Origin of the sequence: Pantoea sp. Z09 (assembly GCF_022394795.1) — a bacterium.
GTDB classification, from domain to species: Bacteria; Pseudomonadota; Gammaproteobacteria; order Enterobacterales; family Enterobacteriaceae; genus Pantoea; species Pantoea latae.
The window spans coordinates 3,686,135-3,916,820 of record NZ_CP092373.1 but is presented as its reverse complement, the minus strand read 5'-3'; the positions used below and the strand labels follow the sequence as shown (position 1 = coordinate 3,916,820).

At 59.4% G+C, this 230,686-nt stretch carries 196 protein-coding genes, 6 tRNA genes, 3 rRNA genes, 2 other RNA genes and 2 pseudogenes (2 of these 209 cut by a window edge); 115 read left to right on the top strand and 94 right to left on the bottom strand.

Annotated features, from left to right (window positions below; genetic code table 11):
• The 15 genes from atpD to ravA all read right to left on the bottom strand — a co-directional run.
• Nucleotides 1–1,222 carry the 5' portion of a F0F1 ATP synthase subunit beta gene (gene atpD / locus MC269_RS18655; protein WP_081140533.1) on the bottom strand. Its footprint begins 176 nt before the window's first position, so the window shows 1,222 of its 1,398 coding nt (coding positions 1–1,222); it begins with the start codon at nt 1,220–1,222; its stop codon lies beyond the left edge, outside the window.
• A 29-nt stretch (nt 1,223–1,251) separates the two neighbouring features.
• On the bottom strand, nt 1,252–2,118 hold the full coding sequence (gene atpG, locus MC269_RS18650; RefSeq protein ID WP_081140532.1) for a F0F1 ATP synthase subunit gamma: 867 nt from the start codon (nt 2,116–2,118) through the stop codon (nt 1,252–1,254).
• Nucleotides 2,119–2,170: 52 nt separating this feature from the next.
• Nucleotides 2,171–3,712, bottom strand: coding sequence for a F0F1 ATP synthase subunit alpha (gene atpA / locus MC269_RS18645; protein WP_048781249.1), 1,542 nt, complete (start codon nt 3,710–3,712; stop codon nt 2,171–2,173).
• 14 nt (nt 3,713–3,726) lie between these two features.
• Nucleotides 3,727–4,260, bottom strand: a complete 534-nt coding sequence (gene atpH, locus MC269_RS18640; protein WP_081140531.1) for a F0F1 ATP synthase subunit delta — start codon at nt 4,258–4,260, stop codon at nt 3,727–3,729.
• A gap of 14 nt (nt 4,261–4,274) precedes the next feature.
• Nucleotides 4,275–4,745: a F0F1 ATP synthase subunit B gene (gene atpF, locus MC269_RS18635; RefSeq protein WP_081140530.1), complete on the bottom strand. Its 471-nt coding sequence runs from the start codon at nt 4,743–4,745 to the stop codon at nt 4,275–4,277.
• Nucleotides 4,746–4,858: 113 nt separating this feature from the next.
• A complete protein-coding gene (atpE, locus tag MC269_RS18630) occupies nt 4,859–5,098 on the bottom strand; it encodes a F0F1 ATP synthase subunit C (protein WP_003849523.1) in 240 nt (79 codons plus the stop codon).
• Nucleotides 5,099–5,146: 48 nt separating this feature from the next.
• Nucleotides 5,147–5,965, bottom strand: coding sequence for a F0F1 ATP synthase subunit A (gene atpB, locus MC269_RS18625; protein WP_081140529.1), 819 nt, complete (start codon nt 5,963–5,965; stop codon nt 5,147–5,149).
• Nucleotides 5,966–5,973: 8 nt separating this feature from the next.
• Nucleotides 5,974–6,354, bottom strand: a complete 381-nt coding sequence (gene atpI / locus MC269_RS18620; protein WP_081140618.1) for a F0F1 ATP synthase subunit I — start codon at nt 6,352–6,354, stop codon at nt 5,974–5,976.
• 713 nt (nt 6,355–7,067) lie between these two features.
• Nucleotides 7,068–7,685 carry a 16S rRNA (guanine(527)-N(7))-methyltransferase RsmG gene (gene rsmG / locus MC269_RS18615; RefSeq protein ID WP_239953285.1) on the bottom strand — a complete coding sequence of 206 codons (618 nt, stop codon included), beginning with the start codon at nt 7,683–7,685 and terminating at the stop codon, nt 7,068–7,070.
• Between the two features lie 48 nt (nt 7,686–7,733).
• Nucleotides 7,734–9,623 carry a tRNA uridine-5-carboxymethylaminomethyl(34) synthesis enzyme MnmG gene (gene mnmG, locus MC269_RS18610; protein ID WP_239953284.1) on the bottom strand — a complete coding sequence of 630 codons (1,890 nt, stop codon included), beginning with the start codon at nt 9,621–9,623 and terminating at the stop codon, nt 7,734–7,736.
• 441 nt (nt 9,624–10,064) lie between these two features.
• Nucleotides 10,065–10,505, bottom strand: a complete 441-nt coding sequence (gene mioC / locus MC269_RS18605; protein ID WP_081140526.1) for an FMN-binding protein MioC — start codon at nt 10,503–10,505, stop codon at nt 10,065–10,067.
• A gap of 154 nt (nt 10,506–10,659) precedes the next feature.
• Entirely contained in the window at nt 10,660–11,121 is a 462-nt protein-coding gene (gene asnC, locus MC269_RS18600) for a transcriptional regulator AsnC (RefSeq protein WP_081140525.1), read from the bottom strand.
• A gap of 102 nt (nt 11,122–11,223) precedes the next feature.
• The gene (gene ovoA / locus MC269_RS18595; RefSeq protein WP_239953283.1) at nt 11,224–13,362 is read right to left on the bottom strand and encodes a 5-histidylcysteine sulfoxide synthase; all 2,139 of its coding nucleotides are present in this window, start codon (nt 13,360–13,362) and stop codon (nt 11,224–11,226) included.
• Between the two features lie 70 nt (nt 13,363–13,432).
• Nucleotides 13,433–14,893 carry an ATPase RavA stimulator ViaA gene (viaA, locus tag MC269_RS18590; protein WP_239953282.1) on the bottom strand — a complete coding sequence of 487 codons (1,461 nt, stop codon included), beginning with the start codon at nt 14,891–14,893 and terminating at the stop codon, nt 13,433–13,435.
• Nucleotides 14,890–16,386 (bottom strand): ATPase RavA, encoded by a 1,497-nt coding sequence (gene ravA / locus MC269_RS18585; RefSeq protein ID WP_239953281.1) that lies wholly within the window; start codon nt 16,384–16,386, stop codon nt 14,890–14,892. The genes viaA and ravA overlap by 4 nt, the downstream gene beginning before the upstream one ends.
• Nucleotides 16,387–16,676: 290 nt before the next feature.
• On the opposite strand from ravA, the gene kup reads away from it, so the two are divergent.
• Nucleotides 16,677–18,545, top strand: coding sequence for a low affinity potassium transporter Kup (gene kup / locus MC269_RS18580; protein ID WP_239953280.1), 1,869 nt, complete (start codon nt 16,677–16,679; stop codon nt 18,543–18,545).
• Nucleotides 18,546–18,548: 3 nt separating this feature from the next.
• On the opposite strand, the gene qseC is transcribed toward kup, so the two are convergent.
• Entirely contained in the window at nt 18,549–19,880 is a 1,332-nt protein-coding gene (gene qseC / locus MC269_RS18575; RefSeq protein WP_239953279.1) for a quorum sensing histidine kinase QseC, read from the bottom strand.
• A complete protein-coding gene (qseB, locus tag MC269_RS18570; RefSeq protein WP_239953278.1) occupies nt 19,877–20,539 on the bottom strand; it encodes a quorum sensing response regulator transcription factor QseB in 663 nt (220 codons plus the stop codon). Before qseB ends, qseC begins: the two co-directional genes overlap by 4 nt.
• Before the next feature lie 162 nt (nt 20,540–20,701).
• Between qseB and MC269_RS18565 the strand changes: the two genes are divergently transcribed.
• From MC269_RS18565 to rbsR, 7 genes are all read left to right on the top strand, one after another.
• Entirely contained in the window at nt 20,702–21,097 is a 396-nt protein-coding gene (locus tag MC269_RS18565) for a YgiW/YdeI family stress tolerance OB fold protein (RefSeq protein WP_239953277.1), read from the top strand.
• Between the two features lie 170 nt (nt 21,098–21,267).
• A complete protein-coding gene (gene rbsD / locus MC269_RS18560) occupies nt 21,268–21,687 on the top strand; it encodes a D-ribose pyranase (RefSeq protein ID WP_081140519.1) in 420 nt (139 codons plus the stop codon).
• 7 nt (nt 21,688–21,694) lie between these two features.
• Nucleotides 21,695–23,200 carry a ribose ABC transporter ATP-binding protein RbsA gene (rbsA, locus tag MC269_RS18555; RefSeq protein ID WP_239953276.1) on the top strand — a complete coding sequence of 502 codons (1,506 nt, stop codon included), beginning with the start codon at nt 21,695–21,697 and terminating at the stop codon, nt 23,198–23,200.
• Nucleotides 23,197–24,168, top strand: a complete 972-nt coding sequence (gene rbsC / locus MC269_RS18550; RefSeq protein WP_033755349.1) for a ribose ABC transporter permease — start codon at nt 23,197–23,199, stop codon at nt 24,166–24,168. The genes rbsA and rbsC overlap by 4 nt, the downstream gene beginning before the upstream one ends.
• Nucleotides 24,169–24,194: 26 nt before the next feature.
• Nucleotides 24,195–25,070, top strand: a complete 876-nt coding sequence (gene rbsB, locus MC269_RS18545) for a ribose ABC transporter substrate-binding protein RbsB (RefSeq protein WP_081140517.1) — start codon at nt 24,195–24,197, stop codon at nt 25,068–25,070.
• Nucleotides 25,071–25,136: 66 nt separating this feature from the next.
• Nucleotides 25,137–26,066, top strand: a complete 930-nt coding sequence (gene rbsK / locus MC269_RS18540) for a ribokinase (RefSeq protein WP_239953275.1) — start codon at nt 25,137–25,139, stop codon at nt 26,064–26,066.
• 3 nt (nt 26,067–26,069) lie between these two features.
• Nucleotides 26,070–27,062, top strand: a complete 993-nt coding sequence (gene rbsR, locus MC269_RS18535; protein ID WP_371824350.1) for a ribose operon transcriptional repressor RbsR — start codon at nt 26,070–26,072, stop codon at nt 27,060–27,062.
• On the opposite strand, the gene mdtD is transcribed toward rbsR, so the two are convergent.
• Nucleotides 27,059–28,462, bottom strand: coding sequence for a multidrug transporter subunit MdtD (gene mdtD, locus MC269_RS18530; RefSeq protein WP_239953274.1), 1,404 nt, complete (start codon nt 28,460–28,462; stop codon nt 27,059–27,061). The genes rbsR and mdtD overlap by 4 nt on opposite strands.
• A gap of 543 nt (nt 28,463–29,005) precedes the next feature.
• Between mdtD and MC269_RS18525 the strand changes: the two genes are divergently transcribed.
• The 4 genes from MC269_RS18525 (at nt 29,006) to rrf (ending at nt 34,033) form a co-directional block, all read left to right on the top strand.
• Nucleotides 29,006–30,545: ribosomal RNA gene (locus MC269_RS18525) — 16S ribosomal RNA — on the top strand.
• Between the two features lie 92 nt (nt 30,546–30,637).
• Nucleotides 30,638–30,712 (top strand) — tRNA-Glu (locus tag MC269_RS18520).
• A 210-nt stretch (nt 30,713–30,922) separates the two neighbouring features.
• Nucleotides 30,923–33,825: ribosomal RNA gene (locus MC269_RS18515) — 23S ribosomal RNA — on the top strand.
• A gap of 92 nt (nt 33,826–33,917) precedes the next feature.
• Nucleotides 33,918–34,033 (top strand): 5S ribosomal RNA (rrf, locus tag MC269_RS18510).
• The 16S, 23S and 5S rRNA genes sit together here with 1 tRNA gene alongside, the layout of an rRNA operon.
• A 91-nt stretch (nt 34,034–34,124) precedes the next feature.
• On the opposite strand, the gene mobB is transcribed toward rrf, so the two are convergent.
• Nucleotides 34,125–34,631 carry a molybdopterin-guanine dinucleotide biosynthesis protein MobB gene (gene mobB / locus MC269_RS18505; protein WP_239953273.1) on the bottom strand — a complete coding sequence of 169 codons (507 nt, stop codon included), beginning with the start codon at nt 34,629–34,631 and terminating at the stop codon, nt 34,125–34,127.
• Entirely contained in the window at nt 34,628–35,197 is a 570-nt protein-coding gene (mobA, locus tag MC269_RS18500; RefSeq protein ID WP_239953272.1) for a molybdenum cofactor guanylyltransferase MobA, read from the bottom strand. The genes mobB and mobA overlap by 4 nt, the downstream gene beginning before the upstream one ends.
• Before the next feature lie 39 nt (nt 35,198–35,236).
• Between mobA and MC269_RS18495 the strand changes: the two genes are divergently transcribed.
• From MC269_RS18495 to polA, 4 genes are all read left to right on the top strand, one after another.
• Nucleotides 35,237–35,512, top strand: coding sequence for a YihD family protein (locus MC269_RS18495; protein WP_081137735.1), 276 nt, complete (start codon nt 35,237–35,239; stop codon nt 35,510–35,512).
• A 45-nt stretch (nt 35,513–35,557) separates the two neighbouring features.
• On the top strand, nt 35,558–36,541 hold the full coding sequence (locus MC269_RS18490; RefSeq protein WP_239953271.1) for a serine/threonine protein kinase: 984 nt from the start codon (nt 35,558–35,560) through the stop codon (nt 36,539–36,541).
• Nucleotides 36,542–36,568: 27 nt separating this feature from the next.
• A complete protein-coding gene (dsbA, locus tag MC269_RS18485; protein WP_239953270.1) occupies nt 36,569–37,198 on the top strand; it encodes a thiol:disulfide interchange protein DsbA in 630 nt (209 codons plus the stop codon).
• A 376-nt stretch (nt 37,199–37,574) separates the two neighbouring features.
• On the top strand, nt 37,575–40,361 hold the full coding sequence (polA, locus tag MC269_RS18480; protein WP_239953269.1) for a DNA polymerase I: 2,787 nt from the start codon (nt 37,575–37,577) through the stop codon (nt 40,359–40,361).
• A 397-nt stretch (nt 40,362–40,758) separates the two neighbouring features.
• Here polA and yihA read toward each other — a convergent pair whose 3' ends face one another.
• The gene (gene yihA, locus MC269_RS18475) at nt 40,759–41,391 is read right to left on the bottom strand and encodes a ribosome biogenesis GTP-binding protein YihA/YsxC (RefSeq protein WP_081137743.1); all 633 of its coding nucleotides are present in this window, start codon (nt 41,389–41,391) and stop codon (nt 40,759–40,761) included.
• A 649-nt stretch (nt 41,392–42,040) separates the two neighbouring features.
• Here yihA and yihI point away from each other — a divergent pair.
• Both yihI and hemN read left to right on the top strand, forming a co-directional pair.
• On the top strand, nt 42,041–42,565 hold the full coding sequence (yihI, locus tag MC269_RS18470) for a Der GTPase-activating protein YihI (protein ID WP_081137745.1): 525 nt from the start codon (nt 42,041–42,043) through the stop codon (nt 42,563–42,565).
• A 228-nt stretch (nt 42,566–42,793) separates the two neighbouring features.
• On the top strand, nt 42,794–44,167 hold the full coding sequence (hemN, locus tag MC269_RS18465; RefSeq protein WP_239953268.1) for an oxygen-independent coproporphyrinogen III oxidase: 1,374 nt from the start codon (nt 42,794–42,796) through the stop codon (nt 44,165–44,167).
• A 46-nt stretch (nt 44,168–44,213) separates the two neighbouring features.
• On the opposite strand, the gene MC269_RS18460 is transcribed toward hemN, so the two are convergent.
• From MC269_RS18460 to glnA, 4 genes are all read right to left on the bottom strand, one after another.
• Nucleotides 44,214–44,339: a YshB family small membrane protein gene (locus tag MC269_RS18460; RefSeq protein ID WP_143806252.1), complete on the bottom strand. Its 126-nt coding sequence runs from the start codon at nt 44,337–44,339 to the stop codon at nt 44,214–44,216.
• 106 nt (nt 44,340–44,445) lie between these two features.
• Nucleotides 44,446–45,855, bottom strand: a complete 1,410-nt coding sequence (glnG, locus tag MC269_RS18455) for a nitrogen regulation protein NR(I) (RefSeq protein WP_081137749.1) — start codon at nt 45,853–45,855, stop codon at nt 44,446–44,448.
• Between the two features lie 7 nt (nt 45,856–45,862).
• Nucleotides 45,863–46,912 carry a nitrogen regulation protein NR(II) gene (gene glnL, locus MC269_RS18450; protein WP_239953267.1) on the bottom strand — a complete coding sequence of 350 codons (1,050 nt, stop codon included), beginning with the start codon at nt 46,910–46,912 and terminating at the stop codon, nt 45,863–45,865.
• A 186-nt stretch (nt 46,913–47,098) separates the two neighbouring features.
• On the bottom strand, nt 47,099–48,508 hold the full coding sequence (gene glnA, locus MC269_RS18445; protein ID WP_081137753.1) for a glutamate--ammonia ligase: 1,410 nt from the start codon (nt 48,506–48,508) through the stop codon (nt 47,099–47,101).
• Nucleotides 48,509–48,943: 435 nt separating this feature from the next.
• Between glnA and typA the strand changes: the two genes are divergently transcribed.
• The 5 genes from typA (at nt 48,944) to fabY (ending at nt 53,873) form a co-directional block, all read left to right on the top strand.
• The gene (gene typA, locus MC269_RS18440) at nt 48,944–50,764 is read left to right on the top strand and encodes a ribosome-dependent GTPase TypA (RefSeq protein ID WP_033754244.1); all 1,821 of its coding nucleotides are present in this window, start codon (nt 48,944–48,946) and stop codon (nt 50,762–50,764) included.
• Between the two features lie 198 nt (nt 50,765–50,962).
• Nucleotides 50,963–51,559 carry a glucose-1-phosphatase gene (gene yihX, locus MC269_RS18435; protein WP_239953266.1) on the top strand — a complete coding sequence of 199 codons (597 nt, stop codon included), beginning with the start codon at nt 50,963–50,965 and terminating at the stop codon, nt 51,557–51,559.
• Nucleotides 51,560–52,432: a virulence factor BrkB family protein gene (locus tag MC269_RS18430; RefSeq protein ID WP_239953265.1), complete on the top strand. Its 873-nt coding sequence runs from the start codon at nt 51,560–51,562 to the stop codon at nt 52,430–52,432.
• Nucleotides 52,429–52,866: a D-aminoacyl-tRNA deacylase gene (gene dtd / locus MC269_RS18425; RefSeq protein WP_081137759.1), complete on the top strand. Its 438-nt coding sequence runs from the start codon at nt 52,429–52,431 to the stop codon at nt 52,864–52,866. Before MC269_RS18430 ends, dtd begins: the two co-directional genes overlap by 4 nt.
• Nucleotides 52,867–52,925: 59 nt before the next feature.
• The gene (gene fabY, locus MC269_RS18420; RefSeq protein WP_081137761.1) at nt 52,926–53,873 is read left to right on the top strand and encodes a fatty acid biosynthesis protein FabY; all 948 of its coding nucleotides are present in this window, start codon (nt 52,926–52,928) and stop codon (nt 53,871–53,873) included.
• Between the two features lie 36 nt (nt 53,874–53,909).
• On the opposite strand, the gene MC269_RS18415 is transcribed toward fabY, so the two are convergent.
• The 7 genes from MC269_RS18415 to gmk form a co-directional block, all read right to left on the bottom strand.
• Nucleotides 53,910–55,589 (bottom strand): AsmA family protein, encoded by a 1,680-nt coding sequence (locus MC269_RS18415; RefSeq protein ID WP_239953264.1) that lies wholly within the window; start codon nt 55,587–55,589, stop codon nt 53,910–53,912.
• A 121-nt stretch (nt 55,590–55,710) separates the two neighbouring features.
• Nucleotides 55,711–57,093, bottom strand: coding sequence for an NCS2 family protein (locus MC269_RS18410; protein WP_239953263.1), 1,383 nt, complete (start codon nt 57,091–57,093; stop codon nt 55,711–55,713).
• 112 nt (nt 57,094–57,205) lie between these two features.
• Nucleotides 57,206–59,284, bottom strand: a complete 2,079-nt coding sequence (gene recG, locus MC269_RS18405) for an ATP-dependent DNA helicase RecG (protein ID WP_239953262.1) — start codon at nt 59,282–59,284, stop codon at nt 57,206–57,208.
• A complete protein-coding gene (trmH, locus tag MC269_RS18400; RefSeq protein ID WP_239953261.1) occupies nt 59,281–59,979 on the bottom strand; it encodes a tRNA (guanosine(18)-2'-O)-methyltransferase TrmH in 699 nt (232 codons plus the stop codon). The genes recG and trmH overlap by 4 nt, the downstream gene beginning before the upstream one ends.
• A gap of 3 nt (nt 59,980–59,982) precedes the next feature.
• Nucleotides 59,983–62,091 carry a bifunctional GTP diphosphokinase/guanosine-3',5'-bis pyrophosphate 3'-pyrophosphohydrolase gene (gene spoT / locus MC269_RS18395; RefSeq protein WP_081137769.1) on the bottom strand — a complete coding sequence of 703 codons (2,109 nt, stop codon included), beginning with the start codon at nt 62,089–62,091 and terminating at the stop codon, nt 59,983–59,985.
• 20 nt (nt 62,092–62,111) lie between these two features.
• Entirely contained in the window at nt 62,112–62,387 is a 276-nt protein-coding gene (gene rpoZ / locus MC269_RS18390) for a DNA-directed RNA polymerase subunit omega (protein ID WP_013511051.1), read from the bottom strand.
• 54 nt (nt 62,388–62,441) lie between these two features.
• Nucleotides 62,442–63,065 (bottom strand): guanylate kinase, encoded by a 624-nt coding sequence (gene gmk / locus MC269_RS18385; protein WP_081137771.1) that lies wholly within the window; start codon nt 63,063–63,065, stop codon nt 62,442–62,444.
• 242 nt (nt 63,066–63,307) lie between these two features.
• Here gmk and ligB point away from each other — a divergent pair.
• Nucleotides 63,308–65,051 (top strand): annotated as a pseudogene (gene ligB / locus MC269_RS18380) (NAD-dependent DNA ligase LigB); the annotation flags it as partial.
• On the opposite strand, the gene MC269_RS18375 reads toward ligB, so the two are convergent.
• The 10 genes from MC269_RS18375 to MC269_RS18330 all read right to left on the bottom strand — a co-directional run bounded on the left by MC269_RS18375 (nt 64,992) and on the right by MC269_RS18330 (nt 76,254).
• A complete protein-coding gene (locus MC269_RS18375) occupies nt 64,992–65,609 on the bottom strand; it encodes a trimeric intracellular cation channel family protein (RefSeq protein ID WP_033754272.1) in 618 nt (205 codons plus the stop codon). The pseudogene ligB and the gene MC269_RS18375 overlap by 60 nt on opposite strands.
• A 369-nt stretch (nt 65,610–65,978) precedes the next feature.
• Nucleotides 65,979–66,623: an oligosaccharide flippase family protein gene (locus MC269_RS18370; RefSeq protein ID WP_081137773.1), complete on the bottom strand. Its 645-nt coding sequence runs from the start codon at nt 66,621–66,623 to the stop codon at nt 65,979–65,981.
• Between the two features lie 71 nt (nt 66,624–66,694).
• Nucleotides 66,695–66,961: a hypothetical protein gene (locus MC269_RS18365; RefSeq protein ID WP_081137775.1), complete on the bottom strand. Its 267-nt coding sequence runs from the start codon at nt 66,959–66,961 to the stop codon at nt 66,695–66,697.
• A gap of 435 nt (nt 66,962–67,396) precedes the next feature.
• Nucleotides 67,397–67,792, bottom strand: a complete 396-nt coding sequence (locus tag MC269_RS18360; RefSeq protein ID WP_081137777.1) for a polyketide cyclase — start codon at nt 67,790–67,792, stop codon at nt 67,397–67,399.
• A gap of 131 nt (nt 67,793–67,923) precedes the next feature.
• On the bottom strand, nt 67,924–69,060 hold the full coding sequence (locus MC269_RS18355) for an alanine racemase (protein ID WP_239953260.1): 1,137 nt from the start codon (nt 69,058–69,060) through the stop codon (nt 67,924–67,926).
• Between the two features lie 102 nt (nt 69,061–69,162).
• Entirely contained in the window at nt 69,163–70,086 is a 924-nt protein-coding gene (gene lpxP / locus MC269_RS18350; protein WP_239953259.1) for a kdo(2)-lipid IV(A) palmitoleoyltransferase, read from the bottom strand.
• 859 nt (nt 70,087–70,945) lie between these two features.
• A complete protein-coding gene (locus MC269_RS18345) occupies nt 70,946–72,670 on the bottom strand; it encodes a hypothetical protein (protein WP_239953258.1) in 1,725 nt (574 codons plus the stop codon).
• Nucleotides 72,667–74,355 carry a hypothetical protein gene (locus MC269_RS18340; protein ID WP_239953257.1) on the bottom strand — a complete coding sequence of 563 codons (1,689 nt, stop codon included), beginning with the start codon at nt 74,353–74,355 and terminating at the stop codon, nt 72,667–72,669. Before MC269_RS18340 ends, MC269_RS18345 begins: the two co-directional genes overlap by 4 nt.
• Nucleotides 74,356–74,955: 600 nt before the next feature.
• The gene (locus MC269_RS18335; RefSeq protein ID WP_239953256.1) at nt 74,956–75,372 is read right to left on the bottom strand and encodes a hypothetical protein; all 417 of its coding nucleotides are present in this window, start codon (nt 75,370–75,372) and stop codon (nt 74,956–74,958) included.
• A gap of 18 nt (nt 75,373–75,390) precedes the next feature.
• Nucleotides 75,391–76,254, bottom strand: a complete 864-nt coding sequence (locus tag MC269_RS18330) for a YicC/YloC family endoribonuclease (RefSeq protein ID WP_081137783.1) — start codon at nt 76,252–76,254, stop codon at nt 75,391–75,393.
• A 159-nt stretch (nt 76,255–76,413) separates the two neighbouring features.
• On the opposite strand from MC269_RS18330, the gene MC269_RS18325 reads away from it, so the two are divergent.
• Nucleotides 76,414–76,845, top strand: a complete 432-nt coding sequence (locus MC269_RS18325; RefSeq protein WP_239953255.1) for a DUF3574 domain-containing protein — start codon at nt 76,414–76,416, stop codon at nt 76,843–76,845.
• A gap of 35 nt (nt 76,846–76,880) precedes the next feature.
• Here MC269_RS18325 and MC269_RS18320 read toward each other — a convergent pair whose 3' ends face one another.
• Nucleotides 76,881–78,065 carry a NupC/NupG family nucleoside CNT transporter gene (locus tag MC269_RS18320; protein ID WP_239953254.1) on the bottom strand — a complete coding sequence of 395 codons (1,185 nt, stop codon included), beginning with the start codon at nt 78,063–78,065 and terminating at the stop codon, nt 76,881–76,883.
• A gap of 145 nt (nt 78,066–78,210) precedes the next feature.
• Between MC269_RS18320 and rph the strand changes: the two genes are divergently transcribed.
• Together rph and pyrE are read left to right on the top strand one after the other, a co-directional pair.
• Nucleotides 78,211–78,927 (top strand): ribonuclease PH, encoded by a 717-nt coding sequence (gene rph / locus MC269_RS18315; RefSeq protein WP_081137787.1) that lies wholly within the window; start codon nt 78,211–78,213, stop codon nt 78,925–78,927.
• Between the two features lie 49 nt (nt 78,928–78,976).
• Nucleotides 78,977–79,618, top strand: a complete 642-nt coding sequence (gene pyrE / locus MC269_RS18310) for an orotate phosphoribosyltransferase (protein WP_239953253.1) — start codon at nt 78,977–78,979, stop codon at nt 79,616–79,618.
• Between the two features lie 44 nt (nt 79,619–79,662).
• On the opposite strand, the gene slmA is transcribed toward pyrE, so the two are convergent.
• The 3 genes from slmA to coaBC all read right to left on the bottom strand — a co-directional run bounded on the left by slmA (nt 79,663) and on the right by coaBC (nt 82,026).
• Complete coding sequence (slmA, locus tag MC269_RS18305; RefSeq protein WP_081137791.1) at nt 79,663–80,259, bottom strand: nucleoid occlusion factor SlmA; 597 nt, start codon at nt 80,257–80,259, stop codon at nt 79,663–79,665.
• A 110-nt stretch (nt 80,260–80,369) separates the two neighbouring features.
• A complete protein-coding gene (dut, locus tag MC269_RS18300; RefSeq protein WP_081137793.1) occupies nt 80,370–80,828 on the bottom strand; it encodes a dUTP diphosphatase in 459 nt (152 codons plus the stop codon).
• Nucleotides 80,797–82,026 (bottom strand): bifunctional phosphopantothenoylcysteine decarboxylase/phosphopantothenate--cysteine ligase CoaBC, encoded by a 1,230-nt coding sequence (coaBC, locus tag MC269_RS18295; protein WP_239955157.1) that lies wholly within the window; start codon nt 82,024–82,026, stop codon nt 80,797–80,799. Before coaBC ends, dut begins: the two co-directional genes overlap by 32 nt.
• A 184-nt stretch (nt 82,027–82,210) precedes the next feature.
• Here coaBC and radC point away from each other — a divergent pair, with 184 nt between their 5' ends.
• From radC to mutM, 4 genes are all read left to right on the top strand, one after another.
• Complete coding sequence (radC, locus tag MC269_RS18290; protein WP_081137797.1) at nt 82,211–82,867, top strand: DNA repair protein RadC; 657 nt, start codon at nt 82,211–82,213, stop codon at nt 82,865–82,867.
• Nucleotides 82,868–83,110: 243 nt separating this feature from the next.
• Nucleotides 83,111–83,347, top strand: a complete 237-nt coding sequence (gene rpmB, locus MC269_RS18285; protein WP_010616494.1) for a 50S ribosomal protein L28 — start codon at nt 83,111–83,113, stop codon at nt 83,345–83,347.
• A gap of 11 nt (nt 83,348–83,358) precedes the next feature.
• Nucleotides 83,359–83,526 carry a 50S ribosomal protein L33 gene (gene rpmG, locus MC269_RS18280; protein WP_001051798.1) on the top strand — a complete coding sequence of 56 codons (168 nt, stop codon included), beginning with the start codon at nt 83,359–83,361 and terminating at the stop codon, nt 83,524–83,526.
• Between the two features lie 69 nt (nt 83,527–83,595).
• The gene (mutM, locus tag MC269_RS18275; RefSeq protein ID WP_239953252.1) at nt 83,596–84,405 is read left to right on the top strand and encodes a bifunctional DNA-formamidopyrimidine glycosylase/DNA-(apurinic or apyrimidinic site) lyase; all 810 of its coding nucleotides are present in this window, start codon (nt 83,596–83,598) and stop codon (nt 84,403–84,405) included.
• Here the strand turns inward: mutM and coaD are convergent, their stop codons facing one another.
• The 7 genes from coaD to MC269_RS18240 all read right to left on the bottom strand — a co-directional run bounded on the left by coaD (nt 84,406) and on the right by MC269_RS18240 (nt 91,458).
• A complete protein-coding gene (gene coaD / locus MC269_RS18270) occupies nt 84,406–84,885 on the bottom strand; it encodes a pantetheine-phosphate adenylyltransferase (RefSeq protein WP_239953251.1) in 480 nt (159 codons plus the stop codon).
• On the bottom strand, nt 84,882–85,658 hold the full coding sequence (locus tag MC269_RS18265; protein WP_239953250.1) for a glycosyltransferase family 2 protein: 777 nt from the start codon (nt 85,656–85,658) through the stop codon (nt 84,882–84,884). The genes coaD and MC269_RS18265 overlap by 4 nt, the downstream gene beginning before the upstream one ends.
• Complete coding sequence (gene waaA / locus MC269_RS18260) at nt 85,658–86,932, bottom strand: lipid IV(A) 3-deoxy-D-manno-octulosonic acid transferase (RefSeq protein ID WP_081137805.1); 1,275 nt, start codon at nt 86,930–86,932, stop codon at nt 85,658–85,660. Before waaA ends, MC269_RS18265 begins: the two co-directional genes overlap by 1 nt.
• 85 nt (nt 86,933–87,017) lie before the next feature.
• The gene (locus tag MC269_RS18255; RefSeq protein ID WP_081137807.1) at nt 87,018–88,151 is read right to left on the bottom strand and encodes a glycosyltransferase family 4 protein; all 1,134 of its coding nucleotides are present in this window, start codon (nt 88,149–88,151) and stop codon (nt 87,018–87,020) included.
• Nucleotides 88,144–89,220: a putative lipopolysaccharide heptosyltransferase III gene (rfaQ, locus tag MC269_RS18250; RefSeq protein WP_239953249.1), complete on the bottom strand. Its 1,077-nt coding sequence runs from the start codon at nt 89,218–89,220 to the stop codon at nt 88,144–88,146. The genes MC269_RS18255 and rfaQ overlap by 8 nt, the downstream gene beginning before the upstream one ends.
• Nucleotides 89,221–89,292: 72 nt before the next feature.
• On the bottom strand, nt 89,293–90,243 hold the full coding sequence (locus MC269_RS18245; protein WP_236722695.1) for a glycosyltransferase: 951 nt from the start codon (nt 90,241–90,243) through the stop codon (nt 89,293–89,295).
• A 246-nt stretch (nt 90,244–90,489) separates the two neighbouring features.
• Complete coding sequence (locus MC269_RS18240; RefSeq protein ID WP_239953248.1) at nt 90,490–91,458, bottom strand: deacetylase; 969 nt, start codon at nt 91,456–91,458, stop codon at nt 90,490–90,492.
• A gap of 187 nt (nt 91,459–91,645) precedes the next feature.
• On the opposite strand from MC269_RS18240, the gene MC269_RS18235 reads away from it, so the two are divergent.
• The gene (locus MC269_RS18235) at nt 91,646–92,740 is read left to right on the top strand and encodes a glycosyltransferase (RefSeq protein WP_239955155.1); all 1,095 of its coding nucleotides are present in this window, start codon (nt 91,646–91,648) and stop codon (nt 92,738–92,740) included.
• Nucleotides 92,741–92,789: 49 nt separating this feature from the next.
• On the opposite strand, the gene tdh is transcribed toward MC269_RS18235, so the two are convergent.
• Entirely contained in the window at nt 92,790–93,818 is a 1,029-nt protein-coding gene (tdh, locus tag MC269_RS18230; protein ID WP_239953247.1) for an L-threonine 3-dehydrogenase, read from the bottom strand.
• Between the two features lie 10 nt (nt 93,819–93,828).
• Nucleotides 93,829–95,022, bottom strand: coding sequence for a glycine C-acetyltransferase (locus MC269_RS18225; protein WP_239955153.1), 1,194 nt, complete (start codon nt 95,020–95,022; stop codon nt 93,829–93,831).
• A 231-nt stretch (nt 95,023–95,253) separates the two neighbouring features.
• On the opposite strand from MC269_RS18225, the gene rfaD reads away from it, so the two are divergent.
• From rfaD to MC269_RS18200, 5 genes are all read left to right on the top strand, one after another.
• Nucleotides 95,254–96,186, top strand: coding sequence for an ADP-glyceromanno-heptose 6-epimerase (gene rfaD / locus MC269_RS18220; protein WP_081137816.1), 933 nt, complete (start codon nt 95,254–95,256; stop codon nt 96,184–96,186).
• 16 nt (nt 96,187–96,202) lie between these two features.
• Complete coding sequence (gene rfaF / locus MC269_RS18215) at nt 96,203–97,261, top strand: ADP-heptose--LPS heptosyltransferase RfaF (RefSeq protein WP_239953246.1); 1,059 nt, start codon at nt 96,203–96,205, stop codon at nt 97,259–97,261.
• Nucleotides 97,249–98,211, top strand: coding sequence for a lipopolysaccharide heptosyltransferase RfaC (gene rfaC / locus MC269_RS18210; protein WP_239953245.1), 963 nt, complete (start codon nt 97,249–97,251; stop codon nt 98,209–98,211). Before rfaF ends, rfaC begins: the two co-directional genes overlap by 13 nt.
• Nucleotides 98,212–99,108 (top strand): sugar glycosyltransferase, encoded by an 897-nt coding sequence (locus MC269_RS18205; RefSeq protein WP_239953244.1) that lies wholly within the window; start codon nt 98,212–98,214, stop codon nt 99,106–99,108.
• A gap of 121 nt (nt 99,109–99,229) precedes the next feature.
• Entirely contained in the window at nt 99,230–100,294 is a 1,065-nt protein-coding gene (locus MC269_RS18200) for an O-antigen ligase (RefSeq protein ID WP_239953243.1), read from the top strand.
• On the opposite strand, the gene MC269_RS18195 is transcribed toward MC269_RS18200, so the two are convergent.
• The 3 genes from MC269_RS18195 to envC form a co-directional block, all read right to left on the bottom strand.
• A complete protein-coding gene (locus MC269_RS18195) occupies nt 100,284–101,360 on the bottom strand; it encodes a glycosyltransferase family 9 protein (RefSeq protein WP_239953242.1) in 1,077 nt (358 codons plus the stop codon). The genes MC269_RS18200 and MC269_RS18195 overlap by 11 nt on opposite strands.
• A gap of 138 nt (nt 101,361–101,498) precedes the next feature.
• A complete protein-coding gene (locus tag MC269_RS18190; RefSeq protein WP_239955150.1) occupies nt 101,499–102,398 on the bottom strand; it encodes a divergent polysaccharide deacetylase family protein in 900 nt (299 codons plus the stop codon).
• 3 nt (nt 102,399–102,401) lie between these two features.
• The gene (gene envC, locus MC269_RS18185) at nt 102,402–103,703 is read right to left on the bottom strand and encodes a murein hydrolase activator EnvC (RefSeq protein ID WP_239953241.1); all 1,302 of its coding nucleotides are present in this window, start codon (nt 103,701–103,703) and stop codon (nt 102,402–102,404) included.
• A gap of 254 nt (nt 103,704–103,957) precedes the next feature.
• Between envC and MC269_RS18180 the strand changes: the two genes are divergently transcribed.
• The 5 genes from MC269_RS18180 (at nt 103,958) to cysE (ending at nt 107,071) form a co-directional block, all read left to right on the top strand.
• Complete coding sequence (locus MC269_RS18180) at nt 103,958–104,389, top strand: rhodanese-like domain-containing protein (RefSeq protein ID WP_081137831.1); 432 nt, start codon at nt 103,958–103,960, stop codon at nt 104,387–104,389.
• A 20-nt stretch (nt 104,390–104,409) separates the two neighbouring features.
• Nucleotides 104,410–104,664 (top strand): glutaredoxin 3, encoded by a 255-nt coding sequence (grxC, locus tag MC269_RS18175; RefSeq protein ID WP_081137833.1) that lies wholly within the window; start codon nt 104,410–104,412, stop codon nt 104,662–104,664.
• Nucleotides 104,665–104,701: 37 nt separating this feature from the next.
• Entirely contained in the window at nt 104,702–105,166 is a 465-nt protein-coding gene (gene secB / locus MC269_RS18170; protein ID WP_081137835.1) for a protein-export chaperone SecB, read from the top strand.
• The gene (gpsA, locus tag MC269_RS18165) at nt 105,166–106,182 is read left to right on the top strand and encodes an NAD(P)H-dependent glycerol-3-phosphate dehydrogenase (RefSeq protein WP_371824349.1); all 1,017 of its coding nucleotides are present in this window, start codon (nt 105,166–105,168) and stop codon (nt 106,180–106,182) included. The genes secB and gpsA overlap by 1 nt, the downstream gene beginning before the upstream one ends.
• Nucleotides 106,183–106,249: 67 nt before the next feature.
• On the top strand, nt 106,250–107,071 hold the full coding sequence (gene cysE, locus MC269_RS18160; protein ID WP_033754376.1) for a serine O-acetyltransferase: 822 nt from the start codon (nt 106,250–106,252) through the stop codon (nt 107,069–107,071).
• Here cysE and trmL read toward each other — a convergent pair.
• The 3 genes from trmL to cpxR are packed head-to-tail and all read right to left on the bottom strand — an operon-like array spanning nt 107,068 to nt 109,648.
• On the bottom strand, nt 107,068–107,538 hold the full coding sequence (gene trmL / locus MC269_RS18155; protein WP_239953240.1) for a tRNA (uridine(34)/cytosine(34)/5-carboxymethylaminomethyluridine(34)-2'-O)-methyltransferase TrmL: 471 nt from the start codon (nt 107,536–107,538) through the stop codon (nt 107,068–107,070). The genes cysE and trmL overlap by 4 nt on opposite strands.
• 35 nt (nt 107,539–107,573) lie before the next feature.
• A complete protein-coding gene (cpxA, locus tag MC269_RS18150) occupies nt 107,574–108,953 on the bottom strand; it encodes an envelope stress sensor histidine kinase CpxA (protein ID WP_081137841.1) in 1,380 nt (459 codons plus the stop codon).
• Nucleotides 108,950–109,648: an envelope stress response regulator transcription factor CpxR gene (cpxR, locus tag MC269_RS18145; RefSeq protein ID WP_081137843.1), complete on the bottom strand. Its 699-nt coding sequence runs from the start codon at nt 109,646–109,648 to the stop codon at nt 108,950–108,952. The genes cpxA and cpxR overlap by 4 nt, the downstream gene beginning before the upstream one ends.
• A gap of 149 nt (nt 109,649–109,797) precedes the next feature.
• Here cpxR and cpxP point away from each other — a divergent pair, with 149 nt between their 5' ends.
• The 6 genes from cpxP (at nt 109,798) to MC269_RS18115 (ending at nt 115,282) form a co-directional block, all read left to right on the top strand.
• Nucleotides 109,798–110,307: a cell-envelope stress modulator CpxP gene (gene cpxP / locus MC269_RS18140; RefSeq protein WP_081137845.1), complete on the top strand. Its 510-nt coding sequence runs from the start codon at nt 109,798–109,800 to the stop codon at nt 110,305–110,307.
• 508 nt (nt 110,308–110,815) lie between these two features.
• Nucleotides 110,816–110,995, top strand: coding sequence for a general stress protein (locus tag MC269_RS18135; protein WP_081137847.1), 180 nt, complete (start codon nt 110,816–110,818; stop codon nt 110,993–110,995).
• Between the two features lie 207 nt (nt 110,996–111,202).
• Nucleotides 111,203–112,105, top strand: coding sequence for a CDF family cation-efflux transporter FieF (gene fieF / locus MC269_RS18130; RefSeq protein WP_239953239.1), 903 nt, complete (start codon nt 111,203–111,205; stop codon nt 112,103–112,105).
• Nucleotides 112,106–112,310: 205 nt separating this feature from the next.
• Entirely contained in the window at nt 112,311–113,273 is a 963-nt protein-coding gene (pfkA, locus tag MC269_RS18125) for a 6-phosphofructokinase (RefSeq protein ID WP_033754393.1), read from the top strand.
• A gap of 148 nt (nt 113,274–113,421) precedes the next feature.
• Nucleotides 113,422–114,411 (top strand): sulfate ABC transporter substrate-binding protein, encoded by a 990-nt coding sequence (locus tag MC269_RS18120; RefSeq protein ID WP_239953238.1) that lies wholly within the window; start codon nt 113,422–113,424, stop codon nt 114,409–114,411.
• Between the two features lie 112 nt (nt 114,412–114,523).
• Nucleotides 114,524–115,282 carry a CDP-diacylglycerol diphosphatase gene (locus tag MC269_RS18115; RefSeq protein WP_239953237.1) on the top strand — a complete coding sequence of 253 codons (759 nt, stop codon included), beginning with the start codon at nt 114,524–114,526 and terminating at the stop codon, nt 115,280–115,282.
• Between the two features lie 466 nt (nt 115,283–115,748).
• Here MC269_RS18115 and tpiA read toward each other — a convergent pair whose 3' ends face one another.
• From tpiA to fpr, 3 genes are all read right to left on the bottom strand, one after another.
• Complete coding sequence (tpiA, locus tag MC269_RS18110; RefSeq protein ID WP_081137855.1) at nt 115,749–116,516, bottom strand: triose-phosphate isomerase; 768 nt, start codon at nt 116,514–116,516, stop codon at nt 115,749–115,751.
• An 83-nt stretch (nt 116,517–116,599) separates the two neighbouring features.
• Nucleotides 116,600–117,226 (bottom strand): DUF1454 family protein, encoded by a 627-nt coding sequence (locus tag MC269_RS18105; RefSeq protein ID WP_239953236.1) that lies wholly within the window; start codon nt 117,224–117,226, stop codon nt 116,600–116,602.
• A gap of 118 nt (nt 117,227–117,344) precedes the next feature.
• The gene (fpr, locus tag MC269_RS18100; RefSeq protein WP_239953235.1) at nt 117,345–118,091 is read right to left on the bottom strand and encodes a ferredoxin--NADP(+) reductase; all 747 of its coding nucleotides are present in this window, start codon (nt 118,089–118,091) and stop codon (nt 117,345–117,347) included.
• A gap of 288 nt (nt 118,092–118,379) precedes the next feature.
• Here fpr and emrD point away from each other — a divergent pair, with 288 nt between their 5' ends.
• Nucleotides 118,380–119,570: a multidrug efflux MFS transporter EmrD gene (gene emrD / locus MC269_RS18095; protein ID WP_239953234.1), complete on the top strand. Its 1,191-nt coding sequence runs from the start codon at nt 118,380–118,382 to the stop codon at nt 119,568–119,570.
• On the opposite strand, the gene glpX is transcribed toward emrD, so the two are convergent.
• The 3 genes from glpX to MC269_RS18080 all read right to left on the bottom strand — a co-directional run bounded on the left by glpX (nt 119,560) and on the right by MC269_RS18080 (nt 123,089).
• Entirely contained in the window at nt 119,560–120,570 is a 1,011-nt protein-coding gene (gene glpX, locus MC269_RS18090; protein ID WP_239953233.1) for a class II fructose-bisphosphatase, read from the bottom strand. The genes emrD and glpX overlap by 11 nt on opposite strands.
• A gap of 125 nt (nt 120,571–120,695) precedes the next feature.
• Complete coding sequence (glpK, locus tag MC269_RS18085; RefSeq protein ID WP_081137864.1) at nt 120,696–122,213, bottom strand: glycerol kinase GlpK; 1,518 nt, start codon at nt 122,211–122,213, stop codon at nt 120,696–120,698.
• A gap of 27 nt (nt 122,214–122,240) precedes the next feature.
• Nucleotides 122,241–123,089, bottom strand: a complete 849-nt coding sequence (locus MC269_RS18080) for an MIP/aquaporin family protein (RefSeq protein WP_081137866.1) — start codon at nt 123,087–123,089, stop codon at nt 122,241–122,243.
• A 419-nt stretch (nt 123,090–123,508) separates the two neighbouring features.
• Here MC269_RS18080 and zapB point away from each other — a divergent pair, with 419 nt between their 5' ends.
• The gene (zapB, locus tag MC269_RS18075) at nt 123,509–123,748 is read left to right on the top strand and encodes a cell division protein ZapB (protein ID WP_081137868.1); all 240 of its coding nucleotides are present in this window, start codon (nt 123,509–123,511) and stop codon (nt 123,746–123,748) included.
• A 55-nt stretch (nt 123,749–123,803) separates the two neighbouring features.
• On the opposite strand, the gene rraA is transcribed toward zapB, so the two are convergent.
• The 6 genes from rraA to priA all read right to left on the bottom strand — a co-directional run bounded on the left by rraA (nt 123,804) and on the right by priA (nt 130,888).
• Nucleotides 123,804–124,289 (bottom strand): ribonuclease E activity regulator RraA, encoded by a 486-nt coding sequence (gene rraA / locus MC269_RS18070; RefSeq protein ID WP_081137870.1) that lies wholly within the window; start codon nt 124,287–124,289, stop codon nt 123,804–123,806.
• Between the two features lie 160 nt (nt 124,290–124,449).
• Nucleotides 124,450–125,781 (bottom strand): HslU--HslV peptidase ATPase subunit, encoded by a 1,332-nt coding sequence (gene hslU / locus MC269_RS18065; protein WP_081137872.1) that lies wholly within the window; start codon nt 125,779–125,781, stop codon nt 124,450–124,452.
• 9 nt (nt 125,782–125,790) lie between these two features.
• Complete coding sequence (gene hslV, locus MC269_RS18060; protein ID WP_081137874.1) at nt 125,791–126,321, bottom strand: ATP-dependent protease subunit HslV; 531 nt, start codon at nt 126,319–126,321, stop codon at nt 125,791–125,793.
• 90 nt (nt 126,322–126,411) lie between these two features.
• Nucleotides 126,412–127,356, bottom strand: a complete 945-nt coding sequence (gene ftsN, locus MC269_RS18055; RefSeq protein ID WP_239953232.1) for a cell division protein FtsN — start codon at nt 127,354–127,356, stop codon at nt 126,412–126,414.
• A 127-nt stretch (nt 127,357–127,483) separates the two neighbouring features.
• Nucleotides 127,484–128,548, bottom strand: a complete 1,065-nt coding sequence (gene cytR, locus MC269_RS18050) for a DNA-binding transcriptional regulator CytR (protein ID WP_371824348.1) — start codon at nt 128,546–128,548, stop codon at nt 127,484–127,486.
• Between the two features lie 144 nt (nt 128,549–128,692).
• Nucleotides 128,693–130,888: a primosomal protein N' gene (gene priA, locus MC269_RS18045; RefSeq protein ID WP_239953231.1), complete on the bottom strand. Its 2,196-nt coding sequence runs from the start codon at nt 130,886–130,888 to the stop codon at nt 128,693–128,695.
• A 232-nt stretch (nt 130,889–131,120) separates the two neighbouring features.
• Here priA and rpmE point away from each other — a divergent pair, with 232 nt between their 5' ends.
• Complete coding sequence (gene rpmE / locus MC269_RS18040; protein ID WP_081137882.1) at nt 131,121–131,336, top strand: 50S ribosomal protein L31; 216 nt, start codon at nt 131,121–131,123, stop codon at nt 131,334–131,336.
• An 81-nt stretch (nt 131,337–131,417) separates the two neighbouring features.
• Here rpmE and metJ read toward each other — a convergent pair whose 3' ends face one another.
• Nucleotides 131,418–131,735 carry a met regulon transcriptional regulator MetJ gene (gene metJ, locus MC269_RS18035; RefSeq protein ID WP_081137884.1) on the bottom strand — a complete coding sequence of 106 codons (318 nt, stop codon included), beginning with the start codon at nt 131,733–131,735 and terminating at the stop codon, nt 131,418–131,420.
• 269 nt (nt 131,736–132,004) lie between these two features.
• Between metJ and metB the strand changes: the two genes are divergently transcribed.
• The 3 genes from metB to metF all read left to right on the top strand — a co-directional run bounded on the left by metB (nt 132,005) and on the right by metF (nt 136,702).
• The gene (metB, locus tag MC269_RS18030) at nt 132,005–133,165 is read left to right on the top strand and encodes a cystathionine gamma-synthase (protein ID WP_239953230.1); all 1,161 of its coding nucleotides are present in this window, start codon (nt 132,005–132,007) and stop codon (nt 133,163–133,165) included.
• Between the two features lie 2 nt (nt 133,166–133,167).
• Nucleotides 133,168–135,603: a bifunctional aspartate kinase/homoserine dehydrogenase II gene (locus MC269_RS18025; protein WP_239953229.1), complete on the top strand. Its 2,436-nt coding sequence runs from the start codon at nt 133,168–133,170 to the stop codon at nt 135,601–135,603.
• Between the two features lie 202 nt (nt 135,604–135,805).
• The gene (gene metF / locus MC269_RS18020; protein WP_081137890.1) at nt 135,806–136,702 is read left to right on the top strand and encodes a methylenetetrahydrofolate reductase; all 897 of its coding nucleotides are present in this window, start codon (nt 135,806–135,808) and stop codon (nt 136,700–136,702) included.
• Between the two features lie 28 nt (nt 136,703–136,730).
• On the opposite strand, the gene MC269_RS18015 is transcribed toward metF, so the two are convergent.
• A complete protein-coding gene (locus MC269_RS18015; RefSeq protein WP_239953228.1) occupies nt 136,731–138,332 on the bottom strand; it encodes a gamma-glutamyltransferase family protein in 1,602 nt (533 codons plus the stop codon).
• 523 nt (nt 138,333–138,855) lie between these two features.
• On the opposite strand from MC269_RS18015, the gene MC269_RS18010 reads away from it, so the two are divergent.
• The gene (locus MC269_RS18010; protein ID WP_033754453.1) at nt 138,856–139,149 is read left to right on the top strand and encodes an HTH-type transcriptional regulator; all 294 of its coding nucleotides are present in this window, start codon (nt 138,856–138,858) and stop codon (nt 139,147–139,149) included.
• A 42-nt stretch (nt 139,150–139,191) separates the two neighbouring features.
• On the opposite strand, the gene MC269_RS18005 is transcribed toward MC269_RS18010, so the two are convergent.
• On the bottom strand, nt 139,192–139,785 hold the full coding sequence (locus MC269_RS18005; protein ID WP_081137894.1) for an HD domain-containing protein: 594 nt from the start codon (nt 139,783–139,785) through the stop codon (nt 139,192–139,194).
• 63 nt (nt 139,786–139,848) lie between these two features.
• On the opposite strand from MC269_RS18005, the gene MC269_RS18000 reads away from it, so the two are divergent.
• The 16 genes and pseudogenes from MC269_RS18000 to MC269_RS17925 all read left to right on the top strand — a co-directional run bounded on the left by MC269_RS18000 (nt 139,849) and on the right by MC269_RS17925 (nt 161,535).
• On the top strand, nt 139,849–140,313 hold the full coding sequence (locus MC269_RS18000) for a MarR family winged helix-turn-helix transcriptional regulator (protein WP_239953227.1): 465 nt from the start codon (nt 139,849–139,851) through the stop codon (nt 140,311–140,313).
• Between the two features lie 89 nt (nt 140,314–140,402).
• Complete coding sequence (locus MC269_RS17995) at nt 140,403–140,831, top strand: organic hydroperoxide resistance protein (RefSeq protein WP_081137898.1); 429 nt, start codon at nt 140,403–140,405, stop codon at nt 140,829–140,831.
• A 243-nt stretch (nt 140,832–141,074) separates the two neighbouring features.
• A pseudogene (gene eptB / locus MC269_RS17990) lies at nt 141,075–142,748 on the top strand (kdo(2)-lipid A phosphoethanolamine 7''-transferase); the annotation flags it as partial.
• Between the two features lie 131 nt (nt 142,749–142,879).
• Nucleotides 142,880–142,956 (top strand) — tRNA-Pro (locus MC269_RS17985).
• Between the two features lie 1,050 nt (nt 142,957–144,006).
• On the top strand, nt 144,007–145,617 hold the full coding sequence (gene dppA / locus MC269_RS17980; RefSeq protein ID WP_081137902.1) for a dipeptide ABC transporter periplasmic-binding protein DppA: 1,611 nt from the start codon (nt 144,007–144,009) through the stop codon (nt 145,615–145,617).
• Between the two features lie 299 nt (nt 145,618–145,916).
• Nucleotides 145,917–146,936 (top strand): dipeptide ABC transporter permease DppB, encoded by a 1,020-nt coding sequence (dppB, locus tag MC269_RS17975; protein ID WP_081137903.1) that lies wholly within the window; start codon nt 145,917–145,919, stop codon nt 146,934–146,936.
• 9 nt (nt 146,937–146,945) lie between these two features.
• Nucleotides 146,946–147,848, top strand: a complete 903-nt coding sequence (gene dppC, locus MC269_RS17970; protein ID WP_081137904.1) for a dipeptide ABC transporter permease DppC — start codon at nt 146,946–146,948, stop codon at nt 147,846–147,848.
• Nucleotides 147,849–147,859: 11 nt separating this feature from the next.
• Complete coding sequence (gene dppD, locus MC269_RS17965; protein WP_081137905.1) at nt 147,860–148,846, top strand: dipeptide ABC transporter ATP-binding protein; 987 nt, start codon at nt 147,860–147,862, stop codon at nt 148,844–148,846.
• Entirely contained in the window at nt 148,836–149,858 is a 1,023-nt protein-coding gene (dppF, locus tag MC269_RS17960; RefSeq protein WP_081137906.1) for a dipeptide ABC transporter ATP-binding subunit DppF, read from the top strand. Before dppD ends, dppF begins: the two co-directional genes overlap by 11 nt.
• Nucleotides 149,859–150,311: 453 nt before the next feature.
• Nucleotides 150,312–150,878 carry a cellulose biosynthesis protein BcsO gene (gene bcsO / locus MC269_RS17955; protein ID WP_239953226.1) on the top strand — a complete coding sequence of 189 codons (567 nt, stop codon included), beginning with the start codon at nt 150,312–150,314 and terminating at the stop codon, nt 150,876–150,878.
• Nucleotides 150,869–151,672, top strand: a complete 804-nt coding sequence (gene bcsQ / locus MC269_RS17950) for a cellulose biosynthesis protein BcsQ (protein ID WP_081137908.1) — start codon at nt 150,869–150,871, stop codon at nt 151,670–151,672. The genes bcsO and bcsQ (MC269_RS17950) overlap by 10 nt, the downstream gene beginning before the upstream one ends.
• Before the next feature lie 50 nt (nt 151,673–151,722).
• Entirely contained in the window at nt 151,723–153,828 is a 2,106-nt protein-coding gene (gene bcsA / locus MC269_RS17945; protein WP_239953225.1) for a UDP-forming cellulose synthase catalytic subunit, read from the top strand.
• Nucleotides 153,825–156,272: a cellulose biosynthesis cyclic di-GMP-binding regulatory protein BcsB gene (gene bcsB / locus MC269_RS17940; protein WP_239953224.1), complete on the top strand. Its 2,448-nt coding sequence runs from the start codon at nt 153,825–153,827 to the stop codon at nt 156,270–156,272. The genes bcsA (MC269_RS17945) and bcsB (MC269_RS17940) overlap by 4 nt, the downstream gene beginning before the upstream one ends.
• Complete coding sequence (locus MC269_RS17935; RefSeq protein WP_371824347.1) at nt 156,272–160,075, top strand: cellulose synthase subunit BcsC-related outer membrane protein; 3,804 nt, start codon at nt 156,272–156,274, stop codon at nt 160,073–160,075. The genes bcsB (MC269_RS17940) and MC269_RS17935 overlap by 1 nt, the downstream gene beginning before the upstream one ends.
• A complete protein-coding gene (bcsD, locus tag MC269_RS17930; RefSeq protein WP_239953223.1) occupies nt 160,075–160,518 on the top strand; it encodes a cellulose biosynthesis protein BcsD in 444 nt (147 codons plus the stop codon). The genes MC269_RS17935 and bcsD overlap by 1 nt, the downstream gene beginning before the upstream one ends.
• A 12-nt stretch (nt 160,519–160,530) precedes the next feature.
• Nucleotides 160,531–161,535 (top strand): glycosyl hydrolase family 8, encoded by a 1,005-nt coding sequence (locus MC269_RS17925; protein WP_239953222.1) that lies wholly within the window; start codon nt 160,531–160,533, stop codon nt 161,533–161,535.
• A gap of 874 nt (nt 161,536–162,409) precedes the next feature.
• Here MC269_RS17925 and bcsG read toward each other — a convergent pair.
• From bcsG to bcsE, 3 genes are read right to left on the bottom strand one after another with little or no spacing between them, the layout of a single operon-like run.
• On the bottom strand, nt 162,410–164,074 hold the full coding sequence (bcsG, locus tag MC269_RS17920) for a cellulose biosynthesis protein BcsG (protein ID WP_239953221.1): 1,665 nt from the start codon (nt 164,072–164,074) through the stop codon (nt 162,410–162,412).
• On the bottom strand, nt 164,074–164,262 hold the full coding sequence (gene bcsF / locus MC269_RS17915) for a cellulose biosynthesis protein BcsF (RefSeq protein ID WP_239953220.1): 189 nt from the start codon (nt 164,260–164,262) through the stop codon (nt 164,074–164,076). Before bcsF ends, bcsG begins: the two co-directional genes overlap by 1 nt.
• A complete protein-coding gene (gene bcsE / locus MC269_RS17910) occupies nt 164,259–165,800 on the bottom strand; it encodes a cellulose biosynthesis protein BcsE (RefSeq protein ID WP_239953219.1) in 1,542 nt (513 codons plus the stop codon). The genes bcsF and bcsE overlap by 4 nt, the downstream gene beginning before the upstream one ends.
• Before the next feature lie 197 nt (nt 165,801–165,997).
• On the opposite strand from bcsE, the gene bcsR reads away from it, so the two are divergent.
• From bcsR to MC269_RS17870, 8 genes are all read left to right on the top strand, one after another.
• Entirely contained in the window at nt 165,998–166,195 is a 198-nt protein-coding gene (gene bcsR / locus MC269_RS17905; RefSeq protein WP_239953218.1) for a cellulose biosynthesis protein BcsR, read from the top strand.
• Nucleotides 166,195–166,926, top strand: coding sequence for a cellulose biosynthesis protein BcsQ (gene bcsQ / locus MC269_RS17900; RefSeq protein ID WP_239953217.1), 732 nt, complete (start codon nt 166,195–166,197; stop codon nt 166,924–166,926). Before bcsR ends, bcsQ (MC269_RS17900) begins: the two co-directional genes overlap by 1 nt.
• Complete coding sequence (bcsA, locus tag MC269_RS17895) at nt 166,923–169,535, top strand: UDP-forming cellulose synthase catalytic subunit (protein WP_239953216.1); 2,613 nt, start codon at nt 166,923–166,925, stop codon at nt 169,533–169,535. The genes bcsQ (MC269_RS17900) and bcsA (MC269_RS17895) overlap by 4 nt, the downstream gene beginning before the upstream one ends.
• 4 nt (nt 169,536–169,539) lie before the next feature.
• Nucleotides 169,540–171,831: a cellulose biosynthesis cyclic di-GMP-binding regulatory protein BcsB gene (gene bcsB / locus MC269_RS17890; protein ID WP_239953215.1), complete on the top strand. Its 2,292-nt coding sequence runs from the start codon at nt 169,540–169,542 to the stop codon at nt 171,829–171,831.
• A complete protein-coding gene (bcsC, locus tag MC269_RS17885; protein WP_239953214.1) occupies nt 171,824–175,294 on the top strand; it encodes a cellulose synthase complex outer membrane protein BcsC in 3,471 nt (1,156 codons plus the stop codon). The genes bcsB (MC269_RS17890) and bcsC overlap by 8 nt, the downstream gene beginning before the upstream one ends.
• 115 nt (nt 175,295–175,409) lie before the next feature.
• Nucleotides 175,410–177,416: a biofilm formation regulator HmsP gene (hmsP, locus tag MC269_RS17880; RefSeq protein ID WP_239953213.1), complete on the top strand. Its 2,007-nt coding sequence runs from the start codon at nt 175,410–175,412 to the stop codon at nt 177,414–177,416.
• A 221-nt stretch (nt 177,417–177,637) separates the two neighbouring features.
• Nucleotides 177,638–178,924 carry a dicarboxylate/amino acid:cation symporter gene (locus MC269_RS17875; protein ID WP_239953212.1) on the top strand — a complete coding sequence of 429 codons (1,287 nt, stop codon included), beginning with the start codon at nt 177,638–177,640 and terminating at the stop codon, nt 178,922–178,924.
• Nucleotides 178,925–179,165: 241 nt separating this feature from the next.
• Nucleotides 179,166–180,650, top strand: coding sequence for a pitrilysin family protein (locus MC269_RS17870; protein WP_239953211.1), 1,485 nt, complete (start codon nt 179,166–179,168; stop codon nt 180,648–180,650).
• Nucleotides 180,651–180,654: 4 nt separating this feature from the next.
• Here the strand turns inward: MC269_RS17870 and MC269_RS17865 are convergent, their stop codons facing one another.
• Together MC269_RS17865 and MC269_RS17860 are read right to left on the bottom strand one after the other, a co-directional pair.
• Complete coding sequence (locus tag MC269_RS17865) at nt 180,655–181,527, bottom strand: alpha/beta hydrolase (RefSeq protein WP_239953210.1); 873 nt, start codon at nt 181,525–181,527, stop codon at nt 180,655–180,657.
• Nucleotides 181,528–181,856: 329 nt separating this feature from the next.
• The gene (locus MC269_RS17860) at nt 181,857–182,789 is read right to left on the bottom strand and encodes a sugar kinase (RefSeq protein WP_239953209.1); all 933 of its coding nucleotides are present in this window, start codon (nt 182,787–182,789) and stop codon (nt 181,857–181,859) included.
• Nucleotides 182,790–183,068: 279 nt separating this feature from the next.
• On the opposite strand from MC269_RS17860, the gene pdeH reads away from it, so the two are divergent.
• Both pdeH and MC269_RS17850 read left to right on the top strand, forming a co-directional pair.
• On the top strand, nt 183,069–183,842 hold the full coding sequence (pdeH, locus tag MC269_RS17855; RefSeq protein ID WP_081142792.1) for a cyclic-guanylate-specific phosphodiesterase: 774 nt from the start codon (nt 183,069–183,071) through the stop codon (nt 183,840–183,842).
• 63 nt (nt 183,843–183,905) lie between these two features.
• A complete protein-coding gene (locus tag MC269_RS17850; protein ID WP_239953208.1) occupies nt 183,906–185,966 on the top strand; it encodes an AsmA family protein in 2,061 nt (686 codons plus the stop codon).
• Here the strand turns inward: MC269_RS17850 and ppiC are convergent, their stop codons facing one another.
• Nucleotides 185,967–186,248 carry a peptidylprolyl isomerase PpiC gene (ppiC, locus tag MC269_RS17845; protein WP_081142763.1) on the bottom strand — a complete coding sequence of 94 codons (282 nt, stop codon included), beginning with the start codon at nt 186,246–186,248 and terminating at the stop codon, nt 185,967–185,969. It abuts the gene before it with no gap.
• Between the two features lie 74 nt (nt 186,249–186,322).
• Here ppiC and rep point away from each other — a divergent pair, with 74 nt between their 5' ends.
• Entirely contained in the window at nt 186,323–188,344 is a 2,022-nt protein-coding gene (gene rep / locus MC269_RS17840) for a DNA helicase Rep (protein ID WP_239953207.1), read from the top strand.
• A 15-nt stretch (nt 188,345–188,359) separates the two neighbouring features.
• Here rep and MC269_RS17835 read toward each other — a convergent pair whose 3' ends face one another.
• From MC269_RS17835 to rhlB, 4 genes are all read right to left on the bottom strand, one after another.
• Nucleotides 188,360–188,650, bottom strand: coding sequence for a helix-turn-helix domain-containing protein (locus MC269_RS17835; protein ID WP_239953206.1), 291 nt, complete (start codon nt 188,648–188,650; stop codon nt 188,360–188,362).
• Entirely contained in the window at nt 188,647–188,979 is a 333-nt protein-coding gene (locus MC269_RS17830) for a type II toxin-antitoxin system RelE/ParE family toxin (RefSeq protein ID WP_239953205.1), read from the bottom strand. Before MC269_RS17830 ends, MC269_RS17835 begins: the two co-directional genes overlap by 4 nt.
• A gap of 154 nt (nt 188,980–189,133) precedes the next feature.
• Nucleotides 189,134–190,618 (bottom strand): guanosine-5'-triphosphate,3'-diphosphate diphosphatase, encoded by a 1,485-nt coding sequence (gppA, locus tag MC269_RS17825; protein ID WP_239953204.1) that lies wholly within the window; start codon nt 190,616–190,618, stop codon nt 189,134–189,136.
• A 6-nt stretch (nt 190,619–190,624) separates the two neighbouring features.
• Nucleotides 190,625–191,917: an ATP-dependent RNA helicase RhlB gene (gene rhlB / locus MC269_RS17820; protein ID WP_239953203.1), complete on the bottom strand. Its 1,293-nt coding sequence runs from the start codon at nt 191,915–191,917 to the stop codon at nt 190,625–190,627.
• Nucleotides 191,918–192,034: 117 nt separating this feature from the next.
• On the opposite strand from rhlB, the gene trxA reads away from it, so the two are divergent.
• From trxA to MC269_RS17720, 20 genes are all read left to right on the top strand, one after another.
• Nucleotides 192,035–192,367 (top strand): thioredoxin TrxA, encoded by a 333-nt coding sequence (trxA, locus tag MC269_RS17815; RefSeq protein WP_081142752.1) that lies wholly within the window; start codon nt 192,035–192,037, stop codon nt 192,365–192,367.
• Nucleotides 192,368–192,713: 346 nt separating this feature from the next.
• Entirely contained in the window at nt 192,714–193,973 is a 1,260-nt protein-coding gene (gene rho, locus MC269_RS17810; protein WP_081142750.1) for a transcription termination factor Rho, read from the top strand.
• Nucleotides 193,974–194,253: 280 nt separating this feature from the next.
• Entirely contained in the window at nt 194,254–195,339 is a 1,086-nt protein-coding gene (wecA, locus tag MC269_RS17805; RefSeq protein WP_081142748.1) for a UDP-N-acetylglucosamine--undecaprenyl-phosphate N-acetylglucosaminephosphotransferase, read from the top strand.
• Nucleotides 195,340–195,355: 16 nt separating this feature from the next.
• Nucleotides 195,356–196,408, top strand: a complete 1,053-nt coding sequence (gene wzzE, locus MC269_RS17800; RefSeq protein ID WP_081142746.1) for an ECA polysaccharide chain length modulation protein — start codon at nt 195,356–195,358, stop codon at nt 196,406–196,408.
• Nucleotides 196,405–197,535: a non-hydrolyzing UDP-N-acetylglucosamine 2-epimerase gene (wecB, locus tag MC269_RS17795; protein ID WP_081142744.1), complete on the top strand. Its 1,131-nt coding sequence runs from the start codon at nt 196,405–196,407 to the stop codon at nt 197,533–197,535. Before wzzE ends, wecB begins: the two co-directional genes overlap by 4 nt.
• Entirely contained in the window at nt 197,532–198,791 is a 1,260-nt protein-coding gene (gene wecC, locus MC269_RS17790; RefSeq protein WP_239953202.1) for a UDP-N-acetyl-D-mannosamine dehydrogenase, read from the top strand. Before wecB ends, wecC begins: the two co-directional genes overlap by 4 nt.
• Nucleotides 198,788–199,867 carry a dTDP-glucose 4,6-dehydratase gene (gene rfbB, locus MC269_RS17785; RefSeq protein ID WP_239953201.1) on the top strand — a complete coding sequence of 360 codons (1,080 nt, stop codon included), beginning with the start codon at nt 198,788–198,790 and terminating at the stop codon, nt 199,865–199,867. The genes wecC and rfbB overlap by 4 nt, the downstream gene beginning before the upstream one ends.
• A gap of 22 nt (nt 199,868–199,889) precedes the next feature.
• Nucleotides 199,890–200,771, top strand: a complete 882-nt coding sequence (gene rfbA / locus MC269_RS17780; RefSeq protein ID WP_239953200.1) for a glucose-1-phosphate thymidylyltransferase RfbA — start codon at nt 199,890–199,892, stop codon at nt 200,769–200,771.
• On the top strand, nt 200,749–201,456 hold the full coding sequence (rffC, locus tag MC269_RS17775) for a dTDP-4-amino-4,6-dideoxy-D-galactose acyltransferase (RefSeq protein ID WP_239953199.1): 708 nt from the start codon (nt 200,749–200,751) through the stop codon (nt 201,454–201,456). The genes rfbA and rffC overlap by 23 nt, the downstream gene beginning before the upstream one ends.
• Nucleotides 201,443–202,573: a dTDP-4-amino-4,6-dideoxygalactose transaminase gene (gene rffA / locus MC269_RS17770; RefSeq protein ID WP_239953198.1), complete on the top strand. Its 1,131-nt coding sequence runs from the start codon at nt 201,443–201,445 to the stop codon at nt 202,571–202,573. Before rffC ends, rffA begins: the two co-directional genes overlap by 14 nt.
• A complete protein-coding gene (wzxE, locus tag MC269_RS17765; protein WP_239953197.1) occupies nt 202,573–203,823 on the top strand; it encodes a lipid III flippase WzxE in 1,251 nt (416 codons plus the stop codon). Before rffA ends, wzxE begins: the two co-directional genes overlap by 1 nt.
• Complete coding sequence (locus tag MC269_RS17760) at nt 203,820–204,887, top strand: TDP-N-acetylfucosamine:lipid II N-acetylfucosaminyltransferase (protein WP_239953196.1); 1,068 nt, start codon at nt 203,820–203,822, stop codon at nt 204,885–204,887. Before wzxE ends, MC269_RS17760 begins: the two co-directional genes overlap by 4 nt.
• Nucleotides 204,884–206,227: an ECA oligosaccharide polymerase gene (gene wzyE, locus MC269_RS17755; protein ID WP_239953195.1), complete on the top strand. Its 1,344-nt coding sequence runs from the start codon at nt 204,884–204,886 to the stop codon at nt 206,225–206,227. Before MC269_RS17760 ends, wzyE begins: the two co-directional genes overlap by 4 nt.
• 35 nt (nt 206,228–206,262) lie before the next feature.
• Nucleotides 206,263–207,003, top strand: a complete 741-nt coding sequence (gene wecG, locus MC269_RS17750; protein WP_239953194.1) for a lipopolysaccharide N-acetylmannosaminouronosyltransferase — start codon at nt 206,263–206,265, stop codon at nt 207,001–207,003.
• Between the two features lie 159 nt (nt 207,004–207,162).
• Nucleotides 207,163–207,239: transfer RNA gene (locus MC269_RS17745), tRNA-Arg, on the top strand.
• A 94-nt stretch (nt 207,240–207,333) separates the two neighbouring features.
• Nucleotides 207,334–207,409, top strand: a tRNA-His gene (locus MC269_RS17740).
• Nucleotides 207,410–207,425: 16 nt separating this feature from the next.
• A tRNA-Leu gene (locus tag MC269_RS17735) sits at nt 207,426–207,512 on the top strand.
• 25 nt (nt 207,513–207,537) lie between these two features.
• Nucleotides 207,538–207,614, top strand: a tRNA-Pro gene (locus tag MC269_RS17730).
• A 32-nt stretch (nt 207,615–207,646) separates the two neighbouring features.
• A non-coding RNA gene (locus MC269_RS17725) (RtT sRNA) lies at nt 207,647–207,775 on the top strand.
• 32 nt (nt 207,776–207,807) lie between these two features.
• Nucleotides 207,808–207,935: non-coding RNA, RtT sRNA (locus MC269_RS17720), on the top strand.
• A 773-nt stretch (nt 207,936–208,708) separates the two neighbouring features.
• On the opposite strand, the gene hemY is transcribed toward MC269_RS17720, so the two are convergent.
• Genes hemY through hemC form a run of 4 tightly spaced genes read right to left on the bottom strand, consistent with a single transcriptional unit; the run spans nt 208,709 to nt 212,749 of the window.
• A complete protein-coding gene (gene hemY, locus MC269_RS17715) occupies nt 208,709–209,905 on the bottom strand; it encodes a protoheme IX biogenesis protein HemY (protein ID WP_239953193.1) in 1,197 nt (398 codons plus the stop codon).
• A gap of 4 nt (nt 209,906–209,909) precedes the next feature.
• On the bottom strand, nt 209,910–211,046 hold the full coding sequence (gene hemX / locus MC269_RS17710; protein WP_081137924.1) for a uroporphyrinogen-III C-methyltransferase: 1,137 nt from the start codon (nt 211,044–211,046) through the stop codon (nt 209,910–209,912).
• A gap of 24 nt (nt 211,047–211,070) precedes the next feature.
• Nucleotides 211,071–211,811, bottom strand: a complete 741-nt coding sequence (gene hemD / locus MC269_RS17705; protein WP_239953192.1) for a uroporphyrinogen-III synthase — start codon at nt 211,809–211,811, stop codon at nt 211,071–211,073.
• A complete protein-coding gene (hemC, locus tag MC269_RS17700; RefSeq protein ID WP_239953191.1) occupies nt 211,808–212,749 on the bottom strand; it encodes a hydroxymethylbilane synthase in 942 nt (313 codons plus the stop codon). Before hemC ends, hemD begins: the two co-directional genes overlap by 4 nt.
• Nucleotides 212,750–213,066: 317 nt before the next feature.
• Here hemC and MC269_RS17695 point away from each other — a divergent pair, with 317 nt between their 5' ends.
• The 8 genes from MC269_RS17695 (at nt 213,067) to corA (ending at nt 222,657) form a co-directional block, all read left to right on the top strand.
• Nucleotides 213,067–215,625 (top strand): class I adenylate cyclase, encoded by a 2,559-nt coding sequence (locus MC269_RS17695; protein ID WP_239953190.1) that lies wholly within the window; start codon nt 213,067–213,069, stop codon nt 215,623–215,625.
• Nucleotides 215,626–215,759: 134 nt separating this feature from the next.
• Entirely contained in the window at nt 215,760–215,978 is a 219-nt protein-coding gene (locus tag MC269_RS17690; RefSeq protein WP_081137931.1) for a lipoprotein, read from the top strand.
• Nucleotides 215,979–216,007: 29 nt separating this feature from the next.
• Nucleotides 216,008–216,832 (top strand): diaminopimelate epimerase, encoded by an 825-nt coding sequence (gene dapF, locus MC269_RS17685; protein WP_239953189.1) that lies wholly within the window; start codon nt 216,008–216,010, stop codon nt 216,830–216,832.
• Nucleotides 216,829–217,533, top strand: coding sequence for a DUF484 domain-containing protein (locus MC269_RS17680; protein ID WP_081137933.1), 705 nt, complete (start codon nt 216,829–216,831; stop codon nt 217,531–217,533). The genes dapF and MC269_RS17680 overlap by 4 nt, the downstream gene beginning before the upstream one ends.
• On the top strand, nt 217,530–218,432 hold the full coding sequence (xerC, locus tag MC269_RS17675; RefSeq protein ID WP_239953188.1) for a tyrosine recombinase XerC: 903 nt from the start codon (nt 217,530–217,532) through the stop codon (nt 218,430–218,432). Before MC269_RS17680 ends, xerC begins: the two co-directional genes overlap by 4 nt.
• Nucleotides 218,429–219,145 carry a 5-amino-6-(5-phospho-D-ribitylamino)uracil phosphatase YigB gene (gene yigB / locus MC269_RS17670; RefSeq protein ID WP_239953187.1) on the top strand — a complete coding sequence of 239 codons (717 nt, stop codon included), beginning with the start codon at nt 218,429–218,431 and terminating at the stop codon, nt 219,143–219,145. Before xerC ends, yigB begins: the two co-directional genes overlap by 4 nt.
• A gap of 98 nt (nt 219,146–219,243) precedes the next feature.
• Nucleotides 219,244–221,406: a DNA helicase II gene (gene uvrD / locus MC269_RS17665; protein ID WP_239953186.1), complete on the top strand. Its 2,163-nt coding sequence runs from the start codon at nt 219,244–219,246 to the stop codon at nt 221,404–221,406.
• A 297-nt stretch (nt 221,407–221,703) separates the two neighbouring features.
• Nucleotides 221,704–222,657 carry a magnesium/cobalt transporter CorA gene (gene corA / locus MC269_RS17660; RefSeq protein ID WP_081137941.1) on the top strand — a complete coding sequence of 318 codons (954 nt, stop codon included), beginning with the start codon at nt 221,704–221,706 and terminating at the stop codon, nt 222,655–222,657.
• 252 nt (nt 222,658–222,909) lie between these two features.
• On the opposite strand, the gene rarD is transcribed toward corA, so the two are convergent.
• Both rarD and MC269_RS17650 read right to left on the bottom strand, forming a co-directional pair.
• A complete protein-coding gene (gene rarD / locus MC269_RS17655; RefSeq protein ID WP_081137943.1) occupies nt 222,910–223,818 on the bottom strand; it encodes an EamA family transporter RarD in 909 nt (302 codons plus the stop codon).
• 45 nt (nt 223,819–223,863) lie between these two features.
• Nucleotides 223,864–224,334 carry a thioesterase family protein gene (locus MC269_RS17650; protein WP_081137945.1) on the bottom strand — a complete coding sequence of 157 codons (471 nt, stop codon included), beginning with the start codon at nt 224,332–224,334 and terminating at the stop codon, nt 223,864–223,866.
• 186 nt (nt 224,335–224,520) lie between these two features.
• Here MC269_RS17650 and pldA point away from each other — a divergent pair, with 186 nt between their 5' ends.
• Genes pldA through rhtC form a run of 3 tightly spaced genes read left to right on the top strand, consistent with a single transcriptional unit; the run spans nt 224,521 to nt 227,884 of the window.
• Complete coding sequence (pldA, locus tag MC269_RS17645) at nt 224,521–225,393, top strand: phospholipase A (protein WP_239953185.1); 873 nt, start codon at nt 224,521–224,523, stop codon at nt 225,391–225,393.
• Between the two features lie 25 nt (nt 225,394–225,418).
• A complete protein-coding gene (gene recQ / locus MC269_RS17640) occupies nt 225,419–227,248 on the top strand; it encodes an ATP-dependent DNA helicase RecQ (RefSeq protein WP_239953184.1) in 1,830 nt (609 codons plus the stop codon).
• A gap of 12 nt (nt 227,249–227,260) precedes the next feature.
• Nucleotides 227,261–227,884: a threonine export protein RhtC gene (rhtC, locus tag MC269_RS17635; RefSeq protein ID WP_081137950.1), complete on the top strand. Its 624-nt coding sequence runs from the start codon at nt 227,261–227,263 to the stop codon at nt 227,882–227,884.
• A gap of 142 nt (nt 227,885–228,026) precedes the next feature.
• Here rhtC and rhtB read toward each other — a convergent pair whose 3' ends face one another.
• Nucleotides 228,027–228,650, bottom strand: coding sequence for a homoserine/homoserine lactone efflux protein (gene rhtB / locus MC269_RS17630; protein ID WP_239953183.1), 624 nt, complete (start codon nt 228,648–228,650; stop codon nt 228,027–228,029).
• Between the two features lie 115 nt (nt 228,651–228,765).
• Here rhtB and pldB point away from each other — a divergent pair, with 115 nt between their 5' ends.
• A complete protein-coding gene (gene pldB / locus MC269_RS17625; protein WP_239953182.1) occupies nt 228,766–229,749 on the top strand; it encodes a lysophospholipase L2 in 984 nt (327 codons plus the stop codon).
• Nucleotides 229,750–229,800: 51 nt separating this feature from the next.
• Nucleotides 229,801–230,601 carry a sugar/pyridoxal phosphate phosphatase YigL gene (yigL, locus tag MC269_RS17620; RefSeq protein ID WP_239953181.1) on the top strand — a complete coding sequence of 267 codons (801 nt, stop codon included), beginning with the start codon at nt 229,801–229,803 and terminating at the stop codon, nt 230,599–230,601.
• A 34-nt stretch (nt 230,602–230,635) separates the two neighbouring features.
• Here the strand turns inward: yigL and glpT are convergent, their stop codons facing one another.
• A protein-coding gene (gene glpT, locus MC269_RS17615; protein WP_239953180.1) for a glycerol-3-phosphate transporter crosses the window boundary here: on the bottom strand, nt 230,636–230,686 show its 3' end. 1,293 nt of this gene lie beyond the right edge of the window; 51 of the gene's 1,344 nt are visible here — the last part of the coding sequence; the start codon falls outside the window, past its right edge — the gene reads right to left on this strand; its stop codon occupies nt 230,636–230,638.

Sequence of the window (230,686 nt, the reverse complement as noted above, 5' to 3'; positions counted from 1 at the left end):
GAGACAGGAAGCGCTGGATCTTACGCGCGCGTGCCACCAGCAGTTTGTCGTCTTCAGACAGCTCGTCCATACCGAGGATGGCGATGATGTCTTTCAGTTCCTGGTAGCGCTGCAGCAGAGACTGCACGCCGCGCGCAACGTCGTAGTGCTCCTGGCCAACCACCAGCGGATCCAGCTGACGGCTGGTGGAGTCCAGCGGGTCAACGGCCGGGTAGATACCCAGAGAGGCGATCTGACGGCTCAGGGTAACGGTTGAGTCCAGGTGGGCGAAGGTGGTCGCCGGCGACGGGTCAGTCAAGTCATCCGCAGGAACGTAAACGGCCTGTACGGAGGTGATTGAACCGGTGCGGGTGGAGGTAATACGCTCCTGCAGCACGCCCATCTCTTCGGCCAGCGTCGGCTGGTAGCCTACTGCTGACGGCATACGACCCAGCAGTGCGGAAACTTCCGTACCGGCCAGGGTATAACGATAGATGTTGTCGATGAACAGCAGAACGTCGCGGCCTTCATCACGGAATTTTTCCGCCATGGTCAGACCGGTCAGTGCGACGCGCAGACGGTTACCCGGCGGCTCGTTCATCTGGCCATACACCAGCGCAACTTTGTCGATTACGTTGGAATCGGTCATCTCGTGATAGAAGTCGTTACCCTCACGAGTACGCTCGCCCACGCCGGCAAATACCGAGTAACCTGAGTGCTCAGCCGCGATGTTACGGATCAGCTCCATCATGTTTACGGTTTTACCTACGCCCGCGCCGCCGAACAGGCCGACTTTACCGCCTTTGGCGAACGGACACATCAGGTCGATAACCTTGATGCCGGTTTCCAGCAGTTCCTGCGAGTTAGACTGATCTTCATAAGAAGGCGCCGCGCGGTGAATAGAGGAGATCTCTACTGCGCTGCCGTCTTCTTCTTTGATGTCGCCTTTCATGTCGATCGGCTCGCCCAGCACGTTCATGATACGGCCGAGGGTGGCTTTACCCACCGGAACCTGGATCGGTTTTTTCAGGTCAACAACTTCCAGACCGCGCTTCAGGCCATCAGAAGAGCCCATGGCGATGGTACGCACCACGCCGCCGCCCAGCTGCTGCTGAACTTCCAGCACCAGACGAGCATCACCATTCTTAACCTCAAGGGCGTTGTACACTTGCGGTACCGCGTCCTGAGGGAATTCGACGTCAACTACGGCGCCGATAATCTGGACAATCTTTCCAGCTGCCATCTTGAATCCTCTACCTAATTCTTACCTGGTTAAACCGCGGAGGCTCCCGAGACGATCTCGGTGAGTTCCTGGGTGATGCTGGCCTGACGAGCTTTGTTGTACACCAACTGCAGCTCTTTGATCAGATTTCCGCCGTTGTCGGTTGCGGCTTTCATCGCCACCATACGTGCGGCCTGCTCACTGGCCAGGTTTTCCACCACACCCTGATAAACCTGCGATTCGACATAACGACGCAGCAGGGTATCCAGCAGCGCTTTCGGATCGGGTTCGTACAGGTAATCCCAGGTCTTCGCCTTCATCTCTTCTTCACCTTCCGCTGGCGGTAACGGCAGCAGTTGGGTAATGGTCGGAGTCTGAGACATGGTGTTATTGAACTTGTTGCTGACGACATAGAGCTTGTCGATACGCCCTTCGTCGTAAGCCTGCAACATCACTTTTACCGGGCCAATCAGATCGGACAGGGCAGGTTTGTCGCCCATGCCGGTGACCTGAGCCACGATGTTGCCGCCTACGGAGCCGAAGAACGCCAGACCTTTGGAGCCGATGATCGACAGATCGCTCTGTACGCCTTTATCGGACCAGGCCTTCATATCTGCCAGCAATTTTTTGAACAGGTTAATGTTCAAACCACCACAAAGCCCGCGGTCAGTGGAAACGACCAGGTAGCCGACGCGCTTAACGTCGCGCTCTTGCAGGTAAGGGTGCTTGTATTCCAGATTACCTAACGCAAGGTGACCGATCACTTTGCGCATGGTATCTGCATACGGACGGCTGGCCGCCATGCGTTCCTGCGTTTTACGCATTTTGGAGGCGGCGACCATTTCCATCGCTTTGGTGATTTTCTGCGTGTTTTTCACGCTTCCAATCTTGTTACGTATCTCTTTTGCGCCGGCCATAAGCTTCTCCTCAAAGCCTTGCGGCCTGCCTTTTCAGACAGGCCGCCAGACATTACCAGGACTGGGTTGCTTTAAACGTATCGAGCAGGCCTTTCAGCTTGGCTTCGATGTCGTTGTTGTAGTTACCAGTTTGGTTGATTTCCTGCATCAGCTCGGCGTGGTCGCGGTCTGCGAACGCCAGCAGCGCAGCTTCGAAGCTCAGGATCTTCGCCAGTTCAACGTCGTTCAGGTAGCCGCGCTCAGCAGCAAACAGCACCAGACCCTGCTGCGCGACAGACATCGGCGCATACTGTTTCTGTTTCAGCAGCTCGGTCACTTTCTGACCGTGGCTCAGCTGTTTGCGGGTCGCGTCATCCAGATCGGAAGCGAACTGCGAGAACGCCGCCAGCTCACGATACTGCGCCAGCGCGGTACGGATGCCGCCAGACAGTTTCTTGATGATCTTGGTCTGAGCAGCACCACCAACGCGCGATACGGAGATACCTGGGTTAACCGCCGGACGAATACCGGAGTTGAACAGGTTCGATTCCAGGAAGATCTGACCGTCGGTAATCGAGATTACGTTGGTCGGAACGAACGCGGAAACGTCGCCCGCCTGGGTTTCGATGATCGGCAGCGCGGTCAGTGAACCGGTTTTACCTTTCACTTCGCCGTTGGTGAAACGCTCAACGTAGTCAGCGCTTACGCGTGACGCACGCTCCAGCAGACGAGAGTGGAGATAGAACACGTCGCCCGGGAACGCTTCACGGCCCGGCGGACGGCGCAGCAGCAGAGAGATCTGACGGTAAGCGACAGCCTGCTTAGAGAGGTCATCGTATACGATCAGCGCATCTTCGCCGCGGTCGCGGAAGTATTCGCCCATGGCGCAGCCGGAGTAGGGCGCCAGGTACTGCAGTGCAGCGGATTCAGACGCGGACGCGACCACCACGATGGTGTTCGACAGCGCGTTGTGTTCTTCCAGCTTACGCACCACGTTGGCGATGGTAGAGGCTTTCTGGCCAATTGCGACGTAGACGCACTTGATGCCGGAATCGCGCTGGTTGATGATGGCGTCGATCGCCAGCGCGGTTTTACCGGTCTGACGGTCGCCGATGATCAGCTCACGCTGGCCACGACCGATTGGAATCATCGCATCGACAGATTTGTAACCGGTCTGAACCGGCTCGTCGACTGACTGACGGTCGATAACGCCCGGTGCGATCACTTCAACCGGCGAGAAGCCGTCGTTGTCGATCGCGCCTTTGCCGTCGATGGGTGCACCCAGGGTGTTCACCACGCGGCCCAGCAGGCCACGACCGACCGGCACTTCCAGAATACGGCCAGTACACTTGACCTTCATGCCTTCGGCGAGGTCAGCGTACGGACCCATTACCACGGCGCCGACAGAGTCGCGCTCGAGGTTCAGGGCGATAGCGTAACGGTTGCCCGGCAGGGCGATCATCTCACCCTGCATCACATCGGCCAGGCCGTGTACGCGGATGATACCGTCGCTTACAGAGACGATAGTACCTTCGTTGTGAGCTTCGCTCACGACATTGAACTGAGCAATGCGCTGCTTGATCAGTTCGCTGATTTCGGTGGAATTCAGTTGCATATGCTCCAGTCCCCTTAAGACTGCAAGGCGTCTGCCAGACGCTCAAGACGGCCGCGCACGCTGCCATCAATCACCAGATCACCCGCACGGATGATCACGCCTGCCATGACAGACTTATCAATTTTGCAATTCAGCTTAACTTTGCGTGACAGACGTTTTTCCATCGCGGCGCTGATTTTGGTCAGCTGGCTGTCACTCAGCGTACTGGCGGAAATCACGTCAACTTCCGCCGTCGCCTCATAGGCGTCGCGCAGTTGAATGAACTGCTCCAGTACAGCCGGAAGCGCGGTCAAACGTCCGTTCTCAGCCATCACCTTAATCAGGTTCTGGCCCTGCTCATCTAATTGATCGCCGCAGACGGCAATGAAAGAAGCCGACAACGCTTCCGGCGCCAGCGCGCCAGAGAGAAGATCGGCCATTTGCTCATTGCGTGCTACGGTCGCGGCAAACGCCAGCATAGATTGCCAGCGTTCGATACTTTGATGCTCAACAGCAAAGTCAAAAGCTGCTTTGGCGTAGGGGCGAGCTACAGTAATCAGTTCAGACATCAGCCCCTCCCTCCTTACAGTTCAGCGACCAGTTTATCAACGATGTCGCTGTTAGCAGCTTCATCCACGGAACGTTCGATGATCTTCTCGGCGCCAGCCATTGCCAGCAACGCGACTTGCTTACGCAGCTCTTCGCGGGCACGTTTACGCTCGGCGTCGATCTCTGCCTGCGCTTGCGCCACGATGCGGTTACGTTCGTTCTCAGCTTCAGTTTTCGCTTCGTCCAGAATCTGAGTGCGGCGTTTGTTCGCCTGCTCGATAATGACCTGAGCTTCTTCCTTCGCTTTTTTCAGCTGGTCGGTCGCATTAGCCTGCGCGAGATCCAAATCTTTCTTCGCGCGTTCAGCAGAAGCAAGGCCTTCAGCAATTTCTTTCTGGCGCTTTTCGATGGCTGCCATGATCGGCGGCCATACGTACTTCATGCAGAACGCGACAAACAGGATGAACGCGATGGCCTGGCCGAGGATTGTTGCGTTAATGTTCACTGCACAATGCCTCTAATTAAGTGAGTAACTTATCTGCCGTTATCTCAGCGATAAGCGGCAGAACCGTTCATTCGTAGCACGTCGTGCGCCGAATGAACTAACAGCGACAGGCTTTAGGCGACAGCAAACATCACATAGAGACCCAGACCAACAGCGATCATCGGGATTGCATCCACCAGACCCATTACAACAAAGAACTGCGTACGCAGCAGAGGGATCAGATCCGGCTGGCGCGCGGCGCCTTCCAGGAATTTACCTCCGAGGATGCCGATACCGATCGCAGCACCGATTGCCGCCAGGCCCATCATCACAGCGGCAGCCATGTACAGCAGATCCATATTCAGGTTTTCCATGACAGTCTCCAGTTTGTTTCAGTTAAACGCTTAGTGTTGAGAAAAAAATCAATGTTCTTCAGATGCCATCGACAGATAGACAATCGTGAGGACCATGAAAATGAAAGCCTGCAACGAGATGATCAGGATGTGGAAAATGGCCCACGGCACATTCAGCACCCACTGCGACCACCACGGCAACAGACCGGCAATAAGGATAAAGATCAGCTCACCCGCATACATGTTGCCGAACAGTCGCAGACCGAGTGAAACCGGTTTGGACAGCAGGCTAACGCCTTCAAGGATCAGGTTGATGGGGATGAAGATCGGGTGATTAAAAGGCTGCAGCGTCAGCTCTTTCGCGAAGCCGCCTACACCTTTCATTTTGATGCTGTAGAACAGAATCAAAATAAATACGCCCAACGCCATAGACAGCGTGATGTTCACGTCCGCGGACGGCACGACGCGCAGCGCCGGCAGGCCCAGCCAATGCTCGCCGATATACGGCAGCAGGTCGATAGGCAGCAGATCCATGAAGTTCATCAGGAAGACCCAGACGAAAATCGTCAGAGCCAGCGGGGCGATAAGTTTGCTTTTACCGTGGTACATGTCGCGCACGTTGCCATCAACGAAGCCGACGACCAGTTCGATAGCAGCCTGCATTTTCCCTGGCACGCCGCTGGTGACGCTTTTCGCCACTTTGCGGAACAACACCAGGAAGATGAATCCCAGCACCAGAGAGAAAAACATTGAATCGATATTTAATGCCCAGAACGTCGCGGGAGCGTCGTGAGCATTCACTAACTCGAAGGTACGCAGGTCCAACTGAAGGTGCGTCAGATGGTGACCGATGTACTCTTGCGGAGTTTGAGTTTCTCCTGCAGCCATGATGCCTTTTACCCTTTGTTGTTAATTACCGCCGGTGCCAACATCTGAACCACCAGCACCGATAACCAGGTTATCCCGAGCGGCCAGAAAACCGCTCTGAAAACACCCAACGCCACAATGAGCAACACGATGGTTGCGATGACTTTGCCGATTTCGCCGAGAGCGAAACTCCACGCAACCCGTCCGGAAGCCGGGGATTGCCCTTGCAGGCGCCAGGCTAAAAACATGAACAACACGTTCGGCAGCCAGGCTGCCGCTCCGCCAGCCAGCGCAGAGACGCCCCATGTGACATCTTTCAGGGCAAAGAGAGCGCCGATGATGACCAGAGTCACCAGCTGGATAGCCAGCACGGTTCGGGCGAATTTCACACTGTAAAGAGACACTGACATGGCGCTGTTACTCTCCTGCCCCATAAGAGGTATGTCGCGTGTCGTATAAGACTGCCTTTACTCACTCGAGTCAAGCAGCAAAAGCCGTGCAAATTATACGGGCCGCACCTGCGATTTCAATCCGTAAGTAGCCAAAAGGTGAACAATTATTTAAATTTCTTTCCGAACGGCTATTTTTCCAAACATCGTCAGGTGGAATCAGCGACCGATTCAGGTGAAATTCCGCATTAGACTTGCGTTTAAAGCGTGCTTTAGATCACATTCTAAACACCCTGCCCCACTTCAAAATTGCTAACAAGCAATATTGAAGGCTATTACATCGCATCTGAAAGCAATAAAATCAGTGAGTTGCAATTATCAGCGGGCTAAATCCGCGCTATTTTCGATAAAAACGGCGCATTGACAACCCAGAGTGCGTCAAGAACGTTAAATTGATATTACGCACGCGGAGTTATTACCCTGATATATTTTCCCACGTGATTATCTGCTCCCGCTTCGTTCACTGCAAAAGTGATCTTGCTGATAAATAAATGTGAATTAAACGTTAAATGTAACAGAGCTTTTCGGATAATTTCCGCCTCTGTTGTTAACCTTATTCCGCGGCCGCCACGATTAAAACGGGACGGCGCGATCGCATCGAATGCCTGGTTTTTAAACAGCGTCTGCAGTAAGCCAAACGCCGTCGCCAGGCTTAATCCCTGCGGCCTTTAGGGCTATTCGCGGGCGATCACCACCAGATGGCGCTCGCCGTCCAGTTCCGGCACGTTCAGCGCGTTCACCGAGACCAGGCGAAAACCGGCCGGCAGGCTGGCAATCTCCTCATCCGGACGCACCCCTTTCAGCGCATAAAAGCAGCCCTGAGCAGAAGGCAAATGGTGGCACCAGCTCACCATATCCTGCAGCGAGGCGAAGGCGCGGCTGATCACGCCGTCAAACGGCGGCTCGGAGGGAAACTCTTCTACCCTGCTCTGCACCGGCGTAACGTTGGTTAATCCCAGCTCATGCTGCACCTGGCGCAAAAAGCGCACGCGCTTGCCCAGGCTGTCGAGCAGCGTGAAGTGCGCCTGCGGCAGAACGATGGCGAGCGGAATGCCGGGCAGCCCCGGTCCGGTGCCAACATCGATAAAGCGTTCGCCCTTGAGATGCGGCGCCACCACGATGCTGTCGAGTATATGGCGCACCAGCATCTGCTGCGGATCGCGCACCGAGGTCAGGTTGTAGGCCTTGTTCCACTTGTCCAGCAGGCCGACGTAGGCCACCAGCTGCGCTTTTTGTTGATCGGAGAGGGAAATACCGGCTGCCTTAAGCAGCGAAGTGAGTTTTGTGATCACAGCATGAGTCCAGTCAGCGGGGGCGAGCGGGACTCGCCCCGTTTCAGGTCAGGCGCTTTTGCGCAGCAGCCCTTGTTTTTTCAGGTAAATCAACAGAATCGAGATGGCCGCCGGCGTGATACCGGAGATGCGCGACGCCTGGCCGATAGAAGAGGGCTTATGATCGTTAAGCTTGGCGATCACCTCGTTCGACAGGCCGTTGACCTGACGGTAATCCAGCTCCGCCGGCAGCAGGGTGTTTTCATTGCGCAGCTGGCGATCGATCTCTTCCTGCTGGCGCGCAATGTAGCCTTCATACTTTACCTGAATCTCAACCTGCTCGGCCGCCTGCGCGTCAGCCAGCGACGGGCCGAAGCTCGGCAGCGCGGTAAGCTGAGCGTACGTCATTTCCGGACGGCGCAGCAGATCTTCGCCGTTCGCCTCTTTGGTCAGCGCGCTGTTGAGCAGGGTGTTAACTTCCTCGACGTTTTCCGATTTCGGATGCACCCAGAAATCGCGCAGACGCTGACGCTCTTGCTCAATCGCTTCCAGCTTCTGGTTGAAGCGCGCCCAGCGCGCGTCGTCCACCAGGCCCAGCTCGCGACCGGCTTCGGTCAGGCGCAGATCGGCGTTGTCTTCGCGCAGCATCAGACGATACTCGGCGCGCGAGGTAAACATACGGTACGGCTCTTTGGTGCCCAGCGTGCAGAGGTCGTCCACCAGCACGCCCAGGTAGGCCTGATCGCGACGCGGCGCCCAGCCCTCTTTGTCGGCGGAGTGACGTCCGGCGTTAAGGCCGGCCAGCAGACCCTGCGCGGCTGCCTCTTCGTAGCCGGTGGTGCCGTTGATCTGGCCGGCAAAGAACAGCCCGTGAATATATTTGCTCTCCAGCGTCGGCTTGAGATCGCGCGGATCGAAAAAGTCATACTCGATCGCGTAGCCCGGTCGAACGATTTTCGCGTTCTCCAGGCCCTTCATCGAGCGGACGATCTGCATCTGCACGTCGAACGGCAGGCTGGTGGAGATGCCGTTCGGGTAAATTTCGTTGCTGGTCAGCCCTTCCGGCTCGAGGAAGATCTGGTGCGCGTTGCGATCGGCGAAGCGCATCACCTTGTCTTCGATCGACGGGCAGTAGCGCGGGCCGATCCCTTCGATGATCCCGGCATACATCGGGCTGCGATCGAGGTTATTGCGGATCACCTCATGGGTCTGCTCGTTGGTATAGGTGATCCAGCAGGGAACCTGCTGCGGATGCTGCGACGCATCGCCCATGAACGAGAAGACCGGCATCGGGTTATCGCCATGCTGCGGGCTGAGCACGGAGAAATCGATGGTGCGCGCGTCGATGCGCGGCGGCGTACCGGTTTTCAGACGGCTGACGCGTAGCGGCAGCGCACGCAGACGTTTCGCCAGCGGAATCGACGGCGGATCCCCGGCGCGACCGCCGCTGTAGTTATCCAGTCCGATATGAATTTTGCCGTCGAGGAAGGTGCCGACGGTGAGTACTACCGCCTTCGCGCGGAATTTCAGGCCCATCTGGGTGACGGCGCCGACCACACGATCGTTTTCCACGATAAGATCGTCTACCGCCTGCTGGAAGATCATCAGGTTGGGCTGGTTCTCCAGCGCGGTGCGTACCGCCTGGCGATACAGCACGCGATCCGCCTGCGCACGGGTAGCGCGCACCGCCGGACCTTTGCTGCTGTTTAGTATCCTAAACTGGATGCCCGCTTTGTCGATCGCGGTGGCCATCAGACCGCCTAAGGCATCCACTTCCTTAACCAGATGTCCCTTTCCAATGCCACCGATCGCCGGGTTGCAGGACATTTGTCCAAGCGTATCAATGTTATGGGTGAGTAACAGAGTTTGCTGACCCATTCGGGCAGCAGCCATCGCGGCTTCTGTGCCCGCATGACCACCACCAATTACGATGACGTCAAAGGGATCTGGATAAAACATGAAGTGGTACCTCGTTGATGAACAGGCAGGGATCGTTGCCCTGGGCGGTGGATTCTACTGAAATTCCGCCGAGGGTGAAAGCGGCGGGATCCGCGGGTTTAAAAGAAAGGATCTTTATTCTGTATATGATCTTTCTGTTAGATCTCTTTATTAGGATCGCACCTTTCTGTGGATAAGCGTGAAAAGCGGAAGTTTATCAGACAGATAGTGAGGATCCTTTGCTGTGAATGATCGGTGATCCCGATCCGTATAAGCTGGGATCAAAACAGGGAGTTATGCACAGCTCACAAAAGCATCAGCGGTTGTTATCTGGATAACTACCGGTTTTGCGCAGTATTCAAGCCCAGTTATCCACAAACGATCGTAACGAGATCGGAAAAAAACAGAGTTTTTAACTGGGGATCCGATGCAATACCCGATCCCCTGCGGTAAAGGATCCGATCAAATATGCGTGGTCCAGCCGCTTAGCCAGGCTTCCGCCGGATCTTCGGGGATTTCATGCTCCAGCACGTCGATTTCGAGACGATCGCCGATGCGCTGTGCGCCGCGCGCGATCAACAGGTCGTCCAGCGAGCGGATCGCGCCGCAAAAGAGATCGTATTCGTGGTTGCCCAGGCCGACCGCGCCAAAGCGCACCGCCGACAGATCGGGCTGGCTCTCTGCAATCGCCTCATATAAAGGCTGCAGATTATCCGGCAGTTCGCCGGCGCCGTGGGTCGAGCTGACCACCAGCCAGATGCCCTGCAGCGGCAGCTCGTCCAGTGCGGGACCGTGCAGCAGCTCGGTAGAGAAACCCGCCTCCTGCAGCTTCTCTTCCAGATGTTCGGCCACATATTCGGCGCTGCCCAGCGTGCTGCCACTGATTAAAGTAATGTCGGCCATGATGCTCTCCCCGGAATAAAGGCGAGCATTGTACGCTGTGATCAAGCCGTGATCCACCTGTGGAAAACAGGGTTAATAGAAATGGCGAGGCGAACGCAGCCGTTGGTGCAGGCGGCGTTCGTCGGGGATAAGTTTGTGCACAGAAAAAAAAGGATCAGGGTTTGATGGTGCGCATGATCGGGTTTTGCAGCGAGATCAGCGTTTCGGTGGACTGAATTTCATCAATGGTCTGGATCTTATTGATCAGCACCTGCTGCAGCGCGTCGATGGATCGGCACATCACCTTAATAAAGATGCTGTAGTGACCGGTGGTGTACCAGGCTTCGACCACTTCATCCAGCGCCTCCAGCTTGCTCAGCGCGGCAGGATAGTCGCGTGCGCTCTTCAGGATGATGCCGATAAAGCAGCAGACGTCGAACCCCAGCCGGCGCGGATCGATCTCCACGCGCGTGCCGAGAATAATGCCGGCCTGCTTCATCTTCTCAACGCGGACATGGATGGTGCCCGGGCTGACGTTGAACTGTTTCGCCAGCTCGGCGTAAGCGGTGCGGGCGTTGTCCAGCAGCGCGTTCAGGATCCCGCGATCCAGGTTGTCCAGTTGCAGTGAGTCGGCCATGTCATCCTCGTGTTAGCTCTTCTTCTATGAACAGAGGAGAATGTGCAGCAAAAAGAGGCGACAGGCAATCTCCGGCAGCGGCAAACGCCGCTGCCGTTGCGTTTAACGCTTACGCCACAGCGTGACCTGCGCCAGCGTATGCTGATATTTGCGCGCGGTTTCGCGGATAACGAAGGGCAGATCCTGCGGGTCGCCGACGGGTTCGAACTCCGCCGCCAGCAGACGCTGCAGCGCCTGCAGCGTGGTAAGCGCTTCGCCGTTCTCGCGGATGCCGCCCAGCCAGTTCTCTTTCGGCGTAAAGGCCTCCAGCCAGGTGTAGGGCGAGGAGAGCAGCAGCAGGCCGCCAGAGCGGATCATCGGCGCGATATCCTGCAAAAAGCGCTGCGGCTGACGCAGGCGATCGATCAGGTTGGCGGCCAGCACCAGATCGTATTCGGCAGGCTGCGGTTTCAGGTTGCAGGCGTCGCCCTGAACGAACTGAATGCGCTGCGCCTGTTCCACTTCCAGGCCAACATCTTTCAGACGCGCCTGACGATACGCCACCAGCTCACCCTCTTCCGGCACCACGTAGCGGAAATCTTCGCCGGAGGCGAGCTGCTGCGCCACGTCGATAAAGCGCGCCGAATAATCCATCCCGATCACCCGTTCGAAATGGCGCGCCAGTTCGAAGCTGGCGCGGCCGGTGGCGCAGCCGATATCGAGTGCGCTGCCGCGCGCCTGGCAGTGAGGCAGCGCCAGCGCCACCAGCGCTTCGGCGTAGTTGGCGACACCGAAATAGCGCGGGCCGTACTGGAAGTCGAGATACTGCGACACCATCTCGTCGGTTTCGTAGGGGTTAAGCGTCATCGATTCCTGATGGGAAGAGACGACGTAGCGGAAGCCCGCGTGCTGGAAAAAGTGGCGACGAAACGCGTAGCGCGACGACTTCAGCGCTTCGTTACCGGTGGAGATCCAGCTGCCACCCTTGATAATCGAATGCTTGCCGTCGAAGGTCGGGGTAGAGAAGTCATCGTAGAGCGGATGCACGCGAAACCCTTCAAAACCGTTGATCGGCGTGGTGGTCCACTGCCAGACATTGCCCACCACGTCGAAAAAGTCACCCTGCGCGAAGCGGTCGACAGCGCAGGATGAGGCCCAGTACGCCAGGTTCAGGTTGCCCGGCGCCTGCTGCCAGGTGGGCTGATCGCCCTCGACCTGCTCGCGCAGCTGCATCCACTCCGCCTCGCACGGCAGCTGCACCGATGTGCCGGTCTGCTCTGCTTTCCAGTGGCAGAACGCGGCGGCCTCCAGCTGGTTCACCTCAGCTGGCCAGTCCCAGGGCATCGCCACTTCTTCGCTCATCAGACGCAGTTTCAACGCGTCCGGCTGCTGCACATCGCCCACCCAGAAGGTCGGCATCTGCGCCTCGGCAAAGCTGCGCCAGCCCCAGCCTTCGTCGTCCCAGTACTGACGCTGCTGGTAGCCGCCCGCCGCCACGAATTCAAAAAATTCGGCGTTGCTGACCAGCATTTTGCTCGCCTGGAACGGCTGCAGCTCGGTGGTCAGGCTGCCATATTCATTGTCCCAGCCGTAGGTGTCGTCGCTTTTTCCCTGCGTGACGACGCCGCCGGGCATGGCGACCAGGCTGTTAACGGGCACCGCTTCCCGCGCATGGCGCGCTTCCTGACAGACTGGCCACTGCGGCTGGGTTTTTACCCACTCGACGGGCAGCTGGCGCATCAGCACGCTGGAGGTTTCCAGATGGATGCGCTCGTGTTCGATGCCCATCAGGATCACCCAGGCCGGGCTTTCCCAGTCAATCGGCAGCGCCAGCGGCATAGTCTCAATAAAGCGCGTCACCAGGTTTTTCACCTTGCCACGGTAGTCGCGCACCTCCTGCACGCTGGGCCAGGCGTAGTGGCTGTCGTCGAGATCATCCCAGCTCATCTCATCCACGCCGATCGCCATCATCGCCTCGATGCGATCGTCAATGCGTCCGTCAATGTAGCGGCCCGCCATCAGCTTATTGATATAGAAAGAGGCGGTATGACCGAAATAGAAGATCAGCGGGTGGCGCAGGGTAATGGCTTTGGTGAACCAGGCACGATCGTCGGCGAGACAATCGAACATGCTTTCATAGAGTTCCCAGGTTTGCGTGTAGTAAGCCAGCAGCTCAGCGCGTTTTTCTGCGACGCTGCTGCCGGAAAGGCGGACCGTACGGGTCGGCGCCGGTAAAGAATCATGTTGTTGTGCGGTTGTCACAGTGAACTCCGTTAGCTGAATAAACACAGCGGGTCATTCACTATAGCAAATAAGGATTTCTGCCCTGTGACTAACGCCGCCAGCGGCGCAGCAGGCGGCTTTTCATGCCGGTATCGAAACGCCAGATATGATCGAAGATGCGCAAAATGCCGGGCTTGCCGTGGGCCGACATCGCCACGGCGTGAAAGCGCTGCTGCTGCTGCTGCTGACGTCGCTTAACCGCCGTGACGATCTCGTCCGGCAGGCGCTGGGCGATAAAGTCGGAGACGATCACGGCATCGGCATCCTGCCACAGCGATCCCTCCATGCGCTTCACCACCGCCGACAAACAGGCGGCGAGATCGGTGCCGCCGCGAAAGCGCTGACTCAGAAAGCGGATCGCCTGCTCCAGCCCGTCGTCGCCGGTGAGTTCGTAGCCGATGACGTCATGGGCGAACAGCATTATGTAGCAGCGGCGGCGGTCGGCCAGCGCCACCTTGAGCAGCGCGAGGCAAAAGGCTTTGGCGCAGCGCTCGTTAAAGCCGCCCATCGAGCCTGAGGTGTCGACGCAGACGATAAAGGGGCCGCGCGGCTGCTCTTCGTGCTGCTGGTGGCTGACCGGGCGCAGCGTGACCTTTTCATGCCAGGCGTCGCCCTGCAGTTTGTAGGTCAGCAGCCGCTTCTCCACCAGACGACGGTAAAACTCCAGCTCCAGCTCGCTGATGCTGATGGTGGCCAGCTCCGGCGGCAGCAGGCGCAGCACGTCGTCGCTCTGATGAATGCCGCTGACCTCTTCCGGCACCGCGTCCGGCTCGCGCACCAGCTGGTGGAACGCCTCCAGCGGCGCCTCCTGCGCGGGCACCGACTTCGCCTCGCGGCTGCGGCCCAGCTGCTGCGCCAGCGCCAGCAGCTCCGGCTGCTGCGCGAGAAAATCGCCATACTCCAGCATCAGCTGATAGCTGCCGTGCTGCAGCGGCGCCTTGCTCATATCCCATAAGCGACCAGCGGCCGCTTCGTCGTCGTCGCTCAGCAGCGGCGCCAGCTGGCCGCTCAGCGCCATGCGCTGCTGTAGCTCGGCCATCAGCCGTTCGCGCTGCTGCTCCAGCAGCTGCTCGTTAAGCGTCAGGGTTTGCAGCGTCAGGCTCAGGCGCCAGCGCTGCAGAAACAGCGTATGCTGCGCGCCGCTCAGCTGATGCGGATCAAGGTGCTGCAGCAGCCGCTGCGCCTCCTCAAGAAAGGGCGACGAGAGCGGTGTCAGCGCGCTGACTATCTCCGGCAGCTGCTGGCTGAAGTCGTGATGGCTGAGCAGCTGCGCGCGCTGGAACAGCTGAAACTCGCTGGCCAGCGCCTCCGGCACCGGCGTCGTTTTCAGCTCGGCATTGATCTCCGCTTTCCAGCGCGGCACGTCGCGCAGCATCGCCTGCTTCAGGCCGGGGAATTTTTCAAAAAAGATCGCCAGCTGCGGCGAGGCGAGCAGCGCGAGGATCAGCTCTTCGATCAGTTCGGCTTCGCCGACAGAGAGCAGGGCGCTGAGCGTCTCCAGTGAGATCATTTACGCGCCTGTTTCAGCTGATCGGCGACATCCTGCAGGCTGGTTTCGATGCGTGCCAGCCAGTCGTCGCTGATAAACAAACAGCGCTGATGCTGGCTGAACTGATGGCGCTGCGCGCGCAGCTGCGTCTCCAGCTCGTCGAGCGCCTCGCTGATTTCCGGCGGCAGTTCGCTGTGCGCGCTGACGCCGGGCAGCGTCAGGCGCACCGTTTGCAGGCTGACGTCGCGCAGCGCCAGGCAGTGCTGCGCGTCCACCAGCAGATCCAGCGTCTGGGCGAAACCGATGCCGTTCAGCTTGCCGCGCACCTCGCCGCCCTTCAGCAGCCACTGCTCCAGCGCGTCGCGGGCGATCACCACATGGGAAACCTGCATATCGTGCAGCGTCAGCGGCTGTTGCAGCATCAGGGTAAGCTGTTCGTCGGTGAGGCTGGCGGGAAGGTCGTAGTGCGGCTTGCGGCTGAACATGCCGCTGTGTTTTTCCAGGGCGATCGCCTGCGCCACGCTTTGCTGCTGCTGCAGCGCCAGACGACGCGCCTTGATCTGCTGCAGCCTGAGCAGCAGCGTCTGCTGTTGCCACGCCTGCTGCGTCATTAGCTGATCGATGGCGCGCTCCAGCACCTGCATCGAGGCGACGTCGTGCCACAGGCAATCTTTGAGCAGCACCAGATCGATCGGCGCGATGGCGCTGCGGCCGCTGTAGAACGCGCTCGCCTGCAGCAGGTGAATCGCTTTTTTCCAGCGGCGATCGGAGATATAGGGCGCGTCGGGCAGCGTTTCCAGCTGCTGACGCAGCTGATAAATCAGTTCGAAGACATTGTCCGGCAGGCTCACCTGGCTGATGCCCTGCTGCCACTGATGGTACTCTTCATCGCTAATGCGCAGCGCTTCCGCAACCGGGTTGGCGTTCTCGTCCTGCTGGTGGGTCAGCATGCTGCGGAAGTTCTGCTTCTCATGCACGTTGTCGAGCCACAGGCGGATCAGCATGCGGTCGTAGAGCGCCTCCAGCCCGCTGTCCGCTTCCGGCAGCTCGTTCGACGCGGTGACCAGCAGGCGCATCGGGATTTTTTCCTCGCTGTCGCCGTTGCGAAAGCGCCGCTCGTTGATGGCGGTCAGCAGGGTATTGAGGATAGCGGGGCCCGCTTTCCAGATCTCATCGAGAAAAACAATTTCCGCGTCAGGCAGATAGCCTTTGGTCAGGCGCTGGTAGCGCCCTTCATCTTTTAACGCCTGAATCGACAGCGGGCCGAAGACCTCTTCCGGCGTTGAAAAGCGCGTCATCAGATACTCAAAGGCGCGGGCATGCTGAAAAGCGTATTTTAAGCGGCGGGCGATCAGGCTTTTCGCGATGCCGGGCGGCCCAAGCAGGAACACGCTTTCGCCGCTCAGCGCCGCCAGCAAACAGAGGCGGATGGCGTCGTGGCGCTCGTACAGGCCTTTCTCCAGGGCATTGCTGAGGCGAGAAATTCTTTCCGCCAAAAGATGGGGTTGAGCCATAATCACTTCATTGTCCTTCTGTTTCAGCTGCCGTCGCATTATGACAGGCGCACTACTCTACTGATTATGATGCGTGAAAGCGTTGATTGCCGTCCGCTTTTTTGTGTCACAAAATCCAACTATCGCATAATGCCGCTGCGGCTTGTCAGGCCGCGAGAAAAATGGGCGGCGGACAGGCTGTGCGGCGACGGCAGAAGTCTGGCTTTTTGGGAAACAGGCGCATACTGTGCGCTTTTTGCTGGCAAGAGTGATAAGGTTTTGCGCCTCTCGCTCCAACAAAAGATAACTTTATGAGCTCGGATAATAAGCAATCACTTAGCGCGTTGACGCTGGCGGCGATTGGCGTGGTGTATGGCGATATCGGCACCAGCCCGCTTTATACTCTGCGAGAGTGTCTCTCCGGTCAGTTTGGCTTCGGCGTGGAACGCGATGCGGTTTACGGCTTTTTGTCGCTGATTTTCTGGCTGCTGCTGCTGGTGGTGTCGCTGAAATATATCAGCTATGTCATGCGCGCGGATAACGCCGGCGAAGGCGGCATATTGACGCTGATGTCGCTGGCGGGGCGCAATACCGGCGCGCGCGCCACGGCGACGCTGGTGATCATGGGGCTAATCGGCGGCAGCTTCTTCTATGGCGAAGTGGTGATTACGCCTGCCATTTCGGTAATGTCGGCGATAGAGGGGCTGGAAATTGCCGCGCCGTCGCTCGATCCCTTTATCGTTCCGCTCTCTATCGCGGTGCTGACGCTGTTGTTTATTATCCAGAAACACGGCACCGGCATGGTCGGCAAGCTCTTTGCGCCGGTGATGCTGGTCTGGTTTGCCACGCTGGCGATTCTGGGCGTGAGCGGCATTATGAAAAACCCGGATGTGCTGCAGGCGCTTAATCCAGCCTGGGCGGTCAGCTTCTTCGTGCACTATAAAACCATTTCGTTCTTTGCGTTGGGGTCGGTGGTGCTGGCGATCACCGGCGTGGAGGCGCTCTACGCGGATATGGGCCACTTCGGCAAAACGCCGATCCGCATCGCCTGGTTTATCGTGGTGCTGCCGTCGCTGGTGCTGAACTACTTCGGCCAGGGCGCGCTGCTGCTCAGCGATCCCAAAGCGATTAAAAACCCCTTCTTTCTGCTGGCACCAGACTGGGCGCTGATCCCGCTGCTGATCCTGGCGACGCTGGCGACGGTGATCGCCTCGCAGGCGGTGATCTCTGGCGTTTTCTCGCTGACGCGCCAGGCGGTGCGTCTGGGCTATCTGCCGGGTATGCGTATCATCCACACCTCGGAGATGGAGTCCGGCCAGATCTATGTGCCGATGATTAACTGGGTGCTCTATTTCGCCGTGCTGATCGTGATTATCAGCTTCGAGCACTCCAGTAACCTGGCGGCGGCCTACGGCATCGCGGTTACCGGCACCATGGTGCTGACGTCGATCCTCTCCTGCACCGTCGCCGTGAAAAACTGGCACTGGAACAAGCTGGCGGTCGGTTTGATCCTGACGCTGTTCCTCTGCATCGACGTGCCGCTCTTCTCCGCCAACCTGATTAAGCTCTTCTCCGGCGGCTGGCTGCCGATCTGTCTGGGGCTGATTATGTTCCTGATTATGACCACCTGGAAAAGCGAGCGCTTCCGCCTGCTGCGCCGGATGCATGAGCACGGCAACTCGCTGGAGGCGATGATCGCCTCGCTGGAGAAATCGCCGCCGGTGCGCGTGCCGGGCACCGCCGTTTATATGTCGCGCGCGCTGAATGTCATTCCCTTTGCGCTGCTGCACAACCTCAAGCACAACAAGGTGCTGCACGAGCGGGTGGTCTTTTTGACGCTGCGCACCGAGGACGCGCCTTACGTACACAACGTGCGACGTGTCGCCATTGAGCAACTGTCGCCCACCTTCTGGCGCGTGGTCGCCAGCTACGGCTGGCGTGAAACGCCCAACGTAGAGGAAATTTTCCACCGCTGCGGTCTGGAGGGGCTGAACTGTCGCATGATGGAGACGTCGTTCTTTATGTCGCACGAGTCGCTGATTATGGGGAAACGTCCGTGGTATCTGCGCCTGCGCGGCAAGCTCTTCCTGGCGCTGCAGCGCAATGCCCTGCGCGCCCCTGACCAGTTCGAGATCCCGCCGAACCGGGTGATCGAGTTGGGCACCCAGGTCGAGATCTAACGGTTACCAGCGCAGGGCGACGAGCAATCCGCCGCCCTGCCGCTGGCTAAAGCTGAGCCGCATGCCGTGCAGCTGCGCGACGTTGCGCACAATCGACAGGCCCAGCCCGCTGCCGCTCTTCTCCTGCCCCGGCGGCCGCCAGAAGCGTTCACCCAGACGCTGCATCTCCGCCTCGCTTAATCCCTTGCCGTTATCTTCGACGCACAGGCTGCGGCTCTCCAGCACTATCCTGACTTCGCTGCCTTCAGGCGTGTAGCGGATGGCGTTGTCCAGCAGGTTGCGCACCAGCAGCGACAGCAGCAGCGGATGGCCCTGTATCACCGGTTCGGCGCGGCTTTCCAGACGCAGCGCGACGCTCGCGCGATCGGCGTGCGGCAGCTGTTCGGCCAGCGCCGTCTGCAGCAGGCGCTGCAGGTCGACAGGCTGAAACGCGCCGCGTGCATCATCGGCCTCGGCGCGCGACAGCGCCAGCAGCTGATCCACCAGCCGCGTGGCGCGCTGAATGCCGGCGTCCAGCTGCTGCAAGGCGTGCTGCCGCATTGCCGCATCGTCTGCCGCCAGCTGCACCACCTCACTCTGCACGCGCAGCGCCGCCAGCGGGCTGCGCAGCTCATGGGCGGCGTCGGCGGTAAAACGGCGCTCGCGCTGCACCATCGCGCCGATGCGGCTGAACAGCCCGTTCAGCGCCTCGGTTAGCGGCTTAACTTCCTGCGGCACCCGGCCGGCGTTCAGCGGTGCGTCGTCGTCCGGCGCGCGCTGCGCCAGCAGTTGGGTGATGCGCTTGAGCGGGCGCAGCTCGTGCCACACCAGCCCAAGCAACAGCAGCAGCATCAGCGGCAGCGCAATCAGCCAGGGCAGAATGCTGCTCTGTACCAGCGCTTGCGCCATATCGTCGCGGTATTCCCACTCCTGGCCGACCACGATGCGATGCTGACCATCCGGCGTCGTTAGCCAGACAAAGCGCCAGGCGTCATCGTCGTCGGTGAGTTGACCGTCGTGAAATCCCTGCGCCTCGGCGTCGAACGGCAGCCTGCGGCCGTTTTCGCCGTCGTTGAGCACTGGCCGGCCGTCGCGGGTGAAAATGGCGAAGGCGAGGGCGTCGTCATCCTGATCGCCGCGATGATGGCGCAGCAGCGACTTGTTTTTCGGCAGCGCGGCGCGTTCGGGCGCGGTGAGATCGAGCGTGATCAGGCGCCTGGCGAACAGCAGCAGCTGCGTGTCGAACAGCTCGTTGATGGTGTCGCGCGTCTGGAACCAGGCGCTCAGGCTGGCGCTGCCCCAGCAGAGGCCGAGCAGCAGCACGAAGCCGACGCCGAGCCGAAGAAACAGGCTCATTCCGCCTCTCCCAGGGTATAGCCGACGCCGTGCACGGTGCGGATAAAGGCGCCGCCGAGTTTTTTGCGCAGGTGATGAATATGCACTTCAACCGCGTTGCTGGAGACGTCGGCGTCCCAGCTGTAGAGCTTCTCCTCCAGCTGCGCGCGCGTCAGTACCCGGCCGGGATGGCGTAGAAAGAGCTCCAGCAGCGCCAGCTCCCGGCTTTTCAAGGTTACAGCTTCGCCATCCCGCGTTACGCTGTGGCTGGCGGGCTGCATAATGACGTTACCGTGACGCAGTTCCGGCTGCAGCTGGCCGTGGCGGCGGCGGATGAGCGCCTGTAGCCGCGCGGCGACTTCTGTCAGGGCGAAAGGTTTGCAGAGATAGTCGTCCGCGCCCAGCTGCAAGCCTTCGACACGCTGATCGAGCGCGTCGCGCGCGGTCAGGATCAGCACCGGCACATCCGCGCCCTGCTGCCGCCAGGCGCGCAGAATATCGAGGCCGTCGCGCTGCGGCAGCGACAGGTCGAGGATTACCGCATCCCAGGGCGCGGCCTCCAGCGCGGCGAAGCCCTCGTCGCCGGAAACAAACCAGTCAACGCTAAAGCCCAGCTTGCCCAGTCCAGCCTTGATGCCGTCGCCAATCAGCCGATCGTCCTCGATCAGTAAGATGCGCATACTCTCTCCTTTGTCTGAAAAAGCTTTATACGAAGCAGAAGCCGGCTTGTACAGGTTATATCGCGACTTTTCGCCTATTTTTGTCCCTTAAGATCCTGTTAAGAACTCGCTGTTTTAATAGGAGCCGTACCGAATACACATTCATGGAAACGAGGTGACTATATGAAAAAGCATGCCGCACTTTTAGCTATCCTGGCGCTGACCACTGCGCCGGTCTTTGCCGCGACTCAGGGCGGATTTGTCGACACGAATGCGCCAGCTGTTCAGGCGAAACAGGGCGGTTTTCAAAACGATCAGAGCAGCGTCGTGACCGTTAAGCAGGCGGAAGAGATGAAAGATGACAGCTGGATCACCGTGCGCGGCCAGCTGGAGAAGCAGATCGGCGATGAGGACTATCTGTTCCGCGACGCCACGGGCACCATGAAAGTCGAGATCGACCACAAGCGCTGGGAAGGTCTGACGGTGACGCCGAAAGATCGCGTTGAGCTGACGGGCGAACTGGACAAAGATTTCAACAGCATCGAGCTTGACGTGAAACAGGTGCGCAAAGCGCCGTAATGCCCTTCCTGCCGGGCTGCGTCAGCGGCCCGCTCTCTCTCCTAAACCAAATTCCTGCGCGCGCGAGCGAAACGTTTCGATAACGATCACACTTCTCGATCTCTCCCGTTGAGTTACCGCCGCTATTTCATACACTGCCGCGAGCGAAACGTTTCGCTCTGGAGCAGAAAATGAAAAAAGGTCGCCTGTTAAACGCTGAACTCTCTTACGTGATTGCCCGCCTGGGCCATACGGATACGCTGACCATTGCCGATGCCGGCTTGCCGATCCCGGCAGGGCCGCAGCGCATCGATCTGGCGCTGACGCCGGGCACGCCCGATTTTATGCAGGTGGTGCAGGCCGTCACGCTGGAGATGCAGGTGGAAAGCGCCCTGATAGCGGAGGAGATCAAGCAGCATAATCCGCAGCTCCACAGCGAACTTCTCGCCGTGCTCGAAGCCTTGCAACAGCACCAGGGAAATAACATCGCCGTACGCTACATCAGCCACGAACAGTTCAAACAACAGACGCAACGCAGTCAGGCGGTCATTCGCAGCGGAGAGTGCTCTCCGTTTGCGAATGTCATCCTGAGCGCTGGCGTCACCTTCTGAGGCCGTTATGCAACCCTTATTACAGCTCCAGGGGATTGAAAAATCCTTTCCCGGCGTAAAGGCGTTAAAGAACGCGTCGCTGGCGGTCTATCCGGGACGCGTGATGGCGCTGGTCGGCGAGAACGGCGCCGGCAAGTCCACCATGATGAAGGTGCTGACCGGCATCTACAGCCGCGACGCGGGTTCGCTGCGCTGGCTCGGTGAAGAGACCACTTTCAGCGGCCCCAAGGCGTCGCAGGAGGCGGGCATCGGTATTATTCATCAGGAGCTGAACCTGATCCCCCAACTGACCGTGGCGGAGAACATCTTCCTGGGTCGCGAATTCGTTAACCGCTTCGGCCGCATCGACTGGAAGCGGATGTACGCCGAGGCGGACGCGCTGCTGAAGCGTCTCAACCTGCGCTTCAACAGCCACAAGCTGGTGGGCGATCTCTCGATTGGCGATCAGCAGATGGTGGAGATCGCCAAGGTCCTGAGCTTTAAGTCGCAGGTGATCATCATGGATGAGCCGACCGACGCGCTGACCGATACCGAAACCCTGTCGCTGTTTCGCGTCATCAATGAGCTAAAGGCGCAGGGCTGCGGCATTGTTTATATCTCTCACCGCATGAAAGAGATCTTCGAGATTTGCGACGACGTCACGGTGTTCCGCGACGGGCAGTTTATCGCCGAGCGCCCGGTGAAGGATCTCAGCGAAGAGAGCCTGATCGAGATGATGGTCGGCCGCAAGCTGGAAGATCAGTATCCGCGCCTCGATCAAACGCCAGGCGACGTTCGCCTTAAGGTTGAGAACCTGAGCGGGCCGGGCGTGCACGACGTCAGTTTTACGCTGCGCAAAGGCGAAATCCTCGGCGTTTCCGGGCTGATGGGCGCCGGACGCACTGAACTGATGAAGCTACTCTACGGCGCCTTGCCGCGCAGCAAAGGCCGCGTCTGGCTCGACGGTCGTGAAGTGACGACACGCGCGCCGCAGGACGGGCTGGCCAGCGGTATCGTTTACATCTCCGAAGACCGCAAACGCGACGGGCTGGTGCTGGGGATGTCGGTAAAAGAGAACATGTCGCTGATCGCGCTGCGCTACTTCAGCCACGGCGGCGCGCTAAAACACGCCGCGGAACAGCTGGCGGTGGGCGATTTTATCCGGCTGTTCAATATCAAAACGCCGTCGATGGATCAGGCGATCGGCCTGCTTTCCGGCGGCAATCAGCAGAAAGTGGCCATCGCGCGCGGGCTGATGACGCGTCCCAACGTGCTGATCCTGGACGAACCGACGCGCGGCGTTGACGTCGGGGCGAAAAAAGAGATTTACCAGCTGATCAACCAGTTTAAGGCCGAAGGGCTGAGCATCATCCTGGTGTCGTCGGAGATGCCGGAAGTGCTCGGCATGAGCGACCGCATCCTGGTGATGCATGAAGGCCGCTCAGGCGGCGAGTTTACCCGTGAGCAGGCGACGCAGGAATCGTTAATGGCGGCAGCCGTCGGCAAGCAACACAGCGAGGATTTAGTTGTATGAGTACCCAAACCTTACCGTCCAGCCGTCGCTGGTTTAGCAAAGCCTGGCTGATGGAGCAGAAATCCCTGATTGCGCTCATCGTGTTGATCGCGGTGGTGGCAAGCCAGAGTCCTAACTTCTTCACCGTAGCGAACCTGTTCAATATTCTGCAGCAGACCTCGGTCAACGCCATTATGGCGGTCGGCATGACGCTGGTGATCCTGACCTCCGGCATCGATCTCTCGGTGGGATCGCTGCTGGCGCTGACGGGTGCGGTCGCCGCCTCGCTGGTGGGCATGGAGGTGAACGCGCTGGTGGCGGTGGCGGGCGCGCTGGCGCTGGGAGCGGCTATCGGCGCCGTGACCGGCACCATCGTCGCACGCGGCAAGGTGCAGGCCTTTATCGCCACGCTGGTGATGATGCTGCTGCTGCGCGGCGTCACCATGGTTTACACCGACGGCAGCCCGATCAACACCGGCTTCAACGACAACGCCGATCTCTTCGGCTGGTTCGGCATTGGTCGTCCGCTGGGCATTCCGACGCCGGTGTGGCTGATGGCCGTCGTCTTCCTGCTCGCCTGGTACATGCTGCACCACACGCGCCTCGGCCGCTATATCTACGCGCTGGGCGGCAATGAAGCGGCGACGCGCCTCTCCGGCATCAACGTGAACCGCGTAAAAGTGATCGTCTATGCCCTGAGCGGCATGCTGGCGGCGCTGGCGGGCACGATTGAAGTGGCGCGCCTCTCTTCCGCGCAGCCGACGGCGGGCACCGGCTACGAGCTGGATGCTATCGCGGCGGTGGTGCTGGGCGGCACCAGCCTGGCGGGCGGCAAAGGGCGCATTATGGGCACCCTGATCGGCGCGCTGATCCTCGGCTTTCTCAATAACGGCCTGAACCTGATGGGCGTCTCTTCCTACTACCAGATGATCGTGAAAGCGGTGGTCATCCTGCTGGCGGTGCTGGTAGATAACAAAAGCAGCAAATAACTCTGACCTTTACACAGGATGAAATGATGAAAAAGTTGACCGCACTGGCTGTGATCCTCGGCGCGACATTGAGCGCCAGCGCAGTGGCGAAAGATACCATCGCGCTGGTGGTGTCTACGCTGAATAACCCCTTCTTCGTCTCGCTGAAGGAGGGCGCGCAGAAAGAGGCTGACAAACTGGGCTACAACCTGGTGGTGCTCGATTCGCAGAACAACCCGGCAAAAGAGCTGGCTAACGTGCAGGATCTCACCGTGCGCGGCGCAAAACTGCTGCTGATCAACCCTACCGACTCCGATGCGGTCGGCAACGCGGTGAAAATGGCCAACCAGGCTAATATCCCGGTGATCACGCTGGACCGCGTGGCGGCGCAGGGCAAGGTGGTGAGCCATGTCGCCTCTGACAACCGCTTCGGCGGAAAAATGGCGGGCGACTATATCGCTAAGCGTCTGGGCGACAGCGCGAAAATTATCGAACTGCAGGGCATTGCCGGCACCTCGGCGGCGCGCGAGCGCGGCGAAGGCTTTAAGCAGGCGTCAGACGCGCATAAATTCCAGGTGCTGGCGAGCCAGCCAGCGGACTTCGATCGCACCAAGGGCCTGAACGTGATGCAGAACCTGCTGCAGGCGCATCCGGACGTACAGGCGGTGTTTGCGCAAAATGATGAAATGGCGCTTGGCGCGTTACGCGCATTGCAAACCGCCGGGAAATCTGATGTCGTGGTAGTCGGCTTTGACGGCACCGCTGACGGCGTGAAAGCGGTCGAAGGCGGCAAGCTGGCGGCGACAGTCGCTCAGATGCCGGATAAGATCGGCATGATTGGCGTGGATACCGCCGATAAAGTGCTGAAAGGTGAAAAAGTGCAGGGCATCAATCCCGTTGACCTGAAACTGGTCACCAAATAACTCAAAGAAAAGCAGGGCAATGCGCCACCCTTAAACCGGTGGCGCACTCTTTCTGGATCACACCCTATGAGCAAAAGCGCAAAACTGGCCGTTCTCGGCAGCATTAATGCTGACCACATTCTTAACCTGGCGCACTTTCCCCGTCCCGGCGAAACGGTGATCGGGGAGCAGTATAACGTGGCGTTTGGCGGCAAAGGGGCCAATCAGGCGGTGGCGGCAGGACGCGCTGGTGCGGACATCGCCTTTATCGCCTGCCTTGGCGACGACGCCATCGGCGAACGCATCCGCGCGCAGCTGGCGCAGGACCGTATCGATACTGCGTCGGTGGAAACCGTCAGCGGTGAACCGACCGGCGTGGCGCTGATTTTCGTCAACGGCGAAGGGGAGAACAGCATCGGCATCTGCGCCGGCGCCAATGCGGCTCTGACGCCCGACTGCGTCGCGCGCCATCAGCAGGTTATTGCGGACGCGTCGGCGCTGCTGATGCAGCTGGAGTCGCCGCTGGAGAGCGTGCTGGCTGCGGCGAAGATCGCGCGCGCGCATCAGACGCAGGTGATCCTTAATCCCGCGCCGGCGACGTCGCTCGATGACGAACTGCTGGCGCTGGTGGATATCATTACGCCGAATGAAACCGAAGCGGAAAGCCTGACCGGCATCGCCGTTGCCAGCGATGACGACGCCGCGCGCGCCGCCGAGGCGCTGCACGCTAAAGGCATTGCTACCGTGCTGATTACCCTGGGACGCCGCGGCGTCTGGCTGAGCGAGCAGGGCAAAGGGCAGCGCATCGCTGGCTTTACGGTGAAGGCGGTAGACACTATTGCGGCTGGAGACACCTTTAACGGCGCGTTTATTACGGCGCGGCTGGAAGGCAAAAGCCTGCATGACGCGGTGCGCTTCGCCCATGCGGCGGCGGCGATTGCCGTCACTCGTCCAGGCGCGCAGCCCTCCGTGCCGTGGCGCGCGGAAATCGACGACTTTTTACTTCAGCAGGGTTAAGCCTTGGCGACCATGAAAGATGTCGCCCGCATGGCGGGCGTCTCCACCTCTACCGTCTCGCACGTGATCAACAATAACCGCTTCGTCAGCGAGGCGGTGCGCGAGAAGGTCGACCGGGCGATCAGCGCGCTCAACTATGCGCCCTCGGCGCTGGCGCGCAGCCTCAAGCTTAACCAGACGCACACCATCGGCATGCTGCTGACCGCCAGCAGCAACCCGTTCTACGCTGAAGTGGTGCGCGGCGTTGAAGAGAGCTGCTACGAGCGCGGTTACAGCCTGATCCTTTGCAACACGGCGGGCGACGAAGAGCGCATGAACCGCAGCCTGGAAACGCTGCTGCAAAAGCGCGTCGACGGACTGCTGATCATGTGCACCGAAAGCCATCTGCCGTCGGCGGCAATTCTCAACCGCTATCCTGCTATCCCCACCGTAATGATGGACTGGGCGCCGTTTGAAGGGCGCGGCGACATTATTCAGGATAATGCGCTGCTCGGCGGTGAGATGGCGACGCAGCATCTGATCGATCGCGGCTATACCCGCATCGCCTGCATTTCCGGCCCGCTGGATAAAACCCCGGGGCGCATGCGCCTTCAGGGTTACTACCATGCGATGGAAAAAAATGGCCTGGCAATCCCGGCCGGCTATGTGATCAACAGTGATTTCGAATTTCAGGGCGGCTACAGCGCCATGACAGCGCTGCTGGCGCTGGAGACGCCGCCGCAGGCGGTGTTCGCCAGCAACGATGCGATGGCAGTCGGCGTCTATCACGCGCTGTTTGAAGCGGGATTACGCATTCCGCAGGATATCGCGGTGATGGGCTATGACGATATCGAGCTGGCGCGCTACCTGACGCCGCCGCTGACGACTATTCACCAGCCGAAAGATGAGCTGGGCCAGCTGGCGATCGATACCTTACTTCATCGCCTGGCGGACCCCGACGCCAGCCAGCAAACTCTGGTGCTGACGCCGGAGCTGGTGGTGCGCGCCTCGAGCTAGGCGGCTTTCTTCTTTTTATCGCGGTTGGTGATCAGGTGACGGCCGTCGCCGGGGCGCAGCAGCGCAAAGGTAAAGGCGGAGATCACCGTAACGATGCCCATTGTCAGGAAAGTGGCGTGGAACTGCTCGACGGTGCCGGTTTCAAATTCCTGATAAAAGCGCAGCACCGCCGCGCTCACTGCGACGCCGAAACTGATCGACAGCTGCTGCGTCACTGCCAGCACGCTGTTGCCGCCGCTGGCGTTCTCATCATTCAGGTCGGCCAGCGTAATGGTGTTCATCGCCGTAAACTGCGTTGACATCGACATGCCGAGAATAAACAGCGGCAGCAGCAGCAGCACAACGCTTTCAGACGGCGACTGCAGCGAGAAGCTGGCAATCAGAATGCCGATGATCACGGTGATGCCGACCAGCGTACGGCGATAGCCGAACAGGCGCAGCACCTGCGTCACCGTGGATTTTGCCAGAATCGAGCCGACCGCCGTTGGCGCCATCATGCAGCCCGCCACCACCGCCGAGAAGCCAAATCCCACCTGCAGCATCAGCGGCATCAGAAAAGGCACGCAGCCGGTGCCGAGGCGCGAGGCGATATTGCCGATAATGCCGACCGAGAAGGTGCGCGTTTTAAACATCGGCAGGCTGATCAAAGGGGCAGGGTGACGGCGCGCATGGACTATATAAAGGAGCAGCAGTAGCACGCCGGCGATCAGCACGCCGGAAGCGAGCCAGGCGGAGACGATACGCTCGCCGAACAGCTCGATGCCGATCGACAGCAGCACCAGCCCGGCGCCAAACAGCAGGAAGCCGAGAAAATCGAAGCGGCGTTTGGGCAAGGTAAAATCAGGCATATATTTGCGCGCATACAAAATGCCAAGAATGCCGACGGGAATGTTGATTAAGAATATCCAGTGCCAGGTCGCATAGGTGACCAGCAGGCCGCCCAGCAGCGGCCCAAGGATCGGACCGACCAGGCCAGGCATGGTGACGAAGTTCAGTACCGGCAGGAGTTCGCTACGCGGATAGGCACGCAGCAGCGCCAGACGCGCCACCGGCATCATCATCGCCCCGCCGACACCCTGCACGATGCGTGAAATGACCAGCACCGTCAGCGACTGCGACAGGGCGCAGGCCAGCGAACCGAGCGTAAAGAGCGAAACGGCGATGATAAACACTTTGCGCGTGCCGAAGCGGTCGGCGAGCCAGCCGCTCACGGGAATAAGCATAGCTACGGTAAGCGTGTAGCTGATTACGGCGGACTGCATAGCCAGAGGAGAGCGGTCGAGACTGGTAGCGATGGCGGGTAGTGCGGTGTTGAGGATCGTGGCGTCCAGTGCCTGCATAAAGAACGCCATTGCGGCTATCCATGGCAAACCGGCCATACTGCGCGCGGATCGTATCATCGAAAATCCTTCTATATATGTCAGTAGCGGGCGAGAGGCCGAAGAGAGATCATAGCATCGGCACGACGCGTTATTGTGGCAATTTTCCAGCGGCAATGCCCGCTTCTGTGCGGTTTTTCAGCGGAAAACGCCTGCTTTTGCGCCTTTCGCTTAAAAAAGAGGCATGCAGTAATTATTTTTAAAGAAATGCTTGTCAGCCAGAAAGAACTCCCTATAATGCGCCTCCACTGACACGGCACAACGGCTTACGGAATGCGGTGTTCAGGAGACTCAGGCAGCTGAGTCGCCGGATGAAGTCCCTGAAAAAAGGGGTTGACTCCGAAGGAGAGTAGCGTAATATACGCCACCTCGCAGCAGCAGGCTCAACCGCTGACTGCACCGCTCTTTAACAATTTATCAGACAATCTGTGTGGGCACTCGAGAGCAGATATCAAAAGCCTTCGGGCTTAAAAAATATCAAGCCTCACGAGTGGACACATAATGACATTCATTATGACGTTTTACAGATGAGCACCGCTTAACTTGTTTAAGCAAATCAAACTTAAATTGAAGAGTTTGATCATGGCTCAGATTGAACGCTGGCGGCAGGCCTAACACATGCAAGTCGAACGGTAGCACAGAGAGCTTGCTCTTGGGTGACGAGTGGCGGACGGGTGAGTAATGTCTGGGAAACTGCCCGATGGAGGGGGATAACTACTGGAAACGGTAGCTAATACCGCATAACGTCGCAAGACCAAAGTGGGGGACCTTCGGGCCTCACACCATCGGATGTGCCCAGATGGGATTAGCTAGTAGGTGGGGTAACGGCTCACCTAGGCGACGATCCCTAGCTGGTCTGAGAGGATGACCAGCCACACTGGAACTGAGACACGGTCCAGACTCCTACGGGAGGCAGCAGTGGGGAATATTGCACAATGGGCGCAAGCCTGATGCAGCCATGCCGCGTGTATGAAGAAGGCCTTCGGGTTGTAAAGTACTTTCAGCGGGGAGGAAGGCGATGCGGTTAATAACCGCGTCGATTGACGTTACCCGCAGAAGAAGCACCGGCTAACTCCGTGCCAGCAGCCGCGGTAATACGGAGGGTGCAAGCGTTAATCGGAATTACTGGGCGTAAAGCGCACGCAGGCGGTCTGTCAAGTCGGATGTGAAATCCCCGGGCTTAACCTGGGAACTGCATTCGAAACTGGCAGGCTAGAGTCTTGTAGAGGGGGGTAGAATTCCAGGTGTAGCGGTGAAATGCGTAGAGATCTGGAGGAATACCGGTGGCGAAGGCGGCCCCCTGGACAAAGACTGACGCTCAGGTGCGAAAGCGTGGGGAGCAAACAGGATTAGATACCCTGGTAGTCCACGCCGTAAACGATGTCGACTTGGAGGCTGTTCCCTTGAGGAGTGGCTTCCGGAGCTAACGCGTTAAGTCGACCGCCTGGGGAGTACGGCCGCAAGGTTAAAACTCAAATGAATTGACGGGGGCCCGCACAAGCGGTGGAGCATGTGGTTTAATTCGATGCAACGCGAAGAACCTTACCTACTCTTGACATCCACGGAATTTGGCAGAGATGCCTTAGTGCCTTCGGGAACCGTGAGACAGGTGCTGCATGGCTGTCGTCAGCTCGTGTTGTGAAATGTTGGGTTAAGTCCCGCAACGAGCGCAACCCTTATCCTTTGTTGCCAGCGATTCGGTCGGGAACTCAAAGGAGACTGCCGGTGATAAACCGGAGGAAGGTGGGGATGACGTCAAGTCATCATGGCCCTTACGAGTAGGGCTACACACGTGCTACAATGGCGCATACAAAGAGAAGCGACCTCGCGAGAGCAAGCGGACCTCATAAAGTGCGTCGTAGTCCGGATCGGAGTCTGCAACTCGACTCCGTGAAGTCGGAATCGCTAGTAATCGTGGATCAGAATGCCACGGTGAATACGTTCCCGGGCCTTGTACACACCGCCCGTCACACCATGGGAGTGGGTTGCAAAAGAAGTAGGTAGCTTAACCTTCGGGAGGGCGCTTACCACTTTGTGATTCATGACTGGGGTGAAGTCGTAACAAGGTAACCGTAGGGGAACCTGCGGTTGGATCACCTCCTTACCTGAAGATACTGCCTTTCGAAGTGCTCACACAGATTGTCTGATAGAAACGTAAAGAAGCAAGACGGCTGCGAAGTCGTGACGCGTTTTCGTGTCCCCTTCGTCTAGCGGTTAGGACTCCGCCCTTTCACGGCGGCAACAGGGGTTCGAATCCCCTAGGGGACGCCACTTGCTGGTTCGTGAGTGAAAGTCACCGACCCCCGTATCTTAAAGATGACTTGCGAGTCATGTTTAAGATATTGCTCTTTAACAATCCGGAACAAGCTGAAAATTGAAACGACGCTTTGCGTTATTCCTCCGTAATAAGGAATAAAGGCAACGCGTTCGAGTCTCTCAATAATCACAACCGCGACGTCGCAAGACGCCTGTGGGTTGTGAGGTTAAGCGACTAAGCGTACACGGTGGATGCCCTGGCAGTCAGAGGCGATGAAGGACGTGCTAATCTGCGAAAAGCGCCGGCAAGGTGATATGAACCGCTACAGCCGGCGATGTCCGAATGGGGAAACCCAGTGTGTTTCGACACACTATCGCAACATGAATACATAGTGTTGCGAGGCGAACCGGGGGAACTGAAACATCTAAGTACCCCGAGGAAAAGAAATCAACCGAGATTCCCCCAGTAGCGGCGAGCGAACGGGGAGCAGCCCAGAGCCTGAATCAGCTTGTGTGTTAGTGGAAGCGTCTGGAAAGTCGCAGGGTACAGGGTGATACTCCCGTACACGAAAACACACAGGCTGTGAGCTCGATGAGTAGGGCGGGACACGTGGTATCCTGTCTGAATATGGGGGGACCATCCTCCAAGGCTAAATACTCCTGACTGACCGATAGTGAACCAGTACCGTGAGGGAAAGGCGAAAAGAACCCCGGCGAGGGGAGTGAAAAGAACCTGAAACCGTGTACGTACAAGCAGTGGGAGCCTCTTTTATGGGGTGACTGCGTACCTTTTGTATAATGGGTCAGCGACTTATATTCTGTAGCAAGGTTAACCGTATAGGGGAGCCGCAGGGAAACCGAGTCTTAACTGGGCGTTAAGTTGCAGGGTATAGACCCGAAACCCGGTGATCTAGCCATGGGCAGGTTGAAGGTTGGGTAACACTAACTGGAGGACCGAACCGACTAATGTTGAAAAATTAGCGGATGACCTGTGGCTGGGGGTGAAAGGCCAATCAAACCGGGAGATAGCTGGTTCTCCCCGAAAGCTATTTAGGTAGCGCCTCGTGAACTCATTCTCGGGGGTAGAGCACTGTTTCGGCTAGGGGGCCATCCCGGCTTACCAACCCGATGCAAACTGCGAATACCGAGAAATGTTATCACGGGAGACACACGGCGGGTGCTAACGTCCGTCGTGAAGAGGGAAACAACCCAGACCGCCAGCTAAGGTCCCAAAGTCATGGTTAAGTGGGAAACGATGTGGGAAGGCCCAGACAGCCAGGATGTTGGCTTAGAAGCAGCCATCATTTAAAGAAAGCGTAATAGCTCACTGGTCGAGTCGGCCTGCGCGGAAGATGTAACGGGGCTAAACCATGCACCGAAGCTGCGGCAGCAGTAGCGATACTGTTGGGTAGGGGAGCGTTCTGTAAGCCGTCGAAGGTGGCCTGTGAGGGCCGCTGGAGGTATCAGAAGTGCGAATGCTGACATAAGTAACGATAAAGCGGGTGAAAAGCCCGCTCGCCGGAAGACCAAGGGTTCCTGTCCAACGTTAATCGGGGCAGGGTGAGTCGACCCCTAAGGCGAGGCCGAAAGGCGTAGTCGATGGGAAACAGGTTAATATTCCTGTACTTGGTGTTGCTGCGAAGGGGGGACGGAGAAGGCTATGTTGGCCGGGCGACGGTTGTCCCGGTTTAAGCGTGTAGGCTGACTTTCCAGGCAAATCCGGAAAGTCAAGGCTGAGGCGTGACGACGAGGCACTACGGTGCTGAAGCAACAAATGCCCTGCTTCCAGGAAAAGCCTCTAAGCATCAGGCAACACGAAATCGTACCCCAAACCGACACAGGTGGTCAGGTAGAGAATACCAAGGCGCTTGAGAGAACTCGGGTGAAGGAACTAGGCAAAATGGTGCCGTAACTTCGGGAGAAGGCACGCTGGCGCGTAGGTGAGGGGACTTGCTCCCGGAGCCGAGGCCAGTCGAAGATACCAGCTGGCTGCAACTGTTTATTAAAAACACAGCACTGTGCAAACACGAAAGTGGACGTATACGGTGTGACGCCTGCCCGGTGCCGGAAGGTTAATTGATGGGGTTATCCGCAAGGAGAAGCTCTTGATCGAAGCCCCGGTAAACGGCGGCCGTAACTATAACGGTCCTAAGGTAGCGAAATTCCTTGTCGGGTAAGTTCCGACCTGCACGAATGGCGTAATGATGGCCAGGCTGTCTCCACCCGAGACTCAGTGAAATTGAAATCGCTGTGAAGATGCAGTGTACCCGCGGCAAGACGGAAAGACCCCGTGAACCTTTACTACAGCTTGACACTGAACACTGGTCCTTGATGTGTAGGATAGGTGGGAGGCTTCGAAGCGTGGACGCCAGTCTGCGTGGAGCCGTCCTTGAAATACCACCCTTTAATGGCTGGTGTTCTAACGTAGGCCCGTTATCCGGGCTGCGGACAGTGTCTGGTGGGTAGTTTGACTGGGGCGGTCTCCTCCCAAAGCGTAACGGAGGAGCACGAAGGTTGGCTAATCCTGGTCGGACATCAGGAGGTTAGTGCAATGGCATAAGCCAGCTTGACTGCGAGAGTGACGGCTCGAGCAGGTGCGAAAGCAGGTCATAGTGATCCGGTGGTTCTGAATGGAAGGGCCATCGCTCAACGGATAAAAGGTACTCCGGGGATAACAGGCTGATACCGCCCAAGAGTTCATATCGACGGCGGTGTTTGGCACCTCGATGTCGGCTCATCACATCCTGGGGCTGAAGTAGGTCCCAAGGGTACGGCTGTTCGCCGTTTAAAGTGGTACGCGAGCTGGGTTTAGAACGTCGTGAGACAGTTCGGTCCCTATCTGCCGTGGGCGCTGGAAAACTGAGGGGGGTTGCTCCTAGTACGAGAGGACCGGAGTGAACGCACCGCTGGTGTTCGGGTTGTCATGCCAATGGCACTGCCCGGTAGCTAAGTGCGGAAGAGATAAGTGCTGAAAGCATCTAAGCACGAAACTTGCCCCGAGATGAGTTTTCCCTGACCCCTTGAGGGTCCTGAAGGGACGTTGAAGACGACGACGTTGATAGGCCGGGTGTGTAAGCGCAGCGATGCGTTGAGCTAACCGGTACTAATGACCCGTGAGGCTTAACCTTACAACGCCAGAGGCGTTTTGTGAGACGCGAGATTTTCAGCTTGTTGACGGATACACCGTGCGGCCTTATGGCGGCGCGGAAAACAGAATTTGCCTGGCGGCACTAGCGCGGCGGTCCCACCTGACCCCATGCCGAACTCAGAAGTGAAACGCCGTAGCGCCGATGGTAGTGTGGGGTCTCCCCATGCGAGAGTAGGGAACTGCCAGGCATCCAATTGCAATAACCCTGACCTCACGGTCAGGGTTTTTTGCATTTTAGCGCCGATAATGCGCTGGAAAGCTCAGCGCATTGGTCGCTCTTTACGCCTTCTTCAGCCACGCCGCAATAAAGGCGCTAATCTCTTCATGACGATTCAGATCCAGCAAGGGCACCCCCACGTCCAGATAACTATCGCTGGCGACCGCAATAACGTGTTCATCGAGCAATAACGAAACCTCTTCTTTTACGCCTGCACGCCACAGGATGATTTTCGGCACCGGCTCATCTTTAAATCCTTCCACCAGCACCAGGTCAAGCTGGGTCGCATCCATTCGGCTGACCAGATAGCGTAAATCAAGCGCGTCGCTCTGCGGCGTCTCGCACATCAGCGCCCAGCGCTGCGAGCTGGCGACGATCACCTGATCCGCGCCCGCCTTTCGCAGCAGATAGCTGTCTTTACCCGGCGTATCGATCTCCATCTGATGGTGCGTATGCTTTATTAGCCCAGGCCGAATGCCGCTCGCTTTCAGCAAGGGGATCACCTGCTGCAACAGCGTCGTTTTCCCGGTTCCGCTCCAGGCGGCGATAGCCAGTAATGGCAACGTCATAGTGGACTATCCTCAAGATCGTCAGGCGTATTCACATTGCGGAAGGCGGCTTCGCTCTGGCTAAGCGTTACCGCATGACCATTCTGTTCCCGCAGAAACTGCATCAGGCGCCGCTCTCCACGCTGCAGATAATCAGCCAGCGGCTTAGCCAGGCTGCGGTGCAATAAGGCCAGCGCAGGATGGTCGCGCTCGGTCGAGCGCGCCCAGACGGTGGGCGCCGTCTCTTTTTGCCGCCATAGCTGCGCGACAAAATCAACCGGCACGGAGGGCGTATCGCAGGAGCAGAAGACGACCCAATCCGTTTTCGCGGCAAGCAGGCCGCTCAGCATGCCCGCCAGCGGCCCCGGATAGTCAGGCAAGGTATCGGCTATCACCGTACAGCCGCTTGCCTGATAACGATCAAGGTTACGGTTAGCGCTTATCATGACAATGTCGACTTGCGGCCTGAGCCGCTGAAGCACATGCTGATAAAGCGGGATGCCGTTAAGCAGCACCAGCCCTTTATCCTGTCCGCCCATACGACTCCCCTGTCCGCCGGCCAGAATAACGCCGGTTAATGCTGTCATGCCGATACCCCTGCAACAAACCCGTTATGAGGAAAAAAGATGAAATATCATCGACTGAATGAACTGCTCGACCTGCTGCGGCCCGCCTGGCAACAGGAGCCGGATCTCAACCTGCTGCAATTTTTACAAAAACTGGCGCAGGAATCGGGTTTCAGTGGCCCATTAAGTGAATTAACCGATGACATCTTGATTTACCATCTGAAAATGCGCGATGCCGACAAGTATGCGGAAATTCCCGGCCGACAAAAAGATTATGAAGCAGATTTTAAAACAGCGCTGTTGCGCGCGCGCGGTGTGATTAAGGACGATAACTAATGCTATGCTTGCGGGCTCCTTGTAAAGACAGTAACGGGTAATTCAATGGATGCCGCTTTTAATTTCCAGACGCTGGATCCTGACGCCATCCTCGATGCGCTATGGGAAACGGGTCTTCGGGTCGAGTCTGGATTAACCGCGCTCAACAGCTATGAGAACCGCGTCTATCAGTTCAGCGATGAAGAGCGTCAGCGCTACGTGGTGAAATTCTATCGGCCTCAGCGCTGGAGCGAAGCGCAAATTGAGGAAGAGCATCAGTTCACGCACGATCTGCTGGCCGATGAAGTGCCGGTTGCCGCGCCTCTCATCCTGCAGGGAAAAACGCTGCATCACCACGCAGGCTTCCTGTTCACGGTGTTTCCCAGCCTTGGCGGCCGTCAGTATGAAACGGACAACGACGAGCATCTGGAGTGGGTAGGCCGCTTTTTGGGACGCATCCACCAGACCGGCCGCAAGCAGCGCTTTACGCATCGTCCTACCATGGACTTAGAAGAGTACCTGCATCAGCCGCGCGCCGAGCTGGCGAGCAACCCGCTGGTGCCGGCCGCGCTGAAGCCCACGCTACTGCAGGCAATAGACAAGCTTGGCGTTGCCCTCCAGCAGCGCTGGCATCACAGCTGGCAGCCGTTGCGGCTGCATGGCGACTGCCATCCCGGCAATATCCTGTGGCGTGACGGGCCGCTGTTCGTCGATCTCGACGATGCGCGTAACGGGCCGGCGGTGCAGGATCTCTGGATGTTGATCAACGGCGATCTTCAGGAACAGCGCATTCAGTGGGATATTTTGCTGGAGGCGTATACGGAGTTCAGCGATTTTGATATTAACGAATTGTCACTGATTGAACCTTTACGCGCTATGCGCATGGTTTATTATCTGGCCTGGGTGGCGCGCCGCTGGCAGGATCCGGCCTTTCCTCGCGCATTTCCGTGGATGACGGACGAGGATTTCTGGCGCCGACAGATTTCGCAATTTACCGAGCAGGAGAAGCTGTTGCAGCAACCACCGCTACAGCTCACCCCGCAATTTTAAATAGAGAAGTCAGGAGAATTTTTCACAATGAAGAAAATTTGGTTTGCACTGGTTGGTTTAGTGCTGGCGTTCAGCGCCTCTGCTGCCCAGTTTACCGATGGTCAGCAATACGTCAGCCTGCCGAAGCCTGTTGCCGGCGAACCGCAGGTGCTGGAGTTCTTCTCCTTCTTTTGCCCGCACTGCTATCAGTTCGAGCGTCTTTATCACATCAGCGACGCCGTGAAAAAGAATCTGCCTGCCGACACCAAAGTGACTAAATACCACGTCGATTTTCTCGGCGGCGATTTTGGCCCGGTTGTGACGCATGCATGGGCGGTTGCGCTGGCGCTGGGCGTTGAAGATAAAGTCACCGCGCCGATTTTTGACGGTATCCAGAAAACGCAGACCATCACCGATGCCGCGAGCCTGAAGGCGGCCTTTATTAGCGCGGCGGGCATCACGTCCGAGCAGTATGACGCGGCATGGAACAGCTTTGCTGTGAAAGCGTTAGTGGCGCAGCAGGAAAAAGCGGCGTCAGACGTGGATCTGCGCGGCGTGCCGGCTATGTTCGTCAACGGCAAATATATGGTTAACAACGGCGGTCTCGACACCAGCTCTATGGATAACTTTGTCGCGGAATATGCCAACGTGGTGAAGTTCCTGGTCAGCCAGAAGTAATAAATGATCTGTTCAGCTGAAAACGCCGACATTGTCGGCGTTTTTTTATGATTGAAATTATTTAGCAAAATAGTCCATTCGCAGCCTTTCCTGTTTAATATCCACATATGCCACTGCCTGTGCAGAAAGCGTTGTCCTGTCACAGCAATAAACTAATTAACTGATTTAAATGGACTTTATAAAACTCATTACCCTTTTATAGCGCAAGCGTTAACGCGTTATGATTTTTGCGCACAAAGTTATCCACAGAAAGATCCTTGCGATCCGCGCCGTAAAACCATGAAAAAATCCGGCTGCAGGCGGCCTGCGTTCAACATTCTGCTCAAGCTGTGGCATCCTTATAGTCCACCCATGGCAACGAAGATTACACAGACTTATGGCGCAAATTGCAGAAAATCCCCTGATTCTGGTTGATGGCTCATCCTACCTTTACCGCGCTTATCATGCGTTTCCGCCGCTCACCAACAGCGCAGGCGAGCCGACCGGCGCGATGTATGGCGTGCTCAACATGTTGAAAAGTCTGTTGGCGCAGTACAATCCAAGCCATGTTGCCGTGGTATTCGACGCCAAAGGCAAAACGTTCAGGGATGAGCTGTTCGAACACTACAAGTCACATCGCCCGCCAATGCCGGACGATCTGCGCGCGCAGACCGCGCCCTTGCACGAGATGGTGAAAGCAATGGGTCTGCCGCTGCTGGCGGTGAGCGGCGTTGAGGCGGACGATGTTATCGGCACGCTGGCGCTGCAGGCAGAGAAAGAGGGCCGCCCGGTGCTGATCAGCACCGGCGACAAAGATATGGCGCAGCTGGTCACGCCGAATATTACTCTGATCAACACCATGACCAATACCATTCTTGGCCCAGAAGAGGTTGAGCATAAATATGGCGTGCCGCCTGGGTTGATCATCGACTTTCTGGCGATGATGGGTGACAGCTCGGATAACATTCCAGGCGTGCCGGGCGTTGGCGAGAAAACCGCGCAGGCGCTGCTGCAGGGATTAGGCGGCATGCGGTCGATTTATGAGAATCTTGATAAGGTCGCCGAACTCTCTTTCCGCGGCGCCAAAACAATGGCGGCGAAGCTGGAGCAGAATCGCGACGTGGCCTTTCTCTCCTACCAGCTGGCCACCATTAAAACCGACGTTGAGCTGGAGCTGAGCTGCAGCGAGCTGACGGTCGCCGAGCCGGACGTCGAGGCACTGCAGGCGCTGTTCAGCCGTTACGAATTCAAACGCTGGCTGGCGGATCTGCAGGACGGCAAGTGGCTGCAGGGTAAAAAGAGCAACCTGAAGGCGCAGCAGGCGCTGCCTGAAGAGCCTGCTGCGAAGCCGGAAGCCACCAGCGTGCTCGCCTCGGACGGCTACGTCACCATCCTCGACCAGGAGACGTTCGACCTCTGGCTGGAGAAGCTGAAGAAAAGCGATCTCTTTGCGTTCGATCTCGAAACCGACTCGCTGGATACCTTGAGCGCCAGTATCGTTGGCATCGCGCTGGCCGTCGCGCCGGGCGAAGCCGCCTATCTGCCGGTGGGCCACGATTATCTTGATGCGCCGGATCAGCTGGATCGCCGCGAGGTGCTGGCGCAGCTGAAGCCGATTCTGGAGGACAGCAACGCCCTGAAGGTGGGGCAGAATCTGAAGTACGATCGCGGCGTTCTGAAAAACTACGACATCGAACTGGCCGGCATTAAGTTCGATACCATGCTGGAGTCCTACATGCTCAACAGCGTGGCAGGCAAACACGATATGGATAGCCTGTCGGCGCGCTGGCTGAACCATAAAACCGTGACCTTCGAAGAGATCGCCGGCAAGGGCAAAAATCAGCTGACCTTTAACCAGATCGCGCTGGAGCAGGCGGCGCACTACGCGGCGGAAGACGCCGACGTCACGCTTCAGCTGCACCTGAAAATGTGGGCAGAGCTGGAGCCAGAAGCGGGCCCGAGAAAGGTTTTCGAAGAGATTGAGATGCCGCTGCTGACGGTGATCTCTCGCGTGGAGCGCAACGGCGTGCTGATTGATCAGTCTATTCTGGCGCAGCACTCGAAAGAGCTGACCCTGAGGCTGGCGGAGCTGGAGCAGAAAGCGCATGAGCTGGCGGGCGAGCCTTTCAACCTCTCTTCCACCAAACAGCTGCAGACCATCCTGTTTGAAAAGCAGGGCATTAAACCGACCAAGAAAACCCCTGGCGGCGCGCCGTCTACCAGCGAAGAGGTGCTGGCGGAGCTGGCGCTCGACTATCCGCTGCCGAAGGTGATTCTGGAACACCGCGGCCTGTCGAAGCTGAAATCGACCTACACCGACAAGCTGCCGCAGATGATCAATCCGCTGACTGGCCGCGTGCATACCTCCTATCATCAGGCGGTCACGGCGACCGGGCGACTCTCCTCGACCGATCCCAACCTGCAGAACATTCCGGTGCGCAACGATGAAGGCCGCCGTATACGTCAGGCCTTTATCGCTGGCAAAGGCAACTGCATCGTTGCGGCGGACTACTCGCAGATTGAGCTGCGCATTATGGCGCACCTGTCGCAGGACAAAGGCCTGCTGGACGCCTTCGCACACGGCGAGGATATTCACCGCGCGACCGCCGCAGAGGTGTTTGGCGTGGCGCTGGACAAGGTCAGCGGCGAACAGCGCCGCAGCGCGAAGGCGATTAACTTCGGCCTGATTTATGGCATGAGTGCGTTCGGTCTGTCGCGCCAGCTCAATATCGGCGCGGGCGAAGCGAAGAAATATATGGATCTCTATTTCGAACGCTATCCCGGCGTGCTGCGCTATATGGAAAACACCCGCCAGCTGGCGGCCAGCAAAGGCTACGTCGAAACCCTGGACGGTCGACGCCTGTGGCTGCCGGACATCAAATCCAGCAACGCCATGCGGCGTAAAGCGGCCGAGCGCGCGGCGATCAACGCCCCGATGCAGGGCACCGCGGCCGATATCATCAAGCGCGCAATGATTGCGGTAGACGGCTGGCTGCAGCAGCAGAATGACGACGCGGTGCGCATGATTATGCAGGTGCACGATGAACTGGTGTTTGAGGTGCAGGCCGACGCCGTAGAGTCCGCCAGCCAGCAGATCCGCGAATTAATGGAGGACAGCATGAAGCTGGATGTGCCGCTTCAGGTTGAGGTCGGCGTGGGTGATAACTGGGATCAGGCGCACTAACGGATGTCGCTCAGGCCGGTGAAGGATTATCCTCATCGGCCTGCTCAGCCTATAAGAAAAAAGTCTGTTTAACCGATTCAGCGAATGAACAAAATTACGTCATTTCTAACTACCTATCGGTTAAGCATTTTTTTGGTAATTAAACTACATCCAGAGGCGATTTTTGTGATGAACGCATGAAAAATCATGCTGTTTAGTGAAAGCAAACTACAAAAAAGCCTTTGTGCGACAGAAAAAATCAGGTAAAGTTCGAGGCGTAGGGTACAGAGGTAAGATGTTCTATCTTTCAGACCTTTTACTTCACGTAATCGGATTTGGCTGAATATTAGCCGCCCCAGTCATTTTATGACTGGGGCGTTTTTTATTGTGCTTTTGCCAGCAAAAGCCTGTTTCGCTGTTACGCTTCAGCCGCGTTATCCTGCGCTGGCGCTAATTCGTTGAACCAGACATCCAGTTTCTGACGCAGCTTGTCGACGCCGATCTTTTTCAGAGAAGAGAACATCTCTACCTGCACATCGCCCATAAAGGCCAGCGCGGCTTCGCGCACCATGTTGAGCTGCGCTTTACGCGCGCCAGAGGCGAGCTTGTCCGCTTTGGTCAGCAGCACCAGCACCGGGATCTGGCTCTCTACCGCCCACTGAATCATCTGCTGATCGAGATCCTTCAGCGGATGGCGAATATCCATCAGCACCACCAGGCCTTTCAGCGCGTCGCGTTTTTGCAGATATTCGCCCAGCGCGCGCTGCCATTTGCGCTTCATCTCTTCCGGCACTTCGGCGTAGCCATAGCCGGGCAGATCCACCAGGCGTTTACCGTCTGTGACCTCGAACAGGTTGATAAGCTGCGTGCGGCCCGGCGTTTTACTGGTGCGCGCCAGGCTTTTCTGGTTGGTGAGGGTGTTCAGCGCGCTCGATTTACCCGCGTTCGAGCGGCCGGCGAAGGCAACTTCAATGCCGGTATCGGCAGGCAGATGGCGGATATCGGGCGCGCTAAGAATGAAGTGGGTAACGTGATAGTTCAGTGCAGACAAAATTTAACTCCAGAGACGAATGCGGTCATTGGCGCTGATTATACGCGTTATGGCGCAAAAGTGCCCGACGGCGTCATCCAGCAGGTTTTTGTAAGATATTCGCCATAAATACTGCCAGTTATGACCGCTTTTTATGAAAAATTTAAAAAATAAAATATATATAAATCAATTGTATGTAATGAAATCGCTAAATAAAAAGGTAAAAAGAGCCGTTATTGGGTTGTGGGTTTTACCGGTTGGTCTACATTATTGGGCAGTGCAGGGCAGCACCCATCAGGATGATGTGCTCAGGAGCGTCTGGATGACCGCGAGCAGAGGGAGGGAAACGGCCAGGGATTGCAGGCCGGAAAAGGAAAAGGATTCGCTCAGGAGTTGAGCAGGCGCGGGATTGACCGGGACGTTGCGAGCCAAAACGGATTAAAAATATGATTCCTTCTGCGGAAGGTGCGAAATAAGGCGACAGCATAGAGCTGTCGCCTTTTTTCTTTGTCTGCTTTCTGCTAGATTTCGCCGCAATTCTGTACCCTCCGTGAACAGACGAGCTTAAAGAGAGGACGCGTATTTTCTGCTGCGCATCGCCGACAAACAAGCCGCGTCAAGAGTGAGGGGTATATACTGATACTGATTAAAAACAGTGAGACCGAACATCATGAAGCAACCTGTACGCGGCGCGAGCGGCAAACCTGCCACCAGTAAAACAAAGCGTAAATCGCGCGAAGAACTCAATGAGGCCGCACGCGATCGCAAGCGTGATAAAAAGCATCGCGGCAACGCCTCTGGCAGTCGCGCCAATCCTGCCGTTAGCGCGGGAAAATCTGGCCAGGGCAATAAAGCCAAAGACCCGCGTATCGGCAGCAAAAAACCGATTCCGCTGATCGCTGACGGCGCCACGTCCAGCGCGCCGGTGAAAAAGGCGGTGAAACCGCCGGTAGAGAAGAAAGTGCGTCTTAGTCCGGAAGAGGAGCTGGCGCAGCTGGAAAACAGCGAGCGTCTCGACGCGCTGCTGGATCGCATGGAAAACGGCGAAACGCTGTCGGCGGAAGAGCAGGCCTGGCTGGATGAAACCCTGGACCGCATCGATGAACTGATGGAGCAGCTCGGCATCGACATGGATGACGAGGCGGAAGATGAGCAGGCCGAAGAAGATATGTATCGCCTGCTGAAAGGCAACTGAGTTTTGATCGGCATGCGCATCCGCGCATGCCGCGCCAGACAGGTAAATCGTTATGTTTTGGCCTGGATCAATTTTAGCGCTGCTGCTGACATGTTATCTCATCCTGTTATTGGCTAAACTACGACGCCTGTCGCGTCTGAAGTCACGTTTACGTCGGGTTCAGTCCCGCTCACCTTTCCTCTCTTCTGCATCGCGACCTTCTCTGAGACGTCACCGGAAGGAGTAAGCATGTTTCTGCAACCCGTCTCCTGGGATCAGCGGTTAATTGAGAAATACAATTACGCCGGCCCGCGCTATACCTCGTATCCCACTGCGCTGGAGTTTAGCGAGCGCTACGACGCTGCGGCGTTTCAGCGCGCCGTCGCACGCTATCCCGATCGTCCGCTGTCGCTCTACGTGCATATCCCGTTTTGCCATAAGCTCTGCTACTTCTGCGGCTGTAATAAGGTGGTGACGCGCCAGCTGCATAAAGCGGACCGCTATCTGGATGCGCTGGCGCAGGAGATACGTCAGCGCGCGCCGCTGTTTCGCCAGCGCCGCGTGACGCAGCTGCACTGGGGCGGCGGCACGCCGACCTTTCTTAATCACGAGCAGCTCTCCCGGCTGGTGGCGCTGCTGCGAGAAAACTTCAGCCTGGCGGACGATCTGGAGATGTCGATCGAAGTCGATCCGCGTGAAATCGAGCCGGATACCATCACGCACCTGCGTCAGCTCGGCTTTAACCGGCTGAGCATGGGCGTGCAGGACTTTAATAAGGCGGTGCAGGCGCGCGTCAACCGCGTTCAGGATGAAGAGGCGATCTTCGCGCTGATGGCCCGGGCGCGCGAGCAGGGCTTTCACTCCACCAGCATCGATCTTATCTACGGTCTGCCGCTGCAAACGCCAGAGAGCTTCGCTTATACGCTGCAGCGCGTTATCGCGCTCAACCCGGACCGCATGAGCGTGTTCAACTACGCGCATCTGCCGGCGCTGTTTGCGGCGCAGCGCAAAATCAAAGAGCAGGAGCTGCCGTCGGCGCAGAGCAAGCTGGAGATCTTACAGCAGACCATCGCCACGCTGACGCAGCAGGGCTATGACTTCATCGGCATGGACCACTTCGCGAAACCGCAGGATGAACTGGCCCAGGCGCAGCGCGCCGGGGTGCTGCACCGTAATTTCCAGGGCTACACCACACAGGGCGACAGCGATCTGCTCGGCCTCGGCGTCTCCGCCATCAGCATGATCGGCGACAGCTATGCGCAGAATGAAAAAGATCTGAATCGCTGGTATGAGGCGGTGGCGACGCGCGGCGAGGCGCTGTGGCGCGGCGTGGCGCTGACGGATGACGACTGTCTGCGCCGCGACGTAATAAAAACGCTGATCTGCAACTTCTCGCTCGACTTCCGCGCCATCGAAGCGCAACACGCGATACGCTTCAGCGACTACTTCGCCGAGGACCTGGCGCTATTGCAGCCGCTGATTGCGGACGGGCTGGTGGAGCGGCGTGACCACGGGCTGCAGGTGACCGGCGCGGGCCGATTACTGATCCGCAACATCTGCATGTGCTTTGACCTTTATCTGCGGCAAAAGGCGCGTCAGCAGCAGTTCTCACGCGTGATTTAGCACAGCAGCGCGCCTGCGCGCATAAGAGTACGCGCAGGCGCGGCGATTACTGAAACAGATTGACCATGATAGCGCACAGCACGGCAGCGACGGCGGCCTGCGGCGAATGGCCGGCGGCGCTGCCGATAACGGCCAGGTTGTGCGATACCATGTGAAGGAAGGATTCAAACATTGCTTCTTCTCCCGATAGCCGCCCGTATGATACTGAACGGCATCGGTGTGTAAAGCGGGTCAAGGCGATAAGTTGTGTAAAAAATCGCCTTGTTTTACCCGCATTGTTACTCCATGCCCAGCTCTTTCAGTTTGCGCGTCAGGGTATTGCGTCCCCAGCCCAGCAGCCTGGCCGCTTCCTGCTTGTGGCCCTGCGTATGACGCAGCGCCGTGGTCAGCAGGGTGCGCTCCATTTCCGGCTGCGCTTCAGAGAGCAGGTTTTGATGACCGGAGCGCAGCGCGCGGTCGGCCCACTGCGCCAGCAGCGTCGCCCAGCTGTCGGGCAGCGACTGCACCGGACTCTCCGGCGTGCTGGACTCAAAGAGTTCCGGCGGCAGATCCTGAATCAACACTTCCTGGCCCGCCGCCATCACCGTCAGCCAGCGACAGGTGTTCTCCAGCTGGCGCACGTTACCCGACCAGTGCAGACGCGTCAGCGCCGCCTCGGTTTCCGGATGGAGAATTTTCGCCTCGACGCCCAGCTCGCGCGCCGCCACCTGCAGGAAATAGCGCGCCAGGCGCGGAATGTCTTCGCGACGTTCGCGCAGCGGCGGCAGATGCACGCGGATAACGTTCAGGCGATGGAAAAGATCCTCACGGAACTTGCCTTCCTGCACCCGGCGCTCAAGGTTCTGATGGGTGGCCGCGATAATGCGCACATCCACCTTCACCGGCGCATAGCCGCCGACGCGGTAAAACTGCCCGTCGGCCAGCACGCGCAGCAGGCGCGTCTGGACGTCGAGCGGCATATCGCCGATCTCATCGAGAAACAGCGTGCCGCCGTCCGCCTGCTCGAAGCGGCCCTGACGGATCTGATTCGCGCCGGTAAACGCCCCTTTCTCATGGCCGAACAGCTCGGACTCAATCAAATCTTTCGGGATCGCCGCCATATTGAGCGCGATAAACGGCGCTTTGGCGCGCGGACTGTGGCGATGCAGCGCGTGCGCCACCAGCTCTTTCCCGGTGCCCGACTCGCCGTTGATCAGCACGCTGATCGACGAGCGCGACAGGCGGCCGATAATGCGGAACACATCCTGCATCGCTGGCGCTTCGCCGATGATGTCGGTGGTAGGACCGCTGACCGGCTGATTGCGCGGCTGCTGCTGCTCCTGATAGTGGCTGATGGCGCGCTCGACCAGCGCCACGGCCTCGTCGATATCAAAGGGCTTCGGCAGGTAGTCGAACGCCCCTTGCTGATAGGCGCTGACCGCCGCGTCCAGGTCGGAGTGCGCCGTCATAATGATGACCGGCAGCATCGGATGACGCTGCTTGATCTGTTTCAGCAGCGCCAGCCCGTCCATGCCCGGCATGCGAATATCTGACAGTAAAACGTCTGGGGTTTTGGTCGAGAGCGCGTCCAGCACCTCATTGCCGCTATCGAAAGTGGCACAGCTTAAACCGGCTCCAGTGAGCGCGCGTTCAAGCACCCAGCGGATGGAGCTATCGTCATCGACGATCCAGACTATCCCTCGTTGCATAGAAACCTCACTGGCGAATAGGCAGATAAACCGAGAATTCGGTGTGTCCAGGCCAACTGTTAAACTCAATTTTTCCTGAATGTTGATCGATCAGGCTACGGGCGATAGAGAGACCCAGACCGGTACCGCCTTCGCGGCCGCTCACCATCGGGTAAAACAGGGTATCCTGCAGCTGCGCCGGTATGCCCGGGCCGTCGTCTTCCACGTCGATACGCGCCACCAGACGGTAGCGCGTGCCGTGCAGCGTCAGCTGGAAGGCGGTGCGGGTGCGCAGGATAATGGTGCCGCCTTCTTCGCCCAGCGCCTGCAGCGCGTTGCGAACCACGTTGAGCAGCACCTGTTCAATCTGGTCGGGATCGTGCGGCAGCTCCGGCAGGCTGGGATCGTAATCGCGCACCAGCCTGACGTTCTCCGGCAGCTCCATCGACACCAGATTCACCACGCGTTCCGCTACCTGATGAATGCTCTGCGTGATGTGCATGCCGGGCTGTTGCGGGCCGAGCAGGCGGTCGACCAGGTTACGCAGACGGTCCGCCTGCTCGATAATCACTTTGGTATATTCGTTCAGCGACGGATCGGGCAGCGCGCGCGACAGCAGCTGCGCTGCGCCGCGCAGGCCGCCCAGCGGATTTTTAATCTCGTGAGCGAGGCCGCGCACCAGATCGCGCGCTGCCACCTGCTGCGCATGCTGAAGCTGCTCCTGGCTCAGGCGACGCTGGTTATCCATCGGCGCCATCTCCAGCAGAATAAAGCCGTCCGGCAGCCGCTGCGCCGTGAGCGCCATAACGTGCGCGCGGCCGTCGACCACCAGCGTCACTTCGCTGTCGGTAAACCCCTGGCCAGCCGCAAGACTCTCGCGCATCACCTCGATATTCAGCGAAAAGTAGCCGGTTAAATCGGGCAGCGGCGTGCCGAACAGTTTGCGTGAGCTTTGCGCCAGTAGCTGCTGCGCCGCCGGATTGGCATAGTGGATAACCAGCTCGTCATCCACTAGCAGAATACTGTTGATCAGGGAGTTGAGAATTTGTCCCGCGTCGGGCAGGGTGCCAGTTGCCATACAGCGTTCCTCTGCACTATTTTAGTGCATTATACTCTTCCGCGTCCGGTTTCAGACGGCTGAACGATGATTTCGCGGCGAAAAAAGCCCATCCGGAGATGGGCTAAAGTTTCCACGGCAACAAAAATCTTCTGTATGTGGCGCGTTGCCGCCTGAAGCCGCGACGCGCCCTGTGCAGAATAAAGATTAAACGCTGTAGTAGAGTTCGAACTCAACCGGGTGCGGCGTCATGCGAATACGGTCGTTCTCAACTTTACGCAGTTCGATATAGGCGTCGATCGCGTCGTCGGTGAAGACGCCGCCGCGCGTCAGGAACTCGCGGTCTTCGTTCAGCGCGATCAGCGCTTCTTCCAGCGAACCTGCAACTTTTGGAATCTCCGCTTCTTCTTCCGGCGGCAGATCGTACAGGTTTTTGTCCATCGCATCGCCCGGGTGGATCTTGTTGATCACGCCGTCCAGGCCAGCCATCAGCAGCGCGGTGAACGCCAGGTACGGGTTAGCAGCCGGATCCGGGAAGCGCGCTTCGATACGACGCGCTTTCGGGCTGGCAACAACCGGAATACGGATAGAGGCGGAGCGGTTACGCGCGGAGTAAGCCAGCATAACCGGCGCTTCGTAGCCCGGCACCAGACGCTTGTAAGAGTTGGTGGTCGGGTTCGCCAGGGCGTTGATCGCTTTCGCGTGCTTGATGATGCCGCCGATGTAGAACAGTGCGGTTTCAGACAGGCCGCCGTATTTGTCGCCAGCGAACAGGTTCACGCCGCCTTTAGAGAGCGACATGTGGCAGTGCATGCCAGAACCGTTGTCGCCGAACATCGGCTTCGGCATAAAGGTCGCGGTTTTGCCGTAGGCGTGCGCGACGTTATGCACCACATATTTGTAGATCTGAATTTCGTCCGCTTTCTTGGTCATGGTGTTGAAGCGGGTCGCCACTTCGTTCTGACCGGCAGTCGCCACTTCGTGGTGATGCGCTTCTACTACCAGGCCCATCTGCTCCATGGTCAGACACATGGCCGAACGGATGTCCTGTGCGGAGTCAACCGGCGGAACCGGGAAGTAGCCGCCTTTCAGGCCAGGACGGTGACCTTTGTTGCCGCCTTCGTACTCTTTACCGGTGTTCCAGGCCGCTTCGATGTCGTCGATAGCGACGTGCGAGCCAGAAGTCGACGAGCCGAAACGGATGTCGTCAAACAGGAAGAATTCCGGCTCCGGTCCGAACAGCACGGTGTCGGCGATGCCGGATGAGCGCAGATACTCTTCAGCGCGCTTGGCGATGGAACGCGGATCGCGATCGTAGCCCTGCATGGTGCCTGGCTCGAGGATGTCACAACGGATGATCAGCGTCGGGTCTTCGAAGAACGGATCCAGTACCGCGGTGGTCGCGTCCGGCATCAGCACCATGTCTGATTCGTTAATGCCTTTCCAGCCGCCGATAGAGGAGCCATCAAACATTTTGCCTTCTTCGAAGAAGTCAGCGTTAACCTGGTGAGCAGGGATAGTAACGTGCTGTTCTTTACCTTTGGTGTCGGTAAAACGCAGGTCAACAAACTTAACTTCGTGCTCGTTCATCATCGAGAGAACGTGTTCAGCGGACATACTCAACTCTCCTGGAAAAGGTCATTATCATCGTGGTGAGTGGCTGCGTCGTCTGGAATGAAATGTGTCTGAGCGCCATCCCCAACCAACCGATCTCGTCAAGCTCTGCAACCGTCGTGCAACTGCTGTTTTCGCTTGAAAGAGATAAAGCGAATATTGTGCCAACTTTTTTCAGCACGGCTAAATCGCCTCTGTACGCACTCTTTTGTCGCCTGTGGGCTGCACCAGGCTGGCAAATTTGCACCAAAAGCGTGCTTTTTCGCCAATCCTAAGCACCAAAAAGGTGCATTCCCCCAACTTAGTGCATTAAGTGCACCGCATCCAGCGCAAATTAACGCCACTACAATAAACTTATGGGGAAAAGTGTGATCGTATTCAGTATCCCGCTTAATCCGTGTACAATAGCGCGCTATTTCTAATGCCTGAGGCAAAGTTGTGATCGAAAATTTGCGTAACATCGCCATCATCGCGCACGTCGACCATGGTAAGACCACCCTGGTTGATAAGCTGCTGCAACAGTCCGGTACCTTTGACGCGCGTACCGAAGCGACTGAGCGTGTGATGGACTCCAACGATTTGGAGAAAGAGCGTGGGATTACCATCCTCGCGAAAAACACCGCCATCAAATGGAATGACTACCGTATCAACATCGTTGATACCCCAGGACACGCCGACTTTGGCGGTGAGGTAGAGCGCGTCATGTCCATGGTGGATTCGGTGCTGTTGGTTGTCGATGCGATGGATGGCCCTATGCCGCAAACCCGCTTCGTGACCAAAAAAGCCTTTGCCCATGGTTTGAAGCCGATCGTTGTAATCAACAAGATTGACCGTCCGGGCGCGCGTCCTGACTGGGTTGTGGATCAGGTGTTCGACCTGTTCGTCAACCTGGACGCCACCGACGAGCAGCTTGATTTCCCGATCATTTACGCGTCTGCGCTGCAGGGCATCGCCGGTCTGGATCACACCGACATGGCTGAAGATATGACCCCGCTGTACCAGGCGATCGTTGAGCACGTTTCTCCGCCGCAGGTGGAAGTTGACGCGCCGCTGCAGATGCAGATCTCGCAGCTGGACTACAACAACTACCTGGGCGTGATCGGCATCGGCCGCATCAAGCGCGGTAAAGTCAAGCCGAACCAGCAGGTGACCGTTGTCGACAGCGAAGGCAAAACGCGCAACGGCAAAGTCGGTAAAGTGCTGGGCCACCTGGGCCTGGAGCGTATCGACACCGACCTGGCGGAAGCGGGCGACATCATCGCGATCACCGGCCTGGGCGAGCTGAACATCTCCGACACCATCTGCGATCCGCAGAATGTCGAAGCGCTGCCGGCGCTGAGCGTCGACGAGCCGACCGTCACCATGTTCTTCAACGTCAACACCTCGCCGTTCTGCGGTCAGGAAGGCAAGTATGTGACCTCGCGTCAGATCCTTGAGCGCCTGAACAAAGAGCTGGTGCACAACGTTGCGCTGCGCGTGGAAGAGACCGAAGACGCAGACGCGTTCCGCGTATCGGGCCGTGGCGAACTGCACCTGTCGGTGCTGATCGAAAACATGCGTCGTGAAGGTTTCGAGCTGGCGGTATCCCGTCCGAAAGTTATCTTCCGCGAAATCGACGGCCGCAAACAAGAGCCGTTCGAGAACGTGACGCTGGATATCGAAGAGAACAACCAGGGCGCAGTGATGCAAGCCATGGGCGAGCGTAAAGGCGATCTGAAAAACATGGATCCGGATGGCAAAGGCCGCGTGCGTCTTGACTACGTTATCCCAAGCCGTGGTCTGATCGGCTTCCGTAACGAATTCATGACCATGACGTCCGGTACCGGTCTGCTCTATTCGACCTTCAGCCACTACGACGACATCCGTCCGGGCGAAGTCGGCCAGCGCCAGAACGGCGTGCTGATCTCTAACGGCCAGGGTAAAGCGGTTGCCTTCGCCCTGTTCGGTCTGCAGGATCGCGGCAAGCTGTTCCTAGGCCACGGCGCGGAAGTCTATGAAGGCCAGATTATCGGTATTCACAGCCGTTCCAACGACCTGACCGTAAACTGCCTGACCGGTAAGAAGCTGACCAACATGCGTGCTTCCGGTACGGATGAAGCGACCACCCTGGTGCCGCCGGTGAAGATGACCCTCGAGCAGGCCATCGAATTCATCGATGACGACGAGCTGGTGGAAGTCACGCCGCAGTCGGTCCGTATCCGTAAACGTCATCTGACCGAGAACGATCGCAAACGCGCGTCACGCGGTCCGAAAGAGTAAGACGTTTCGCCTGTGAAAAAGCCCCGTTTATCGGGGCTTTTTTTATGCCTGCCGTTATTTGTCCTGCCGCCACGGCGCTCTCTGCGCAACGCTGCCATGTCACAGCGTCCATAACCGACTTTTCTCCAGCCTGTTACCTGTTCAGCCCCTGTTTTTGCCGCTAGAGTGAATGATCCAGGGAATCAGAGGAGTAACGACATGTTGTACATATTTGACTTAGGCAATGTGATTGTTGATATCGACTTTAACCGCGTGCTGGGCGTCTGGAGTGACCTTGGCCGCGTGCCGCTGGCGCTGTTGCAAAGCCGCTTCCAGATAGACGAGGCGTTTGAACAGCATGAACGCGGCGAAATCAGCGACGAGCACTTCGCGGCGGAGCTGTGCGAGCGGCTCGATATCGCGCTGAGCTATGAACAGTTCGTTGCGGGATGGCAGGCGGTGTTTATGGGCGCGCGCGCCGATACGCTGGCGCTGATGAACCAGCTGCGCGCCGACGGGCATCGCGTGGTGATCCTCTCCAACACTAACAAGCTGCACACCGAGTTCTGGCCGACGCAGTACCCGGAAGTGCGCGCGGCGGCGGACGTCATCTACCTGTCGCAGGAGCTGGGCATGCGCAAGCCTGAAGCGCGTATTTTCGAGCATGTGCTGCAGCAAGAGGGCTATCGCGCCGATCAGGCGATCTTCTTCGATGACAACGCGGATAATATTGCTGCAGCGAAGGCGCTGGGCATTAAAAGCGTGCTGGTGACCGACAATAAAACCGTGCCGGCCTGGCTGGCAAGCCATCGCTGAATGATCAGGTTACGTCCGTTTGTTTCGAGCTGCCACGCGCTCTGGCTGTGGCTCAAGCTGCTGTGGAAACGCGTCGACGAGGACAGCATGACGACGCAGGCCGGCAACCTGGCCTTTGTCTCACTGCTGGCGCTGGTGCCGCTGATCGCCGTGGTGTTCGCGCTGTTCTCGGCGTTTCCGGTCTTTTCCGACGTTAGCGTTCAGCTGAAAAACTTTATCTTCACCAACTTCGTTCCGGCGACCGGCAACGTGGTGCAGCGCTATCTCGATCAGTTCGTGGCCAACGTGCACCGCATGACGGCGCTCGGCGCGGTAGGGCTGATCGTCACCGCGCTGCTGTTGATGCACTCGGTCGACACCGCGCTCAACACCATCTGGCGCAGCCATAAAAAGCGCCCGCTGGTTTACTCATTCGCCGTCTACTGGATGATCCTGACGCTGGGGCCGCTGCTGGCGGGCGCCAGCCTGGCGATCAGCTCCTATCTGCTGTCGCTGCGCTGGATCAGCGACAGCGGCGTTTACGGCGTGATCGACCAGGTGCTGCGGGTTTTCCCGCTGCTGCTCTCCTGGCTGGCGTTCTGGCTGCTCTACAGCATCGTGCCGACGCGCAGCGTGCCGCCGCGTGACGCCCTGGTCGGCGCGCTGGTGGCGGGGGCGCTGTTTGAGCTGGGTAAAAAAGGCTTTGCCCTCTATGTTACGATGTTTCCTTCATATCAGCTGATTTACGGCGTGCTGGCGGTGATCCCGATTCTGTTTCTCTGGGTCTACTGGACCTGGTGTATTGTGTTGCTGGGTGCAGAAATCACCGCCACGCTGGATGATTATCGCCAGCTAAAACAGCGGGAAGCCGAACAACAACGAGAGGTTGCATGATTGCGTTGATCCAACGAGTACTCAGCGCCAGCGTCAGCGTGGATCGCGAGGTAGTGGGCGAAATTGGCCCAGGCCTGCTGGTATTGCTGGGCGTAGAAAAAGGGGATGACGAGAAGCGCGCCGAGCGGCTGGCGGAGAAGGTGCTGGGCTACCGCATTTTCAGCGACGAGCAGGGCAAGATGAACCTTAGCGTGCAGCAGGCCGGCGGCAGCGTGCTGGTGGTGTCGCAGTTTACGCTGGCGGCGGACACGCAAAAGGGGATGCGTCCCTCTTTCTCCGGCGGCGCGGCGCCCGATGAGGCGAATCGTCTCTATGGCTACTTCAGCGACTGCTGCCGTGACCGGGGCGTGACCACCGCCAATGGACGCTTTGCCGCTGACATGCAGGTTGCACTGGTCAATGATGGCCCTGTCACCTTCTGGTTGCAGGTTTGAGGCTGACCGCCGAGCGGCACGGCATCGGCCACGCAGGCTCTGAACGAGAGAACCACTTTATGTATCATCTTCGGGTACCGCAAACCGCGGAAGAGCTGGATATGTACTACCAGTTCCGCTGGGAAATGTTACGCAAGCCGCTGCGCCAGCCGCAGGGATCGGAGCGAGACGGCTGGGACGCGCTGGCGCATCACCAGATGGTGGTGGACGAGCAGGGGCAACCGGTGGCCGCCGGACGGCTCTATATCAACGCCGACAACGAAGCCTCGATCCGCTTTCTCGCCGTGCACCCGTCGGTGCAGGGCAAAGGACTGGGCACGCTGGTGGCGATGACGCTGGAGTCGGTGGCGCGTCAGGAGGGCGTTAAGCGCGTCACCTGCGCCGCGCGCGAAGACGCGGTCGAGTTCTTCGCCAAGCTGGGCTACCTCAATCAGGGCGAGATCACCGCGCCGCAGACCACGCCGGTGCGTCATTTCCTGATGATCAAACCGGTGGTGACGCTGGATGATATTCTGCACCGCGCCGACTGGTGCGGGCAGCTGCAGCAGGCCTGGTATGACAACATTCCGCTCAGCGAGAAGATGGGCGTGCGCATCCTGCAGTTTACCGGCCAGAAATTTATCACCACCATGCCGGAAACCGGCAACCAGAATCCACATCATACGCTGTTCGCCGGCAGCCTCTTCTCGCTGGCGACCTTAACCGGCTGGGGGCTGATCTGGCTGCTGCTGCGCGAGCGCCATCTTGGCGGCACCATTATTCTGGCGGACGCCCATATTCGCTACAGCAAGCCGATCACCGGCCGCCCTGGGGCGATTGCCGATATCGGCTCGATGAGCGGCGATCTCGACCGCCTGGCGCGCGGCCGTAAGGCGCGCGTGCACCTTGAGGTCGAACTCTACGGCAACGAGGAGCTGGGCGCGGTGTTTGAAGGGGTCTATATCGTGCTGCCCGCCGATCCCGACGAGCCGCTGGAAGAGGGCGGCTCCGGCGCGCGCATTAACTGAATAACAAGGGCCGACGTATCGGCCCTTTTTGTTGCGTTATCTGACTTCGCCCGCCTGCATCCGCTGCTCGATCTGCTGCGCGTCGGTGCGCAGCGAGAGCGAGCCGTTCGCCGAGGATTTCAGCGGCGCGTTCGCCTTCAGCGAGGCGTCCAGCTGAAGCTGGAAGTTGCTGGCGCCGCTCGCCGGCAGCGCGGGCCAGCCCCAGCTCTGCAATACGCTGGCGGGCACCGCCTGGCCTTTCAGGTTCAGCGTCAGCGGACGATCCGGCTGCTGGCCGACGCTGGCGGAACCTTCCAGCATGCCGCCGCCGCTAAAGGCGCTCAGCTCCGTTACCTGAATCTGCCGCTCGTCGGCGTTGAGCGACAGCGAAGGATGGCGCAGATCGACGCGGTTAAACGTCGCCTCCGCGGCGTTAAGGCTGAGTTTACCCGACCAGATCCCCCACTGATGCTGACGCGCCAGCAGCAGGTTTTCGCCGCTGCCGTCCAGCGAGGTCATCTGGAAGGGAAAGGCGGGATTGATATCGATAATCAGGTTGCGGTTAGAGGTGAAGCGGTTGACCGCCACGCTGTCGAGCCACGTCGGCAGCGGTGCCAGCCAGCTGTCGCGCCAGCTCTCCGGCAGGGTGTACTCCAGCCCGGCGATCGCCAGATTGTTCAGCGTCAGCCGTTGGTCGCTGCGGCTCCAGGCGCCGTCGGCGCGGATCACGCCGTTGGCCCAGCGCGAGCTGAACTGCGTCAGGGCGATGCCCTGCGGCGACAGATCGAGATTGACGATCGGATCGTTCAGCTCGAAGCGGCCGTTAATAAAGTTGCTGGCGTTAAGCGACAGCGAGCCGTCGTCGCTGCGCCAGCTGTCGCCCTGCCAGGTAAGATTTTTCAACGTCAGGTCGAGGTCGGTGACCGCCCAGTCAGGGCCCTGCAGCCGCGCGTCGGTCATATCGAGCCGGTTAATGGTCACCGAGGGCAGATCCTGAATCGGGCGCAAAAAGTCTGCCAGGCTGTGGACGGTTTGCAGGCGAATATCGTTGAGGCGAAGCTGGCGGATCAGCCAGTTGCCCTGCGCGTCGCGCTCGGCGCTGCCGGTCATCGAACCGCGCGCCAGATCCGCGCCGACATTGCTGAACACCATGCGGCCCTTTGCCACGCTGCCCTGAATTAGCACGTGGGCACCAGAGACCTGGTTTAGCGTCATTTCACCGGCGCTCATCTGGAACTGTGCATCGCTGCCCAGCATGTTTTTCGCCGTGGGTTTCCACGGCATGATGCCGCCATTGACCTGACGCGCCGACAGCGGCAGCGCCGCGTTCGGGCTGTCGATGCGCATGTTGTTCAGCTGCAGGCGACCCGCCTGAAAGGGCAGCGCGTCGTCAGGCGTCAGGTTGGCCAGATTAACCGTGCCGTCGCGCAGTTCGATGCTGCTAAAATTGAGCGGATCGCTGAACTGCAGCAGCGCGAGGCCGAGATCGACGCGTTTCGCCACCAGCGCGGCGGGCTGACCGTCATGACCAAAGCTGAAATCGTCGAGAATGATGTGCGAAGGAGAGGAGAAGTTGTGCTCGATTTTGCTCAGCGAGAGATGCCAGGCGGTTTTATCGCTGACATAGCGGCTGAACCCGCCCGCGCCCCACTGCGTCTGCAGCAGAACGTAGATCACCACCAGGCTCAGCACCAGCAGCAGCAGTACCGTAAGAAAAAATTTTCCAAGAAATTTCATCGCTTCCATCCCGCCATCTTTCCGGTCAGTGCTTGTTATGCCTGAATTACCGTTGTAGCTCAACAGCCTGGATGTAAATACGAATAAATAGAGGAGGCGGGCCGCAGCCCGCCAGAGAAGGTTACTTTTCCTGCGGGAAGATCAGGTTCAGCACGATAGCGGTGATCCCGCCTGCGGCGATACCGGAAGAGAGCAGCGTCTTCAGCCAGTCCGGCGCGAACTGCAGGATAAGCGGCTGCTGCGATACGCCCAGCCCGACCGCCAGCGACAGCGCGATAATCATAATGGCGCGGCGGTTCAGCGGCTCGCGCGACACGATGCGCACGCCAGAGGCGGCGATGGTGCCGAACATCACAATAGTGGCGCCGCCCAGCACCGGCTCAGGAATATGCTGCACGAAGCCGCTCACCGCCGGAAACAGGCCCAGCAGGATCAGCATCAGCGCCACCACAAAGCCCACATAGCGGCTGGCGACGCCGGTCAGCTGGATCACGCCGTTGTTCTGGCCGAAGCAGGAGTTAGGGAAGGTGTTAAACAGCGCGGAGACGCAGGAGTTCAGCCCGTTCGCCAGCACGCCGCCTTTCAGCCGCTTCATATAGAGCGGGCCGCTGACCGGCTGCTCCGACACGTCCGACGTGGCGGTGATATCGCCGATGGTCTCCAGCGAGGTCACCATAAACACCAGCATCAGCGGGATCAGCAGATTCCAGTCAAAGCCGAGACCGTAGTAGAGCGGCGTCGGCACGGCGATCAGCGGCTGGCTGACCGGCGCAGCGGTCTGCGGCAGCATATCCATCAGCCAGGCGGCGAAATAGCCAATCGCCATGGCGATCACCAGCGAGGCGACGCGCAGGTAGGGATTGCGCTGGCGGTTAAGCACGATAATCACCGCCAGCACTACGCCCGCCAGCAGCAGGTTTTTCGGCGCGCCAAAGCTGTGATCGCTCATCGCGGCGAAGCCACCGCCAATCGACGTCAGCCCTACCTGAATCAGCGACAGGCCGATAATCATCACCACCACGCCGGAGACCAGCGGCGTGATAATACGGCGCGCCAGGTGCAGCACGCGCGACAGCACCATTTCAGTACAGGAGGCGACCATCAGCGTGCCAAACAGCGCTGCCATCATGGTCGGCACGTCGGCGCCGCCGTTTTTCAGCGCCATGCCGCCCATGATCAGCGGGGTGACGAAGTTAAAGCTGGTGCCCTGAATCGACAGCAGGCCCGAACCCACCGGCCCCCAGGTTTTAATCTGCAGCACTGACGCCACGCCGGAGGCGAACAGCGACATGCTGATAATGTGCTGCGTATCCTGCGCGGGCAGTCCCAGCGCCTGACAGATCAGCAGCGCGGGCGTGATCACCGCGACAAACATCGCCAGCAGATGCTGGCCGGCGGCAAACAGCGTTTGCGGCAGCGGCGGGCGATCTTCAAGGCGGTAAATCAGTTCGCTCTGGCTCGGCGTCGCGGCAGATAGCGAGGCGTCTGGTTGATTAACGGACATAACGTGCTTCCCGGTTTTGTGAAGAGGGGGATTTTAAACCGCTGCGGGCTGAAAGCAATCGTTTGCCAGGCTTTATCTTAAACGCGCTGCCGCGACGGGGGATAAAAAGGGATCAGACGTTGGTGTAGCGCGCGTTTTCCGGCAGCCAGCGCTCGATCAGCGCCTTTGCCTGTTCAGGATAGTGCTGGTGGATATGGCGCGCGACGCGCTGCACTTCCGGCACCATCGCCTGATCGCGCAGCAGATCCGCCACCTTGAATTCGGCGTTACCGGTCTGGCGCGTGCCCAGCAGTTCGCCAGGGCCGCGGATCTCCAAATCGTGCTGGGCGATAACAAAGCCGTCGTTGCTGTCGCGCAGCACCTGCAGGCGCCGCTGTGCGGTTTTGCTCAGCGGCGCTTTGTAGAGCAGCACGCAGTGCGAGGCCACCGCGCCGCGCCCGACGCGTCCGCGCAGCTGGTGCAGCTGCGCCAGGCCCAGCCGTTCCGGGTTCTCAATAATCATCAGGCTGGCGTTGGGCACGTCGACACCGACTTCAATCACCGTGGTCGCCACCAGCAGCTGCATCTCGTTGGCCTTAAACGCCGCCATCACCGCCTGTTTCTCCGCCGGCTTCATGCGGCCGTGCACCAGATCGATATTCAGGTCGGGCAGCGCAATTTTCAGGGCTTCCCAGCTCGCTTCGGCCGCCTGCGCTTCCAGCAGCTCGGACTCTTCGATCAGGGTGCAGACCCAGTAAGCCTGGCGGCCCTCCTGGCAGGCGTGACGCACGCGCGCAATGATATCGTCGCGGCGGCTGTCCGGGATCGCCACGGTGGTGACCGGCGTACGGCCCGGCGGCAGCTCGTCGATGGTCGAGGTGTCGAGATCGGCGTAGGCGGTCATCGCCAGGGTGCGCGGGATCGGCGTGGCGGTCATGATCAGCTGATGCGGATGGAAGCCCTGCTCTTCGCCTTTCTCCCACAGCGCCAGCCGCTGATGCACGCCGAAGCGATGCTGCTCGTCGATAATCACCAGCGCCAGGCCGTTGAACTGCACCTGCTCCTGGAACAGCGCGTGCGTGCCGACCACCATCGCCACCTGGCCGCTGGCGATCGCCTCCTGCTGCGCCTGGCGCGCTTTGCCTTTCTGCTTGCCCGCCAGCCAGCCGACTTCGATGCCAAGCGGCGCGAACCAGCTGCGGAAGTTGCTGGCGTGCTGCTCCGCCAGCAGCTCGGTGGGCGCCATCAGCGCCACCTGCTTGCCGTGGGCAATCACGTCCAGCGCCGCCAGCGCCGCGACCAGGGTTTTACCGGATCCGACGTCGCCCTGCACCAGGCGCATCATCGGGAAATCATTGGCCAGATCGCGCTCAATCTCCTGCACCACGCGTTTTTGCGCGTTAGTGGGAGAGAAGGGGAGCGCCGCCAGCAGCTTGTCGCTCAGGGTATGGCGCGCGGGCATCGGCAGCGCGTAATAGCGCTGCGCCCCGGCGCGCACCGCCAGCATGCTGAGGTTGTGCGCCAGCAGCTCTTCGAGGATCAGACGCCGCTGCGCCGGATGACGGCCGTGCTCCAGCTCGCTCAGGCGCAGATCGGGCGGCGGGCGATGCAGCGTGCGCAGCGCCTCCGGCAGGCTAATCAATCCCTGCGCCAGCTCCTGCGGCAGCAGCTCAGCGATCGGCACGCTCTCCAGCAGCGTCAGCGCCTGATCGGTCAGACTGCGCAGCGTGGCCTGGCGAATGCCTTCGGTGGTGGGATAGACCGGCGTCAGGGTCTCTTCCAGCGTCACCGGGCTCTGTTCGCCCTGCACGCGATATTCGGGGTGAATAATTTCCGCGCCGCGCTGGCCGCGTTTGATCTCGCCGTAGGCGGTCACGCGACGGCCCGGCGCCAGGCTGTTCTTCATGCCGGCGTTGAAGTTGAAGAAGCGCATGGTCAGGATGCCGCTGCCGTCGCTGATCTGACACACCAGCATGCGGCGTCGGCCAAAAGAGACATCGGACTGCAACACTTCGCCCTCTACCGTGGCCCAGATGCCGGGCAGCAGATCGTTGATGGCGTAGAGTTGAGTGCGGTCTTCGTAGCGTAGCGGGAGATGAAGCAGCAGATCCTGAATGGTGTGCAGGCCGAGCTTAGCCAGTTTCGCCGCCTGGCTGGCGCCGACGCCGGTCAGGGTACTGAGCGGAATGGCATCCAGCAGGCGGCCTTTCATTTCTTTTTCCCCGTCGCCTGCATCAACGCCCACCAGTCAGCGTCGGCGTCGACTTCACCCTGCGCGTTAATGCGCGGATAGGGCAGGCCTTTCTGTTTCGCCACGCGCGCCAGCACCGGATAGCCGCCTTCGAACAGCAGTCGCTGCTGCTCCTCTTCATCCAGCAGGCTGTGCTGACGCTGATAGAGCCCGGCGTTCTGCCGCTGGCGCTGCGCTTCATACAGGATGAGCGCGGAGGCCACGGAGACGTTAAGCGACTGCACCATGCCGACCATGGGAATAATGATCTCTTGATCGGCCAGCGCCAGCGCTTCGGCGGTAATGCCGGTTTTTTCCTGGCCCATCAGAATGCAGGTCGGGCGGGTGTAATCGATGTCGCGAAAGTCGACCGCTTTGGCCGACAGATTGGTCGCCAGCACCTGCATGCCGCGATCTTTCAGATGCGTCACCGCCTCGGCGATATGGCGGTGGGTTTTGACTTTCACCCAGCTGTTGCTGCCGGCGGAAGCGGAAACCATGGTGCGCATGCGTTCGCTCGGCCAGACGGCGTGCACTTCGTGAATGCCTACCGCGTCCGCGGTGCGGATCACCGCCGAGACGTTGTGCGGCTTGTGCACCTGTTCCATACAGACGGTAAGATCGTGCTGGCGGAGCGCCAGCATCTCCTGAATACGAGCAAAACGTTGGGCGTTCATGCGCTAATTACGGTTTCGATGGACTTTGATCACGTCCGGCATCACGCGGATTTTACGCATAATGTTCGCCAGATGGACGCGATCGCGCGCGGTCAGGCGGATAAAGGCGCTGTAAACGCGGCCGTCACGCTCTTCGGTGTTGAGGCTCTGGATATTGGAGCCTGCGGTATTGATCGCCGCCGTCAGGTTCGCCAGCGCGCCCTGATGGTTAAACATATCGACCTTGATCTCCGCCACGAACTCCTGGTCAGTGACCTTATCCCACTCCACCGGCATGAACTTCTCCGGCTCTTTCTGGTAGCCGCGAATATTGCGGCAGGATTCGTGGTGCACCACCAGACCTTTGCCAGGGCTGACGTGGGCGACAATGGGATCGCCAGGGATAGGGCGACAGCACTTGGCGAAGGTGATCAGCACGCCGTCCGCGCCTTTAATCGGCAGCTTGCCGCGCTTGCTGCTGCTCGGCGGCGTCCCGTTGGTCGACTGCAGCAGGTTCTTCGCCACCACCACGCTCATGGCGTTGCCGAGGCCGATTTCCGCCAGCAGATCGTCCAGCGACGTCAGCTTCATGCGGTCCAGCTCCTGCTTGATATTCTCTTTCGGGATCTCCGCCAGCTTGCGGCTACCGCCGAGCGCGTGGCTCAGCAAACGGCGGCCGAGATTGACGGAGTCTTCGCGCTTGAGGTTTTTCAGCAGCTGACGGATTTTGGCGCGCGCTTTAGAGCTGACGACAAAGTTGAGCCAGGCGGCGTTGGGGCGCGCGCCCGGCGCGGTGATAATTTCCACCGTCTGGCCGCTGGTGAGCGGCTGCGACAGCGGATAGGGCTGGCGATCGACGCGCGCGCCGACGCAGGCGTGACCGATATCGGTATGCACCGCATAGGCGAAGTCGACCGGTGTCGCCCCGGCCGGCAGTTCGACGATGCGCCCTTCCGGCGTAAAGACGTAGATCTCGTCAGGGAAGAGATCGGATTTGACGCTTTCGATAAATTCAAACGAGCTGCCCGCGCTCTGCTGCAGCTCCAGCAGGCTTTGCAGCCAGCGCTGGGCGCGGATCTGCGCGGTGGTGCCGCTTTCGCCCGCCTGTTTGTAAGCCCAGTGCGCGGCGACCCCCATTTCCGCCATCTGATCCATATCTTCGGTACGGATCTGCACCTCGACCGGCACGCCGTGCGGTCCGATCATCGAGGTGTGCAGCGACTGATAGCCGTTGGCCTTGGGGATAGCGATATAATCTTTCATGCGGCCTGGACGCGGTTTGTACAGGCTGTGCATCTGACCGAGCACGCGATAGCAGGTGTCCACATCCTTCACGATCACGCGGAACGCGTAGATATCCATGATGGAGTGAAAGCGCTGCTCTTTCAGCGTCATTTTGCGGTAGATGGAGTAGAGATGTTTTTCACGGCCGCTGACGCGACAGGGAATACCCGCTTCCTGCAGACGCCCGTCGATTTCCGACAGGATCTTCTGAATCATCTCTTTGCGGTTGCCGCGCGCCGCTTTCACTACCTCTTTAATCACGCGGTAGCGATTCGGGTAGAGCGCCTCGAAACCCAGCTCTTCCAGCTCGGTTTTCAGGTGATGGATACCCAGGCGATGCGCCAGCGGACTGTAGATCTCCAGGGTTTCCAGCGCGATGCGGCGACGCTTGTCCGGACGCAGCGCGCCCAGCGTGCGCATATTGTGCGTACGGTCGGCCAGCTTGATGAGAATGACGCGGATATCCTGCACCATCGCCATGATCATCTTGCGGAAGTTCTCTGCCTGCGCCTCTTTCTTGTCGCGGAAGGTAAGCTTATCTAGCTTGGATACGCCCTCTACCAGCTCCGCCACGCTTTTGCCGAACAGCTGCTCCATATCCTGATAGGTCGCCGGCGTGTCTTCGATCACGTCGTGCAGCAGCGCGGCCATGAGGGTTTCATGGTCGAGCTTCATCTCTGCCAGGATACAGGCGACGGCGACTGGATGGGTAATGTAGGGCTCGCCGCTGGAGCGTGTCTGTCCCTCGTGAGCATCACGTGCGACAAGGTACGCTTGCTGGAGGCGCTTGATTTGCTCCTCCGGCAGGTATTTTTCAATCAGCTGATTGAGGCTTTCAAACAGATACAAGGTTGGCCTGCAGGTTGCTGTTAACGACGACCTTCAGCGATAGCGGTAACGGCTTGTAATTCAGCGGCTTCCTGCTCTTGCTGCTCCTGACGATCGCGCACGTCAAGGATCTGGTTGGTGATCAGGCCTTCTTCGATTTCGCGCAGGGCGATAACGGTGGCTTTATCGTTCTCTTCCGGAACCAGCGGATCTTTGCCGCCTACCTGCATCTGACGTGCACGACGTGCAGCGACCAACACCAGGTCAAAACGGTTACCAATTTTTTCTACTGCGTCCTGAACGGTTACGCGTGCCATAGGTGTGCTACTCCACAGATGAAGAAATGACTGGGCATAATACTGAAACTGACTTCAGACTGCCAATAGTTTGCTGATTAAAGCATCATGGCGCGCCTTCTGGCGCCCCATGCGCAGGCGTTCAGCGCGGATAATGGTCTTCAGATCTGACAGCGCCAGATCGAAATCATCATTGATAATTAAATAGTCGTATTCAGCGTAGTGGCTCATCTCAGAGACCGCCTGCGCCATACGGCGGGCAATCACCTCTTCGCTGTCCTGACCGCGACCGCGCAGACGGCGGTCCAGCTCGTCCTGCGACGGCGGCAGCACGAAGATGCTGCGCGCGGCGGGCATTTTGGCGCGGATCTGCTGCGCGCCCTGCCAGTCGATATCGAGAAACACATCGACGCCGGTGGCAAGCACCTGCTCAATCGCTTTACGCGACGTGCCGTAATAGTTGTCGAAGACTTTGGCATGCTCGAGGAAGGCGTCTTCCGCGATCATCGCTTCAAATTCCTCTTTCGAGACGAAGTAGTAGTGTTCGCCATGGGCTTCGCCGGGACGCATGCCGCGGGTGGTATGGGAAACAGACACCTGCGTATCGTACAGCGGTTGTGTCTTCAGTAGCGCCTGAATCAGGCTGGATTTACCCGCGCCGCTGGGGGCGGAAACAATAAAAAGCGTGCCTTGAGCCATGGTCTTCTTGAATTGAGTAAAGAGCGGAGTCGATTTCCTGCACAGTATACACGGCTTAGGGCCGTCACGCAGCGTTTGCGCGCGGCGCTGCGCTAAATCTTTTGCGGCGCGGCGCGTAAATCGGGGTTCGCCCGCCTGCAAATCATCGCTTTTGTTGCGTGGCCGGTTCCGTTGCGCCGGTTTGCCTGTCGCCTTCGCCTTTTCGCGCCGCTCTAATAGACGAAAGGTTAAGGAGGCCCGCCATGAAAGAGAGCTTACGTCTGCTGCTGTGCCTGCTGCTGCTGGCTGCCGCGCCGGTCAGCGCGCTTTGTCCGGTCTGGACGCCCGCCCGCGCCGCCGATGAAATCGCCCGTCTGCAGCAGCAGCTGCGACGCTGGGATGACGCCTACTACCGCGACGGAAAAACGCTGGTCAGCGATGCGGACTACGACACGCTGCTGCAGCGCCTGAAAAGCTGGCAGGGCTGCTTTACTCCGGGCCGCACGGCCTATGCGCCTCATCTGCCCGCGGGCGGCGCCGTCGCGCATCCCGTTGCCCATACCGGGGTAAAAAAAGTGCGCGACAAGCTGGCGCTGGCGTACTGGATGCAGGGGCGTCGGGATTTATGGGTGCAGCCGAAAATCGACGGCGTCGCGGTGACGCTGCTCTATGAAGCGGGAAAGCTCACCGCGCTGGTGAGCCGCGGTGACGGCCTGCATGGCGAATCATGGCTGGCGAAGGCGCCCTACATCTCCGCTATTCCGTTGACGATTGAGAGCGATGCGCCGCGCGTGGTGCTGCAAGGGGAACTCTTCCTGAAGATGACCGATCATCAGCAGGCGCGCGACGGCGGTCAAAACGCGCGCGCGCAGGTAGCCGGCGCGCTGATGCGCCACGCGCCCAGTCCGCTGTTAGGCCGTATTGGCCTGTTTATCTGGGGCTGGCCAGATGGCCCCACCGCGATGGAGGCGCGTCTGCAACAGCTTGCTGCCTGGGGATTCGGGCTGGCGCAGGCCTGGAGCCAGCCCGTCAGCGATGAAGAGGCGGTGGCCGTCTGGCGCGATCGCTGGTTTCACGCGCCGCTGCCCTTTGCGACAGATGGCGTGGTGGTGCATCAGGCGACGCGGCCCGCCGGAAAAAGCTGGATGCCCGGCGAAGGCGACTGGGCGGTGGCGTGGAAGTTCAGGCCGCCGGACGTCACCAGCGAGGTGCGCTCGGTCGACTTCAACGTCGGGCGCACCGGCAATATTGCCGTGGTGCTCAATCTCCAGCCGGTGCAGCTTGACGACAAGACCGTACGGCGGGTGAGTCTCGGCTCGCTGCGGCGCTGGCGCGCATGGGATGTTATCGCGGGCGATCAGGTGGCGATCAGCCTGGCGGGACAGGGCATCCCGCGCCTGGAAAGGGTGCTCTGGCGCGTGGGTGAACGCCACTACCCGATTCCGCCCGATCCAGGCAGCTTTACGCCGCTGAGCTGCCTCTCTTTCACACCGGCCTGCCGTCAGCAGATGCTGGCGCGGCTAAGCTGGCTGAGTCAGAAAGCGGTACTGGATATTGCCGGCGCGCAGCGCAGCACCTGGCTGCGCCTGCTGGATACCGGCGCGATGGAGCATCTGTTCTCCTGGCTGACGCTGACGCCAGCGCAACTCACGCAGGCCTCCGGCATCAGTCCGGCGCGTGCGCAGCAGCTCTGGCATCGCTTCAACCTGACGCGACAGCAGCCGCTGCGCCGCTGGATCAGCGCGCTCGGCATACCCTTGCCGCGCAGCGCATTGAATGCTTTATCAGACAGAACCTGGGAAGAGGTGCAGCAGCGCGATGTGCAACACTGGCAGACGCTGCCAGGCGTCGGTACGACCCTGGCGCAGCGTATTTACGCCATGCTGCGGGATACGCGCATTCAGAGGCTGATCCTCTTTTTGCAGCAGCAGGGCATCCCGCCAGGCCTTAATGTTCAGGATGGGGATAGTTGAAAACAGGCAGGCCCAGTCGAAAGCGCAGCGCCAGCAGACGCGCCAGAAAGCCGAACAGCAGCGTAATGATCACCACGGCCTCATGCGCCAGCGAGGTTTTTAACAGCAGGATATAGATCCAGCCAGAGGCAAACGCGATGCCGGCGTACAGCTCTTTCTGAAACACCAGCGGAATGCGGTTGCAGAACATATCGCGCAGCACGCCGCCGAATACGCCGGTGATCACCGCGGCGATGGCGGCGATAATCATCGCATGACCGCTATCCAGCGCCACCTGCGCGCCAATAATCGAGAAAACCACCAGGCCCAGCGCGTCCAGCACCAGGAACACTTTGCGCAGATGGGTCATAAGCGGCGCCAGCCAGGTGGTCAGCACCGCTGCGGCGGCGACGATCATGATGTATTCCGGGTGTTTTACCCATCCCAGCGGATAGTGGCCGAGAAGAATATCGCGCACCGAGCCGCCGCCGATTGCCGTCACTGAAGCGATAATGATGACGCCAAAGAGATCCATTTTGCGCCTTCCGGCCGCCAGCGCGCCTGTCATGGCTTCCGCCGTAATGCCGATGATATAGAGGACGGTTAATAACATAGCAGGCTCCAGTGGGTGGGCGGCAAGGCTACGAGGTTGATAAAATATCCGCTACTGAGAAATTCTCAGGCGATCGCTTCGCATCAGTTTATCTTATGCCGACGCGCGGAAAAACGGGGATGGTGTGAGAAACGCCTGCATGCTGCGGCGTCTTTGAGATAAGAAAAACGAATCGATGAATGAACAGAGGTGCAAAAGGGGCTAAGAACAGAGGCGACATCGCGTCGCATCAGGAAAAGAGACGATCGGAAAGCGCTACTCGCTGCGAAAATAAAAGCCGTAAAAGCGGAAAAGAAAAAAGCGTGCCGTCGCCAGCACGCGAATGCATCTTTTCAGATGCCCAGAGCCCACCATACAGACTTGTTTTTATTATTGAGTTCTTGCACGAATACGGCTGTAATCTTTCAGGTTAAAACGATATTCGGGCTGGAAGCTTGAGCGGCCATAAAAGCAATAGATCAGCATACGCACAGAGGCCATTGCCAGATAACCCCAGATGGCGCACAGCACCGACGGCGTCAGCCAGACGGTAAATAACGTGACGCCGAGACCGAAAAGTACCGATACCGTTTCGGTAAAAGCAATGCGCGTGTACTGTTTTTCACGCTGTAAAATAGCGCGGTAATGCTGCCCCTGCGGAATAATAATAAAAATAACCGAGACCATTTCCAGCATAATAGCCAGCTCAGGCTGCTGCAAAAACGTGCCGATAAGATCGCTGCCGGTAAACAGCACGGCAAAAATCACCAGGCTCAGCAGCATATTTCCCCAGTAAAGCATCGACTGATCGCGTACCGACAGATTGCCGTTGCGGATCAGGGCGTTTGAATAGCCGCGATCGGCGAGGGTGTCGATAATCAGCAGGCCGATAATGGCAATAGCCAGTAAATTCAACTCGTTGGCCTGTAGTATTTGCGCCAGTAAAGAGAGCTGAAGCACGCCAATGCCGATAATTTTAATTGACGAAAGAATGGACCACTTTGCGCTCGCAAGACTACTTTCACGTATCGCCATGATATGCTCGTTAGGTACATGTACCGAATAAAGTGTTACGCGTGAAATAGCGGACTATTTCATCCAGATAATTAATGCCATACGCCTGAGCGGAGTCCAGACGCTGTGCGCCAGGCTTCGCCTGTTATTATTGATTCAATGCGATGAATTTCCGAGACGAAAATAATATCCCCGGTATTTTTATTATCCCGGGACAAGGCGCGCTTTTCTGTGCTTAACAGAAAAGCGGCCAGATCCTGGGAAAACCCTGTTATTGTTTTATATTCTCCTGCCAGCATCCTGCCAGCGATCTCAACAAGTTCGTCTTCAGAAAGCAAAGCCATCGTTGAGCATTCCATTTTTTATTTTCCTGGTGTTGTTATTTTAAGTGTTGCTGTGTGTGTGAATGATTTATACCTCGTTTTTTTTAATTCCACACCATCAGAAAAGTCCGATAAAGTCGCCACAGAAATAAATGGATTCATTTTTTGCATGAGATATTTTTAACCTGGGCCATAAAGCTTTATTAATCGTTGTGCAGTAAAAAGGGCAAACCACAGGGTTAAAAAAAGGGCGATCGCGGCAAAAGCACGCGGGTCAGGCATGTCAGCGAAGCGGCAGGGATCGCCATCCAGGAGTTTTCCCGGATAGCGGGCTTTAATGAAACTGTTGGGAAAGGGGTGCAATGCTTAAGTGGCAGGGAGAAGTGCTAATACATTTTTAGCGCACTTTTTTCACTTTTCTGAGCCGTAAGGCCCAGCCCGAACTAAAGGCTGGCGGCTTTTTAGCCGGTTTTACTGGGTGAGCAGGCGGTTAAGACGGGCTAAATCGCCTCTTACCCATTCAATATCCTGGGAAAACTTCTCATCGGACATCAGCGGCTGGCGATAAACCACCATTACTATCTCTGCGCCTTGTTCATTGGCGACGACGCGCATCGGCATATAAATCTCTTTACCAAAGCCGCTGTCTATCCAGTGATCCATTACGCCAAAGGGATTATGCGGCGTAAAGCGAAGCTTTACTGAGCCTTCGGGTCCACGGGCGCGCCAGTAGTTTCCCTCCTGCTCCAGCGAGCTGCTGCTCAGCCCGGATGCCCATTTCGCAAAGTAGTCGGGTTTCCAGATGGTTTCATATAAATCTAACCAGTTACGCGCAATGGTCTGACTGACAACCTGTGACGACAACATGCTACCTCCGAAACGTGGTTAAAAAGGCATTAAAGCATGGCGAACGCAGAGGGAGAATGTTGCGCCATCAGAAGTGTGGCGCAGACGGGGTTTCGCCCGCGCGGCAGGCAGGACGATCTGCCGCGCTGCGCTCAGATAAACTGTCCGCGCGCGTCGATGGGCTGGGTTTCTGCGCAACCGTCGGCGTAGCGCAGCACATAGCTGTCTGACTGCGCCATCACCGCACAGCTGTGATTAGGGTAGATACGCAGCAGCGCGCCGACGCGAGGCGCTTTCTCCTGCCAGGCGATAAAGCCGTGCTCTTCTGACAGTTTGGCGATCTCATAGCAGACGCCCTGCTCATCAACGGCAATGCCGAAGCCGCTGGCACTGGTGCCGTGCGGCCCTTTATCGGAACTCAGCATTTTGGAGCCAGCGTCGATAATGGCGAAATGGCGGTTGACCGCGACGACGCGGCTAATCACGCTCAGCGCCAGATCGTCAACGCGGCTCAGGCCGAGACGGCAGGCGGTCAGATCGAGCAGGGCATAATTACCGGGTCTGATTTCATCTGTTCCTGTGGCGACAGGCGCGGCCAGCGCGGTGGGCGTGGCGCCGACGGAGATCGGGCAGGCGGTGAAACCCGCTTCGCGCAGCTGACGTTGCACCTGCTGCATCAGACGTGCTTCTTCCAGCGCAATCTGCGCAATGGCCTCAGGATGGCCTGCGCCATAGGCGTGCCCGGCGTGCGACACCAGACCGGCGAAAGGCAGCTGCGCCGCCTGTATAGCTTGCGCCAGCGCAACTGCGTCGTGGCCATGGGGATCGACGCCAATACGGTGGAGCCCGACATCGACCTTAATCGCCACCGCGACGTCAGCATCCGGCTGCTGGCGCTGCGCGTCGGCGATTGCGGCGACGCCGTGCTGTGCATCAACAATTAGCGTCACTTTCGCCTCGTGCTGCGCCGCCAGCTTCAGCAGCGTCGCCACGCTTGCCGCGCGGATAACCGGGTAGGCCAGCAGAATGTCGCGTTCGCCGCCGCGGATAAAGACTTCGCCTTCGCTCGGCTTTGAAACGGTAATGCCGCAGGCGCCCAGCGCGCGCTGACGGCGGGCGATAAACAGGCTTTTATGGGTTTTGATATGGGGACGCAGCGTGACGCCAGCGCGGCTCGCTTTTTCCTGCATCGCCTGCAGGTTGCTTTCCAGCCTGGCGGCGTCGATTTCAATGTAAGGGGTCAGGCGATCGTCAGGCAGAGGACGCTGCCAGCGTTGATTCATATCCATACGAGGTTCCTGCACAAACAGATGAAACCCCATCATTCAGCAATCGGCCGCTGGATGCCAGCGGCGCAATGCGAAAAACCGCGCCACGAGTGGCGCGGCGGATTAGACGTAGAGCGAGGCTTCGCCTGGCGGGCGGGTTTTGAAGCGGCGATGCAGCCACAGATACTGTTCAGGAGCGCGCAGGATCTGGCTTTCAATCACCTTGTTCATATAGGCAGCGGCAGCGGCCTCATCGGTATGCGGATAGTTTTCCAGCTCAGGATCGATAATCAGCTGATAGCCGTAGTTGTTCGGGTTGCGGATCAGCGCGATGGTCAGCATCGCCGGGTTGGCGAGGCGCGACAGCACGAAGGTGCCGTTGGTGGTCGCGGCCTTCTCAACGGCGAACAGCGGCGCGAAGACGCTGCCTTTCGGACCATAATCCTGATCCGGCGCAAACCAGACCGATTCGCCTTTCTTCAGCGCATGCACCATGCCGCGCAGATCGCGACGGTCAATCATCGCCTTGTTAGATCGCATCCGCCCTTTAGTCTGCGCCCACTCCATCGCCCGGTTGTTGTGCGGACGATACATCGCCATCATCGGCTGGCACAAACCGCTGATGCGGCCGCCCAGTTCCAGCGACATAAAGTGCACGCCAATCACCATCACGCCGCGTTTCTGCTCCATGGCGGACTGCAGATGCTGCATGCCTGACACCTCAAACAGCTTTCTCACGGCGCGATCGGACCAGAACCAGGCGATGCCGGTTTCCGCCAGCGCCATACCCAGCGAGGCGAAGTTGCCGGCGATCATACGTTCGATGTCGCTCTCGGGAATGCCGGGAAAACAGAGTTCGATGTTGCGTCGCGTAATACGCTCGCGGCGCTTAAGAAAATGGCGAGACAGCGTGCCGGCGTTAGCGCCAAGACGCATCAGAAGAGGATAGGGGAGCTGAACCAGCAGCCACAGGATGCCCAGACCAAGCCAGGTAAACCAATAGCGCGGATGCAGCATTGAACGGCAGAAAGCTCCGGTCTTTTTCATAGCGCACCTTTATGTGATGAATGTATGTATCGCATAAAGAAGGCTTCCCTAAGTTCCTCAGGCGCTACAGCTAATACGTTATCGGACCGGCACATTAGCAAAAAGTGCCGCGAAGAAAAGCGAAACTGACGAATCCGGTAGACTGAAATGTTTCATTGAGCAAGTGACCATCTGAAAAAATTATCTAACGGCTTTTTAAATAGGCAGGTCAATCAGCGGGTTATAGCACTGAAAAAAGGCGGCGTTGTGTAAAATGCACTCAAATTAAGAACGGTCCGGAAATGTTTCCACATGGTTATTTACGCAGCATTTACGCGCGAACGGGCAATTTTTCGCCGTCAGCCGCGCAGTAAAAAATGTAACTCTGGAGGTTGATTTGCACCGTTAAGCTGAGCTGAATGTCGAAGCGAGGCTGTATCAGGAGTAGGTCAGGACGGCAAACCCCGTTTGCGCCAGGATTGCCGCCCATGCTTTCAGGGGCGTTACTCGATGTTCTGAATCTGTACATAGTGCATTTTTTATTTGATTGATTTTTAAGTAATTTATTTTTATTTTAACACATGGTACAGCATTTGGTACAAGTGATATCGATAATGCTCAAGTTTGGTCATTTTTAAATCATGCTAGCCAAGAAAAATTTCTCAATATGCAAGATTTTTTGAAAAAGCTTTTAGCTTTACTGATTACGGCTTAGAATAGATACTCACAGGAGTAGGGCATTCAGTCAATCTCCTGAAAATAGGGGGGGGTTATTAATTAATTTTTCCCCCAACAGCACTTCTATAAAAGTTATCATTAGAAATTCACTGAGTACTATATCCTTACCTGAGGTCTTTGAGATCCTTTTTCACTGTTATTATTACTTTGAATTACTAATTTGGGAAAGTATTTCTTCCTCAAATTCGTCTGCAAACGCTTTAATTGGTATAGGAAAACGGTTACAGCGGCTTGCTAAAAAAATTATTGGTAGGTAATTGTCTTTAATAGCAGAGAGTTGATCGTAACCCTGTGTAAGCTCAGACTCCTTAATAATTATTTCTAAAAATTCATTAGCTTCTTTTTCAAGAGGGACATTAGATAAAACCACCCCATGAATATCTCCACCTCTGTAATAAAATTCTTCAGAATTTACAGAAGGAAACCAGATCTGAATATTACAATGAGAAAGATTTTCATTTTTTATTTTTCTGATTGATAAATATGTTTCGGAGTCTCCTAATAGAGCAGCTAAGAAAGCGAGTGAAGAGTAAAGTATACTTGCTTTAGTTACTTCTTTTTTATATTCATTACTAGAGTTATCTTCTAAAAATTCTGAATATTTTGCAAGCGACATTGGATAGTTTCTTCCACAATTTAATGTATAAGAAGCTCTATTGGTGATTTCCTTTACCCAGCTTTTAACAAATCCCGTGTAACCAGAGTCTAACATTAAAAAATATGATGCCATAACGAGGTCGATAGAGTTGTCATCCTTGAACGGTAATAACGAAGTGCTGTTTTTATTAATCAAGTTTGCCAAGCTTTTTTGTAATGTCCTAACTTTATTTATCAATCCTTCATCTGCTTCTCCTATCTCATGATATGATTTTCTACATTTCCAAATTAACCAAATTCCATATGTTGCTAATTTCCCCATTAAGTCGAATGTGTTAAAATTTATAGCATACTTGCATGGAGGGAATACCCCTAATGCAATGCCGTCTCTAAAATTAGTTAATGGGCATATTTTATCAATTAAAATTTCGTCATTTAAAATGAAATATTGTTCAACTATTTTTTCAAAAACATCCTTTATATCCAAGCAAACTTTACTATTACTCAAACCCTTTATTTCGCTCCAGCAAGTTAAAATGCAGAACTCAGAGCTTAAATATGCTGATTCTAAGTTTTTTAAGTCGCGAGACCATGAATGTAAAATCCATAAACATAAGCTTATTTGGCGAATAGTTATAAGTTTGTTTTTTAATGTCTCTCCTTTTCTTTTTTTTTCTTCTTTAAGTAATTCTGTTATTACTTTTTGAAAGTAGATAAAGGATGATTGTGGGTCGTCAATCATAGCCAATGATTTACGCAAGTTTTTTCTTACGGATTCAGGCATTAAAGCTTCATTCAAAAAATTATCTATTATAAGTTGCGATAGCTTATCTCCGTTCCATATCTCAAAATTAATATTTTCTTTAATATTCCATGCTATGTATCCGTTAACATCACCTATTATACTTTCATGTATAAATCCGCCAAAGCATAAGCAAATCGTAACTTTTCCTTTTCTTTGTTCATCTGATAGTTTCGAAAAATAGTAATTATTAATGATTTCATCTAAAGATGGTTTAAGGGCTTGGTTAGAATTACCATTCCAATCATTACGATTTAAATCTCCTGATTTTATTGAGAATAAATATGTAGTGATGTTACCGTTTGAGTCCTCTTTTTTTGCTGCTATATCAACACCATGCTGCTTTGTACCACGACTAGGTTTTGAGGTTACAATTAATCCCATTTGACTTAATAAGTCAGGTAAAATAGCATCGAGTTCCTCACGTTCGCGCAATGATGATAAATATTGATTTAAAATCAATCTCATTTTCTTTCCCCATATTTTAAATTAATTATCATTAATTCCAAACCTATAGGATCTCGCACCATCATCCCCGGATTTTCAAACGAATGCTCAATCGTACCCATTATTGATTCCTGCCTCAACGGAGGAGTGTCAGGGTTTTCTACATAATAAATTGAGCCTCTTCCATAAAGGATATGTAATGGCGATGCAATTTGAGAAAATATGGATTTCTCTTGAGCCTCCTTGTAAACAGCCTCCATCATCTTTCTTCTCTCTCTTTCAAATTCTGTTGTTATATCTGATGAGAGTTTGAGTTCTAATATTGACCACGATTCTTCAACTAATTTTTTTCTTTCAGATACGATGCCAAGTATGTCTTTGGATAGCTCGTATCCAGAGTGTTCTTCTAAAAATTCTTCTAAGTTTATCGGAAAGTTCTCTAAAAAAACTTCAACTACTTTTGTTAATGTGTGCTCTCTATTTTCTTTTGTTTGTTTCTCATAAAGTCTAAAGATGAATTCAAAGGCAAGTTTTGGGCGAAAAAAGAACCATCCACAACACCTATGAATTATCTTTTCAAATCCCGATTGGCTAATTTTATCAAGATTAATATCGTTGTTTTTAAATTTATAATTATTGAAGTCGGCAATTTTGTTTTGAATTTCATCTATTATGTAAAATAACTCCTCTCTATCCTCTGAAAACCATTGCAGTACTAACTCTTTAAATATTTCTTCCTTATTTAATACTTCATGAGTAATGGATGACAAATTGTAAATTTGTGATATATTTTCTTTCTTTGAACCAATGTGGTCAAGAAGCTTAATTACGGCAAGAGTGTTTTTTTCATTAATTAAGTTATATAGTAATAAGTTTAAATACGCAGTGTTTTTATCATTAATGATAGTGCATGTGCATATTTTTTCAAAAATGAAACTATATAGTGCAGATCCCATTTTTTTTCGCTGATTATAGAATGTTTCAATGAAGAAATTCGATTCTTCATCTATTTTTTCTTTACATAATGAAACTAGATAATCATCTATGTTCTCTTGAGTACCTTGATTATTTATTAATGCTGATATTGACATCTCAACTATTTCTTTTGCCGTAGAGTTCTCTACAATATATATTAGGCAATTAAATATTGTTGGGCTGTCAAATGAATTTGAATTTAAATGCTGCAAGCACCTGTAAATCAAGCTGTTATTCCCACTATTAAGTAGTGTGGATAAAAAGTATACTATATTTTTTTCATTAGTTGTTTTTTTTGATATTAAAATAGGTAGTATTATGTTCTCACTGATGCTTTTATTTGACATTATCCATTCAATAATAGATGTGCTTTTTATTGTTCTGTGGTTTTTTATAATTAAATTTTTTTCGAAGTTTCTAAATGCAGTAGAGCTTATATGTATATCTCTCTCTCTGCAGTAATTCATCAGCCTGCATGCGTTTTCCAAAGTCATTCTTATATTAGGTAGAGTTTCTTCAATTAACCTCCCTCTATAATATCCGTCAAATCGCTCATTGTCATCGACATCTGTTAATAATATCCCTATTAAATCTAACTGCTCCTTATTACACAAATCAGAAACTAAGTCTAATATTTCCCTGTTATTGTTGCTATCCCTAAGTAAAGGGCAAACTCTTTTCAAGAATTCGTTAGCGTTTTTACTTAAGTCTATTAGTTCATCTTTATTCATTTTTTTACTCAATTTTTGAAGCTGATGAATGATTAAGTTCTGATAGCCTCTAAAGTAGCTTATGTTTGCATTCTAATTGGATGCGCAATGTTATCCCCGCCACGCCTGCCAGCCATATACATCATTATAAGAGGTATTAAGCCGTGCCAGCTTGGCTGCTGTAAGTGTCTTTGGTTGCTAAATGTGCATGCAAATCCAGTCGGCCATGCATACACTCATTTATACTCGCTATGGTTTAGAAAATCTTTAGGCTCGTACTAAAGATTGTGAGGCATATTTATGCATAAATAAATTTTTTTTGAAGTCTTACATTTCTTATCAGACACCGCTTCAAATCATGCTTCGAGTAGCGCGCTGTAATTGCTGGGCTTTGCACATGCTCATAGCGCGCGCTCGTAGCCCTGCCACGCCTGCCCGCTTTATGCAGCGGTTTTCATGCACCTGCATGATTAGGCCTGAGCCGCGCCGCTGCTGGCCTTATCTGCCGTTCCAGGGTGCCGGAGACTCATGCGTTTTCATGCAGCATAGACATGCACTCACGCAACGGACGTAAAAAAGCCCGGCACAGGCCGGGCTTCGGTGAGTTTCTGTGTTTGTGGCTCAGAAAATTTTGCGCTTGCGGCGGTCGGTTCTGGCTCCCCGGAAAGGATGCGCACCGCTGACGCTCAGCACGTCATCACGGAACATCAGCGGCTGATTTACGCTCGTCCATCGCTTAATCAGGTTCTGGACATATACGCCGTAAAGCGTGTCGGCATCGTTCGCGCCTTCGATAACGCCCGGTGCATGCGTTGAGCCATTCCGTTCAAACTGGCTGTACTTCATTCTGAGCAGGCTGCTCAGCTCTGCGCCATGAATGATAAAGAAGTCATCAATAAGCGTATCAATGCGCTCATCCGTGATGCCCTCATGACAGAATACGTAAGCGTTAGCCTTGCGCCCGGTCACGTCGGCCAGCACAGGCAGTTGCTTTTCCTTTTCGGCAATCAGCCCGGCAAGGGCTGATGCTGACATCATATGAAAGTGAGTAAAAAGTTACTCGATGTTCTGAATCTGCTCGCGCATCTGCTCGATCAGCACCTTCAGCTCAATCGCCGACGTCGTCACGTCCGCATTAATTGACTTCGAGCCCAGCGTGTTCGACTCGCGGTTAAACTCCTGCATCATAAAGTCGAGACGGCGGCCGACGGCCTCTTTCTTATTGAGGATGTTATAGGTCTCTTTAACATGCGCGTCGAGGCGATCCAGCTCTTCTGCGACGTCAATGCGCTGCGCCATCATCACCAGCTCCTGCTCGAGACGATTGTTTTCCAGCTGCACCTCTGCCTCTTCCAGCTTCGTCACCAGGCGTTCGCGCTGCCATTTCAAAATCTCTGGCATCTGGGCGCGCACTTTCGCCACTTCCTGCTTCACCCCTTCGAGGCGCTGTTCGATCAGGGCTTTCAGCGCGGCGCCTTCGCTTTCGCGCGCCACGATAAAGTCATCCAGCGCGCCGTCCAGCGCGCTCAGCAGCTGCGCGTTAATCGCATCGAGATCCTGCTCCTGGGCAGACATCACGCCAGGCCAGCGCAGGATCTCCATCGGATTGATGGCGCCCTCGTCGCTCTGCATCTTCACCCAGTTGGCGGCCTGCACCAGCTGCTTCGCCAGGGCTTCATTCAGCATCAGCTCACCCTGCGCGCTGGGATCGGCGTCGAAGCGCAGGTTGCACTCGATTTTACCGCGCGTCAGACGCTGACGAATGCGCTCGCGGATCACCGGCTCCAGGCTGCGAAACTGTTCCGGCAGGCGGATGTAGGTTTCAAGGTAACGCTGGTTGACGGAGCGAAGCTCCCAGGCGGCGCTGCCCCAGGAGCCTTTGGCCTCGCGGCGGGCGTAAGCGGTCATACTGCGGATCATAATCGGCTACTCTTTGTCAGAAATAATGCAGCAAGTATAGCGAGAGCGGCCGCAGGCTAACAGGCATAAGCGCATAGGCGCGTAGAATAGGGAAAAAGTTCCGCTTTTGTGGACAGCGACTTATGATGGGCACTGGCCGATTTAATAAGGATAGTGCTGATGTTTCGCTCTGTTGCCCTTTCCCTGGCGCTGACTGCGCTGCTCGCGGGTTGTCAGGCGCCGCGCCCGCCCGCGCCGCCGACCAAACCCATTCCCGTCTGCGCAGGCGGCGAAATGATGATGCAGACCACGCTGTGGTTCGGCCTCAGTAAACCGCAGGGCGGGAACGTAAGCAGTGCCGACTGGCAGCAGTTCCTCGATAAAGAGGTGACGCCGCGCTTTAAGGCGGGCCTGAGCGTTTACGACGCCAGCGGGCAGTGGCTGGAGAAAAGCGGCAGGCTGGCGCGCGAACCGAGCAAGGCGCTGCTGCTGATCCACGGCGCGGAAAACGGCGTGAATGATAATATCGAAGCGCTGCGCACGATTTACAAGCAGCGCTTTGGTCAGGAATCGGTGATGCGCGTCGATACGCCGGCGTGCGTGGGGTTCTGAAGAGAGAGGGCGGCGGCAAAGCCGCCCTGCATGGATCAGATAAACAGGCCGGCAAACGCCGCCGACAGCAGGCTTACCAGCGTTGAGCCATAGACCAGCTTCCAGCCGAAGCGGGAGACTACGTTACCCTGCTGCTCGTTCAGCCCCTTGATGGCGCCTGCCACGATGCCGATAGAGGCGACGTTGGCGAACGAGACCAGGAACACAGAGAGAATACCCAGTCCGCGCGGCGTCATGCCCGCCGCCACCTTTTGCAGCTCAATCATCGCCACAAACTCGTTCGCTACCAGCTTGGTCGCCATAATGCTGGCGGCCTGCAGCGCATCGGTGGCGGGAATGCCGATCAGCCAGGCAAAGGGATAGAACAGATAGCCAAGGATCTGCTGAAAGCTGTAGCCGAACAGCGCGCTAAACAGCGCATTGACCGCGGCGATCAGCGCGATAAAGCCAATCAGCATCGCCAGAATAATCATCGCCACCTTGAAGCCCGCCAGAATGTATTCGCCGAGCATTTCGAAAAAGCTCTGCTCTTCATGCAGCTTGTCGAGCGCGATCGGCTGCTCATCCTGCGGCTGGCTCGGGTTGATGATCGAAAGAATAATAAAGGTGCTGAACATATTGAGCAGCAGCGCGGCGACCACATATTTCGGCTCGATCATCGTCATATAGGCGCCGACGATTGAGAGCGAGACGGTAGACATCGCCGTGGCGGCCATGGTGTAAAGACGCTTCGGCGGGATATCGCCGAGTATGCCTTTATAGGCGATAAAGTTCTCCGACTGACCTAGGATCAGCGTGCTGACGGCGTTAAAGGATTCGAGCTTGCCCATGCCGTTCACTTTCGACAGCAGCGTGCCCACCAGCCGAATCAGCAGCGGCAGAATGCGCCAGTGCTGCAGAATGCCGATCAGCGCCGAGATAAAAATAATCGGGCAGAGCACGCCGAGAAAAATAAAGGCCAGACCCTGTTTGCTCATGTTGCCGAACACAAAGTCGGTGCCCTGCGCGGCGAAGGTCAGCAGCTTCTCAAAAAAGCCGCTAAAGGCGCCGACCGCCGCCTGGCCGCTGGCGGAGTGCAGGAAAAACCACCCCAGCGCGGCTTCCACCACGATGAGCTGCAGGAGATAACGCAGGCGTATCTGTTTGCGGTCATGACTGACCAGTAGCGCAAGGGCAAAAATCACCGCCAGCGCCAGCAGGAAATGAAGAATTGAGGTCATACTTTTTATTTTCAGTGAGTGAGGAAGGCGCATTTAGCCACAGACCGCGCGGAAATTCATCTGTCGCCGCGCAATCCCGCGTGCAAGACAGGCGGCGAGGAAGTCCGTATAATGCGCAGCCAATTCATTTCAGCCGGAGATTACCATGCGTCCAGCAGGCCGAAGCGCACAGCAGGTGCGTCCCGTCACCCTGACCCGAAACTACACCAAACATGCCGAGGGCTCAGTGTTGGTCGAGTTCGGCGAAACCAAAGTGCTCTGTACGGCTACCGTGGACGAGAGCGTTCCGCGCTTCCTGAAAGGACAGGGACAAGGCTGGGTGACCGCCGAGTATGGCATGCTGCCGCGCTCTACCCACAGCCGCATGGCGCGTGAAGCGGCCAAAGGCAAACAGGGCGGACGGACGCTGGAGATCCAGCGCCTGATCGCGCGCTCGCTGCGCGCGGCGGTCGATCTTAAAGCGCTGGGCGAGTTCACCATCACGCTCGACTGCGACGTGATCCAGGCCGATGGCGGCACGCGCACCGCGGCCATCACCGGCGCCTGCGTGGCGCTGGCCGATGCGCTGAACAAGCTGGTGGCAGACGGCAAGCTGAAGGCCAACCCGATGAAAGGCATGGTGGCGGCGATTTCGGTCGGCATCGTCGAAGGCGAAGCGCGCTGCGATCTGGAGTACGTGGAAGATTCCGCCGCCGAAACCGACATGAACGTGGTGATGCTGGAAGATGGCCGCATGATCGAGGTGCAGGGCACCGCAGAAGGCGAGCCGTTCAGCCATGAAGAGCTGCTGTCGCTGCTCGCGCTGGCGCGCGGCGGCATTGAAGAATTGATTCAGGCGCAGAAAGCGGCGCTGAACAACTGATTGAACAGGCGACCAGAGAGTCGCCTTTTTTTTGCGAGAGGAGTGAGAGATGAAAGCCTGGCAGCGTCAGTTTATTGAATTCGCCCTGAACAAGCAGGTGCTGAAGTTTGGCGAATTTACCCTGAAGTCTGGCCGTAAAAGCCCCTATTTTTTCAATGCCGGCCTGTTTAACAGCGGTCGCGATCTGGCGCTGCTGGGCCGTTTCTACGCGCAGGCGCTGGTCGACGGCGGCGTCGATTTCGATCTGCTGTTCGGTCCCGCCTATAAAGGTATTCCGATTGCCACGACGACCGCGGTGGCGCTGGCGGATCACCATGACCGCGACGTGCCGTACTGCTTCAACCGCAAAGAAGCGAAAGATCACGGCGAAGGTGGTTTACTGGTCGGCAGTCCGCTGGCGGGCCGCGTGATGCTGGTGGATGACGTGATCACCGCCGGCACGGCGATCCGCGAATCGATGGATATTATTAACGCGCATCAGGCCACGCTGGCGGGCGTGCTGATTTCTCTCGATCGCCAGGAGCGCGGACGCGGCGATATCTCGGCGATTCAGGAAGTGGAGCGCGACTATAAATGTCAGGTCACCGCCATCATTACCCTGACGGATCTGATTAGCTACCTGGAAGAGAAGCCGGAAATGGCCGACCATCTGGCGAAGGTGCGTGCCTATCAGAAAGAGTACGGCATCTAATCGACCCGACTCCCTTTCCCGATGCCGGGAGAGGGAGTCGTTCGTTACACCAGCTGCGCGGCGAGCAGCGGCCAGCGGGTGTCGAATTCGGCGGTCGGGCGAAAGCGAAACTCTGACCGCACGTAGCGCGACAGTACCCCTTCGCAGAAGGCCAGCAGCTGGCTCGCCAGCAGCGCTTCGTCTGTTTCGAAGCCTTCGCCTTCACGCATTCTCCGCTCGCGCATCACCTGGCGCAGCTGCACCTCAATCCGTTCAAACAGCTGGTTGATGCGCCCCTGCAGACGATCCTGCTCAAACATCAGCGCATGGCCGGTAAGAATACGCGTCAGCCCCGGATTACGCTCACCAAAACCCAGAATCAATTGCACGATAAGACGCAGGCGCGTCATCGTCTCTTTTTCATCTTTCAGGATCAGATTGATGCGGGTAATCAGGCTGTCTTCGATAAATTCAATCAGGCTGTCGAACATGCGCGTTTTGCTGGGAAAGTGGCGATAGAGCGCCGCTTCAGACACGCCGACGGTGGCGGCCAGCTTGGCGGTGGTAATGCGCTGGCTACCGTCACTGGACTCCAGCATCTGCGCCAACGCCTGCAAAATTTCTTCGCGACGGTTCCGTTTGGCGATTTTTTTCTCTGCCATGACCTTAAAAACCCCTGAAATTCACCTTTAACAGGCACACCTTCTTATCAGCCCTGAGCGCAGGCTCAAGGCTGGTAAGAAATAAACAGATGGTTAAGCAAAAACGGGCGTTACAGACGTCCGGAGTGACCGAAGCCGCCTTCGCCGCGGTCGCTGGCGTCGAAATCTTCCACCAGGTTGAACTCCGCCTGCACCACCGGCACGAAGACCAGCTGGGCCAGACGATCGCCCGGCTGCAGCGTAAAGCTCTGCTGGCCACGGTTCCAGACCGATACCATCAGCTGGCCCTGATAGTCCGAGTCGATCAGGCCCACCAGATTGCCCAGCACGATGCCATGCTTATGGCCGAGGCCGGAGCGCGGCAGAATAACCGCCGCCAGCGTCGGATCGCCGATGTGGATCGCCAGGCCGGTCGGCACCAGCGTGGTCATGCCTGGGGCGATCTCCAGCGCGCTGTCCAGGCAGGCGCGCAGATCGAGCCCGGCGGAGCCAGAGGTGGCGTAGGTGGGCAGCGGAAACTCCGCGCCCACGCGCGCATCAAGAATCTTTACGTCGATTTTTTTCATCATAAAGGCGGACAATCTCGTCTAATAAATGTTGGCCAAGGAGCGTCTTATCGCTGAGCGGTAAGCGTTTTTCTCCCTCCTGCCAAAAAAGGTGAAGCGCGTTGGTATCGCTGTTAAATCCCTGTCCGGCCTGCGCCACGTCGTTGGCGCAAATCAGGTCCAGATTTTTACGTACCCGTTTTTGTCGGGCGTATTCTTCCACATTCTGGGTTTCAGCGGCAAATCCAACCACGTAGGGACGGTTTTGCTGCATGGCGGCGACGCCCGCCACAATATCGGGATTCTTTACCAGCTGTAGCGTGACGGCATCGTCTTCGCTGCCCTGTTTTTTCATCTTTTCCGGCGCGATGGTCGCGGCGCGATAGTCCGCGACGGCGGCGCTGGCGATAAAAATCTGCTGCTGTGCCGCTTCCGCCATCACGGCGGCTTCCATCTCCTGCGCAGAGATGACGTCAACGCGCTTCACCGCAGGCGGCGTTGGCAGGTTAACCGGACCGGTCACCAGCGTCACGCGGGCGCCGCGTCTGGCGGCGGCGGCGGCGATGGCGAAGCCCATCTTGCCGGAGCTGTGGTTGCTGATATAGCGCACCGGATCGAGCGCCTCGCGCGTGGGACCGGCGGTGATCATAATGTTGAGATGTTGCAAATCGTTGACGGGTGACGCCCACTGCACCGCGTGGTCGACAATCGCCAACGGATCGAGCATCCGGCCCGGTCCGACGTCGCCGCACGCCTGGCTGCCGCTGTCGGGGCCCCAGATCAGCAGGCCGCGCGCCTCAAGCTGCTGCAGGTTGTGCTGCGTCACGGCGGCGCGATACATCTGCTGATTCATCGCCGGCACCACGGCGACGGGTGCGGCGGTGGCAAGGCAGGCGGTGGTAACCAGATCGTTGGCCATGCCGGCGGTCAGACGGGCGATCAAATCGGCCGAAGCGGGCGCCAGCACCACCAGGTCCGCCCATTTTGCCAGCTCGATATGGCCCATCGCCGCTTCGGCGGCGGGATCGAGCAGGTCTTCAAACACCGGATAACCGGAAACGGCCTGCAGGCTGAGCGGCGTAATAAAAGCTTTGGCGGCAGGCGTCATCATCACGCGCACCTCGGCGCCGCGTTCGCGCAGGCGACGCACCAGCTCGGGCGTTTTATAGGCTGCGATGCCGCCGCTCACGCCAAGCAGAATTTTTTTTCCGGCTAATCCCATCATGCTATTGGCCTCATGTGGCTGGATGCCGCGTCAGACGCGGCGAAGTGGCAGGACTCTATCATAAAACCCTCTGCACACCTTTTCACCCCTTGCGTTTGCGAGCCGCCTCGTAATTCTGCCAGAAGATACTGGTTAAGTATACAGTGTCTGGTCATGATGTCGCTAACCGCAGGAGGCAGATATGGAAGCGATGACACCACGGGAAAAATTACGGTCGATGGGCGCGGCGGCGTTGAGCGACGCGGAACTGCTGGCGATTTTTTTGCGCACCGGCGCGGTGGGGGTGAACGTGCTGACGCTGGCGCAGCAGATGCTGCAGCGTTTCGGCTCGCTTTATCACATCATGACCGCCGAACCGGCGGCGTTCAGCGAGATAAAAGGCGTCGGCGCCGCCAAGCTGGCGCAGCTGCACGCTATTGCAGAACTGGCGCGACGCTTTTTCGCCAGCCAGATGGCGCGGGAAGATGTGATGGCAAACCCGCAGGTGACGCGGCACTATCTGCAGAGCGTGCTGGCGCATCAGGAGCGCGAGGTGTTTATGGCGCTGTTTCTCGACAATCAGCATCGGGTGCTGCAGGCGCAGACGCTCTTTATGGGCTCGATCAACAGCGTCGAGGTGCATCCGCGCGAAATCGTGCGCGAGGCGCTGAAGGTCAACGCTGCGGCGGTGATCCTCGCCCATAATCATCCTTCCGGCATGGCGGAGCCGAGCCGCGCCGATCGGCATATTACCCACAAAGTGAGCGCGGCCTGCACCCTGCTGAATATTCGCCTGCTCGATCATCTGGTGATCGGTCACGGCGAATATGTCTCTTTTGCCGAACGCGGCTGGCTGTAAAAAGCCAGGGCCACCAGGTGCAGATGGCGGCTTTTTGCGCGATCTTCAGGGATCTTTATCTGTTCGGGACTTGAGCACTTGCGCTGAGCGGCGTATACTACGCCACCTTTGAGAATCTCGGGTTTGGCGTTTGGGCCAGCTTAGCGGGTTCACATGGAACTCGCCTGGCGGGCTATGAGCCTGACGAGGCGGCCAAGACCTAGTTTTTAAAGCTCGAGCTGATTTGATTTTTGGAGAATAGACATGTCACGAGTCTGCCAGGTAACTGGAAAGCGTCCGGTGACCGGTAACAACCGTTCCCACGCAATGAACGCGACGAAACGCCGTTTCCTTCCGAACCTGCACTCACACCGTTTCTGGGTTGAGAGCGAGAAGCGCTTCGTTACTCTTCGTGTATCTGCTAAAGGTATGCGTGTTATTGATAAAAAGGGCATCGATACGGTTCTGGCCGAAATCCGCGCCCGTGGTGAGAAGTACTAAGGAACTGAATCATGGCTAAAGGTATTCGTGAGAAGATCAAGCTGGTTTCCTCTGCTGGTACAGGTCACTTCTATACCACCACGAAGAACAAACGTACTAAACCAGAGAAACTGGAACTGAAAAAGTTCGATCCGGTTGTACGTCAGCACGTGATCTACAAAGAAGCCAAAATTAAATAATTTTGGTGTTCTGTGAAAAACCCGGCTTCGGCCGGGTTTTTTGTTTTTGCCGCTTTTTGAGGAGAGAACATGCCGGAATTACCCGAGGTCGAAACCAGCCGACGCGGCATTGAACCGCATCTGGTGGGCGAAAAGATTTTACATGCGGTAGTGCGTAATTCGCGCCTGCGCTGGCCGGTGTCGCAGGAGATCCATGCGCTCAGCGATCAGCCGGTGCTGAGCGTGCAGCGCCGCGCCAAGTATCTGCTGCTGGAGCTGCCGCACGGCTGGATCATCATCCATCTCGGCATGTCCGGCAGCCTGCGCGTGCTGCCAGAAGAGCAGCCCGCCGCGAAACATGACCATGTCGATTTAGTGATGAGCAACGGCAAGGTGCTGCGCTACACCGATCCGCGCCGCTTTGGTGCCTGGCTGTGGAGCACCGATCCCGAAGGGAGCAATGTGCTGGCGCATCTGGGGCCTGAGCCGCTCAGCGACGCCTTTAGCGGCGACTATCTCTATGAGAAGTCGCGCGGCAAGCGCACGGCGGTGAAGCAGTGGCTGATGGATAACAAAGTGGTGGTGGGCGTCGGCAATATCTACGCCAGCGAATCGCTGTTTACCGCCGGGATCCTGCCCGATCGTCCGGCGATGAGCCTGAGCGACGAAGAGGCGCAGCGGCTGTGCGCCACCATCAAAGCAGTGTTGCTGCGATCGATAGAGCAGGGCGGCACCACGCTGCGCGACTTTTTACAGAGCGACGGCAAACCCGGCTATTTCGCGCAGGAGCTGCAGGTGTATGGCCGCGCCGGCGAGCCTTGTCGCGCCTGCGGCACGCCGATTGTCAGCGGCAAGCACGGGCAGCGCAGCACCTTCTGGTGCCCCAACTGCCAGCACTGATCAGGCCAGCTTCGCCAGCAGCGCCTGATGCACAGGCGCAGGCAGAAAGGCGCTGACGTCGCCGCCGTGGCGCGCCACCTCTTTCACCAGCGAAGAGGAGACGAACGAGAAGCCTTCTGACGGCATCAGAAACACGCTTTCCAGCGTTGGCAGCAGATGGCGATTCATATGGGCGAGCTGCAGCTCATATTCGAAGTCCGACACCGCGCGCAGGCCGCGCACCAGTACGTTGGCCTGCTGCGCGCGGGCGAAGTTCGCCATCAGATCGCTAAACCCCACCACCTCGACGTTCGGCAGAGGCGCCACCGCCTCGCGCGCCAGTTCAATGCGCTCTTCAAGGCTAAACATCGGCTTCTTGCTCGGACTGGCGGCAATGGCCAGCACCATCTCATCGAACATCTGCGCGGCGCGCGTCACGATATCGAGATGACCCAGCGTGATGGGATCGAAGGTTCCGGGATAAATCGCTCTGGTGCTCATAGAGGACCCTTGTCTGCGGCGTGATTCAGCGCCCACAGCGCGGAATATTTGTTGAAGGTGTACTGCGCATTGACCACGGCCAGCACCCAGCCCTGTTTGCCGTCGAGAAAGCCGGCGCGCAGCAAAAGGATTTTCAGGAAGGCGCCCAGCGTATGGGTGAACACGGAGAAGAGGCCGCAGCGCTTGCCGCGCTGGTGGCGCTCCTGCGCCCAGGCGGCGGCATAGGCCAGCTGCTTCTGCTGAAAAACAATAAGGTCGCGGCAGGTCAGATGCTGCAGATCGCCGCGCAGCCTGACCACCGGCGCGCCCTGGGTGTCGAGCGACTCGTGCACCAGGTTGTCGTTATAGTTCAGCGCGCGCGGATAGAGGCGCATCACGCGATCGGGATACCAGCCGCTGTGACGCATAAAGCGGCCAAGAAACAGGTTGCTGCGGTTCAGGCTGTAAACGGTCGAAGAGGGCGGCTGTGCCAGCACTGCCTCTATGCTGGCGCGCAGCGTCGGCGTGACGCGCTCGTCGGCATCGATCATCAAAATCATGTCGCCGCTGGCGTGGCGCTGCGCGCGCTGGCGCTGTTTGCCGAAGCCGGCCCACGCCTCGGCGTGAAAGACCTTTGCGCCCGCCTGACGTGCGATAGCGGCGGTCTCATCCTCACTGCCGGCGTCGAGCAGGATGATCTCATCCGCCCAGCTGACCGACGCGAGGCAGTCGGGCAGCAGCGCCGCTTCATTTTTGGCGATCATCACCACAGAAAGACGTTGGCGATCGGTCATCAGTGGGCCCGTGGCGGTAAATGGGGTTCGAGTAACTGTAGCAGACGCTGCAGCGCGCCCTGGTTCTGGTGCAGCACCTCGACCGCATGGCGGCCGTAGTAGAGGCGGTAATCTTCATCCTGCAGCAGGTTTGCCACCTCTTTCTCCAGCGACACCACGTCGGTCACGGTAATCAGCCCCTGCGCCTCCTGCAGCTTGCCGCAGATATCTTTGAAGTTCCAGGTGTGCGGGCCCATCAGCACCGGAATGGCGTGCGCCGCCGGCTCCAGCGGGTTGTGACCGCCGCGCTCCACCAGGCTGCCGCCGACGAAGGCGAGATCGGCAATGCCATAGAGCAGCATTAGCTCGCCCATGGTATCGCCAATTACCACCTGCGTCGAGCCAGAGGGAATTTCGCCGCTGCTGCGCAGAATAAAGCTGAAGTTGCGCTTGTGCGTCAGGTCGCGCGCGTCGCTAAAGCGCTCGGGATGGCGCGGCACCAGAATCAACAGCAGATCGGGAAAGGTTTGCAGCAGACGACGATGCGCGTCCAGCACGATCGCCTCTTCCCCTTCATGGGTGCTGGTGGCGATCCAGACCGGACGGCGCGGCGCCCACTGGCGACGCAGCGTGATGGCGCGGGCGGCCAGTTCAGGCGTCACGGAGATATCGAATTTCAGGCTGCCAGTAACCGCCAGCTGCGAGCGCTTCAGCCCCAGCGCCAGGAAGCGATCGCCATCTTCCGCGTTCTGCGCGGCGATCAGGGTGATGCGCTGCAGCAGGTCGCGCATAAAGCCGCCCAGCTTGCGGTAGCCTTTAGCGGACCGTTCCGACAGGCGCGCATTGGCGATCACCAGCGGGATCTGGCGCTGATGCAGGATGCGAATAATATTGGGCCACAGCTCGGTTTCCATGATGATCACCAGGCGCGGATTGACCGTGTCGAGGAACCGGTTGATGGCGCCGGGCAGATCGTAGGGCAGATAGACGTGATGCACATCTTTGCCGAACGCCGACTGCGCCCGCTCAGAGCCGGTCGGCGTCATGGTGGTGACGGTAATCGGCAGCGTGGGATAGCGATGACGCAGCGCGCGCACCAGCGGGATCGCCGCCAGGGTTTCGCCGACGGAAACCGAGTGCAGCACAATGCCGTCCGGCTCCACTTTACCTGTGCAATAGCCGTAGCGTTCCGCCCAGCGTTTACGGTACGCCGGCGCTTTACGGCCGCGCAGCCAGAGGCGCAGCCAGATGAGCGGCTGAATAAGGTAGAGCAGAACGGTATAGAGGGTTGTCATAGTTATCGTTTCGACAGCCTGGCAGAAAAATTATCACGTAAATCAATCTATGTTATCAGAAAGGCCAGACAGGCTCACCACTTTGTCAGCGGCGCGCCAGTACCTGCTGATAAAGCGAAGTCAGCGACTGCGCCAGCCGCTGCGGGCCATAAGGTTCGATTCTGCGCCTTGCGGCTTCGCCTAAACGCGAATCAGCCGAAAGCGCCGGTATCGCCATAATCGCCTGGGTTAATGCCTTGATATCTAACGCATCGCAAACGAAGCCTTCCTGACCAGCGGTAATAAATTCCGCGCCGCCGCAGCCGGTGCTGGTGATCACCGGCAGGCCGCAGGCCATCGCCTCCAGCACCACGTTCGGAAAGGGATCGTAGAGCGTCGGCAGCAGCAGCCCGTCGGCGGCGTGATAAAAGGGCTGCACATCCTGCTGCACGCCGACAAAGCGCAGACGGTCCAGACAGTTCAGCTGATTTGCCAGCTGCTGATAGCGCGACAGCTGCTTGTCCTGGCCGACCACGATCAGGTAGCGATCGCTTTTCGCCAGCGCCTCGATGGCCGCCTTCAGCCCTTTGCGCTCAAAGCCAGAGCCGACGTAAATCAGCACCGTGGCGCTCGCCGGCAGCTGTAGCTGCTGGCGCGTCGCCTGACGGCTCGCCTCGCTGGCGGGCTGGAAGCGCTGGGCGTCAATGGCGTTATGGATAACGTGGATTTTCTCCGCGCTCAGCGAAAAGCAGCGCAGGATATCGCGCTTCACCATCTCTGAATTGCAGATCACCGCTTTTAGCGACGGGGCGTTAAACATCTCCGCCTCCGCCCGCAGCACGTAGCGATGATAGGGGCTGAGCGCGGCGCTCAGGCGCTGCCACGGCGAAACGATACGCGCGCGCTGCTCCAGCCAGACGCGATGCACGCCGTCGCCGGCGCGAAATATGTCGCAGCCGGCGATGCGCTCGTGGCTCTGAACGATATCGAAGCGCTCTTTCTCCCAGCAGGCGCGCGCCGCGCGGGCAAAGCCGCGTTCGCGCGAGATGCGGCCCAGCTTAGGCGGATTGCAGATGTGCAGATGCCAGTCGGGATTCGGCGTGCCCTGCCAGCTGCGCGTAATGATGTTGAGATCGAGCTGCTCGCTGCCGAGCGCCTCCAGCGCGCGTGAGATAAAGCGTTCGGCGCCGCCGTCGGGACGGTATTTTTGCCGGACAATGGCCAGGCGTACCTTAGTCATGTAAGAAATTCCTTGCGGCCTCGACCACATCCTCAACCGGAATGGCGCTGAGATAGCGCTGGTGCGTATTGGTATCGATGGCGTCGGGATCGGGCAGCGGGCCGTAATCGCCCGCCCAAATCACCTGGTTATGATCGCCCCACGGCCGCCAGAACTGCAGTTTAGTCGGCCCGAACAGCGCGATGCAGGGCGTGTCGAGCGCAGCGGCCATATGCATCGGCGCGGAATCCACACCGATAAAGAGCCGGGCGCGGTCGATCAGCGCCGCCAGCTGCGGCAGAGAAAGCTGACCGGCCAGCGACACCCGATGCGGCGTGGTGCAAAGCGCCTGAATGCGCGCGATCATTTCCATTTCATGCTTGTCGGGGGCGGCGGTCAGCACCACCTGGCGATCCGCCTGCGCCAGCTGGTCGATGGTCGCAGCGACCTTCTCCTCTTCCCAGCATTTGAAATTCCAGCGCGAGGTAGGCTGCACCACGATAAACGGCGTGTCGACGCCCTGTTCCGCCAGCAGCGCATCGACTTTCTGCCCGTCGACGGCGCTGTAGTGCATAGAGGCGCGCGCGCCCTGCGGCGCAATGCCGAGCGGCGTCAGCGCCGTCATATTCTGCTCAACGGTATGCAGCTGGCTGTGGTTGCGGGTCGGCACCAGGCAGTTGTGGCAGAGCCGCCAGAAGGCGTTGTCGCGCTTGTTAAAGGCGAAGCCGATACGCAGCGGCGCGCCGCTAAACAGGGTGATCAGCGCGCTGCGCCACTGATCGGCGAGATTGATCACGATATCGTAACGGCTGGCGCGCACGGCGGCGAACAGGTCGCGCTCGTGGCGCAGCTTGCGCCAGCTTCCTTCCTGCTTCCATTTGCGGTCGATAACGTGCAGCTGGCGGATCGCCGGATGCGCCTCCAGCATCGGCCGCGTCTCTTTGTAGAGCAGCACGTCGATACTGGCCTGCGGATAGCGCTGGCGCAGCGCGTTGATCACCGGCGTGGTCAGCAGCATATCGCCGTGATGGCGCAGCTTGATAAGCAAAATATTGTGTGGGTTAACGTCTGCGTGAGTCGGGTTTGCCATACACAAATGCCTGTAATTTTCAGTGAGGCGATTGTAGGGCAAACCCTTCAGGGGTGAAACCTGCGGCGGTGGTTATTTGTCGCGCCAGCGCCAGAGGCGGCCAAGCCATAGCAGCAGCTGATACCACTGTTTGACGCCGCGCGCGTTACGCAGCATACGCAGGTGGGTTTTGCTGGCGAAAATATCGTTGATCATCGCCTGCTTCGCCGCCGGATCGGGCTCGCGGCGCACGCAGTGGCAGACGCTGAGCGCCTCATGGGTGATTTGCGCATGAAAAGTGGGATAAATCGTCACGCTCTTTTTATAGCGCGCGTTGATCTCCTCCAGCATGCGGGCGATTTTTAAGTAGTGACGCTGATACTCCACGTTGCGCTGGCCGGTGCGTTTGCGGTTGCTGATCGAGGCGTCGTGCAGATAGTAGCGATAGAGCACCTGGTCGGTGTAGCGGACGCGCCGCGCGTTGAACATAAACTCGGTGGTCCAGGGAATATCCTGATGATGCAGGCCCGGCTCAAACCAGAGCTGCTTCTGCTCGATCAACGAGCGGCGATAGATGCCCAGCCAGACCACGTGCAGATAGCGGCGCGTTTTCAGCGCGGTGTTGAGCCACTCTGCGCCGCCCAGCACCGGCGTGCTGCGCAGACGATCCAGCGGGATCATCGGCCTGGTGCGTTGATCGCGCTGAAAGAACCATTCGGCGTTGCACTGCGCGGCGTCGAGATCGTCCTGCTCCGCCATCTCCACCAGCGTCTGGTACATCTCCGGCCGCATGGTGTCGTCTGAGTCCGGGAAAGTGACATATTTGCCGCGCGCGATGCGCAGCCCGGCGTTGCGCGCGCGCGACACGCCGCCGTTTTCCTGATGGATCACGGTAATGTGGGGATGCTGCGCCGCATACGCCTCGGCGCGCGCGCCAGAATCGTCGGTCGAGCCGTCGTCGACGATGATGATCTCCAGCGAGGTCAGGGTCTGCGCCAGCAGCGACTGCATAAAGGCATCGAACATCTCGCCCGCGTTGTACATGGGGGAGATGATGCTGAGCAGCGGTGAAGTGGGAGTTGAATGCATAAGCTCTGTTTTTTTAGTTTGTGCTTTCGATAATTCTGACGACATCCTTTAACGTCAGCCGTACCCGCCGCGATGCGAGGTAAAAATTGCCCGGCTAATTATGGGGACTGATATGCTTTTTGTGACGCATTTCATGCGGTTATCGCATCTTATTTCGCTCTGTCAGGCCAGCGCTAGCGTAGCCTGACGCTGGCCTGCCTGCTAGTCGCGGCGCTTTTGCATAAAGCTGGCGTGATATTCCGTCAACGTGCGTCCCTGAAAGCGCGGGCCGACCCAGCTGAATAGCGCCTCCAGATCCGCATACAGCCGCTCGATATCCTGTTCGTTTTTAAACGTCGGGCTGCCATCCGGCATAAATTCTGAGGAGTGCAGCATAAACTCCACATAATCCTGGCCTTCCGCCAGCGATTGTTCAATCACCCGCTTCATGCTCGCCACATTGCCGCCGGAAGGGCGCAGCCAGTAGACCGCCGGGCTACGCTGCTTGCCGCGCAGCTTATAGATGCCCTGCTTAAAGGCGCTCATTAGCGGAGAATATTTATACTGGATGCTCATTGGCACTTCCAGCAGTGGCGAATCGCCAGGGCGAGAGATATCGCTGGGATCGATAAAATAGGCGCTGCGCGGAAAATGGGTGTAGTCCGTGCCGCCGTTACCCTGCGGCGCGCCGCGGTTGAAGCGCCAGTTTACGCGCGGCGTCACGGAGCAGTCGACCAGATAGCCCAGTTCGGTGAGCGCCGCTGCGTAGCGTTCGTCGAACGCCCAGCGGCCGGCGCGATGGCTGCGCATTTTGGTCTGAAACGTCTCTTCCAGCAGCTGTGTCATAAAGGCGACTTTGGCGCGCAGCACATCGTCAGGGTATTCAATCAGGTAGGGCTGCCAGCGCCAGTCGTCGTCTGTCAGCGGCGCTTCCGGCGGGCTGTTCCAGGCGTGCAGATGCATGCCGACTTCGCCCTGATTGCGCGCGATCACGTCGCGCGCAAATTCGACATAGGCGGGATCGATTGCCATTTCATAGTTGGTCAGCCAGGTTGGCTTCAGGCCAAAGCGTTCGCACAGAGACTGAAAGCGCGGCAGAAACGCCGTATTACGCGTGGTGATGGTGCGATGGTTGCGCCAGAGATTATCGCCTTCAGTGTCGATGGTAATAAGGAATGATGGCTGTGTCATAGTGTCTTCCCGAACGCCCTGAAAAGGCGCAATAGTACGCCGGGCCGTCAGCCCGCGCAAAGGCTTGTGTCATCGGCATGCCGCATTTACTGCTTGTCGGCGCTTCCGTACTATAGCTGAGCAAGGAGAGTCCTGATGGCGGACTTTTCTCTTTCAATAAGGAAATACTTTGGCGAAACGTATCCTGATGGTAATCGACGGCCTGCCCGGCGGCGGCGCGGAAAAAGTGGTCATCACGCTGGTCGCGGGCCTGCTTGCCGCCGGACACCGGGTCTCTCTTTTCTCGCTGCGCAAGGTGTGCGAATACGCGCTGCCAGCGGGCGTGGACTATCAGGTTATCGAGGATCGCTGTCGTCGGCCCTGGCGTAAGCTCACGGAGCTGGGGCGTCGGGCGCGTCAGCTGGACAACGCGGTAGCGACGGCCGAGCGTGCTGGCGGCGCGTTCGATCTCGTGGTCTCGCATCTGCACAAGACCGACCGCATCGTCAGGCGCTGCGCCGCGCTCAAGGCGGACAAAACCTGGTTCTGCCTGCATGGCGTGTTTTCCGCTTCTTATCTGGGCCATCGCCGCGGCGTGTCGCGCTGGCTCAAAGCGCGCAAGATCCAGCGGGTCTACCAGCAGCGCAACGTTATCGCCGTCTCCGCTTATGCGCTGGAAGATCTGAAGCGCGCTTTTGAGGTTAGCCCGCGGCGCGAGGCGGTTATCGCCAATCCTTTCGATATCGACGCTATCCGCTCGCTGGCGCAGGCGCCGCTGACGCCGCCGGCTCCCGAGTTTATTTTGCATGTCGGCCGCTTCCACGAAACCAAACGCCACGATCGTTTGCTGCAGGCCTATGCGCTTACCGATCTCGCTATTCCGCTGGTGCTGCTGGGCAAGGGCAGCGCGGAAAGAACGGCGGCGCTGCGCGCGCAGGCGGCAGCGCTGGGCATCGAGCAGCGCGTGATTTTCCAGGGCTTTTCCGACAATCCTTACGCCTGGATGGCGCGCGCCAGTCTGCTGGTGGTCAGTTCAGATAGCGAGGGTTTCGGCAATGTGCTGATCGAGTCGATGCTGTGCGGCACGCCGGTGGTCAGTACGCGTTGTCCGGGCGGGCCGGCGTCGCTATTACAGGGCGAACTGGCGCGCGGGCTGGCCGATCTCAATCCCGTTTCCCTGGCGAACGCGATGCTGGAAATCTATCGAGAGCCGCCGGATTTAGCACAGATCGACTTCTCGGCGTTTGCGACGCCCGCTATCTGCCAGCAATATCTGGCGCTGATCGCCCAGGAGCAAGTGTGACAAGCGGCTGGCGGGCACGCAGAGGCAACGCGTCCCGCTTATCCGCGTGTCAGTCCCAGCTCAGCACCACCTTCCCGGAACGCCCGGAGCGCATCTCGTCGAAGCCCTGCTGGAAGTCGTCGATAGCGTAACGGTGAGTGATCACGGGCGTCAGATCGAGCCCTGACTGGATCAGCGCGGCCATCTTGTACCAGGTTTCAAACATCTCGCGGCCATAAATACCCTTTATAAACAGCCCTTTGAAAATCACCTGATTCCAGTCGATCGCCATCTCGCCCGGCGGAATGCCCAGCAGCGCGATGCGCCCGCCGTGGTTCATCACCTCAAGCAGCGTGCGGAACGCGGGCGGTGCGCCGGACATCTCTAGCCCCACGTCGAAGCCCTCCGTCATGCCCAGCTCGCGCATCACGGCGCGCAGATCGTCATGCGCCACGTTGACCGCGCGCGTCACGCCCATCTTGCGCGCCAGCGCGAGACGATAGTCGTTGATATCGGTGATCACCACGTTGCGCGCGCCGACATGTTTACACACCGCCGCCGCCATAATGCCGATGGGGCCTGCGCCGGAGATCAGCACATCTTCGCCCACCAGGTCGAACGACAGCGCAGTGTGTACCGCATTGCCGAAGGGATCGAAAATCGCCGCAAGCTCGTCGGAGATGTTGTCGGGAATGCGGAAGGCGTTAAAGGCCGGGATCACCAGATACTCGGCAAAGCAGCCCTGACGGTTGACGCCGACGCCAATGGTATTGCGGCAGAGATGGGTGCGTCCGGCGCGACAGTTGCGGCAGTGGCCGCAGGTAATATGCCCTTCACCAGAGACGCGGTCGCCGATGCTGAAGCCGCGCACCTCCTGGCCAATCGCCACCACTTCGCCGACATATTCATGCCCGACGATCATCGGCACCGGAATGGTTTTACGCGACCAGTCATCCCAGTTGTAGATATGGATATCGGTGCCGCAGATAGCGGTTTTACGGATCTTAATCAGCAAATCGTTGTGGCCGGGCTCCGGGATCGGCGCATCGGTCACCATCCAGATGCCTTCCCGGGCGTGAAGTTTGGCTAACGCTTTCATGTAAGGCTCCTCAGGCGATCGCGCCGAGCTGTTTTCCGATGCGGGTAAAGGCGTCCACCGCGCGCTCCAGCTGCTGCTGGGTATGCGCCGCCGAAATCTGCGTGCGGATGCGCGCCTGACCGCGCGGCACCACGGGATAAAAGAAACCGGTGACGTAAATGCCCTCTTGCTGGAGCAGCCGGGCAAACTCCTGCGCCATGCTGGCTTCACCCAGCATCACGGGGATAATGGCGTGATCGGCACCCGCCAGCGTGAAGCCGGCTGCCGTCATCTGTTCGCGGAAAAAGCGCGCGTTGTCCCACAGCCGCTGGCGCAGGCCATCGCCTTCGCTCAGCAGATCGAGCACGCGAAGCGAGGCGGCGACAATGGCGGGCGCCAGGGAATTGGAGAAGAGGTAAGGGCGCGAACGCTGACGCAGCCACTCGACCACCTCCGCGCGGGCGGCGGTATAGCCGCCGGAAGCACCGCCCAGCGCTTTACCCAGCGTGCCGGTGATAATGTCGACGCGGCCCATCACGTCGCAATATTCGTGCGTGCCGCGCCCGGCCGCACCGACAAAGCCCACCGCATGGGAATCATCCACCATCACCAGCGCATCGAACTCGTCAGCAAGGTCGCAGATGCCGCGCAGGTTGGCGATCACCCCATCCATCGAAAAAACGCCGTCGGTGGCGATAAGCAGATGGCGCGCGCCTTTCTCCCGCGCCTCAACCAGACAGGCGCGCAGCGCCTGCATGTCGTTGTTGGCGTAGCGATAGCGCTGCGCCTTGCAGAGCCGCACGCCGTCGATGATCGAGGCGTGGTTCAGCGCGTCGGAGATAATCGCGTCTTCCGCGTCGAGCAGGGTTTCGAACAGGCCGCCGTTGGCGTCGAAGCAGGAGGAGTAGAGGATGGCGTCCTCCATGCCGAGAAACGCCGCCAGCTTTTTCTCCAGCTGCTTATGCGTATCCTGAGTACCGCAGATAAAGCGTACCGACGCCATGCCAAAGCCGTGCGTCTCCATGCCCGCCTTTGCCGCCTCAATCAGCGCCGGATGGTTAGCCAGCCCCAGATAGTTGTTGGCACAGAAGTTAATCACCTGCTGCTCGCCCACTTCAATCGCGGTTTGCTGAGCGGAGGTAATGATGCGCTCCTGCTTAAACAAGCCTTCCCGGTGCGCCGCATCCAGCTGCTGGCGGATCTGCTGATAAAATTGCGCTGGCATCATTGTTCTCCTCAGATGGCATAAATTCGGCACATCTTACTGAATCGCAAGCAGGCTAACGATAAATCCACCAGGAAAATATCAATTTTGCAGCATAGTTCACGTCAGGGGGCGGGCGGTGGGCGGCGTGTCAGAGTCATCTGGCTGTCTGCACCGTGATGAGATGTTATGATGTGAGACATTAGCGCGTGAAACCGCCTGTTTCACCCCCCAACTTTTAAGGTAGAGCACATGATTATCGTCACCGGCGGCGCAGGAATGATTGGCAGCAATATCGTCAAGGCGCTCAACGATCGCGGCATTAGCGATATCCTGGTCGTCGACAACCTGAAGGACGGCACCAAATTCGTCAATCTGGCCGATCTGAATATCAGCGATTACATGGATAAAGAGGAGTTCCTCACCTATATCGCCGCGGGCGAAGATTTTGGCCCGATTGAAGCGGTGTTTCATGAAGGCGCCTGTTCCGCTACCACCGAGTGGGACGGCAAGTACATGATGGACAACAACTATCAGTACTCAAAAGATCTGCTGCACTACTGCCTGGAGCGCGAAATTCCTTTCCTGTACGCCTCCTCCGCCGCCACCTACGGCGGCCGCAACGACAATTTCATCGAAAAGCGCGAGTACGAGCAGCCGTTAAACGTCTACGGCTACTCTAAGATGCTGTTCGACCACTATGTGCGCCAGATCCTGCCGGAAGCGGACTCGCCGGTTTGCGGCTTCCGCTATTTCAACGTCTACGGCCCGCGCGAAGGGCATAAAGGCAGCATGGCGAGCGTCGCGTTTCACCTCAACACGCAGATCGCCAGCGGCGAAAACCCCAAGCTGTTCGAAGGCAGCGACGGCTTTAAGCGCGATTTTATCCACGTCGACGACGTGGTGGCGGTAAATCTGTGGTGTTGGGAAAATAACATTTCCGGCATCTATAATTGCGGCACCGGTCGCGCAGAATCGTTCCAGGAAGTGGCGGACGCGGTGCTGAAATTCCATCAGCAAGGGCAGATTGAGTACATTCCCTTCCCGGACAAACTGAAAGGCCGCTATCAGGCTTATACCCAGGCAGACCTCACCAACCTGCGCGCGGCCGGTTATGACAAACCGTTTAAAACCGTGGCGCAGGGCGTGGCTGAGTATATGGCCTGGCTGAACCGCAGCGCATAAGGAACGCGTACCGGCGATGAAAATTCTGGTTATTGGCCCATCGTGGGTCGGCGATATGATGATGTCGCAAAGTCTCTATCGCACCCTCAAGGCTCAGCATCCGGACGCCGTGATCGACGTGATGGCACCTGCGTGGTGCCGTCCACTGCTGTCGCGCATGCCAGAGGTCAACCAGGCGCTGGCAATGCCGCTCGGCCACGGCGCGCTGGCGATTGGCGAGCGCCGCCGCATCGGCAAGACGCTGCGCGCCAGCGGCTACGATCGCGCCTACGTGCTGCCAAACTCCTTTAAATCCGCGCTGGTGCCTTTCTTCGCCGGCATCAAACGCCGCATCGGCTGGCGCGGCGAGATGCGCTATGGCCTGCTCAACGACATGCGCGTGCTGGACAAGGCGGCGTTTCCCCTGATGGTGGAGCGCTATATCGCCCTGGCTCAGGAGACGCCAGTCGCCTCGGCGCAGCAGCTGCCGCAGCCGCTGCTCTGGCCGCAGCTTCAGGTTGAGGATCGGGAAAAAATCGAAACCGCCGCCCAGTTTCAACTGTCGGCGGAACGCCCGCTGATCGGCTTTTGCCCTGGCGCGGAGTTCGGCCCGGCGAAGCGCTGGCCGCACTATCACTATGCCGCGCTGGCGCAGCAGCTGATCGCCGAGGGCAAGCAGGTGGTGCTGTTTGGTTCGGCCAAAGATCGCGAATGCGGCGATGAGATTATCGCGGCGCTGCCTGCCGAGGCGCGTCCCTACTGCCGCAATCTGGCGGGCGAGACGCAGCTTGAGCAGGCGGTGATCCTGATTGCGCGCTGCGACGCCGTCGTCAGCAACGATTCCGGGCTGATGCATATCGCCGCCGCGCTCAATCGGCCGCTGGTGGCGCTCTACGGGCCGAGCAGCCCCGACTTCACGCCGCCGCTGTCAAAACAGGTGCGCATTATCCGCCTGATTACCGGCTACCACAAAGTCCGCAAAGGCGAGGCCGAGCAGGGCTATCATCAGAGCCTGATCGACATTCAGCCACAGCGCGTTCATCAGGAACTGAGCGAGCTGCTGGCGCATCCGCAGGAGACGGCATGCAGGTCCTGATCGTCAAAACGTCGTCGATGGGCGATGTGCTTCATACGCTTCCCGCTTTAACCGACGCCATGCAGGCGATCCCCGGCATCCGTTTTGACTGGGTGGTGGAAGAGAATTTCGCGCAAATCCCCGGCTGGCATCCAGCGGTGGATAAAGTGCTGCCGGTGGCGATCCGCCGCTGGCGCAAGCACTGGTTCGGCAGCCAGCAGCGTGAAGAGCGCGTTCTCTTCAAGCGCGAGCTGCAGTCGCGCCAGTATGACGTGGTGATCGACGCGCAGGGGCTGATCAAAAGCGCCGCGCTGGTGACCCGCCTGGCGAGAGGCGTCAAGCACGGTCAGGACAGCCGCAGCGCGCGCGAACCTTTCGCCAGCTGGTGGTACGACCAACGTCATGAAATCGATAAAAAGCAGCATGCGGTAGAGCGCACGCGCGAGCTGTTTGCCAAAAGTCTCGGCTATCAGAAGCCGCAGACCCAGGGCGACTACGCCATCGCCGCGCACTTTCTGCGCGACGTGCCGCAGGATACCGTGCCTTATCTGGTGTTTCTGCACGCCACCACGCGCGACAACAAACACTGGCCGGAAAGCCACTGGCGCGACCTTATCGCGCTGCTGCAGCCCTCGGGACTGCGCATCAAGCTGCCCTGGGGCGCCGAGCATGAACATCAGCGCGCGCAGCGGCTGGCGGACGGTTTCAATCACGTCGAGGTGCTGCCGAAGCTGACGCTGGAGGCGGTGGCGCGCGAGCTGGCGGGCGCAAAGGCGGTGGTTTCGGTGGATACCGGTTTAAGCCATCTGACCGCGGCGCTCGATCGTCCCAACATTACCCTGTATGGCCCGACCGATCCGGGATTGATTGGCGGCTACGGGCAGAATCAGCACGCCATCAAAGCCAGCAACGGCGATTTGGCGTCGACCAGCGCCGAAGCGGTCTGGAACAGGCTCAGGGAACTACTTTGAATGGGATCGCTCTGGAAACAGATTTATCGCTATACCCATCCGCGCGACTATCGGCACAGTGAAAACCTGTGGCCCCATGTGAAGATAGCGCGCGCGCCTGAGGGGCACATCTGCTCGCTGGTCTGGAAGGGCCGCCAGATCGCCATAGAGGATTTGACGGCGCTGCGCGCCACGCATCGCGATACGCTGGCTATTGTCGCCACCGGACCGTCGGTCAACAGGCTCGACACGCAAAAGCTGGCGCAGTTTAGCGCGCTGGGCGTCAACGGCGCCTACCACCTGCGCGATCGCCTGGCTTTTCACTACTACGTTATTGTCGATCGCGACTTTGTGAAAAGCCGGCAAGAAGTGGTGCGTCAGGTGATCCAGGACCGCGATCTGCTGCTGTTTATTACCGTTCACTGCCTGCACGATATTTTCTGCATGCTGGGCAGCGACGCCGTCAAATGCCGTCTCGCGATTATCGAAGATATCAGACACAAGGTTTATCAGCCCCTGGTGGAGCCGTCCGGTTACGCTGCGCAAAGCAGGCATCTTGCCGGGCTAAGCCTTGATGCCGACAGGCGTGACATCGGGTTTTGCCGCGATATCCGCTGCGGCGTGGTCGATGCGGGAACGGTCGCCTACTGGGCGCTGCAAATTGCGTACTATTTAGGCGCGCAGACCGTTCTGCTCGCCGGGGTCGATATGACTAACTTTTCAGCGCCGCGTTTTTATGAAAGCGAGGCGGATGTTATGCCGAGCCAGCTCGAATCTCAATTTATGTCGTTGATTAAACCCTCGTTTGCGCACGCCAGTCGGATAATGAAGGAGGAGAATATCGTGGTATATAATTTGTCGCCAGAGAGCGCTCTGGGCAGCGAAATTTTTGAGAAGGTGTCTCTGAATGATCTCTGAGCATAACCGAAAACGCATCGTTACCGTCGCCTCCTGCTCTTTTATGATATTTCTGTTTTTAATGCCGCTGTTTACGTCTCAGGGAAAAGTGAATAATTTTTTCTATCTTTCGCTCATTTTAATGGCAGCGGTTTTTCTGGTCGATCGGCAACGTTTCCAGCATTTTATTCAAGACGCAAAAATCCCGCTGTTATTTATTTCCGCCTTTCTTTTTTACTTTAGCCTGAGCACCTTCTGGAGCACTGGCGAAGGAACCTTCACCTCGGCGCTGAAACACAGTTTTTATATCCTGTTTTTTATCCTGATGATTAATCATGTAGTTAAGAACTATGGGATATTAAGGCTACACTCGCTGATTTTCGCCGCCGCTTTTACGCTATTGATCCTGACCTTTATTTTCATCGATAAAAGCACGCTGCTGACTGGCCGGCTGGAAAACGGCTTCTTTGGCGCGCCGAGCAACGTGATCGATCTGGGCGGCTATTTCGCCGTCGGCATTATCAGCGCCTTTATTATCGCGCGCGAGTCCGGCAGACACTGGATCTACTTCCCCGCGTCGCTGCTTTTTATCGGCCTGCTGCTGACGCAAAGCCGCGGCCCGCTGCTGGCGCTGATCGTCTCCTCTTTCCTGCTGTTCGCCAAATATAAACATATCCATCTGCGGCATATTCTCTCGACCCTGGGCGGTCTGGTAGTTATCGGCCTCTTTTTTTACTTTACCGGCTACGGCAGCGAATATTCGCAGCGGCTGATCGACGCCTATCAGCAGAGCTATGTGCGCTTCGGTATCTGGCAGCATACGCTCGAGCTGGTCGAGCAGAGGCCCTGGTTCGGCTGGGGATTCGATAAAACGCTCTCGTTCAGAAACAGTCTGGGCGCCGTCGTCACCACCACGCACAGCGTCTATTTCTCAACGCTGCTCAAAGGCGGCTTGGTGGGACTGATACTGCTGGCGGGCGTCGTTAGCGCAGGACTGGGCTGCGCCTGGCGACGTTTCCACGAGGCAATGGCGCTGGAAGCGATGCTCTACCTGTTTTCGCTGATGTTCTTTATTACGCAGGGCATGTTCGTGATCGGGTCGCCCAGCGAAGCCTGGATGCTGTTTTGGCTGCCGCTGGCGGTTGCGATGGCCAGCCGTCGCGTCGCGCCGCCGGCTAACGTCCGGGCTGCGTCATTCAGTGATTGAGCAGCGGCTGGATCTGAGCGAACACCGATTCAGCGCTGATCTTGCGCAGCGGCAACGCTTTGTCATCGCCCGCCTCGGGCTCAATGCGCAGGATTTTATGCAGATGCGGGTCCTGATAAGGGCCCGTATGACGCGGGTTCGCGCCAACGTATAAACTGAGCGTTGGCGTGCGCGCGGTAATGGCAAGGTGCAGCGGGCCGGTGTCGCCGGTGACCAGCAGCGTAAACGTCGTAATCTGCTGGATGAGTTCCGTCAGGCTGGTCTTGCCAATCAGCGAGGTCACCTGAGGATGCAGCGCGTCAGGCAGCAGGGCAAGAAAGTCGCGCGCCAGCCCGCTATCCTGGCCGGCGCCGGTCAGCACGATCTCCGTCTGCGGGTCCGCCGCTAGAATAAGGGTCGCCAGCTCGGCGAAATGTTCCACCGGCCAGCAGCGATCGGGCTTCGACGCCCCCATCTGAAAACCGATACGGCGCCTGTCCGCTGGTTTCGGCAGCGCCGGGATCGCCAGCGGGAAGGCCATGCTGATATCCGTGGTATCACAGCCCAGCCAGGCCAGCGTGTTGAGTTTGCGCTGGATAATATGCGTATCTTCAGAGCGGGAGTAGTGATCCAGCCAGCGGTTGAGGTGGGTGGGATCCTGGGCGAAATTATCCCGCACAATATAGGTCGAGCCTGAAAGCTTAGCGCACAGCACATCGTAATAAATATTCGCATGCAGGATAAAGGTGATTTCCGGCTTAAACGCCCACAGCTTTTTCAGCAGGCGATGCATATTTTTGACTTTATTATCCCAGACTTCAACCTCGTCAAACCAGGGGCTGCCTTTAACCAGCGCGCTGTTTTTCTGGCTGGTGACAAAGACTATTTTCGCCTGTGGATAGCGTTTTTTGATCGCTTTTATTGCTGGCGTGTTAAATAAAAGATCGCCCAACGCTGTGGTAGAATAAATAGCGATACGTTTGAACTCAAGATCCTTACTCAGCGCCGCTTTATTCCGGTGTCCGTTAAACAGCGAATAGAAAGCGATAACGGCATTAATAAAAAATATCTTTTTTTTCGGTTTCATTGAGATTAAACGTCGTGATTTTCACACAAAAAACAGCAAGGAATAGCCTTCCTGGCGCCTGAAATTGCGCATCCATCATAGGGGATACGCAACGAATAACAAGTCACGCGAGGCGTTTATTACGCTTTCTGGCCGATATCAAAACAGTTGCCTGAGGGTCGTCGCCAGCGAGCCTGATGCAACGCTCTCCCATACCACGCCAAGCGCCTTCACTGCCGGAACCGGCTGCGGCTGCACCTTACACAGGCCCGGCGGCTGGAAGCCCGGCTTCTGCGGACGCGGCTGCGGTTTCGCCGGCGCGGTGGTCGCGCCGTGCTGCGGCTCGTTCAGCAGCTGGCTCGGACGCACCAGCGTAATATCCGCAGGCAAGGTTGGCAGCATCTGCTGCAGCACGCGCACCGTGTTGGGATGCGGATGGCCGATGGCGATGGCGTAGCCGTCGCGCTGCGCCAGCTTCACCGCGCGGGCGAACTGCTGGCGCACGGCGTTGATATCCTGGCTATCGTCGAGAAAGACGCGGCGTTTCAGCACCTTCACGCGCGTGCCTTGCGCGGCAGGCACTGACTGGCTGTTGCCGATGGTCATGCTGTCGAGAAAGTAAAAATTGTACTGGTTGAGCGCCTGCATCACTTTCTGCATGCCCGGCAGGCTAGAGGTCATCTTGCTGCCCATATGGTTATTCAGCCCGACGGCATAGGGCACGTTGTTGACCGCGCTGCGCAGAATGCGCGCGATCTCTTCGCTGCTCATCTCCGGCGTCAGGGTGTTTTTCTCCAGCGGCTGTTTGCTGAGCGGCGCCATCGGCAGATGGATCAGCACTTCGTGACCGCTCTGATGCGCCTTAGTCGCCATTTGACGCGCGCCGGGCGCGTCAGGCAGCACCGCGACGGAGATCGCGGCGGGCATCTGCAGGACCTTGTTCTCTTCAGAAGGACGATAGCCGAAATCGTCGATCACGATGGCGAGCTTGCCCGCATGGGCGGCGCAGCTCAGAAGCAGTCCGCCGATAACGGCGGCGAGAGGGCGACGTTGAAACAACACTTATCTTCCTAACCACGGGAGTGGATTGACGGCCTGTCCCTGACGTCGGATTTCAAAATAGAGCGACGGCGTACCGCGTCCGCCGCTGGTGCCCACCAGCGCGATAGGCTGTCCTGCCTTCACCTGGGCGCCAACGCTTACCAGCGCGCTCTGGTTATAGCCGTAGAGGCTCATATCCCCTTTGCCGTGCTCCACCACCACCACCAGCCCGTAGCCCTGCAGCCAGTCGGCCATCAGCACGCGGCCGTCGGCGATCGCTTTGACTTCGGCGCCTTCCGGCGCGTCGATCACCAACCCTTTCCAGCGCAGCTCGCCCTGCAGCTGTTCGCCGAAGCGGTGTTCGATACGTCCGCGCACCGGCCACAGCGCCTGGCCGCCCGCGCGGCCGAGGCCGCCGGTGCGCGCCACCAGTTCGCGTTCGCTCTGCGTCGGCTGGTAGGTCGAGCCTTTGGCTTTGGCCTGCGCCTGACGCTGGCGCACTTTTTCCGCTTCCCGCGCCTCGCGCGCCGCGCGTTCGCGCGCTTCACGCTCGGCCCGGGCGATTTTATCCTGCAGACGGCTTTCGTTCTGGCGCATCTCTACCAGATCGGCCTGATCTTTCTCCAGCGCGTTTTCCAGCGCGCTCAGCGTTTTCTTGCGCGCCGCGCTCGCCTGCTGCAGCTTCTCCTGCTGGCCTTGCTGCTGCGTCAGCAGGTTTTTTTGCTGCTGCTGTTTCTGCTCCAGCGAGGTCTTTTGCGCGCCCAGCGTCTGGCGGGTTTTTTGCAGCGCATCGATGCTCTGCCGACGCGCGTCGTTGAGATAGCCGAAATAGGCGAGAATACGTTCGCTGCGCTGGCTCTCTTCGCCGCCCAGCAACAGCTGCACGCCGTTATGCTGGCCCTGGCGAAACGCGGCGTCCAGCTGCTGCGCCAGCAGGGCTTCCTGCTGCGCCTGCTGTTTTTCAAGCCGCGCGATAGACGCGGTGAGCTGGCTGATTTCGCCGTTAAGCGCGTTCAGGCTGTTGCGGGTTTCGCGCAGCTGACGGCTCGCCTGGGCGATCACCTTCTCCTGGCTCTGCAGCTGATCGAGCAGTTTGCTGCGCGCAAGCTTTTGCGCCTTAACGCTTTTCTCTTTTTCGGCGATATTTTGCTGAATGGATTTGAGCTGTGACTTGCTGTCGTCGGCGCTGCGCGCGGCGGCGGGCAACAACAGAACGCCCGCGCAGAGCAGGCTGAAGGAGAGAATGGACAGGCGTGCAGGCAACGGGCGTTTCTTTCCGCTGTGACGGGTCCTTGTGGCTAAAACAGTCGCTTTTCCCTTCATAGGCCAGTGATTATTCCACGATGAACAGCCGCTTACCAGCGCAACGCCACGGGATTTCCTTTTCCAAAGATGTCCGCATTTATCTCGATCTCGCATAAGCGTTACGCCATTTTTGCGATACGGCAATTTTTTTTGGAAAATGACGCACAAATCGTAACTCTGGCCGCTTAGCGTCTGTACATGAGAAGTGGCGCAGGTATACTCAGAACCCTTGTTTTTAGCTTAATTAGCCCGGTCTGGAGTCGTTACCCCTCATGCAAGAAATTATGCAGTTTGCAAGCAATCACACCATCCTCAGTCTGGCATGGGTCGTTTTACTGGTTCTGGTGATTGTGACCACCTTTAAAGGAATGTTTTCTAAGGTGAAAGTTATCAGCCGCGGCGAAGCGACCCGCCTGATTAACAAAGAAGAGGCGGTAGTGGTGGATGTGCGGTCGCGTGATGATTACCGCAAAGGACATATTTCCGGCGCGCTGAACGTTGCGGCGGCGGATATCAAAAAAGGCAGCTTCGGCGAGCTGGAAAAGCATAAAGCCCAGCCCATAATTGTGGTGTGCGCCACTGGCCAGAGCGCCAGCGAACCGGCTGAAAAGCTGAGCGCCGCCGGCTTTAGCCAGGTGACCGTACTGAAAGACGGCATCAGCGGCTGGAGCGGAGACAATCTTCCGCTGGTGCGCGGAAAATAACTTCTACTGAGGAACGCAACATGGCCAATGTCGAGATTTACACCAAAGCGACCTGTCCTTTCTGCCACCGGGCGAAGGCGCTGCTGAGTCAAAAAGGCGTGGCGTTTCAGGAGATCCCTATTGATGGGGACGCGGCGAAACGCGAAGAGATGATCAAACGCAGCGGCCGTACCACGGTTCCTCAGATTTTCATTGATGCGCAGCACATTGGCGGCTGCGACGATCTTTACGCGCTGGACGGGCGTGAAGGTTTAGATCCGTTACTGCAGGCGTAAAAGGCGCGGGATTTTTCAACTCACAGGACTTAGTCAGATGTCAGAACATAACACCAACGAAATGCAATTCCAGATTCAACGCGTTTACACCAAAGACGTTTCCTTCGAAGCGCCGAACGCGCCGCAGGTCTTCCAGAAAGAGTGGGAGCCGGAAGTGAAGCTGGATCTGGATACTGCGTCATCACAGCTGGCTGACGAAGTGTTTGAAGTAGTGCTGCGCGTGACCGTGACCGCCAGCGTCGGCGAAGAGACCGCTTTCCTGTGCGAAGTTCAGCAGGCGGGCATCTTCACCATCAGCGGCATCGAAGGCTCGCAGATGGCGCACTGCCTGGGCGCTTACTGCCCGAACATCCTGTTCCCGTATGCGCGCGAATGCATCACCAGCCTGGTGTCGCGCGGTACCTTCCCGCAGCTTAACCTGGCGCCGGTAAACTTTGACGCGCTGTTCATGAACTACCTGCAGCAGCAAGGCGAAGGTGCCGAACCACATCAGGATGCCTGATGACTACACACGCTTCGATTAGCGTCATCGGTGCCGGCTCGTACGGCACCGCTCTGGCCATTACCCTGGCCCGCAACGGCAATCCCGTGCTGCTGTGGGGACATAATCCTGCTCATCTTGCGCAGCTGCAGGCCGACCGCTGCAACAGCGCCTTTCTCCCTGACGTACCCTTTCCCGACAACCTTGAGCTTGAGCCCGATCTTGCCCGCGCTATTGCGGCCAGCCGCGATCTGCTGGTGGTGGTGCCGAGCCACGTTTTTGGCGAGGTGCTGACGCAGATTAAACCGCATCTGCGCCCCGAATCGCGCATCGTCTGGGCGACCAAAGGACTGGAGCGAGAGACCGGCCGGCTGCTGCAGGATGTGGCACGCGACATCCTCGGTGACGCTACGCTGCTCGCAGTCATCTCCGGGCCGACCTTCGCCAAAGAGCTGGCGGCGGGCCTGCCGACCGCGATTGCGCTGGCGGCGACCGATGCAACCTTCGCTGAGGATCTGCAGCAGAAGCTGCACTGCGGCAAAAGCTTCCGCGTTTACAACAATCCTGATTTTGTCGGCGTTCAGCTCGGCGGCGCGGTGAAAAACGTTATCGCCATCGGCGCGGGCATCTCCGACGGCATCGGCTTCGGTGCCAACGCGCGCACCGCGCTGATCACCCGCGGGCTGGCGGAGATGAGCCGACTTGGCGCGGCGCTGGGCGCCGATGCCACCACCTTTATGGGCATGGCCGGTTTAGGCGATCTGGTGCTGACCTGTACCGACAACCAGTCGCGCAACCGCCGCTTTGGCCTGATGCTGGGCCAGGGCGAATCGGTCGACCACGCGCAGCGCATTATCGGACAAGTTGTAGAAGGCTATCGAAACACTAAAGAAGTCAAGGCGTTGGCGGAGCGTGTCGGCGTCGAAATGCCTATTACCGAGCAAATCTACCAGGTGCTCTATTGCGGAAAACCGGCGCGAGAGGCAGCATTGAGCCTGTTAGGCCGTACAAGGAAGGACGAAAACAGCACAAGCTGACGCAGGACGCGCAGCATCGTCACCTGTAGCGCCATCCAGGCGCTTTTTTTATCGGGAGAAAAAGGCAATGTCGTCTGATGAGTTAGAACTGGTCTGGAACAACATCAAAGCGGAAGCGCGCGCGCTGGCCGATTGCGAGCCGATGCTGGCCAGCTTTTATCATGCGACGTTGTTGAAGCACGAAAATCTCGGCAGCGCCCTGAGCTATATGCTGGCCAACAAGCTCGCCAATCCCATTATGCCCGCTATCGCCATTCGCGAAATCGTCGAAGAGGCCTATCGTCAGGATCCTTCGATGATCGCCTCGGCCGCGCTCGACATCCAGGCGGTGCGCCAGCGCGACCCGGCGGTGGACAAATACTCCACGCCGCTGCTCTATCTGAAAGGCTTTCACGCGCTGCAGGCGTATCGCATCGGCCACTGGCTGTGGAACGAAGGGCGCCGCGCCTTAGCGGTCTATCTGCAAAACGAAATTTCCGTCTCTTTCGCCGTTGATATCCATCCGGCGGCGAACATCGGCCACGGCATTATGCTCGACCACGCCACCGGCATCGTGATCGGCGAAACGGCGGTGGTAGAGAACGACGTCTCTATTCTGCAGTCAGTGACGCTTGGCGGCACCGGCAAAACCAGCGGCGATCGCCATCCGAAAATCCGCGAAGGGGTGATGATCGGCGCGGGCGCGAAAATCCTCGGCAATATCGAAGTGGGGCGCGGCGCGAAGATCGGCGCCGGCTCGGTGGTCTTGCAGCCGGTGCCGCCGCACACCACCGCAGCAGGCGTCCCAGCGCGCATCGTCGGCAAGCCGGCGAGCGACAAGCCCTCAATGGATATGGATCAGCACTTCAACGGCACCGTGCCGGGCTTCGAGTTCGGCGACGGCATCTAATCGCGACGGGCGCCGGCGTAATTCAGCTGGCGCCAGGCTTCGTACACCACCACCGATACCGCATTCGACAGGTTCATGCTGCGGCTCTCTGCGCGCATCGGGATGCGGATTTTTTGCTGCGCCGGCAGCGCATCCAGGATCTCGGCGGGCAGCCCGCGGCTCTCCGGTCCAAACAGCAGATAGTCGCCCGGCTGGTAGCTAACGGCACTGTGCGCCGGCGTGCCTTTGGTGGTGAGCGCAAAGAGTCGCGTCGGCTGCTCAGCGCGCAGAAACGCGGCGTAGCTCTCATGCTTCTGAATGGCGGTGAATTCGTGATAGTCGAGGCCGGCGCGGCGCAGCCGCTTGTCGTCCCAGGCGAAGCCGAGCGGCTCAATCAGATGCAGCTGAAAGCCGGTGTTGGCGCAGAGGCGGATAATATTGCCGGTATTCGGCGGGATTTCTGGTTCAAATAAGACGATGTTAAGCATAAGGCCCCCGATAACAGGGGCCGAAGCATAGCAAATTATTGGCGGCTGGAGGAGTAGAGCGGCAGCCAGAGCGTCAGGCGCAGACCGCCGAGCGGGCTGTCATCCGCTTTTACCCAGCCGCGATGCTGCTGTATCGCGGTTTCGACAATCGCCAGCCCCAGCCCGGTGCCGCCAGATTCGCGATCGCGCGCCTCATCGGTGCGATAAAACGGACGGAAAATCTGTTCGCGATCTTCCGGGCTGACGCCTGGGCCGTCATCGTCGACGTGCACCGTCAGGCCGCTGATATCCACCGAGAAGCTGACGCTGATATGCGAGTGCGAGTAGCGCAGCGCGTTGCGTACGATGTTCTCCAGTGCGCTCTCCAGCGCATGCGGGTTGCCGTAGAGCGGCCAGGGGCCGGGCGGATAGGGCACGTCGAGCTGCTTGCCCATCTGCTCGGCTTCAAACTTCGCATCCTCCAGCACGCCGTTCCAGAGCTGGTTCGCCTTCATCGCTTCGCTCACCAGCGCATTCTTGTGCTGGGTGCGCGACAGCACCAGCAGATCGTTAATCATGCCGTCCAGACGCTGGGCTTCGGTTTCAATGCGTTGCAGCTCTTTGCCTTCGCCCTGACGGCGACGCAGCAGCGCGGTGGCCAGCTGCAGTCGCGTCAGCGGCGTGCGCAGCTCGTGGCTGATATCGGAGAGCAGGCGCTGCTGCGACGTCATCATGCGCTCCAGCGCGCTCACCATCTGGTTGAAGCTCGAACCCGCGGCGAGGAACTCCTGCGGGCCAGACTCCAGTTCCGGATGCTGACGCAGGTTGCCGCTGGCGACTTCGTCCGCCGCGTGTTTCAGCTTGCGCGCCGGCCGCGCCAGGCTCCACGCCAGCCACAGCAGCAGCGGCGAGCTGATCAGCATGGTGACGATCAGCAGCAGCAGCGGGCGGTCAAACAGCAGGTTAACGAAATCGAGCTGCGAGCTGGTCGCCGGTCGAATCAGGTAGAGCTGATAGTTGTCTTCCCCGTCGCGGACGGCGAAGGGGCCGACCATTTCAATGCGGCCATACTTCTTTTTCTGCGGATGATCGGCGTTGTCGGACTGGCCGATAAAGTTACGGATCACCTGCATCTCGTTGTGCTGTGCGCCGATCACGCGGCCTTCGCTGGTCACCAGCAGCAGGCGCTGGCCTGGCGGTGCCCACTTGTCGATGGCGCGGAACAGGCGCCGCCACCACATTAAATCGTTGGGTGGATCCTGCGACAGCTCGGCTTCCACATGCTGTTCAATCATGGTGCCCTGACGCTGCTCGCTATCGAGCAGCGCGGTCATCTGGCGGGAATCCAGTTTGGGCACCATCAACACCAGCATCAACACCAGCGCCAGGGTTAACCAGAAGATAGCGAAGATGCGTGTGGTGAGGCTGCCGATCATGACGCCGAGACCATCAGATAGCCGCGTCCGCGCAGGGTTTTAAACCACGGATGGCCATCACGACGCTCGGGCAGCTTGCGGCGCAGATTGGAGATATGCATATCGATGGCGCGGTCAAACGGCGTCAGGCGCTTGCCAAGCACCTCCTGACTCAGGTGCTCGCGTGAGACCACCTGGCCGAGATGCTGCGCCAGCAGGTAGAGCAGGGTGAACTCGGTGCCGGTGAGATCCAGCGTCTGGTTGTCGAAGCTCGCCTCCTGACGACCCGGATTAAGCCGCAGGCAGTCCACTTCCAGCGTCGGCGAGCTGTTGTCGTGCTGCTGCTGCTGCTCGCTCCAGTTAGAACGGCGCAGTATCGCGCGTATGCGCGCCACCAGCTCGCGATCGTTGAACGGCTTAGGCAGATAGTCGTCCGCGCCCAGTTCGAGCCCCAGCACGCGATCCAGCTCGCTGCCGCGCGCGGTTAACATAATGACAGGCGTCTGATGCTGCTGGCGTAGCTCTTTCAGCGTGTCGATGCCGTTCTTTTTCGGCATCATCACATCGAGTAAAAGTAGATCAATAGAGGTGTCCAGCAGGCTTAACGCCTGTTCGCCGTCGCTGGCGACCACCACTTCAAACCCTTCCATTTCTAACAGTTCTTTAAGCAGCGAAGTCAATTCGCGGTCATCGTCAACCAACAGGATTTTATTCATTTTTTATTGCCCTCCGCAGGCAAAATACCGTGTTCCTGACTTGTCAATCCAACGCTTTACGTAGTTTTACACCCCCTGACGGATGTTTGCAGCTATCGCCGTACACTGGCTCTCGTTGAATCGCAAAACGGAACGAACTGGAGTAAACGATGCGCACAGTAACCGCCGTCGTCCTTGCCTCAGCGATGGTTCTCAATCACGCCAGCGCAGGAGCAGCAGACACGACGACGATTGACGAAATGCATCACGGCGGATTGACGACAGGCAGTATGACGCAAAATCCGCAAAGCCACATGTTCGACGGCATTGAGTTGACGGAAGAGCAGCGTCAACAGATGCGCGACCTGATGCAGCAAGCGCGACATGAACGCGCCCCGGTCAGCATCAACGATATCGAAAACATGCATGGCCTGATTACGGCAGAGACATTCAACGAAGCGGCCATTCGTGCCCAGGCTGAAAAGATCGCCCAGGCGCAGATCGAACAACATGTCGAAATGGCGCGCATTCGCAACCAGATGTACCACCTGCTAACGCCGGCCCAGCAGGCCACGTTGCAAAAGAATTACGAGCGGCGTCTCTCCGAGTTACGCAAGCTCTCAAATTTGCAGTCAGCGTCATCGCTGCAAGCAGTGAGTAGTACCAGCAGTAACCAGTAACATAGTATCCCTGTTTTCCTTGCCATAGACACCATCCCTGTCTTCCCCGCCATGATGGCGGGGTTTTTTTTGCCCTTTTTGCGCGCGCCGGGCACCGGTGTCAACCCTGGCCGCCGGATAGCGCGTCGGCATTAACACTTCATTTAAGAAGGGTACTAACCCTTTAAAACCGCAGTGAATTGACAAAATATTTCTTTTCAACGCCTCGTTTATTTTATCGATGGCATATCTTATGTCAGCTTAATATATGCTTAAGCGAATCGGTTAAATATTCAAAGCGAAGCGAAGATTTATTTAAATATATGATAATAAGCAAACAAATATTGCTGTCATATATTAATTATAAACAAAATCATATACTTATTATTTTATATCTTTTCTTGAATTCCCCACGGTTGCTTCTACAATTACTCCTGTCGCAGCAAGGAAGTCGCACATCCCGGGAATTTAAATGGAGTGCATTAACCACATTACGTAAATCAATCTGAATATATTAACGGAGTACGTTATGGCAGAACATCGTGGTGGTTCAGGCAATTTCGCAGACAACCCGCAGAAAGCGTCTGAAGCCGGTAAAAAAGGCGGACAGAACAGCGGCGGTAACTTCAAAAATGACCGTGAAAAAGCCTCTGAAGCAGGCAAAAAAGGCGGTCAGAACAGCCACGGCGGCGGCCGCAGCTCTTCCTGACAGTTTTAGAGCTAAGCTGTAATCGTGCGTTTCCCAACCGGGAAACGATACCCCGTCCTCTTTGAGGGCGGGGTTTGTTTTTTCAGGGTTTTAATCCGCTTTTCTCTTCTGGTGATGCAGGGTTTATGCGCAGCGACGCGCGGGATGTTAAACTTTAGCCATTCCTTTGTTTTGCGTGCATGCCAGCAATGGCACAGGGAGCCCATTATGCAGCCCACCTATGCTCGTCTGGTTAAACGCGCTGCGCTGGCGGCGACGGCCCTGGCGACCTGCCTGCTGATCGTGAAGATTTTCGCCTGGTGGTACACCGGATCGGTGAGCCTGCTGGCGGGTCTGGTCGACTCGCTGGTGGATATCGCCGCCTCGCTGACCAATCTGCTGGTGGTGCGCTACGCGCTGCAGCCTGCTGACGCCGATCATACTTTTGGCCACGGCAAAGCGGAATCGCTGGCGGCGCTGGCGCAAAGCATGTTTATCTCCGGCTCGGCGCTGTTCCTGTTCTTAACCGGCATTCAGCATCTTGCCTCGCCCAATACGCTGCGCGCGCCGCTGGTCGGCGTGGTGGTGACCGTGGTCGCGCTCTTTTCGACGCTGCTGCTGGTGGCGTTTCAGCGGTGGGTGGTGCGCCACACGCACAGCCAGGCGATCCGCGCCGATATGCTGCACTACCAGTCCGATGTGGTGATGAATGGCGCTATCCTGATCGCACTTGCCCTGAGCAGCTACGGCTTCGCCCGCGCCGACGCGCTTTTCGCGTTAGGCATCGGCGTTTATATCCTCTATAGCGCGCTGCGTATGGGCTACGACGCCGTGCAGTCGCTGCTGGACCGCGCGCTGCCTGAGGAAGAGCACACTATCATTCTGGAGCTGGCTCTGAACTGGCCTGGGGTAGAGGGCGTGCACGACGTGCGCACGCGCCAGTCAGGTCCGACTAAATTTATTCAGCTGCATCTGGAGCTGGACGATAATTTGCCGCTGGTGCAGGCGCATCGCGTGGCGGATCAGGTGGAAAAGGCGCTGCTGCGACGTTTTCCCGGATCGGACGTGATTATTCATCAGGATCCCTGCTCGGTGGTGCCGCTCGAACAGCAAAACTCACCCGGCTTTTAACCGGATTGAATCAGTTTCAACTATTTAAAATGACGAAGCGCTAACATTCCTGCAAAAAAATTAGTGAAAACTTGTCTGACCTGAATCAATTCAGCAGCAAGCCTTTGATATACTATCTGCCATCACGGGTCGCGCATAACGATATGCCGCTAAGCGGCGCACGACAGGCAGGATTAACTTACGTATTCACAATCCAGAGGTTGTCATGATCAAAAAAATTGGTGTATTGACCAGCGGCGGCGACGCCCCAGGCATGAACGCAGCCATTCGCGGTGTTGTGCGATCAGCGCTGAGCGAAGGACTGGAAGTTTTTGGTATCTATGACGGCTATCTGGGACTGTATGAAGACCGGATGATCAATCTCGACCGCTACAGCGTGTCGGATATGATTAACCGCGGCGGCACCTTCCTTGGCTCAGCGCGTTTTCCAGAGTTCCGCAATGACGAAGTGCGTCAGGTGGCCATCGAGAATATGAAAAAGCGTGGCATCGACGCGCTGGTGGTTATCGGCGGCGACGGCTCCTATATGGGCGCCAAGCGACTGACCGAAATGGGCTTTCCCTGCATCGGCCTGCCGGGCACCATCGATAACGACGTGGCAGGCACCGACTACACCATCGGCTACTTTACCGCGCTGGAAACCGTGGTCGAGGCGATCGACCGCCTGCGCGACACCTCTTCCTCGCACCAGCGTATCTCGATTGTTGAAGTGATGGGGCGCTACTGCGGCGATCTGACGCTGGCGGCGGCGATTGCGGGCGGCTGTGAATTTATCGTGCTGCCGGAAATCCCCTACACCCGCGAAGAGCTGGTGATGGAGATCAAAGCCGGCATCGCCAAAGGCAAAAAGCACGCTATCGTGGCGATCACCGAACATATCTGCGATATCGACGATCTGGCGAAGTACATCGAAGCGGAAACCAAACGCGAAACGCGCGCCACGGTGCTGGGCCATATCCAGCGCGGCGGCGCGCCCTGCGCCTACGACCGTATTCTGGCGTCGCGCATGGGCGCCTACGCGATTGAGCTGCTGCTGCAGGGCTACGGCGGCCGCTGCGTCGGCATTCAGAACGAGAAGATGGTGCATCACGACATCATCGACGCCATTGAAAATATGAAGCGTCCGTTTAAACGCGACTGGCTGGAAACCGCAAAAAAACTCTACTGATCCCCGGTCTTATTGCGACGCGCCTGAACGGCGCGTCTGCTTTCCGCTGTCTATATTCCACGCGGTTATAAATCCTTATTTTTAATTCTTTTAGCTCTAAAATGGTTTATGTCACCCTACCGGCCTGATGACCTTGGGAGAGTGCATAATGAACAAGTGGAGTATCGGTATTACCCTTCTGCTGGCCTCTGCCAGCGTTTTGGCAAAGGATTACCAGCTACTGAACGTCTCTTACGATCCGACGCGCGAGCTGTATGAGCAGTACAACAAGGCTTTCGCGGCGCACTACAAGCAGGAAACCGGCGATAACGTGGTCATCCGTCAGTCGCACGGCGGCTCAGGCAAGCAGGCGACCTCGGTGATTAACGGCATTCGCGCCGACGTGGTGACCCTGGCGTTACAGTCCGATGTCGATGCCATCGCCGAGCGCGGCCGCATCGATAAGAACTGGCAGAAGCGTCTGCCGGACAACTCCGCGCCCTATACCTCCACCATTGTCTTCCTGGTGCGTAAAGGCAACCCGAAAGGCATTCACGACTGGCCGGATCTGATCAAGCCAGGCGTATCGGTCATCACCCCGAATCCAAAAACCTCAGGCGGCGCGCGCTGGAACTATCTGGCCGCATGGGGCTGGGCGCTGGATCAAAACAACGGCGACCAGGCGAAGGCCCAGGCCTACGTCAAAGCGCTGTTCAAAAACGTCGAAGTGCAGGACTCCGGCGCGCGCGGCGCAACCAACACCTTCGTGGAGCGCGGTATCGGCGACGTGTTGATCGCCTGGGAAAACGAAGCCTATCTGGCGGTCGACAAGCTGGGTAAAGACAAATTTGAAATCGTCACGCCGAGCGAATCGATTCTGGCAGAGCCGACCGTATCCGTGGTGGATAAAGTGGCGGACGCACAGGGCACGCGTAGCGTTGCCGACGCCTATCTGAAGTACCTCTACTCGCCGGAAGGCCAGACCATCGCGGCGCAGAACTTCTATCGTCCGCGCGATGCAGAGGTGGCGAAGAAATTCGCCAGCACCTTTGCGCCGGTGAAGCTGTTTACCATCGACAATAAGTTCGGCGGCTGGACGCAGGCGCAGAAAACGCACTTTGCTGATGGCGGCACCTACGATCAGGTGATGAAGCCTTAATCGTTCGCCAGAGAGCAAACGGCCAGCCAGCGCGCTGGCCGTTTTTATTTGTGCGTGACATTGCGCAGCCGCCAGGCGAGGATGCGCAAAAAGCCAAGAGAGAAATCCCGCTATGCCTGGAAGCCGTCGTGCGCTGCGTCTGATTGCGCTTTCTCTGCTGCTGCTGATCGGCGGCCTGGCGATCGCCGCTTTCCACCTGCATAAAAACAGCGATGCGCTGTGGCAAATCGTCAGCGAAAAGTGCGAGCCGAATCAGCGCGCAAGCGGTTCGCCTGCGCCCTGCCAGCGCGTCGCGCTTGATCAAGGCTATGCGCTGCTTAAAGATCTCAACGGGCCGCTGCAGTACCTGCTGATTCCGCTGGCGAAAATCACCGGCATGGAAAGCCCGGCGCTGCTGGAGCCCGCCACGCCCAACTTTTTCGCCTTCGCCTGGCAGGCGCGCACGCAGCTGGCGGTACGGCGCGGCGCGCCCATCGCCGACAGCGCGCTGTCGCTGGCGATCAACGCCGAGTATGGCCGCACCCAGAATCAGCTGCATATTCACATCTCCTGCCTGCGGCCCGACGTGCGCCGCGCGCTGGACCGCCTCGCGCCTGGTCTCTCCAGCCGCTGGCAGAAGGCCACGCTGCTGCGCCACGCCTACCAGATACGCACGCTCACGCTGCCGGAGCTGACGCAGCAGAGCCCGTTTATCCGCATAGCGCAGGAGATCCCTGAAGCGCGTGAAGAAATGGGCAGCTATGGCGTGGCGCTGGCAGCGCTGCCGGACGGACGTCTGGCGCTGATGGCGCTAGCGCGCAACTGGCTGCTGCTCAATCGCGGATCGGCAGAGGAGCTGCAGGACCACCGCTGTGAGATTTTGCAGCCATAAAAAAAGCGATCTGAAGGCTAATACTGGTCAGTTAAGCATGGGGTGATAACGCAGTCTGGTGCCGCTCAGGGGCGGGCGGTCCTCGCGCCGCTGACGCGGTACCTTCACGTCATTCGTCTGCCTGACGGACCGGTGGGGATGGAACCTTCCTGTTCCAGCCCCACCTTTCGCCCGCTTCCTTGCGGGCTCTCCTGGCAGCCTCATTCTGTTCAGCGCTGCGAAATGCCCGCCCCTGAGCAGCCCCAGCCTGCTGGCCAGCTTCCGTGGGCGCTGCTGGAAAGGGCATAAGGGAGCGGCCGGCAGCGTTTCAACTGCTACAAAGGGCACCCTGTCTGAGGCCACCGCACCAGCATGCTCACACGCATATAAAAAAGGCCGCCATTTAGAGAAAATAGCGGCCTTACCTGAACATGAGCTTAACTGACAAGCATTAGCCTGAAAGCCGCTTTTTTTCGTCTGTCGGGGATTAGGCTTTTTTCGCTTCCGCCGCCGCTTTCACGATTACCGCGAAGGCGTCAGCTTTCAGCGAGGCGCCACCGACCAGCGCGCCGTCGATATCCGGCTGGGTAAAGAGTTCAGCCGCGTTTTTATCGTTAACGGAACCGCCGTACTGAATGATGACCTGCTCAGCGACCGCCGCGTCTTTCTTCGCGATGTGCTGGCGAATAAATTTGTGCACCGCCTGCGCCTGCGCCGGGGTGGCAGATTTGCCGGTGCCGATCGCCCAGACCGGTTCGTAGGCGATAACCACGCCATTAAAGGCTTCTGCGCCCTGGGTTTCCAGCACGGCGTCGATCTGACGCGCGCACACTTCTTCCGTCTGGCCCGCTTCGTTTTCCGCTTCGGTTTCGCCAATGCACAGCACCGGCACCAGGCCAGCCGCTTTCAGCACGGCGAATTTCTTCGCGATAAACTCGTCGCTCTCTTTGTGGTAGGTGCGACGCTCAGAGTGGCCGATAATGATATATTTCGCGCCGATGTCTTTCAGCATCTCTGCGGAGGTTTCGCCAGTAAATGCGCCAGACAGATTAACGTCGACGTTCTGCGCGCCCAGGGCGATATGGCTGCCGGAGACGGCGTGCTTCGCCTGGTCGAGATAGATAGCGGGCGGGGCGATAGCGACGCCGCAACCGTCGACGCCGGAAAGCGCTTTGCGCAGGCCTTCGATCAGCTCGCTCGTCATCTGCTTGCTGCCATTCAGTTTCCAGTTACCCATAACCAATGGATGTCGCATTCTATCCTCCGCGTTACGCGATTCATTAAATTGCACTGCCGTCAGGCAGCGTAGACTGCCAGACAGTATAGAGATCTCTCTGGTCAATGGCTTTGCTTTTCGTCATTTTTGCCGTCCTGATCGGCGGGCGGCAGCGTCAGTTTTAACGGCTCGATAGCGAAGGTCAGCCCCTTGTCGCCGTTGTCCGCCACCACGAAACGCAGCGCGCCTTCGTTGCGGGAAAAATAGCGTGCGCCTTTGCCCTCGCTGAGCAGCGCGTTGAGCTTTTGCCGCGCCTCATCCGGCGTTAAGCCCGAGACAAAAAAGCGCAGCAGCGCCGTCATATAGGCCATCGCTTTCTCCTGGGACGCCTTTTCATCCGGACCCGGCACCGGCAGCCAGGTAAGCTGAAGCGTTTTCACCTTGCCGGTTCCCTGCTCGAGCGCGGTAGAGGCGTAGAGCGTTTCGCTGATTTTGCTCGCCGCGCGGGTCAGGCGGCTGCTGTCATTCTTGCTGTCGATGGCGCGATACTCCATCAGCGGCAGGTCGGCATTCGCGGCGTTGTATTGCTCGCGGAACTGGCCGATGGTCATATCAAACGTCGGCGCACCCGCCAGCAGATAGGGCGCGGCAGGCACGGATTCGCTGCGCTCGCGCGGCGGGAGATCGGCGGCAAATGCCGGAGCCGTCAGCGCAAGGCTCAGCAGCAGCGCGCCAGGCAAATTCTTCATTTTGTAGGCTCTGACCAGTAATTTCTGCGCTAAATTAGAACGGTTTTTACCGGTGAAAGTCAAAAGCGCGACGGACGAAATTTCTGTCAGAGCAGGAATTATCGCAACGCAGCGCGGCTTACCAGTAGTGCTCGCTGGTGATATGGCCGGGTTTGCGCTTCAGATGTTTGCGCATGTCGCGCGTCTCTTTCAGCAGCTGCTGGGTGTCGCGCACCATCTGCGGGTTGCCGCACAGCATAATATGGCCCGATTCCGCCTCTATCGGCAGGCCCACCGCACGCTCCAGCTCGCCGCTCTCAATCAGCGCCGGCACGCGTCCGGTCAGCGAGCCGGCGGCGGTTTCGCGGCTCACCACCGTCTGGATACGCAGCTTGCCGTTGTAGATCTGCTGCAGCGACTGCATCAGCGGCAGGTAGCTCAGATCGGCGGCGTAGCGCACCGCGTGCACCAGCACGATATGCTCGAAGCGGTCGAGGCCTTCGCCCTGTTGCAGAATAGATAAGTAGGGGCCAATCGCCGTGCCGGTCGCCAGCATCCACAGGGTGTTGCACGGTGGGATCTCATCCAGCACAAAAAAACCGGCGGCCTCTTTGGTGACCATCACGCTGTCGCCGGGCTTAAGCGCCTGCAGACGCGGACTGAGTTTGCCCTCCGGCACCGTCACCAGATAGAACTCCAGCAGCGGATCGCTGGGCGCGTTGACGTAGGAGTAGGCGCGCTGCACCCGTTCGCCATCAATCTCCAGCGCCAGCTTGGCGAACTGTCCGGCGGTAAACGTGTCGATCGGCGCATGCACCCGCAGGCTGAACAGCGCGTCCGTCCAGTTTTTCACTTCCTTTACTTGCGCATTGACCCATTCGGCCATGGTTACTCTCCCGGTCGTTGATTTTTCAGGCACAAAGATATCATCGCGGCTGCACGGCGGATTTTCCACCCGGCCGCCGGTTTTTAGGCTCTAATCGACAAACGCGCCGCACGCCGCGTCACGCGTTGCGCGCTGTTGACAAGGTGGTACGAAAACTTGACGCCGCCGCGCCGACAGCTTTGGCGCTGCCTCTCGATTTGTCACGGATTCCTGATATTTTTCCCGCCATTATCCCGACGCAGCACGTTTTGCTGCTGAGTTAACGTTATTTCCCAGACTGAGATGTCGATGAAGAAGATGGAAAATCAGCCGCTGCTGCTGATGTTGATTTTAATGCTGGCGGTAGGGCAGATGGCGCAGACAATCTACGTGCCGGCGATGGCTGCGATGGCGGACGCGCTTAACGTGCATGACGGCACGCTGCAGCGCGTGATGGCAGCCTATCTGATGACCTATGGCGGATCCCAGCTGATCTATGGTCCGCTTTCCGACAGCGTCGGGCGTCGTCCGGTGATCCTCGCCGGGATGACGATCTTTATGATCGGTGCCGTTACCTCAATGCTGGCGCCCTCGCTGAACGTGCTGGTGCTGGGCAGCGCCATTCAGGGGCTGGGCACCGGCGTAGCGGGCGTGATGGCGCGCACCATGCCGCGCGACCTCTACGCGGGCGTCGCGCTGCGTCAGGCCAACAGCCTGCTGAATATGGGACTGCTGGTGAGCCCGCTGCTGGCACCGGTGATCGGCGCGCTGCTGACGAAGCTGTTCGGCTGGCACGCCTGTTTCGCCTTCCTGCTGCTGCTCTGCGTCGCGGTGACCGGTGCGATGGCGCGCTGGCTGCCGGAGACACGCCCGCAGGGCGGCGAGGTAACGCCTTTTTTCCGGCGCTATCAGCGCCTGCTGAGCGACGCCAGCTTTGTGCGTTTTATCGTGCTGCTGATCGGCGCGCTGGCGGGCATCGCGGTATTTGAAGCGAGCTGCGGCGTGCTGCTGGGCGGCGTGCTCGGGCTGGATGCGTTCACCGTGAGCATTCTGTTTATTCTGCCAATCCCCGCCGCCTTTTTCGGCGCGTGGTTTGCCGGACGCGAAACGCGCTCGTGGCACAGCCTGATGTGGACCGGCGTCAACAGCTGCCTGCTGGCGGGCGCGCTGATGTGGATCCCGGCGTGGTTCGGCGTGATGAACATCTGGACGCTGCTGGTGCCCGCCGCGCTCTTCTTCTTCGGCGCGGGCATGCTGTTTCCGCTGGCGACCTCAGGCGCGATGGAGCCTTACGCCTGGCTGGCGGGCAGCGCCGGCGCGCTGATTGGCGGATTGCAGAATCTGGGATCGGGCGTGGTCGCCTGGGCGTCCGCGCTGCTGCCGCAGCGCGACCAGTTCAGCCTGGGGATGCTGATGTTCGCCACCGCGCTGGTGATGCTGCTCTGCTGGCTGCCGCTGTCGCGCCAGCCAGAAAGTCAAAGCGGCACGGTTACAGGATAAACGGGTGCAGCGCCGCGTCTTTGCGATCCAGATAGTGGATCGACTGGATGCGGCGAATGGTGCGCGACTTGCCGCGGATCAGCAGGGTTTCGCTGGTGGCGATATTGCCCTGACGCGTAATGCCCTTCAGCAAATCGCCGCTGGTGATGCCGGTGGCGGCGAAAATCACGTTGTCGTTGCGCGCCATACGCGCCAGCGGCAGCACCTCGCCCGTGTTAATGCCCATCTCGTGGCAGCGCGCCAGCTCCTGCTCGCCGATGCGGCGATTCTCTTCGCTCTCGCCTTTGACCTCGTGACGCGGCAGCAGACGGCCCTGCATATCGCCGTCCAGCGCGCGGATCACCGCCGCCGACACTACGCCTTCCGGCGCGCCACCGATGCCGTAGAGCACGTCGACTTCGCTGTCGGGCATACAGGTAAGGATAGAGGCCGCCACGTCGCCGTCGGGGAAGGCGAAGACGCGCACGCCAAGCTGCTGCAGCTGCGCAATAACGGCGTCGTGGCGCGGTTTCGCCAGAATAGAGACCGTCAGCTGCGTCAGCGATTTATTCAGCGCCGCGGCGATATTACGCAGGTTGGTTTCCAGCGGCAGGTTGAGATCGATATGCCCGCGCGCCGCCGGACCGACAATCAGCTTCTCCATATACATATCCGGCGCGTGCAGAAAGCTGCCTTTGTCGCCGACCGCCAGCACCGCCAGCGCGTTGGCCTGGCCCATGGCGGTCATGCGCGTGCCCTCGATCGGATCGACCGCGATATCGACCGCGTCGCCGCGCCCGCTGCCGACCTTTTCGCCGATATAGAGCATCGGCGCCTCATCGATCTCACCTTCGCCAATCACAATCTGGCCGTCGATATCGATGGTGTTAAGGACGTGTCGCATGGCGTGGACGGCGGCGCCGTCGGCGCTGTTCTTGTCGCCGCGACCCAGCCAGCGATAGCCAGCTAAGGCCGCCGCCTCGGTCACGCGGGAAAATTCTATGGCGAGTTCTCGTTTCATGGCCTGCACCTGATGCAAAAAGGGCAGTGTAGCACAGCGGGGAAGCGCAAAAAAAAGCCCGCGACAGGGTCGCGGGCTCGGAGAAGAGAGACAAGGTCCCGCGCCGGTGGGCGCGGGAGAAGCCATTACTCGTCGTGATCTTCCCATGCCTGCGCGCGCGCCACTGCTTTGCGCCAGCCGGCGTAGCGAACGTTGCGCTCGGTGGTTTCGATGCTCGGACGGAATTCACGTTCGATCACCGCCTTGGCGCGCACCTCTTCCAGATCGTTCCAGAAGCCGACCGCCAGACCCGCCAGATAGGCGGCGCCCAGCGCGGTCACTTCGCGCACTTCCGGACGCTCAACGCGCGTGCCGAGAATGTCCGACTGGAACTGCATCAGGAAGTTGTTCGCCACCGCGCCGCCATCCACGCGCAGCGACTGCAGACGGGTATCAGCGTCGTTCTGCATCGCTTCCAGCACGTCGCGCGTCTGGTAGGCGATAGACTCCAGCGTGGCGCGAATAATGTGGTTGGCGTTGGCGCCGCGCGTCAGGCCGAAAATCGCGCCGCGCGCATAGGGATCCCAGTAGGGCGCGCCCAAGCCGGTAAAGGCCGGAACCATATAGACGCCGTTGGTATCTTTCACCTTAAGCGCGAAGTATTCCGAGTCGGTGGAGTCGCTGATCAGCTTCATCTCGTCGCGCAGCCACTGAATAGAGGCGCCGCCGATAAACACCGCGCCTTCCAGCGCGTAGTTCACTTCGCCGCGCGGGCCGCAGGCGATGGTGGTCAGCAGGCCGTGCGACGAGGTCACCGCTTCGGTGCCGGTGTTCATCAGCATAAAGCAGCCGGTGCCGTAGGTGTTTTTCGCCATGCCCGGCTGCACGCAGAGCTGGCCGTAGAGCGCCGCCTGCTGGTCGCCTGCGATACCGGCGATAGGAATACGGGTGCCGCCTTTACCGCCGATGTTGGTCTGGCCGTAAATCTCAGAAGAGCCTTTCACTTCCGGCAGCATTTCACGCGGAATGTCGAGGATCTCCAGCATACGCTGATCCCATTCCAGCTTGTGAATGTTGTACATCATGGTGCGCGAGGCGTTGGTGTGGTCGGTCACATGCACGCGGCCCTGGGTCATTTTCCAGATCAGCCAGGTGTCCACGGTGCCGAACAGCAGTTCGCCACGCTTCGCGCGTTCGCGCGCCCCTTCCACATGGTCGAGGATCCACTTCACCTTGGTGCCGGAGAAGTAGGGGTTAATCACCAGGCCGGTGGTGTGCTGGATGTACTCTTCCAGCCCCTCTTTTTTCAGCTTGTTACAGTAGTCAGCGGTGCGCGGATCCTGCCAGACGATAGCGTTGTAGATCGGCTTGCCGCTCTCTTTGTCCCAGACGATCGCGGTTTCGCGCTGGTTGGTAATGCCGATGGCGGCAATCTCGTCAGAGCGGATGTCGGCGTGCGCCAGCACCTCGACCAGCGTCGAGCTTTGCGATGCCCAGATATCCATCGGGTCGTGCTCTACCCAGCCCGCTTTCGGGTAGATCTGGGTGAATTCGCGCTGTGATACCGCAACGATGTTGGCGTCGTGATCCAGCACAACGGCGCGCGAGCTGGTAGTGCCCTGGTCGAGCGCAACAATATATTTTTTATCAGTGGTAGTCGTCATAATGCATTCCCGATGAAAAAGTGAAACTTACGCTTTACGCTGCTCAGCGCGTGCGACCGGTTTTTCTGTTTTGCTGCTGGCCAGTACGGCGCCCGGCAGGTGGCGACCAATCAGCGCGCGATAGCCAAAGGCGCCCAGGCAGGCTCCCACTAACGGGCCAAAGATCGGTACCAGGAAGTAAGGGATATCTTTACCACCCGTGAAGGCAACGTTACCCCAGCCAGCAAAGAAGGCGAATAGCTTAGGTCCGAAATCACGCGCCGGATTGAGGGCGAAGCCGGTCAGCGGGCCCATAGAGCCGCCGATCACCGCCACCAGCAGGCCGATCAGCAGCGGTGCCAGCGGGCCGCGCGGCACGCCGTTGCCATCGTCGGTCAGCGCCATGATCACCGCCATCAACACCGCAGTAATCACCATCTCCACCAGGAACGCCTGTCCCACGCTGATGTGCGGGTTAGGGTAGGTCGAGAAGATACCGGCGAGGTCCAGGCTCTGCACCGTGCCGCGCACCATCTGATGGCTTTGCTCGTAATCGAAGAACAGGTTGTAATAAAGGCCGTAAACCAGCGCGGCGGCGCAGAACGCACCGGCAACCTGCGCCAGCACGTACGGCAACACCTTGCGCCCTTCAAAGTTGGCGAACAGGCAGAGCGCCACCGTGACGGCAGGGTTAAGGTGAGCGCCAGAAACGCCGGCGGTGAGATAGACGGCCATGGAGACGGCAAGTCCCCAGATAATGCAGATTTCCCATTGACCGAAGGCGGCACCAGCCACTTTCAGCGCGGCCACACAGCCGGCGCCAAAAAAGATAATTAAGCCGGTGCCGATGAATTCGGCGATGCACTGACCTTTCAGTGTGTTCGATGTCTGACTCATAATGGTATTCCTGAAGCGAGGTTAAATTTTATCAGTTTTTGTTCTCATTCCATGAGTCACCCAGCTCTCTTGTAGGGCTGGTGTAAATTTATCGTTAACGAGCATAAACGAGAAATAGCGAAATCGAAATCTGTGTGCTGAGTCAAATAAATGCGCGTTTTCGCGCCTTTTGGCTTTCATGAAACATCATGCGCCTCGCTTCGCCGCCTCGTTTTTCGCCTGAGCCGCCCCAGGCGTCGGGGCGCCAGGCATAAGCCGAAAAGTGTTACAGACTGCGCCCGCAAGGCCCGCGTCGCTGGACTTGCGCTATCAGGCTACATACAATCGGAAACATTGTTGCTGGCCTGGCTGATACAGGGCGTCACGCGCTAAGGCTGGCATCATCAACGCCCTGCGAGAATTTAGGAGAGGTCAGAAAGATGTCATTTGAAGTATTCGAGAAACTGGAAGCGAAAGTACAGCAGGCGATTGATACCATCACCCTGCTGCAGATGGAAATCGAAGAGCTGAAAGAGCAGAACAATTCGCTGAAAAACGACGCGCAGCAGGCTGCGGGCAACCACGAGTCGCTGGTGCGTGAAAATCAGCAGTTAAAGGAAGAGCAGCATCTGTGGCAGGATCGCCTGCGTGCACTGCTGGGAAAAATGGAAGAGGTGTAACAGCCTCAGCCGAATAGCAAACGGGAGCGGCGTGCTCCCGTTTTCGTTTCTGGCGCTACTCGATATCGAGCGGATCTTCAGAGAGGATAATGCCGGTATTGTCGGCGTAGAGATGGTCGCCGGAGAAGAAGGTGACGCCACCGAAGTTAACGCGCACGTCGCTTTCGCCAATGCCTTCGCCCGCCGCGCCAACCGGAATGGCGGCAATGGCCTGGATGCCGATCTCCAGCTCCTCCAGATCGTCTACCTGACGCACGGAGCCATACACCACCAGCCCTTCCCATTCGTTATCCATCGCCAGGCGAGCCAGCTGCGCGTCAACCAGCGCGCGCCGCACCGAACCGCCGCCGTCGATCACCAGCACGCGGCCCCGACCGTTCTCTTCCAGCAGATCGTAGAGCAGGCCGTTGTCTTCAAAACATTTCACTGTGGTTATCTGACCACCAAATGAGGTGCGGCCGCCGAAGTTGGAAAAAAGCGGTTCAACAACGTTCACTTCTTCATGGTAGATGTCGCAGAGTTCAGAAGTATCGTATTTCATGGTGGGTCCATCTGTTTGCCACAGGAGCGGTAAGTATACCGCCAGAAACGGATTGTTGGCAAAATCATCAGCGGAAAAAAAGGCGCTGCATCAGCAGCATGCAGATAAAAAAAGCCCGGCGCAGTGGCCGGGCTTTGCGCAAGCGCATAGAAAAATGGAATTACAGAATAAAGCGGCTGAGATCTTCGTCCGCCACCAGTTCATCCAGATGCTTGCTGACATACTCCGCATCAATGGTGACGGAGTCGCCGTGGCGATCGCTGGCGTCATAGGAGATATCTTCCATCAGACGCTCCAGCACGGTATGCAGACGACGCGCGCCGATATTCTCGGTGGTTTCATTCACCTGCCACGCCGCTTCGGCGATACGGCGGATGCCGTCGTCGGTAAACTCGACGTTCACGCCTTCGGTGCCCATCAGCGCCTTGTACTGCACGGTCACCGACGCGTTCGGCTCGGTGAGAATGCGCTCGAAGTCGTTGACGGTCAGCGCCTGCAGCTCAACGCGGATCGGCAGACGGCCCTGCAGTTCCGGGATCAGATCTGACGGGCTGGCGACCTGGAATGCGCCAGAGGCGATAAACAGAATGTGATCGGTTTTCACCATGCCGTGCTTGGTTGAGACGGTGCAGCCCTCTACCAGCGGCAGCAGATCGCGCTGGACGCCTTCGCGCGAGACGTCCGGACCGGATGACTGGCCGCGCTTACAGATTTTGTCGATTTCGTCGATAAACACGATGCCGTGTTGTTCTACCGCTTCGATCGCATCCTGCTTCAGCTCTTCCGGGTTCACCAGCTTGGCCGCTTCTTCTTCAATCAGCAGCTTCATCGCGTCTTTGATCTTCAGCTTGCGCGGCTTCTGCTTCTGACCGCCCAGGTTCTGGAACATCGACTGCAGCTGGTTGGTCATCTCTTCCATGCCCGGAGGCGCCATGATTTCGACGCCGGCCGGCGCGGCGGCGAGGTCGATTTCGATCTCTTTATCGTCCAGCTGGCCTTCGCGCAGCTTCTTACGGAACGACTGGCGCGCGGCGGAAGGCTCGCTGCTCTGCTCCGGCTGGCCCCAGTTGTTCTTGGCCGGCGGGATCAGCACGTCGAGGATGCGCTCTTCCGCCATCTCTTCGGCGCGGTATTTGTTCTTTTCAATCGCCTGGCTACGCACCATTTTCACGGCGGCGTCGGTCAGGTCGCGAATGATGGAGTCCACCTCTTTACCGACGTAGCCCACTTCGGTGAATTTGGTCGCTTCCACCTTGATGAACGGCGCGTTGGCGAGCTTCGCCAGACGACGGGCAATTTCGGTTTTACCGACGCCGGTCGGGCCGATCATCAGAATGTTTTTCGGCGTCACCTCGTGGCGCAGCTCTTCGTCGAGCTGCATACGACGCCAGCGGTTACGCAGCGCGATGGCGACGGCTTTTTTTGCGCCGTCCTGGCCGATAATAAAGCGATTCAGTTCGCTGACGATTTCGCGGGGAGTCATCTCAGACATGTTTGATCCTTACGCCCTGGACGGCAGTTCTTCGAAGTTAACATTGTGGTTGGTGTAGATGCAGATGTCGCCCGCGATATTCAGGGATTTCGCGACGATCTCATGCGCGCCCAGCTCGGTGTTTTCCAGCAGCGCACGCGCCGCCGCCTGAGCGAAGGGGCCACCCGAACCAATGGCGATCAGATCGTTTTCCGGCTGGATGACATCGCCGTTGCCGCTGATGATCAGCGAGGCGTTTTCGTCCGCGACCGCCAGCAGCGCTTCAAGACGGCGCAGCATACGGTCGGTGCGCCAGTCTTTCGCCAGCTCGACGGCGGCTTTCACCAGGTGGCCCTGGTGCATTTCCAGTTTACGTTCGAAGAGTTCAAACAGGGTGAAGGCATCTGCAGTGCCGCCAGCGAAACCGGCAATTACCTTATCGTTGTAAAGGCGACGCACTTTTTTTACGTTGCCCTTCATCACGGTATTGCCGAGAGTTGCCTGGCCATCACCGCCGATAACGACTCGTCCGTTGCGTCGTACGCTTACTATTGTTGTCACGGGCAGACCCCTTGTTGCAGTAGAAAAAAAGCGCCGCGCGGCAAGGCGCGGCGCATCATGCAACCAGATATGGGGCAGGTTTGTCGGGTTTCAACCCCCGACGGCGAGCGGAATACAGTTTGAATGGCCGTTGCCGCGCAGCCGCTTCAGGGTGCTGTCGGCGCTGCTGCGATCCTTATAGGGACCGATCACCACGCGATTCCAGCCGCCGCCGGTGGTAATGCGGCTTTCGAATCCTTCGAACGCCAGACCGGCGCGCACGGACTCCGCCTGGTCGGTGCCTTTGAACGATCCGCACTGCACCATCCAGCGCTGGGAAGAGGCCGGTTTCTCCGCCGGTTTCTTCGCCGTTTCCTGCGCGGGTTCGCGCGTTACAGGCGCTGGCTGCTGCTGCGTCTGACGCGGCTGCGGCGCCGGACGCGCGCTCGGCTGCGGCTGGTGCGCTGGCTGGCTCTGCTGCATCGGCTGACGCGCCGGGGCGCTTTGCTGCGTCTGCTGGCGCGACTGCATCTGCAGCTGCTGCTGTTGCTGCTGCTGCTGGCGCTGTTGCTGCTGCTGGCGCTGCAGCTGCAGCGTCTGCTGACGCTGCGCCGGGGTCTGTTCGTTCCACGGTACTTCATTCAGCTGGGTCGGCGACTGGCGCATATCCGCCTGCATCTGCTCCAGCAGCTGACGCTGTTCGTCGGTGAGCTGCGTGTGCGACTGCACCTCGCCGCCCGCCGAAGGTTCGGTTGGCGTCGGCACCGTCACCTGACGGTTTTCCAGCTCTTTAATGTATTTCCAGCGCTCTTCAGGCTTCGGCGGCAAACCGTTGCCGTTGGCTTTATGATCCGGGATCACCGGCACATCGTCTTTTTTATGATGCGCAAGGAACCATAAACCACCGGCAAAGGTCACCAGCACCGCAACGGCCAGTCCGATCATCAGTTTGGAGACACCGGAGCCGCCTTTGCTTTTCTTTCCACGGCTGGTGCTGCTTTTTTTGCGACGCGTCCCTGTTGAACGCCCGCGGCCTACATAATCTCTCTGTGCCACTCTCGTTCTGATACCCTTCAAAAAATCGTGCCAACGGGGCGAAAACGCCTGGAAAGACCGCCCGGCAAGGAGTCCGCCATGTTACTTAAGGGTTGGAACTTTGACCAGCAGTGTTCGCCTTAAGAATCTACTGAAAATAACCGAAAAGAGCGGTTATTTCTCGCGCTTCTTCTCTGGCAGCCGTGCTGCCGCGCACGGTAAGTTCGGCGTCGAGCAGGCGCGAACCGTTATTGACGCGCTTGCCCTGCAGCTCATCCAACAGCAGCAGCATCGCCTCGCGGCCAATCTGATAGCGCGGCTGCGTCACGGTGGTGAGCGGCGGTTCGCAGTAGCGGGCGAGTTCGATATCGTCGAAGCCGACAATCGACAGATCCTGCGGCACGCGCAGGCCGAGGCGTTTGGCCTGATTCATCGCGCCGAGCGCCAGCATATCGCTGTGGCAGAATAGCGCGCGCGGCGGCTGCGGCAGCGCCATCAGCTGCTTCAACGCCTGCGCGCCCGCTTCGAAACTGAAGTCGCCGCGCACGATATAGGTGGGATCGACGGCGATATTGCTGCGGCGCAGCGCCTGAATATAGCCCTGGGTGCGGTACTGGCACAGCGGCATCTCTTCCGGCCCGCCGATGCAGGCGATCTGGCGATGGCCAAGCTGCAGCAGGTGATTCACCGCCTCGAAGGCGGCGGTAAGGTTGTCGATATGCACGGTAGGCAGCGACATCTCCGGCGCGAACTCATTCGCCATCACCATCGGCGGCAGATTACGCTGCTCGTCGTTTGCCGGATCGAAGGGGATCTGCGAGCCGAGCAGCACCATGCCGTCGATCTGGCGCGTCAGCAGCAGATCCAGAAAGGTCTTCTCCTGCTGATTCTGGTGCGCGCAGTCGCCAATCAGCACCAGATAACCCTCGTGCGCCGCCGTCACCTCTACGCCGCGGATGATTTCGCTAAAAAAGGGATCGCAGATGTCGGGCACAACCACCAGAATGGTTTGCGTCTCGCCGCGCCGCGCGTTGCGCGTCAGGCCGTGCGGCGCGTAGCCGACGGCAATCACCGCCTGTTCAACTTTCTGCCGCGTCGCCGCCGAGACCTTTTCAGGATTCATCAGCGCGCGTGAAACGGTTGCGGTTGAGACGCCTGCCTTTTCAGCCACATCTTTCATGGTGGCGGCGGGCGCCTGGTGATTCTGCTCCAACACTCTACTCCTGACGCATTGCTGAGATAGTTGTGGCGAAAAAAGCCACGCCGCGCACATTGTTAACGATTGCGCGGCTGGGTTGTTACTTAATTTGCATAAAAATTGTGACTTGTGCGACTTTTTTCGATCTGGCTCGCAGGCTCAGCTCTCGGTGGGGTCGATATCGAGCGTCCATTTGACTTTGCGCGCGGCGGGCAGCGTGGCGATCAGCGGCAGCGAGCCGTCAAGCAGCTGCTGCAGGCGTTTGCGCGAGGCGTGCTGCACCAGCAGCTGCCAGCGCCAGCGTCCGCCGCGCTTCGGCTGCAGCGCCGGAACCGGCCCCATCAGCCACATGGCGCTGTCTTTGAGCGGGCTGGCGTCCAGCAGATTGCGCAGCTGCTGCAAAAATTCAGCCGCCTGCTGGTTATCGTGATCCTCAGCGCGGAACAGCGCTTGGCTGGTCCAGGGCGGCAGCATCACCGACTGGCGCTCCAGCAGCGTCTGCTGAGCGAAGGCGAAATAGCCCTGATGCAGCAGCGTCTGCAGCAGCGGATGCTCGGGATGATGGGTCTGCAACAGCACTTCGCCCTGCTTGCCAGCGCGGCCGGCGCGACCGGCGACCTGGGTATAGAGCTGCGCGAAGCGCTCGGCGGCGCGGAAATCGGCGGAAAAGAGCGCGCCGTCCACATCCAGCAGCGACACCAGCGTCACGTCCGGGAAGTGATGGCCTTTCGCCAGCATCTGCGTGCCCACCAGAATGCGCGCGCCGCCGCGATGCACATCAGCCAGATGCTGCTCCAGCGCGCCCTTGCGGCTGGTGGTGTCGCGGTCGATACGCGACACCGGCACGCCAGGGAATAGCGTGCCGAGCTGCTGCTCCAGCTGCTCGGTGCCGACGCCCACCGGCAGCAGATGCGTCGAGCCGCACTGCGGGCACTGGTTAGGCAGCGGGCGCTGGCTGTCGCAGTGGTGGCAGCGCAGCTGGCGCTGCTGCTGATGCAGCGTGTAGTAGCGCTCGCAGCGCTGACATTCGGCAATCCAGCCGCAGTCGTGGCAGAGCAGCGCGGGGGAATAGCCGCGGCGGTTAAGAAACAGCAGCACCTGATTGTCCGCCTGCAGATGCTGGCGCATTTTGCCAATCAGCGCGGGCGCCAGCCCGCCGATCAGCTGCTGGCCTTTGAGATCCGCCAGCTGCTGCAGCGCCGGCTTCGCGTTGCCGGCGCGCTTCGTCAGATCGAGCTGGCGATATTTGCCGCTGCGCACGTTGTGCAGCGTCTCCAGCGCCGGCGTCGCCGAGCCCATCACGATGGGGATATTCTCTTCGCGCGCGCGAAACACCGCCAGGTCGCGCGCCTGATAGCGCCAGCCTTCCTGCTGTTTATAGGAGCTGTCGTGCTCTTCGTCGATAATGATCACGCCAGGGCGCGCCAGCGGCGTAAACAGCGCCGAGCGCGTGCCGATGATAATGGCATTCTCGCCCTGACGCGCGCGCAGCCAGACGGCGAGCCGCTCGCTGTCGTTAAGGGCAGAGTGCAGCACGTCGACGGGCGCGTCGAAGCGTTCGCGGAAGCGGGCGATGGTTTGCGGCGTCAGGCCGATCTCCGGCACCAGCACCAGCGCCTGCTTGCCGCGCGCCAGCACGTTCTCCAGTACGCTGAGATAGACCTCGGTTTTGCCAGAGCCGGTGATGCCCGCCAGCAGCCAGGCGGCATAGTGCTCATCCTCGCTGCGAATGGCGCCAACCGCCATCGCCTGATCGGTATTGAGGCGCAGACGCTCGCCTTTCACCGCATAGCGTTCGCGCCAGTCGAGTCGCTGCGGCTGATGTTCGCGCAGGTCGCACAGGCCCTTCGCACGCAGCGCCTGAAACGCCGTCTCGGTGAGATCCTGCTCGGCGACCTGATGGCGATAGAGCGGCTGATGACGCAGCGCCGCCAGCGCCTGCTGCTGTTTCGGCGCGCGCTTCAGGCTTTCCGGCGTCGTCGCCTGGCCCTGTTCGGTAATGACCCACTGCCACAGCGGCGCCTCCTGCGCGGGTTTGCCCTGGCGCAGCAGCACCGGCAGCGCATGGCTTAAAACTTCGCCGACAGGAGAGTGATAGTAGCCCGCGGCCCAGTTAAGCAGGCGCCAGAGCGAGGAGGGATAGAGCGACGCGTTGTCCAGCACCTCGGCGACGCGCTTAAGCTGCGCTTCCGGCAGGTCGCTCTGTTCGCGGAAGCCCACCACAACGCCGACCATTTTGCGGTTGCCGAACGGCACGCTGACGCGTCCGCCCTGCACCGGCTGCGCGCCGTGCGGCGGCAGATAGTCAAACAGACGGGGGAGCGGAACGGGCAGGGCAACCTGAACAACGGGCATGGCAATCTCTTTCCGGTTCAACGATTCATCGCGGGAGAGGTAGTGTATCAGCTGGCGCGAGCAGCGGGTATCTTGCAGAAGATTTGCTAAAAGCGGTTATTTTCTGTATAGTATGCCGCCTTTGGTGAGAAAGCTCTCGCCAGAGCCTAAACATTAATGTTCAACCGCGTGTGGTGCTGTGCAGGTTTTTCCCCTGGCACGGAGAGCGACACGGCCTTTTATGAGGTTTCCCATGAAACAAGGTATTCACCCGAAATACGAAGCTGTGACCATCACTTGCACCTGCGGTAACGTGATCCACACTCGCTCTACTATGTCTCACGATCTGAACCTGGACGTGTGTGGTAAATGCCACCCGTTCTACACCGGTAAGCAGCGTGAAGTTGCAACTGGTGGCCGTGTTGACCGCTTTAACAAGCGTTTCAGCGTGCCAGGCGCGAAAAAATAAGATTAAAAAGGCATTCGACCCTCTCGGGTTCGACGGCAAGAAAAAACCCAGCCAAGGCTGGGTTTTTTTATGTCTGATGGATCAGTATTCCCAAGTGTCGGGATCGATGCCCATCTCGCGCATAATTTTCTTCGCTTCTTCCGGGATCTCGTCGCTGCGCTCTTTACGCAGGTCGACATCATCCGGCAGCGGCTGTCCGGTAAAGGCGTGTAAAAAGGCTTCGCACAGCAGTTCGCTATTTGTGGCGTGACGCAGGTTGTTCACCTGACGACGGGTACGCTCATCCGTTAAAATCTTCAGCACGCTCAACGGGATAGAAACTGTGATTTTCTTAACCTGCTCACTCTTCTTACCGTGTTCAGCGTAGGGGCTGATATATTCGCCGTTCCATTCAGCCATGGGTTACCTTAATCAATAAAAGTTAAAAGTGGGGAAATCCGTGGATTATGCCCGATTTTACCGTGCCTGACCTCTTGAACTGCGGGGTTTCTTCATCCTGGCCGCCGGTGCGGACGCAAAACGCAGGCAATGAGGGGTAATTTTAGCGGGTTATGGCATTCCGCTCAATCTATACGCAAAGACATTTAGATGTCCAGATGTATTGACGTCCAATTGTGGAATGTTATCCTGTTGCCTCTTTATTACTCTCTTCAGGAACAAAGAGCACCATGACGCGTAAACAGGCAACCATCGCAGTCCGCAGCGGTTTGAATGATGACGAGCAATATGGCTGCGTTGTCCCACCGATCCACCTCTCCAGCACCTATAACTTTCTCGATTTCAATGAGCCGCGCGCCCATGACTACTCGCGTCGCGGCAACCCGACGCGCGACGTGGTGCAGCGCGCGCTGGCAGAGCTGGAAGGCGGCGCGGGCGCGGTGCTGACCAATACCGGCATGTCCGCGATCCATCTGGTGACCACGGTGTTCCTGAAGCCAGGCGATCTGCTGGTCGCGCCGCACGACTGCTACGGCGGCAGCTATCGCCTGTTCGACAGCATGGCGAAGCGCGGCGCCTATCGCGTGAAGTTCGTCGATCAGGGCGACCGCGCGGCGCTGGATGCAGCGCTGGCGGAAAAACCGAAGCTGGTGCTGGTGGAAAGCCCGAGCAATCCGCTGCTGCGCGTGGTGGATATCGCCGCCATCTGTGAGGCGGCGCGGAATGCCGGTGCTGTTAGCGTGGTCGACAACACCTTCCTGAGTCCGGCGCTGCAAAACCCGCTGGCGCTGGGCGCGGATCTGGTGATCCACTCCTGCACCAAATACCTCAACGGCCATTCCGACGTGGTGGCGGGCGCGGTGATTGCCAGGGATCCGGCGTTAGTGACCGAGCTGGCCTGGTGGGCGAACAATATCGGCGTCACCGGCGCGGCCTTCGACAGCTATCTGCTGCTGCGCGGTCTGCGCACCCTGGCGCCGCGCATGGCCGCGGCGCAGCGCAACGCGCTGGCGATTGTGAGCTATCTGCAACAGCAGCCGCTGGTGAAAAAGTTGTATCATCCTTCGCTGCCGGAAAACGCCGGACACGAATATGCGGCGCGTCAACAGCGTGGCTTCGGCGCGATGCTGAGTTTCGAGCTGGACGGCGACGAAGCGCTGCTGCGCCGTTTCCTCAAGGCGCTGCAGCTGTTTACGCTGGCGGAGTCGCTGGGCGGCGTCGAGAGCCTGATTTCCCACACCGCGACCATGACGCACGCCGGCATGTCGGCGGAAGCGCGCGCGGCGGCAGGCATTTCGGAAACCTTGCTCCGCGTCTCTGTGGGCATTGAGGATCATGAAGATTTAATCGCCGATCTGGATAATGCGTTCCGGACGGCGTCTGAGGGTTAAAAATGACGATTTCAGCCGGCGCGGCAACGCCGAATATCAAGCAGTTGCATAAATTTGGCGGCAGCAGCCTGGCCGATGCGCGCTGTTACCAGCGCGTCGCCAGCATCATGGCGGATTACAGTCAGCCGGGCGATTTGATGGTGGTGTCGGCGGCGGGCTCGACCACCAACCAGCTGATTAGCTGGCTGAAACTCAGCCAGAGCGATCGCCTGGCCGCGCATCAGGTGCAACAGGCTTTACGGCGTTACCACAGCGAACTGATCGCTGGGCTGCTGCCTGCTGAGTATGCCGAACCGCTCAGCGCCAGCTTTATCCGCGATCTGGAAAAGCTCGCCGCGCTGCTGGACGGTGCGATTACTGACGCGGTCTACGCCGAAGTGGTCGGCCACGGCGAAGTGTGGTCGGCGCGGCTGATGGCCGCGGTGCTGAGCCAGCGCGACATCGACGCCTGCTGGCTCGACGCGCGTGATTTTCTGCGCGCCGAGCGCGCCGCCCAGCCGCAGGTAGACGAAGGCAAATCCTGGCCGCTGCTGCAAACGCTGCTGGCGCAGCATCCGCATCAGCGCATCGTGGTGACCGGCTTTATCAGCCGCAACGACGCCGGCGAAACCGTGCTGCTGGGCCGTAACGGCTCAGATTACTCCGCCACGCAGATCGGCGCGCTGGCGGGCGTTAATCGCGTCACCATCTGGAGCGACGTCGCCGGGGTCTACAGCGCCGATCCGCGCAAAGTCTCCGACGCCTGCCTGCTGCCGCTGCTGCGCCTCGACGAAGCCAGCGAACTGGCGCGCCTCGCCGCGCCGGTGCTGCATACCCGCACGCTGCAGCCGGTTTCCGGCAGCGATATCGACCTTCAGCTGCGCTGCAGCTATCAGCCAGAGCAGGGCTCGACGCGCATCGAGCGCGTGCTCGCCTCCGGCACCGGCGCGCGCATCGTCACCAGCCACGACGACGTCTGTTTGATTGACGTTCAGGTGCCGGATGAGCACGACTTCGCGGCGCTGCATAAAGAGGTAGAGCTGCACCTTAAGCGCGCGCAGCTGCGCCCGCTGGCGACCGGCGTCCATCCGGATCGCCAGCTGCTGCAGCTCTGCTATACCGCGGAAGTGGTCAACAGCGTCTTCCAGCTGCTGCAGGATGCGGGACTGCCCGCCCATCTGCAGCTGCGCGAAGGGCTGGCGCTGGTGGCGCTGGTCGGCGCGGGCGTCACGTGCAATCCGCTGCACAGCCACCGCTTCTGGCAGGAGATTCAGGATCAGCCGGTCGAGTTCGTCTGGCAGTCGGAAGATCACATTAGCCTGGTGGCGGTGCTGCGCGTCGGCCCGACGCAGTCGCTGATCCAGGGGCTGCATCAGTCGCTGTTTCGCGCCGAAAAGCGTATCGGCCTGATGCTGTTCGGCAAAGGCAATATCGGTTCGCGCTGGCTGGAGCTGTTCGCGCGCGAGCAGGAAGCGCTCTCGGCGCGCACCGGTTTTGAATATGTGCTGGCGGGCGTGGCGGACAGCCAGCGCAGCCTGCTGAGCTATGAAGGTCTTGACGCCAGCCGCGCGCTCGCCTTCTTTGACGATGAAGCGGAAGCGCGCGACGAAGAGTCGCTGTTTCTGTGGATGCGCGCGCATCCGTTCGACGATCTGGTGGTGCTCGACGTCACCGCCAGCACGCCGCTGGCGCAGCAGTATCTCGACTTCGCCAGCCACGGTTTCCACGTGATCAGCGCCAATAAAGTGGCGGGCGCCTCCGACAGCCAGACCTGGCGTCAGATCCGCGACGCCTTCGCCAAAACCGGCCGACACTGGCTCTATAACGCCACGGTGGGCGCCGGGCTGCCGATTAACCACACGGTGCGCGATCTGCGCGACAGCGGCGACACCATTCTGGCGATCAGCGGCATCTTCTCCGGCACGCTGTCGTGGCTGTTCCTGCAGTTTGACGGCACGGTGCCCTTTACCGAGCTGGTAGACCAGGCGTGGCAGCAGGGCTTAACCGAGCCAGATCCGCGCGTCGACCTCTCGGGTCAGGACGTGAAGCGCAAGCTGGTGATCCTCGCGCGCGAGGCGGGCTACAACATCGAGCCGGATCAGGTGCGCGTCGAGTCGCTGGTGCCCGCGAACGGCGAGGCGGGATCGATTGACGACTTCTTCGAGCATGGCGAGGCGCTTAACGAGCAGATGCTGCAGCGTTTTGAGGCCGCGCAGGAGATGGGGCTGGTGCTGCGCTACGTGGCGCGTTTCGACGCCAGCGGCAAAGCGCGCGTCGGCGTTGAAGCGGTACGGCCAGAGCATCCGCTGGCGTCGCTGCTGCCGTGCGATAACGTCTTCGCCATCGAAAGCCGCTGGTATCGCGATAATCCGCTGGTGATCCGCGGTCCGGGCGCCGGGCGCGACGTCACGGCGGGCGCCATTCAGTCCGATATTCATCGACTTGCCCAACTGCTGTAATTTTTCTGGCGCCTGTCCTGCGACAGGCGCCTGCTACCCCCGCGTGAAATTCCCTCAACCTGCCTGAATTTTTGTCACACCTGTTTATTACTTTTCTGTTGACGCCTCTGCTGGATTGGTTCATTTTGTGCATCTGGACGTCTAAACGTATGGATGTTCGCAGGTAAAAAATTAACCCGACGTTTTTGATGAGGTAAGCAGGATGAGTTTCTTTCATGCCAACCAGCGCGAAGCGCTGAATCAGAGCCTGGCAGAGCTGAACGGGCGCATTAACGTCTCATTCGAATTTTTTCCGCCCCGCACCAGCGAAATGGAAGAGACCCTGTGGCACTCCATCGATCGTCTCAGCAGCCTGAAGCCGAAGTTCGTCTCCGTCACCTACGGCGCCAACTCCGGCGAGCGCGACCGCACCCACAGCATCATCAAAGGCATTAAGGATCGCACCGGTCTGGAAGCGGCGCCGCATCTGACCTGCATCGACGCCTCGCGCGACGAGCTGCGCGCCATTGCCCAGGATTACTGGAACAGCGGCATTCGTCATATCGTGGCGCTGCGCGGCGATCTGCCGGCCAACAGCGGCAAACCCGAGATGTTCGCCTGCGATCTGGTTTCTCTGCTGAAAGAGGTGGGCGATTTCGACGTCTCTGTCGCCGCCTATCCCGAGGTGCATCCGGAAGCGAAAAGCGCGCAGGCGGATCTGATTAACCTGAAGCGCAAAATCGACGCGGGCGCCAGCCGCGCCATCACCCAGTTCTTCTTTGATGTGGAAAGCTACCTGCGCTTCCGCGACCGCTGCGTCGCCACAGGCATCGACGTCGAGATCGTGCCGGGCATCTTGCCGGTGTCGAACTTTAAACAGCTGACGCGCTTCGCCACCATGACCAACGTGCGGGTGCCGGGCTGGATGAACGCCATGTTCGCCGGGCTGGACGACGATGCCGAGACGCGCAAAATGGTTGGCGCCAATATCGCCATGGATATGGTGAAAATCCTGTCGCGCGAGGGGGTAAAGGATTTCCACTTCTATACCCTGAACCGCGCGGAAATGAGCTACGCCATCTGCCATACGCTGGGCGTGCGCCCGGTTATCGCCGCCTGATGCGGTCTGCCAGGCGGCCCGGTTTTCGCTAGAACACCACCGCCTGACCATCCTTGCGGCTCTCGGTCGCCGCAATGTAAAACCCCTGCGGATCGCGCACAATCGCCTGCGCGCCGCCGAAGTGATAGCCCTGCAGCGGATCCTCCAGCGTGACCTGATGGCCCAGCCGGCGCAGCGCCGCCAGCGTATTGCGGTCAAGCGCGGCTTCGAACACCACCTGTCGGCCCTGTTCAACACGCCAGCGCGGCGCGTCGATCGCCGCCTGCGGGTTCTGTTTGTGCAGCATAATCCGCAGCGCCAGCTGCAGATGGCCCTGCGCCTGCATCGGCCCGCCCATCACGCCGAACGACATCAGCGGCGCGCCCTGCGCGTCGAGCGCGAACGCGGGAATAATGGTGTGGAACGGGCGCTTGCCGCCCGCTACCACGTTGGGATGCGACGGGTCGAGCGAAAAGCCCGCGCCGCGATTCTGCAAACTGATGCCGGTGTCAGGCACCACCACGCCGGAACCAAAGCCCATAAAGTTCGACTGAATAAATGAGACCATCATGCCGCTGGCGTCCGCGGTGCTGAGATAGACGGTGCCGCTCTGCTGCGGCGCGCCGAAGGTGAAGTCGCCTGCGCGCTCAGGATCGATCAGCGCCGCGCGCTGGCGCAGATAGGGCTCGCTCAGCAGCCGCTGCGCCGGGAACTCCAGATGATCCTCATCGCTGACGTAGCGCTCAAGATCCACCAGCGCCAGCTTCATCGCCTCAATAGAGAGGTGCAGCCAGGGCACGGAATCGGGCGCATAGCGGCCGATATCGAGTTGTTCGAGAATGCCCAGCGCAATCAGCGTGGCAATCCCCTGGCCGTTAGGCGGCAGCTCCTGCACCGAACCGCCGGCAAACGGCTGCGACAGCACGCTGACCCAGTCAGCGCGGTGGTTGTTGAGATCGGCCAGCGTCAGGGCGGCGTTGTGCTGGCGCGCGCAGGCGGCGATTTTCTCCGCCAGCTCGCCGCGATAAAAACTCTCGCCGTTGCTTTCGGCAATCTTCTGTAGCGTATCGGCCTGCGCCGGATTGCGGAACAGCTCGCCAGCGCGCGGCGGACGGCCATCAGGCGCAAAGCACTGGCGAAAGCCGGGCTGATGCTGAAGCTTATCGAAGCCGCGCTGCCAGAGTTCGCCAATCAGCGGCGAAACCGGAAAGCCGTGGCGCGCGTAGTCGATGGCGGGCTGCGCCAGCGTGGTCAGCGGCAGCGTGCCGAAGCGCGCCGCCAGCGCCACCCAGGCGGACACCGCGCCCGGTACGGTCACCGCTTCCCAGCCGATCTCCGGCATGCGGCTACGGCCGACGAAGCGCTCTGGCGTCCAGGCTGCCGGCGCGCGGCCCGAGGCGTTCAGGCCATGCAGCTGGCTGCCGTCCCAGACAAGAGCGAAGGCGTCGCTGCCGATGCCGTTGCCGGTCGGCTCCAGCACCGTCAGCGCCATCGCGCTGGCGATCGCCGCGTCTACCGCGTTGCCGCCCTGCTGGATGATGCGCAGACCCGCCTGCGCCGCCAGCGGCTGCGAGGTGGCGACGGCGTTGCGGCCCATCATCGGCACGCGATGCGACGCATAGCTGGCGTGAAAATCGAACCGTGAATCCATTTCTGTTTCCTTAACAGGGTGCAGCTGCGCCAGAGAGGGGCATCGCCGCGGTGCAGGGTTCATTCTGTCGTCATCTGAACAGGGTATGAAATATGAAAAAATCACAGGCTTTGCATTGTGGCGCGATTTTTGCCTGATTTTTAGGCAGAAAGGCTTACAGTAGCAGTGTAAACGTTGCGCATTTTTTGCATTTTTTGCGCTTTTTTTAAGCGAGGCGCGGCGGGTTTGCCTTTTGTGATCAAGGGCTTGATTTGCATATAGCAAAAAGGACAGGTTTAGCTAAAAAAATAATCAATATTCACGCAGCAAATCGTCAGGTCTCTATCCATACTTAGAATCCCGGCGAGATGACGCAGTGTTCGGCTGCTTTTTCAGTCGCTGCGCATCAGGCTGTGTCCCGTAAGGGTTTCACTAACAAAAATGATAAACCCTTGCGGGATACAGCCTGCAACAATCGGTGTGTGAACCATTTGGTTTTTACCCTACTTTCACGTGATTCATAGTGAGTTTTAAGGAGTTCTCTATGGAAGTAAAAGATCCTGTTTTTGAATTGCTCAGCAGCCTTGAGCAGATTGTACTGACACGTGATGCAACACCTGCCACAACTGAAATTCAGCTTCAGCCCGCTATGCCAGAGCCGCAACGCCTGCGTGAATTAACCGGTATGAAAGTAGATGAATTTGCCAAAGTGATGGGCGTCAGCGTCTCCTCGGTTAAAAGCTGGGAAGCGCGACGGACGCGTCCTTCTGCCACGGCGCAGAAACTGATGAAATTGCTGCATGCCAACCCCTATCTGGGACGGCAGTTACTGGACTAAAAAGAAGAAAAAAAAGAGAACCCGCCAGAGGCGGGTTTTTTTTTAGCTCAGGCGACTGTATTTTGCCGCCTGCCTGTCGAACCAGCTTTGCGGCACGTTGTAGGGCGGGGCGCCCAGCTGCGCGATGCCCTGTTCGATGCTGGCGCTGGCCTGGCGCCATAGCTGCGCGTCTCCCTGCTTCAGCAGGTCAATCTGAATACGTTTCTCTACCAGATAGACCCGCGCGAAGTGGGGATCAAACCGCACGATAGCGCGCGTGTTGTCGATGATATCGGCCAGCTTGATGGTTTGTGCCTCAGGCGAGGCCTCTGCGGTGTGGCGAAAATGCGCCAGCTTGCGCGCCGCACGGTTTTTCGCCTGCGGTTGGGCGCTGTCGGTGAGCATCTCCACCAGCTGCGCCACGCGCGGACCAAAATGGGCCGCAATGTCCGCCAGCGTGGTGTCGGTGTCCTCTACCGTATCGTGCAGCCAGGCCGCCGCCAGCAGCGCCTCGTCCGCACTGACGCTGCGCACCAGCTCAACCACGGCGGCGGGATGAACGATATAAGGCTCGTCGGTGTATTTGCGCCGTTGACCGGCTTCAGCATGGGCGCGTGTCGCATAGCGTCGCGCCTGCTCTTCCAGAGATTCCAGCATGCAAAAGCCCTCCTGGTGAAAAGTTGCTTGCAATTATCTAGCGCGCTATTTATATTTACTGCCATGAACAGTAACCAAAATGACAAAAAAGCGAAGCCAGCGCCACTGTTGGTCAATCAACAGCTCTGTTTCGCGCTCTATTCCGCCAATCTGGCGATGAATAAAGTCTATCGGCAGCTGCTGTCGCAGCTCGATCTCACCTATCCGCAGTATCTGGTGATGCTGGTGCTGTGGGCGCAGGACGATCTCACCGTGTCGGAGATTGGGGAGCAGCTGTTTCTCGACTCCGCCACGCTGACGCCGCTGCTGAAGCGGCTGGAGAGCGCCGGGCTGATTAACCGCCAGCGTTCGCGCCAGGATGAGCGTCAGGTGGTGGTCACGCTGACGGAGCAGGGCCGGGCGCTGCAAAGCCAGGCGAGCGCCATTCCGGAGACGGTACAGTGTGCAACGGCCTGCGACGACTCCACGCTGCTGGCGCTGAAGAACGAACTCGATTTACTGCGCGACAATCTGAACCGGTCGCGTTGAGGATCTGCCGGGCGCTCGCGCCCGTTGAAACAGCTGCTACACTTATATTAATCGCGTACGATTAAATCGTTTAAAAAAGAGAGGAAGTTATGTCTTTAGAGAAAGTTGTTTATACCGCAAAAGCCAAAGCCACCGGCGGCCGTGATGGTCGTGCAACCTCTTCTGACGGCGTGCTGGACGTGAAGCTGGGCGTGCCGAAAGAGATGGGCGGCGCAGGCGGCGAAGTCACCAACCCGGAACAGCTGTTCGCAGCCGGTTACTCTGCCTGCTTCCTTGGCGCCATGAAGTTTGTGGCGGGCCGCGATAAAATCGCGATGCCGAAAGATGCATGGATCGAAGGCGAAGTCGGCATCGGCCCGATCCCAGACGGTTTCGGCATCGAAGCCAAACTGAATATTCACCTGCCGGAGATGGATGAAGCGGAAGCGCAGAAGCTGGTGGACGCGGCGCATATCGTTTGTCCGTACTCCAACGCCACGCGCAACAACATCGACGTGACGCTGAATATCATTCGCTAAGTTTGTACGGGCCCCGATGCGGGCCCGCTCCTGTTTCCTGCTCTCTCTCCCTCTTTTCTGGCCTGTCTGGTTAATTTGTGTTCTACTGAGCCGCCTCGTGAAAGAGCCGTCCGATCCCGTTCAGATTCTTCCTGTTCGTCAAGAAATCGTCATGTCTCTGCGCTAATTAAGCGAACTCTTCTGCGTTGCGGTAGTCACAATAGCGTTCAACATCGTGCTCCAGCCCCGGGAAAACCCTTTAAGATGAATTACATAAAGACCATAACCCAGCAAAAGCTGTCGCTGCTGCTGGCGTTATACATCGGCATTTTGCTTAACCTGCCGATTTTTTACCGTCGCTTTGACGGCTTTTTAACCAAGTCGACCGTGACCAACTGGCTGACCGCAGTGACTGAAGTGATGGCCATTGTGGTGCTGACCTTTTTCCTGATGCGTTTGCTGTCGCTGGGTGGCAAACGTTTGTATCGCGTGCTGGCGACGCTGCTGGTGCTGATTTCCGTCGCCGCTGCCTACTACATGGCCTTTTTCAATGTGGTGATCGGCTACGGCATCGTCGCGTCGGTGATGACCACCGACGTCGATTTGTCGAAAGAGGTGGTCGGCCTGCATTTTGTGCTGTGGATGGTCGCCGTCAGCGCGCTGCCGCTGCTGATGATCTGGCGTAACAATCTCAGCCAGACGCTGATTGAGCAGCTGCGCACGCCCGGCCAGCGTCTTAAGCCGGCGCTGATGATGTTGCTCTGCGTGGCGCTGGTGTGGCTGCCGATCCGCTATTTCGACAAGCTGCAAAAAGCCAACGAAGAGATCACAAATATCGATCTGCCGAGCTATGGCGGCGTGGTGGCGCACTCTTATCTGCCGTCGAACTGGCTGGCGGCGGTGGGGCTGTTTGCCTGGACGCGTATTGACGAGACGCTGGACAGTCAGGAGCTGCTCGATCCGGCGAAGAAATTTACCTATGTCGCGCCGCCGGGCATCGACGACACCTACGTGGTGTTTGTGATTGGCGAGACCACGCGCTGGGATCATATGGGCATGCTGGGCTACGGCCGCGATACCACGCCGAAGCTGTCGAAGGAGAAGAATCTGGTGGCGTTCCGCGGCGAGTCGTGCGACACCGCCACCAAGCTGTCGCTGCGCTGTATGTTTGTGCGCGAGGGCGGCACCGAGGAGAGTCCGGGCCGCACGCTGAAAGAGAAGAATATTTTCGCCGTGATGAAGGAGCTGGGCTTTTCGTCCGAGCTGTTCGCCATGCAGAGCGAGGTGTGGTTTTACGATAACGCGGAAGTGAATAACTTTGCCTTCCGTGAGCAGATTGGATCGGAGCCGCGCAACGCAGGCAAGTCGGTGGACGATATGCTGCTGGTGCCGGAGCTGAAGGCGTCGCTGGATCGTTATCCGCACGGCAAGCATCTGGTGGTGCTGCATACCAAAGGCTCGCACTATCTCTATTCGCAGCGCTATCCGCGCAGTTTCGCGCGCTATCAGCCGGAGTGTATGGGCGTGGATGAGACCTGCAGTAAGGCGCAGCTGATCAACGCCTACGATAACTCGATTCTCTATGTCGACACCATGCTGGACAGCGTGCTGGATCAGCTGCGCGACAAGAAAGCGATTGTGTTTTACGCTGCCGACCACGGTGAGTCGATCAGCGAGAATACCCATCTGCACGGCACGCCGCGTGAACTGGCGCCGCCGGAGCAGTTCCGCGTGCCGATGATGGTGTGGGCGTCGGATAAGTATCTGGCTGATGCCAACAACCGCGCGAATTTCGAGCGTTTGCAGGCGCAGCAGCGCGTCGGCAAGACGCATCGTCACGTTGAGCTGTTCGATACCATTCTCGGTTGTCTGGGTTATACCTCGCCGAACGGCGGCATTAAGGCGGCGAATAACTGGTGTCAGGCGCCGGTTTCGTCGCACAGCGACGCGCGGGATGTGACTGAGAAGCAGCAGAATTTTGGCGGGCAGGCTGCTTTCCAGGCGAACGCGGCTAAACCAGTAAAAAGCGGTTGACGCTGACAGGTGGGCGCAGTAACATGCGCCCCCATCGGTGAGTGGCGCAGCCTGGTAGCGCACTTCGTTCGGGACGAAGGGGTCGGAGGTTCGAATCCTCTCTCACCGACCAGATTTAAGAAACCTGCTTGAAAAAGCAGGTTTTTTTTCGTCTGTAGAATAGGACGCTGTTTTTAAAAACCTGTGCTGTAGGTTTTGCGCCCACGCGGATGGCATGGACGGATCGCAAAGTCGCTGTACGCATCCCTGCGCGCTCGGCCCGCGACGTCCCTGTCGCGGGACGCTTTGCTCTTCCGTCCACGCCATCCGCGTTTAAGCTCCGGTGCGGCCTGTTTGAATTACTGCTGCAGCATCTATCCGTGTTATCTATATTTGCCCTTGTTCCACGTTTTCTCGCCCGGCATTAATTTACTGCTAGACAAAAACTGTTGCGGCCAAAAGCGTTGTTCGCATAAGTTTTTATTAGGCATTAACAGCGAGTATCGAACCATTCCATTACCTCTTTTTCGACAAAATATCGCCTGCGATAATTTCTGCTTTTCTCTGCCGTTTTATGAGAAACCCAACGAAATCCCTCTTTGCCGCCGCCTGAGCGCGTTTCCTTCGATTATTCCCCTTTTTCGCGCGCTATCACGCGCTGCATCAGGCCCAGACGCTTATTTCGCATCACGTTTTTCTTATGACCTTTTTTATCGTCATGCTGATTGCTTATGCCTGTATCCCAGCATTTTCCACTGCCTGGACGCGATAACGCACGCTAAATCGTTCAGTTATTCAACATTTATCGGGTAAGCGCCGCTGTTTTTTAGCGGTGAGAATCACTGTCAATTATCCCCTGGGTTAGTGGGATATCTGGTTTGCTGGCGAAAAGCGCTGTGCAATATCCGGCAATTAAGCGTAAAGGCTTTTTTTTACCGTTGCTTGCTATTCCTCACACTCTGTGTAAATAACTCGCGGCTGTATTGACGTTCATTGCAACTGTTGACAAATTGATGCGTCAATAAAGTTGCAGAAGCGGCGTGATCCGGCAGTTTCCACGGCGTCGGAAAAACACAACAAGAACGCTCCGCACTTTCGACCACGTCAGTGGTCTGCCTGAACCGCATAAAAAAAACAGAGGTCGGGCAATACACACAACAACACATCACAATGGAGCAAAAGCATGATCAACTCCCTGGCCAAATCCAGGATGCTGAAGGTCGGTCTGAGCCTGATTGCTATGACCGTCGCCGCAGGTGTTCAGGCAAAAACCCTCGTTTACTGTTCAGAAGGCTCGCCGGAAGGCTTCAACCCGCAGCTGTTCACCTCTGGCACCACCTATGACGCCAGCTCTGTGCCGATCTATAACCGTCTGGTTGAGTTTAAAATCGGCACCACCGAGCTGCAGCCTGGCCTGGCGGAAAAATGGGACGTCAGCGCAGACGGCAAAACCTATACGTTCCACCTGCGTCAGGGCGTGAAGTGGCAGACCACCAAAGATTTCAAACCGACGCGTGAGTTCAACGCCGACGACGTGGTGTTCTCTTTCGAGCGTCAGCTGGATAAAAACAACAGCTATCACGGCGTCTCCGGCGGCAGCTACGAATACTTCGAAGGCATGGACATGCCGAAGCTGATCGGCAAGGTCGAAAAAGTTGACGACCACACCGTGCGCTTTACGCTGACACGCCCGGAAGCGCCGTTCCTCGCCGACCTCGGTATGGACTTCGCGTCGATCCTGTCGAAAGAGTATGCGGACAACATGCAAAAAGCCGGCACGCCGGAGAAGCTGGATCTGAACCCGGTCGGCACCGGTCCATTCGTGCTGCAGCAGTATCAGAAAGACTCCCGCATTCTGTATAAGGCCAACCCGGATTTCTGGGGCACTAAGCCAAAAATCGATCGTCTGGTCTTCTCTATTACCCCAGATGCCTCTGTGCGCTACGCCAAGCTGCAGAAAGGCGAGTGCCAGGTGATGCCGTACCCGAACCCGGCCGACATCGCCAGCATGAAGAAAGACACCAAAATCAACCTGATGGAACAGCCTGGCCTGAACGTCGGCTACCTCTCGTTCAACACCGAGAAGAAGCCGATGGATAACGTCAAGGTGCGTCAGGCGCTGACCATGGCGGTGAACAAGCAGGCGATTATCGACGCCGTCTATCAGGGCGCAGGCCAGGCCGCGAAAAACCTGATCCCGCCGACCATGTGGGGCTACAACGACGCGATCCAGGACTACGCCTACGATCCGGAAAAAGCCAAAGCGCTGCTGAAAGAAGCGGGCCTGCCGGACGGCTTCTCTATCGACCTGTGGGCGATGCCGGTTCAGCGTCCTTACAACCCGAACGCGCGCCGCATGGCGGAGATGGTTCAGGCTGACTGGGCGAAGATCGGCGTGAAAGCCAAAATCGTCACCTACGAGTGGGGTGAATACCTGAAGCGCGCCAAAGCGGGCGAGCATCAGTCGGTGATGATGGGCTGGACCGGCGACAACGGGGATCCGGACAACTTCTTCGCCACGCTGTTTAGCTGCGCGGCGGCAAAAGATGGCTCCAACTACTCTCGCTGGTGCTACAAGCCGTTTGAAGATCTGATCCAGCCGGCGCGCGCCGAGGCGGACCACAATAAACGTATCGAGCTTTATAAGCAGGCGCAGGTGGTGATGCATGACCAGGCGCCGGCGCTGATTATCGCGCACTCCACCGTCTTTGAGCCGGTGAGCAAAAAAGTCTCTGGCTACGTGGTCGATCCGTTAGGCAAACACCACTTCGAAAACGTCGATATCCAGGAATAATTCCTGCGTCAGGGGCCGACCCGTTCGGTCCCTGAGCGGGCGCTGGCCCGCTCAGACGACGCGCTTGTTCGGCTAACTTCTTCGAATAAACCCAACATCTTCGCGCTGCAGGAAAGCGGCGAGCCAACTCCTCTTCGCCGTTTGTGGCTGCAAGCGTCGGGCGGAGGTCGCCGCGCCTGTAGCGTGAAAGATGACGGTGAAACGCACTTTGCGTCGCGTCCAGGCGCTTGCCTGAACGCGAGTTGTGAGCAATAGATCCCGCGCCTCGTTGCGGCGGGAAACGACTGAGAATCCGGCTTATGCTGCAGTTCATACTCCGACGTCTGGGACTTGTCATCCCGACATTTATCGGTATCACCCTGTTGACCTTCGCGTTCGTGCATATGATCCCCGGCGATCCGGTGTTGATCATGGCGGGCGAACGCGGGATCTCCCCGGAACGTCACGCCCAGCTGATGGCGGCCTTCGGCCTCGACCAGCCGCTGTGGAAACAGTACGTTCACTACATTTACGGCGTGCTGCACGGCGATCTGGGCATTTCGCTCAAGAGCCGCATCCCGGTATGGGATGAGTTCGTGCCGCGCTTTAAAGCCACGCTGGAGCTGGGCATCTGCGCCATGATTTTCGCCGTCGCCGTCGGTATTCCGGTCGGTGTGATCGCGGCGGTGAAGCGCGGTTCCATCTTCGACCACACCGCGGTCGGCATCTCCCTGACCGGCTATTCGATGCCGATTTTCTGGTGGGGCATCATGCTGATTATGCTGGTGTCGGTGCAGCTTAACCTGACGCCGGTCTCCGGCCGCGTCAGCGACACCGTGTTCCTCGACGACAGCAATCCGCTCACCGGCTTTATGCTGATCGACACCCTCTTCTGGGGCGAAGCGGGCGACTTTAAAGACGCGGTGATGCATATGATCCTGCCGGCCATCGTGCTCGGCACCATTCCGCTGGCGGTGATTGTGCGTATGACGCGCTCGGCGATGCTGGAGGTGCTGGGCGAGGATTATATCCGCACCGCGCGCGCCAAAGGGCTGACGCGCATGCGCGTTATCGTGGTTCATGCGCTGCGCAACGCCATGCTGCCGGTGGTCACGGTGATTGGTTTGCAGGTCGGCACGCTGCTGGCGGGCGCCATCCTGACGGAAACCATCTTCTCCTGGCCGGGCCTCGGCCGCTGGCTGATTGAAGCGCTGCAACGCCGCGACTATCCGGTGGTGCAGGGCGGCGTGCTGCTGACTGCGGTGCTGATTATCCTAGTCAACCTGCTGGTTGATCTGCTGTACGGCGTGGTCAATCCGCGCATACGACACAAGAAATAAGGGGGCGTCATGTCTGTTGTTGATCCCGCAAGCGTACCCGCTGCACCCAAGCCGATGACCCCCATCCAGGAGTTCTGGCACTATTTTAAACGTAACAAAGGCGCGGTCGTTGGTCTGGTCTATGTGGTGCTGATGCTGCTGATCGCCATCTTCGCCGGCGCGCTGGCGCCGCACGCGCCCGCAGAGCAATTCCGCGACGCGCTGCTGCATCCGCCGGTCTGGCAGGAAGGGGGCAGCTGGAGCTATATCCTCGGCACCGACGACGTGGGCCGCGACGTGCTGTCGCGCCTGATGTACGGCGCGCGCCTGTCGCTGCTGGTGGGCTGTATGGTGGTGGTGCTGTCGCTGATCCTCGGCGTGGTGTTCGGCCTGCTGGCCGGCTACCTCGGCGGCGTGGTGGACGCCACCATTATGCGCGTGGTGGATATTATGCTGGCGCTGCCGAGCCTGCTGCTGGCGCTGGTGCTGGTGGCGATATTCGGGCCGTCGATCGTGAACGCCTCTATCGCGCTGACCTTTGTCGCGCTGCCGCACTATATCCGTCTCACCCGCGCCGCGGTGCTGGTCGAGGTCAACCGCGACTACGTTACAGCGTCCAGCGTGGCGGGCGCGGGCATGCTGCGTCAGATGTTCGTCAATATTCTGCCTAACTGTCTGGCGCCGCTGATCGTACAGGCGTCGCTGGGCTTCTCCAACGCCATTCTTGATATGGCGGCGTTGGGCTTTCTCGGTATGGGTGCGCAGCCGCCGACGCCGGAGTGGGGCACCATGCTCTCCGACGTGTTGCAGTATGCGCAAAGCGCCTGGTGGGTGGTGACCTTTCCCGGTCTGACTATTCTGCTCACCGTGCTGGCGTTTAACCTGATGGGCGACGGCTTGCGCGACGCCCTCGACCCGAAACTCAAGCAGTAAGAGGCACCGAGATGGCGTTATTAAATGTAGATAAATTATCGGTGCATTTCGGCGACGATAAGGCACCGTTCCGCGCGGTCGACCGCATCAGCTATCAGGTTGAGCAGGGGCAGGTCGTGGGGATCGTCGGCGAGTCCGGCTCGGGCAAATCGGTCAGCTCGCTGGCGATTATGGGCCTGATCGACTTTCCCGGCAAAGTGATGGCGGAGAAGCTGGAGTTCAACCAGCGCGACCTGAAGCGCATCTCTGAAAAAGAGCGCCGCCAGCTGGTGGGCGCGGAAGTGGCGATGATTTTCCAGGATCCCATGACCAGCCTGAACCCCTGCTACACCGTCGGCTACCAGATTATGGAAGCGATTAAGGTGCATCAGGGCGGCAACCGGCGCACGCGCCGTCAGCGCGCTATCGATCTGCTGACGCAGGTAGGCATTCCCGACCCGGCGTCGCGTCTCGATGTCTATCCGCATCAGCTGTCGGGCGGCATGAGCCAGCGCGTGATGATCGCCATGGCGATCGCCTGTCGGCCTAAGCTGCTGATCGCCGATGAGCCGACCACGGCGCTCGACGTGACCATTCAGGCGCAGATTATCGAGCTGCTGCTCGAGCTGCAGCAGCAGGAGAATATGGCGCTGATCCTGATTACGCACGATCTGGCGCTGGTGGCGGAAGCCGCGCACCACATCATCGTGATGTATGCCGGTCAGGTAGTAGAGAGCGGCAAGGCGGGCGATATTTTCAAAGCGCCGCGCCATCCCTACACCCAGGCGCTGCTGCGTGCGCTGCCGGAATTTGCCGCCGACAAAGCGCGTCTGGCGTCGCTGCCGGGCGTGGTGCCGGGCAAATATGACCGCCCGATCGGCTGCCTGCTGAATCCGCGCTGTCCCTACGCCACCGATCGCTGCCGCAAAGAAGAACCTGCCTTACGCGACATTCCGGGGCGTCAGTCCAAATGTCACTATCCGCTGGATGATGCCGGGAGACCGACCTATGAGTCTTGATAATACCAGGCAGGATTACCTGCTGCAGGCGATTGACCTGAAAAAACACTACCCGGTGAAGAAGGGGATGTTCGGCCAGCAGCGTCTGGTGAAAGCGCTGGACGGCGTCTCCTTTAATCTGGAGCGCGGCAAAACCCTGGCGGTGGTGGGCGAGTCCGGCTGCGGCAAATCGACGCTTGGCCGCCTGCTGACCATGATCGAAACGCCGACCGAAGGGCAGCTTTACTGGCACGGTCAGGATCTGCTGAAGCACGATCCGCAGGCGCAGAAGCTGCGCCGTCAGAAAATCCAGATTGTGTTTCAGAACCCCTACGGCTCGCTCAATCCGCGCAAGAAAGTCAGCCAGATCCTCGAAGAGCCGCTGCTGATCAACACCGCGCTGAGCAAGGCGGAGCGTAAAGAGAAGACGCTGGAGATGATGGCGAAGGTTGGCCTGAAAACCGAGCATTACGATCGCTATCCGCACATGTTCTCCGGCGGCCAGCGTCAGCGCATCGCCATCGCGCGCGGGCTGATGCTCGAACCCGACGTGCTGATCGCCGACGAACCGGTTTCGGCGCTCGACGTCTCGGTGCGCGCTCAGGTGCTGAACCTGATGATGGATCTGCAGCAGGAGATGGGCCTCTCCTACGTCTTTATCTCGCACGACCTCTCGGTGGTGGAGCACATTGCGGACGAGGTGATGGTGATGTATCTGGGCCGCTGCGTGGAGAAGGGCAGCAAAGAGGCGATTTTCAACAATCCGCGCCACCCCTATACGCAGGCGCTGCTGTCGGCCACGCCGCGGCTCAACCCGGACGACCGCCGCGAGCGCATCAAGCTAACCGGCGAGCTGCCGAGCCCGCTGAATCCGCCGCCGGGCTGCGCCTTTAACGCGCGCTGCCGCCGTCGTTTCGGCACCTGCGTGCAGCTACAGCCGAAGCTGAAACGCTATGGCGACCAGCAGATCGCCTGCTTCGCCGTCGACCAGGATGAAAATCAGCCGGTCGGTGAAGCGGAAGGGATACGCTAACGTATAAAGGCTCCGTCAGGAGCCTTTTTTATGCGACACTCTTTATGTCGCCTGAACCATTCCGCGCCGCTGCTAAAAAATCCGCCGCAATAGATTATCGCCGCTGACGTAAGCGATCGCCGTCACGCTTTCATTAATGTGTAAATCTCCCGTCAGCCTGGCGTTAAGAAAAAACGCACAAATGCATTTAGCCATAACTGGCTGTGCCATCAGCGATTAAAGCAGGCGCGGCGCGTTAAGTTATTAATTGACGCCTTAACTATTTTACTTAAGACCAATTAATTAATTTATCGATAAAACCGGCAAAAAAGGCTTATGAAGGCTTTAAATGAATCTTAAAGATAAAACTCTTTTGTTGAATGTGCGTTTTTTATAATCAGATTTTTCTCACCGGGCCTAAATGGATGTGATATATTTCCGGCAAATTTATCCCTGAATGCAGACCACGGCCCGATGAAAAACTATGACGATTTGCAGCGTTTTAAGGAAAAAACGCAAACGCTCGATATCGCCTTTAAAGATATGTCAGGCCAGCTGCAGGAACCTGCCGAAAATAGCCAGTGGACGCTGATCCGCCAGCTGGCGAATAACGAAGAGACGTTGACGCCCTTCAGCGGCAGCCAGCGAATAGATCTGCCGCAGCCGCAGCCTTTGCGCGGCGATGAATTCCACGCGCGCGCCGCCGCGCCGGCGCTGCGTCAGCCGCTCGCCGTGGCGCCGGCCTCCGCGCGCAGCACCCTGCTTGACAGCCTGACAGGCAGCGCCCCTGCGGCGGCGGCGCCTGCTCGCGCGTCGCTCTTCCCGCCGCCGCCTGAACCCATGCTAGCGCCAGTCGAACCGGCGCCCGCTTCCGCCTTGCCTGCTCCGGCCGTCAGCGCGCCTTCCTCCGCGTCCGCGCCGCGCGCCGCGCCCGAACGTCGCTTCAGCGGCCTGTTCCGCGCGCGCCACAGCGAACCGGCCAGCCTGCCGAAAGAAACCTTACTCAAACCGTTACTGGAGAAGATCGCGTTATGCCGTTAGTTTGTGTGTGCTCGCCGAAAGGGGGAGTCGGAAAGACCACGCTGGCGGCCAATCTGGCCTGGAGTCTGGCGCGGGCGGGCAGCAAGGTATTAGCGATCGACTTTGACGTGCAGAACGCGCTGCGTCTCCATTTCGGCGTGCCGTTGAACGATGGACGCGGCTTTGTCGCGCGCTCGGAAGAGCAGGCGGACTGGAGCCAGTCGATCCTCACCACCGGCGGCAATATCTTCGTGCTGCCCTACGGCGAGGTGAGCGAACCGCAGCGCGAGCGCTTCGAAGAGAATCTGGCGAAAGATCCCCACTTCCTGCGGCGCGGGCTGGACACGGTGCTGAACTATCCCGGTCTGGTGATCGTCGCGGACTTTCCGCCCGGCCCAGGTCCGGCGCTGAAGGCGATGAGCGCGCTGGCGGAAATGCACCTGGTGGTGATGCTGGCCGACACCGCCTCGGTCTCACTGCTGCCGCAAATTGAAAATAACCGCATGATTGGCCAGCCGCTCAACCATCAGCTTGGGCACTATTTTGTGCTAAATCAGAGCGATAACCGCCGCAATATCAGCCGCGACGTCACCGCCTTTATGCAGCAGCGTCTGGGCGATAGCCTGCTGGGCGTGGTGCATCGCGACGAAAGCGTGGCCGAAGCCAACGCCTCACAGCAGTCCGTTTATGATTTCAGCCCAGCGTCCGCTGCCGCGTTCGATATTGAGCTGATTGCGAAACGCGTGGCGAATATTCTGAATATTTCCGTCGGCAATGGCGAAGTTCAGGCGCCGATCCGCAGCGGCCATTATTAATTGCCTGGCGTGGCCAGGCTATAAAAACAGAGCGTTTCCCAGGGTGAATCATGAATAAAATCGGGTTTTACCTGCTGCTGCTGGTGCTTGCGCCCGTCGCGGCGGTGATCGTCATTACGCCGATGGACAGCCAGAAACAATATATATTTGGCTTAATCAGTATTTTAATGATGTTTTTACTGGGCTTCAGTAAAAGCCGTAAAATAACGGTGGTGATGGTTATTCTCTCCGCGCTGATGTCCACCCGATATATCTGGTGGCGCACCACTGAGACGCTGCATTTTAATTCTGAAACAGAGGCGATTCTTGGCATCGGCTTATATCTGGCCGAGCTTTACGTCTGGCTGATTTTAATTCTCGGCTTTTTACAGACCACCTGGCCGTTAAAGCGCACTATCGAACCGCTGCCGGACGACGTCAGCCTGTGGCCGACCGTCGACGTCTATGTGCCGACCTACAATGAAAGCCTCGACGTGGTGCGCGACACGGTGCTGGCGGCGCAGTGCATCGACTACCCGCGCGACAAGCTGAAGGTCTATCTGCTGGATGACGGCAAGCGCCCGGAATTCGCGGTGTTCGCCGCCGACGTCGGCGTCGGCTACATCACGCGCGACGACAACAGTCACGCCAAGGCGGGCAACCTCAACCACGCCATGAAAATCACCAAAGGCGAGCTGATCTGCGTATTCGACTGCGACCACGTGGCGACGCGCACCTTTTTGCAGGCCACCGTCGGCCCGTTCCTCAAGGATCCGAAGCTGGCGCTGCTGCAAACCCCGCACTACTTCTATTCGCCCGATCCCTTCGAGCGCAACCTGCGCGCGGCGCGCAGCATCCCCAACGAAGGCGCGCTGTTCTACGGCCCGGTTCAGCAGGGCAACGACAACTGGAACGCGACCTTTTTCTGCGGCTCCTGCGCGGTGATCCGCCGCGCGGCGCTGGAGGAGATCGGCGGCTTTGCGGTAGAGACAGTGACGGAAGACGCCCACACCGCGCTGAAAATGCAGCGTCGCGGCTGGGGCTCGGCGTTTCTGGCGATCCCGCTGGCGGCCGGGCTGGCGACGGAACGCCTCGGCCTGCATGTGGTGCAGCGTACCCGCTGGGCGCGCGGCATGACGCAGATCTTCCGCGTCGACAATCCGCTGCTGGGGCGCGGCCTGAAGTGGCAGCAGCGCCTCTGCTACCTGAACGCCATGCTGCACTTCCAGTTCGGCCTGCCGCGCGTGGTGTTTCTGACCGCGCCGCTCGCCTATCTGCTGTTTAACCTCAATATCATTCACTCTTCGGCGTCGCTGATCTTCGCCTATGTGCTGCCGCATCTGGTGATGTCGCTCTACGTCAACTCGCGTATGAACGGCCGCTTCCGCTACACCTTCTGGGGCGAAATCTACGAAACCGTGATGTGCTTCCATCTGGTGATCCCGACGCTGCTGACCATGCTGTCGCCGAAGCACGGCAAATTTAACGTCACCGACAAAGGCGGCCTGCTCGACCAGGGCTTTTTCGACTTTCACATTGTGCGTCCGCACGTCATTGTCGCGGCGCTGCTGGGCATCGGCATCACCGCCGGCGTGGTGCGCGCGGTGATGCACGACTACTTCGGCGTCGACCCTTACGTTATCGCCCTCAACGTCGGCTGGGCCATCTTCAGCCTGATTATCCTGATGGCGGCGATTGCCGTCGCGCGTGAAACCCGTCAGGTGCGCAAAACCATCCGTATCGAGGTGCAGATCCCGGCGATTATCCACTACGCCAGCGGCATCTCGTCGCGCACCCGCACCAGCGACCTCTCGATGGGCGGCGCGCAGCTGGATGCGCCAGACAACCGCCATGAAAGCGACGAGATTGAAGAGATCGATCTGCTGCTGCAGTCAGGCGCCATTACCATTCCGGTGAGCAAAATCTCCGGCGATGACCAGTCGATTCGCCTGCGCTTCGCCGCGATGCCGCTGGCGCGCCGCCGCGAGCTGGTGCGCGTGGTGCTGGCACGCGCCGACGCCTGGATTCAGCCAGAGTATAAAAAAGACAACGCGCTGCTGTCGCTGGGCACCATTATCCGCACCGTTTTCGAGCTGTTCTGGCTGAGCTGGAAAGATCGTCGCGCCAAAGGCAAGGACGCCGCGCCTGCGGCGGCAAAAGAGGACAGCGCCGCATGAAAATCCTGAAACATTCGCTGCTGGCGTCGTCGCTGGCGGCGGCGCTGTGGCTGAGCGCCGGCTGGGCGGAAACCTCACCCGATGCGCCGGTCAACAGCGCCGCACCCGCCGCGCCGGAGCAGAGCGTGCCGGTCGCGGAAGAGAACAGCGCGCTGTCGGACCTGCCGCCGCCGGCCGGTCTGGAGCAGGCCGATCCCGCGCTCTCGTCGGCGGCCTCCGCCGCGCCCTTCGTGCCGGGCCAGCCGGTTGCCGCGCCGGCGGCGGCGCTGAATCAGCCGATCAGCAGCACTATCTCCGTGGCGCAGATGGGCCAGCCGCAGGGCATTACCCTGACCGGCGGCCAGCTGCAGTCCGGCATTGTCTTCACCCTGCCGGGCGACGAGGTGATCACCAACGCGCATCTCAACCTGTCGCTGCGCGTTTCGCCGGCGCTGGCGGCGCGCAACACCTCGCTGCAGCTGATGCTCAACGGGCAGCCGCTCGGCACGCTGCCGCTGGGTGCCAGCGACAGCGACGTCAGCGACTATCAGCTGGAGATCCCCGCCGCGATGGTGGTCGCCAGCAATAACCTCAGCTTCAAGATTAACGATGCCGATAAGCTGCTGTGCGAGAAAGAGAGCGCGCAGAACTATCAGGTCACTATCCTGCCGAAAACCACCCTCGGGCTCGAAGGGCAGCAGCTGAACATCGGCACGCGTCTGCGCAATTTCCCACGGCCTTTTATCGATCCGCTGCGTATGACGCCCGCGTCGGTGGCGATGGGCTTCGCCAGCAACGTCACCCCGGACGCCGTTACCGCCGCGGCGCTGGTCGCCTCGTGGCTCGGCATTCAGAGCGACTACCGCACCATTCGCTTTCCGGTGACGCGCGGCGCGCTGCCTGAGCAAAATGGCATTCTGTTCGGCCATCCGGGCGAGCGCATCGGCACGCTGACGCTGCCGCAGGCCAGCGGCCCGCAGCTGACGCTGGTGGATAACCCGAATAACCCGGTCTACAAGCTGCTGCTGGTGACGGGCGAAGATGAGGCCCAGCTGCGTCAGGCGGCGCTGCGCCTCACCACCCAGCCGCTTAATACCGACGCCAGCAGCCTCGCCGTGCAGCCGCAGCCGCTGACGAGCCGCAAGCCCTATGACGCGCCGCGCTGGATCAACACCAACCGTCCGGTGCGCCTGAGCGAGCTGCTGGATCCCAACCAGACGCTGACCTCAACCGGCATCTGGCACGACGCGCTGCGCGTCAACTTCCGCGCCGCGCCGGATCTCTTTCTCTGGGACGGCGACGCCGTGCCGGTGAACCTGCACTATCGCTTCCCGTCGGAAAGCTGGATCGACGAGAACAGCTCTTTCCTCAACGTGATGCTCAACGGCACCTTCCTGCGCAACCTGTCGGTGAACAAAGTGGGCCTGCTGGAGCAGGCCTGGCACCGTCTGGGCGGCGACGCGCGTCAGGAGCAGTATCAGCTGCATCTCGATCCCTGGCTGATTTACGGCGACAACCAGCTGTCGCTCTATTTCAATATCCGGCCGAAAGCAGACGCGCCCTGCGGCGTGCTGCTGAACAACAACATCAAGAGCCGCATTGAAGAGGAGTCGTGGATCGATCTGAGCCACACGCGCCACTTCACGCTGCTGCCGAACCTCTCCTACTTCGTCGGCGCGTCGTTTCCCTTCTCGCGCCTGGCGGACTTCAGCCAGACCACGCTGCTGATGCCGGAAAAACCCGACGACGCCGAGATCGCCACGCTGCTCGATCTGGCGGCACGCGCCGGCAACGCCACCGGTGCGGCGCTGACGCAGAACCAGGTGATGTTCGGCCTGCCAGGCGGCGGCGCCCATCTGGCGCGGCTGGCGAAGAGCGACGTGCTGGCTATCAGCACCACCGGCGACAACGGCTTTAACCAGCAGATGATGGCGCATTCGCCCTTCGAGTCCAACGGCAGCACCTTCGGCGTGAAGAGCCTGACCACGCTGGACAAAGCGCGCAGCTGGCTGACCGGCGACTGGTCTCGTCAGCCGCTCGACGCCGATCGCTACTTCTCTTCGAACGAGGCGTGGCGCGGCTTTATCAGCTACCGCTCGCCCTGGAACCCCGACCGCACCGTGGTGATGACCGTGGCCACCAGCGACGAGCAGCTGCTGCGGCTGCACGGCGATTTAAACTCGCCGCGCATCAACGCGGCGATCCGCGGCGATACCGCGATCATCACCGATGAAAACGGCATTCGCAGCTTCCGCGTCGGTCCGCAGTTCCCGAGCGGCGAAATGCCCTGGTACATGATGGTGGTGTGGTACGCCAATCAGCACTCGGTGCTGATGGCGCTGGCGGCGCTGCTGCTGGCGGCGCTGGTGGGCGTGGCAACCTTTGCCATGCTGCAGCGTCATGCGCGACGTCGGCTCGATCCGCAAAACCTGCGCGATGCCGGTAACCAGTCAGGACGAAAATAATGAAAACAAAATTAACCACCGGTATCCGTCGCGCGCTGCTGGGCGGCGCGCTGAGCTGCTCGCTGCCGCTGCTGGCGGCGGAGAGCGCCAATCCCGCGCTGCAGGCGCTGTTCGATCAGGCCGCCTACTGGCATCAGAAGGCGCACGACGATTTAGCCAAATCCGCGCTGCAAAAAGTGCTGATGGTCGAGCCGGACAACACCCAGGCGCTCTATCTGCTGGCGCTCTACTCGCAGCAGAGCGGCGACAACGACGGTGCGGCGCGCTATCGGCAGCAGCTGAGCCGCGTCTCGCCGCAGGATGCCCGCCTGAGCGAGCTGGACAACGCGCGCCAGCTGCAGACCATTCCGCAGGCGCAGCTCTCGCTGGCGCGTCAGCAGGCGCGCAGCGGCAATATCGCCGCCTCGCTGCAGACGTGGCGCAACACTTTCAACGGCACCGAACCGCCCGCCAGCGTGGCGGCGGAGTACTATCTGACGATGGCGGGCGACCGCACGCTGCTGCCGCAGGCGGTTGAGGCGCTGCGTCAGTTCTCCGCCGCTCACCCGCAGGACACCGGCGCGAAGCTGGCACTGGGCAAAGCGCTGACCTATCAGGATGCGACGCGCCGCGAAGGCATCGATCTGCTCGGCACGCTGGCGGACGGCAGCCAGGAGGCGGACCGCTCGCTGCGTCAGGCGCTGCTGTGGCTGGGGCCGCAGGCGTCGGACGCGGCGCTCTATCAGACCTGGCAGCAGCGGCATCCGCAGGACGCGGCGGTGATGGACTACTACCGCAAAAACGTCGGCGGCGCCGAGAAGGGCGCGGGCTTTAGCGCGCTTAACAGCGGCGACGTCAGCGGCGCGCAAAACAATTTTGAGAAAGTGCTCAGCGCCAACCCGCAGGACGCCGACGCGCTGGCGGGCATGGGCTACGTCGCGCAGCGCGGCGGCCACTACAGCGAAGCGGCGGACTATCTGCAGCGCGCCGCGCAGCTCGGCGGCGATCGGGGCGCGGAACGGCAGCAGCAGGCCAGCGATGCGCGCTTCTATGCGCAGCTGGCGGCGGCGCAGGAGGCGCTGAAAAACGGCGACAGCGCGCAGGCGCTGGCGCTCAGCGCGCCGCTTACTCAGGCGGAAGGCGAGAAGGGCGCGGCGGCGAAGCTGTTCCGCGCCGACGTGCTGCGGCGCAGCAATCAGTTCAGCGAGGCGGAGCAGGCCTACCGCGCCATTCTGCAAAGCGACGCGGACAACCGCAGCGCGAAAGAGGGGCTGTTCTATGTGCTGCGCCAGCAGAACCGCAGCGCCGAGGCCAATACGCTGCTGGCGTCATTGCCCGACAGCGTGCGGCAGAGCGTGGCGCCGCGCGGCAGCAGCAGCGATCCCATTCGTCAGCAGGCGAAGCGCGAGCAGCAGGCGGGCAACACCGGCGCGGCGATCGCCACGCTGCAGCAGGGCATTCAGCGCTATCCCAGCGACGGCTGGCTGCGTCTCGATCTGGCGCGCCTCTACCGCGCGCAGGGCGACACGCTGCAGGCCGCCAGCATCATGCAGCCGTCGATGCGCAGCGGCGCAGGCGTCAGCGAGCTTTACGCCGCCGCCATCAACGCCAGCGAAAGCAGCGGCTGGCAGCAGGCGAGTTCGCTGCTGGCGCGTATTCCCGCCAGCGCGCAGACGCGCGAGATGCGCGAGCTGGCCCAGCGCGTCAATTTCAATTTGCAGATGGCGACCGCCGATCGCTATCTGGCGCAGGGCGCGAACGCCGCCGCCGCCAACACGCTGAAAGCGCTGGCCCAGACGCCGCCGAGCAACCCGGTGGATGCAGGCAACCTGGCGCAGAAGCTCGCCCGCGCGGGCGACGTTGCCACCGCCGTCGCTATCGTGCGCGGCAATATGCAGCGCGGCGTGCAGGGCAACGCGGGCGACTACGCAGCGCAGGTCGCGGTGCTGAACCAGGCGGGGCTCGGCAGCGAAGCGCAGCGCTTCCTGGCCGCGCCCGAGCTGCAGGCGCGCAGCACGCCGACGCAGCTGGCGGGCATTCGCAACGGCTACGTGATTAACGAAGTGGATCGCCTGCGCGAGCAGAAGCAGTACGCCGCCGCCTACGACAAGCTGATCGGCGCGCTGCAGCAGGATCCGCAGAACCGCGATCTGATGTTCGCCATGGCTCGTCTCTATCAGGACGGCAAGATGAACAAAGAAGCGGGCGTGGTGTACGACTACCTGATGACACAGGACACCGCGACGCAGGACGCGCGCGTCGGCGCGATCGACGTGGCGCTGGCGCAGAACAACCTGCAGCGTGCCAACGATCTGTCGCGCGGGCTGCAGCCGCAGCAGACGCCGGATCGTCTGCTGCTGATGGCGCGCGTCGCTGACGCCAACGGCGATCGCGATCAGGCGATGCGCTATCTGCGCAGCGCGCGCGGCCAGCTGATCGGTTTGCAGGACGCGCAGAACGGCGAGACGCCGACCGTCGGCGGTCTGGCGCTGGCCGACAACCCCTTTATCAATCGCAGCACGTCGCCGGTGGGGCGTTCGCCTTCCGGCTACGGCACGGTGCTGCCGTGGCAGAGCGCGCCGGCTGACGTCACCAGCCGCGCCGAGGGCGTCACCCTGGCAGGCGGCGATACGCTGCCGCTGCAGCAGGCGCGCACCCTGCATCAGATCGACAGCATGATGGAAGGGCTGCAGGAGAAAACTGGCAGCTGGGCGCAGGGCGAGGTACAGGTGCGCGGGCGCGACGGCGAGTCGGGCCTCAGCAAGCTGACCGAAGCGAAAGCGCCGCTGACGTTCTCTACCGTGCCCTTTGGCGAGTCGCGCTTCGATTTCACCATGACGCCGGTTTCGCTGACGGCGGGCAGCGCGGCGGGCGACGCCTGGCGTCGCTTCGGTAGCAACGCCCTTGAACAGGCGAAGGTGGTTGCCGCAGGCAGTGCGAAGGTCACCGACGTGCCGAGCGCCTCGACCGATTCGCAGAGCGCCTCCGGCGTCGAGCTGAATCTGGCACTGAAAGGCGACAGCTACAAAATCGATCTCGGCAGCACGCCGCTGGGCCAGGATCTCAGCACGCTGGTGGGCGGCGTCCAGTGGTCACCGAAGCTCACCGACTTCCTGACGCTGATCCTCACCGGGGAACGCCGCGCCATGACCGACAGCCTGCTCTCCTATGTCGGCGTGCAGGACAAATCGAGCGGCAAAAGCTGGGGACGCGTCACCAAAAACGGCGGCAACGCGCTGTTAAGCTATGACAACGGCGACGCGGGCTTCTACGTCGGCGGCGGCGCTTACAGCTATATCGGCGAGAACGTGGCGAGCAACAACAGCCTCAACGCCACGGCGGGCGCCTACGTGCGGCCTTTCCACAGCGATGACCGCGAGCTGAAGGTGGGCATGAGCCTGTCGTGGATGGATTTCTCGAAAAACCTCAGCTATTTCAGCTACGGCCAGGGCGGCTATTTCAGCCCGCAGAACTACGCCGCCGTGTCGTTCCCGATAGACTTCACGCGTAAGTTCGACGATCTGAGCGTGAAAATCGGCGGTTCGGTCGGCTATCAGTCCTACAGTCAGGATCGCAGCGCTTACTTCCCGAACGATCCTTCGCTGCAGTCGCAACTCGAATCCTACGCCGCCAGCGGCGCGGTGCAGAGCGCTTACTACAGCGGCGACAGCAAAAACGGCATCGGTTATAACCTGCACGCCGGCGCGGACTATAAAGTGAATAAAGAGGTCACCATCGGCGGCCAGCTTGGCTATGACACCTTTGGCGACTACAACGAAAGTACGGCGCAGCTCTACTTCCGCTATCTGTTTGGAGACAACTAATGAGTGAGCATACCGGCGCGGTCAGCCACGGGCATCAGCCCGGCTGGTTCGACCTGGTCAGCGTGATGATTGAGGGGATGATCGCCAACGCGGGCAAAGAGGAGGCGGAAGCCTTTCTCGGCAGCATGGGCGATTCGCTGGCGGCGCGCTATCCTTTGCCTGACGCGCGCACCGTGCAGGATCTGGAGCGTGAGATGAATCTGCAGCTGGCCCGCTTTCACTGGGGGTTTGTTCAGCTTCAGCCGCAGGAAGCGGCGATTCTGCTGAAGCATCACGCGCTGCCCGCGGGCGACAGCGCGCTGGATGCAGAGAGCTGGCAGTCGGCGCTGGCCGCCGTGCTGGCGGGACTTTACGGCGGCTGGCTGCGCGCCCAAGGCGGCGGCGCGGCGGTTAGCGTGACGCTGGAGCTGAACGACGGCCAGACCCTGCACTATCGGTACTAACGGAGCGACGACATGACAAAGCCAGCCTGGCTGCGATGGACAATTTTTTTGGTGGTGATGATGGTGAGCGCGCAGGCGTCGGCTGACGGCTGGAGCACCTTCAAGAGCCGTTTTCTCACTCCGGAAGGACGGATTGTTGATAACGCCAATAACAACGTCAGCCATACCGAAGGGCAGGGCTACGGCATGCTGCTGGCGGTGGCGAACGACGATCGCGCCACCTTCGACCAGCTGTGGGGCTGGACGCGCCAGCATCTGCTGAATACGCAAAACGACCTGTTCTACTGGCGCTATACGCCGGACGCGGCCGAACCGGTGGCGGACAAAAACAACGCCTCCGACGGCGACGTGCTGATCGCCTGGGCGCTGCAGCGCGCGGCCGATAAGTGGTCGTCGCAGAGCTATCAGCAGGCGTCGGATCGCATTCAGCGCGCCATCGTGAAGCACAACGTGGTGACCTTCGCGGGCCGCACGGTGATGCTGCCGGGCGCACAGGGGTTCAATAAGACCAGCTACGTGGTGCTGAACCCCTCCTATTTTATTTTCGAGGCCTGGCGCGAATTTGCCGAACATAGCCATCTCAAGGTATGGAACGCCCTGATTGACGACGGCATGGATTTGCTGGGCGAGATGCATTTCGGCAAAACGGGCCTGCCGCTTGACTGGGTGGCGCTAAACGCGGACGGCTCGGTGGCGCCTGCAGTGGGCTACTCGAACCGTTTTAGCTACGACGCGGTGCGCGTGCCGCTCTATATCTGGTGGTACGATCCGCAGAGCCTGCGTCTGGTGCCGTTCCAGAACGTCTGGCAGCGCTACGGTCGCCTGACGACGCCCGCCTGGTTCGACGTGCTGGGCAACAGCAACGCGCCTTACAATCTCGACGGCGGCTTGCTGGCGATCCGTGATTTGACGCTGAACGAGACGGGGTATATCAGCGACCGGCTGGCGCCGGACCAGAACTACTTTTCCGCCAGTTTACAGTTGCTGGTGTGGCTGGCGCTTCAGGAGAAGCGCTGACGGCGTGCGGCCGTCAGGGCCGCTTTCTGTCCGCTGCGCGGACTGGCTCTATGTTCGCTACGCGAACCGGCTCTGAGCGGGTTCCGCCCGCTGGCGGGTTTGCCTGCTGCGCAGGCGGCTCTGAGCGGGTTTCGTTCGCCCGACAGCGGGGCAGTTTCATTTTGCCCGCTGCGGGCGACCGAGCAGGGCCGGTAGGCGCCGGCCCTGCACCCGCGCTCTGGGCCAGCGCATCCGCCCGCTACGCGGGTCCCTTCGCTCCGGCAGGATTTCTGACGGACCGCGCAGGACAGGCCGTCCTGGCCTGGCCCGCGCTTTCGGCGACGTCCTGTCGCCTCATCCTGAAATCCTTCCTCCACTCAGCGGCTGCGATGGCCCCCATAACCCCCGCTGCAAGTTTCGTCTGTTTCATGACGACCATCATTGCTGAAGGTGTGAATCATCCGTTCAGCCAGCGTAGCCGTTAATAAAAAGCTGAGAAACTGCAGGCGGGGGTGTGGTCGAGGCATCTGACACGCTGAGGCGCGCACGGCGGCCAGGACGAGCCGACAGGACGTCGGCGAGAAGGAGGGCCAGGCCAGGACGGCCTGTCCCGACGGGTCCGTGCGGCCGACGTAAGCAACGAAGGGACCGCGCGCAGCGCGGCGTGGAAGCTGCCGGAAGCCGGGATTGTTAAGGGTGTGGCGACACCCTTAACACGCACGCCAGCAGCGGCGCGGCTGAAACTCCCTGCCGCCTGGCGGGCGGAACCTGCTCAGAGCCAGTCCGCGCAGCGGACCCAAGCCCGTCTGCGCAGCAGACAAACCCGCCTGGCGGGCGGAACCCGCTCATAGCCTGTTCGCGCAGCGAACCCAAGCCCGCCTGCGCAGCAGGCAAATTACTGCGGGTAGGCAACCCAGTCGCCGCCATTCAACCGGATCCACGGCTTGCCCTGATACATCATCACCACCGCGTTGTCATTCTCCGACACCACCGGCGTCTGCGGCAGCTTGTCCGCCAGCACCGACATATTGACGTTCGGCGCGTTGAACACCTGACCATCCACCACGCGCGACACCAGCTCGGACACCGCCAGCAGGCTGGTTGGCGCGTCGATGGTTAACGGCTGGCCCTGATGCGGTGCCTTCATGCCGACAAACTTAATACCGACGGGCACGTGGGTAATGCTCGGGCTGGGAATATCGCGCAGGCCGGACATCTGCATCTTGTCGCCCTCCAGCGCCGCGCCGTGCTCCGGCACCACCAGCACCATCACGCGTCGACCTGACTTTTCAAGGTTGGTCAGGAAGGCGTCGAGCTGATCGAATAGCACCTGCGCGCGCGGCTTCCACGGTGCGGTTTTGGTGCTGCCGAGATCGCGCGTGCCGTCGTGCAGCGGGATCAGGTTGTAGAAGGTGGCGCTGCGCGCGTCGCTGCTCTTGCTGCGATCGTCCAGCCAGCGCTGCATCAGCTGCGCATCGTTAAACACCGGCGAGCCGTCGAACGAGGTCAGCTCCGGCGCGATGCCGGCCTGCGACATCAGCGGCGCCTGAATATTGCCATCTTCGCGCAGCTCCTTCAGATAGTTACCAAACACCCCGGTGTGGTCCATCATTAGCTGCTGTTTAAAGCCCAGCTTCGCCAGATTATCAAACAGATAGCAGCGCGCATCGGTCGGTTTATAGAGATCGCTGTGCGAGGTCTGGCCACAGCTGGCGCGCAGCAGACGGATGCCCGCCGGGCCGCTGTAGCCGGTCGCAGAATTGTAGTTGTTGAGCACGATATCGAAATGCTGCCACAGCGGATGATTGCGCAGCTGAGAGACGTCGACGTCCGACCAGGCGAGGGAACAGATATTCACCACCAGAATATCGAACGGCTGCGAATCGGCCGGCAAGCTGTCGGGAAAATGGGTTACGCGCTTGCGTTCGCTGTCGTAAAAACGGTTCAGCCAGGCGGTCAGGTTGGCGCTGGTGGGCGGCGCGGACTGATCGAGTCCGTCCGGTGCGCTGGCGGCGGTCGGGTTGGCGGCGGGCGTCGGGTTCAGCGCCACCTCCGGCGCGGCGGCTTTGGTCGGCAGCAGCGACAGGGCAGGGCCGGCGATGGTCAGCACGTTGAGCCAGATCAGCATCAGCGACACCAGAACGGTGACGCGGATCCACTGCGAAATAAACAGATAAAGCACCAGCAGCACAAAGGCGGCGCCGATCATCTGCCAGTTAATAAAGCGATTCACCAGATCGAGCAGATAGGCGGCGGAGAAGCCCGCCACCTGATTGCCCTGACTGAGAATGCTCTCCAGGCCCGGCAGCCAGGTGTCGTGCCAGAACAGGCCGAAGCCGATCGGAATCGATATCCAGTGGCGCAGCCGGTGCAGGCGCGGCGAAGGCAGCGGAAACAGCAGCCAGGCCAGAAACACCAGGTTGCTCAACGCGTGGAAATTGAGATAGCCGTACCATAGCAGGCCGAACTTAAATAAAAAATAGAGGTTCCAGCCGCCCAGCCCGCGCCAGTAAGACCACAGGCGGGAAGAGTGGGCAGAAGTCGATTGATCGTTATTCATTAATGATTTGCATCCGTTTTCGAGGATTTACGCTGCCAGTGACCTTCAGACTTCAGCGCACGCGCGGGCAGCAGGCGGTTCAACATGCCGTTCCAGCGGCGCGGCAGCCATTGCCGATATAACGGCTTTAAAAACAGTAAAATAAGCAGCACTAACAGCGCTATCTGCACCCAGTCCATCAGGTTCATCGTGTGGTGCCCTCCGGTAATAGCGTAATGGGCTGCGGCGTCTGGCGTTCACGCACTTCAACCGGCGCGGCCGCGATCTGCGTCGGCTGAGGCGCCGAGGTAATATCCTGCAGCGCAACAGGCGTCAGGTTTTTTATATTATTGATTTCTGCCAGAATTTGGCTGTCCTCAAACCATACCATGCGGTTGGCGAACAGCTCGTCGTGCGACAGCGAAAAGATAAATTTCAGCGCTTTATCAAGGTCGTTATAACGGCAGGAAGAGAGAAACAGGATCACGCGGTCGTCCAGCACCGTCACCAGATCGCCAAAGCGGCGCGGTTTGCATAAGGTCAGGATCTGCTGCGGCTTCAGCTGCGGCACCGGACGCAGCGCCACCAGTAGCCCTTTGTCGTTTTCCGGCAGCAGCGTATTGCCGATCAGCTGGGCCACCGCCTGACAAAAGGCGTCGAGGCGCAGGTAGCCCTTCTCCTGCAACGGCTGCAGCGCGGCGGTCAGCGCATCGAGGCTGGCGGGCACGCGGCGGTTGAACACCTGACCCTGCACCGCTTCGAGGGTGGTCAGAAAGCGCGACATCGCCGCGCTGGCAGGCACGATGGCGGTCACGCCGCACGCCATCAACAGGCGTTCGTCGCTGTAGCGCAGGCTGGTGCCCATCTCGCGCACCACGATTTTCAAACCGTTGCCGCGCGCGCGGCGCAGGCTGTGCACCATCTTTGCCAGCTCGCCAATATAGTCGCTGCGCGTCAGGCTGAAAATCACCGTCGCGGCGTTGGCCTGCTGCGCGCGGAAAAAGACCTGTTCATTGTCATCAAAGAGTTGCCACTGGCGCGAGAGCGGCGGGGCGCCTTCCAGCACTATTTTATCCGCCAGATAATGTTGCTCGTCGTTAAGGCTGAGCGGCTCCTGCTTTTCATTTTCAGTTTCCGCATAAAAACGCTCGTCTTTGCAGACGAGGCGAATCGCGCGGTCGGCCAGCAGCCGATCGGCGTCATACCACCAGTTAATTCGATACTGCCAGCTATCTTGTTGAAATGCTAAATGGGCGACGCCATCCAGCTGACGAAAATAACGCTGAAGATTATTACGCAGGTTAATTATCGTCGCGCCGGAGGTGACCATTAACAGCGTCAGCTGCTTTTTATTCAGCACCCGACGCATGCGCTTTATCCAGTCGGTCAGCTCTGCCTCGTTCAGCTTGTCCCACTGCGCCGCGCTGCTGTTAAAAATGACCAGCCCGCTTTTGCTGCTCAGCGTGCGAAGAAAGTCGGTCTCCAGACGCAGCAGGCTTTTTTTACTTTTTGAGAGTGAAAACAGCGGGATACGATTTGGCCCCTCGGCAGGGTCCGGGGTCAGCAGGTCGCGTGGCTTCTCATCAGCGCTAATCAGCGTGACGGATTGCTGCGCCATGACGGCCTGGCGAATAAACGTGCGGGCATCTTCCTGACGTGCGCAGGTCACCCAATAACAGCCAGGAGTTTGCAATGCCGTTAATTCAGGCTGAACCTGCAGCAGCCCCAGCGCAAAGGAATTTTTCATATTGAATTCGCGATTTGTTCAGTCCAGGCTAGCTTATTATAGACGGGACAGGATGCAACCTGAGAAATTTAAAAAATACGTTATGACAGGCGGGTTCACATTGATCTATCATCGCGCCGATTCGGTAAAATGAATTTAATGTCCATACAAATATAACCGCCTTTTATCCGACGTTGTTTTATCCGTGGCGAAAAGTAATGAAAAATGAAACTGCTTACACGCTGGTCGCGTCTGACGGCGAACCTCAGGATGATATTAGCGCGCTGCGCGATGCTTTTTCTCTGCAGGCTTTTCGCTATATCGATATCGCCCGTGAAGAACGTCTGGCGAACATCGTTGCGCGCTGGCCGCTGTTAGCCGAAACGGCCGCTAAGCAGCCGGGACGTCTGCGCTAATGCCGCTGATCGCGCTGCAAGGCGTACGCGGCGGCACGGGCGCAACCTCTCTCTGCGCAGCGCTCGGCTGGGCGCTGACCACGCTGGGCGAAAGCGTGCTGCTGGTCGACGGATCGCCGGCGAGCCAGCTCGGCGCCCACTTCAACACGCCCGCGTCGCCGGAAAGCGGCTGGATGCAGGCGCTGTGCAACGGCGACGCCTGGCAGTCGGCCGCGCTGCGCTATCCGAACGGCCCTGATCTGCTGCCCCACGGTGCGCTTTCTCATCAGCAGCGCTTTACTGTGCTGCTTCAGGAGCGCGCCGTCGCCGCGCCGCTTCTCGACGCGTTAGCGGATCTGAAACGCCGCTATCAGTGGGTCATTTTCGATCTCTCTGCCGAGTGGCTGCCCTGGCATGATGCGCTCGATAGCCACCTCGACGGCGTGCTGCGCGTGCTGACGCCAGACGCCAACGCGCATCTGCGCCTGCATCAGCAGCACTTTTCGCCGCGCACCCGCTTTCTCGTCAACCAGTTCAATGCCAACAGCCGTCTGCAGCAGGATATTCACCAGCTGTGGGTCGCCTCGCTGAATAACCTTATCCCGCTGCTGATCCACCGCGACGAAGCGCTGGCGGAAGCGCTGATGATGAAGCAGCCGGTTGGCGAGTATCGGCCGCACGCGCTGGTGAGCGAAGAGATCACCACGCTGGCGAGCTGGCTGCTGCTGCACCTGAATGGAGATCGCCCGTGAACCCGCTGCGCTGGCTGCTGACCGCGCCGGTCTGGCAGGCGCTGCGCCTGCGCTACGCCACGGCGCGCGAAAATGGTGCCTCCGCCTTCGCCAGCGGCCTCCATCTTTTCTGGTGCGCGCTGGGCTGGACGCTGCTGCGGTTTGAAACCCCAGGCTGGCAGCGCGTCATTCAGGATCGGCGTCGCCTCTATCCCCATATTTCGCCGGAGCGGCCGCGCCCGCTGGATATCCTGCGCTACCTGATCCAGACCCTGTGGCTGGTGGTGATCCTGCCGCTGGACGACAGCGGACGCAGCGAGCGCAAGCGTTTTCAGGGCTTTCACACCCTGTTCAGCTGGCGTCAGCGCGGCTATCAGTGGCTCGACGCGCTCGCTGCACGGGCGCAGACGGGCAATGTCGACGCACGCCTCGAACAGCGCATCCAGCGCCTGTCACCACTGGCGCGTCGCCTGATGTTTGTCGGCGTGGCGCTGTTCGCCTCGCTGCTGGCGTTACTCTGCATCAGCCAGCCGTTTGGGCTGATGACGCAGTTTATCTTCGTGGTGCTGCTCTGGAGCCTGGCGATGCTGGTGCGGCGCGTGCCGGGCCGCTTCCCCACCATGATGCTGATCGTACTGTCGCTGACCGTCTCCTGTCGCTACCTGTGGTGGCGCTATACCTCGACCCTGAACTGGGACGATCCGCTCAGCCTGATCTTCGGGCTGCTGCTGATCGCCGCCGAAACCTACGCCTGGGTGGTGCTGGTGCTCGGCTACTTTCAGACGCTGTGGCCGCTTAACCGCCAGCCGGTGTCGATGCCCACCACGCTCGATCAGTGGCCGAGCGTCGACCTGCTGGTGCCGACCTACAACGAACCGCTCAGCGTGGTGAAGCCGACCATCTATGCGGCGATGGGCATCGACTGGCCGAAAGATCGGCTGAATATCTATCTGCTCGACGACGGCAGCCGCGAAGAGTTTCGCGAGTTCGCCGCCAGCGTCGGGGTCAACTATGTGGTGCGCCCGACGCACGAGCACGCCAAGGCGGGCAATATCAACCACGCGCTGAAAACCCGCTGCCGCAGCGAATTTGTCTCGATTTTTGACTGCGACCACGTGCCGACGCGCGCCTTTCTGCAGATGACCATCGGCTGGTTTATCAAGGATCCGAAGCTGGCGATGCTGCAGACGCCGCACCACTTTTTCTCGCCCGATCCCTTCGAGCGCAACCTGGGCCGCTTCCGCCGCACGCCGAATGAAGGCTCGCTGTTTTACGGCCTGGTGCAGGATGGCAACGACACCTGGGACGCCACCTTCTTTTGCGGCTCCTGCGCCGTGCTGCGCCGCAGCGCGCTGGATGAGATCGGCGGCATTGCGGTTGAGACGGTGACGGAAGATGCGCACACCTCGCTGCGCCTGCATCGTCGCGGCTACGCCTCTGCCTATATCCGCATTCCGCAGGCGGCGGGGCTGGCGACCGAGAGCCTGTCGGCACATATCGGCCAGCGCATCCGCTGGGCGCGCGGCATGGTGCAGATTTTCCGCCTCGACAACCCGCTGTTCGGCAAAGGGCTGAAGTGGGTGCAGCGGCTCTGCTACGCCAACGCTATGCTCCATTTTCTCTCCGGCATTCCGCGGCTGATCTTCCTGCTGGCGCCGCTGGCGTTTCTGCTCTGCCACGCCTACATCATCTACGCGCCCGCGCTGGCGATCGCCATCTACGTGCTGCCGCATATGCTGCACACCAGCCTGACCAACTCGCGCATTCAGGGACGCTGGCGCCACTCCTTCTGGAGCGAGGTGTATGAGACCGTGCTGGCCTGGTATATCGCCCGACCCACCACCGTGGCGCTGTTCAATCCGCACAAGGGCAAATTCAACGTGACCGCCAAAGGCGGCCTGGTCGAGGAGCATCATCTCGACTGGGTGATCACCAAGCCCTACATGTTCCTGGTGCTGCTCAACCTGGCGGGCGTGGCGATGGCCTTCTGGCGCATGCACAACGGCCCAGCCAACGAGGTGCTGACGGTCTGGGTAAGCCTGGTTTGGGTGATCTACAACATGGTGATCCTCGGCGGCGCGGTGGCGGTCTCCGTTGAAGCGCGTCAGATCCGCGAAGCGCATCGCGTAGAGATCGCCATGCCCGCCGCGCTGGCGCGCGAAGATGGCCATATGCTGCCCTGCACGCTGCGCGACTACTCCGACGGCGGCGTCGGCGTCGAGCTGCGCGAACCGAACGCCCTGAAGGAAGATGAAAAAGTGTGGCTGCTGCTGCGCCGCGGCCAGCAGGAGTTCAGCTTTCCCTGCCGCGTGCAGCGCGTCTTCGGCCTGCGCGCCGGCATCCGGCTGCATCAGCTGACCACCCAGCAGCATATCGAATTTATCCAGTGCACCTTCGCCCGCGCCGATACCTGGGCGCTGTGGCAGGACGGTTTCCCGGAAGATAAACCGGTGCAAAGCCTCGCCGATATCATGATCCTCGGCTTTAAGGGCTATCTGCGCCTGGCGGAATATGGTCCGCCGCAGTTACGTCGGCTGTTTAACCTGCTTACCGCTGGGGTGAGCTGGCTGGCCTCGCTGTTGCCGCAAGGCATCGGGCGGACGCCCGCTTCAAAAAACGTATTGAGTTGATGATATGACGGTGACGAGAGTAAACGGTTGGTTTACCGCCCTGCTGCTGGGCACCGCAACGCTGAGCTGCGCCGCCGCGCAGGAGAGCGCGCCGATGAACGCCGCCGAGGCGACGCCGCTTCAGGCCGCGCCGCAGGATCCCGGCGCGCCGCTGCGCGACAGCCAGCTGAGCTTTACCCAGCTTGCGCCGCCGCCGGGCAGCATGACGCTGCGCGGCACGCAGCCGAACGGCCAGATCGAGTTCGGCGTGCGCAGCGACGAGGTGGTGACGCGCGCGCTGCTGAACCTCAGCTATCGTCCTTCACCGGCGCTGCTGCCGACCCTGTCGCAGCTCAAGGTCTATCTCAACGACGAGCTGGTCGGTCTGATCACCGTCACGCCGGAGCAGCTCGGCAAAGAGAATCAAACCCAGCTGGCGATCGATCCGCGCTTTATCAGCGACTTCAACCGCGTGCGCTTCGAGCTGGTGGGCCACTACGCCAACATATGCGAAAACCCGGCCAACAGCGCCATCTGGCTCGATATCGGCAAAGAGAGCGGCATCGATTTGACGCTGCAGAAGCTGCCGCTGAAAAACGACCTGTCGCACTTCCCGGAGCCGTTCTTCGACGCGCGTGATACGCGCCCGCTGACGCTGCCGGTGGTGTTCGCCGCGCAGCCAGACGTGGCGCAGCAGCGCGCTGCGGGCATTCTCGCCTCCTGGTTCGGCAGTAAAACCGGCTGGCGCGGCCAGACCTTCCCGGTGCTCTACAACCAGCTGCCACAGCAGCAGCACGCCGTGGTGTTCGCCACCAATGACGCGCGCCCCGATTTTCTCAAGGATCTGCCGCCGGTGAGCAAGCCCACGGTGGAGATCGTCAGCCAGCCTGACAACCCCTATGAAAAAATGCTGCTGATCCTCGGGCGCAACGACGAGGATCTGCTGACGGCGGTGCAGGGCATCGCGCAGGGCGAGCTGCTGCTGCGCGGCGATACCTCGACCATCGACAGCGTGAAGCTGCTGGCGCCGCGCAAAGCCTACGATGCGCCGAACTGGGTGCGCACCGACCGGCGCACCACCTTTGCCGAGCTGACGCAGTATGAGAACCAGCTACAGGCGGACGGCCTGCAGCCGAATCCCGTTAGCCTGACGCTTAACCTGCCGCCCGACCTCTTTCTGGTGCGCGCGCGCGGCATCGATATGGATCTGAGCTATCGCTACACCGCGCCGTTCCAGCAGGACGGCTCGCGGCTGGCGGTCAATCTGAACAACCAGTTTATTCAGGACTATCCGCTGCCGCCGAAAAATACCGGCGGCCAGCAGCTGCTGCATATTCCGCTGATTCAGGGACTGCAGGACAACAGCCGCCAGCTGACTATCCCTGCGCTGCGCCTCGGCGTGGTGAACCAGCTGCGTTTCGACTTCGACTACGCCAACACCTTCGTCGGCGGCACGGCTGACGGCCGCTGCGAAACCGTGACGCCGGTCGGCCATCATGTGGTGGTGGACGACAGCTCCAGCATCGATTTCTCCGGCTACCGTCACTATATCGAGATGCCTTCGCTGCGCGCCTGGGCCGGTGCGGGCTTCCCGTTCAGCCGCTACGCCGATCTGGCGCAGACGCTGGTGCTGGTGCAGCCGAAACCTGACGCGCAGCAGGTCGGCACGCTGCTCAACGCGCTGGGCAATATCGGCGCGCAGACCGGCTATCCGGCGCTGCGGGTGCAGTTCACCGACGACTGGAGCAAGGCGAAGGATCAGGACGCCGATCTGCTGATGATCGGCGCCATCCCGAAAGATCTACAGGATGACCGCCGGATCAGCGCGTTGGTCGACGCCGCCGCGAGCTGGATAAACACCCCGACGCGTCAGCCAGCGATCGATTCCGGCAGCCTTAGCGACGGCGATCGCGCGGTAGAGAGCACCACCGCCATTGGGTCGCGCGGTCCGCTGGCGACGGTCATCGGCTTCCAGTCGCCGTTTAACGACCAGCGCAGCGTGGTGGCGCTGCTGGCGGACGGCAGCCTGCGCGGCTGGCAGCTGCTGAACGACGCGTTGACCGACAGCGGCAAACGCGGCGCGATTTTCGGCTCGGCCGCCATTATTCGCGAGTCGGGCGTCAACAGCCTGCGGGTCGGCGATAACTATTACGTCGGCCATCTCCCCTGGTGGGAGCGGCTCTGGACGATGCTGGCGACGCATCCGTTCTGGCTGGCGCTCTGCGCCGTGCTGGTGGTGGTGCTGTTCGCACTGATGACCTGGCGTCTGATGCGTATCATTACGCGCCGCCGTCTGCTTGACGATGAAGATGAATAAAACCTGTGCGCTGCGGGCCAGCCTGCTGCTGAGCGGCGTGTTAAGCACGCTGCCGGGTCTGGCTGCGCCCGCCGCCGGACCGGAAGTCTCGCCGGTCGAATGGCTGCTGACGCAGATCCGCACCGGCGAATCGACCAACAAATACGATCTGGTGCAGCAGGCGCTCTACCGGCTGGAGAAGATCGATCCCGATAATCCGCAGGTGCTGGCGGCGCGTCTGCGTCTGGCGCTGCATCAGGGCGATATCGCCGCCGCGCAGACGTTGCTGGATCGGCTGAAAAAGGTGGCGCCCGACGACGCCGCCACGCGTGAATCCGCCGTCGGCCTGGCGCTGATCTCCGCCGACGGACGGCAAAAGCTGCAGGAGGCGCGTCTGCTCGCCACCTCCGGCCGCCTCGCGGAGGCGAAAAGCGCCTATGACGCGCTGTTCAACGGCGTCTTTCCCGATGCCAACACTGCGCTGGAGTACTGGCGGCTGCTGGCGCGCATTCCCGGCCAGCAGGATGTCGCCTACAGCCAGCTGCAGACGCTGGATCGGCGCTATCCCGGCAATATCGGCGTGGAATTGCAGATCGCGCGCATGGCGTTCGATCGTCAGCAGCCAACCCAGGCGGTTGAGCAGCTGAAGCGGCTGGCCAACAGCAGCGCCGGACGCGACGCCGCCGCGGAACTCTGGCTGCAGCAGATCAACAATCAGCCGGTCAGCGACGCCAGCGTGGCGCAGCTGAAAGCCTATCTCTCTGTTTTCACTGAGGGGGACGCGCAGAAACAGGGCGAGGAGACGCTGGCGAAGCAGCAGGCGCTGCTGGCGGATCCCGCCTACCGCGAGCGTATGCGCGGGCTGGCGCTGGTGGACGCGGGCGGCGGCGCCAACGCCATCGCGGCGCTGACCGAGGCGCTCAAGGCGAATCCCAACGATGCGGAGCTGATGGGCGCGATGGGTCAGGCACAGGCGCGGGCCAACAACCGCGCCGCCGCCGTGCTCTGGCTTGAGCGCGCGATTCAGGCCGGCCAGGAGAGCAACCAGATTGGCAAGTGGCAGTCGCTGCTGCAGACTAACCGCTACTGGCAGGCCATTGACGAGGGTGACAAAGCGCTGGCGCAGCACGATCTGGACGGGGCAGAGCGCCACTACCGCGACGCGCAGGCGCTGGATAACACCGACAGCTACGCGCTGATCGGCCTCGGCGACGTGGCGCTGGCGCGCCACAACGCGCAGAGCGCCGAACAGCTCTGGCAGCGCGCGCTGCGGCTCGACGCCAGCAACACCACGGCGGTGCGCCGCCTGGCGGGGCTCTATCAGACGCAGTCACCGGCGCGCGCCATGCAGTTTATTAACGGCCTGCCCGCCGCGCAGCAGCGCGCGCTGGCCGATACGCTACGCTCCCTGCGCAGCGACAGCCTGCGCGCCGAAGCGGATGCGCTGGCGCAGCAGAGCCGCTGGTCAGAGGCGGCGGAGAAATATCGCCAGGCGCTGGCGCTCTCGCCGGACGACGTCTGGCTCAGCTACCGGCTGGCCGGCGCGCTGCGCAACGGCGGCGCGACGCAGCAGGCGGATGGGGTGATCGCGGCGCTGCAGCAGCAGCGTCCGCAGGACGCGACCGCCCTTTACGCCGCGGCGCTCTATCTTTCCGGCAGCGATCGCGACGACGCGGCGCTGACGACGCTGCGCCGTCTGCCGCAGGCACAGTGGAGTCCCAATATGCGCGAGCTGGCCGAGCGGCTGGAGCAGGATAAGCTGTTCGCGCGCGCGGAAACGCTGCGCGCGGCGGGGCAGGAGCGCGAGGCCATCGCGCTGCTGCGCCAGCAGCCCACCAGCAACCGCCGCGACCTGACGCTGGCCGACTGGGCGCTGGCGCGCGGCGACGCGCAGCAGGCGCTGGCAGCGTATCAGCAGGTGCTTGAGCGCGACCCCGCCAACGGCGACGCGGCGCTGGGACGTATCGAAACGCTGGTGGCGCTAAAGCGCAACAGCGAGGCGCGCGCGGCGCTGCAGGCGCTGCCGCCCGCGCAGGCGAGCCTGAACGGCGATCGCCGGGTGGCGCTCGCCTGGCAGGCGGTGGGCGACGCGACGCAGGCCGCCGCCCTGTTTGCCGGCCTTAAACAGCGCGCCGCGGCGCAGCCGCCTTCGCAGGATAAGGCGCTGGTGTTCCGCGACGCGGCGCGGCTTGAGCGCACGCAGCAGCAGCCCGATGCGGCGCTGGCGGACTATCGCCAGGCGATGGCCGCCAGCGGCATCGGCGACAGCGAAAACGTCAGCCGGCTGACGCGCAACGATCCGCAAGACGACTGGCTGAAGCGCAGCATCCGCAGCGACGCCGCCGATCTCTATCGCCAGCAGGACACCACGCTGATGCTGGAGCAGGACTACTCGCGCAACAAGGGCACCGGCGGCGTCTCCGATTTTACCGCGCATACCACTATGCTGCAGGCGGAGACGCCGATTGCCGACGGGCGCGGCTTCTTCCGGCTCGATCGGGTCGAGGTGTCGGCAGGCACCTTCTCGACCACCAACGGCAGTTTCGACGAAACCTTTGGCAGCTGCGACGACGCCAACTCAGGCGGCTGCAGCCGTGACGCGAACCAGCGCGACGAAGGCACGGCGCTCGGCGTAGGCTGGCGCAACGACGTCTGGTCGGCGGATCTCGGCACCACGCCGCTCGGTTTCGAAGTTACCAACTGGGTCGGCGGCGTCAGCTGGAAAACCGACGTGAAAGAGGTCGGCGTCACCCTGACCGCCTCACGGCGTCCTGTCTCCAGCTCGCTGCTCGCCTATGCGGGCGCGCGCGATCCGGCGGCCAACGGCGGCAAAACCTGGGGCGGCGTGGTGGCGACCGGCGGCAGCGTCGGGCTAAGCTTCGATCGCGGCGGCGCGCACGGCGTCTGGGCCGATATCAGCGCGCATCAGATCACCGGCGAGAACGTCGCGGACAACAGCCGCGAGCGGCTGATGGCGGGCTACTACTACAAGCTGATCAACAGCGATAACCGCCGCGCCACCGTGGGCCTTAACACCATGCTGTGGCATTACCAGAAAGATCTCAGCGACTACACCTTCGGCCAGGGCGGCTACTACAGCCCGCAGCAGTATCTGTCGTTTTCCGTGCCGGTCACCTGGCGGCAGCGCACCGACAACTGGTCGTTCGATCTGGGGGGCTCGGTCTCCTGGTCGCACTCTAAAACGGACGCGCAGCAGCGCTATCCGGTGAATCCTGGCTTTACGCTGGCGAGCAACCCCACCTCGGCGAGCAGCAGCGGCGGCGGCGTCGGCTATACCCTGCAGGCCGTGGTGGAGCGCCGCATTACGCCGCACTGGTTTATCGGCGCGGGCGTGGATATTCAGCAGGCGAAGGACTACACCCCCAGCCACGGGCTGCTCTACGTGCGCTACTCCGCCGCCGGCTGGGACGGCGATCTCGATATGCCGCCGGAGCCGCTGATCCCCTACGCCGATTTCAAATAATTGTCGGAACGCGTAAAACTCGGACTCTGGCAGGCAGTAAAAAAAGTGAGTTCCAGGATATACTTGCTGCGCATTTTCCTGTCTGATAGCTGTGCTTTTTAGCCTGGAGAAGATTTTGCGCGTCAGCCGTTCACTTACGATTAAGCAAATGGCGACGGTATCCGCGGTGGCGGTAATTACCGTCTCTGTGTTTATCGTCATCCAACTGTTTCATTTTGTGCAGCAGCGCAGGATTGACTATGCCCAGCAGATGGAGAATATCGCGCACACCGTGCGCCAGCCGCTCTCCGAGGCGGTGCTAAAGGCGGATATCGCCCAGGCCGAGCGCATTCTGCAAACCCTGAAGCCCGCCGGCGTGCTGTCGCGCGCCGACGTGGTGCTGCCGAACGCCTTTCAGGCGCTGCACGCCAGTTTCGAAAACGAAAAGCCAATCCCGCTGCTGATCGCGCGCCTGTTCGAGCTGCCGGTGCAGATCACGCTGCCGCTCTATTCGGTGGAGAGCAGCGGCTCGCCTAAGCCGCTTGCCTATCTGGTGCTGCAGGCCAACTCCACGCGCGTTTACCAGTTTATCCTCAGCACCGTTTCCACCATGATCACCACCTATCTGCTGCTGGCGCTGATCCTGTCGGTGGCGATTAGCTGGTGCATCAACCGGCTGGTGGTGCACCCGCTGCGCAATATTTCGCGCGAGCTGCAGGAGCTGCCGCCGCAGGCGATCCTGACCCACAAGCTCGCCTTGCCCGCCAGCCACCGCGACGACGAGATCGGCATGCTGATCCGCAGCTACAACCGCAATCAGCAGGTGCTGGAGTCGGTGCATGATGAGATGAGCCGTCTGACCACCCACTACGCCGTGACCGATCTGCCCAACCGCGCGCTGTTTCTCGCGCTGCTGGATCAGCATCTGCGCAGCCACGGCAAAGGGTTCGGCGTCATGGTGATCCGCATCGAAACGCTGCAGGAAGCCAACGGCGTGCTGAGCGACGAGCAGCGCGACACCCTGATGCTGACGCTGGTGGAAAAAATTCGCGGCACCATCGACGACCATACGCTGCTGGCGCAGACCGGCCCGAGCGATTTCGCGCTGCTGATGAAGCGCGCCAGCACGCCGTTTCGCGCCATGCGCCTGGCGCGCAACCTGATGATCCGTCTTAACCAGCCGGTGACGCTGCACCAGCTGCAGCTGCGGCCCAACGCCAGCATCGGCCTGGCGCTCTACGACGAGCAGCGCCTCTCCGCCAGCGAGCAGCTCGATCGCGCCACCTCGGCGATGATGTCGGCGCGCCATCTCGGCAAAAATCAGATCCTGTTTTTCGACGCGGCGCTGACCGAGCGCGCGCAAAAGCGCCTGACGCAGGAGCATGACATTCTGCAGGGGCTGCAGGATGAGCAGTTCCGGCTGTTCCTGCAGCCGCAGATCAATATGCAGACTGGCGAGCTGGCCGGCGCGGAGGCGCTGTTGCGCATGCGCATGCCGGACGGCAGCTACGGCCTGTCGGAAGAGTTTATCGCCAGCGCGGAGGAGATCGGGGTGATCGCCGCTATCGGGCGCTGGGTGTTTGAAGAGGCGTGCCGCATTCTCGCCGGCTGGCAGACGCGCGGCATTACCATCCCGCTCAGCGTCAATATCTCCGCCGTGCAGCTGCGCGACGCCAGCATGGTGAGCCATCTGCAGGGGCTGCTGGAGCGGCACCATATCGCGCCCGGCAGCTTTGTGCTGGAGATTACCGAAACCGCGCAGATCGGCGATGCCGAGGTGGCGATGGCGCTGCTGCGTTCGCTGCAGGCGGCGGGCGTCGCGGTGGCGCTGGACGATTTCGGCATGGGCTACTCCAATCTCAACTATCTGCACCAGTTCAAGTCGCTGCCGGTCAACAAGCTGAAGATGGATCGCAGCTTTGTCGCCGCGCTGCCGGACGACGACACCATGGTGCGCATCGTGGCGGCCATCGCCGACATTATCGATCTCGACGTTATCGCCGAAGGGGTCGAAACCGCCGAGCAGCGCGACTGGCTGCTGGCGCGCGGCATTCATATCGGCCAGGGCTACCTCTATGCAGAAGCGCTGCCGCTGGATCGTTTTACGCAGCGCTGGCTCCCGCCGCTTGCCTCGCAGGATTAACGCGCTGATTGGTTGATTTCCCGCGTTTTTTAGTTACAAAAGGTCTTGCTGAAGCGTTTCAGTTCATAGTTGCGTTTCCAGAAATCCCTCGAGCTTTGTAAGCCTGTATTAATCCCGTTAACAGGGTGTTATTTTTTGCCAACCGCCAGCGCCGGGGCGCGCGTTGCTTGCGGATACATTAAAACGACAACCTCACAACCCTGTTGTAGTGGACACCTGTTATGAAAACCTCACTGTTTAAAAGCCTCTATTTTCAGGTGCTGTTAGCCATCGGCATCGGCGTCCTGATCGGCCATTTCTATCCAGAGTTAGGCACGCAAATGAAGCCGCTGGGCGATGGCTTCGTCAAACTGATCAAGATGATCATCGCGCCCGTTATTTTCTGTACGGTCGTGACCGGCATCGCCGGCATGGAGAGCATGAAAGCGGTGGGGCGCACCGGCGCGGTCGCGCTGCTCTACTTTGAAATCGTCAGCACTATCGCGCTGATTATCGGCCTGGTGGTGGTTAACGTGCTGCAGCCGGGCGCGGGCATGAACGTCGATCCGGCGACGCTGGACGCGAAAGCGGTGGCGATGTACGCCCAGCAGGCGGAACAGCAGGGCGTGGTCGCCTTCCTGCTCGACGTTATCCCCGGCAGCGTCATCGGCGCCTTCGCCAGCGGCAATATCCTGCAGGTTCTGCTGTTCGCCATTCTGTTCGGCTTCGCGCTGCATCGCCTCGGCAACACCGGCACGCTGATTTTTAACGTTATTGAGAGCTTCTCGAAGGTTATCTTCGGCATCATCAACATGATCATGCGCCTCGCCCCTATCGGCGCGTTCGGCGCCATGGCCTTCACCATCGGCAAATATGGCGTCGGTTCGCTGGTGCAGCTCGGTCAGCTGATTGTCTGCTTCTATATCACCTGCGTGCTGTTTGTGGTGGTGGTGCTGGGCCTTATCGCCCGCGTCGCCGGCTTTAACATCTTCCGCTTCGTCGCCTATATCAAAGAGGAGCTGCTGATCGTGCTCGGCACCTCTTCGTCGGAGTCCGCGCTGCCGCGCATGCTGGATAAGATGGAGAAGCTGGGCTGTAAAAAATCGGTGGTCGGGCTGGTGATCCCGACCGGCTACTCCTTTAACCTCGACGGCACCTCGATTTACCTGACCATGGCGGCGGTGTTTATCGCGCAGGCCACCAACGCGCATATGGACGTCTTCCACCAGATTACGCTGCTGGTGGTGCTGCTGCTCTCGTCGAAGGGCGCGGCGGGCGTCACCGGCAGCGGCTTTATCGTGCTGGCGGCGACGCTGTCGGCGGTGGGCCATCTGCCGGTTGCCGGTCTGGCGCTGATCCTGGGCATTGACCGCTTTATGTCCGAAGCGCGCGCGTTAACTAACCTGGTCGGCAACGGCGTGGCGACGGTGGTGGTGGCGAAGTGGGTCGGCCAGCTGGATGAAAATCAGCTGAAAGCGACGCTTTCCGGCAATGCAAAGGCGAAAAAGCTGCCGGAAACCTCTGCATAACCCCCGCTTTACAGCAAAATACCCCCAAATGCCCGCTGTCACTTGCCCTGACAGCGGGCATTTGCATAATAATGCCCACTTATTTTTTTCATGGTTTTTCACTTCGTTGCGCGACATCCTGGCCTTCACGTGGTCAAAGACTCTGTTGTCGAAAAACGACGCGGCTAAAACGAGAAAAACTCACCGCGTATTACAACGGCGAAACGTGCCAGTGATAACGACTTTTAGATTAGAGGTTCACATGCAGGGCACCAGAATTCGGCTTTTGGTTGGGGGGCTAGCGTGGGTGGCCGCCAGTTTTGGCGCGTATGCCGAAACATTGCAGCCCGATCCTGCCTGGCAGGAAGGGAAACTGGATAACGGATTGAGCTGGCAGCTGCTGACCACGCCGCAGCGCCCCAGCGATCGCATTGAACTGCGCATGGTGGTCAATACCGGCTCGCTGGTGGAAACCACTCAGCAGACCGGCTTCAGCCATCTTCTGCCGCGTCTGGCGATGGTGCATAACGCCGCGCTCGACACCAACCAGCAGCGCGCGCTGTGGCAGCAGGCGATGGATCCGCAGCATCCGCTGCCGCCGGCGATCGTCTCCTACGACTTTACCCAGTACAACCTGAGCCTGCCGAACAACCGCCCGGAGCTGCTGAAAGAGGCGCTTAACTGGCTGGCGGCAACGGCGGGCAAGATGTCTATCAATGAACAGGTGGTCAGCACCGCGCTGAGCGCCTCCGATCCTACCGCCACCTCGCCCGCTAACACTCAGGACGTCTGGTGGCGCTATCGCCTGAAAGGCTCGACGCTGCTGGCGCACGACCCCGCCGAGCAGCCGCGCGCGCCGGTCGATCTCAACGCGCTCAACGCCTTTTATCAGCAGTGGTACACGCCGGACGCCATGACGCTTTACGTGGTGGGCAACGTCGAGAGCCGCAGCCTGGCGGAGCAGATCAATAAAGCTTTCTCTTCCCTGACGGGCAAGCGCAGCAGCCCCGCGCCGTTGCCGACCCTCTCGCCGCTGCCGCATCAGCCGATCAACCTGGTGAACGGCGCGATAAGTCAGGATCGCCTGGCGCTGGTGTGGGATAGCGCCTGGCAGCCGATTCGCGATTCGCAAAATCTGCAGCGCTACTGGCAGAGCGACCTGGCGCGCGAGGCGCTGTTCTGGCATCTGCAGCGCACGCTGGGCGACAGTAAAACCCAGAATGTGCAGGTCGGCTTCGACTGCCGCGTGCTTTATCAGCGCGCCCAGTGTTCGATCAATCTCGACGGACGCAACGACGCGCTGGAGCCGGGCCTGAATATGGTGGCGCGCGAGCTGGCGGTGGTGCGCGACAAAGGGCTGCCGCAGGAGGAGTTTGACGCGCTGATGGCGCAGAAGCTGCTGGAGCTGAACAAGCTGTTCGCCACCTATGCGCGTACCGACACCGACGTGCTGATGAGCCAGCGTCTGCGCTCGCAGCAGAACGCGGTGGTGGATATCGCGCCTGAGCAGTATCAAAAGCTGCGTCAGGCGTTTCTGAGCGGCCTGACGCGCGAGCAGCTGAACCAGGAGCTGCGTCAGCAGCTGTCGCAGGAGCTGACGATGGTGCTGATGCAGCCGGAAGGCGAAGCGGAAACCAACGTGAAGAGCCTGCAGGCGATCTGGGATAAGGTGATGGCGCCGCCTGCGCCGGCCGACGCCGCGCCGCAGGAGAGCAGCGCCAGCGACGGCGCGCCGCCTGCCTCCTGATCCGTCAGGTTTTTGCCCTGAGCCACTCGGTCACCAGCATCGGCCAGCTGGCAAGGGGCAAATCCGCCACGCCGCGGATACCGAATCCGTGGCCGCCTTTCTGGTAGAAATGCAGCTCGGCCGGCACCTTGTGTTCGCGCAGCGCGCTGAAAAACGCCATGCTGTTGTTCACCGACACCGTTTCATCATCCGCCGCGTGGATCAGCAGCGTCGGCGGCGTCTGCGCGTGTACGCGCGTCTCCAGCGAATAGGCTTCGATGGTTTTCGCATCGGGCCAGGCGCCGAGCAGGCGCGTGCGCGAACTCTCATGGGCGATGCCGTCGCGCATGCTGATCACCGGATAGACCAGCACCATCGCATCCGGACGCGGCGAGAAATTGTCTGCGCCGTCCTGTAGCGGATAGATTTTTTCGGCGAAGCGCGTGCCCAGGCTGGCGGCAACGTGGCCGCCCGCCGAGAAGCCGGTCATCACGATATATTTGCCGTTCAGGCCGCGCTGAGCGCGCTCGCGCAGCACGCGCACCGCACGCTGGGCATCGGCCAGCGGCGCGTCGGCGCCTTCATGATGGCCGTCGTAGGGCAGACGGTAGGTCATGACCGCCAGGGTGTAGCCCATCGCGGTGAAAAAGGTCGCCAGTGCGCTGCCTTCGCGGTCGATAAGCACGCGCTGATAGCCGCCGCCCGGCGCCACCAGCAGCGTAATGCCGTTGGACTCTTCGGGATACCAGAGGGCGATTTCCGGGCAGCGCACGCCGGTAGCCGCGCGATCGTAGGGCTCATACTCTTTCGCCAGATCGACGATCTGCGGCTGCGCGCGCGAATCGCTGGCGCCAGGCGCGTCGCCATTCGGCCAGATATTGATAATTTCTGTGTGCATAAAACAGTCCTGATGCGAGGGGTGTTGTAATTGTTTTGTCGCGGCCGGATAAAACAGCGTCCTGCTGTTGTTGAGGAAAAGATGGTCTTTTTTACGCCGGTCGTCCATCCGAAAACGGGGTGCAGAGCAGGATTCAGACTATGCCTGGAGAGGGGAGGCGACGGGCTTCAGGGCACAAAAAGCGGCCCGGCGCTCGCGTAAAAAATTAGCGCCAGAGTTAATTTTTCTACTAACCAGGATTAGGGGGAAACTATCGGGCGCTAAGGCAAATTTCACGCCTTTTCGCCCGCGCGCCACAACGTATTCGCCCCGCCTGAACGAGGCGCATGTTATGCCGGCATTGCCGCCAGCGGAATAATCGCGCCGCGATGCTGGATCACCGTGCTGGCCGTCAGATGTCCGCGTTCGGCTGACGCCTGCGGCGAACCGCCCGTCAGGCGCTGCGACAGATAGCCCGCGCTGAAAGAGTCGCCGGCCGCCGTCGTGTCGACGATACGCGCCGGATCGAGGCGCACCGCAGGCACGTCAATCAGCGCATCGTCGCCGATCGCCACTAGACATGAATCCGCGCCGCGCTTGATCACGATCTCGCTGGCGCCCGCTGCGCGCGTGCGCTCAATCACCGCGCTTAGCGGCTGTTCGCCCCACAGCAAATGTTCGTCGTCCAGCGTCAGAAAAGCGATGTCGGTGCGCTGCAGCATCGCCTGATAGGCCTGCTGCGCGCTCGCCTTGTCCGCCCACAGGCGCGGACGATAGTTGTTGTCGAAAATCACCTGGCCGCCGTTGGCGCGGCAGCGATCCAGCAGCGCCATCAGCTTTTCACGGCTGTCGGCGGGCAGGATCGCCAGCGAAATCCCGCTCAGGTAGAGATAGTCGTAATGCGCCAGCTCATCGACGACAGCGGCGGAGTGCGGCGCGTCGAGCCAGTAGCGCGCGGCGGCGTCGCTGCGCCAGTACCAGAAGGTGCGTTCGCCTTTATCATCAGTTTCAATGACGTACAGGCCGGGCATTTTGTTTTCCAGCCGCTGGATCAGGCGGGTATTGACCCTTTCCTGCTGCCAGGCGGCGATCATCTGATCGCTGAAAGAGTCGATGCCCAGCGCCGTCACATACTCAACGTGCAGCTGCGCCTCGTCCACCTGGCGCGCCAGATAGACCGCAGTGTTGAGCGTGTCGCCGCCAAAGCCGCGTTTAATGTTCTCACCCTTCTCGGACAGCTCAATCATGCATTCGCCGATAATGGCTATTTTTTTATGCGTCATGGTATTTGGCCTGCAGTGAAATAGTCTCTTAGTCTCGCGTCCTGTATGGCAGACGTCAATGATTTTAAAACACCGTTTTAATTCCACTTAAGTAAGAAAAAGCGGGTCTTAGCGGCAATTTAGCCGTCAAAGCCGGGCTTTTTTTCACGATTGCGCCCGATTCCGGTTGGTACACTCTGTAGTCTTATGTGACCAGAAGGTGAATAAAGTTATCCTGGCGATAGCCGATACTTGCCGCTGAGTTGTCACATGGCACTCGCCAACAACCAGGAAAAAACCATGGTGATGAAGAATATTAGTCATCGGCTACCTTCTTCAACTGACATCAACCCACGACAGGAAGCGCGTCTCTTCTGGCAGCAATGCCAACGATTCTACACTTTCCAGCCGATATACCAGGTATCGGGCCGGTTGCTGGCAATTGAAATCCTGACCGCGGTAACGCATCCGACCGCGCCGGAGAAGCGACTATCGCCGGAGTCCTACTTTGAGGCGCTGGCGATTAACCAGCGGCTGCACGTCGTCCATGAGCAGCTGACGCTGCTGAAAGAGTGGCAGCCCTTTTTTTGCGACAACCAGATCGTCGCCTCGGTGAATATCGACGGCCCCACGCTGATGGCGATCCAGCAGCATGCGCCGATCCGCCGTTTGATTACCGCGCTGCCGTGGGTGCGCTTCGAGCTGACCGAGCATCACGCGCTGCCGCAGGAAGAGATGATCGCGCAGATGCCGGAGCTGGGCCCGCTGTGGCTGGATGATTTCGGCTCTGGCATGGCGAACTTTTCGGCGCTCACCGAGCTGAAATATGACTACATCAAGCTGTCGCGTGAGCTGTTTATCCTGCTGGGTAAAACCAGTGAGGGCAAAGCGCTCTTTTCCATGCTGCTGGCGTTGATCAACCGCTACTGCAACGGCGTGATCGTCGAAGGCGTCGAAACCGCCGAGGAGTGGCAGCAGGTCTGCTGTTCGCCCGCGATGGCGGCGCAGGGCTACTTTTTTTCGCGGCCGGTCCCTTTTTCACAACTTAATCATCTGCCGCTTCAGCTTGCCTGATGCCGTTCCACAGCGTCTCGACTATCTTTAACGGAGACTGTGGAAAGGCAAGGAGGAAGCGAAATGTCGCGCACGGGAAAAGTTGTTAGCTGGATAGTCGGGATTTTTTTGTTGCTGGTGGTGGTGATCGTGGTGATCATTGCGACCTTTGACTGGAATCGACTGAAACCTACCATCAACCAGAAGGTCTCGACCGAACTCAATCGACAGTTCGCCATTCGCGGCGATCTGGGCGTCGCCTGGGAACGCAACCGCGAAGAGCCGGGCTGGCGCAGCTGGATACCCTGGCCGCATGTGCATGCGCAGGACATCATTTTAGGCAATCCGCCCGAGATGGCGGAGGTAACGATGGTGCACCTGGAGCGCGTCGACGCCACGCTGGCGCCGCTAGCGCTGCTGCACAAAGAGGTCTATATCCCGTGGATCAAGCTGCAGCAGCCTGACGCGCGGCTGATCCAGACCGCCGACAAGAAAAACAACTGGACCTTCAATCTCGCCAATAGCGAAAATCCCGATCCCAACGCGCCGCCTTCTGCCTGGTCTTTCCGCCTCGACAATATTCTGTTCGACCAGGGCCAGCTGCGCTACCGCGACGCGGTGAACAAAGCGGACGTGACGGTTAAAATCAATCCGCTCGGCAAGCCGGTGCCCTATGGGCAGATCGCGGGCGGCAGCGACACGCAGAAAGGCGCGGGCGACTTTGTTTTCGGCTGGGACGCGCGCGGCACCTATAACAGCGAGCGGCTGGAAGGGGAAGGCAAAATCGGCGGCATGCTCTCGCTGCGCAGCAAAACCACGCCGTTCCCGATTCAGGCCGATGTGCGCAACGGCACCACGCGCGTGCAGGTGACCGGCGGCGTGCAGGACCCGATGAATCTTGGCGGGCTGGACGTGCGGCTGCGCTTCTCTGGCGACACCCTCGCCAATCTCTATGGTTTGACCGGCGTGCTGCTGCCTGACACGCCGCCCTATGAAACCGACGGCCACCTGATGGCCCGTTTCGCCGGCAAGAAAGGGCCGGAGTACCGTTATGAAAACTTTAACGGCCACATCGGCGACAGCGATATTCATGGCTCGCTCACCTACACCCAGGGCAAACCGCGCCCGACGCTGGTCGGCGAGCTGAGTTCGAAGCAGCTGCGCATGGCGGATCTGGGGCCGCTGATCGGCGTCGATTCCGGCAAAGGCAGCGCGAAAACCGAACAGGCGAAGGCGAAGCGCGGCGAAAAATCGACACAGCCCGCCGATCGCGTGCTGCCGCACGACAAGTTCGATACCAAAAACTGGGACATGATGGATGCCGACGTGAAGTTCAGCGGCAAGCGCATCGAGCACGGCAGTTCGCTGCCGCTCAGCGATCTCTATACCCACCTGCAGCTGAAAAATGGCGATCTGCTGCTCGATCCGCTGCGCTTTGGCATGGCGGGCGGCGCGCTGAACAGCACCATCCATCTTGAGGGCGACAAATCGCCGATGCGCGGCCGCGCCGATATCCACGCGCGTCGCCTACATCTGCGCCAGCTCTTTCCAGACGTCGAAGCGATGCAGCGTAGTCTGGGCCAGCTAAATGGCGACGCCAGCTTTACCGGCACCGGCAATTCAGTGGCGGATCTGCTGGCGACCAGCAACGGCCAGCTCAAGCTGCTGATGAATGACGGATTAATCAGCCGCAGTCTGATGGAGATCGCCGGGCTCAACGTCGGCAACTATGTGGTCGGCAAGCTGTTTGGCGACGATGAGGTGCGCATCAACTGCGCCGCGACGGATGTGAAGCTGCAGAACGGCCTGGCGACGCCGAATCTCTTTGTGTTCGATACCGAGAACGCGGTGATCAACGTTACCGGCAACGCCAACTTCGCCAACGAGCGCATGGATCTCTCTATCAATCCTGAGAGCAAAGGCATCCGCATTGTGACACTGCGTTCGCCGCTTTACGTGCGTGGCACCTTTAAAAATCCCGACGCCGGCGTGAAGGCGGGGCCGCTGCTGGCGCGCGGCGCCGCCGCCGTGGCGCTCGGCGCCGTGGTCGCACCCGCCGCCGCGCTGCTGGCGCTGATTAGCCCGAGCGACAATGAAGATAACCAGTGCAGCAACGTGCTGCAGCAGATGAAAAGCAAGAAGTGATCAGCTGCGGTAGAGCACTTTAATGATGTGATAGCCAAACGCGGTTTTCACCGGCCCAAACGGTTTCAGCAACGGGCAGGTGAAAACCGCTTTATCAAAGGCCGGCACCATCTGGCCCTGGCGAAACTCCCCCAGATCGCCGCCGTTGCGCCCGGAAGGGCAGGTCGAGTGTTTCTTCGCCAGCTGCTGAAAACTGGCACCCTTTTCCAGCTGCGCCAGCAGGTCGTGAGCCTGCTTCTCCTCTTTCACCAGGATGTGTAAAGCCGCCGCGGTTTTCGCCATGATAGTCCTCTGATTGTGTATACTGACCGCCCATTATTTCATCCTCCTCCCTTTTTACTGAGCGATTTTTTACTATGCGTTTAAACCCCAGCCAACAACGCGCCGTCGAGTTTGTTACCGGCCCCTGTCTGGTACTGGCGGGAGCGGGATCGGGCAAAACCCGCGTCATCACCAATAAGATTGCCCACCTGATCCGCGAATGCGGCTACCAGGCGCGCCATATCGCGGCGGTTACCTTTACCAATAAAGCCTCGCGCGAGATGAAAGAGCGCGTCGCGCAGACCCTCGGCAAAAAAGAGGCGCGCGGCCTGATGATCTCTACCTTCCATACGCTGGGGCTGGAGATTATCAAGCGCGAATATGCCGCGCTGGGAATGAAGTCGAACTTCTCGCTGTTCGACGACACCGACCAGCTGGCGCTGCTGAAAGAGTTGACGCAGCCGTGGCTGGAAGAGGACAAGACGCTGCTGCAGCAGCTGATTTCCACTATCTCCAACTGGAAGAACGACCTGGTGGATCCGCCGCGTGCCGCCGCGCTGGCGCGCAGCGAGCGCGACAGTATCTTCGCCCACTGCTACAGCCTCTACGATCAGCATCTGAAGTCCTGCAACGTGCTCGACTTCGACGATCTGATCCTGCTGCCGACGCTGCTGCTGCAGCGCAATCAGGAGGTTCGCGAGCGCTGGCAGCAGCGCATTCGCTACCTGCTGGTGGATGAATATCAGGACACCAACACCAGCCAGTATGAGCTGGTAAAGCTGCTGGTGGGCGCGCGGGCGCGTTTTACCGTGGTCGGCGACGACGATCAGTCGATCTACTCCTGGCGCGGCGCGCGGCCGCAGAACCTGGTGCTGCTAAAAGAGGATTTTCCAGCGCTGGAGGTGGTCAAGCTGGAGCAGAATTACCGCTCGTCGCAGCGCATTCTGAAAGCGGCGAACATCCTGATCGCCAACAACCCGCACGTGTTTGAAAAGCGCCTGTTCTCCGAGCTGGGCGTCGGCAGCGAACTGAAAGTGCTGACCGCCAACCATGAAGATCACGAGGCGGAGCGCGTCGCAGGCGAGCTGATCGCCCACCACTTTATTAACAAGACCCAGTATAAGGATTACGCCATTCTCTATCGCGGCAACCACCAGTCGCGGGTGTTTGAAAAGCTGCTGATGCAGAACCGTATTCCCTATCGCATCTCCGGCGGCACCTCGTTTTTCTCGCGGCCGGAGATCAAGGATCTGCTCGCCTATCTGCGCGTGCTCACCAATCCAGATGACGACAGCGCGTTTCTGCGCATCGTCAACACGCCGCGTCGCGAGATCGGCCCGGCGACGCTGCAAAAGCTGGGCGAGTGGGCGAACCTGCGCAACAAAAGCCTGTTCAACGCCAGCTTCGACGTTGGCTTAGGGCAGACGCTGAGCGGGCGCGGCCTGGAGCATCTGCAGCGCTTTACCCACTGGCTGCAGGAGATCGTGCAGATGACCGAGCGCGAGCCGGTCAACGCGGTGCGCGATCTGATCCGCGGCATCGACTACGAAAGCTGGCTGTTTGAAACCTCTGGCAGTCCGAAAGCGGCCGAGATGCGGATGAAGAACGTCAATACGCTGTTTCAGTGGATGACGGAGATGCTGGAGGGCAGCGATATCGACGAGCCGATGACCCTGACCCAGGTGGTGACGCGCTTTACCCTGCGCGACATGATGGAGCGCGGCGAGAGCGACGAAGATCTCGACCAGGTGCAGCTGATGACGCTGCACGCCTCGAAAGGGCTGGAGTTCCCCTATGTCTTCCTGGTTGGCATGGAAGAGGGGCTGCTGCCGCATCAGAGCAGCATCGACGAGAACAATATCGAAGAGGAGCGCCGTCTGGCCTACGTCGGCATTACGCGCGCGCAGAAAGAGCTAACCTTTACGCTCTGCCGCGAGCGGCGTCAGTATGGCGAACTGGTGCGCCCGGAGCCGAGCCGGTTTCTGCTGGAGCTGCCGCAGGATGACGTTATTTGGGAAACCGAGCGCAAAGTGGTCAGCGCCGAAGAGCGAATGAAGACCGGACAGACGCGGGTCGCCGGTCTGCGGGCGATGCTGGAAAAGGCGAAAAAGGGCTAAACGCCCTTTTTGCGATCAGGCCGCCGTCGGCTCGCTGATTTCGATGTGTTTAATCATCAGCCCGGCATGCGCCATCATGCCGATCAGCTTATCAATACTGAACAGATTGATTTTACCGCGTGCCAGCTCGGATATTCTCGGTTGGGTAACGCCCAAAGCGAGGGCGGCTTCAGCCTGACTAAGCTGCCGCTTTTCGATCCAGCTATTTAAAAACGTCATCAGATGGGAGCGGATTTTCATATTTGCCGCTTCCTCTGGCGTATCGCCTAGCGCATCCCAGACGCTGTCAAAGATTTCGATTTTCATTGATTACGCTCCTGAAGCAGTGCGTGATAACGCTGTCGCGCCAGTCGGATATCCTGCAGGCTGGTGGCCTGCGTTTTTTTCTGGAAGCAGTGCAGCACATATATGGCTTCAGCAAATTTTGCGACGTAGACGACCCGCCAGATGCTTTCCTCACTCACGACGCGAATTTCCTGCACGTCTGGCCCGACGACGGAGAGAGGTTTCCAGTTATCAGCCGTCAGGCCCTGCTGAACTCTGTCCAGCTGGTAACGGACCTGCTGGCGAACAGGTTCTGGAAAGCCGATTAAGTCTTTGCGGCTGCTGCCCATAAAGGCAATTGGCTTGCGCATTCCATGCCTCATTATACGTAATTTTGTATAATGGCGTACTACAAATTAGATATTAAAACGCGAGCGCGAAATAGCCGGCTTGCGCGATGGCTCGCATAGTCTGCTTTACAGGGGGGAGAAAAAGGCGAAAAAGGGCTAAACGCCCTTTTTGCGATCAGGCGATGGTCAGCGGCCAGTGTACGTAAGACTGATAGTGGCTCTCCTGCTCAAGCAGCTCGGCGCGCAGTGGATGCGCTGCCAGCCAGCCTGAAGGCAGCGACAGGCGCAGCTCGTCGTCGCTGGCCTGCAGGCGCACCGCAGGCAGCGTATCGTCGCGGCGGCGGCTGGAAAAGAGGATCGCCAGCCGCAGCAGGCGGCACAGGCGCTCTGCCAGGCGCGGCGGCAGGGCGTTCTGCTGAGTCAGCAGCGCCAGGTCGATGCTGCCGCTCTGGTTTTGCAGCAGACAGGCCAGCAGCTTCTTTTGCGCGGGCGTAAAGCCGGGCAGATCGAGATGGCGTACCAGATAGGCGGCATGCTGCGGCGCCTGGCGAAAATCGACGCTGAGGCCGATTTCATGAATTGCGCTGGCGCTGAGCAACAGCTCCCGACAGCGCTGATCCAGCTTCCATGCGCCGCTTACCTGACGGAAAAAGAGGTCCGCCAGCTGGCGCACCCGCGCCGCCTGATCCACATCGATGGAAAAGCGACGCTGCACGTTCTGCAGGGTGCGGCTGCGAATATCGCGATCGACCGGCAGATGCAGCATGCCGTAAACCAGCCCTTCGCGCAGCGCGCCGCCGGCCAGCGTCATGCTCTCAATACCGAGTTCCTGGAAGACCGCAATCAGGATCGACAGCCCGCTGGGGAAAACCAGCGCGCGCTCCAGCGTCAGTCCTTCAATCTCCAGCTCTTCCAGCTTGCCGCACTGAATGGCGCGCTGTTTCAGCTGCTGGAGCTTGCTCAGGGTGATGCGCTCGTCCATACCTTGCGCCACCATGATCTCCTGCAGCGCCTGCACGGTGCCGGACGCGCCAACGCAGGCTTCCCAGCCGTGCGCGCGCAGCGGCGCGACCACGGCACGGAGCATCTCGCGCGCGGCCAGTTCGGCGGCGGCGAAATTCTCCTGCGCCAGATGGCGGTCGCTGAAGAAGCGCTCCAGCCAGGTGACGCAGCCCATCGACAGGCTAAACAGCACCGACGCGTGCGAGCCGTCGCCGGTGGCCAGCTCGGTGCTTCCGCCGCCGATGTCGACCACCAGCCGCTTGTCCGATCCGCCGGTGGTATGCGCGACGCCCTGATAAATCAGGCGCGCCTCTTCTTCACCGCTGATAACGTTAACGGGGCAGCCGAGAATCTGCTGCGCGGTAAAAAGGAATTCGGCGGCGTTGGCCGCAAGGCGCAGCGTGGCGGTCGCCACCACGCGGATCTGCTCAGAGGGAATGTCCTGCAGCTGCTCAGAAAAGAGCTTCAGACACTCCCAGCCGCGCGTCATCGCCTCAGCGGAGAGATGGTTGTTCTTATCCAGGCCGGCAGCCAGGCGCACCTTGCGCTTAATGCGCGCGACGGTCTGAATGCTTCCGGACACTTCGCGCACCACCAGCATATGAAAGCTGTTGGATCCCAGATCGATCGCAGCATAAAGTGACGATGCGCTTAGCATGGCGGATTAACCCGAACGTTTACGGTTGTTGTTACGCGGCGCTCCACGACGATTCGCGTTGTTGCCGCCGCGGCGCGGACCGTTGCCGGTGCGAGGGCGAGCCAGACGCTTCGGCGGCGGCAGCTCGCTCATCAGCGCGTCGCTGTTGTACTTGCTGACCGGAATGCTGTGGCCGATGTACTCTTCGATCGCCGGCAGATTCAGCGCGTACTCTTCGCAGGCGAGGCTGATAGAGTGTCCGCTAGCGCCCGCGCGACCGGTGCGGCCGATACGGTGAACGTAATCTTCGCGATCGTCAGGCAGATCGTAGTTAAAGACGTGCGTGACCGCAGGAATATGCAGACCGCGCGCCGCCACGTCGGTGGCAACCAGGATATCGACGTCACCTTTGGTAAAGTCGTCCAGAATGCGCAGACGCTTCTTCTGCGGCACGTCGCCGGTCAGCAGGCCGACGCGATGGCCGTCCGCCGCCAGATGGCCCCAGATATCTTCGCAGCGATGCTTGGTGTTGGCGAAGACGATGGCGCGATCCGGCCACTCTTCTTCCAGCAGCGTCTGCAGCAGGCGCATTTTTTCTTCGTTCGACGGGTAGAACAGCTCTTCTTTAATGCGGTGACCCGTTTTCTGCTCTGGCTCCACCTCAACGTACTCGGCGTTGTTCATGTGTTCGAAAGCCAGTTCGCGCACGCGCCAGGAGAGCGTGGCGGAGAAAAGCATGCTCAGGCGCTGCGTTGCAGGCGGCATACGGCGGAATAGCCAGCGGATATCTTTAATAAAGCCGAGATCGAACATGCGATCGGCTTCGTCCAGCACCAGCACCTGGATCGCGCCCAGGTTGATATGGTTCTGTTTCGCGTAGTCGATCAGACGACCCGTGGTGCCGACCAGAATGTCGACGCCGTCGGCCAGCACTTTCAGCTGCTTGTCGTAGCCGTCGCCGCCGTAAGCCAGACCGAGTTTGAGGCCGGTGGCCTGCGCCAGCGGTTCGGCGTCGGCGTGGATCTGCACAGCCAGTTCGCGCGTTGGCGCCATGATCAACGCACGCGGCTGATTGATCTGACGGCCTTCCTGCGCCGGGTGAGTGAGAAGATGATGAAACGTCGACGTCAGGAACGCCATCGTTTTGCCGGTACCGGTTTGCGCCTGGCCTGCAACATCACGCCCTGAAAGCGTAAAGGGCAGGGCTAACGCCTGAATAGGCGTGCAGTGATGAAAGCCTTTAGTATCAAGGGCTTCCACGACCAGAGGGTGCAGGGCGAAGTCGGAAAACTTCTGTTCTGTTAAGTGTGTTTTGCTCATAGTGTGGTAGAATATCAGCTTACTATCGCTTTACGAAAGCGTATCCGATGAAATAAAGTCAACCTTCGTTGGTAAACTTTACGCCAATTCGCCAGGCATAATCTTGTGGAGTAATACATGAGCAGCGATAAAATCGTTCACCTCACCGATGACAGTTTCGACGCAGACGTTCTGAAAGCAGACGGCGTCACGCTGGTTGATTTCTGGGCTGAATGGTGTGGTCCTTGCAAAATGATCGCGCCGATCCTCGACGAAGTTGCCGAAGAGTACGACGGTAAGCTCACCATCGCCAAGCTGAACATTGACGACAACCCGGGCACCGCGCCGAAGTACGGCATCCGCGGCATCCCGACGCTGCTGCTGTTCAAAAACGGTGAAGTGGCCGCCACGAAAGTCGGCGCGCTGTCTAAAAGCCAGCTGAAAGAGTTCCTGAACGCCAACCTGGCGTAAGCAGGGCCGAACGTTCGGCGGTGGTGAATTTTCTTCCACTGCTGGACGTTCTCATTTTAGCGTGCTAAGTTACTTTCACTGCATTACGCACTTACCTTGTAGTTTGCATCTTAACGTTTTCCTTTGTTAAACCCTGAAGCACGTTCCGTATGCAGCGGTTTAGCAATTCTGACGGTTAGCACCAACTTTGGCATCGCATTTCAACCGTCTCTCTCGCTTCCAGTCGCCATCCCTGACGATGATCGTCGAGAAGAGTTGAAAGCGCCATTAACAGGCATGGAATATTAAGCCATACCATTCACGACCAACATTTCGAGAATTACCCCGAGTTTAAGAACCCATCACTATGAATCTTACCGAATTAAAGAATACGCCGGTTTCTGAGCTGATAACCCTCGGCGAAAATATGGGGCTGGAAAACCTGGCGCGTATGCGCAAACAGGATATTATTTTCGCCATCCTGAAACAGCACGCGAAAAGCGGCGAAGACATCTTCGGTGATGGTGTGCTGGAGATACTGCAGGACGGATTTGGTTTCCTCCGCTCCGCAGACAGCTCCTACCTTGCCGGTCCCGATGATATCTACGTTTCTCCCAGCCAAATTCGCCGTTTCAACCTTCGCACTGGTGACACCATCTCCGGCAAGATCCGTCCGCCGAAAGAGGGCGAACGCTATTTCGCGCTGCTGAAGGTTAACGAGGTCAACTACGATAAGCCGGAAAACGCCCGTAGCAAGATCCTGTTCGAAAACCTGACGCCGCTGCACGCCAACAGCCGTCTGCGCATGGAGCGCGGCAACGGTTCGACCGAAGACCTCACCGCACGCGTGCTGGATCTGGCCTCGCCGATCGGTCGCGGTCAGCGCGGTCTGATTGTCGCGCCGCCGAAAGCGGGTAAAACCATGCTGCTGCAGAACATCGCGCAGAGCATCGCCTACAACCATCCAGACTGCGTGCTGATGGTGCTGCTGATCGACGAACGTCCGGAAGAAGTGACCGAGATGCAGCGTCTGGTCAAAGGCGAAGTCATCGCCTCTACCTTCGACGAACCGGCTTCGCGCCACGTTCAGGTCGCCGAGATGGTGATTGAGAAGGCGAAGCGTCTGGTTGAGCATAAGAAAGACGTGATTATCCTGCTCGACTCCATTACCCGTCTGGCGCGCGCCTACAACACCGTCGTGCCGGCATCCGGTAAAGTCCTGACCGGTGGTGTTGACGCCAACGCCCTGCATCGTCCGAAGCGCTTCTTCGGCGCCGCGCGTAACGTGGAAGAGGGCGGTAGCCTGACCATTATCGCGACCGCGCTGGTCGATACCGGTTCGAAGATGGATGAAGTGATTTACGAAGAGTTTAAAGGCACCGGTAACATGGAGCTGCATCTCGCGCGTAAAATCGCTGAAAAACGCGTCTTCCCGGCGATTGACTACAACCGCTCCGGTACGCGTAAAGAAGAGCTGCTCACCTCTCAGGAAGAGCTGCAGAAGATGTGGATCCTGCGCAAAATCATTCACCCAATGGGCGAAATCGACGCAATGGAATTCCTCATCAACAAGCTGGCGATGACCAAAACCAACGACGAATTCTTCGATATGATGAAGCGCTCGTAATCCCGCTGCGGCTAACCGAGACGGGCAAACCGACTTTTTTAGCTTAAATGGGCAGGAAATCGCGCTAACGCCACGTCTTAACGTGGCGTTTTTTATTTGTGCGCATTAGGATTACCGCTGGCAGGAGCATTTATAATGACTGTGGCGCCAGCGTGCAAAAAATCACCATTCGCGCGCTGTCGGAAGCAGAATTCGGACTCGGGATGAAAGGCAAAAACATGCAGTTTGTTTATCCTGTCCCTGATTTTAGCTGAGAGCGTTTAACGTGAATTTACTCACTATGAGTACTGAGCTGGGCCTTACTTTTCTATTTTCTTTAGTCTTTATCTTTTTTGCGCGCAAAGCGGCTAAAAAAATAGGTCTGGTCGATACGCCCAATTCTCGTAAACGCCATCACGGCGCCATTCCGCTGGTCGGCGGCATCTCGGTGTACGCCGGCATCTGCTTTATGTTTCTTATCACCCGCTTTTATCTGCCGCACGCTACGCTCTATTTGATCTGCGCCGGATTGCTGGTGCTGGTCGGTGCGCTCGACGATCGCTTCGACATCAGCGTGAAAATCCGCGCAGTGGTGCAGGCCGCCGTCGCGGTGGCGATGATGGTGGGCGCCAAGCTCTATCTGCTTAGCCTTGGCTTTATTATCGGCCCGGTGGAGCTGGTTGTCGGGCCGTTCGGCTACGTGCTGACCCTGTTTGCCGTCTGGGCCGCGATTAACGCCTTTAATATGGTGGACGGCATCGACGGTTTGCTGGGCGGACTCTCATCCGTCACCTTCGCCGCCATGGGGATTATTCTCTGCTTTGACGGGCAGTTCAGCCTCGCCATGTGGTGTTTTGCGATGATCGCCGCCACGCTGCCCTACATTCTGCTTAATCTCGGTTTCCTTGGCCGCCGCTACAAAGTCTTTATGGGCGACGCGGGCAGCACCATGATTGGCTTCACTATTATCTGGATCCTGCTGGAAACCACGCAGGGGTTAAGCCATCCCATTACGCCCGTGACCGCGCTCTGGCTGATTGCCATTCCGTTAATGGACATGGTGGCTATTATGTATCGCCGCCTGCGTAAGGGCATGAGCCCGTTTTCCGCCGACCGTCAGCATATCCACCACCTGATCATGCGCGCCGGCTTCACGTCGCGTCAGGCGTTTGTGCTGATTACCGTGGCCGCCGCGATCCTCGCCGGCATCGGCGTGCTCGGCGAATACCTCGCCTTCATCCCCGAATGGGTGATGCTGGTGCTGTTTATGATGGCGTTTATGCTGTACGGCTATTGCCTGAAACACGCCTGGCGCGTGGCGCGCCTGATCCGTCGTATAAAGCGTCGTCTGAACGCCAGAAGCGACGCAAAGAAAAAATTACCCTGATAAGGATTGCCTTGTTATGACCTCTGAGGTTGCAGAGAACGAACTGGATATTCGCGGCCTGGGCTGCACGCTGTGGCGCGGCAAGCGCTGGATTATCGGCCTTGCGCTGCTGTTTGCGCTGGTCGCCTGGCTCGCGTCGCTGCTGATGAAACAGGCGTGGAGCACCACGGCGATCACCGATCGTCCTACGGTGAATATGCTCGGCGACTATTACGCGCAGGAGCAATTCCTGAATAACCTCGACGTGCGCAACAATACGCTCAATCTGGCGGCGCCTTCGCCAACCATTATGGATGAGGTCTATCAGGAATTTATTATGCAGCTGGGCGCCTGGGATACGCGGCGCGACTTCTGGCAGCAGACCGACTACTACAAAAGCCGCCGTTCGGGCAACGCGCACAACGACGCCGCGCTGCTGGACGATATGGTGGCGAATATCCAGTTTCTGCCCGCCGACGCGGCGCGCAACACGCGCGACAGCGTGAAGCTGATTGCGGAGAGCGCCGGCGACGCCAACAATCTGCTGCGTCAGTACATCGCCTTCGCCAGCGAGCGCGCGGCGCGCCACCTCAACGGCGAGCTGAAAGGCGCCTGGCAGGCGCGCGGCGAGCAGCTGCAGGCACAGGTGAAGCGCCAGGAAGATGTGGCGAATGCGGTTTTCCAGCGTCAGCAGCATCGGCTGCAGCAGGCGCTGAAGGTCGCCAGCCAGCAGGGGATCCATGAAAACCGCTCGGGCGACGCGCGCGAGCCTATCGCCGACAGCGACCTCTTCCTGCTGGGCGAGCCGCAGCTGCAGGCGCAGCTGGAAACCCTGCAGGCGACCGGCCCGACTTACGATATCAGCTACGATCAAAACAGGGCGATGCTCACCACCCTGAGCGCCGGACCGACACTTAACCGCACCTTCCAGACCTACCGCTACCTGCGGACGCCGGAAGAGCCGGTGTCGCGCGACAGCCCGCGTCGTCTGTTTATGATGATTATGTGGGGCGCATTAGGCGCATTGACCGGCGCAGGCGTGGCGCTGGCGCGTCGCTCCGGCGCCCGATCAGCGAGAGAAACCGCGTGAAAGTGCTTACAGTATTCGGGACTCGCCCGGAGGCGATAAAAATGGCGCCGCTGGTGCAGGCGCTGGCGCAGGATCCTGCGTTCGACTCTCGTCTGTGCGTCACGGCGCAGCATCGCGAGATGCTCGATCAGGTGCTGCGCCTGTTTGCGCTGCAGCCAGATTACGATCTGAACGTGATGCGCCCGGAGCAGGGACTGACAGAGATTACCTGCCGCATTTTGCAGGGCATGAAAACCGTGCTGCTCGACTTCAAACCAGACATCGTGCTGGTGCACGGCGATACCACCACCACGCTGGCCGCCAGCCTGGCGGCGTTTTACCAGCAGATCCCGGTCGGTCATGTGGAAGCGGGGCTACGCACCGGCGATTTGACCTCGCCCTGGCCGGAAGAGGGCAACCGCAAGCTGACCGGTCATCTTGCCCGCCTGCACTTTACGCCCACCGAGCGTTCGCGCCACAACCTGCTGGCGGAGAATCTGCCCGACGCGCGCATTTTTGTCACCGGCAATACGGTGATTGACGCGCTGCTGTGGGTGCGCGATCGGGTAATCGCCGATCCCAGCCTTAACGCGCAGCTCGCCGGGCACTATCCTTTCCTCGACAGCGAGAAAAAGCTGGTGCTGGTCACCGGCCATCGCCGGGAAAGTTTCGGCGAAGGGTTTGAGCGCATCTGCAGCGCGCTGGCGCGCATCGCGCGTCAGCACCCGGATGCGCAGATCGTCTATCCGGTGCACCTTAACCCAAACGTCAGCGAGCCGGTAAACCGCATTCTCAGCGGCATCGACAATATCGTGCTGATCGAGCCGCAGGAGTATCTGCCTTTTGTCTGGCTGATGAACCGCGCCTGGCTGATCCTCACCGACTCCGGCGGCATTCAGGAAGAGGCGCCGTCGCTGGGCAAACCGGTGCTGGTGATGCGCGACGCCACCGAGCGTCCCGAAGCGGTCGACGCCGGCACCGTGAAGCTGGTCGGCACCGATGTGGAGAAAATCGTGGCCGAAGTTGGCCTGTTGCTAAGCGACGAGGCGGCGTGGCAAACCATGAGCCGCGCCCACAACCCTTACGGCGACGGCAACGCCTGTCAGCGCATTCTGCAAGCCTTAAAAGATACCCGAGTTGACCTATGAGTTTTGACACCATTTCCGTGATTGGACTGGGCTATATTGGGCTGCCGACCGCAGCCGTTTTTGCGTCGCAAAAGAAAAACGTGGTGGGCGTGGATATTAACGCCCGCGCGGTAGAGACCATTAACCGTGGGGCGATCCATATCGTCGAGCCCGCGCTGGATAAAGTGGTGCACGAGGCCGTGACGCAGGGCTATTTGCGCGCCACCACGCAGCCGGAAGCGGCGGATGCGTTTCTGATTGCGGTGCCGACGCCCTTTATGGCGGATCACCAGCCCGACCTGCGCTTTGTGAAGGCGGCGGCGGAATCGATCGCGCCGGTGCTGAAAAAAGGCGACCTGGTGATACTGGAGTCTACCTCGCCGGTCGGCGCGACGGAGCAGATGGCGGAGTGGCTGGCGGTGACGCGTCCGGACCTGCGCTTCCCGCAGCACGGCGGCACGCCGGATATCTTTATCGCCTACTGCCCGGAGCGCGTGCTGCCGGGCAAAATTATGCAGGAGCTGATCCACAACGATCGCGTCATCGGCGGCATGACGCCCGCCTGCTCGGCGCAGGCCAGCGCGCTCTATCGCCTCTTTCTGCAGGGCGAATGTGTGGAAACCAACGCGCGCACGGCGGAGCTGTGCAAGCTGACGGAAAACAGCTTCCGCGACGTTAATATTGCCTTCGCCAATGAGCTGTCGCTGATTTGCGCCGATCAGGGGATCAACGTCTGGGAGCTGATCGCGCTGGCGAACCGCCATCCGCGCGTCAATATTTTACAGCCTGGGCCTGGCGTCGGCGGCCACTGTATCGCGGTCGATCCCTGGTTTATCGTGGCGCAAAACCCGTCGCTGGCGCGGCTGATCCGCACCGCGCGCGAGGTGAACGACAGCAAGCCGCACTGGGTGCTGAATCAGGTCAAAACAGCGCTGGCCGACTGCCTGACGCAGAGCGGCAAGCGCGCGGATGAGGTTGTTATCGCCTGCTTCGGCCTGGCGTTTAAGCCCAACATTGACGACCTGCGTGAAAGCCCGGCGATGCAGGTGGCGCAGATGATCGCCGAATGGCATCGCGGCCAGAGCTGGGTGGTGGAGCCGCATATCGACGCGCTGCCCGCCGCGCTTGGCGACAAGGCGACGCTGGTCTCGTGCGAGCAGGCGCTGGCGCAGGCCGACGTGCTGGTGATGCTGGTGGATCACGATCGGTTCCGCGCCGTCGAGGCGTCGCAGGTGACGCAGCGCTGGATAGTGGATACGCGAGGAGTATGGCGGTGAAGCAGTTTTTAATCACCGGCGGCGCGGGTTTTATCGGCTCGGCGCTGGTGCGTTTTCTGATTGAAGAGACGGATCACCGCATTGTGGTGGTGGACAAGCTCAGCTATGCGGGCAATCTCGCTTCGCTGGCCAGCGTGATGCAGGACGCGCGCTTCGCTTTCGAACAGGTCGATATCTGCGATCGTCCGGCGCTGGACGCGGTGTTTGCGCGCTATCAGCCAGACTGCGTCATGCACCTGGCGGCAGAGAGCCACGTTGACCGCTCCATTGACGGCCCCATCGCCTTTGTCGAAACCAATATTGTTGGCACTTATCAACTGCTGGAGGCGGCGCGCGGCTACTGGAAGGGGCTAGAAGGCAAGCGACGCGAGGCCTTTATCTTCCATCATATCTCCACCGATGAAGTGTTCGGCGATCTCCAGGATCCCAATGCGTTCTTTACTGAAACCACGCCCTATGCGCCAAGCAGCCCCTATTCTGCGACCAAAGCCAGCAGCGATCACCTGGTGCGCGCCTGGCTGCGTACCTATGGCCTGCCCGTCATTGTCACCAACTGCTCGAACAATTATGGCCCCTGCCATTTCCCGGAAAAGCTTATTCCGCTCACCATCATCAATGCGCTAGCGGGCAAACCGCTGCCGGTTTACGGCAACGGCGAGCAGGTGCGCGACTGGCTGTATGTTGAAGATCACGCACGTGCGCTCTATCGCGTAGTGAGCAGCGGTAAGGTTGGCGAAACCTATAATATTGGCGGGCATAATGAGCAGCGCAATATCGACGTGGTCAACACTATCTGCGATTTGCTGGAGCAACTGGCGCCGGAGCGTAAAGCCGCTGGCCTGGCGCACTACCGCGATTTAATCACCTTTGTCGCGGATCGCCCCGGGCACGACCAGCGCTACGCTATCGACGCCAGCAAGATTGCGCGCGAGCTGGGCTGGACGCCGGCGGAAACCTTCGAAAGCGGCATGGAGAAAACCGTGCGCTGGTATTTAAACAATCATCCCTGGTGGCAGGCCATTCTGGACGGGCGCTATCGCGGCGAACGGCTCGGCCTGGCCGCGTCGCGCCCATGACGGCGTCAGAGGAGCGGAAGCGATGAAAGGTATTATTCTGGCTGGCGGATCAGGCACGCGTCTTCATCCCATTACGCGCGCGATCTCTAAACAGCTGCTGCCCGTGTATGACAAGCCAATGATCTACTATCCCCTGTCGGTGCTGATGCTGGCGGGCATTCGCGACATTTTGCTGATCACCACGCCAGAGGACCGCGATCATTTTGTGCGCCTGCTGGGCGACGGCAGCGAATTCGGCATTCGCCTTAGCTATGCGGTGCAGCCCAGCCCGGATGGCCTGGCGCAGGCCTTTATTATCGGCGAAAGCTTCATTGGCGGCGATAACTGCTGCCTGGTGCTGGGTGATAATCTCTATTTCGGTCAGGGATTTAGTCCCAAGCTAAACAAAGTCGCCGCGCGCGCGCAGGGCGCCACGGTGTTCGGCTATCAGGTAATGGATCCCGAACGCTTCGGCGTTGTGGAGTTTGACGACGCGTTTAACGCCATCTCAATCGAAGAGAAACCCAGCGCGCCGAAATCGCGCTGGGCGGTAACGGGCCTCTATTTTTACGATAATCAGGTGGTCGAGTTTGCAAAGCAGGTGAAGCCTTCTGCGCGCGGCGAGCTGGAAATTACCGCCATTAACCAGATGTATCTGGCGCGCGGCCAGCTCTCCGTCGAGCTGTTAGGGCGCGGTTTCGCCTGGCTCGATACCGGCACGCACGACAGCCTGATTGAGGCGAGCACCTTTGTACAGACGGTGGAAAAACGTCAGGGTTTCAAAGTCGCCTGTCTGGAAGAGATTGCCTGGCGCAACGGCTGGCTGAGCGACGAGCAGCTGCGCGCCGCCGGCGAGGCATTAACGAAAACCGGCTACGGCCAGTATCTGCTGGATCTGCTGCATGCCCGCCCACGTCAGTATTAACCCCCTCGCCTGGGAAAGCGCCTTTTTCGGCTGCGCCACGGCGCGACTCGATCTGGACGGTGAGCTGCCGCTGGAGGATGCGCTGCGGCATCCCACTGATTTATGGCAAATCAAAGTGCCCGCTGACCGGCTTGAGGCGATCGACGTCCTCTGCCAGCACGGCTTTCAGCTGGCGGAAGGCGAAGCCGATCTGGCTATCACCATTAAACGCACCGAACGCCAGCCCGGCATCCGCATCGCCCGCGAGTCGCAAATCGCGGATTTGCGCGCGGCGGCGGCGCAGATTTTCGTGCAGAGCCGTTTTCGCGCGCCCTGGTTTGCCGCGGACGCCAGCGCGCGCTTTTACGCGCAGTGGATTGAGAACGCGGTGCGCGGCACCTTCGATCATCAGTGCCTGATCGCCAGCGACGCGTCCGGCGCGCTGCAGGGCTTTATCTCGCTGCGTGAAACGGAAGGCGACGTGCGCGTCGGGCTGCTGGGCGTGCTGCCGCACGCGCAGGGCAACGGCATTGGGCAGCGCCTGCTGCTGGCCGGCGCAGACTGGGGGCGGGTGCGTCAGCTCGCGCATCTGCGCGTCGCGACGCAGCTCAGCAATCTGACGGCGATGCGCCTCTATTTACGCAGCGGTGCGCGGCTGGAAAGCACCGCTTACTGGTTCTACAGGAAAGGTCATGATCCCATTTAATGCGCCGCCGGTTGTCGGCAGCGAACTCGAATATATGCAGTCGGCGATGGCCAGCGGCAAGCTATGCGGCGACGGCGGCTTCACCCGCCGCTGCCAGCAGTGGATGGAGCAGCGCTTCGGCTGTAAAAAGGTGCTGCTGACGCCCTCCTGCACCGCCTCGCTGGAGATGGCGGCGCTGCTGATCAATATTCAGCCCGGCGATGAAGTGATTATGCCGAGCTACACCTTCGTCTCCACCGCCAACGCCTTTGTGCTGCGCGGCGCGACCATTGTTTTCGTGGATATCCGTCCCGACACGCTCAACATCGACGAAAGCAAAATCGAAGCGGCGATTACTGAGAAAACACGCGCCATCGTGCCGGTGCACTATGCGGGTGTCGCCTGCGAAATGGATGCGATTATGGCGCTGGCGGCGAAGCATCAGCTCTTTGTGATCGAGGACGCGGCGCAGGGGGTGATGTCGCGCTACAAAGGGCGCGCGCTGGGCACCATCGGCCATATCGGCTGCTTTAGCTTCCACGAAACCAAGAACTACACGGCGGGCGGCGAAGGCGGCGCGACGCTGATCAACGATGCGGCGCTGGTAGAGCGCGCCGAGGTTATTCGTGAAAAAGGCACCAACCGCAGCCAGTTTTTCCGCGGTCAGGTGGATAAGTATACCTGGCGCGATATCGGCTCCAGCTATCTGATGGCGGATCTGCAGGCGGCCTATCTGTGGGCGCAGCTGGAAGCGGCGGAGCGCGTGAATCAGCAGCGCTTGCGCCTGTGGCAGCGCTACTACGACGCGCTGCAGCCGCTGGCGGCGCAGGGACGTCTCCAGCTGCCGTCGCTGCCCGACGCCTGCGAACACAATGCGCATATGTTCTATATCAAGCTGCGCGACAGCGACGATCGTCAGGCGCTGATTAGCTGGATGAAAGAGGCGGAGATCCTGACGGTGTTCCACTATATCCCGCTGCACAGCTCGCCAGCGGGCCAGCAGTTTGGCCGTTTCCACGGTGAAGATCGTTTTACCACCGTCGAAAGCGAACGTCTGCTGCGTCTGCCGCTGTTTTATAACCTGACGGACAATAACCAGAATACGGTTATCAGTTCTCTGCTGAGCTTTTTCGCCTGATGTCGCTGGCAAAAGCGTCGGTGTGGACGGCTTCGTCCACGCTGGTGAAAATTGCCGCCGGGCTGCTGGTGGTCAAACTGCTGGCGGTGAGTTTCGGCCCGGAAGGCGTCGGGCAGGCGGGTAACTTCCGTCAGCTGATTACCGTGCTCGGCGTGCTGGCCGGCGCTGGCATCTTCAACGGCGTCACCACCTACGTCGCGCAGTATCAGCATCAGCCGGCGCCGCTGCGCGCGCTGCTGGGCACCGCGTCGGCGATGGTGCTGGGCTTTTCCACGCTGCTGGCGCTGCTGTTTCTGCTGGCCGCCGCGCCGATTAGCCAGGCGCTGTTCGGCCATACCCGCTTTAAAAATGTGGTGCGCATCGTTGCCTTTCTGCAGTTCGGCATCGCCTGGGCCAATCTGGCGCTGGCGCTGCTGAAAGGCTATCGCGACGCGCGCGGCAACGCGCTGGCGCTGATCGTCGGCAGCCTGCTCGGCGTTGCGGCCTATGCGCTCAGCTGGTGGATCGGCGGCTATTCGGGCGCGCTGGTGGGCTTTGCGCTGGTGCCTGCGCTGGTGGCGGTGCCGGCATTCGCGCTGCTAAAGCGACGCGTGCCGCTGCCGCTCGGCTGGCTAAAACCCCAGTGGCAGCCAGACGTTGCGCGCCGCCTGGCGAAATTTACCCTGATGGCGCTGATTACATCGGTAACGCTGCCGGTCGCCTGGATCATGATGCGCAATCTGCTGGCGCAGCACGACGGCTGGGCGCAGGTCGGCCTGTGGCAGGCCGTCACCAGCATCTCCGACGCCTGGCTGCAGTTTATCACCGCCACCTTCAGCGTCTGGCTGCTGCCGACGCTGGCGCGGCTGGAGCAGAAGCGCGATATCGCCCGGGAAATCGGCCGCGCGCTGCGCTTTGTCTTACCTGCCGTGGCGGCGATCGGCTTTTGCGTCTGGCTATTGCGCGACGTGGCGATCTGGCTGCTGTTTTCGCCTGCGTTTCACGCCATGCGCGATCTCTTTGTCTGGCAGCTGTGCGGCGACGTGTTTAAGGTTGGCGCCTATGTCTTTGGCTATCTGGTGATTGCCAAAGCGTCGCTGCGTTTCTATATTCTGGCCGAAATTAGCCAGTTTATCTTGCTGACGCTCTTCTCGCGCTGGCTGATCCCGCTGTCGGGCGTTACCGGCGCGGCGCAGGCCTATATGGCGACCTATCTCCTTTATTTCGCGCTCTGCTGCGGCGCATTTATGATTTATTACCGGAAAAAATGACGTTAATTCACGTGCTGGGATCGGATATCCCTCATCACAATCACACGGTGCTGCGCTTTTTCAACGATGTTTTAAGCGCAGAGCTGCCGGCCGACCCGCCGCGCCAGTTTATGGTGGTCACGCAGCAGCCTGCCGCGCTCGCCGCCTTCGACAATCTGCGCATTGAAACTTTTAGCTCGAAAAAGGCGCTGGCGCAGGCACTGATCGCGCGGGCAAAAAACCGCGAACAGCGTTTTTTCTGTCACGGGCAGTTTAATCCCGGCATCTGGCTGGCGCTGCTGAGCGGTAAGCTTCGCCCGAGCCAGATCTACTGGCACGTCTGGGGCGCGGACCTCTATGAGGAGTCGCGCAGCCTGAAGTTTCGCCTGTTCTATCTGCTGCGACGCATCGCGCAGGGGCGCGTGGCGCAGGTTTTCGCCACCCAGGGCGATCTGCACTATTACCAGCAGCGCCATCCGCGCGTGCCCGCCGCGCGGCTCTATTTCCCGACGAAAATGGGCCCGGCCGCGCCGCAAAGCACGCCTGACGAGCGCTTTACCATTCTGCTGGGCAACTCCGGCGACGCCAGCAATCGCCATATCGACGGCCTTAAGGCGATTTGTGAACAGTTTGGCGAAGCGGTGCGCGTGCTGGTGCCGCTGGGCTATCCGCCAGACAATGCGGCCTATATCAACGAGGTGGCGGCGGCGGCCGAGCGACTCTTTCCTGCGGGACAGGTCGAGCTGCTGCGCGACAACCTCGCCTTTGATGACTATTTAGCGCTGCTCGCGCGCTGTCATTTAGGTTATTTTATGTTCGAACGCCAGCAGGGCATCGGCACGCTTTGCCTGCTGATTCAGGCTAACGTGCCCTTTGTGCTTAACCGGCGCAATCCGTTCTGGCGCGATATCAGCGAGCAGGGGCTGCCGGTGTTGTTCAGCAGCGATGCACTGGATTACGCGAGCGTGGCGGAAGCGCGCCGACAGCTGGCGAGCTGCGATAAGCAGGCTATCGCCTTTTTTGCCCCTGGCTATATAACCGGCTGGCGCGACGCGTTGCGCCATTGTGAAGGGGAGTCGTCATGAACCTCATGCAGTTTAGCGGTCTGCTGGTGGTTTATCTGCTGTCGCTGGGTTTTATTCTGACCCTGACCTGGCGGGAGTTCAGGCGCGTGCGCTTTAATTTCCACCTTTTTTTCACCCTGTTGTTTTTGCTGACTTTCTACTTTGGCTTTCCGCTGACCTGCGGGCTGGTGTTCCGCTTTAACGTCGAGGTGGTGCCGCCGGAGTATCTGTTGCAGGCGCTGCTGTCGGCGACGGCGTTCTACGCCGTCTATTACGTCAGCTATAAGGTGCGGCTCCGTCCTGCGGCGGTGCCGCGCGCCAGGCCCTGGCTGCAGATGAACCGTGTGGAGACCCATCTGACCTGCGTTCTGCTGGCGCTGGTGGCGATCGGCACGGTGACGGTGTTTTTCCTGCACAACGGCTTTCTGCTGTTTCGCCTCACCGCCTACAACCAGATTTTTTCCAGCGAAGTCTCCGGCGTGGCGCTGAAGCGCTTTTTCTATTTCTTTATCCCTGCGATGCTGATCCTCTATTTTCTGCGTCCGACGCAGCGTAACTGGCTGCTGTTTCTGCTGGTAACGGTGGCGTTCGGCCTGCTGACCTATGCGCTGGTCGGCGGCACGCGGGCGAATATCATCATCGCCTTTGCGCTGTTTTTGTTTATCGGCATTACGCGCGGCTGGATCAGCCTGTGGATGCTGGCGGCGGCGGGCGTGCTGGCGATTGGCGGCATGTTCTGGCTAGCGCTGCGGCGCTATAACCTTAACGTGTTCGGTGAAGAGGCGGTTTACACCTTTCTTTACCTGACGCGCGATACCTTTTCGCCCTGGGAGAATCTGGCGCTGCTGCTGGAGAACTACTCTAAGATCGAGTTTCAGGGGCTGGCGCCCATCTGGCGCGACTTCTATGTCTATATTCCCGGCTGGCTCTGGCCGGGCAGGCCGTCGATGGTGCTCAACAGCGCCAACTATTTTACCTGGGAAGTGCTGAACAACCATTCAGGCCTGGCGATTTCGCCCACGCTGCTGGGCTCGCTGCTGGTGATGGGCGGCATCTGGTTTATCCTGCCGGGCGCGGTGGCGGTCGGACTGATTATTAAGGGCTTCGATACGCTCTATATACGCGGGCGTGACGCCGACAACCGCTACAGCGGCGCGATTATGCAGAGTTTCTGCTTTGGCGCGGTATTCAATATGATTGTGCTGGCGCGCGAAGGCGTGGATGCGTTTGGCTCGCGCGTGGTTTTTTTCGCTTTGATTTTTCTGGCCTGCCTCGGCGTGGCGAAGATGCTGTTCTGGCTGCTGGATCGCGCCGGGCTGATTCGACGTCGTGGCGGTCAGGTTTTACATAGCCCAACTTAACGCCTCTGGGCACAACGGGAAGATAAGACTCGACCATGACAAGGTTACCGGAAACGCCGCAGTATGATATCCGCGGCGTGTCGCTGTATGGCTTCGACAGTATGTCCGCCTTTGTGGATTTTCTGCTGCCGGAGGAGAGCGCGCGCAGCGGGACGCTGGTGGCGATAAATGCCGAGAAGATGCTGACGGCGGAGCACGACGAGGCGCTGCGTGCGCTGTTGCAGGAGGCGGAGTTCAAATATCCCGACGGCATCAGCATTGTGCGCTCTATCCGTAAGAAGTATCCGCATGCGGCGGTGCAGCGCATCGCGGGCGCCGACTTATGGGAAGGATTGATGGAGCGCGCCGGCCGGCAGGGCACGCTGGTGTTTTTAATCGGCGGCCGCCAGGCGGTGCTGGATGAGACCTGCGATAAGCTGCGTCGGCAGTGGAATGTGAATATCGTCGGCGCGCAGGACGGTTTTTTCGCCCCTGCCGACCGTGATGCGCTTTTTGCCCGCGTCGCCGCCAGCGGCGCGCGTATCGTGACCGTTGCGCTGGGGTCGCCGCGTCAGGAACTGCTGATGCGCGACTGTCGCGCGCGCTGGCCGCACGCGCTCTATATGGGCGTGGGCGGCACCTATGATGTGTTTACGGGTCATGTGAAGCGTGCGCCGAAGATTTGGCAGCGTCTGGGGCTGGAGTGGCTCTATCGGCTGATTCGCCAGCCCAGCCGGCTGCGTCGTCAGCTAAAACTGATCAAATATTTGCGCTATCACTGGCGTGGCGATCTCTGATCTGACTGATTACTTCGGCCTTTTTTCGCTGAGGAAATAGCCAAAGTGCTCTATTCCTCGACGAAATGCACAAAGCGTAATCAAACGCGTTTTTTTATTAAAAAAGCACTGGACAGTATCACCCCAAGTCCGTAGTATGCCCATCCGCAACGGCGCTACGCGCCCGTAGCTCAGCTGGATAGAGCGCTGCCCTCCGGAGGCAGAGGTCTCAGGTTCGAATCCTGTCGGGCGCGCCATTTAGTTTGTGCGCAGGAGCTGCGGTGGTTACATTACCGCGTTAATAAAGAGTTACATGGTGCAGGTCGTTGGCTTGCAACATACCGAATTGTGGTGGCTATAGCTCAGTTGGTAGAGCCCTGGATTGTGATTCCAGTTGTCGTGGGTTCGAGTCCCATTAGCCACCCCAGATTTTGCTGGGATACGCGAAGGTGGCGGAATTGGTAGACGCGCTAGCTTCAGGTGTTAGTGTCTTAACGGACGTGAGGGTTCAAGTCCCTCTCTTCGCACCAGGCAAATCAAAACAATAAAAATTATCGGCGAGTAGCGCAGCTTGGTAGCGCAACTGGTTTGGGACCAGTGGGTCGGAGGTTCGAATCCTCTCTCGCCGACCATTTTATAAACCTGCTTGAAAAAGCAGGTTTTTTTTCGTCTGTAGAAAAAGAGGATGAGAACCTCCGAAGGAGGTTTGCGCCGAGCGTAGCGAGACAACGTTGCGCAGCAACGGCCCGAAGGGCGCTTATCGAAGATAAGCGTAATCCTCTCTCGCCGACCATTTTATAAACCTGCTTGAAAAAGCAGGTTTTTTTTCGTCTGTAGAAAAAGAGGATGAGAACCTCCGAAGGAGGTTTGCGCCGAGCGTAGCGAGACAACGTTGCGCAGCAACGGCCCGAAGGGCGCTTATCGAAGATAAGCGTAATCTCTCTCGCCGACCATTTTATAAACCTGCTTGAAAAAGCAGGTTTTTTTTCGTCTGTAGAAAAGCGGGTTGTGAGGTTGTGGGCTGCTGTTTGCAAGCTTTGTGCCGACGCGTATGGCATGGACGGATCGCAAAGTCGCTGTACGCATCCCTGCGCGCTCGGCCCGCGTGATACGCACCTCATCCCTGAGGTGCGCCCGTAAACGGGCCAACGCTGCGCGTTGTTCAAAAACGCTCCTGGCGTTTTTGTCCTTGTCGCGGGACGCTTTGCTCTTCCGTCCATGCCATTCGCGTTTTAGCTGAAGAGCTGTCTATTTGTCGCTTTCCAGAGACAATTAACCCGTTGATTTAATTATCCTTACAGGAAGATGATATTTGCTGTCTCAATATTGAGACAGCAAACCGATAGTTTGTCGTTTTTTGCCGACAACCGGTGAGTAACCGCGCAGACTGAATAATGCCATGTGATTGAAAATACAGGCTTTACTATATTCCCAGCAACCTGGCACGCCTTGTGCAATAATTATCGCGTAGATGCTCATTCCACCTCTTATGTCTGCTGATGCTGCATAAACCTGGGAATGACGCAGAGCCACTTTTGGGTACCCGTTGTCTGCCTGCCTGTATCGCTTACGCCTTACAGGATCAACAGACATACCGTTGAGTCGGGTACCTCAGGGTTGTCTTACCGACCTGATCTTACACCTGCTTCTGGCAGGTGTTTTTTTTGCGCCAGATAATGGGCAAAAAAAAGCCGGGCAAGCCCGGCGTAAACAAGTAACAACAACATTAAGCATTCGGGTTGTTTTTCAGCGTCAGCAGTAAGCCTTCGCGGCGCATTTTCGCCGCTTCTTCTGGACGATGCATACGGTCGTAGACATCCGCCAGCCACGCATAGTCGAACGCGTCGGGACGCTGCGCCAGCGCCTGCTGGAACGCCTCGGCGGCCTGCTGCCATTCGCCGTGGCGCATCAGCAGCTGGCCCAGCGTGCTGTGCAGCAGCGGCGTCGCGCCGTGCTGCTTGATCTGCTGGCGCAGCGCTTTCTCCAGCGCTTCCGGATTGCTGCTCTTAATGCACGGCATCAGCAGCACCAGACGATCGTCATAGTGGCGCTTCAGGCCGTCGAGAACGATCTCCTGCGCGGTCTGGTGATCGTCGCACTCGATCAAATGATCCGCCATCGCCACCTGCAGCGCCGTTTGCTGACGCGTTTTACGGCTGAGATTCGACCACCAGCGCTTCAGGCCGTCGCTGCCCTGATCGGCCATCGCCTGATTCATCAGACCCAGCCACGCCTGCTGCTGTAGATCGGCGCGATGCTGCTCATCGCCCACCTGCGACTTTTCCATCGCCGGCAGAATGTCGATCAGGGAACTCCATGCGCCGGTACGCAGGTAAGCCTGCTCCGCCAGACGCAGCACTTCCGGGTGACGCGGCGCGACTTCCAGCAGGCGATCGATGCCGTGACGCGCGGCGTGATCTTCATTACGCGCCAGCAGAATGCGTGCGCGGGTGATTTCAACCGGGATCACGTCGTTGTCCGACAGCTCGGCGGCGCGCTCAAGATGCTGGTTAGCGCGGATTTCATCGCCGCGCTGCTGCGCCGCCTCGGCCGCCAGCAGGTAGTTGGCCACCGGCACGTCGGCGTGATCGGCGTCTTTCGACAGCAGCTTCTCAACCTGGCGATGATCGCCTTCGGCGAGCTTCATCAGCGCGGTCTGGGTGTGGCGCTGCGCGCGGCGACGCTTACGGCCGGTAAACCAGCCGCGGGTGCGCGCGCCGGTGCGAAACAGGCGGCGCAGCAGCCACTCCACGCCAAGAATGATTAGCAGGCTGATAATCAGAATGATCGCCAGGCCCGTGACGCTGGTTTCCACATTCCAGTTGTCGGTCTGAATCAGCACATAGCCCTGATGGCCGGCGATCATCGGACCGACCACAATGCCGGCGATCAGCAGAACGAACAGGATAAATACCTTAAGCATGCGCTTAGCCTCCTTGCGGCTGGTCAGCGGCGACGGAAGGCTGCGCAATCAGATTGCGCACGCGCGTCTGCATCAGCTTATCGATAAGCGGCTGACTTTCCAGATTGTCCGGCAGGTTCATATTAATGCTCTGCTGGCTCAGTTCATCCAGCTGCGCCAGAAAGGCTTTGGTCGCCGGATCGTTGGTGTCATACCAGGCGCGCACCCAGCTGGAGACGGTGTCGATCGACTGTTTATAGATCTCATCTTGGTGACGCGGCACCGCCTGGGCGGCGATCAGCAGACGCGAGCGAATATTTTCGCGCAGATAAACGTCCTGGTTTGGCGCCAGCAGCGGCTGCGCCGTGTTGTCGCGACGGCGGATGGTGATGAAGTCATCCATAAAGTTATGCCAGCTTTTCACCAGATTCTGACGCCATTCGCGCAGCGAAGAGGTCAGCTCGCCGCCGTCGCTGTCCATCGGCGCGTCGTCGCTGTCGTTGTCCGCCAGGCGCAGGTTGTCGACGCCGTTCGACAGCTGGTTCAGCTTAAGAATGATGCCGTCGTAATCGATCTGGTCGATGGCCGACAGCGTGCTGATATCCTGCGTCAGCGCGCGGCGCACGCTGGTGACGCTGGGATCGTTCATATCGGCCAGGCTGGCGTCGGCGCTTTTCAGCAATGCGGCGGCGGTGGTGACGTCCTGATCGCTCCAGAGCTTGCGGCCCGCCAGTTTCACCAGGTAGTCCGCCTGCGATACCAGCCAGGCGTGCACGTCATTCCCGGAGATCGTGGCGACCTTTTCGCGCAGGGTTTCCAGCTCTTTCGCTGTCGCGGCCTGCTGGGTGCGCGCGTCGTTCAGCGCGTTTTGCGCGCTGCTCAGCTGCTGCGCCAGCTGCTGTTTGTCGCTGCCCGCTTGCTGCTGCAAAGCGTTCAGCTTATCGCTCAGGCTTTGATTCGCCTGCGCCTGAAGTTCAGCCTGATGTTTTCCGTTAAGGTATAAACCCGCGCCGGTCGCCAGCGCGATAATAATCGCCACCGCGCCCAGCACCATGCCGCCGCTCTTTTTGTCGCGCGGCGGTTGCGGGCGGGAAGAGGGCGAAGTGTCTGCCGCTGGCGTCGTCTCTTCAACCGTGGCGGAGGTCGCTTTTTGTTCCGTCATCTGTGGCACATCCCATGATTAAGTTCAGCGTAACGCGCGCAGCAGCGCGTCGTTATCGGCCCCATCAGCTACCTGAATATCCTGCCAGCCCAGTTCACTGGCCAGCGTAGCCAAACGTTCGCTGACGACAATCAGTCGACAGCGCAATAACCATTCCTCGCGATCGACCGCAGGGAACAGAGAAAACAGCTGTTGTAACATTTCGCCGCTGCTGACCACCAGCGTTGTGATGCCGCGGTTGCGCCAGCGTCGACCTTCAATAGCGCCGTCGTAGTGTTTGTGACAGCGCTGATAGCACTGACTAAACGTGACCTCGGCGCCGCGTGCGGCCAGCGTTTCCGCCAGCAGTTCGCGCCCGGGATTTCCTCTTAAAATCAGCGCTTTCTTACCGGAAACCCGCTGCAACGCCGCCAGGTTGATCAGCGCCTCGCTGGTTTCCTGCGCGTGCGGATAGTCGACGTGTCGACCGCTGGCGGTGTGAAACGCCAGCGCGGTGCTGCGACCAATTGCATAATAGTCTACGTCTGCGGGCCACGCTGCGTTGTGACGCGCCAGCGCAGGCTGCGCATGGCGGATCACCTGCTGCGAGAGCAGAAACACCAGATCGCTGGCGCGCAGCGCAGCCAGCTGTTGCGGCAGGCGATCAAGATCACTGCCCGGCGCAAACTCGATCAGCGGCAGCGTCCACGCCTCGCGGCCGAGGCTGCGCAGGCGGGTCGCCAGCTCGCTGGCGGCGGGTTCCGGGCGCGTGACCAGGATAGTCATGCAGGCGGCTGCCCTTGATAAACCTCGCGCAGAATATCGCGCGCGCCGTTGCCGAGCAGCTCTTCGGCGAGCGAAACGCCCATCGCTTCCGCTTCGGCGCGAGGGCCGCGACGTTCGCCGCGCACCATGACGCTGCCGTCCGGCGCGCCAACCAGGCCACGCAGCCAGAGCTGGTCGCCTTCCAGCAGCGCAAAGCTGCCGATCGGCACCTGACAGCCTCCTTCCAGCCGCGTGTTCATGGCGCGCTCCGCCTTCACGCAGATGGCGGTGTCGTCATGATTAAGCGCCTGCAGCAGGCCGATCAGCTCGCTGTCGTCGAGACGACACTCAATGCCGACCGCGCCCTGACCCACGGCGGGCAAGGAGATTTCCGGCGGCAGCGGCTGGCGGATGCGTGATTCAAGATCCAGGCGCTTCAGTCCGGCGGTCGCCAGGATAATGGCGTCATAGTCGCCCGCGTCGAGTTTCGACAGGCGGGTGCCGACGTTGCCGCGCAGCGAACGGATCACCAGATCTGGTCGGCGCTCGCTAATCTGGCTCTGGCGACGCAGGCTGGAGGTGCCGACCACCGCGCCCTGCGGCAGGGCGTCCAGCGAGTCGTAGTGGTTTGAGACGAAGGCGTCGCGCGGATCTTCGCGCTCGCAAATCGTGACCAGCCCTAATCCCTCAGGGAACGCGACCGGCACATCCTTCATTGAATGCACCGCGAGATCGGCGCGATTTTCCAGCATCGCCAGCTCAAGCTCTTTGACAAACAATCCCTTGCCGCCCACTTTCGCCAGCGGCGTATCAAGAATAATGTCGCCTTTGGTCACCATCGGCACCAGCTCTACGCGCAGGCCCGGGTGCGCGGCCATCAGGCGCCGCTGGACATAATGTGCCTGCCAGAGCGCAAGGGGACTTTGTCTTGTAGCAATTCTGAAAATTTTGTCTAACATGCTGTTAACCATTTTGATCGTTCACCGAATATCCTATCATTGTCGGCTGATGGCTGACAGTTTCAACGGATTATTTGACCGGGATAGCGGCAACCGGCACCCGGCAGAAGAGGATAACGCGGCAAGCGGCGTCCGAAAGCGCAGGACGCGAACAGGAACGTGCTAAACTGTTAAGTAGCGCAACTTTCTTTACGGTCAATCTGCCAGGTGTTAGATTGATCACGTTTCCAGCAATAATCTGCCCAACTTTTTCGATTACAAAGCGGCAGGTTTCGGAAACAGGTTGCTTAAACACTGGGACAATCAGGCGAAACGTCTTGTACCTCTACATTGAGACACTGAAACAGAGACTGGATGCCATTAATCAGCTGCGCGTCGATCGCGCGCTGGCTGCGATGGGACCTGCTTTCCAGCACGTATACAGTCTGCTGCCGACCTTACTACATTATCATCACCCGCTGATGCCAGGTTACTTTGACGGTAACGTTCCCCGAGGCATCAGCTTCTTCACGCCTGAAGAAAATCAGCTGGCGCTGATGCGAGAGCTGGCGGGCAGCCATGAGCTGACGCTGGACGTGTCGCGCAGCGGCGAAATGCCGATCACCGCTATCTATTCGATGGGCAGCACTTCGTCAGTGGGGCAGAACAGCGTTTCCGATCTCGATATCTGGGTCTGCCATCAATCCTGGCTCGACAATGAAGAGCGCCTCAACCTGCAGCGCAAGTGCACGCTGTTGCAGAAGTGGTGCGTCTCGATGGGCGTGGAAGTCAGCTTCTTTCTGATTGATGAAAACCGCTTCCGCCATAATGAAAGCGGCAGCCTGGGCGCGGAAGACTGCGGCTCGACGCAGCATATTTTGCTGCTGGACGAGTTCTACCGCACCGCCGTGCGCATGGCGGGCAAACGCATTCTGTGGAATATGGTGCCGTGCGAAGAGGAACATCACTACGACGACTATGTGATGTCGCTCTACGCGCAGGGCGTGCTGACGCCCAACGAGTGGCTCGACCTGGGCGGACTGGGCACGCTGTCGGCAGAAGAGTATTTCGGTGCCAGCCTGTGGCAACTCTATAAAAGCATCGACTCGCCCTATAAGGCGGTGCTGAAAACCCTGCTGCTGGAAGCCTACAGCTGGGAATATCCCAACACGCAGCTGCTGGCGATGGATATCAAACAACGACTGCACGACGGTGAAATCGTCAGCTTCGGCCTCGATCCTTACTGCATGATGCTGGAGCGCGTGACGCACTACCTGACCAGCGTGGACGATCAGCCGCGCCTCGATCTGGTACGCCGCTGCTTCTATTTGAAAGTGTGCGAGAAGCTGAGCGCCGACGAAAACAGCAGCCGCTCAGGCTGGCGCCGCGAGATCTTGTCGCAGCTGGTGAAAGAGTGGGGCTGGGACGAAGAGAAACTGGCGATCCTCGACAACCGCGGCGGCTGGAAAATCGAACGCGTGCGCGAAGCGCATAACGAGCTGCTGGATGCGATGATGCAGAGCTATCGCAACCTGATCCGCTTTGCGCGTCGCAACAATTTAAGCGTCAGCGCGAGTCCGCAGGATATCGGCGTGCTGACGCGTAAACTGTACGCCGCGTTCGAAGCGCTGCCGGGCAAGGTCACGCTGGTCAACCCGCAGATTTCGCCCGACCTGTCGGAAGAGAACCTCACCTTTATTCATGTGCCGGCGGGCCGCGCCAATCGCTCAGGCTGGTATCTCTATAACCAGGCGCCTGACATGAGTTCGATCATCAGCCATCAGCCGCTGGAGTATAACCGCTACCTGAATAAGCTGGTGGCCTGGGCGTGGTTCAACGGCCTGCTGACCAGCAAAACGCGGTTGCATATCAAAGGCAACGAGATCTGCGATCTGGCGCGCCTGCAGGAGCTGGTGCACGACGTCTCCTCTCACTTTCCGCTGCGTCTGCCCGCGCCGACGCCGAAGGCGCTCTACAGCCCATGCGAAATCCGCCATCTGGCGATTATCGTCAACCTTGAGCATGACCCGACCGCCGCTTTCCGCAATCAGGTGGTGCACTTCGACTTCCGCAAGCTCGATGTCTTTAGCTTCGGTCAGCAGCAGCAGTGCCTGATCGGCAGCATCGATCTGCTCTACCGCAACTCGTGGAACGAGGTGCGCACGCTGCACTTCAGCGGCGAACAGGCGATGATCGAAGCGCTGAAGACCATTCTGGGCAAAATGCATCAGGACGCCGCGCCGCCGGATACGGTAGAGGTCTTCTGCTACAGCCAGCACCTGCGCGGGCTGATCCGCACCCGCGTTCAGCAGCTGGTGTCTGAATGCATTGAGCTGCGTCTCTCCAGCACGCGTCAGGAGCCGGGCCGCTTTAAGGCGCTGCGCATGGCGGGACAGACGTGGGGACTCTTCTTCGAACGCATGAGCGTCTCGGTGCAGAAGCTGGAGAACGCAGTGGAGTTTTACGGCGCCATCTCCAACAACAAGCTGCACGGCCTGTCGATCAAAGTGGAATCGAACCAGACGCCGCTGCCGCCGGTGGTAAACGGCTACGCCAGCGAAGGGATTATTCAGTTCTTCTTCGAAGAGACCACCAACGAGCAAGGGTTCAACATCTATATTCTGGATGAAACCAACCGCGTCGAGGTCTATCACCACTGCGAAGGCAGTAAAGAGGAGCTGGTGCGCGACGTCAGCCGGTTCTACTCCTCGTCGCACGATCGCTTTACCTACGGCTCGAGCTTTATCAACTTCAATCTGCCGCAGTTCTACCAGATCGTGAACACCGGCGATCGCTTCCAGGTGATCCCGTTCCGCAGCCAGACGCTGGCCCAGCTCTGCGCGACGCAGCCGGATAACGATAACGGCGACTATCAGCCGCGCTATCAGGTGCACTGACGCCGCGCTCGCCGCGCGGCCCTTTCCTTATTGAACTGTCACCGCGCGCACGTGAAATGCGGGGATTTCCTGTTGCTTTTCCATCTTCAACTGCGATGATAAGCAACCAGGTTAAGGACAGAAGAGCAGAAAAGATGAAGAGAGTAAAAAGCCTGTTGGCAATGGCGCTGGCGCTCGCGAGCCTGGCAGGCTGTGGACTAAAAGGACCGCTTTACTTCCCGCCCGCCGAACAGCCAAAGACGCAAACGCCTCAGCAGGCTGAGCAGCAGAAACAGCAGCAGCAGCAGCGCGCGGCGCAGGCCGATACCAAAGGACTGGTGAGCGGCGGCAACGCCAGCATGTCAGCAGACTAATCGTAATGGCGCACCCGGCGGAGCAAAAAATGCAGTTCTCCAAAATGCACGGCCTTGGCAACGACTTTATGGTGGTCGACGCCGTGACGCAAAACGTCTTTTTTTCGCCGGAGCTGATTCGCCGGCTGGCGGATCGCCATCTGGGGATCGGTTTCGATCAGCTGCTGATCGTCGAACCGCCTTACGATCCCGATCTCGACTTTCACTATCGCATTTTCAACGCCGACGGCAGCGAAGTGGCGCAGTGCGGCAACGGCGCGCGCTGTTTCGCCCGTTTTGTGCGGCTGAAAGGGCTGACCAACAAAAGCGAGATCCGCGTCAGCACGCAGACCGGACGCATGGTGCTGAGCGTGACGCCGGACGAACTGGTGCGCGTCAATATGGGCGAGCCGAATTTCGAGCCGCAGCAGGTGCCGTTTCGCGCCAATAAAGCGGAAAACCTCTATCTGCTGCGCGTCGCCGAACAGACGGTGATGTTTGGCGCGGTGTCGATGGGCAATCCGCACTGCGTGATCCAGGTCGACAGCGTGCAGACCGCCGCGGTCGAGACCCTGGGCCCGTCGCTGGAGAGCCACGAACGCTTTTCCGAGCGCGTCAACGTCGGCTTTATGGAAGTGGTCTCGCCGGAGCATATTCGCCTGCGCGTCTACGAGCGCGGCGCGGGCGAAACCCAGGCGTGCGGCAGCGGCGCCTGCGCCGCGGTTGCCTGCGGCGTCCAGCAGGGCATTTTGTCGCCGAAAGTGCGCGTCGATCTGCCGGGCGGCACGCTGCATATCGCCTGGAAAGGCGCCGGTCAGCCGCTGTTTATGACCGGCCCTGCCACACACGTTTACGATGGGTTTATTCATCTATGAAAAATATCGAAGAGCAGGCTGACAACACGCTCCTGCTGGACGATCAGGCTGTTAACCTCTATCTGCAGCAAAATCCCGACTTCTTTATCCGCAACGCCCGCCAGGTTGAACAGATGGCGGTGCCGCATCCGGTGCGCGGCAGCGTGTCGCTGGTGGAGTGGCATATGGCGCGCCAGCGCAACCATATTCAGCGGCTGGAAGAAGAGATCACGCTGCTGATGGAGCAGGCGAGCGCCAATCACGAGCTGTTTGATCGGCTGCTGGCGCTGCAGGGGCATCTGGCGGCGGCCGGTTCGCTGCAGGATATGCTTAATCGCCTGCAGCGCTGGGCGCGCGATCTGGGACTGGCGGGCGCCAACCTGCGTCTGTTCGCCGATCAATGGCGGCTGGGCGCGCCCTCGGAGTTCGTCCAGCTCGGCCTGTCGCGCCAGGCGTTCGAGCCGCTGCGCATCCAGCGTTTCGGCCAGCAACACCATTTTCTCGGCAGCCTGAACGGCCCGGAGCTGCTGCTGCTGCTGCCGCAGGCCAAGGCGATCGGCTCCGTGGCGATGTCGCTGATGGGCGAACGCGGCGAGCTGGGCGTGCTGATCTTCAGCAGCCGCGACAGCCAGCACTATCAGGCCGGGATGGGCACGCTACTGCTGCAGCATCTGGCGCAGATGATGCCAGAGCTGCTGCTGCGCTGGGTAGAACGCGCATGAGCGCGCTGCAGGCCGTCGTCGACGAATTCCTGCGCTATCTCAGGGTCGAGCGTCAGCTCAGCCCGCTGACGCAGGAAAACTACGCGCGCCAGCTGGCGACGCTGACGGAGATGGCGGAAGAGATGAAGCTCAGCAGCTGGGCGGCGCTGGAGCCTGCGCAGGTGCGCAGCATGGCGTCGCGCAGTCGCCGCGCCGGGTTAGGCGCCAGCAGCCTTGCGCTGCGGCTCTCGGCGCTGCGCAGTTTTCTCGACTGGCAGGTCAGCCAGGGCAAACTCTCTGCTAATCCCGCCAAAGGGGTTTCCACGCCGCGCAACGCGCGTCATCTGCCGAAAAATATCGACGTCGACGAGGTCAATCAGCTGCTGGAGATCGACCTTAACGATCCGCTGGCAGTGCGCGACCGCGCAATGCTGGAGGTGATGTACGGCGGCGGGCTGCGCCTGTCGGAGCTGGTGAATATAGACTGCCGCCACGTCGACTTCGAGGCGGGCGAGGTCTGGGTCACCGGCAAAGGCAGCAAAGAGCGGCGCGTGCCGATCGGCCGCACCGCCGTCGCCTGGCTGGAACGCTGGCTGCCGCTGCGCGCCAGCTTCGGCGGCGAGGATGACGCGCTGTTTCTCTCCAGCCGCGGCCGCCGCATTTCGGCGCGCAACGTGCAGAAGCGCTTCGCCGAATGGGGCGTGAAGCAGGGCGTCGCCAGCCATATCCATCCGCACAAGCTGCGCCACTCGTTCGCCACCCATCTGCTGGAGTCGAGCGGCGATCTGCGCGCGGTACAGGAGCTGCTGGGCCACGCCAGTCTGTCGACCACGCAGATCTATACCCATCTCGACTTCCAGCATCTGGCGACGGTGTATGACGCTGCGCACCCCCGTGCCAAACGAGGAAAGAACGAATGAAGTTTTACCGTCCGTTACGCGCCGTGAAGGCGATCACCTTCGATCTCGACGATACGCTCTACGACAACTATCCGGTGATCCGCAAAACCACCGCCGAATCGCACGCGGCGCTGCAGGCCTACCATCCGTCGCTGCGCGAATTCACGCCGCGCGATTATCAGGCGCTGCGCGACGAGCTGCTGGCGCGCGAGCCAGATATCTACCACGACGTGTCGGAGTGGCGTCGACGCTCGGTCGAACTGGCGCTGCTCAACGCCGGACTCTCCGCGCAGGAAGCGACGACGGGCGCCGATGAAATCATGGGCGTCTTTCACCACTGGCGCAGCCAGGTGGAGATGCCAGAAGAGACGCATGAGACGCTGAAGGCGCTCGGCGCGAAAGTGCCGCTGGTGGCGATCACCAACGGCAACGCGCGCCCGGAGCAGCTCGGCATTGCCGACTACTTTCAGTTTGCGCTGCGCGCCGGGCCAGACGGCCGCGCCAAGCCTTATCAGGATATGTACCATCTCGCCGCGCAGCGGCTCGGCCTGGCGCCGGAGCAGATCCTGCACGTGGGCGACGATCTCACCACCGACGTGGCCGGCGCGCTGCGCTGCGGCATGCAGGCGTGCTGGATCAACCTGCGCGGCGGCAACCTGATGCAGATTGCCGACGCGCGTCTGTTGCCCCATGTCGAAATTTCGCGATTGGCATCCCTGACCTCACTGTTATAATGGCTGTAGATTTATCCAGTCGTGCCCTGAGTCATGCGCCTTGCCGCAAGCCGAATGATTCAGGGCGCGCTTTTTGTTTTCTTAGATAGACGGTGCCTATGGACGTTTCTGATCTGCTTAACGGTTTGAATGACAAACAGCGCGAAGCCGTGGCGGCGCCGCGCAGCAACCTGCTGGTGCTGGCAGGCGCAGGCAGCGGAAAAACACGCGTCCTGGTGCACCGTATCGCCTGGCTACTGTCGGTAGAGAACTGCTCGCCCTATTCGATTATGGCGGTAACCTTTACCAACAAAGCGGCGGCGGAGATGCGTCACCGTATCGAACAGCTGATCGGCACCAGCCAGGGCGGCATGTGGATCGGCACCTTTCACGGCCTTGCCCATCGTCTGCTGCGCGCGCACCATCTTGATGCTGGTCTGCCGCAGGATTTCCAGATCCTCGACAGCGAAGATCAGCTGCGCCTGCTGAAGCGCCTGATCAAGGCGATGAACCTGGATGAGAAGCAGTGGCCTGCGCGTCAGGGCATGTGGTACATCAACGGCAAGAAAGATGAAGGGCTGCGCCCGAAACATATCGAAAGCTACGGCAACCCGGTGGAGCAGACCTGGCTGCGCATCTATCAGGCGTATCAGGAAGCGTGCGACCGCGCCGGGCTGGTGGATTTCGCCGAGCTGCTGCTGCGCGCCCATGAGCTGTGGCTGCACAAGCCGCATATCCTCAATCACTATCGCGAACGCTTCAGCAATATTCTGGTGGATGAGTTTCAGGATACCAATAACATTCAGTACGCTTGGATCCGCATGCTGGCGGGCGACAGCGGTCGGGTGATTATCGTCGGCGACGACGATCAGTCGATCTACGGCTGGCGCGGCGCGCAGGTCGAGAACATCCAGCGCTTCCTGCAGGATTTCCCGGCGGCGGAGACCATCCGCCTCGAGCAGAACTATCGCTCCACCAACAATATCCTGAAGTCGGCCAACGCCCTGATCGCCAACAATAACGGCCGTCTCGGCAAAGAGCTGTGGACCGACGGCAGCGATGGCGATCCTATCTCTATCTACTGCGCCTTTAACGAGCTGGACGAAGCGCGCTTCGTGGTCAACCGCATCAAAACCTGGCAGGAGAGCGGCCACGCCCTGCAGGACTGCGCCATTCTCTACCGCAGCAACGCCCAGTCGCGCGTGCTGGAAGAGGCGCTGCTGCAGAGCAGCATGCCGTACCGCATTTACGGCGGCATGCGCTTCTTCGAGCGTCAGGAGATCAAAGACGCGCTCGCCTATCTGCGCCTGATCGCCAACCGCAACGACGACGCCGCCTTCGAGCGCGTGGTCAATACGCCGACGCGCGGCGTGGGCGATCGCACGCTTGACGTGGTGCGGCAGACCGCCCGCGAACGGCAGATGACGCTGTGGCAGGCGACGCGCGAGCTGCTGCAAACCAAAGCGCTGGCGGGGCGCGCCGCCTCGGCGCTGCAGCGTTTCTGCGAGCTGGTCGATTCGCTGGCAGGCGAAACCGCCGAGATGCCGCTGCATGTGCAGACCGACCGCGTCATTAAAGATTCCGGCCTGTGGGTGATGTATGAGCAGGAGAAAGGCGAAAAGGGCCAGGCGCGTATCGAAAACCTTGAGGAACTGGTGACGGCGACGCGCCAGTTCAGCTATCAGGATGAAGATGAAGATCTGATGCCGCTGCAGGCGTTTCTGTCGCACGCCGCGCTGGAAGCGGGCGAAGGCCAGGCCGACAAGTGGCAGGACGCGGTGCAGCTGATGACGCTGCACTCGGCGAAGGGGCTGGAGTTCAGCCAGGTCTTTATCGTCGGCATGGAAGAGGGCATGTTCCCGAGCCAGATGTCGATTGACGAGGGCGGCCGTCTGGAAGAGGAGCGCCGTCTCGCCTATGTCGGCGTGACGCGCGCCATGCTGAAGCTGACGCTGACCTACGCCGAGTCGCGTCGACTCTACGGCAAAGAGGTTTATCATCGGCCGTCGCGCTTTATCGGCGAGCTGCCGGAAGAGTGCATCGAAGAGGTGCGCCTGCGCGCCAGCGTTAGCCGTCCGGTCAGCCATCAGCGCATGGGCACGCCGGTGACGAAAAGCGATAGCGGCTTCTCGCTGGGCCAGCGCGTCAAACATGCCAAATTCGGCGAAGGCACCATCATCAATCTGGAAGGCAGCGGCGAACACAGCCGCGTGCAGGTGGCATTTCAGGGGCAGGGCATCAAGTGGCTGGTGGCCGCTTATGCGAAGCTGGAAACCGCTTAGTCACCGGTTGACGACTTTTTCGTCTCAGCGTAACATGCGCGCACTATTATCAAGAGAGGACAATGCCTTGGATACGCCCAGTCGATGCTGGCTCAGTCACCTGGTTACCAGGAATAACATCTAAGGCTACCTCTTTTTGCTGGTAGCCTTAGCGGTTATCAGCGACCTCCCTTTTGTATCCCGTCGCACGAGTCAGCACTGATTCACCTTTTGAACGAGCGTTTCCGTGTTCAGGCGTTGCCGTGGCCGATCGGCCAACGGCCTTGTCCCATTTAGTCTGCAATGGGGAGTATTGCTATGCTGAGCGCATTTAAACTGGATCGCAGCCGCCTGACGCGTCTGGAGCTGGAAGACCAAAACGACAAACTGACCACCTCGGTCTGGGTCGATCTGATCGAGCCGGAAGAGGGCGAGCGCGACCGCGTGCAGAGCGAGCTGGGGCAGAGCCTGGCGACGCGTCCCGAGCTGGAGGATATCGAAGCCTCGGCGCGTTTCTTCGAAGATGAAGACGGTCTGCATATTCACTCTTTTTTCTTTTACGAGGATGCGGAAGATCACGCCGGCAACTCCACCGTGGCGTTCACCATCCGCGAAGGGCGTCTCTATACGCTGCGCGAGCGCGAGCTGCCTGCGTTTCGCCTTTATCGCATGCGCGCCCGCAACCAGACGCTGATCGACGGCAACGCCTTTGAGCTGCTGCTGGATCTGTTCGAGACCAAAATCGAGCAGCTGGCGGATGAGATCGAGAATATCTATAGTGCGCTGGAGAAGCTCAGCCGCGTGATTATGGAAGGGCAGCAGGGCGAGGAGTATGACCAGGCGCTGTCGCGTCTCGCCGAGCTGGAAGATATCGGCTGGAAGGTGCGTCTCTGCCTGATGGATACCCAGCGCGCGCTCAATTTCCTGGTGCGCAAGGCGCGTCTGCCGAACAACCAGCTGGAGCAGGCGCGCGAGATCCTGCGCGACATCGAGTCGCTGCTGCCGCATAACGAATCGCTGTTCCAGAAGGTTAACTTCCTGATGCAGGCGGCGATGGGTTTTATCAACATCGAGCAGAACCGCATTATTAAGATCTTCTCGGTGGTGTCGGTGGTGTTTCTGCCGCCGACGCTGGTGGCGTCAAGCTATGGGATGAACTTCGAGTTTATGCCGGAGCTGAAGTGGAGCTTTGGTTATCCGGCGGCGATTGGTCTGATGATCCTCGCCGGCCTGGCGCCTTATCTCTATTTCAAACGCAAGAACTGGCTGTAACGTTTCAAACCGCACGGCCTAATCTTACAGGCCGCAGAGACGTTAACGAGCGAATGGCTTGGCCCGAAGAGCAAAGCGTCCCGCGACAAGGACAAAAACGCCGGGAGCGTTTTTGAACAACGCAACGCGTTGGCCCGTTTACGGGCGCCCCTCAAGGATGAGGGGCGTATACGCGCGGGCCGAGCGAGCAGGGATGCGTAAAGCGACTTTGCGATCGGGCCATGCCATTCGCGCAGGCACCAAACTTACAGACTAAGCAGTCCGCTTTATCGCGCGTCGGCTACGCAGCGTCGCCACCACCGCATCAAAAATAAACACCGCCAGCGCCAGCCAGATAAACGCGAACGTCACCATCTTGTCGGGCGTGATGGTCTCGCCGTAAAACAGCACCGCCAGCAGGAACATCAGCGTCGGACCGAGATACTGGAAAAAGCCGACGGTAGAGAGGCGCAGCCGCGTACAGGCGGCGGCAAACAGCATCAGCGGAATGGTGGTTACGATGCCCGCCGCCACCAGCTTCAGGTTCAGACTCAGCGGGTTGGCGCTCAGGTGACTGGTCGGGGTATCGGCAACGCCGAACAGATAGATCGCCGCCAGCGGAAACAGCCACAGCGTCTCGATCAGCATGCCGCTCTGCGCATCGACCTGAATCTTTTTACGCACCAGGCCGTAAAAGGCGAAGCTCAGCGCCAGCCCGAGCGCGATCAGCGGCACCGAGCCGAACTGCCACAGCTGCACCAGCACGCCAATTGCCGCCAGCAGCACCGCCAGCCACTGCAGGCGGCGAAAGCGCTCGCGCAAAAACAGCATGCCGAGCACCACGTTAATCAGCGGGTTGATAAAGTAGCCGAGGCTCGCTTCCAGCATATGCTGGTTATTCACCGCCCAGATAAACAGCAGCCAGTTGCCGCCGATGGTCACGGCGGTTAGCGCCAGCAGCAGCACCTTTTTCGGCTGCGCCAGCACGCTGCGCACCTGCGTCCAGCTGCGGCTCAGGCTGATCAGCACCAGCATAAAAAGCGCCGACCAGATGACGCGGTGGGTCATGATTTCTGTCGGGGGAACGGTTTTGACCAGCTTGAAGTAGGCCGGGGCGATGCCCCAGATAAAGTAGGCGCCGAGCGCGAAGCCAATGCCCTGGCGAGTCTGTTGCGTATCCATAAAAAAGCGTCCGGAAAAAAATGAATTCTCGCACGGCGTCGGCGATTAACCAATCAAATAGGTCGCCGTTGCCGTGGCAATATAGTCGCCCTGCTGGTTGTGCAGCTCGACGCGCGCCACCGCCACTTTGTTTCCGGCGCGCAGCAGGCTGCTGGTGGCGGTAAAGCGCTCGCCGCGGCCAGGCCGCAGATAGTCGACGCGCATATCGATGGTGCCCATGCGCGACAGGCGCTGACGCAGCTCCTCTTCGCTGATGCTCTCTGCGCGCGTCAGCGCGTTGCTGACGCAGACCATGCCGGCGGCGACGTCCAGCACCGAGGCGATCACCCCGCCGTGCAGGATCTGCTGCGCGGCGTTGCCCACCAGCATGGTTTTGTTAGCGAAGCTGATTTCGGCGTAGTCGCTCTCCAGCCGATCCAGCTCCAGGCCGAGCGCCTGATTAAACGGCATGTGATAAATAAAAATTTCGCCCACCATGCGGCGAGCTTCCTGCTGAGACAGCAGCGCTGAAGACATAATGATTATCCTGCGAACACGCCCTGAGCGGCGTGGAATGTTAACGAATTGTGTATTCTAAGCCGCGCGCGAGGGGCTTTCCAGTTTCAGAAATCAGCGCTCATCTTCACCGACTTTTGCGTGTAGAATGGCCTCCTTTTTGTGACTCCCCATTAATTTGACACGCAGCCTTCACCGGAGAATGTTATGCGCAAGCATCGCGCCTTGTTAGCAGCCGCCCTGTTACTTCCTGCACTGGCGCAGGCAGAGGAAGCCACCGTAAAAGATGTCCATGACACCCCTCAGGTGCGCGGCAGCATTATCGCCAACCTGCTGGAGAAGCACGACAACCCGTTTGTGCTCTACCCGTATGAGAGCAACTATCTGCTCTATACCTACACCAGCGACATCAATAAAGAGGCGATCTCCTCCTATAACTGGGGGAACAACGCGCGCAAAGATGAGGTGAAATTTCAGCTCAGTCTGGCATTTCCGCTGTGGCGCGGTATTCTGGGTGACAACTCCGTGCTGGCGGCTTCCTATACGCAGCGCTCCTGGTGGCAGCTGTCGAACCGCGGCGAGTCCTCTCCGTTCCGCGAAACCAACTATGAGCCGCAGCTGTTCCTCGGCTGGGCGACGGATTACGATTTCGCCGGCTGGACGCTGCGCGATGTGGAAGTGGGCTTCAATCATCAGTCCAACGGCCGCAGCGATCCGACGTCGCGCAGCTGGAACCGCGTCTATGCGCGCCTGATGGCGCAGAACGGCAACTTCCTCGCCGAAGTGAAACCCTGGTACCGCATACCGGACAGCGAAGACGATAACCCGGATATCACCAAATATATGGGCTACTACCGCCTGAAGCTGGGCTATATCGCGGGCGAGAATATCTTCAGCGTGGAAGGCAACTACAACTGGAATACCGGTTTTGGCGGCGCGACGCTGGGCTGGAGCTACCCGATCAGCGAACACGTTCGCTTCTATACCCAGGTGTTTAGCGGTTATGGCGAGTCGCTTATCGACTACAACCATCGCCAGACGCGTGTCGGCGTCGGCGTGATGCTAAACGATCTGTTCTGACTCTCCGGAAAACAACAGGATTACAGTGGCAATCTCGGCAGTACATAATCAGGAATCGCTGGCGCAGCAGGTATTGCAGGATACCTTCGGCTATCAGCATTTTCGTCCCGGTCAGCAAACCATTATCAATGCGGCGCTGAGCGGACGAGATTGTCTGGTCGTCATGCCCACCGGCGGCGGTAAATCGCTCTGTTATCAGATCCCGGCGCTGGTGCAAGAGGGGCTGACGCTGGTGGTGTCGCCGCTGATCTCCCTGATGAAAGATCAGGTGGATCAGCTGCTGGCGAACGGCGTGGCGGCGGCGTGCCTCAACTCCACCATGACGCGCGAGCAGCAGCAGCAGGTGATGGCGGACTGCCGCACCGGCCGCGTGAAGCTGCTCTATATCGCGCCCGAGCGTCTGATGATGGATAACTTCCTCGAGAGTCTGGCGCACTGGCAGCCGGCGATGCTGGCGGTCGACGAAGCGCACTGTATTTCGCAGTGGGGTCATGACTTCCGTCCCGAATATGGCGCGCTGGGCCAGCTGCGCCAGCGGTTCCCGCAGCTGCCGGTAATGGCGCTGACCGCTACCGCCGACGAAACCACGCGCAACGACATCGCGCATCTGCTGCATATGCAGGATCCGCTGATTCAGATCAGCAGCTTCGATCGCCCCAATATTCGCTACACGCTGGTGGAGAAGTTCAAGCCCACCGAGCAGCTGCTGCGCTACGTTCAGGATCAGCGCGGCAAAAGCGGCATCATCTACTGCAACAGCCGCGCCAAGGTAGAAGACACCGCCGCGCGTCTGCAAAGCCGCGGGCTGAGCGTCGGCGCCTATCACGCCGGTATCGACAGCGCGCAGCGCGCCCGGGTGCAGGAGGCGTTCCAGCGCGACGACCTGCAGATCGTGGTGGCGACGGTGGCGTTCGGCATGGGCATCAACAAGCCCAACGTGCGCTTCGTGGTGCACTTCGACATTCCACGCAATATCGAATCCTACTACCAGGAAACTGGCCGCGCCGGACGCGACGGCCTGCCGGCTGAAGCGATGATGCTCTACGATCCGGCGGATATGGCGTGGCTGCGCAAATGCCTGGAAGAGAAAGCGCCCGGTCCGCTGCAGGATATCGAGCGCCACAAGCTTAACGCCATGGGCGCGTTCGCCGAGGCGCAGACCTGCCGCCGTCTGGTGCTGCTGAACTATTTCGGCGAAGGGCGTCAGCAGCCGTGCGACAACTGCGATATCTGCCTCGATCCGCCGAAGCGCTACGACGGCCTGGTGGAGGCGCAGAAAGCGCTCTCCAGCATCTATCGCGTCGGGCAGCGTTTCGGCATGGGCTATGTGGTCGAGGTACTGCGCGGCGCCAACAACCAGCGCATCCGCGACCAGGGCCATGACAAACTGCCGGTTTACGGCATCGGCCGCGAGCAGAGCCACGAGCACTGGGTCAGCGTGCTGCGCCAGCTGATCCATCTGGGGCTGGTGACGCAGAATATCGCTATGCACTCCGCCCTGCAGCTGACGGAAGCGGCGCGTCCGGTGCTGCGCGGCGAAGTGCCGCTGATGCTGGCGGTACCGCGCCTTAACGCGGCGAAGCCGAAAAGCAGCAGCTCGCCGAAAATTTACGGCGGCAACTACGATCGCAAGCTGTTTGCCAAGCTGCGCAAGCTGCGTAAAGCGATTGCTGACGAAGAGAATATCCCGCCCTACGTGGTGTTTAACGACGCCACGCTGATTGAGATGGCGGAGCAGATGCCGGTGACGGCGTCGGAGATGCTGAGCGTCAACGGCGTCGGCCATCGAAAACTAGAGCGCTTTGGCAAACCCTTCCTGGTGATGATCAAAGAGCACCTTGATGATGAAGAGTAAAGGAAACTCCCCATGCTGATGTTATTCGCTACGGTCGCGCTGGTGCATCTGGTCGCGCTGATGAGTCCCGGCCCGGACTTCTTTTTTGTGTCGCAAACCGCCGCCAGCCGCTCGCGCAAAGAGGCAATGATGGGGGTGTTCGGCATTACGCTGGGCATCGTGATCTGGGCGGGCGTGGCGCTGATGGGGCTGCACCTGATCCTGGAGAAGATGGCGTGGCTGCATCAGATCATTATGGTCGGTGGCGGTCTCTATCTGCTGTGGATGGGCTGGCAGCTGCTCGGCTCGGCGCGTCAGCGCCATAAGCAGCCGGTGCAGGACGCGCCGGTGGTCGAGCTGCCGAAAAAGGGCAGAAGCTTTCTTAAAGGCTTTCTTACCAACCTGTCGAACCCGAAAGCGATTATCTATTTCGGCAGCGTCTTCTCGCTGTTTGTCGGCAACGACGTTGGCGCGCTGGAGCGCTGGGGGCTGTTTCTGCTGATCGTCGGCGAGACCTTTGCATGGTTTACGCTGGTGGCGGCGATCTTCGCGCTGCCGTGGATGCGGGATAAGTATCAGCGCGCGGCGAAGTGGGTGGATGGCGTCGCGGGAGTTTTATTCGCCGGTTTCGGCATCCACCTCATCATTTCTCGTTAAGGCCTGGCTTACTTGCCAGCTTGCGGTTGGGCAGTGCTCATCATCCTCACGTACTGCAGTACGCTGCGGTGACTGCGCGCTGGCCGCCCGCAATCTGGCTGCGCCGCCGACGGCCTTAGGCATCGGCGCGTGTGTCAGGTTTTCAGGCAATTCTACGCGCGCTGGCTAGCAGCGCGCCGACCGCCATAAACAGTCCGCCAAAGATCCGGTTCAGCAGCTTCATCTGCTTTGGCCCTTTAATCCAGGCCGCAATGCGCGTTGCCAGCGTGGCGTAGCCGATCATGACAATGATATCGACGACAATAGTGGTGGCACCGAGCACCAGATACTGCATCGCCTGCGGCTGGTGAGGCAGAATGAACTGCGGAAACAGCGCGGCGAGAAACACGATGCTTTTCGGATTGGTGAGATTCACCAGCACCGCGCGCTTGAACAGGCGACGACGCGGCATCGCGCGGGAGACGGCGTCCAGATCGATAGCACCCGCAGAGCGCCACTGCTGAATGCCGAGCCACACCAGATAGGCGGCGCCGGCCCACTTCAGCACCTCGAACGCCAGCAGCGACTGCGAAAACAGCGCGCCCAGGCCGATACCCACCAGCAGGATATGGATCGCCAGGCCGAGCTGCAAACCGCTGATTGAGGCCGCCGCGCCGCGATAGCCGTGGCTAATGCCGGTGCTCATGGTATTAATGGCGCCGGAACCAGGCGACAGGCTCAGGATTGTGGTGGTAAGAAGGTAGGTCAGCCACCATTCAGTGGTCATGGGTTGCGCTCCCTGTCTGGGCGGAAATATGACACAATACGCCAGAAACAAGCGCGACGCTACGGGCCGCATGCGCGGCTTGCAACAGGCCTGTCGCGCCTCTGCAGGGGGAAAGATGGAACGACATAAAGCGAGCTGGCTCAAACGGGAAAAAGCCTTTGCCGCCTTTGCGCACGGTCCGCTGCTCGACTTCTGGCAGCGCCGCGAAGAGCGCGAATTTGTCGGCGTGGAAAACGTCACGCTGCGCTATGTGCGCTTCACCGCGCCGCAACATAAGCGCGTTATTCTTATCGTACCCGGACGCATCGAAAGCTACGTCAAATATCCCGAGCTGGCGTATGACCTGTTTCACTGCGGTTTTGACGTCGTCATCCTCGACCATCGCGGCCAGGGGCGTTCCGATCGCCTGCTGCAGGATACGCATCGCGGCCACGTCGCGGAGTTCATGCACTATGTGGACGATCTGGAGACGCTCTATCTGAAAGAGATCGTCAGCGGCCACTATCAGCAGCGCTATGCGCTGGCGCACTCCATGGGCGGCGCGATCCTGACGCTGTTCCTGGCGCGTCAGCCGCAGGCGTTTCACGCCGTGACGCTGGTGGCGCCGATGTTCGGCATTGCGCTGCCGATGCCCGCGTTTCTGGCGAACCGCATTCTCGACTGGGCGGAAAAGCGTCCGGCGCTGCGCGACGGCTACGCCCTCGGCACCGGCCGCTGGCGCGCGCATCCGTTCGGCATCAATCGCCTGACGCACAGCGCCGAGCGCTATCGCCGCAGTCTGCGCTTTTACGCCGACGATCCGGCAATCCGCGTGGGCGGCCCGACCTATCACTGGGTGCGCGAAGGCATCCACGCCGGGCGCAATATCCTGAGCCTGGCCAGCACCATCACCACGCCGATCCTGCTGCTGCAGGCAGGCGACGATCGCGTGGTGGATAACCGGTCGCAGGATCTCTTCTGCGCGGCGATGGCGCAGGCGGGCCATCCCTGCGAGGCACGGGTGATTAACGAGGCGCGTCATGAGATCCTGTTTGAAAAAGATGCGATGCGCGCCGAGGCGCTGAACGCGCTGGTCGATTTTTTTGAGGCACACCCTTAATTCGAATACTTACCTTACCGGCTTCGGCCTAAAACATTACCTGAGGTTTTCATGTTTCAAATCGTCGCATCCGACCTGGATGGCACGCTGCTCTCTCCCGAACATCGCCTGACGCCTTACGCCCACGATATTCTGCAACAGCTGGTGGCGCGCGATATCCACTTTGTCTTTGCCACCGGACGCCACTATATCGACGTGGGACAGATGCGCGATAAGCTGGGCATTCCCGCCTATATGATCACCTCGAACGGCGCGCGCGTGCACAACGCGGAAGGCGAACTGGTGTTCAGCCACAACCTCGACGAAGATATCGCGCTGGAACTTTATGGGCTGCACTACGCCAACCCGGCGATCCTGACCCACGTCTACCGCGACGACGAATGGTTTATGAGCCGCACCCATCCGGCGGAGCAGGACTATTTTCGCGAGTCGGTGTTCCACTATCAGGTCTATGAGCCAGGCCTGCTGCCCGGCGACAACATCAGCAAGGTGTTTTTCACCAGCGACGATCCCGAAGCGCTGATCCCGCTCGAGCTGGCGCTGCAGGCGCGCTGGGGCGATCGCGTCAACGTCAGCTTTTCGCTGCCGACCTGTCTGGAAGTGATGGCGGGCGGCGTATCGAAAGGCCACGCGCTGGACGCGGTGGCGCGACAGCTCGGCCACTCCTTAAAGGCGTGCATCGCCTTCGGCGACGGCATGAATGACGTGGAGATGCTGAGCATGGCGGGCAAAGGCTGCATTATGCGCAACGCCCACCAGCGGCTGAAAGATACGCTGCCGGATCTGGAAGTGATCGGCAGCAATGCGGACGATGCCGTGCCGCATACGCTGCGCACGCTGTTTTTATCCTGACAGCAACGGGCCGGCGCGATGCCGGCCCGCTTCGTTATGACGCCAGCTGCTGCTTGTGCCTGCGTTCGTTAATCATGGTCAACAG

Coding starts and splice junctions, on each gene's coding strand:
- priA (WP_239953231.1), bottom strand. CDS start 130,888: ATGCCCGTTGTTCAGGTTGCCCTGCCCGTTCCGCTCCCCCGTCTGTTT.
- MC269_RS17680 (WP_081137933.1), top strand. CDS start 216,829: ATGAAAAATATCGAAGAGCAGGCTGACAACACGCTCCTGCTGGACGAT.
- dppB (WP_081137903.1), top strand. CDS start 145,917: ATGCTGCAGTTCATACTCCGACGTCTGGGACTTGTCATCCCGACATTT.
- pfkA (WP_033754393.1), top strand. CDS start 112,311: ATGATCAAAAAAATTGGTGTATTGACCAGCGGCGGCGACGCCCCAGGC.
- hemD (WP_239953192.1), bottom strand. CDS start 211,811: ATGACTATCCTGGTCACGCGCCCGGAACCCGCCGCCAGCGAGCTGGCG.
- MC269_RS18565 (WP_239953277.1), top strand. CDS start 20,702: ATGAAAAAGCATGCCGCACTTTTAGCTATCCTGGCGCTGACCACTGCG.
- bcsE (WP_239953219.1), bottom strand. CDS start 165,800: ATGAAAAATTCCTTTGCGCTGGGGCTGCTGCAGGTTCAGCCTGAATTA.
- MC269_RS18240 (WP_239953248.1), bottom strand. CDS start 91,458: ATGACACAGCCATCATTCCTTATTACCATCGACACTGAAGGCGATAAT.
- glpX (WP_239953233.1), bottom strand. CDS start 120,570: ATGAAACGAGAACTCGCCATAGAATTTTCCCGCGTGACCGAGGCGGCG.
- MC269_RS18225 (WP_239955153.1), bottom strand. CDS start 95,022: ATGCCAGCGCAATTTTATCAGCAGATCCGCCAGCAGCTGGATGCGGCG.
- bcsF (WP_239953220.1), bottom strand. CDS start 164,262: ATGAACCTGATGGACTGGGTGCAGATAGCGCTGTTAGTGCTGCTTATT.
- ravA (WP_239953281.1), bottom strand. CDS start 16,386: ATGGCTCAACCCCATCTTTTGGCGGAAAGAATTTCTCGCCTCAGCAAT.
- MC269_RS18360 (WP_081137777.1), bottom strand. CDS start 67,792: ATGTTGTCGTCACAGGTTGTCAGTCAGACCATTGCGCGTAACTGGTTA.
- dtd (WP_081137759.1), top strand. CDS start 52,429: ATGATTGCGTTGATCCAACGAGTACTCAGCGCCAGCGTCAGCGTGGAT.
- MC269_RS18195 (WP_239953242.1), bottom strand. CDS start 101,360: ATGAAACCGAAAAAAAAGATATTTTTTATTAATGCCGTTATCGCTTTC.
- MC269_RS18375 (WP_033754272.1), bottom strand. CDS start 65,609: ATGTTATTAACCGTCCTCTATATCATCGGCATTACGGCGGAAGCCATG.
- rffA (WP_239953198.1), top strand. CDS start 201,443: ATGATCCCATTTAATGCGCCGCCGGTTGTCGGCAGCGAACTCGAATAT.
- pdeH (WP_081142792.1), top strand. CDS start 183,069: ATGGTGATGAAGAATATTAGTCATCGGCTACCTTCTTCAACTGACATC.
- uvrD (WP_239953186.1), top strand. CDS start 219,244: ATGGACGTTTCTGATCTGCTTAACGGTTTGAATGACAAACAGCGCGAA.
- wzyE (WP_239953195.1), top strand. CDS start 204,884: ATGAACCTCATGCAGTTTAGCGGTCTGCTGGTGGTTTATCTGCTGTCG.
- MC269_RS17870 (WP_239953211.1), top strand. CDS start 179,166: ATGCAGGGCACCAGAATTCGGCTTTTGGTTGGGGGGCTAGCGTGGGTG.
- MC269_RS18010 (WP_033754453.1), top strand. CDS start 138,856: ATGGAAGTAAAAGATCCTGTTTTTGAATTGCTCAGCAGCCTTGAGCAG.
- pldA (WP_239953185.1), top strand. CDS start 224,521: ATGCGCAAGCATCGCGCCTTGTTAGCAGCCGCCCTGTTACTTCCTGCA.
- MC269_RS18135 (WP_081137847.1), top strand. CDS start 110,816: ATGGCAGAACATCGTGGTGGTTCAGGCAATTTCGCAGACAACCCGCAG.
- MC269_RS18255 (WP_081137807.1), bottom strand. CDS start 88,151: ATGACTAAGGTACGCCTGGCCATTGTCCGGCAAAAATACCGTCCCGAC.
- mutM (WP_239953252.1), top strand. CDS start 83,596: ATGCCGGAATTACCCGAGGTCGAAACCAGCCGACGCGGCATTGAACCG.
- coaD (WP_239953251.1), bottom strand. CDS start 84,885: ATGAGCACCAGAGCGATTTATCCCGGAACCTTCGATCCCATCACGCTG.
- MC269_RS18430 (WP_239953265.1), top strand. CDS start 51,560: ATGATCAGGTTACGTCCGTTTGTTTCGAGCTGCCACGCGCTCTGGCTG.
- viaA (WP_239953282.1), bottom strand. CDS start 14,893: ATGATCTCACTGGAGACGCTCAGCGCCCTGCTCTCTGTCGGCGAAGCC.
- rpmE (WP_081137882.1), top strand. CDS start 131,121: ATGAAACAAGGTATTCACCCGAAATACGAAGCTGTGACCATCACTTGC.
- lpxP (WP_239953259.1), bottom strand. CDS start 70,086: ATGAAAAAGACCGGAGCTTTCTGCCGTTCAATGCTGCATCCGCGCTAT.
- MC269_RS17835 (WP_239953206.1), bottom strand. CDS start 188,650: ATGAAAATCGAAATCTTTGACAGCGTCTGGGATGCGCTAGGCGATACG.
- MC269_RS18105 (WP_239953236.1), bottom strand. CDS start 117,226: ATGAAGAATTTGCCTGGCGCGCTGCTGCTGAGCCTTGCGCTGACGGCT.
- rfaQ (WP_239953249.1), bottom strand. CDS start 89,220: ATGGCAAACCCGACTCACGCAGACGTTAACCCACACAATATTTTGCTT.
- MC269_RS17935 (WP_371824347.1), top strand. CDS start 156,272: ATGAAAACAAAATTAACCACCGGTATCCGTCGCGCGCTGCTGGGCGGC.
- dppC (WP_081137904.1), top strand. CDS start 146,946: ATGTCTGTTGTTGATCCCGCAAGCGTACCCGCTGCACCCAAGCCGATG.
- MC269_RS17650 (WP_081137945.1), bottom strand. CDS start 224,334: ATGTCTTCAGCGCTGCTGTCTCAGCAGGAAGCTCGCCGCATGGTGGGC.
- glnL (WP_239953267.1), bottom strand. CDS start 46,912: ATGGCAACTGGCACCCTGCCCGACGCGGGACAAATTCTCAACTCCCTG.
- hemN (WP_239953268.1), top strand. CDS start 42,794: ATGTTTCTGCAACCCGTCTCCTGGGATCAGCGGTTAATTGAGAAATAC.
- wzzE (WP_081142746.1), top strand. CDS start 195,356: ATGACCTCTGAGGTTGCAGAGAACGAACTGGATATTCGCGGCCTGGGC.
- MC269_RS17995 (WP_081137898.1), top strand. CDS start 140,403: ATGTCTTTAGAGAAAGTTGTTTATACCGCAAAAGCCAAAGCCACCGGC.
- MC269_RS18415 (WP_239953264.1), bottom strand. CDS start 55,589: ATGAAATTTCTTGGAAAATTTTTTCTTACGGTACTGCTGCTGCTGGTG.
- MC269_RS18355 (WP_239953260.1), bottom strand. CDS start 69,060: ATGGATATGAATCAACGCTGGCAGCGTCCTCTGCCTGACGATCGCCTG.
- rfaF (WP_239953246.1), top strand. CDS start 96,203: ATGAAAATTCTGGTTATTGGCCCATCGTGGGTCGGCGATATGATGATG.
- MC269_RS18370 (WP_081137773.1), bottom strand. CDS start 66,623: ATGGCGATACGTGAAAGTAGTCTTGCGAGCGCAAAGTGGTCCATTCTT.
- rhtC (WP_081137950.1), top strand. CDS start 227,261: ATGCTGATGTTATTCGCTACGGTCGCGCTGGTGCATCTGGTCGCGCTG.
- corA (WP_081137941.1), top strand. CDS start 221,704: ATGCTGAGCGCATTTAAACTGGATCGCAGCCGCCTGACGCGTCTGGAG.
- MC269_RS17875 (WP_239953212.1), top strand. CDS start 177,638: ATGAAAACCTCACTGTTTAAAAGCCTCTATTTTCAGGTGCTGTTAGCC.
- metB (WP_239953230.1), top strand. CDS start 132,005: ATGACGCGTAAACAGGCAACCATCGCAGTCCGCAGCGGTTTGAATGAT.
- rffC (WP_239953199.1), top strand. CDS start 200,749: ATGCCCGCCCACGTCAGTATTAACCCCCTCGCCTGGGAAAGCGCCTTT.
- hemC (WP_239953191.1), bottom strand. CDS start 212,749: ATGTTAGACAAAATTTTCAGAATTGCTACAAGACAAAGTCCCCTTGCG.
- atpH (WP_081140531.1), bottom strand. CDS start 4,260: ATGTCTGAACTGATTACTGTAGCTCGCCCCTACGCCAAAGCAGCTTTT.
- cpxA (WP_081137841.1), bottom strand. CDS start 108,953: ATGATCGGCAGCCTCACCACACGCATCTTCGCTATCTTCTGGTTAACC.
- rfbA (WP_239953200.1), top strand. CDS start 199,890: ATGAAAGGTATTATTCTGGCTGGCGGATCAGGCACGCGTCTTCATCCC.
- bcsQ (WP_081137908.1), top strand. CDS start 150,869: ATGCCGTTAGTTTGTGTGTGCTCGCCGAAAGGGGGAGTCGGAAAGACC.
- MC269_RS18330 (WP_081137783.1), bottom strand. CDS start 76,254: ATGATCCGCAGTATGACCGCTTACGCCCGCCGCGAGGCCAAAGGCTCC.
- MC269_RS18335 (WP_239953256.1), bottom strand. CDS start 75,372: ATGATGTCAGCATCAGCCCTTGCCGGGCTGATTGCCGAAAAGGAAAAG.
- grxC (WP_081137833.1), top strand. CDS start 104,410: ATGGCCAATGTCGAGATTTACACCAAAGCGACCTGTCCTTTCTGCCAC.
- hslU (WP_081137872.1), bottom strand. CDS start 125,781: ATGTCTGAGATGACTCCCCGCGAAATCGTCAGCGAACTGAATCGCTTT.
- bcsO (WP_239953226.1), top strand. CDS start 150,312: ATGAAAAACTATGACGATTTGCAGCGTTTTAAGGAAAAAACGCAAACG.
- MC269_RS18460 (WP_143806252.1), bottom strand. CDS start 44,339: ATGTTTGAATCCTTCCTTCACATGGTATCGCACAACCTGGCCGTTATC.
- rbsK (WP_239953275.1), top strand. CDS start 25,137: ATGAGCAAAAGCGCAAAACTGGCCGTTCTCGGCAGCATTAATGCTGAC.
- mdtD (WP_239953274.1), bottom strand. CDS start 28,462: ATGATACGATCCGCGCGCAGTATGGCCGGTTTGCCATGGATAGCCGCA.
- tpiA (WP_081137855.1), bottom strand. CDS start 116,516: ATGCGACATCCATTGGTTATGGGTAACTGGAAACTGAATGGCAGCAAG.
- atpB (WP_081140529.1), bottom strand. CDS start 5,965: ATGGCTGCAGGAGAAACTCAAACTCCGCAAGAGTACATCGGTCACCAT.
- MC269_RS17865 (WP_239953210.1), bottom strand. CDS start 181,527: ATGCACACAGAAATTATCAATATCTGGCCGAATGGCGACGCGCCTGGC.
- MC269_RS17925 (WP_239953222.1), top strand. CDS start 160,531: ATGACAAAGCCAGCCTGGCTGCGATGGACAATTTTTTTGGTGGTGATG.
- MC269_RS17850 (WP_239953208.1), top strand. CDS start 183,906: ATGTCGCGCACGGGAAAAGTTGTTAGCTGGATAGTCGGGATTTTTTTG.
- envC (WP_239953241.1), bottom strand. CDS start 103,703: ATGAAGGGAAAAGCGACTGTTTTAGCCACAAGGACCCGTCACAGCGGA.
- ppiC (WP_081142763.1), bottom strand. CDS start 186,248: ATGGCGAAAACCGCGGCGGCTTTACACATCCTGGTGAAAGAGGAGAAG.
- bcsB (WP_239953215.1), top strand. CDS start 169,540: ATGACGGTGACGAGAGTAAACGGTTGGTTTACCGCCCTGCTGCTGGGC.
- trmH (WP_239953261.1), bottom strand. CDS start 59,979: ATGAACGCCCAACGTTTTGCTCGTATTCAGGAGATGCTGGCGCTCCGC.
- dppF (WP_081137906.1), top strand. CDS start 148,836: ATGAGTCTTGATAATACCAGGCAGGATTACCTGCTGCAGGCGATTGAC.
- rpmB (WP_010616494.1), top strand. CDS start 83,111: ATGTCACGAGTCTGCCAGGTAACTGGAAAGCGTCCGGTGACCGGTAAC.
- emrD (WP_239953234.1), top strand. CDS start 118,380: ATGAAGAAGATGGAAAATCAGCCGCTGCTGCTGATGTTGATTTTAATG.
- metF (WP_081137890.1), top strand. CDS start 135,806: ATGAGTTTCTTTCATGCCAACCAGCGCGAAGCGCTGAATCAGAGCCTG.
- glpK (WP_081137864.1), bottom strand. CDS start 122,213: ATGACGACTACCACTGATAAAAAATATATTGTTGCGCTCGACCAGGGC.
- atpG (WP_081140532.1), bottom strand. CDS start 2,118: ATGGCCGGCGCAAAAGAGATACGTAACAAGATTGGAAGCGTGAAAAAC.
- recG (WP_239953262.1), bottom strand. CDS start 59,284: ATGAAAGGCCGCCTGCTGGATGCCATTCCGCTCAGTACCCTGACCGGC.
- rarD (WP_081137943.1), bottom strand. CDS start 223,818: ATGGATACGCAACAGACTCGCCAGGGCATTGGCTTCGCGCTCGGCGCC.
- waaA (WP_081137805.1), bottom strand. CDS start 86,932: ATGACAACCCTCTATACCGTTCTGCTCTACCTTATTCAGCCGCTCATC.
- rbsB (WP_081140517.1), top strand. CDS start 24,195: ATGAAAAAGTTGACCGCACTGGCTGTGATCCTCGGCGCGACATTGAGC.
- wecG (WP_239953194.1), top strand. CDS start 206,263: ATGACAAGGTTACCGGAAACGCCGCAGTATGATATCCGCGGCGTGTCG.
- coaBC (WP_239955157.1), bottom strand. CDS start 82,026: ATGGGATTAGCCGGAAAAAAAATTCTGCTTGGCGTGAGCGGCGGCATC.
- asnC (WP_081140525.1), bottom strand. CDS start 11,121: ATGGCCGACTCACTGCAACTGGACAACCTGGATCGCGGGATCCTGAAC.
- rhlB (WP_239953203.1), bottom strand. CDS start 191,917: ATGAGCAAAACACACTTAACAGAACAGAAGTTTTCCGACTTCGCCCTG.
- atpE (WP_003849523.1), bottom strand. CDS start 5,098: ATGGAAAACCTGAATATGGATCTGCTGTACATGGCTGCCGCTGTGATG.
- MC269_RS18120 (WP_239953238.1), top strand. CDS start 113,422: ATGAACAAGTGGAGTATCGGTATTACCCTTCTGCTGGCCTCTGCCAGC.
- rep (WP_239953207.1), top strand. CDS start 186,323: ATGCGTTTAAACCCCAGCCAACAACGCGCCGTCGAGTTTGTTACCGGC.
- MC269_RS18490 (WP_239953271.1), top strand. CDS start 35,558: ATGGATGCCGCTTTTAATTTCCAGACGCTGGATCCTGACGCCATCCTC.
- MC269_RS18265 (WP_239953250.1), bottom strand. CDS start 85,658: ATGACCGATCGCCAACGTCTTTCTGTGGTGATGATCGCCAAAAATGAA.
- radC (WP_081137797.1), top strand. CDS start 82,211: ATGGAAGCGATGACACCACGGGAAAAATTACGGTCGATGGGCGCGGCG.
- MC269_RS17860 (WP_239953209.1), bottom strand. CDS start 182,789: ATGACGCATAAAAAAATAGCCATTATCGGCGAATGCATGATTGAGCTG.
- hemY (WP_239953193.1), bottom strand. CDS start 209,905: ATGCTTAAGGTATTTATCCTGTTCGTTCTGCTGATCGCCGGCATTGTG.
- bcsC (WP_239953214.1), top strand. CDS start 171,824: ATGAATAAAACCTGTGCGCTGCGGGCCAGCCTGCTGCTGAGCGGCGTG.
- secB (WP_081137835.1), top strand. CDS start 104,702: ATGTCAGAACATAACACCAACGAAATGCAATTCCAGATTCAACGCGTT.
- atpA (WP_048781249.1), bottom strand. CDS start 3,712: ATGCAACTGAATTCCACCGAAATCAGCGAACTGATCAAGCAGCGCATT.
- MC269_RS18015 (WP_239953228.1), bottom strand. CDS start 138,332: ATGGATTCACGGTTCGATTTTCACGCCAGCTATGCGTCGCATCGCGTG.
- bcsQ (WP_239953217.1), top strand. CDS start 166,195: ATGCCGCTGATCGCGCTGCAAGGCGTACGCGGCGGCACGGGCGCAACC.
- xerC (WP_239953188.1), top strand. CDS start 217,530: ATGAGCGCGCTGCAGGCCGTCGTCGACGAATTCCTGCGCTATCTCAGG.
- MC269_RS18410 (WP_239953263.1), bottom strand. CDS start 57,093: ATGTCCGTTAATCAACCAGACGCCTCGCTATCTGCCGCGACGCCGAGC.
- trmL (WP_239953240.1), bottom strand. CDS start 107,538: ATGCTTAACATCGTCTTATTTGAACCAGAAATCCCGCCGAATACCGGC.
- bcsR (WP_239953218.1), top strand. CDS start 165,998: ATGAAAAATGAAACTGCTTACACGCTGGTCGCGTCTGACGGCGAACCT.
- MC269_RS18495 (WP_081137735.1), top strand. CDS start 35,237: ATGAAATATCATCGACTGAATGAACTGCTCGACCTGCTGCGGCCCGCC.
- pldB (WP_239953182.1), top strand. CDS start 228,766: ATGGAACGACATAAAGCGAGCTGGCTCAAACGGGAAAAAGCCTTTGCC.
- wecC (WP_239953202.1), top strand. CDS start 197,532: ATGAGTTTTGACACCATTTCCGTGATTGGACTGGGCTATATTGGGCTG.
- rfaD (WP_081137816.1), top strand. CDS start 95,254: ATGATTATCGTCACCGGCGGCGCAGGAATGATTGGCAGCAATATCGTC.
- trxA (WP_081142752.1), top strand. CDS start 192,035: ATGAGCAGCGATAAAATCGTTCACCTCACCGATGACAGTTTCGACGCA.
- metJ (WP_081137884.1), bottom strand. CDS start 131,735: ATGGCTGAATGGAACGGCGAATATATCAGCCCCTACGCTGAACACGGT.
- rbsC (WP_033755349.1), top strand. CDS start 23,197: ATGAGTACCCAAACCTTACCGTCCAGCCGTCGCTGGTTTAGCAAAGCC.
- yihX (WP_239953266.1), top strand. CDS start 50,963: ATGTTGTACATATTTGACTTAGGCAATGTGATTGTTGATATCGACTTT.
- dppA (WP_081137902.1), top strand. CDS start 144,007: ATGATCAACTCCCTGGCCAAATCCAGGATGCTGAAGGTCGGTCTGAGC.
- rraA (WP_081137870.1), bottom strand. CDS start 124,289: ATGAAATACGATACTTCTGAACTCTGCGACATCTACCATGAAGAAGTG.
- MC269_RS18235 (WP_239955155.1), top strand. CDS start 91,646: ATGGTAATCGACGGCCTGCCCGGCGGCGGCGCGGAAAAAGTGGTCATC.
- wzxE (WP_239953197.1), top strand. CDS start 202,573: ATGTCGCTGGCAAAAGCGTCGGTGTGGACGGCTTCGTCCACGCTGGTG.
- dut (WP_081137793.1), bottom strand. CDS start 80,828: ATGATGAAAAAAATCGACGTAAAGATTCTTGATGCGCGCGTGGGCGCG.
- gppA (WP_239953204.1), bottom strand. CDS start 190,618: ATGCTAAGCGCATCGTCACTTTATGCTGCGATCGATCTGGGATCCAAC.
- gpsA (WP_371824349.1), top strand. CDS start 105,166: ATGACTACACACGCTTCGATTAGCGTCATCGGTGCCGGCTCGTACGGC.
- bcsB (WP_239953224.1), top strand. CDS start 153,825: ATGAAAATCCTGAAACATTCGCTGCTGGCGTCGTCGCTGGCGGCGGCG.
- glnA (WP_081137753.1), bottom strand. CDS start 48,508: ATGTCCGCTGAACACGTTCTCTCGATGATGAACGAGCACGAAGTTAAG.
- qseC (WP_239953279.1), bottom strand. CDS start 19,880: ATGAGCCTGTTTCTTCGGCTCGGCGTCGGCTTCGTGCTGCTGCTCGGC.
- rbsD (WP_081140519.1), top strand. CDS start 21,268: ATGAAAAAAGGTCGCCTGTTAAACGCTGAACTCTCTTACGTGATTGCC.
- qseB (WP_239953278.1), bottom strand. CDS start 20,539: ATGCGCATCTTACTGATCGAGGACGATCGGCTGATTGGCGACGGCATC.
- MC269_RS18320 (WP_239953254.1), bottom strand. CDS start 78,065: ATGACCTCAATTCTTCATTTCCTGCTGGCGCTGGCGGTGATTTTTGCC.
- bcsD (WP_239953223.1), top strand. CDS start 160,075: ATGAGTGAGCATACCGGCGCGGTCAGCCACGGGCATCAGCCCGGCTGG.
- rpmG (WP_001051798.1), top strand. CDS start 83,359: ATGGCTAAAGGTATTCGTGAGAAGATCAAGCTGGTTTCCTCTGCTGGT.
- fabY (WP_081137761.1), top strand. CDS start 52,926: ATGTATCATCTTCGGGTACCGCAAACCGCGGAAGAGCTGGATATGTAC.
- pyrE (WP_239953253.1), top strand. CDS start 78,977: ATGAAAGCCTGGCAGCGTCAGTTTATTGAATTCGCCCTGAACAAGCAG.
- MC269_RS18025 (WP_239953229.1), top strand. CDS start 133,168: ATGACGATTTCAGCCGGCGCGGCAACGCCGAATATCAAGCAGTTGCAT.
- tdh (WP_239953247.1), bottom strand. CDS start 93,818: ATGAAAGCGTTAGCCAAACTTCACGCCCGGGAAGGCATCTGGATGGTG.
- rph (WP_081137787.1), top strand. CDS start 78,211: ATGCGTCCAGCAGGCCGAAGCGCACAGCAGGTGCGTCCCGTCACCCTG.
- MC269_RS18180 (WP_081137831.1), top strand. CDS start 103,958: ATGCAAGAAATTATGCAGTTTGCAAGCAATCACACCATCCTCAGTCTG.
- glnG (WP_081137749.1), bottom strand. CDS start 45,855: ATGCAACGAGGGATAGTCTGGATCGTCGATGACGATAGCTCCATCCGC.
- rfaC (WP_239953245.1), top strand. CDS start 97,249: ATGCAGGTCCTGATCGTCAAAACGTCGTCGATGGGCGATGTGCTTCAT.
- MC269_RS17760 (WP_239953196.1), top strand. CDS start 203,820: ATGACGTTAATTCACGTGCTGGGATCGGATATCCCTCATCACAATCAC.
- yigB (WP_239953187.1), top strand. CDS start 218,429: ATGAAGTTTTACCGTCCGTTACGCGCCGTGAAGGCGATCACCTTCGAT.
- MC269_RS18200 (WP_239953243.1), top strand. CDS start 99,230: ATGGCAGCGGTTTTTCTGGTCGATCGGCAACGTTTCCAGCATTTTATT.
- kup (WP_239953280.1), top strand. CDS start 16,677: ATGAGCTCGGATAATAAGCAATCACTTAGCGCGTTGACGCTGGCGGCG.
- wecA (WP_081142748.1), top strand. CDS start 194,254: ATGAGTACTGAGCTGGGCCTTACTTTTCTATTTTCTTTAGTCTTTATC.
- MC269_RS18345 (WP_239953258.1), bottom strand. CDS start 72,670: ATGAGATTGATTTTAAATCAATATTTATCATCATTGCGCGAACGTGAG.
- MC269_RS17830 (WP_239953205.1), bottom strand. CDS start 188,979: ATGCGCAAGCCAATTGCCTTTATGGGCAGCAGCCGCAAAGACTTAATC.
- MC269_RS18340 (WP_239953257.1), bottom strand. CDS start 74,355: ATGAATAAAGATGAACTAATAGACTTAAGTAAAAACGCTAACGAATTC.
- dapF (WP_239953189.1), top strand. CDS start 216,008: ATGCAGTTCTCCAAAATGCACGGCCTTGGCAACGACTTTATGGTGGTC.
- slmA (WP_081137791.1), bottom strand. CDS start 80,259: ATGGCAGAGAAAAAAATCGCCAAACGGAACCGTCGCGAAGAAATTTTG.
- MC269_RS18325 (WP_239953255.1), top strand. CDS start 76,414: ATGTTTCGCTCTGTTGCCCTTTCCCTGGCGCTGACTGCGCTGCTCGCG.
- gmk (WP_081137771.1), bottom strand. CDS start 63,065: ATGGCTCAAGGCACGCTTTTTATTGTTTCCGCCCCCAGCGGCGCGGGT.
- mioC (WP_081140526.1), bottom strand. CDS start 10,505: ATGGCCGACATTACTTTAATCAGTGGCAGCACGCTGGGCAGCGCCGAA.
- yigL (WP_239953181.1), top strand. CDS start 229,801: ATGTTTCAAATCGTCGCATCCGACCTGGATGGCACGCTGCTCTCTCCC.
- zapB (WP_081137868.1), top strand. CDS start 123,509: ATGTCATTTGAAGTATTCGAGAAACTGGAAGCGAAAGTACAGCAGGCG.
- cpxR (WP_081137843.1), bottom strand. CDS start 109,648: ATGAATAAAATCCTGTTGGTTGACGATGACCGCGAATTGACTTCGCTG.
- rpoZ (WP_013511051.1), bottom strand. CDS start 62,387: ATGGCACGCGTAACCGTTCAGGACGCAGTAGAAAAAATTGGTAACCGT.
- rho (WP_081142750.1), top strand. CDS start 192,714: ATGAATCTTACCGAATTAAAGAATACGCCGGTTTCTGAGCTGATAACC.
- cpxP (WP_081137845.1), top strand. CDS start 109,798: ATGCGCACAGTAACCGCCGTCGTCCTTGCCTCAGCGATGGTTCTCAAT.
- MC269_RS17690 (WP_081137931.1), top strand. CDS start 215,760: ATGAAGAGAGTAAAAAGCCTGTTGGCAATGGCGCTGGCGCTCGCGAGC.
- dsbA (WP_239953270.1), top strand. CDS start 36,569: ATGAAGAAAATTTGGTTTGCACTGGTTGGTTTAGTGCTGGCGTTCAGC.
- mobB (WP_239953273.1), bottom strand. CDS start 34,631: ATGACGTTGCCATTACTGGCTATCGCCGCCTGGAGCGGAACCGGGAAA.
- hemX (WP_081137924.1), bottom strand. CDS start 211,046: ATGACGGAACAAAAAGCGACCTCCGCCACGGTTGAAGAGACGACGCCA.
- atpI (WP_081140618.1), bottom strand. CDS start 6,354: ATGTCAGTGTCTCTTTACAGTGTGAAATTCGCCCGAACCGTGCTGGCT.
- yihI (WP_081137745.1), top strand. CDS start 42,041: ATGAAGCAACCTGTACGCGGCGCGAGCGGCAAACCTGCCACCAGTAAA.
- bcsG (WP_239953221.1), bottom strand. CDS start 164,074: ATGAATAACGATCAATCGACTTCTGCCCACTCTTCCCGCCTGTGGTCT.
- MC269_RS18005 (WP_081137894.1), bottom strand. CDS start 139,785: ATGCTGGAATCTCTGGAAGAGCAGGCGCGACGCTATGCGACACGCGCC.
- MC269_RS18365 (WP_081137775.1), bottom strand. CDS start 66,961: ATGGAATGCTCAACGATGGCTTTGCTTTCTGAAGACGAACTTGTTGAG.
- fpr (WP_239953235.1), bottom strand. CDS start 118,091: ATGGCCGAATGGGTCAATGCGCAAGTAAAGGAAGTGAAAAACTGGACG.
- rhtB (WP_239953183.1), bottom strand. CDS start 228,650: ATGACCACTGAATGGTGGCTGACCTACCTTCTTACCACCACAATCCTG.
- dppD (WP_081137905.1), top strand. CDS start 147,860: ATGGCGTTATTAAATGTAGATAAATTATCGGTGCATTTCGGCGACGAT.
- MC269_RS18205 (WP_239953244.1), top strand. CDS start 98,212: ATGGGATCGCTCTGGAAACAGATTTATCGCTATACCCATCCGCGCGAC.
- fieF (WP_239953239.1), top strand. CDS start 111,203: ATGCAGCCCACCTATGCTCGTCTGGTTAAACGCGCTGCGCTGGCGGCG.
- bcsA (WP_239953225.1), top strand. CDS start 151,723: ATGAATAAAATCGGGTTTTACCTGCTGCTGCTGGTGCTTGCGCCCGTC.
- mnmG (WP_239953284.1), bottom strand. CDS start 9,623: ATGTTTTATCCAGATCCCTTTGACGTCATCGTAATTGGTGGTGGTCAT.
- MC269_RS18000 (WP_239953227.1), top strand. CDS start 139,849: ATGAACAGTAACCAAAATGACAAAAAAGCGAAGCCAGCGCCACTGTTG.
- MC269_RS18115 (WP_239953237.1), top strand. CDS start 114,524: ATGCCTGGAAGCCGTCGTGCGCTGCGTCTGATTGCGCTTTCTCTGCTG.
- rbsA (WP_239953276.1), top strand. CDS start 21,695: ATGCAACCCTTATTACAGCTCCAGGGGATTGAAAAATCCTTTCCCGGC.
- MC269_RS18245 (WP_236722695.1), bottom strand. CDS start 90,243: ATGTACAACGCGGGCGAGATGTTCGATGCCTTTATGCAGTCGCTGCTG.
- MC269_RS18080 (WP_081137866.1), bottom strand. CDS start 123,089: ATGAGTCAGACATCGAACACACTGAAAGGTCAGTGCATCGCCGAATTC.
- cysE (WP_033754376.1), top strand. CDS start 106,250: ATGTCGTCTGATGAGTTAGAACTGGTCTGGAACAACATCAAAGCGGAA.
- polA (WP_239953269.1), top strand. CDS start 37,575: ATGGCGCAAATTGCAGAAAATCCCCTGATTCTGGTTGATGGCTCATCC.
- mobA (WP_239953272.1), bottom strand. CDS start 35,197: ATGACAGCATTAACCGGCGTTATTCTGGCCGGCGGACAGGGGAGTCGT.